This is a genomic window from Paraburkholderia sp. GAS33 (genome assembly GCF_050436645.1).
Taxonomy (GTDB): Bacteria; Pseudomonadota; Gammaproteobacteria; order Burkholderiales; family Burkholderiaceae; genus Paraburkholderia; species Paraburkholderia phenazinium_B.
The window spans coordinates 911,602-1,142,287 of sequence record NZ_JBNDMP010000001.1 but is presented as its reverse complement, the minus strand read 5'-3'; the positions used below and the strand labels follow the sequence as shown (position 1 = coordinate 1,142,287).

The following is a 230,686-nucleotide window of genomic DNA, read 5'->3' as shown; positions in this document are numbered from 1 at the left end:
TCGGCAGGCATTAACGTAGTTTTAAACATTTGGCCGATTCTATACCGGCAAAATGACTGCGAAAACCTTCGACGTAACGGTATGGACCACGGCCTTGCGCAAGGCTTTCAAACGGCCTTTCGACACCCGATCGGGGGATAGGACACGTTAGCGCCTTCGAGAATAATGGGTCATCGCGACTGCGGTCGCTCCCATTGAGGATGAAACGAAATGCTTAAGGCGTTTTCAGTTCCTGTTACTCCGCAAGGGCAATCCGCACTTGCGACGATGCCGCCGTGGCACTATTCGAGCGACTGTCTGGCCATCGAATACTGGGCCGATCCGAAGGCCATCGCGGCCTTGCTGCCACGTGGCATGACCGTGGACGAGAAGTCCGGCGGGCGCGCCTTCTTCTGGTTTCTGGACTGGCAGTTCACCGGGTCCAACGACGAATTGACGGACCCGGCCCGCTATCAGTACCGCGAGGCCTTCGTTCTGGTCGAGGCGGTATTCGACGGCGTGCCGGTCAACTATTGCCCATACATCTTCGTCGACAACGATGCGGCGATTGCCCGCGGATGGGCGCAGGGTTTTCCGAAGAAACTCGCTAGCGTCTATCAGACCCGCAGCTTCTCCGCGCCGAGTGCAGCGGCCGCGCCGCTTGCCAAAGGGAGCCGCTTCGGCGCCAGCGTTTCGGCGCACGGCGAACGCCTGGCGACGGCCCGTATCCAGCTCGAAGAGCCTGTCGCCGACCCGACGACCGTGTTCAACCGCCCGACGACCATGCGCCGCTACTTTCCCCAGCTCGCCGCCGGGCTTCAGGACAAGCCGCCGGTCGACGAGCTGACCATGTCGCTTACGGACAATCTGGCGATCGTCGATGTCTGGACCGGAACCGCGGAGCTGAAACTTCCCGAGGTCGCCGGTGAGGACATGCACCTGATCGCTCCGCTGCGTGTCGGCCGCGGTTATCGGCTGGGGATGTCTTACTCGGTGACGGATCTGCGGATTCTGAAGAACTACGTCGAGTGACAGGCCGGAAACGTCAGGACAGGAGTAGCCTCAATGCCGCTTTATACCTTGATGACTCAGGATGGCGTACTCAGCAGCGAGGCCAAGACCCGGCTCGCGGTCGAACTGACGGAGCTGCACTCGTCGTATTCGGGTGTGCCGAAAAACTGGGTGCATGTGGTGTTTCAGGAGTATCCGCCCGGCAACGGTTTCACGGCCGGAGAAGCGGCGGCCACCGCCGCGCTGACGCTTCTGATCCGGACCGGCCGCCCGCCTGAATACAAGCGCGAGCTGATCCAGCGTCTCTGGAAGCTGTTTCAGACCGCGACCGGCGCACCCGATGACCAGATTGTCATCGGTATTCAGGAACTGCCGCCCAGCCAGGCAATGGAAATGGGGAAGATCATGCCGGAGGTCGCGAACGAATAGCTAGCTCACTAGCTCAATAGCTCACTAGCGCGCGATCATTCGAGCCAGGGCAGCGCCCGCGGCGAAACGATAAACGTCGTCAGCTTTTCATCGGGCTGGGTCCACACCAGCCCGAACTGCATCGAATCCGCATTCGGCAACGTGAAAACGTGCGGTCCTTCGAGGAACTGGCCATCCCATCCAAATGCCCGGGCGGCCTCGGTCGCGGCCTCGTATTCCGAATCGACAAGCTGAAGCGAGAACTTGCCGCCGTCCGCCTCCACCAGTTCCCTGATGCGTTCGAGCGTCGGCATCCAGTTGAAAGCACTGGCCGGCCGGGGCATTGTGTACACGCGCCATGTCATCGTGGCTATCCTCAAATCAGGTATTCGTGAGCCGGCCCGGCGTTCGCCAGGCGAGGGCGTTTCCTGGTTGACGGCAAAAAAGTCAAATTCTTGACAGTGGGTTTCACGGACAGGGACGCGGAGCACACTCAGGAATTCCTTACGGAGAATTCCATATCGGCCTAATTCAATATCTGGGAGTCCTGACGGCGCTAGCGGCGCAGCGTGTCTAGTATCGACTTGCGGCGATCGCTTGCGTCTGTTCGAAGCGCCGTGCGCTCAAAGTAGAGCCGATCCGGCCGGTGCCGCGGGGGTGGTCGAATGAATCAGGACACGCAAGGCTTGATACGCGAGATGAATCTCGCCTATCTTCTGCTGATCCAGCGCCTGCTGGCAGAAGACAGAAGCACGGCCATGGGCACCCTTGGCGTCTCGCCCGAAGTGGCCGATGTTCTGCTGGCCCTTTCGCTCAAGGAGCTCACGAAACTCGCCTCGGTGTCGCAGATTCTGTGCTCGTTTCGCTTCAATGATCATACGGTGCTGTCGGCATTGACACATAGCCAGGTTGAAGCGGCCGCGATGACGCGCACGTCGTCGTCCGGGACTGCCTCAAGCCGCGCCGAGGTCGGTACACATCACGCGTAACCGCCGGCGTATTGGCTCATGATGTCGAGGTTGCCCAGGTGTTCGCGGGGAATCTCGTCGCCGACCTGGCCACGCCGGATCACCAGCACCCGCTGCGACACCGCGGCGATGAAATCCAGATTCTGTTCGACCAGCACGATGGTGAGCCGGCTGCGTTCGCGCAGCAGCACTAGCGTCTCGGCGATCTCGTCGATGATCGACGGCTGGATGCCCTCGGTCGGCTCGTCGAGCAGTAACAGGCTGGGATTGCCGGCCAGCGCGCGGGCGAGGGCCAATAACTGCTGCTCGCCACCGGACAGCGATCCGCCGGTACGGTCGAGCAAGGGCTTGAGGCGAGGGAAGTCGGCCAGCAGCCGTTCGAGCGCATCTGCCGGGCGCTGGCCGGTCTTCAGGAGTCCGAGCCGAAGATTGTCCAGCGTGCTCAACGCAGGAAAGATCTCGCGGCCCTGCGGTACGTACGCCATCCCGCGTCGCGCGCGCGTGTGGGGTGCCGCGCGTGTCACGTCGGCGCCGTCGAAACGGATCGTGCCCGAGGTCGCCGGCAACGCTCCGATCAGACTGCGCAGCAAGGTGGTCTTGCCCATGCCGTTGTGGCCGAGAATGCCGATCGATTCCCCGCTGGCGATCGACAGCGACACGTCGTAGAGCACCGGGATCGAGCCATAGCCGGCGCATAGATCGACAACCTCAAGCATCATCGGACTCCGCTCATTGCGGTTTCTTGCCAAGATAGATCTGCTGGATCAGCGGGTCGCTCATGATGCGATCCGGCGTGCCTTCGCGGATGATGGCCCCCTGGTGCAGCACTGTGACCGTCCGCGCGATCTTGCGGATAAAACCCATATCATGCTCGACCACGACGAGCGCGTGCCGCTGGTTGATTTCGAGGATCAGCTCCGCGGTGCGCGTAACCTCGGCATCGCTCATGCCCGCCGCGGGTTCGTCCAGCAGGATCAACGGCGGGTCCGGCGCGATCACCACCGCCAGTTCGACCCACTGACGCTGACCGTGCGCGAGCAGGCCGACCGTCGCATCGCGGTACGCCAGCATGCCTACGCGTTCGAGCGTCGTCCGCGTGACGCGCTCCGTCTGTTGCGGCGTGTTCACCCGGCGCGCAGCGAGCCAGACGTTCTCCCACACGCTGAGCCCGTTGAAGAGGCTCGGCACCTGGGTCTTGATGCCAATGCCCAGCCGAGCCGGCTGATGCGGCTGCATGTTCGAGATGTCCTGACCACGAAACAGGATCTGCCCCGAGGTGGGTTTCACCTGGCCGGTGAGCAGCTTGAAGAAGGTGCTTTTGCCCGCACCGTTCGGCCCGATCACGCAGCGCAGTTCTGCCTCCGCCAGCGTGAAATTGACGTCGCGGGTCGCGTGGACGCCGCCAAAGCGCACGTTCAGATCGCGGGTCTCGAGGAGCGGCGTCATCGCACGGTTTCTCCATGCGGGTCGAGCTTTGCGGCTTGATCGATCTTTGCTGCCTGCTGCCCCGCGTCCAGGTCCTCCTTCACGGCGCCGTTGACGTTGGCCGTGTCGCGCCGACGGCGTAAGCGCGATACGAGCGCGGCGCCGAGCGAGCCCACGCTCGGTACGATTCCCTTGGGCACCATCAACACGAACACCACGAGAATGGCGCCGAGGACCAGGTTGGAGTTGATGGTCTGCTGCGTGCCGATCTGCGTGGTCAGCCACTGGATGGCGACGCAGCCCACCACCGGGCCCACTAACGTGCCGAGGCCGCCCACGATCACCCAGATGATGATCTGCGCCGATTGCGCGAGACTGAATACCGTAGGGCTGGTAAAGGCGCCCCAGTTGGCGAACAGGCATCCGGCCAGTCCGGCGATGGCTGCGCCGAGAACGAATGTGAACAGCTTGTAGGCGCGTGCGTCGTAACCGAGCAGCAAGAGACGCTGCTCGTTTTCCTTGCTGGCGACGATAACCCGGCCCGGCTTCGTGGCGAGCAGCGCCCTAAGGAGCAGATAGACCAGCAGCAGCGCGCCGAACGACAGCTCGAACAGGCCGCGCGGCCCGATCGTGTCGTCGATATTGCCGGGCATATTCAACGGCGCGATACCCGGTATGCCGTTGAATCCGCCCAACGGCGCCGTGCCGATTTTCCACTCCGGTCCCGCGGTGGAGTTGATCAGGTTGAAGAGGATCAGCGTCACGGTCAACGTGATGACACCCATGTAGACGTCGGACAGCCGTCCATAGAAGATCAGATAGCCGAGGATGGCGGCGAACGCGGCGGGCAGCACGATGGCCAGCACGAAGGGCACGGTACTGTCGCCGAGGTTCGTCACGGCGATCGCGTAGGTATAGGCGCCTAGCCCGAAGAAGGCGGACTGTCCGAAACACAGGATGCCGCCATAGCCCCAGATGAAGGCGAGACTGATGGCGAGGATCGACATCACGACGTAGACGGTGGCCTGCACGAGGGCGAAGTCGTCCAGCACGTGAGGCAGGACGAACAGCAGCGCCAGCCCCAGCGCAATGGTAAGCGCGGCGCTTGCCCACGACCTCGAGAAGCGCTGCAGCGCGTCGGGCCCTTGCGCCGGCTGGCTGGAGTGCGCAGGCCTCGTCACAGCGAACCCTTGAAAAAGCGGCCGGTAATGCCCTGCGGCAGTAGCCGCAACATGATGATCGCGCCGACCAGCAGTGCGACTTCGCCGAACACGGGCGTCGAGGCAAAGGTGGCGACCTGGTTGATGGCACCGAACAGCGTCGACGCGCTGACGAGGCCGACGACAATCGCCGGGCCACCGCCTATTACCGTGATGAACGCCTTGGCGATGAACGCGCCGCCCATCGTCGGCACGACACCGGTCAGCGGCGCCAGCAGGCCGCCCGCGAAGCCGGACAAGGCCGCACCGATTGCAAAGGTGGCCGAATACACGAGGCTTGGGTTGATGCCCAGCGCGTCGGCCATCTGCGGATTCTGCATGGTGCCGCGTGCGATCAGACCGAGGGAGGTATGCAGGAGGACCCAGCGCAAGGCGAGCGCCAGCAGTGCGCCGACCGCGATGATCACGAGCGTATAGCTGCTGACCGAGTAAGCGCCGATCGTAAAGTTACCAAGCGGGGCCGATACTCCAGCGGTCGTGTTGCCGGCAATCGACGTCACCGCGCCTATCAGCAGCAGCGACAAACCCCACGTGGCGAGCATCGTGTCGATCATGCGGCCATACAGACGACGGATGAAAACCCGCTCCAGCACGATGCCGATCAGGCCCACCGTCACCGGCGCGACGACGAAGATCGCCACCCACAGATTGATGCCGAGCCGCATCGCTTCAATGGTCGCGTACGCCCCTAGCATCATGAACTCGCCATGCGCGAGATTGATCACCTTCATCATCCCGAAGATGACCGCGAGCCCCGACGAGATGACAATCAGGCTTGCGATCGCATACAGGATCTGAATCAGGACGATAGCGGCAAGATCCATCAGCGGCTCCTTGGGACGGCGCGCGGCCGCTTCACGCAAGCGTTAAAGCTTGATGACATATTGCTGGTTGTCGCGCGGGTTCTTGATGAGATTGCAGACGGCGCTGGTATCGCTCGGTGGTTGCGCCTGGAAGGTCTCGACGATATCGAGCTTCTTGTTGCGAACCTCGGCGATATTGACGTTCAGCACGCAGTGATGCGTGGCCGCATCGATCGAGACCTTGCCGCTGGGAGCGTCGATGCTGATACCCGACTCCAGCGCTTCGATCACCTTCATGCGGTCCAGCGTACCGGCTTTTTTCACGCCCTGCGCCCACAGGTTGAAGCCCTGGTAAGTACCCATCGCCAGTTCCGTGATGTTCGGATAGTTGGCGCCGAAGCGCTTGTGAAAGCGGTCTTTGAACGCTGTATTGACGGGGTTGTCGATCGTCTCGAAGTAGTTGTAGCAGACGAGAAAACCGTCGCATTCGTCGGGCGAAAGCACGATCTGCTCGTTGCCGCCGGCAAAGGTGGTGGAGGCAAGCGGGATCTTCTTGTGCAGACCCGCGGCGGCCCACTGCCGATAGAACGACATATGCGCGCCGCCCACCAGCGCCGAGACAATCATGTCGGGCTTGGCCGCTTCGATCTTCGAGATCGACGGGCCGAAGTTCGTGACGTCCAGCGGGAAAAAGTCGATCGAGGCAACCGTGCCGCCGTTGTCCTGCACGAATTTCTTGACCCACTGCGAGGTAATCTGACCGTAGTTGTAGTCGGCCGCGACCACGTAGACCTTTTTGCCCCACTTTTTCATTGCGTAGGGCACGAGCTTTGCCACCGTCTGGCCCGGCGTTACGCCGGTACAGAACGTATTGCGGTCGCACACGCCGCCCTCGTACTGGGTGTTGTAGAAATACAGGGTCTTGTAGCGGTCGAGCACCGGACGCATGACCTCGCGCGAGGCGGAGGTGATGCCCCCATGCACGACCGCGACCTTGTCCTTCAACGCGGCCTGCTGCGAAAACTGCGTGTAAAGCTGCATATTCGACTGCGGGTCGTAGGTGAGCAGTTTGATCTTCTTGCCCAGCAGTCCACCTTGCGCGTTCCATTCTTCGACGGCAAGCGTCAGGCAATCGGCCATGGGCTTGCCGTAAATATCGAGTCCTCCTGATAAATCGGTGATCCCGCCCACGACGATTTCATCTTCGGCCGATGCGGCAAACGGGATACCGCAAGCCGCACCGGCAGCCAGCGAGAGAGCGGAGGTCTTGATGAAGGAACGGCGATCCATGGAAAGATTCCTGAAGGTGAACAAGATCGAATACGAGCGCCATGTTAGCGCTCTCTACGGCTAATCCGCCAGCGGCGTCAAAGCGTTTTCCAGTCCGCGGCCTGTTCGAATGCGTAAGCGCCGCGATAGATCGTTGCTTCGTCCCAATGCTTGCCGATCAGCATCATGCCGACCGGCAGACCTTCGACCATGCCGCATGGCACGCTCATCGCCGGGTGGCCCGTCACGTCGAACGGGCAGGTGTTGGGCAGCATCTCGAAGGCACGCTGAACCACTTCCTCGAGGGGCGCCCCCGCGGCGGGCAATGGAGTCGCAGTCAGCGGCAGCGTCGGCATCAGGAGCAGGTCGTAATCGGCGAGCGCCGTGTCGTACGCCAGTGTCAGTTGCCGCGACAGGTTCTGGGCCTTCGCGTAGAAGTGGCCACGATAGTGCTTGATGAAGTACTCGCCGAGCACCATGGTGAGCTTCAGCGTCTCCGAGAGTTCGTCTGCGCGTTCGCGCCAGCCCGCATGGAAGTCCACCATGCCGGTCACATACAGTCCCTTCCAGTTAAAGCCGTGGCCGTTGTCTTTCATCATCTGCTGGGTCGCGCCTTCGGCCGCGATCGGCAGCCAGATAGCCGGGCCGAGCAGGTGCATCGGGATCGATACTTCGCTGACCTTCGCACCCAGATCGCTATAGCGCGCGGCGGCTTCGCGCACTTTCGCGTCGGACGCCGCCTGCGATTGCGGCCATCCGAAGCCCTCCTTGACCACGCCGATCTTCAGACCCTTGACGCTTTCTTTCATCAGGTCGCTATAGGGCTTGGCCGTCTGCCCCGCGTACTGACGCGGATCGAGGCCGTCAGGGCCGGCAAGGACTTCGAGCATGAGGGCGTTGTCGGTGACGTTCGCGGTCATCGGGCCCGTGTGATCGATCGTCAGCTCGATCGGCATGACGCCGGTGTAAGGCACGAGACCATGCGTGGCTTTCATCCCGTAGACGCCGCAGTACGACGCCGGCATGCGGATCGAGCCGCCCTGATCGCCGCCGATCGCCAGATCGACTTCCCCCGCGGCCACCAGCGCCGCGCTGCCCGACGACGAACCGCCGGCGGAATATCCCCTGCGGTGCGGATTGTGGACAGGCGCGGGCGAACTCGTATGCGAGCCTCCGGAAAAGCAGAAGTACTCGCATGTGGCCTTGCCGACAATCGTCGCGCCAGCGTCGAGCAGGCGCGTCACGATGGTGGCGTCCACATCGGGCACATAGCCTTCCAGCGTCGACGCGCCATTCATCATCGGCACACCGGCAAGGCAGACGTTGTCCTTGAGTGCGACGGTCTTGCCAGCCAGTTTGCCGCCCGGCGCGCCTTTGACTTCGACTTTGACGTACCACGCGCCGTAGCGGTTTTCTTCGCCGCTCGGACGATAGCCGGGCGTTCGCGGGTAAGTTACGCGCGGCAGATAGTCGGGGAGCGCATCGACGACATCGTAGGCGTCGAAGTTCGCCTGCAGCAAGCCGTTGTAGCTGGCCAGTTGCGTTTCGGAAAGATGGATGCCGAGACTCAACGCGACATCTTCAAGTTGGCTCAGCGTAGGACGTTTGACTGCCATGGTTGCTCCGTAAGTTGAATTCCGGACAGACCTGCGGCTACTGTGCTGCCGGTGACCATTCGACGATGGATGACGGCGTTGTCAGGCGCCTGAATGCCTGACCAACTTGCGAGCAATGGTATGGACGACTATTTTCTGCGTCAACCATTTTATTTTCCTTGGAAAATAAAATGACGACGGCGGGGCGCGGCGCGATCAAAGATGGGTCAGCACGCGGAACGCGTGACCGTCGACCCTGGCCAGATAAATCGGCACCCGGTTCACCCGGCCGCCAGCGTAAACAGCGCCACGAGCGCTGCGATAGGAAAGGGGCGCGGTGCCGAGACGCGCCAGACTGGCGCTAGTGGCGTTGCGCTGATGCGCATCGTTGAGCAAAGCAGCAAGGAAGTGGATGCCTTCGTAGGTGGACTGTCCAAACGTATCCAGCGTCGGCGCACGAACACCGAAATGGCTGTGATAGCGCTCCTTGAACGACTGGTTGGCGTCGGTATCCAGTGATGCGAAATAACCAGAGGCAACGTACAGGTTGTCCGTGTTCCGTGCGCCGATGCCGAGCAGCTCGTTCTCGCCGAGTGCGCAGGATAGCCGCAGAACGTGCGAGGCCAGACCGGCATGGCCGAAGGCGCGATTGAAGTCCACCGCGTCCTGGCCGATCAAGGAGAGCAGGACGGCGTCCGCACGTTGCTCGCGAATCTGGTCGAGAACGTATTCGTAGTCGCCGCCACCGAAGGGCAGAAACATCTCGCCGACGACGCTGCCGCCGGATTCGGCGACGAAACGGTGCGCGACCTGATGCGACGCGCGCGGCCACACATAGTCATTGCCGACGAACATCCAGCGCCGCGGACGGTGGCGCTCGTTGAGCCAGTGAATAGCAGGACGCAGTTGTCTGGAGATCGTTTCGCCGATTGCGAATACACCGGGCGTGCGTTCGCCGCCCTCGTAGAGCGGGGTGTACACGAACGGTATGCGGCCGCCGATTGCGCGCAGGAGGTCATGGCGAACCGCACTGGTGTGCATGCCGACGAGGGCATCGACGGCGCCTTCCTCAACCAGTTCGACCAGACTGTCTTCGATCGCCTGCGCGTCGTCGCCGGCGTTGAGGGTGATTAGCCGGCAAGGCCGGCCGGTGATGCCCGACCCGCTGTTGAGCTCGGCCACGGCGAGGCGCGCCGACGCCAGCGCGGACGGCCCCCAGATGCCCGCGGCGCCGCCGAGCGGCACGCACAAGGCGATATTCAATTCCTGCTTGCTGCTACGGGTACCGGGACGCTGACTCATCGATGGGCGTGTGATGCCAAAGTGGTCGAACACGTAAGCGAGGCTGGCCGCGACGCCTGAGCGGCAAAAACGTCAAGCCGGACGCAAGCGTTGCACCAACCACGGGCGGACGAGCGCCAGCTTGGCACATTTTCAGCCAGTTTTGCACCGATACTTTCCACGGAAAATTAATTTGCGTAAGATCGATGCCATTGCTTCGACACCATGCATCTACCATGCCCGAACACGACCTTTCGCAGTACCTCGCCTGGCTGCTGGCCTCGGCGCACCGGCAGATGAAGCTGGGTATAGCCCAGTCGATTGCCGATGAGGATGTCAACGAGGAGCACTGGCGCATCCTGCAGGTCGTATCCGACGAGCAAGGTCATTCGATGGGCGAACTCGCCGAGCAGGTACTGCTGAATGGCCCTGCACTGACCAAGAACGTCGACAGACTGGTGAGCCGCGGACTCGTCCAGCGCGCACAGGACGCCCAGGACAGTCGCAAGGTGCTGGTCTATATCAGCGATCGCGGGCTGGAGATGGTGGGGCGATTGAAGCGCAGTGTGGATGCGCATCACGAGGCGATTGAAGAGGCGCTTGGACCACGCAACTCGAAGCAGTTAAAGCGCCTGCTGGAACGGCTGATCGCGGAGTCGCGGCCGGAATGAAGCGTGGTTTGCGCGACGTTGCCTAGGCGACCATCAGCGGTTGTTCGAGGAAATTCACGACTTCGCTTGCCTGGATGGGTCTGGAATACAGATAGCCCTGAACCATCAGACCGCCCAGCGTTTTGAGTATGGCCAGTTCGTCTCTCGTCTCGATGCCTTCGATAATGCAATCAAGGTTCATGTCCCGGCTGAGCGCGAGGAGCGACTTGACGATCTTGTAGCTCGTGGGATTCGTGTTCAGATCTGTCACGAAACTGCGATCGACCTTGATCTTGGTGAGCGGTAACGCATGAAGGTGCGTCAGGCTCGAAAAGCCTGTTCCAAAGTCGTCGAGAGAAATACCACAACCGAGAGCCCGCAACGTCTCCGTGGCACGACGGACCTGAGCAAAATCACGAATGAACGCCGTTTCGGTTATTTCCAGATCGAGACGGGCAGGGTCGAAGCCGCTCTTGCCGATCTGCGTGATGATGTCGAGGACGGTGTCCGGCGAACTCAGATCGTGGGCGGACAGGTTAAACGAAAGACGGATGGTCGAAGGCCAAAGCAGCGCGTGAGCTAGTGCTTTTTTCAGTAGTGTTTTAGTGATCCTCTCTATCATTCCGGTGCGTTCTGCAACGGGAATGAACTGCGCCGGCGTGATGGCCCCCAGGGTGGGGCTGCCCCATCGGGCCAGTGCTTCGAATCCAATCGTCGAGCGGTTCGAAACGTCGACGATCGGCTGGAACACAACCGTCAGTTCATCCTCGAGGTTGGCATGCTGCAGTGCCTGCTCGATCTTGGCTTCGTAGCGGATCTTCGCATCGTGGTCGGTGGAGAACAGCGTCACCTTGCCACGACTGCTGCGCTTTCCGTGATACAGCGCATAGTCGGCGTTGGCGAACAGCTGTGTCGTGTCGCTCGCCATATCGGGAAAGACCGAGAAACCGATCGAGCCGCCTATTTGCAGCGTGATATCGCCGAACGATGCCACAGCTCGTATAGCAGAACAGATCAATTCGCCATTCGCGACCAGTTCGACTGTGTCGCCAAAGTTCGACGCCACGATCGAGAACTCATCCCCGCCCAGTCTCGCGACATAGTAATTTTCCGGACATGCCTCGACGAGGCGCGTTCCAATGATCTGCAGCAGTTTGTCGCCGGTGGCATGGCCGTAGATGTCGTTGACGAGCTTGAAACCATCCAGGTCGATAATGCCGACGGCAAGACGCGTTCCATCGGATTTCGCTCGCGCATAGGCGAAATCGAGGTACGAAAAGAACGCGCGACGGTTGGCCAGCCCCGTCAGGCTATCGATATTGGCCAGCCGGAAATTCTCCGCGCGCGCACTGACCATGCCGGTAAAGTCACGATAGTGAACCAGCAGTATGGCGAGCATCGCCGCGGAAACAAGCGCCGTGTTGACGGCGATCGCGACAAAGACCAGCGTGCCCGAGAGAGCGAAGAAAATAACAAAGGAGCCGTTGACGATGAATGCAACCGTGAAGGCAGCCGGCCGCAAATGCATCATGCAAAAAATCACGCCAATCACGGTGATGGCCATATAAAAGGCTACGTGAGCCTTTTCATATGGATCGCCGTAAGGGAAGAGCCCGAACGCCCACAGCGTGAAAGCGAGAGCAATAAAGGGCGCGAGCCGTTGGGTACGGGAGAGTGCTTCTAACGCAATCTCATGGCTTGCTTCCTGCCGCGAGCGACGCAGCCAGCCGATCAGCCGCACCACCGAAATCACAGTCATGATGACGGGTATGTCGATGGTCAGCCAATGCGGCGCCACGTGCATGTGCGTCGTCGCGAGCCCCCATGTATTGATCATCAGGACCACATACATGAGCGGCATCTGGAACGTGAAAGCCCGGTACTGGGCGATCAGCAGATCCGGATTGTCTCGCGGGATGCTCGCAATTTCTCTAACGGATTTCAGGAGTTTCTTGAGCTTCATGATTGCGCATTCCCGCGGGTCCATCGCTAACGCGTCCAATCTGCAACAGCGGACTATCAAACTCGAATCTCGGCTCTCCTAACGGTACCGATACGCGGCCTGTCTGTTGTCCAAAGTTGTCCTTGTTGCGTGTATCGAATCGTGTATATCCGCAGCTGAACTTTGTGAAGCTAAGGTGAAAGGACCATAACCATGGTTGCTACTTCGGTATACGGCAACGTCCATCGATCTCTGTAGTGCGCCGATGTAGGGATTGCCTGAAATTTTCGTAAGGATGTGATTTTTTGGCGCGCGGGAGTCCGGTTTCATAGGGAAAACGCTGAATTGAAGCTGTTTTTGAGCGTCACGAAACGTTCATTCAGGATTGCCTTACGAAATTTTCAGCCGGCGCCGATCTTCAGCGGCAGCCCCGTTTTGCCGTATAACTCGCTGTGTCTGGAGATAGATGGCTCCAGTGCTTCTGGTCTCTCACGTCCTGATCCTCGAAACTCAGGATTTTATTGCGTCGTGCTTGCACGACGCATTTTTTTGGGAGAACGGGTGGGGAGCTGACATTGAGCGTTGCTCTGGTGTCCGGTGCTGCATGATGCGGATCATGGCGCTGCTGTGTCGCTGGTCGATTCCAGGTCGCACGTCATGTCCGACGCTGTTGAAATTGCGTCAGACGCGCCCAGCTTTGAGCGATTCGCCGGAGTGGTGGGGGGGTGGGCTTGCTCGAGTGCCAGGGTCTCGATAGGAAGCGTGGTTGCGGCATCGATCGCATCGAGGTAGCTGAAGTGATAGCGGTCATACGTTGCTTGCAGTCTTCCGAGGCCGTGGTGGAAATCGCCCCGAAACGTGGTCCAGAAACCCAGCGGGTAGTGCGCACATTCGATGTACGTGTCCTGCTGTTGCACATCGTCGCTTGAGCCGTCGAGAACCAGATGCTCGATGGTCTTCGATTCGCACAATGCCACCGTGAGAATGCAAAACAGGGCTATCAGGAAGGTCCCAAGGATTGTTGCGCGCATGTTGAGTCGAATCACGTTGATATCGGTGAATACAGACTCAAGCAGGACAACAAAGTTTTTTTACGCGACCTTACCGGTGATTTCCTGGTGACGTCAACGACGTTTGGCCGGCACAAAAAAGAGGCCCGCCGAGGGAAGGGCGGGCCTTAACACATACGTCGAGGTACCAAAGGCGCTACTACGAGGGGGGTAGTAGCACGGAATGGATTGTACTGAGCCGGCGGGGGTATTTCGGAAGTGGTAATCGCACGTAAGCAAAGGTCGGTTTTGAGTTTGCCGTCTGATTGCTTTTGCCGCGTTTCATTTAACTCTTGAGTTGTGGGAATTGTCGGGCGGTAGTAGTGGACTTCGTTGGAATAAACTCGCGAGGGCTAGCGTTTCTCTTGTTGCGCGCCTCTCTCTTATGCAATTTCAGGAGCCTTCCCCGATGTCACTGAGTACCGATACCGAATTCTTTTGCCTTCTCTCCGACAGCTACCGCCGACTCGTCGGGAAGTCACTCGTTCCTGACGGCATGAGCGTGTCTGAAAGTGCCGTCTGGCTTTACGAGGCGGCGCCGTTTGGTGTTCTTGCACATAGTACTGCGGCCGATCCTGTATTTGTTTATGGCAACGTACGCGCTCAGGCGATCTTCGGGTATAGCTGGGATGAGCTTACCGCGCTGCCCTCGCGTCTTTCCGCGGAAATGCCGGAGCGTAGCGAGCGGCAGGCGTTTCTTGATCAGGTCGCGCGTGACGGTTTTGTTACCGGATATCGGGGCGTGCGTGTTGCTAAATCAGGCGAGCGGTTCTGGATTGAACACGCTACTGTCTGGCAGTTGGTGGATGAGGTTGGGGTTTATCGGGGGCAGGCGGCTATGATTCCGCAGGTGGAGGGGATCGGGGAGAGGGGTTGAAGAGCGAAGACAATCTTCTCGATGCGGCCGAGCGCGCGAAGCAGCAGGTTCGGTTTCGGTGGAAGGCAATTCAGGTCGATCACATCGGTAACGCTCACGTTTCGCGGCGCGATAATGTACAAGGATCGGTTGAAGACGTGTTTCGCATTGCCGTTCGCGGTCGGTGCCTTTGGCTTTGCTACGCGAGAGCTGTGGTCGGCCAGTTGTTCCGCAAAGTGCCGAAGATCGGACTTGAGTCTTGCACCGTCGGTGGGCACAGCGTCATTCACGATTGACTCCGAAGCACAACGGCCGCCCGTTCCAACGCCGCCTGGATATTCTCTTCAAAGTGGTCCGGGAGGGTGAGGACAAGGTTTAGCTCGTAGGTTCCGCCTTTAGGATCCTGCTCAAGTACGTTTGTGAGAAATTCCGGGAGCTTCCGCGCTTGGTCGAAGATACCGCTGCCCACGCCTCTCATCAGGCCATGTATCTCGGAGAAAGCTTCGTTAACTCGCGAGAAGCGCACTCGCTCCTCCAATGCAAGTGTACTTGCGCATAATTCGGCAAAAAGTCGGCATATCGTAACGATTTCAGTATCAGAACCGGCAACGCCTACTTCCCCCCAAGCAAAATGGAACTCCGAATTTATCAATGCAGTGAATGCCGCAGTAATTTGCAAGCACTCGTGCATGAGGCTCAATAGCCATGAGGTAAACTCAGAATCCTCGATGCGTACCGTAGGCTTGATGTAAAGCCCTCGCTGTAGGGCGGACCATCGTTTCAATATAGGTTCCATCTCATAGCGCAACATTTCGATCGTTAGGCGAAACTCCCAATGCTTTCCTTTTTCGAGAATAATTCGCTCAGCTAAATAGCTCAATCGTCCGAATTCTTCGAGATGTCTTTTCTCGTACCGTTGCCGAATGTCCGCGGCGGTTTTTCCCAACTGCTCCGCAGTCCAACGTTCGTGCGCTCGTTGCCATTCGAACAAAAGTCCGGCTGGATGCCGATTTGGATCGTCGTCGACTAGTTTGTGACAATTTCCGCAAAGCCAGATAGCGTTTGTGATGGCACTACGTTCTGCCGACGTCATATCCGCAACGTAACGCGCCGAACCAAGATTGGCACCGTAGATGTGTGCAGCTTCGCCTACGTTCACAGCATCATTTGGGTCATCAGTAGGGCCGCTTGTAATCGCTCCGCAGGCCGGATTAGAGCAGCGGTTCGCTGCCCGCTTCGCTAGCGTTGCTATCACCGATTGTTTGAATCTGTCCTCGATCGCCATTACGTGCCTTCCTACAATTAAGGTTTCTAGTATGAACACACTTTGTGTCGGGATCCCAGTGCTCACACGAAATGCTCGGTTTACAGGGACGGCCGCTACGTGAAGGTCTGTACGTCGACGTGACGACCACAATACACTTGCTAGCTTGCTACAGGTCGAAGCAGGGTCGTTCGAAGGGCTGCCTGGACCGTCACCAGAAGTAACCTTAGCACTCACATTATTTGACATAATATAAATTATCGAACTTTTGTCTGTAAGAGCAAAGTTGTAATGTCGTATCTGGGCAAAGTTCAAATGTCGTAGCTGAGCATTTTTTCGGTTCATGCTGGTTGCCGGTTCTGACTGCCGGAGTCCATCGTGGCCCAACCCGGAACGATCACCATGAGCATGCGCGAACTGGATCGACTGAAGGTTATCCAGGCGGTCGTTGAAGAGCGGCTGATGGCCAGGTTGAGCGGCTGGCTAACCGGTATCGATGCGAAGGTGCGGCAGGACTGGTTTCACGCCGACGAGGCCGGTCGGGCAATCATCAGTTGCCGGTCAATCTGTGCCCGCAGGCTCTGGCGCTGATTCGCGAGCGCTACGCTGATTTCGGCCCAACGCTGGCGTGCGAGAAGCTGCGTGAATGCCACGGGATCACGCTATCGAAGGAAACCATTCGCCACCTGATGACGGATGCGGGCCTGTGGGTTCCGCGCCAGCAGCGGCCGCCGAAGATCTACCAGCCGCGGGCGCGCCGCGCGTGTCTGGGCGAGCTGGTGCAGATCGACGGCAGCGATCACCGGTGGTTCGAGGACCGGGCGCCGGCGTGCACGCTGCTGGTGTATGTGGACGACGCCACCAGCCGGCTGATGGTGCTGCACTTCACGGCCACCGAGTCGACCTTCAGCTACTTCGAGGCGACGCGCGGGTATCTGGAGCGCTACGGCAAGCCGGTGGCGTTCTACAGCGACAGGGCCAGCACATTCCATTGCAACCGGCAGGCAGAGCGCGCTGGCAAGGGCGTGACGCACTTCGGGCGCGCGATGTACGAGCTGAACATCGACACGTGGTGTGCCAACAGCAGTGCGGCCAAGGGCCGCGTCGAGCGCGCCAACCTGACGCTGCAGGACCGGCTCGTCAAGGAACTGCGGCTGCGTGGCATCAGCACGATTGCGGCGGCCAACGCGTATGCGCCCGCCTTCATCGCGGCGTATAACGCCCGCTTCGGCAAGCCGCCGCGCAGCACGTTCGACGCGCACCGGCCACTGCGTGACGATGAGGATCTGGACACGCTGCTGACCTGGCGCGAACTGCGCAAGGTCACGAAGGCGCTGACGGTGCAGTACGACCGCGTGATGTACCTGCTCGAGGATACGCTGGCGAACCGCAGACTGATCCACCGGTATATCGACGTGTGGGAGTATCCGGACGGGCGCATCGAGCTCAGGGCGGATGGCGCTGCCCTTCCCTGCATCCCCTATGACCGGCTCGCCGTGATCGGTCACGGTGAGGTGATCGAGCACAAGCGGCTCGGACACGCGCTGCAGGTGGCGCAGGCGCTGCAGGCGCAGCGTGACGACCGGCGCGCGTCGGGTTCGCCTTCGAGGACCAACCACGGTGTTGCGGTGCGTGCGAAGCAGCGCGTACCCGGCACGAAGAAGCAGCGCGAGTTCACGCGTGAGGATGTGAATGCCGCGCTCACGGCGATGGCTGCACCGCCAGTCAAACCGGTCATGGCCGCTGTCAGACGCAGACCGGGGTCGGCCAGGTCTCACTGAATGGACTGATGCGCCCTGCCCGTTCTGGCGCGGTCCTTCAACGCTGCGTGAGCGTCAAACCGTCAAGGACAGAGGCAAACCCAACGGCAAACCCAGTCTCAGGTACGACATCTCTATTTGGCCAGCGCTGCGACATCTCGATCTGGCCTCGACATTGTTTGTAGCAGCAATATGAGAATGTCGTGTTTCAGCAAGATACAGATGTCGTGTTTTTCGGCAGGTGCCATGCTGGTTGCCGGTTCTGACTGTGCGATAGCACTGACTCTGTGTGCCCCACAGGATCGGCATCGCAGGAAAAATCGCACCTAGCTGTAGTTGTCAACGACGTTCAATGGCACTCCCCTGCATTGCAGGAGTGCCCTGATTCGCGCTTGGCCGCTCCTTTCATCGGACGGCCAGGCGCCGTTCAAGGATGATCAATTCCGCTTTAACGCAAACGATGGGACGCCGGGTTCCCATTCGGCCCGCTTTTCCCGTCGCCCGGCCTCGTTTGCTTCGCGGGCAACATCGGACTTGCCACCCTTGGGTTTGCGACGTCGCCACCTTGCGCCGCGCCTGGCGCCTGAAGTCGGCCTCGATATCGGCAGACGTGCTCGCCTACAACTTTTGTCACGAACGCGTGGGAGGAAGCGCAGCCTCTCGTCTGGTGTATGGCGATTCCCCGAAGCACAAGGCGGATCGTTTAAACTTCAGAATCGACGAACAAGGCCGTTCCCGCTCGGCTACCCCGCCATGGCGCGCATCTTCTTCGCTGCTTCGATTCAACGGCACATCGCAACGCCCGAGCGTGAGATCGACGCGCACACGCTCGGCGAGGCACTCGAGGCCGTCTTCGCCGCGCAACCTCGACTGCGCGGCTACATCGTTGACGATCAGGGCTCGCTGCGAAGGCATCTCTCTGTGTTTGTCGATGGCCGCCCGGTGCGCGACCGACAACGTCTGTCCGATGCGATCGGCGAGGAAAGCCAGGTTTACGTCATACAAGCGCTTTCGGGCGGATAAGAAGGTTCCACTCGTACTCCAGGGGACACTCGACATGAGCGATCGATTGCTTGTTGCAACTCGCAAGGGATTATTCGTTCTGCAAGCCGACGCTGGGGGCGGCTGGGCCCTCGGAGACCCGTATTTCGCCGGCGAGCCGGTGAGCATGGTGCTACCTGATCCGCGCGACGGATCGCTGTATGCCGCGCTCAATCTTGGCCACTTCGGCGTGAAACTGCATCGCCGGCGCGCGGGCATGGCCGATTGGGAAGAGTGCGCGGTCCCCATTTACCCGCCGCAGCCAGCGGACGAGACGCATACCAGTGACGGCGCGGACAATGCGAGCGCGGCCGCGCCCAGCCCGCCGCCCTGGACGCTTCAGCAAATTTGGTCGCTCGAAACCGGCGGCCCGGATGAGCTGGGCGTCTTGTGGGCCGGCACAATTCCCGGTGGGCTCTTTCGTTCTGAGGATGGTGGCGACACATGGGTACTCAACCGTGCACTGTGGGATCGCCCGGAGCGCCGCGAATGGCTCGGAGGCGGCTACGACGCGCCGGGCATCCATTCCGTGATGGTCGATCCGCGCGACAGCCGGCACGTGACGATCGGCGTGTCGTGCGGCGGTGTCTGGCAAACGGCTGATGGTGGTGCGACCTGGCGCCTGAGTGCCGAGGGCATGGAGGCCGACTATATGCCCCCAGAGCGGCGTGGCGATGCCAACGTGCAAGACCCGCACCACGTCGTGCAATGCACGGCAAACCCCGATGTGCTGTGGACACAGCATCACTGCGCGATCTTCCGCTCGACCGACGGCGCTGCCCACTGGCAGCGAATCGAAGCACAGCCATCGAGTTTCGGCTTCGCGGTTGCCGTGCACCCGCGCGAGCCGGACACTGCGTGGTTCGTGCCCGCCGTCAAAGACCAGTACCGGATCCCGGTAGACGGCCAGTTCGTCGTCACGCGCACACGCGATGGAGGCCGCACTTTCGAGCGCTTCTCGAAAGGGTTACCGCCTGCACCGGCGTATGACCTTGTGTATCGGCACGGGCTCGCTGTAGACGAATCCGGCACGCGCCTCGCGATGGGGTCGACCACTGGCGCGCTATGGACATCCGACGATGGCGGCGAAAGCTGGCATTTGATTTCAGCGCATTTGCCGCCGGTATATTGTGTTCGGTTTGGATGAGAGCACGAAGCGGGTGGGTGAGACGTGAAACGCCTACATGCGCCGGACATAGCCTGAATACGTGCATCGGCGCGATGGACCAATACTTCCAGCCATACAGTGGCAAGCCACTTCGTGCAGCTCGGCTTGCCACAACAGACTTTTTGCCTCGTCGAACGTCTGAGCAGCTCAAGGGGTTCGGAAGCATTGACACTAGACGTATATAACGCCAAGTTTAGGAGCGCAAATAGAATGATCGAAACGAATCGAATCGCCAGCTGCGCTTGTGGTCGACTCACAGCCATGACGTCGGCTGCGCCGGTTGGCGTTTCCGTTTGCCACTGCCTGGATTGCCAACGCAGATCCGGTAGCGTGTTCGCGGCACAGGCACGATTCCCCGCGGGGTCGGTGACCATTGCCGGTACATCAAACACATTCGTTCGGGTTGGTGACGGCGGAAGCAAGAGCACGTTCCATTTCTGCCCCACATGCGGTTCCACGGTGTACTACATCAATGACGAACGTGAAGACAGCATCATCATCGCCGTCGGGGCATTCGCAGATCCGACATTTCCGGCCCCGAATTTCTCCGTGTACGAAGAACGCATGCACTCCTGGGTCGAAATGCCCCCGGGCATCGAGCACATGTATTAGCCAGCGGCAGCGGTCCTCCTGGCAACCCCGTTCACGACGGACTGTTGGGAGCAAATGAAGTGTCCGTTCTGGCTCATTAGAAACGCCCGGTCCCGCCACCGAGCCGTCGTGAATTGACGCTCCACGAAGATACTATCGCGAAGGTGTTTCCAGACTCGTAGAATTGCGCGATGTGCCCCGAAAACCCCACCAACGAAAAACGGCCAGCCCCGGTTGCCCCAAAGCTCGAGGCCGACGAGCCAACAACCGCCCAATTACTCGCAGACGCCGTCCAGGCCCATCGGCGAAACAATCTCACTGCAGCCCAAGCCTTATACGAAGCTGTGCTGCGCACACAACCCCAGCACCCCGACGCACTTCATTTGCTCGGCGTCACCGCATACCAGTCCCAGAGACCTGATCTCGCCGTAGACCTGATCCGACAAGCACTAGATGTCTACGAGGAAAACGCCGCAGCCCATGTCAATCTCGGGCTCGCCTTGCAATCGCTTGATCAAAACGAAGAGGCACGTGCAAGCTTTGAACGAGCCACAACGATCGATCCCAGCAACGTCGGTGCCTGGCTGGGCCTGGGCAACGTTTTAACCCGACTTGCCCGGAATGATCCGGCAAGACGCAACGACGCAATAGCGAGCTTCGAACGCGTCATTGCACTTCAACCGGATCACACCTTCGCCCTGCATCAATTGGGTGTCCTGCACCTGGAGCGCGGTGACGTCGAGGACGCCTTACGCAGCTTCGACGCAGCATTGCAAGTCAAGCCCGACCTGGCAGAAGCATGGAACAACCGCGGCAACGCCCTCGTGACGCTCGGCCGTCGCGAGGAAGCCATCGCAAGTTTTAACCAGACCCTCGCGATCCAGCCCGATCTGCACTTCGCTCTTCAAAACCGCGGCATCTTACGCGCATACCTCGGCGACGCGCACGGCGCGCTGCAAGATTTTGACGCTGCGTTGGACCAACAAAATATGACCGCACAGGGATACTGCGGTCGCGGCTCCGCCCTGCTGCAACTTCAGCGCTTCACCGACGCACTGAGCAGTTTCCAGCAAGCGTTATCTGATGAACCAGAGAACGTCGAGGCGCGTCTCGGACAAGCGCGTTCCCTGAGCTCCCTGAAGCGCTATTCAGAGGCGCTGGAAGTGCTCGAATGCGCCGTGCTGATTGCACCGAGGAATAGCGAGGTGCTGACCGATCGAGCCTTTGTACTGCTCCATCAGCAGCGGTATGACGAAGCGCTGACCGCCGCGAACCACGCCCTTTCCCTCTACCCTGCTCAGGTCGAAGCCCTGAATATCCGGGGCATGGCCTTGCAGGCACTGGGAAAACCCGAAGCAGCAATGTCAAGCTACGAGCACGCGCTATCAATCGATCCCGACCACGCCGAGGCAAGTTTCAACGCAAGTCTGCTGCATCTGCAAAGAGGCGAATACCTGAAGGGATGGGCAGGATTCGAATCGCGCTGGCGCTGTGCCCGACCCAACGTCCGCCGGCATGCCGACGTTCCAGTATGGTCAGGCTTAGAAAACATCACGGCCAAGCGCCTGCTGATCTGGGCCGACGAAGGCTTCGGGGACACCATCCAGTTTTGCCGCTACGCATCTGCACTGAGAGCGCGCGGCGTTGACATCGTGCTTGAGGTTCAACCCCCGCTAAAGGCGTTAGTCACTGAAAATTTTCGCAACATTCAGGTCATTGCCAGAGGTGAGACGCCTCCCGCCTGCGACTTCGCGATCGCCTTGCTTAGCCTTCCTGACGCATTGAAGATAGAGTCCTCGTTGATCCCGTACGTCTCCGGATACCTCCGTGCGGATCCGCAAGCCACTGAGACGTGGCGCCGTCGACTACAACCTGCTCGAGCGCATACCACTTGTCTCGGCATCGCGGTGTCGGGGAATCCGGAGCATGGTAACGACCGCAACCGTTCCGCGTCTCTCGCGTCCTTCACCCCACTTCTCGCCCAGGCAGACGTATTCGTCATTCAAAAGGGTCTGCACGCGCACGACGCAGCGTACCTCGCGAGCACGCCATCATTTCAATACCTCGGTGACGAGATCAACGACTTCTCCGACCTTGCGGCCATCATCGCGAACCTCGAACTCGTAATCAGCGTCGACACGGCGACGGCTCATCTCGCCGCGGCCATGGGCAAGCCGACGTGGCTGCTATTGCCGGTCAATTGCGACTGGCGATGGCAACTTGAGCGTGATGACAGTCCGTGGTACCCATCCGTTCGTCTGTTCCGTCAACGCACGATCGGAGACTGGCCGGATGTTATCAAGCGCGTGTGCGCAGCGCTAAGTGACATGACTGCCTAAGGCACAGTTCATTGGCATCACTCATCAAAAGCCCCCGGATACTGAACCTTGGCCAAATCCTCACTCAGATACCCCGCGGCAACATCCGCCCTGACCTGAGCCACATTACGCTGCGCGGCAGAACCATATCCACCGCCACCAGGCAGCGAAAGCACCAGACGCCGCTCAGGCGGAATAGCCTGGTTGCCCTTGGAGCGCAAATATGTCCCGTCGTCCAGCGCAACAATGCCCGCTGCGCCGTCCCCTCCCCCTTCGCGCCCCCTCGCCGGATTCAGGACGCGGTCGAACATGGCATTAAGGCTGAAACGATAGCCGTCCTGCGCGCTGATCTCGATGCATTGCCCGAGCCCCCCGCGCCATTTGCCCGCGCCTCCAGAATCGGGTCGCAATTCCTTGCGCCAGATGACGACCGGCCCCACGCTTTCGGTGACCTCGACGGACATCGTCTGGACGCCGCTCGGAAACGCGGTTGCACTGAGTCCGTCGCTATGAGGCCGCGCGCCGGTGCCTCCGCTGTTAAATGTCAGCATCTGATGACGGTTCGCAAGCGTATCTTCACGCGTGCCTTCGAACGCCATCTGCAGGTTCCAGAGCGCGCTCGCACCCTCGGCAGGCACAATATCCGCACAAAGAGGTTGCAGAGCGCCCAGCACCACGTCCGGAAGCAAATGGCCGAGAACATGGCGTACTGCTACCGCGCACGGGCGCGGTGCGTTGAGAATACAGCCGTCTGGCGCGGTCACGACGAAAGGCCGCAGCGAAGCCCAGTTGTTCGGAATGGTTGGCGCAATCGCGCACTTCAACGCATAGCAGGCGTAAGCCTTCGTATACGTCAGCGGCACGTTGATGCCGTATGCACTTGGGCCAGACGTACCGCTGAAATCGGCATACATCGTATCGCCCTGCGCATGAACCTTTACGGCAAGGTCGATCTCATGATCGTACCCGTCGACGGTCATCCGGTAGCTGTGCTCGCCTCTCGGCAACGCCGCGATCTTCTCGCGTGTCGCACGCTCACTGTGCTCGAAAATGAATGACGCCAGGTTCTCCAACGTGTCGAGACCGAACTCGTCCATCATCTGCATGAGGCGTCGGCGACCGGTGTCGTTACAGACAGCAAGCGAATGGAAGTCCCCAATGACCTGGTCCTGCTCGCGCACGTTGCTGCGCAGGATTGCAATGAGATCCTCGTTCAGTTCTCCACGCCGATACAGCTTCATCGGCGGCAAACAGATCCCCTCTTCGTACACCTCTCTTGCATCCGGGCCGAAGCCACGTCCCCCGATATCGACAACGTGTGCCGTGGAAGCGAAAAAACCGATCAACCGAGGCGCCACTCCCGCGTCGTGCGGTTGTGCACTCTCGCGAAACACTGGTGTAACTGCCGTGATGTCGTGCAGATGTCCCGTACCCAACCACGGATCGTTTGTCACGAGAACGTCGCCAGGAAAGAGCTGCTCCGGACCAAAGCGCTCAATGAAATGACCAACCGCCTCAGCCATTGAATTCACGTGTCCGGGCGTTCCCGTCACCGCCTGCGCGATCATCCTCCCCTGCCCGTCAAAAACGCCGGCGGAAAGATCACCCGCTTCCCGCACACTCGTACAGAACGCTGTACGGATCAGCGTCACCGCCTGTTCTTCGACCACCGAAATAAGGCGATTCCACATGATCTGCTCGCGGACCTTGAAGTCCGGGGCGGATTCCTGCGGTGTGGTTGCCACAGTCTGCTCTGTCTCGTGATGATCCATCACGCCACTCCTTCGTTTCGGTCAACCAGCAGGCAACCGTCGTGCTGCAGGATAACGCTGAAGCGCGGCGGCACCAGCGTCGAGGTTTCCCGCTCGGCGATGATCGCGGGACCCGCAAGGCGCTCTCCGACCTGCAGACTTTCTCGATCGTAGATCGCACAGTCATGAAATCGACCGCTTTGCGCATCGAATACCAGGCGCCGTTCAACAGGTTGACCCTCACGCGAGAGGCCCGACGGGTTACCCTTGGCGATACTCATGCGCTCCGGTTCCGCCACATCCGTACGCAGTTGCAGTGCCCAACTGACGACCTCTGCATCCAGTCCTGCAACCGTGTGACCGAACAAGGTCAGGTAGGCCTTCTCGAAAGACTCGCGCAGCGCCGGAACGTCCTCACCAACGAAGCGTTCCACAGACACATCGACAGGAATCTCCCATCCCTGCCCTGCGTAACGCATGTAAGCTCGCAGTGTTCGATGTGCAGGGCCCTCGTAGCCCGTCTCGCGTACGAACGCAGTGACTTCTGCCGCCATGTCCTCGATCAGTGCATTAACCGCATCCGCGTCGAATCTGTCGAGTCGCATAACATTGCTGCGCAGCGATTCGTAGCCGAAAGGAGCACGTAGAAATCCGATCGCCGATCCGACGCCCGCACCCGGTGGCACTAAAAACTGCCGGATTCCGAGCTTTTCGCAAATGCGGCCGGCGTGCAAAGGAGCGGCGCCGCCATAAGCGATCATCGTATAAGTATCGAGTTCGCAGCCGTTTTCGACTGCATGAACGCGGGCCGCATTAGCCATATTTTCGTCAACCACTTCGGCAACAGCGAATGCTGCATCTACGATGCGGTTTTCCGGAGTATGGCTGCTTGCCTCCTCACCATCGGTGTCTGCCGCTAAATGGTGTGACATCCTTACGATATGGTCGTCGACAGCAACTCGCGCCGCATCGGCAAACAGTTGCATGCTGCCGCCAGCGAAACGTGCTGGATCGAGCTTGCCTAGCAGAAGATCCGCGTCGGTCACAGTCGGCCGCTCGCCTCCGCGGCCGTAACAGGCAGGCCCTGGCTCTGACCCGGCACTTTCCGGACCGACACGCACCTGGCGTAACTCATCCACATGAGCGATTGAGCCGCCCCCAGCCCCGATCTCGACCATTTCGATGACGGGGATTGAAATAGGCATTCCGCTGCCTTTCTTGAAACGATACGTCCGTGCCACTTCGAAGGTGCGAGCTGTCTTTGGACGTTGCTGCTCGATGAGACAGATCTTCGCGGTCGTACCGCCCATATCGAACGACAGCACGCGACCCAGGCCAAAGCGGGCAGCGACGTGGCTTGCATATATCGCTCCGCCCGCCGGCCCTGATTCCAGCAGGCGCACCGGCAATGCGGCAGCACTACGCAGCGACATGAGTCCACCGCCGGAGTGAATCATGTAGATGGGGCAGTCGACCCCGGCCTCACGCAGTGACCCAGCCAGCCGGTTCAGATAGGATGACATCAGGGGCAGCACAAACGCGTTCGCACAGACCGTGTTGAAGCGCTCATATTCGCGGATTTGGGGCGACACCTCGCACGAAAGCGATACCGCAAGCGACGGCATGGCCTCGAGCAGGCGCTCGCGAACTCGCCGTTCGTGGGCCGGATTGATGTAGCTATGCATCAGCCCTACTGCCACGCTCTCATAGCCCGCGTGGCGAATGTGCCCGATGATTCCATCCAGTTGTTTCTCATCGAGCGGAACAAGCTCTGCTCCGCTAGCACTCATACGTCCACGCAGCGTGAGTCGATCCTGACGCGGCACCAGGGGTTTGGGCAGCGTAATGCCGAGATCGTACTGGTCGAAGCGGCTTTCGGTCCGCATCTCGATCACGTCGCGGAAACCGTCGCTAGTGATGAATGCCGTGTACGCCCCCCGCCGCTCGATCAACGCATTGGTGGCGAGTGTCGTGCCGTGGACAATCGCCTGAACCTCGCTCATGGCGATACCGGCCTGCGCCGTAGCGCGCCGCATGGCTTCGACAATCGCCCGTTCGGGCTGAGCGTAATCGGTCAAAACCTTGGCCGAATACAGCGTTGTGCCGCACTCAAGCGCGACATCGGTGAAAGTGCCGCCGATGTCCACACCGGCGCGTATCGTCACGGATCCTTCATGCGCAGTCACTGCGCTTCCAGAAGACATCTGATCGTTCCCGGGGGTTGTCATATCGTCGGGTCGGGTGTGTTATTTGGCGCTAACCGTAGCTACGGCGCCCCATGAATTCGTGCCTGCTTTGTAGAGGGTGACTTTCGCATCGTTGAGGTCGCCATTCTTGTCGAACGAAATCGGACCCAGGATGCCATCGAAAGAAAGTTTGCTGATCGCGGGCCCAAACACTGCCGGGTCGATCGAATTCGCCTGTTTCATTCCGTTGACGACGACCAGCGTTGCGTTATACGCATAGCCTGCGAAGCCGATCGGATCCGTTCCGTACTTGTCGTGAAATTTCTTCAGGAAAGCGCGGCCACTATCGAGCTGGGCCAATGGCGCGCCTTGTTCAATCCCGATCATTCCTTGGGCCGCGTCTCCCGTCAGTTGCAGGAAGTGTTGATTGGCAAAGGTGGGACCTGCCATCAGTTGTCCGTCGAATGCGAGCTGGCGGGCCTGCTTGACGAACAACGAGCCCTGATTGCTTAGACCTCCAAAGAAGACAAGATCTGCGCGATCGCTTTTGATTGAAGTCAGAATGGCCCGGAAGTCGACTGCGGTATCCGTCGTGTACTCGTGTGTCACTATGGTGCCGCCAGCAGCCCGCACACCCTTTTCGAATTCGTCTGCGATGCCCTGGCCAAAGGTGGTGCGATCATCGACGACAGCAATCCGTTTGGCCTTCAAGGTTTCCACGGCGTAATGGGCTGCGCTCTCCGCGACCGTGAAATCGGTACCGTATGGCCTGTACAGCAAATCGAAGCCCTGATGGGTAATGGTCGGATTCGAGGAGCACGGAACGATCAGGGGGATGCCCGCGCGCTGGTAGACGGGGATAGCGGCAAGCGTGTTGCCGGAATTGAAGTGTCCGATGACTGCGGCCACTTTTTCATCCGCAAGGTGTTGCGCCGCCTGCACCGCAATTCGCGGATCCGACTGGTCGTCCTGCACCTGGAGTTCGAATTTCACCGGCTTTCCAGCGATGACGACTTGCCCGGCATTGACTTCGTCAAGGGCCAACTGAACACCCATCTGCATGTCTTTGCCGAAGTTGGCGGAGTTGCCGGAAAGGGGCGCGGCAAAACCGATCTCGACTGCCGTTGCCTGGGCATGGGCGGCACCACTGACGATTCCTGCCGCGAGGGTTACTGCGACCGGTACCACGCCGAGGCGGCCAAACGTGCACTGCGCGCACACCGCACCTGCTTCGATAGCGGTGAACAAGCCATCTAGACAGCGTGTTAGCAATCCCGGATACAGTGACAGTCGCATGTTTTCTCCGTTATGAAGCGGGTTCAATACGAGAAAATTCTTGCACAACAAAAACGTCGAAAAATATCACGGAGCGCCTATTTATGACGAACTGGCGGAGCGATGCGCGCGCCTTGATCGAATCCGGCTCAAAGAAACAGCAACGCCTGATTCAATTCCTCTTCGCTATGGGCGCGACTGAGCCAGCCTAGCTTAACCGGTACCGAATAAAGCCGCATAGCGCCAAAACGCGGCCAGAAATGGCACAAGCCCGGCACGATGACCTGGACCACGGGCAGTCCGAGATCGGGCCGGGTCTTGTCCACGACGAGCACCTCCATGCCTGCCGCATAGAGCCTGCTCACGCACTGCTCGATGGCATCCTTTAGTTCACGCGCGTCGATTGGCGCGTGCACGATTGCATCGACGGATGTCTGGTCAGTGGCAGGATACAGAAACTGCTTCGAGGACAGTTTTGCCGCGTCCCATGGGGGCGGTGCATCAGCTGTCACGTCGAGTAGCTGATTGACCTCGGTCAGCGCCCTCTGCAAAGCGATTCGACTGTCGAGATGGCAGCCGAAGCCGATCGAAAAGCGTCCCGTCGCGAGGTTTTCGGCCAACGCGACGATAACGGGGATGCCGAGATCGTGCGTGATGTCGAGCGCCCACAGACGCCAGCCTATCGACTCATACTCACGCAAGAGCGCATCGAAATAAGGATCACGAAAGTTCGCGATATCCACAGCGGGCCGTTGCACCTGGTTGTACCACCAGATTGCCGTCGCATCGCGCTCGACCAGTTCAAGCAAGCCCTGCAAGATGGCTTCCTCAAGGCACGAGCCCGCCGCGCTACCGTTCGGATTATGAACGCAGAACGTCAAACCTTCGGCCGAGTCCGGCGTGTCGGCGAAACAGTACGAGAGCGGCACCCAATGGCGCATTCCCGTGTTCAATGACCATGCGGGCGTCCAGTCGATGACGTCGTCGCCGGAAAAGCGCTGCGGCACCTGCTTGCGCACATCTTCGGTCAGGGCATTGATGGCATCGCGGCGCGCGAACTGGCTTTCGCTGAATTGCTGAAGTTCGTTGACAGCGACCGGAGAGCCGTCACCAGGTGCATTCCCGCCGCGCAATTCCAGCATGCTGGCCCGCACCGTCATTTCATCGCCTTGATACACGCCGCTAAAGCGCTCTATGGCTTCGCAAAGCGCGCTGACCCTGGCGTGCTCGTCGGTGCGGCCTTTGCCGGAACAGACGCGGTCGAAGCGGTTCGTGCGCGGAATGCCGGGTGGACAAACCAGATAGCCAGCCACATAGACATGGCGAAGGCCCGCATGCCGGCCCGGCATCGGATGCAGGTAGGCAATCGCACCGCTGACCGGCGAGACGAGATGGGCGTAGCGCTTGAGGACGCCCTGCGGTTCGATGCTTCTAAAGCCGCCCTCGCGTGAGGCGAGCACGTCTCTCCCCTTGAGGATCGGCGCGCGCGCGACCTGTTCCTGCATCCAGTGAGGATTGCCGCAATGAGGACACTGCGGGCGCCGCACCACACGATGTGACGCCGTGGCCGACGTGTCGATGCGATACGAAAGAATATGCCGGCGAGCGTGCTCGCGCCGCGCTTCGCTCACCGCGATCTGTTGGATCAGCGCTGCAGCGAAAGCGCTGACCGCGGCGACGCTGGCAAGCGTATGCGCCGGCGCGAGACGCAATGCCTCATCGCCGTGGTGACGCGCGAGTAAGGTCTGCACCGGCTGGTTAAGCGAGGTCCAGTAACGCAGGCACGCAATGCAAGGCGCGTCCGGCGCATTGTCTTCGGGGCCCAGCAGCGGCCCGATGAGCGGTTGTATGCCGTAGGGCATCGCGACGAGCACCGAGCCGCCTCGTGCCAACACGCGTTCGGTTACCTCGGCGAGTTCGCGCCGCGCATATGAATCGACGAGCGCGATCACGAAAGGTGCCTCGCGGTCCACCTCGATACCGCACGCCGCGAGGGCCCGCTCCTGGGGTGCCGGGTCGACACCAAATGCTTCGACCGCGACGCGCAGTTGCGCGAGTTGCTCGCAAGCGCGGTCGCCGTTAAGCCCCGTGCGTTCGAAGAAACCTCGTGCGGCATCGAGTTCGTCAGGCGCATCGCTTCGGAGATAGGCCTGGCGCTCAAGATGATCGAGTGCCGCCAGAACTTGCCAGTCGGAGAAACGCGCCGAGAGTGTCGCTATCGTTTGAGCAATCGTCATGCTCTCGCGCAAACACGCGGCAATGCTCACATAGACCGCACCACGCAGAACCGAGCGCCGGGTCTCGTCAACGATGAAAAGCGTATCGGGCCCCGCGTCGAGTACCGACAAATGCGCCTTGAAGCGCAGCGCGCGGGAAAAGTCATCGAGCATGGACACAGGGCGAACGAGGGCGGCAGGTATATCACCGCCGGCATGCGGTGGAATATCGACGCGCCGCATTCGCACGCAGCACGTCAGTCCAATCTCAGCAACAAGTGAAGAGGTAGCACGGCCCTGCATCGTTGTAGGCTGCCAGCGCAATCGATTCCTCGTCCGACAGCTTCGGACGCACCGGCACACCGAACGTCATCGCGTTAGCTGGCAAAGACCAGCTCTGCTTCGCCGCGTCCCATCCCGAACCGGCTGGGGCTTCGCTGATCTTCAGGTTGATGATCCACGGGCACAGATAGTCGAAGTAACGAGCCAGCGCATCGTTAGGATTCTTCAACAAGGCGTCTTTAAAAGCTGCGTCCTTCCATGAAAGTGCGATTGCGCGCAGATACACGTCCTGGAACTCCAGCATCGATTCCTGAGTAGGAACCGCGTTATTCATTCCCATGATCGGTCTTCCCCGGTTTATTGTTTAGCGTCTTCAATGACGCTGATATGTTTTGCGTTATAAGCGGCAAGCGCGATGGCGTGTTGCTCCGGGTCGGCCGGCGCCGGCGGCAGCACGAGTTCCAGCACATTGTTCTCGAGCGTGGTCCAGCCGCCGTTGGTCGCCGGCGTCCACTCCGAGGTGTCGAGCTGCGCCTTCAGCGCGAGGCTGAACGGATAGCGGTAGCCGAAGCGGTCGGCCAGTGCCTTTTGCGGGTCGTCTACCAGCTTGACCCGAAAGGCGTCGTCGTGCCATGCGACGGCAATCGCCTGAACGATGACGGCGCGATATTCGAGAAACTGCTGGTAGGTTGGAAAACTGCTTTCGAGGTTACTCACTGACGCTCTCCATGGGTGGGTGTGGCCTGATCGGTAACTGTTCTGGGAACGTTTTCGACTGCAGGCGCTCCAGCATGTCTTGCGCTCTCGCAGCGGTGCGCGTCATGCCGGCCTTGCGTGCGATCGCAAGCGCCTGGCGACACGTTTCTCCCGCGGCCTCACCCGGTTCACGCGAGCCCGCGTTGAACAGATAAGTCGCCTTCTTAAGCAGCAGTTCGGCCTCGTAGTAGCGTTCGTTCATCGTTTCGCACAGTGCGAGGCATGCATCGATTTCACGCAGCGCCGATTGCCAGTCGCCGCAGGCCGCATCCATCTCCGGGATCAATGAGGCGTAGTAGGTCAGGCCGAGCAGGCATCCCGAGCGGCGCAATGCCTCGATGTGCCCCACAACGGCGTCGCGGTCGCCTTCGGACCACGCGTGGATGGCGGCGGCATAGCGCTCGACCGCGTTCAGTCCGTAAGTGCGCGACAGGCTCAGGATGAGCGCCGACGTGTCACGCGCACCTTCGCGATCGCCGCTGCATTGCTGCATCCGCGCGCAATACATCAGCGTGACGCCGATCGTCGGCAGATGGTCCGCACAGGTCGCGGAATGTACGGCGGTGCGTCCCATCTCCAGCGCTGCATCTGGACCCTCGTCCATGTGCCACATGAGGCTCGCCAGCGAAGCCATTGTCCATGCCCGCGTATCGAGACCGAACAGGCGCCGGTGTCCTGCGTCGCGAGCCACGATGTGGCCCGACAGTGCCGCATCGAACGCCGAGCGCGCCTCGGCATAGTGACCATCGATCCATAGACTCATGCCGTGCATCGCATCGGCGGCCACACGGATCGACGGATCGTTTTCGCTCACAGACAGTTCGATCAGCTGCGCGGCGATGCGCTGCACGGCGGCGCGGTCGCTGGCAACATGGTAGTAAGTCGCAAGCGTCCACAATGCACTCGCGGCAAGCTGTGGATCCTCGAGGCCTCCGACCTCATCCAGCAGACGCTCGGTATGCCCCTTCACTTGCGGATCGGCCCAGCCAAAGCGCGCCATCATCGCGTGCACGAGCGAGAGATCGGCACGTGCCGCGTCGTGTGCACGCCCGGCGTAATCGCATTGGCTCAGCCATTCGCGCACCGTTTGTGCATACCGGATCGCATCGTCGTGCAAGGCGCGTTCGAGCGCACGCTGTGCGGCGCGAATGCCGTGCGGCACGGCCTCTTCGAAGGCCCGTGCATGCACGAAATGCTGCGCTATGTTGACGTCCTGCATGCCATTGCCGCGTTCTGGCCGCTTGCCAAGCGCCCGTGCCACGAGAGCATGATTGTCGCGCCGCAGCGCCGCCGGCATCGATTCGTAGGCTGCATCGCGAATCAGCGCATGCCGGAACGCATACGAGATGCCGCCGAGCCGGTGCTGCGCATAGATGATGCGCGCCTCGAGCAGGCGTTTCAGGTCGTCGTTGAGGACGTCGGCCGCGTGCGGCGAAACGTCGGCGAGCAATTGCGCATCGACTTCGAGGCCGATCGTGGCCGCCAATTGCGCGGTGTCGCGCGCGCCGTCGATACGATCGAACGCGAGCTCGAGCATGTCGCGCAAACTGGCCGGCAACGGCTGATGATCCGGTGCGCCGATATCGGCCTGCGCCACGCCAGCATCCGGCATCGCACCGCTGATCACGAATTCGCGCGCAATTTCCTCGACGAACAGCGGAATGCCGGCCGTGCGCTGCGTGATCGAGTCGAGCGTGGCAGCATCGAAATCGGCCTTGCCCAGCAGCGTCGCGATCAACTCACGTGTGTCGTTGCGCGACAGGCGTCGCAGCATCAGACGCTCGGTGCTGGTACGCCACCGGTCGAGCACTTCGGGACGCGACGTCATCACGACAAGAACCGAGCGGCATACCGGCGAGAGACGCAGTGACTCAAGGAAGTCGAAGCTCATGCGATCGAGCCACTGCACGTCTTCGATGACGAACAGCACGGGTCCACCCTGTCCTGACGAGGCGATCAGTTGGCGCAGGACATCGAAAAGCGCTTGCTGCTGCCGCGCAGTCGACCAGCGCAGGTTGGCTGGCCCCGCTGCAATCCCAAGCCACGCAGAGAGCGTGGCGCGCGCTGCGGCATGATCGCAGGCAAGCGGGGCGATCAGGCGGTCGAGTACGGCGAGCGCGCTAGCCGGGTCGCCTTCGAGATCGAGCTGCCAATGCGCCGCCACGAAGCGCAGGATCGGAAACAGTGCGTGATTCATGCGCTCCGGCAGGCATGCGCCGTAGGCAACCGTCTCGCCTGAGTTGCGTACCGTTTCGCACAGCTCATAGACGAGTCGCGATTTGCCGATGCCCGGATCTCCAACGACCAGTCTCGCAAGACGCGGTGCGCCCTCGCCGGCTTGTGCCCCGGATGCAGCGGAGGCTACCACGCCGCGCCAGGCTTGCAGCAACGCTTCGCGCTCGCGCTCGCGGCCAATCAGCGGCGTCGCCGCGTTGCGGTCGAGCGAATCGAACGGCGCATGCTCGTGGCGTTCGCCAAGCAACGCATAGACGTTGCGCGACGGATGACCAGCACGCGCAAAATGCAAGCCGGTGGGCGCGTAGTCGGCATACCGGTCGAGCGACTCGCGTGCTTCTTCGCTAAGCAGAATCTGGCCCGGCGTGGCAAGCCGCAGCAGCTTCGCAGCTGTAGCCGCCGTAGCGCCCTCGCCCATGAGCGGCACACGGATGGCAATAGGGCCGACATGCAACGCCGCCGCTATCTCCACACGCCAGCCGTTCGGCGTTTGCGTGTCGTCGGGGTTCGCGCGGCCCGACTGCCGCGCCATTTCGAGCGCAGCACGTGCGGCGCGCCGTGCCGGTCGATCGATCCCGATCTGAGCGCCGAAGTAAAACAGCAACGTATCGCCGAGCTTGCCGCATGCTTCGCCGCCGTACCCGACTGCGATGTCCGTACAGCGTGTCAGCCATTGTTGCTGGCTCGCCTCGAGCGCTTCCAGCGAGGCGGGATCGGCCGTCAGCGGCGCGCTGTCTTCAACGATGCCCACACTGCAGCACAGGGCCGTCACCTGCCGGGATGCGCTTGCGCCATCCGGCGCCTTCGTCGAAAGAGTGGCAACTTTCGCCTCGGCAGTTCGGGACTTGCGTGATCCGCGCGGGTAATTGAATTCGCCGACGAGCGCCTGGAAATGCAGTGCGCGGAACTGTTCCGCGAGCTCATCCGCGGAGCCGGCACGCAACTGCGGATTCTTGTTCAACGCCAGCCGCAATACCGTGCCGAGCGGGTGCGAGGCAATCGCCGGCGGCAACGCTACATCGACGGGACTGAGCTGCTGGTAGAGGATCTCGGCAATGCTCGCGCCCTGCATGACAGGCTGCCCCGTCAAACATTCGATGACGACGAGGCCCCACGCGTACAGATCGGTCTTGAGTGTCGGCGCTTCCTTGCGCAGTTGCTCGGGCGCGCAATACTGCGGCGAACCGAGGACCTCGGTCGCCTGCGTCAGCGTATACGCATCAGGCAACGTAGCGTCGGAAATGAGCGCGCCGATGCCGAAGTCGAGGATCTTCGCATGCAGTACGTCACCGGTCGCCCTCACCATGACGTTCTGCGGCTTCAGGTCGCGATGCACGATACCCTGCTTGTGGGCGGCCGCCAGGCCTTCGAGCACCTGCGTCATCAGGAGTCCTGTCGTGACCGCAGAAAGCGCGCCTTCATCCTCGATCATCTCGCGCAGCGTTTTGCCCGGCACGAATTCGAACACGGCGAACAACTGGCCGTCAGGTGTCTCGCCCTTGTCGAGCAACGCCACCACGTGCGGATGTTCAAGCGTCTCGCACAGCCGCGTTTCCTGCCCGAAGCGGGCGCGTGAACGTTCGCGTTGCACGGCCGTGCGCGCGACGTCTTCGTGCATCAGCTTGATCGCAACCGTTTGCCCGGTATCGACCCGAGTTGCCCGATAGACTGCGCCGCTACCGCCTTCGCCAAGCCGCGCGCCGAGCCGGTAGCTATGCGCGCCATGCAGTTCGACCGCCCGTGCAGATGATGTCTGAGGTAAATGCGCAGCCTCAGCGGGCGCGCGCGAATCGGTAGATGACGTCACAGATCTGGAGGGCATCGCGCAATCAGTTCGACAGGGCGTGCCGGGTAAGGTCCGCAGTCATGGTGCGCGTGGCGTCGCCATTGACGGGATCGCCCGGCACCCACAGACATTCCGGCTGCTCTCCTCGCATGACCCGGAATGCAATGTTGCCAAAACGCACACTACCGCGCCGACGCTCGATGAGCTCGACCTTCCCCTCACCTGGAAGTGCCGCAAACTGGGCACGGGCACGATGGATCTGCACGTTGACGTGGGCTACGTCGAGCCCAAGCATGCGCGACAGTTCGGGCATTTCAACCCAGCCTTGCGAGCCACTGTCGTAGCCCGCCTGCGCGTCGGCAAAACGGATCCGTGCGAGGGTCGTGAGACAGTAATGATGGGCGCGCTCGCCGAGGTCGACCGCCCCGCCGCGTGTGTGCAATACAGCGCGCACGTGTTCCTCGTTCAGGCTGACCGCAAACTCGATCCGTGCCGGCGGTGCCGCGAGCGCGGGCGGCGCGGCCAGCGTGAGCGTCTGGTCATTGCGTGCCATTTCCAGGCGCCAGCTCAGCTTGCCCGCCGTAATGATGTCGCCGTGATGAAGCACACGCAGCGAGCCAGCGTCGTCGCATAGCCATTCGCCGGTCGTGGAGCGCATCACACTGATGGCGGGCGTGTTGTCGCCTGGCAGCACCTGGGCGAATTCGAGCAGAATGGGACGGGCGGGCGGACGAACGGGCCACAGCGTATCGACTGGGTCCGCGAGATCCGCGACCTCCCAGGTGCCGTCAACCGCTTTACCGAAGCGAATCAGATCGCCTTCGCGCAGAGGCGCATGCTCGCCATGACGCAGCAATGTACCCGACAGCAACGTGCCGTTGCTGCTTTGATCAAGCAGGTTCCATTGCCCGCCGTTGAAGTGGACCATCGCATGCACGCGGGAAACGTAGGCGTCTTGAATGACGGTGTCGCAACGCTCGGCATCTCGGCCGAACACGTGATTAACCTTCAACAGACATGATTCCCCGGACACGTTGTTCTTTAGCGTCGCCATCACATCGAACCGTGGTTTTCGCCTGATTGCGCGAAGCAGTGATCAAACCGGCGATTGATCACTTGCCCTGAACAATGACTGGAAATGCATTTTAATAATGCGTAGTGCCGTAGACAACTTAATCTTACGGCCGCGTTTCCCCGTAATTTTCTGGTGAAAATCGCGAGTTTGTCATTCTAGAGACTTTTTGTGCCGCTCGTCCGGCAAAGGCTCCAGCCAAGCCTCTGCCGCTTCGCAATCCCGGAAGCGATGTTGCCCGAGTTTGATGCGTCACGCAAGCAATCGAAAATCGACTGCACGAAAAACAACCAATAGGCTTTCAATGTATCGAGCGTATGCGAGGCCGTTAGAAACACACGAATTGAAAGGAAAATTAAAGGGAAGAGTGAGACCAGGCGGAGGTACCTGTTATCACCTGTAATTGATGAGGCGAGCCAGACACCGCATCCTTCGAGCACTCGCAGCGACGGCAAGCGGCAGGGAAGGCGCGACGAATCCTTCCGGCTGGCCGAGCAGTCATCGCCGTTCCCTCGTTGCGAGCCCCCTCCTCTTTCCTCGCCCCAATGTTAATCCGCTGACTAACGTAACGACGCGCTGTCGTTATCGTCGCGAGCAGGCGAAGCGCCGTCCTGCCATGCGGCTTCGATCGCACGCAACGCACCCAGCACGATAGACCGGTTCAACGCCGCGGCAAGCGTGCCGTCGCGCTCCGCATAGGCCTCGCAAAGTCGCTGGTGATCCTCGCAGGAGCGTTGCAGCCGGCCCGGCAGCGAGGTACTCAGATGCCGCAGCCGGTTGGTGCGCATGCGCAGCGAATCCAGAACTTCCTTGAAGATCGCGTTGCCGCACACCCGCAGTTCCTCATCGCGAAACGCCACGTTGCCCCAGAAATAGCCGTCCACGTCATGCCGCGCCGCTGCGTCGGCGAGGCGTCGATGCGCGGCCCACAGCGCCTCGATATCCGCGTCGCTCGCATGTTCGACGATCGCAAACGACACCTGCGCATACAGCACGGCGCGCAACTGATATAGCTCGCGCACGTCCTTCAGACTGACCGCCGACACCCGCGGCCGGCGCCGCGGCGACCAGTCGACGAGGCCTTCGCGGCTCAGCACGAACAGCGCCTCGCGCACGGGCGTGCGGCTCACCTTGAAACGCTTCGCGAGGTCGACCGAGTTCAGGTCGTCGCCGGGCTGCAGCCGCCCTTCGATGATGCCGCGCGCCACCCAGTCCACGATGCCGGCAACCGGCGAGCTGTCGTTCGTATCGTTCGGTTCTTCTACGTTCTTGTCGAGAAACTCGTCCATTGCCATTCCGTTGCTGTCGTTGGCTGGGAGCGAGGCAGCGTGACTGCTCCGATCCGGTCGCGCATTTTAGCAGGCCCCCCTGGCGGGCCCGGAAACATCCAAGTGGACTCCATCAAAGTGTCGACACTAGATCATAAAACTGTTGATTTCAACAAACAAGAACGAATACACTGAGCAAAGTGTCGACACTAAGCCGGCCAAGTTCAGAGACGAAGGAGACGTGATGTATATGGAGAAAGGGGTCGCAGACCCCGTGCACACGCAAGCTGGCGTATCGGCGCGGCTGGACCGCTTGCCGCCCACGCGATATTTCCTCGGCCTCGTCGCACGTATCGCGATGGGAGGCTGGTTCGAGTTCTACGAATTGTTTATGGCCGCTTATCTGGCGTTGGGCCTCATCCATAGCGGCATGTATCGGGCGACCACCGAGAGCCTCTTCGACGTGAACGGCTTCGCGAGTTTTCTCGGCTCGTTCTTCGGCGGGATGTTCATCGGCACGGTCGCGCTCGGCGGTTTCAGCGACCGCTTTGGGCGCCGCTCGGTGTTCACGTTTGCGATGTTCGCGTACTCGATCGCGACCCTCGTGGCGGCGTTCCAGAACGATCCGCTCGCGATGGATTTCTGGCGCTTCTGGGCCGGAGTAGGAATTGGCGTGCAACTGATTACTGTCGACACTTATATCTCGGAGCTGACGCCGTATCGAACCCGCGGCAAGTACATGGCGTTCAGCATCCTCATAATCCTGACGTCCGTGCCGACCGTCGCCGTGCTGTCGTGGCTGCTGGTACCGCATCACGTGTGGGGCCTCGATGGTTGGCGCTGGGTAATGATCGTCGGCTCCGCGGGTGGCGTGCTGATCTGGTTCGTGCGGCGCGGGCTGCCGGAGTCGCCGCGCTGGCTGGAGAGCAAGGGACGCACCGCCGAGGCGGACGCAATCGTCACGGAGATGGAGCGCAACGTGGTCGCCCAGACGCGCCGGCCGCTGCCGGCACCCGCATTGCACGCGGCGGATCCGGAAGCGCAGCAGGAAGGCCGCGGGTCGTTCGGCGAAATGTGGAAGCGCCCATACCTGTCGCGCACAGTGATGCTGTCGGTTTTCAATTTCTGCCAGACCTTCGGCGTCTACGGCTTCGGCTCGTGGGTGCCGGTCCTGCTCTATTCGAAGGGCATCACGCTCACGCATTCGCTGCTGTACACGATGGTCATCGCATGCGCGACGCCGCTCGGCGCCGTCGGCGCAATTGCGTGCGCGGAGCGCTTCCAGCGCAAGTGGCAGCTGGTCGGCTGCGCGCTGGTGGTGGCCGTCTTCGGCGTGCTGTTCGGGTTTGTGCGCGAGCCCGCGCTGATCCTCGTGTGCGGCAGCGCCGTCACCATCGCGAACAACTGGCTGATCGGCATTTTCCACACCTATCAGGCAGAGCTTTATCCCACACGTATACGTGCCCGCGCCGTCGGTTTCGTGTTCAGCTGGAGCCGCTTCAGTTCGATCTTCGTCGGCTTCTGGGTAGCCGCACTGCTGAAGCACTTCGGCGTGCCGGCTGTATTCGCATTGATTTCTTCGGCCATGTTTGTCATCGTCGTTATGGTCGGGGCCTTCGGGCCGCGTACCAACGGCATTCGTCTTGAGGAGTTGTCCCAATGAAGCATATTGCCGCCGCCTTTGCGCACGGCCTGCACGCGCTTGCGCAGCGACCCCTGCCGCCCGCGGTTGCGGAGGAAGCGAAGCGCTCTCTTGTCAACGTGATCGGTACATCGATCGGCGCTTCGATGCATCCCGGCGTCGAAGCGATTCTCGCGGCCGCGCAGGAACTCGGCGCCGCGCCCGAAGCGCCGGTGCCGGGCCGCAGCGAGCGCGTCGACCTCCACTTCAGTGCGCTGGCAACGGGTTTTGCGGGCCACCTCGACGACTTCGACGATACGCACCTCGCGACCGTGATTCACCCGGCCGCTTCAGTGCTAGCGGTGCTGACCGCGCTGGCGCCGTCGACGCGCCCAAGCGGCGCACAGGCCCTCACCGCGTTCGCACTCGGCTGCGAGGCGCAGTTGCGCGTCGGCGTATCGATCTCGCCGGAGCACTATGATCGCGGCTGGCATATCACCGGTACCTGCGGTGTGATCGGTTGCGCCTTGACGGCCGGCCTGCTGCTCGGGCTCGACGCGGACGCCCTGGCGCGTGCGGTATCGATTGCCGCGTCGATGTTCGTCGGCCAACGCGAAGCGTTCGGCACGATGACCAAGCCGTATCACCCGGGCAAGGCAGCAGCGAACGGGATCGCAGCGGCGCGGCTCGCGCTCTATGGCCAGCAGGCTGCCGACGACGTGTTCGAAGCAGAAGGCGGTTACTCGCACTCGATGTCGACACGCGTCGACTTCGAGCAGATGAACGGCCAGCTGGGCGAGCGCTGGGAACTACTGTTCAACACCTACAAGCCGTATCCGTGCGGGATCGTGGCGCATCCGGCGATCGACGCGGGGCTCGAACTCAGCAAGCAGATCGAAGACGCCACCGCAATCGAGACGATCGAGGTGCGCTGCCATCCGCTGGTACCGGAACTGATGGGCAATCCGCAGCCGAAGGATGGCCTGCAGGCGCGCTTTAGCGCGATTCACGGCGTGGCCGCGGCACTGTGCGACCGGCGTGTCGGTCTCGCACAGTATGAGGATGCGCGCGTTGTGCAGCCCGATGTGGTCGCCCTGCGCGCGAAGACCAGGCTCATGCCGGATACAAAGGTCAATCGCGACGAGGTGTTCATCGAAGCGCGTCTGACGGGCGGCCGTGTGGCCGCTCATCACGTCGAACATGCGCGCGGCAGTCTCGCGAGACCGCTGACGCAGGACGAACTGATGGACAAGGTGCGGCTGCTCATCGAGCCGGTGCTGGGCGCTGGCGTGACCGGGCGCATCGCCGCCGCGGTTCAGGATCTCGAGGCCGCTGCCAATCTCGACGCGCTGTTCACGCTGTGCGTCCCGAACAAGGATTGAAATCATGCATGAAACCGCTACACACTCTCCTGTTTCCGACGCACTCGTCGGTTTCGCGACGGCGCCACTGACGAACGCGGCAGCGCCTGCGCTAGCCGCTGCACAGCGCGCGCTCGAACAAGCCCGCGCCGCCACCCGTGGCGCGCTCGCCAGCGAAGCGCAGATTGCCGCGCTACAAGGGGCGCAACCGTCGCCTCAGGACGCACGCACGCGGGCCTGGGCCTATGGCGCCGCGCTCGCGCGTGTTTCGGCGCCGAGCGTCGCGACGCCAGTACTGGCCGCGGTGCTCGCGTTCGGCGAACGCGGTGGCGCGTCAGACGATGTGCTCGCCACGGCTGCTGCCATTGGCATCGAAGCGGCGCAGCGCGTGCTGACCGCGCTCGATGACGACGCGTATCGCGCGCGCTGGAACGTGGCTTCGTCGATTGGTGTGCTCGGCGCCACGCTCGCGATAACGCGTCTGCTGGCACTCGATGCCGTTTGCACACGCAACGCGCTTGGCGTTGCCGCAACCCAGGCGGCCGGGCTAGCCCGCAATGCGAACGGGGCCATGGAAGCGCTCGAAACGGGCAAGGCCGCTGCCGATGCGATCGAGGCGGCTCTGTTGGCGAAGCACGGCTTTACCTCCGCGCCGGCGTCGATCGACGGCCGACGCGGACTGGCGGCGCTGATGGCCTACCGGTTCGATGCAGCTGCAATCATCGACGAGCTGGGCACGCGTTGGATCAGCGCAACCTGAGCAATCACGTAGTGTGTTGCTTGTTTAGCCTGAGGAGCGGCCGGCATGACCGGGCGCTCCTCAGGCGAGCTCGTTCTTTCATCGTGTCACCCATGCAGCACCGCCCTCACCCACGCACGACACAATTGCGGTCGATGTTGTACTCGTAGGGCGGCAAGCCGTCCAACGCGCTTCGCGCCGTACCGCCCGGATTACGTTCGACGTGGCTCTGCAGGTCGAGCATCATCGTCGCCCGGCCGGTCGCATCGTACCTCGGCCAGTTCGGCAACGCAGGCGTGTTCGGATCGCCCGTGTGCGCAAACGCGGTCCACGCACCCATCACGTCGTGTGACAGCCGTTCCAGCTGAGGACCGCTACCCACGAGGCCCTTTGCGGCCTTGATCGTGCCGAACACGAACGGCACCTCAATGGTGTGCGGCGAATGCAGCACACCGCCCATCACCGGCGTCTTCCAGTCGAACACATAATCGAAGACGGGCGCCTGCGCCGACTGCAGCTCGGCGATTCGCGTGGTATTGCGGCGAAACACGTAGTCCGTGCTGACTGCTGCCAGCACGTCTGTCGCTGACGCTGATCCATTCGCGCCACGATACGCGTCGATGACGCGCGTGACGCCCGCAGCGTCGATGCGCAGCAGCAGTCCAAGCCGCCGCTCGACAGTCGGCCAGTCGATGGCGAAGTTGTGAGGATCAGCGGCCATATACAACGTCATTTCAGTCGCTGCGTTGCCGATCAGCAGCGGCACCGACGCGGACTGCGGCGGCGCATCGGGATCGAATGGATGGCGCGTAAAGGTGCGGGTATCGAGCACCGGCCGGAATGGATCGCTAACCGCGCGCATCGCGGCGAGCAGCGTATCCACCGGCAGCGCCTGCAACGCGGCAGGGTCGGGGCTCGCGAGACCGAGATGCGCGCACAGTGCCTGCGTCTGCCGCGCCGCCTCCTCCTGCGTGTCGAGGTGCAAGCCGCCGGAGCAGCTTTCAATAACCGCCTTGTGAAACAGCCCGTGCGCGGCCGGTAGATCCATCAATGTACCGACCTTAGACGCGCCGCCGGATTGTCCGAAAATCGTCACGTTGTCAGGATCGCCGCCGAATGCAGCAATGTTCTCGCGCACCCAGCGCAATGCCGCGACGAGATCCAGGATGCCGGCATTGCCTGCATCGGCAAAGCGCTCGTCCGCATCGCCGAGATAGAGGTAGCCGAACAGGTTCAGACGATGATTGACGGTGACGACCACCACGTCGCCGCGCTGCGCTAGACGCGTGCCGTCGAAGCCCGGTGCGGTGCCGGCGCAACCCCACCAGCCGCCGCCGTGCAGCCAGACCATCACCGGCCGTTTGGCCTGCGCGCGTCCGGCAGACGGAGCAAACACGTTCAGGTGCAGGCAGTCTTCGCTGACCGGCTCGATCGTTGCGTACCACGCACTGAGGGCATCGAGCTTGTCCACGTGCTGCGGCGCGGATGGGCCGAATGTGGTCGCGTCGCGCACACCGCTCCACGGCTGCAGCGGCTGCGGTGGCAAAAACCGGTTGGCGCCGCCAGTGCTCGCTGCGTAGTGAACCTGTTTGAATACGTCGACGCCATCGACGTGCAGGCCACGCAGACGTCCCGCCGCCGTTTCGACAAGCGGCGCCGAGGCTGTCGCTGCCCGCGCCGCGGACATGAACAGCGCAGGCGCGACACTGCCGCCCGCCGCCAGCGCGAGACCCTTCAGGATAGTGCGCCGATCGGGACTGCCCGGCGCTTCGGCCGGGTCGACAGATGCCGGTTCTTGGCGGTCATGGCTGCCTGTTTCCATCGCGCGGCTGTCTCCTGGTTTGTGGTCTTTTCAAGCGGCGATTTGTCTCAGTGTCGACAAATCAGCCGTTTCGAACCAGATTCTAGCGGCGCCTATCAGGAAATATCAATTAAGTGTATACACCACACCCAGACGCCCAGCCGGAGAGTTCAGTCGAACTCCATACCGCCGTTAGCTCGAAGCTCGGCGAGTCTTCTGATCTGTTCCGGCAAGACGCGTCCCTCCGACAACGGCGGCAGTGCGTCGACCGGAAAGAACTCGACGGCATCGGTTTCCACTCCGGAGATGTCACCCGAAGAGACAATCTTCCCGAGAAACACGAGCTTCCAGATGTGAAAGACCGATGGCGGATGCTTATGCTTCAAGATATCCCACACTGCCAGCAATCGCTCGATGGTGACCGTATAGCCGCTCTCCTCCCAGACTTCGCGCATGGCGTTCTCGGCCGGCGAGGCGCCGATGTCGGCCCAGCCGCCAGGCAGCGACCAGAGGCCATCTGAAGCTTCACGCACCAGCAGCACGCGACCGGCGTCGTCGAACACCGCACAGCGAACGTCGAGCTTCGGATTGGCATAGCCTTCTTCCCGGCTGAAAAGCTGCGCGACCTCTTCCGTGCTGATGTTGGCCACCTCTGCAAGCTGCGCCTGCGCAATGCCCAGCAATTCCTGATAACGCTCCCTGTCGAAGGCGCCATCCGTGTAATGCAGGCCGGTCTGGGCGATTGCCAATAAGCGGCGAGCCTGGGTCAAGCGTCGTTGCATGGATTCAGCAGGTGCATTCATGAGAGCGTTCCGTATCTGCGCGATGGATGAAATGCAAAACCTCACTGTAATTCAAACTCCCGCCACTCAGCGTTACACAGGCACGCTCGTCGTCGAAAGGATCTCCTTGAGTACAACGAACGACCGGATCTGCCGCACGCCCGGAAGATAGAGCAACTGCTCGGCATGCAGCCGGTTGAAACTGTCGCTGTCTTTCGTGCGCACCAGCATGAAGTAATCGAATTCGCCGGTCACGACGTGGCACTCCATACAGCCCGACACTTTCTGCGCCGCTTTCTCGAAGTCGGAAAACGACTCCGGTGTCGAGCGGTCCAGCACCACGCCGATCATCACGAGCATGCCGGCATCGAGCGCCTTCGCGTCGAGCAATGCCACCACCCCGCGGATCAGCCCCATCTCTTTGAGCCGCTCGACCCGTCGCAGGCAAGCCGGTGCACTTAGATTCACTTTGGCCGCCAGCGCCACGTTCGAGACCGACGCGTCGCGCTGCAACTGACGCAGGATGGCCCGGTCGACGCGATCGATCTCCGGGCTTGACGGGCGGCCCGGCGGCGCAGGGTCACGAAATTTTCTTGCGGGCATAGCTGTTCACGAGAAGTAAATGTAGGTCAAAAATACCATCAACCTATTTAAACCCACAAATCATCAATTTATTCGCAACCCTGTTTCTTGCGAACTTTTCTACTATAGACCTCATTGCAGCATCGGCTGCCGCGCCCCTCTTTATCACCGGAGACTTGCATGAATCTGAAGAAATTCCCCCGCCATTCCCTCACCTTCGGCCCTACGCCGATCCAGGCACTGCCGCGTCTGAGCCAGCACCTGGGGGGCAAAGTCGAGCTTTACGCGAAGCGTGAAGACTGCAACAGCGGCCTGGCGTTTGGCGGCAACAAGACCCGCAAGCTCGAGTACCTGATTCCCGAAGCGCTGGCGCAAGGCTGCGACACGCTCGTTTCGATCGGCGGCATCCAGTCCAATCAGACTCGCCAGGTAGCCGCGGTCGCAGCCCATCTGGGTCTGAAATGCGTGCTCGTGCAGGAGAACTGGGTCAACTACTCGGACGCGGTGTATGACCGCGTCGGCAACATCCAGATGTCGCGCATCATGGGCGCGGACGTGCGTCTCGTCGCCGACGGTTTCGATATCGGCTTTCGCAAGAGCTGGGAAGACGCGCTGGAAAGCGTACGCGAGGCAGGCGGCAAGCCCTACGCGATTCCGGCCGGCTGTTCGGACCATCCGCTGGGCGGTCTGGGATTCGTGGGCTTTGCCGAAGAAGTCCGGCAGCAGGAAGCCGAACTGGGCTTCAGGTTCGACTACATCGTCGTGTGCTCGGTGACGGGCAGCACACAGGCGGGCATGGTGGTCGGTTTTGCCGCCGACGGCCGCGCCGATCGCGTGATCGGCATCGATGCATCAGCGAAGCCCGCGCAAACGCGCGACCAGATCTTCCGGATTGCGAAGCAAACTGCCGAGAAGGTCGAACTGGGCCGCGACATCGTCGCCCGGGATATCGTTCTCGATGAACGCTACGGCGGCCCCGAATACGGACTGCCGAACGAAGGAACGATGGAGGCAATTCGCCTGTGCGCCAGGCTCGAAGGCATGTTGACCGATCCGGTCTACGAAGGCAAATCGATGCAAGGCATGATCGACAAGGTTCGGCGTGGCGAATTCCCGGCTGGATCGAAGGTGCTCTACGCACACCTGGGCGGCGTGCCGGCGCTGAACGGTTATAGCTTCCTGTTCCGCAACGGTTAAAGGCCGCGCCGCGGTAACGAGCGGTCACCCGGCACGGCAAGCGTGTTCGGGTGACCGCTGTGGTTGTGCAGATTCTCGTGCTCTCGTCGTGACATGCCTCAACGGGGACCGTTATGCAATCCAGTGGTGAATCACGCGCTGCGCGTTGGCGTCGCGCACCATCCCGGCTCACGCAAGTCTGCATCGTCACCGATAACACCGTCGCCGAGACCTTCGAACAGGCCTTGGCCGCGCGTCTGGAAAGTTCGCCACAAGTGGCTTTACTGCGCCTCCTCGACCCTGCGGCCGCCCGTGGCGAATGGCTCGTGTCACGCGAGCATGGCGCGATCAAGCCGCAAAGACCCGGATCCGCAAACGGAATTGAACGGGCCCTCGATCCTCTCCCACGCGACAGCAGGCTGTTGCTGTGCTCGCAGGACATGGCCGCGCTGGAATGGCTCGGCGGCGTCATTGGCCAACGGGTTTTCTTCGCCCACTATCGCCCCAGCGCAAATCACGAATTGCAGCTCGGCACCATGATCGGCACGGTGGAAGATGCGCTACGCGCTTCATTGTCCGAGAAGTGGGGAGACAGTTACTGATCGGGTTCCGCATAAATAAAATTACCGGAAACTTTCAGAACCGCATCACAACCGCCAACGAAAATCAGACTTGTGGCGCACTAATATGAGAATTGCTGGCATTCATCGGCCATAAAGCGGTAGCATTTGGCGGGTCAAATGCGGCGTTGGTGTGTGTCGCCAGCATGACAACGGGGTTCATTCGTCCATCCTGTCCATAGCCTGAACAGGCGGTCTCCTCGCGGAAGACTGCCTGCGGGTCCATTTTGTCGAATGCGAAAAGACGCGGAAACCCAAAACGCAACATCCAGGCCAAAGGGTCAAGCACGTGAACACCGGGAGCATCAAATGGCGTTCCCAGTCGGCGAAGAATATGACCAAGGTAGCCCAATGAAAGCTGAAGTAGTTGTCGCTCGTCAGCCGATCCTCGACCGGCAGGGCCTTGTCGTCGCGCAGGAATTGTTGTTCCGGGAAGCGGGAGACGATATCGCGCGGATTCAGGACGGATACTCGGCGACCGCTGCCGTGGTCGAGCGTACGCTGGGCGTGTTGGGTATCGAGTATGTACTCGGCCATGACGACGGTTTCCTGAACTGTACCGGCGACTTCCTGTTTTTTGGCGCGGTCGATGTATTGCCGCCGTCACGCTTCGTGCTCGAAATCCTTGAAGGTACGGGACTGACCGACGAACTGGCCGCTAGATGCGACGAGTTGCGCCTCGCCGGGTTTCGTATCGCACTCGACGATGTCCGCTCGCTCACGCCTGACATCGAACGATTCCTGCCGCACGTCGATATCGTCAAGCTCGAGTGGCCGTACCTCGCGCCGGAGGAAGCCGCCTACGCCATCGAGCGATGCAAGCGCGCCGGAAAGCGGGTGCTGGCCGAAAAGGTCGAAGAGCGAAGCGACCACGCAGCGGCCTTGCAGGCCGGCTGTGATCTGTTTCAGGGTTATTACTTTGCCAGGCCGCAACTGTTGACGGCCAGCAGAACGCCCTCGAGATTCGCCGCCGTATTCCGGGTGCTGCAGTTGCTGAGAGAAGAAGCGGACGGCGCGCATCTCGAGGACGCACTCAAGCATGCCCCTGCTCTGGTCATCCAGTTGCTGCGCCTTGCCAACAATGCGGCCAGACGCCGCTGGAGCCACGCTCCCATCACGTCCATCGGACAGGCCGTTGCCGTTGTCGGCAGTAAGCAGCTGATGTTGTGGTGCTGCCTGCTGCTGTACGGAAATCCGGCGGACTTGCGCTTCGGCCATAGCCCGCTTGCCCAGCTTGTACAGCATCGGGCTAATTTCATGGAGCGCGCAGCAGGCGAACTGACTCCTGAAGACGGCGACTTCCATGAGGCCGCCTGGCTTTGCGGACTTCTTTCGCTCGCCTACATATCGTGCGAGGTCACGCCAGAACGGTTTTTTACCGATATCTCCATCGACATCGTCATCGAGGAAGCCATCGTCGAGCATGCGGGTGTGCTGGGCACGCTGCTCACGATTGCCGAGCATCTCGAGCAAGGACAGTTCGATGCGGCCTTCAGGCAAGGCCGCACGCTTGGCGCAGAGTTCGCCGGCAAGATACCCAGTCTTGCTCTGTGACGACGCACGGCCAGCGTGCTATACGCCGGCCGGTTCTCAAGTCGACGCATCGGTCAAGCCGCGACGGCCGCCTCGCGCTCCACGGTCCGTGCCTCCACATAATCCTCAGCGTCGACGTCATAGCCCGACGGCTCCCAGCGGATCGCCAGCAGCACGAGCAACGAAGTAAGCGGCGCGACTGCAATCACCCAGAACACCTTCGTGCCGAGCGCTGCAGCGAGAACCGGGAACAGAAACAGCGAAATCGTCGATGCGGAGCGCACCAGCGTCTGATTGAAGCCCACCCCGATGCCGCGTAACGAAGTCGGATAGCTCAGCGACGCATACGTCATCGAATGCGAACCCGGGCCGAAGCCTTGCCCAAACAGATATCCGCCGAGCAACAGGATTGCCAGCACGACGAGCGCACCGCTGCTGGGCTTGCCGATCAGCGCAAGGCCGATCAACGACGCGAACTGCAGCGAATGCCCTAGCACCGTCATCTTCCATGCGCCCACGGTCGGCGCGGTACGCACCCCAATCAATCCGCCGACAAATGCAAACGCCAGATTCAGCGTCAACGCGGCGACGATCGTCGTCAGCGGGCCTTGATGAAAGAAGCTGGCGATGATCACCGGCAAGCCGAAGATGATCGCGTTATAGCCGAACGAAGAAGCGGCGCCGATCGTCGCGGCGAGAATCGTGCGGCTACGGTAGGTCGAATTGAACAGCACACCGTAGTTGCGCCACGACGCCGCGCGCGGCGCCTTGACCGGTACCTGGCTGCGTTCCACGACGGCGTCGACGCCATACGAGCGCTTGAGAATGCGCGCGGCCTCCTCGAGATCACCCTGGTTCGCCGCCCACACGGGCGACTCGCTGATGTAGCGGCTGCGCACCAGAATGATGACGATGGCGGGCACTGCGCCGAAGGCGAGCGTCAGGCGCCACAGCCAGCCCAACTGATGCTCGGGGAGAATCGCATACAGGCCGAGAATCAGCAGATAGCAGGTACTGGTGGCCGCATACCACGCAGGGCACCACGCGGCCACGCTGGCGGCCTTGTTGCCTTTGCCCGCCACACGCGAAAACTCCGCGAGAAACGCCATCGCCACCGGCAGATCGAGGCCGACACCGAAGCCCATCAGAAAGCGCGCTCCGCCGAGCACCCACGCATTCGGCGCAAGACCGGCGGCAATCGCCGCGACCACGAAGAACAGCATGTCGGCCATGAAGACGCGGTAACGTCCAATACGGTCGGTCAGATACCCGCCGAACAGCGCGCCGAGAATGGCGCCAAACGTGATCGCCGATGAAACGAAGCCTACCTGTACCGGCGAAAGTGAAAACTGCCGCGCGATGTCCTTGATGCCGTAAGCGAGCGAGGTCAGATCGTAGGCATCCAGAAAGACCCCGCCGAGTGCGATCGCAATCACGATGCGCGCGTTGCTGCCTTTCGCAGCGCCCGCGTTGACGATGCGCGAGACGTCTTGCGCGGAACGGATGACGGCGGTGCGGGAAACGCTTCCCGCCTGCACGGAGGTGTCGACAGGTGTCGAAGGAACGGCAACGGTGGACATGAGATCGGATTTCGCACGAGTAGCTAAGCGCCCCATGGTAGCCATGCGGCCTGCATCGGCAAAACGACGAATTTACATAAGCAAATCTGCGCCACTCTGGTTTGCATCGTCTCGCGCAGAATCGGGTATAAATGCTCTATGCGCCTCGTCGAGCCTTCAAGGCGTGGAGTTTGCAGCCCCCAGCTCTGGCTGGAATCGTCCGCGCAGCAGCAGCGCGCGCCGTCACCGGCCAGCCCTCGTTTCTTTCTGGATCAAGACATGAGCACATCGAACGCGGCCCGTTCGGCCGAACATCCGATCGACATTCAGTTCCTCGACCGCTGGTCGCCTCGCGCCTTCACGGAGGAAACCATTCCCGAGTCCACCCTGCTGACCTTCTTCGAAGCAGCGCGCTGGGCACCCTCCTCCTATAACTCGCAACCTTGGCGATTTGCGTATGCACGGCGTGGCACCGAGCATTGGACGCGCTTTCTCGAGTACCTGAACGACTTCAACCGGAGCTGGGCCCAACGTGCGGCGGCCATCGTGATCGTTCTGTCGAAGGATAACTTCACGCCGCCCGGCGCGACCGCCGAAGTACCCGCCGTCACCCACTCGTTCGATACAGGCTCGGCATGGGCCTATTTCGCGCTGCAGGCGAGTCTTGCCGGGTGGCATACCCACGGCATGGCGGGTATCGAGCGTGACAAGATCCGTCAGGGACTGGCAGTTCCGGACGGATATTCGATTGAAGCCGCGGTTGCAGTAGGACGGCTGGGCGATAAAAGTCTTTTGCCGGAGCAGCTTCAGGCGCGCGAAGTACCGAGCCCGCGTAAACCTGTGGCCGAATTCGCCGGCGAGGGACGTTTTGTTCCCTGAGGTTGCTGGAAAGGTTTAAGAAGCGGTTCTTCTTCAATGAGGCCGGCGCGGAAGGTTCGTGCCGGCTCCTGCTTCCTGCCGCTGTCGCTCAAGCGGCAACGGTATTAAACGGCCTCGGTTGCCCGACGCCGGAAACTGGCTGCGGCGTGCCGCTCCGGCAACTGGTCGCCCTCACCGAACAGCTTGTGCCGTAGCGCACCGTCCTCATACGAGGTCTTGTACAGCCCTCGGTTTTGCAGTTCCGGCACCACCAGATCGATGAAGTCCTCGTAACTCTCCGGCACGACCGTGCGGCTCAGATTGAAACCGTCCACGCCAGTCTCTTCGACCCACGCCTGCAATTCATCCGCAACCTGCGAGGCGGTGCCGACGATGGCCGGATAGCGGCCGCCCATCTCGAACATGTCCAGCAGTTTGCGGCGCGTCCAGCCGTGCTGTTTGGCCGTGCGTGTCGCCGATTCGATGGCGTTGGTCGGGGCATAATCCACCGGCTCGTCGAGATCGTATTGCGCGTAGTCGATGCCCGTGCTGGCTGCGAAATGCGCGAGGCCTGCTTCACGGCTCGCATACCGTAGATAGTCCGCGTGTTTTTCGCGCGCTTCGCTTTCGGTGGCGCCCGTCACGACCGCCGCGCCGACGAATACCTTGACGTCGTCCGGTTTCCGCCCGGCCTCAACCAGTTGCTCGCGCAACGTTCGTACCGTCTCACGTCCCACCGTCCGGTTTGGCGGCGAGATGAACACGCACTCGGCGTGCCGCGCCGCAAAGCGCTGGCCGCGCCCGGAGCTGCCCGCCTGGAACAGCACCGGCGTGCGCTGCGGCGACGGCTCGGCGAGGTGATAACCCTCGACGTTGTAATAACGCCCAGCGTGCTTCACCTGATGCACCTTGGCCGGATCCGCATAGACGCGGCCGCCCTTGTCGCGCAACACGGCCCCTTGTTCCCAGCTGCCTTCCCATAGCTTATAGAGAATCTCGAGGTACTCGTCCGCGCGCTCGTAACGTTCGTCGTGCGGCAGTTGTTCGGTGAGGCCCATTGCACGCGCCGCGCTGTCGAGGTAACCGGTCACGATGTTCCAGCCAATACGGCCTTGCGTGAGATGATCGAGCGTCGAGAAGCGCCGTGCGAGCAGGTACGGCTGCTCATAGGTGAGATTGACCGTCACGCCGAAGCCGAGGTGCTCGGTCACGGCGGCCATCGCCGAAACCAGCAGCGTGGGATCGTTGACCGGCAACTGGATCGACTCGCGCAACGTCACATCCACGTTGTGCTGATAGACGTCGTAGACGCCCACGATGTCGGCGAGAAACAGGCCGTCGAACAGGCCGCGTTCTAGCGTGCGAGCGAGATCGGTCCAGTAAGGCAGCAGCCGGTAATCCGTGGAGCGGTCTCGTGGATGCGTCCACAAACCATGATTGATATGGCCGACGCAGTTCATGTTGAACGCGTTGAGCAGAATCTGTTTCTTCGCCATCACAAGGCTCCGTGCCGCGGCGGCAGCTTGTCGTTGAGATAGAAGTTACCCACCGCATGATACTTCCAGCGCACCGGATCATGCAGCGTATGAGTGCGCGCATTGCGCCAGAAGCGGTCGAGGCCCAGCCCATCGAGCGTCGCAGCGGTGCCGGCCAGTTCGAACAGGCGCGAGCCGGCATCGAGCGACACCGTGGTGGTCAGCGCCCGCGCTTCCGCTACCGCGACCGACGCTTCAGCCACCGAGCGATCCGTCGCTTTGGCCTGGGCCGTGTCGACGAAACGGCCCGCGCGCCGCAGCAACGCTTCGGCTGCACGCAAACGCGCCGCGAGATCGCCGAACTGCGCGATGGTCAGCGGATCGTCGGCCGCGCGCTCGACCTTCGCGTCGATCCATGGTCGCGAACGTTCGCGCACGAACTGCAAGGCAGCCTCGAAAGCGCCGCGTGCCTGGCCCAGATCGATCGCGGCATGCATGATCTGCGCGACGGGGCCGATCGTCGTAGCGCGTTCGAACGAAACCTGAAACGGCACGACCCATTCGGGCTCGACTCGCACATGTTCGAACTGCACCGAGCCGCTACCGGTGACGCGTTGACCGAAACCGTCCCAGTCGTCGGTCACGGTGACGCCAGGCGTGTCGCGCGGCACAAACGCCAGGTAGGTGACGTCGCGGCCCTCGTCGTCTGCCACGACCAGTGTGGGGATCCAGTGTGCGTAAAGGGCGCCAGTGCAATAGAACTTGCGGCCATCGACGTGCCAGCCTCCGGCTGCGCGCGTCAGCCGGGTGCGTCGCTTGAAGTCCTTATGGCCGATCTCGGCGAGCGCATTACCGAAACGCTCGCCGGCCAGCACGCGCTCATAAAAAAAGCGCTGCTGCTCGACACTGCCGCCCACGCGCAGCACTTCCAGCGCGTAGAAATGGTTTTGCGGAATCTGGCCGAGCGAGCCATCCGCCGCGGCGATGATCGCCGTGACTTCGGCAAGCGTACCGTTGCGCACGCCAGCACCGCCGTATTCGCGCGGCACCGTGATACCCCACAGGCCGCTCGCGACGAAGGCGTCGAGCTCGGCCCACGGCAGCCGTCGCTCACGGTCGCGCAGTGCGGCCTCCGGTGCGAACTGTGCCGCAAGGCGATGCGCGGCCTTTAGCGCCTCGTCATCGCTAGCGATCAGATCAGGTGTGCCCGGCGCATGCGCATGCAACTCACGAGGCAATGGGTCTGGCGCAACACCGTCGCGCGGTTCTACGGAAAGGTCGATGCTCATGTTCAGTTCCACGAATGACGCGCAGGCAGCGCGTCATTCAGGTGATAGTTGCCAAGCAGATGCAGCTTCCAGCGCACTGGATCGTGCAGCGTATGCGTGCGGGCGTTGCGCCAATGGCGGTCGAGGTTGTGCGCGGCACGCGTGGAAGCGGAACCGGCCAGTTCGAAAAGCTTCTCGCTCGCTTCGAGCGCAATGCGGGTGGTCAGTATCTTGGCTTCGGCCACTGCCACCGATGCACGTGCGCTAGCTTCGGCATCGATCGTATGAGCCGCGGCAATCGCATCGAGCGTGCGCCCCGCCTCCTGCAGTACCTCATGGGCCGCGTGCAGGTCGATCTGCAGACGGCCGACATCCGCGATGATGTAGGGGTCATCGGTTGCGTGCTCGAGGCCGGAGTCGACCCACGGACGTGCGCGTTCGCGCACGAAGCTCAGCGTATCTTCGACTGCGGCCTGTGCGATGCCCTGATCGATCGCTGCCTGAATCAGCTGCGACGTCGGTCCGAACAGGCCGGGACGTTCGGCAAGCTGCCAGATCGGCAACACGTCCTGTGGATCGACCGGTACCTGCTCGAATGTCACCGTGCCGCTTGCCGTCGTGCGTTGACCGAACGAACGCCAGTCGTCGACGACAGTAAGACCTGGCGCATCGCGCGGTACCCAGACCTGCACGGCGCGACCATCATCGTCCGTTGCGCGTGCGGGAACTCGGTGTGCGAATAGCGCACCCGTCGAATAGAAGCGCTGGCCGTCGAGGCGCAGGCCGCCGGGCGTGCGGGTAAGCCGCGTCGTACCTTGCAGAATGGTTTTAACGCTAGCCGAGCGCCGTTCAGGGCCAGCGTTGCCCAGGCGCTGACCCGCGAGGACCTCGCCGTAAAGGCGCGCTTTCTGATCCGGTGTGCCGATCTCGCGCAACACGCCGAGCACACCGAAATGATTTTGCGGAATCTGCCCCAGGGCCGGGTCGGCCGCGCACAGGATCACAAAGACCTCGGCGAGCGTTGCGTACGAGACGTCGGCGCCGCCGTATTCGCGCGGCACGGTGATGCCGCCGAGACCGCTTTCCGACCATAGATCGAGTTCGGCCCATGGCAGCAGACGTTTGCGGTCGCGCTCGGCAGCGCCTGTGGCGAACTGCGCTGCGAGCACGTGCGCGGCGGCAAGTGCGCCTGCATCGTCGGCGATGCGCTGCACGCGGGCCGGGTCGGGACGCCGCGGCAACGGTGCCGCGGCAGAAGAAGCTTCGAGAGTGGACATGATGTTTCGTACCGACAGGTTGACACCCGTCCGCCCTTCGCGCTTCAACCCTTTCCACGGCGAAGCGCACCGCCTGCGTGACGCTTGTGGCGGACAGGTCGAATCGTCTATTGGACCAGCGGGGACGCGCCGCGCCTACTATCGAATTGGAACTTGCTTATGACGATTTCCGATTTTCCAGGCGAGCCCCGACGCCAGCCGAGGCTCACGCGCTCACGCAAGCGTGGCGTCCTTCGTCACAATCTTCTTGGGAATCAGCTTCAGTTCATAGAACGTATCGGCGATGCGCTGCTGTTCCGCGAGCACTTCGGCATCGACCGGTTTGTAGACGTGAGCGTAGTGCTGCAGGCCGGTCTGGATGATCGACGCGTCGAGCCCCTGAATGGGAGCAAGCTCGGCAGCCGCCGCAGCGGTGTTCTGCCTCACCCACTGCCCTTCCTTGCCGAGTTCTTCCATGACGATCGCGATCACGTTCTGACGCTTCTGCGCAAATTCACGCTGGCTCAGAAAGAACTGATGATGGCTCGCCACGCCCTGTGCATCGGCAAGCAGGCGTGCGTTGCTCTGCGCTTCGGCAGCGGCGAGAAACGGATCCCAGACCGCCCAGGCGTCTACCGAGCCCTGCTCGAGAGCGGCGCGCGCATCGGCAGGCGCCAGATAGATCGGCTGGATGTCGCCGAAGTCGAGACCGTTCTTGCGCAGCAGCGCGACGATAAACCAGTGAACGTCCGAACCCCGGTTGAACGCCACCTTCTTGCCCTTCAGATTGGCAACGGTCTTGATGGGAGAGTTCTTCGCAACGACGACGCCTTCAGCATGAGGTGTCGCGACCTCGTACGCCGTGTAGACGAAGTCCGCGCCGGCAGCCTGCGCAAAGACCGGCGGCGCCTCGCCGACATAACCGAAATCGATCGCCCCGACATTCAGACCCTCCAGCAACTGCGGCCCGGCAGTAAATTCATTCCACGTGACCTTGATGCCGAGCGGCGTCAGCCGCTTTTCAAGCGCGCCGTGCGCTTTTAACAGCACCAGCGTGCTCGCGGCCTTCTGGTAGCCGATGCGGAACTGATCGGCTTTGAACGTGGCCCACGCAGGCAGTGCCGTGCCCGCGAACGTTGCGCCGAGTGCGGCAAGGAAGGTCCGGCGACCCCGGAGTGTCGAATGGTTCATTGTCGTGCGTCCATGATTGACGGATCGCGTCGGCTTCACTTGTAGCCAACGTCGTGAGTAGCGTGTTGGGGTACACCGGACGGAGCGCCCCGTTTCCAATGGAGCACGGAATCTTACGCGTCAACGGCAATGCGCCGAAACGATCTTTCGCGTTAAGCAAATATCCAATCGTGGATAGAACCGCTTCACGCTTTTTATATATGCCTCAGCGGAGTTAGCAACGAACGGAAAAGTATTTGCCAGCAAGCTGACCTCTTGCATAGGATTCGGCCATCATCAACTCCATCACCATCACGTCTCATGAATAAAAGAAACCTGCTTAAAACCGCGCTGGCCACTGTCGTGTTCGGCCTGGGCGTCGCCACTTCGCAACTTTTATTCGCAGCGCCGCAAACGCTGCGCGTGGGCATCATGTCCGGCGAAGACGAGGACGTGTGGCGCGTCGTTGCCGCAAACGCTGCCAGGCAGGGGCTGGTGATCAAGGTCACGACGTTCTCCGATTACACGCAACCCAATGAGGCGCTCTCGGAGCACGACCTTGACGCCAACTCGTTCCAGCACAAGCCTTATCTCGACGCGCAGATCAAGGCGCGCGGCTATCAGATCGTGCCGGTGGGATTCACCTATGTGCAGCCTATTGGTCTGTATTCGCGCAAGGTCAAATCGGTTGCCGATCTTCCGGATGGCGCGACCATCGGCGTGCCGAACGATCCGAGTAACGAAGGACGCTCGCTGCTGTTGCTGCAGGCCCAGCATCTGATCACCCTGCGTGCCGATGTCGGCCTGCTGCCGACCGCCCGCGATATCGCGGACAATCCGAAGCACATCCACATCAAGGAACTCGATGCAGGTATCGTGGGGCGCGCCATCGGCGATCTCGACGCCGCCGTGATCAACACGGACTGGGCCGTCAAGGCGGGCATCAAGATTCCGCAGGAACGGATCGCCCAGGAACAGGTGACCGGCAATCCGTATCGCAACTTCCTCGCCGTCAATGCGAAGGACGCGAACGCGCCGTGGGTCCACGCGCTCGTCCAGAGTTATCAGCAGCCGAACGTGGCCGCTGAAATTCTCAGCGTTTACCACGGTGCTACGCTGCCGGCATGGGCCGAGGCAAGCCACTAAGCACACCCTACAACCACACGGTCACGCGCGAGTTTGAGCGTGGCCGAGTGGCCCCGCCGTTTTCCGTCGCTTCTGCTGCTGTAGAGACCTGTAGAGACTGTTTGTTGCCCCTCCTTCATGTCACGATCACCGCATCATCGCGCGCGGCATCGATCTGACCAAAACCGCACGACGCCGCCCGGCGTCCGGCCTGAACTCCGCAAAATGCGGCTCCCCATAGCCGAATCTGGCACAATTTACCCTCGCTAATCTCCCGTTCGACTTCCGGGCTGCGGGTGTAGCGTCATATCCTGGGCCGAATCGGGCAAAAAATGCATGTGTGGGCTCGCGCCCACGGACCAATCGTCAGAGAGAGACATCGAAAATGGCCACTGTCACGCCACGTGCGAGCAACACGAACCTGCCGGGCATGCTCAGCAGCGGCCGGTTTACCCTGGGCACACGCATCGTGCTCTGCTTCGGCTTGCTTTTCCTGCTGATGCTGGTGATGGCCGTCATTTCATACACCCGGTTGCGTTCGATCGACGAAGAGGCCGTCAGCCTGCGCCGCGACTCGGTGCCCGGCCTCTACCTCGCCACCGCTCTGCGGGCGACGGCCAACCAGAGCTATGCGACGCTGGAACGCGCGATCTTCGTCGATCCGGACGCGCAAGGCATGACGCGCGATCTCGACAGCCTGCCCGACGCACTGCGCGCCTTCGACAAGGTTTCCGCCGAGTACCAGAGCACGGTGTTCCGCGACGACGACCGCGAACGTTTCAATACATTCAAGACCGCTTACGACCAGTATCTGGCGCTCTTCAATCAGGCGGCGACGCAGGCTCGCACCTCGAAGCCGGCGGCCCAGGCGCAATTCGTGCAAATGACCCCTGCGTGGGATCACCTGATCGTCGCCGCGAACACGCTGGTGACGGAAAACCATGCTCAGGCCGACGATTCCGCCCAGTTGATCCGCACCTCGGTGAGCGGCACCGAAGTTACGCTTGCCACCGCCCTCGGCGTGGTATTGCTGGTTGCGCTCGTCACCGGCTACTGGCTCTTCAAGGCGGTCACGGTGCCGATGGCCCGGCTGGTGGACGTCCTCGACGTGATGCGCACCGGCAATCTGGCGCAACGGCTGAACCTGCGCCGCAGCGATGAATTCGGCACGCTGGAAAACGGCTTCAACCGCATGGCCGAGGAATTGACGAGTCTGGTTTCGCAGGCACAGAAGTCGTCGCTGCAGGTCACTACTTCCGTGACGGAGATCGCCGCCACGTCGAAGGAACAGCAGGCCACTGCCAGCGAGACGGCCGCGACCACCACCGAGATCGGCGCCACATCCCGCGAGATTTTCGCGACCTCGCGCGACCTGTTGCGCACGATGAACGAAGTCGCCGGTGTGGCCGAGCAGTCGGCGACGCTCGCAGGTGCGAGCCAAAGCGGCCTCACGCGCATGGAAGACACCATGCGCAGCGTGATGGAAGCCGCCGGTTCGGTGAATGCCAAGCTGGCCATCCTCAATGAGAAAGCGGTCAATATCAATCAGGTGGTCTCGACCATCACCAAGGTGGCCGACCAGACCAACCTGCTGTCGCTGAACGCAGCGATCGAAGCTGAAAAAGCCGGTGAATACGGCCGCGGGTTCGCGGTGGTGGCGACTGAAATCCGCCGTCTCGCAGACCAGACCGCGGTGGCGACCTACGACATCGAACAAACGGTCAAGGAAATCCAGTCGGCCGTTTCGGCCGGCGTGATGGGCATGGACAAGTTCTCCGAGGAAGTGCGCCGCGGCATGCGCGACGTGCAGCAGGTGGGCGGCCAGCTCTCGCAGATCATCAACGAGGTGCAGACGCTCGCGCCGCGCTTCCAGATGGTCAACGAGGGAATGCAGACCCAGGCCACCAGCGCCGAGCAGATTAACCAGGCGTTGTCGCAACTTTCCGAGGCGGCGCAGCAGACGGCGGAATCGCTGCGCCAGTCGTCGCAGGCGATCGACGACCTGACGCTGGTCGCCAATCAGCTGCGCACCGGCGTGTCGCGCTTCAAGATCGACGCGTGACGCCGGCTACCCGCTAATCACAGGCCTTCGCGATGCTCTTCCTCCTGTTCGATCTGGACGGCGACCGCTACGCGCTCAATGCGGCTGGGATCGTCGAAGTGCTGGCGCTCGCGCCCACCAAGTCGATCCCTGGCGCCCCCGCATGGGTAGCCGGCATGTTCGAGCGGCAGGGCGCGGCGGTGCCGGTAATCGACGTGTCGCGACTCGCACTCGGCCGCCCCGCGCAGCAACTGCGCTCTACCCGGCTGGTGCTGGTTCAATACAGCGCTGGGGATGGCGTCGCAGCGTCGGCGCGTGACAACAGCGGCGAACCGGTGCATCTGCTTGGCCTGATCGTCGAGCGCGCCACGCAGACGCGGCGCATCGCACGCGAGCAGTTTGCCGAAAGCGGTATCGCCACGCCGCATGCACGCTGGCTCGGCCCGGTCGCAAACGACGGCGTGGGTCTCGTGCAATGGGTCGAGGTACAGCAAATGCTTACCGACGAAGTGAAGGCGTTGCTGTTTCCGCAAGCCGAAGCAGTGCAACCGGCCGCCGGATCCTGACCTACGTGACGAGCGAGCCGCATGATGCGCACAATAACCTGAACCACCCCATGAATTCCAACGACCCCTGCTTCGAAACCTGGCTCTCCCAGGAGACCGGGATCGACGCGTCCTCGCTCGGCATCAATGCCCTCGAACGCGCGGTACAGGACCGGGTGCGTGTCACGCAGTCCGCCGCCCCCGTCACCGGCGTCAACGAAGACGCCGTAGACGGTTATTGGCGACTGCTAAACGATTCGCCCGAAGAACGCCTCGCGCTAATCGAAGCGCTGGTGGTCCCCGAGACATGGTTCTTTCGCGACCGTGAAGCGTTTGTCGCGCTGGCACGGCTCGTCAATGAAAAGCTGGCACGCGATCCGGCCCGTGTGGCACGCGTGCTTAGCGTGCCCTGCTCGAGCGGCGAAGAACCGTATTCGGTGGCAATGGCCCTGTTCGATGCCGGGATCGGCCCGGAGCGTTTTACCATCGACGCGTTCGACATCAGTGCGCGCGCCATTTCGCTCGCGCAAAAAGCCGTCTATGGACGCAATTCATTTCGCGGCGGCGAGTTCGAGTTTCGCGACCGCCATTTCAGCCCGGTCGACGGGGGATGGGTGCTGAACGAACGCATCCAGCAAGCGGTGCGTTTTACCCAGGCGAACCTGTTCGATCCGTCGCACAACACCGGCACGCGCTACGATTTCATTTTCTGCCGCAACGTGCTGATCTATTTCCACCGCGATGCGCAGGATCGCGCGATCCATCTGCTCGACGCGCGACTGGCCGACGGTGGGACGATCTTCGTCGGACCGGCGGAAACCGGCTTGATGATGCGTCATACGCTGAGCTCGGCGCGCATTCCGCTGGCGTTCGCGTTTCAGCGCACACAGGTCGAAGAACCGCGTGCGCCGGCGTTCACCTTACCCGGTATGGCAGCGGCGGCGTCGCAAGCTGCGCCGTGGGCTTTCGGCGCTACGCACGGTGCGGCGGCGCCCTCCTTTGCGGCGCGTCCGCAGCCGGCCGTTCCGGCGCCGCGCACAACGACCACGGCGATGCTTGCAAATGTGAGTACCCAATCTCCGGCACACGTAACCCGACATGCGCACGGACACGGACCTGCCCGCGCACATGCGAAACCTGGCGCTTCCGCGGTTCCGGACGAGTCGCTCGCCGAAGCAGGCCGCCTCGCCGACGCCGGTGAATTCGACAAGGCGGAGCACGTGGCACAGGCCTTCGTCAACGTGCACGGTACGGACGCAGAAGCGTTCTATCTTCTCGGCCTGATCGCCGATGCACGGGGGCGCACTGCCGACGCGAGCGACTATTACCGTAAGACGCTCTATCTCGAGCCCGCCCACTACGAAGCGCTCACGCACCTCGCCGCGCTGCTCGATATGTCGGGAGACAGCGCCGGCGCGCAGCAACTGATGCGACGTGCCCAGCGCGCCGCGGCCAAAGCGCACCCGATGACCACCGCGACAAGCGCCACGAAAGCAACGGATGACCCTTTGAACCTACCGCGAGGCAAGCATGGCTCACGGCGCCATTGAGACCACGGGCGTGGTCGCGTTGATCGACGATTGCTGGAATCGCATCGGCACGCGCGGCGATGGCACATGCCCGAAACTGGCTGAGCATTCGCGCTGTCTGAACTGCCCGGTGTTCGAGCAGGCCGCGGCACGGCTGCTCGACCGGCCGCCCGACGAAGCGGATCTGGCGCCTGCGACGGCAACTTCCGGACCGCGCGCACGGCCTCATGACGGCACGTCGCAGGCATCGCATGCGACCGATACGGGCGCCGCGGCGGCGGCCACGCAATCCGCGCTGGTATTTCGCATTGCCGACGAGTGGCTCGGCCTACCGACGGCCGCGCTTCGCCAGGTCGACGACATCCGCCCGATCCATTCCCTGCCGCATCGGCGCAATCGCGTCGTCCTTGGGCTCGTCAATATTCGCGGCGCGCTGACCGTGGCCGCTTCGCTCGGTGAACTGCTGCATCTCGATCACGCATCAAGCGGCAAATACACGTCGCGTAGCAGCTATGCGCGCATGCTGGTCGCCGCGCATCGCGGGGAGCCGGTGGCTTTTCCGGTGGATGAAGTCGAGGGCGTGGTGCGCTTCGCGGCCAGTTCGCTGCTGCCCGTACCGACGACGCTCGCCCACGCCAGCGCCTCGCACTCGCGTGGCGTGATCGCCTGGAACGAGCGCACGATCGGCCTGCTCGACACCGACCGCGTATTCGAGTCGCTCGCCCGGAGTCTGCGATGAGTCACGACGACGATCTGGGCCGCCGGTCATTGCTCGACCTGTTCCGCGAAGAAGCGCAGACGCAAACGCGCGTGCTGTCCGGTGGCCTGCTTGCGCTCGAACACACACCGGACGATGCGTCGCAACTCGAGGCCTGCATGCGCGCGGCACACTCGCTGAAGGGCGCGGCGCGCATCGTCGGCCTGCAGGATGGAGTGGATATTGCGCATGTGATGGAGGAATGCTTCGTGGCCGCGCAGCGCGGCACGCTGGTTTTGTCGGGTGCGCATATCGACGAACTGCTCCGCGGAGCCGACCTGCTGCTGCGCGCCGGCAACGACGATCCGGCGGCCGCGTTGACGCGAGCGGAAGTGGACGCATTCGTCGCCCGGCTCACCGCGTATGGTGCGACTGAGGCTACGGCAACCAACGAGGCGCACCGTACGCACGCAGACATCGCGGCGGGCTCGCCGTGGGGCGACACCTATGCCGCTCCCGAAGAACCGGACGAAGACGCGACGATGCGCGCTGCACTCGCTATCCTCGGCGTCGAGGTTGCCAAACTGCCAGTCAGCCTTTCCGACGAAGCAGCGCCGGCCGTGCAAAATCTTGCCGCCGAAGCGCCTGCGGCAGAGCCTTCCGTCGCACCGACACCCGAGCCCGCACCGTTGCGTCCGTCCAGCCTCGACGTCCCACGCGACACCCCGCTAAACGTCCACGGCCCACGCGACCCCGAGCGCATGCTGCGGGTGCGCAGCGATAATCTCGACCGGTTGCTGAGCCTGTCCGGCGAATCCCTCGTGGAATCGCGCTGGCTGAAGCCGTTCGCGGAGTCGCTGCTGCGCGTCAAACGCACCCACCGCGATGCAGCGCGCGCGCTCGACACCTGTTTCGAATCGTTAGCAGAACGTCTCGATCCGCAAGCGCTGGCAGCGCTCGACGCCGTGCGGCAAACCCTCGGCACAATGCAGCATCTGCTGGCGACGCGCATCGACGAACTCGACCGGTTCGATCGCCGCAGCTCGCACCTCGCGCAGCAGCTATACGACGAAGCGCTGCAATGCCGCATGCGACCATTCGGCGATGCGACCCACGCCTATCCGCGCATCGTGCGCGATCTCGCCCGTTCGCTCGGCAAACGGGTACGTTTTTCGATCGTGGGCGAATCGACGCAGATCGATCGCGACATCCTCGACATGCTCGACGCGCCGCTCGGCCATCTGCTGCGCAACGCGCTCGACCACGGTGTCGAAACGCCCGAACAACGCCTCGCAGAGGGCAAGCCGGCTGAAGCAACGTTGACCCTGGAAGCCCGCCATAGCGCGGGCAAGCTGCTCATCAGCGTGAGCGACGACGGCGCGGGTGTCGACCTCGACGCGGTGCGCGCGGCCGTCGTCAAGCGGCAGCTGGCCGACCCGGAAACGGCCGCACGCCTGTCCGATCACGAGTTGCTCGACTTCCTGCTGCTGCCGGGTTTTTCGATGCGCACCGAGGTGACCGATGTTTCCGGACGCGGCGTCGGTCTCGATGCCGTGCACGAAATGGTCAAGGCCGTACGCGGCACGGTGCGCATCGCGACCGAACCCGGCCACGGCACGCGATTCGTTCTGCAGTTGCCGCTCACGCTCTCGGTAATCCGCAGCCTGCTCGCGGAGGTCGGTGGCGAAGCCTATGCGTTCCCGCTCGCACACGTGCGCCGTACGCTGGAGCTGGCCCGTGGCGACATCAATATGCTCGAAGGACAACAGCATTTCGCCTTCGACGGCCGGCCCGTCGGGCTCGTCACCGCGCACCAGTTGCTTGACACCGAGGCCCCCGCCGAAGTGCGCGCCAATGTGCCGGTGGTGGTGATCGGCGACGACCGGGGCACCTATGGCGTGGCGGTGGACCGTTTCCTCGGCGAGCGCATGCTGGTGGTCCAGCCGCTCGACAGCCGCCTCGGCAAGGTCAAGGACATCGCGGCCGGTGCGCTGATGGAAAACGGCGAAGCGGTGCTGATCGTCGACGTCGACGACCTGCTGCGCTCGGTCGACAAACTCGTGCGCGGCGGGCAGCTCGACAAGGTGCAGCGCGCCCAGGGCGTCGCCGCACGCACCCGCAAACATGTGCTGGTGGTCGAAGACTCGCTGACAGTGCGCGAACTGGAGCGCAAACTGCTGGAAAAGCGCGGTTATACGGTGACGGTGGCGGTGGACGGCATGGACGGCTGGAACGCGCTGCGCAGCACCCATTTCGATCTGGTCGTGACCGACATCGACATGCCGCGCATGGACGGCATCGAACTCGTCACGCTGATCAAGCGCGACACGCTGCTAAAAACGGTGCCCGTGATGATTGTGTCGTACAAGGATCGCGACGAAGATCGCCGCCGGGGGCTCGATGCCGGCGCAGACTACTATCTGGCAAAGGGCAGCTTTCACGATGAAGCATTGCTCGACGCGGTGCACGACCTGATCGGAGAAGCGCACACATGAACATCGGCATCGTCAATGACCTGCCGCTTGCGGTCGAAGCCATGCGCCGCGCGATCGCGTTGCGGCCGGAGCATCGCGTGCTCTGGGTCGCCACCGACGGCGCCCAGGCCGTCGACTTCTGCGTCGCCCAGCCGCCCGATGTGGTCCTGATGGACCTGATCATGCCGAAGTTCGACGGCGTCGAGGCGACCCGCCGCATCATGGCCCAGGCGCCCTGCCCGATCCTCGTCGTGACGAGCAGCGTCGGGGCGAACGCATGGCGCGTCTACGAAGCGATGGGTGCCGGCGCACTCGACGCAGTCGACACGCCGACGCTCGCCGACCACCACCTCGCCGATGCGTCTCAGCCGTTGCTCGCCAAGATCGACCAGATTGGCCGCCTGCTCGAGAAGCCGGTGGTGGCGCCCACGCCACGGGCCGCCGCAACTGCCTCGCGCGGCGCGGCCCCGTTGATCGCGATTGGCGCTTCCGCCGGCGGCCCGGGCGCGCTCGCCGCGGTACTCGGCAAGCTGCCGGCCAATTTCGGCGGCTCCATTGTCATCGTGCAACACGTCGACAAGGCATTTGCCGAAGGCATGGCCCAATGGCTCGACAGCCAGACAGAACTGCCGGTGCGTGTAGCCGTTACCGGCGATCGTCCCAGGCCCGGCGAGGTCTTGCTGGCCGCGACCAACGACCACCTGCATATCGCACGCAGCGGCTCGCTCGATTACATCAGTGAGCCGGCCAGCACGCCCTATCGCCCTTCCGTCGATGTATTTTTTCACAGCGTGGTCGAGCACTGGTATGGCAACGCGATCGGCGTGCTGCTGACGGGCATGGGCCGCGACGGCGCAATCGGCCTGAAGGCGATGCGCGCGAAGGGCTACCTCACGATCGCGCAGGACGAAGCGACCAGCGCGGTCTACGGCATGCCGAAGGCCGCGGCCGCGCTCGATGCGGCGAAGCGCATCTTGCCGCTAGGCAGCATTGCAGGAGAACTGATGGCAAGCGTTAAATGATGATCGGGATGTACGAAGCGTATTGGCATGAATGGCAACACACCCGTGACGCGAGCTTGCGACACGGGTACGAACACGGGTATCAACATGGCAAATAATCAGACTGGCTCGCCTGACCAGCAAGCCGCAGCAGCGTCCGCGACCGACGGCGCCGATGCGACGCTCGAAGCGGCACGCAGGACGCTGCAAACACCGCCTGCGGCGGAACAGCCGGTGATGGTGCTGCTGGTCGACGATCAGGCGATCGTCGCCGAGGCGATCCGGCAGGCGCTCGCGGGCGAGGACGGTATCGACTTCCATTACTGCGCGCGCGCCGATGAGGCCATGAAGGCCGCCGTCAACACGCGGCCGACGGTGATCCTGCAGGATCTCGTGATGCCCGGCATTGACGGCCTGACGCTCGTCAAAGCCTATCGCGCGACGCCCGCTATCCGCGATGTGCCGATCATCGTGCTGTCGACCAAGGAAGAGCCGGTCATCAAAAGCGCAGCCTTCGCGGCAGGGGCGAACGACTATCTCGTCAAACTGCCGGACCGGATCGAACTGGTCGCGCGCATCCGTTATCACTCGCGCTCGCATATCAATCTGCTGCAGCGCGACGAGGCGTATCGCGCGCTGCGCGAATCGCAGCAGCAGCTGCTCGAAGCCAACCTCGAGTTGCGGCGGCTCACGCATTCCGACGGCCTGACCGGCTTGTCGAACCGTCGTTACCTCGACGAGTATCTCAGCGCCGAATGGCGGCGCGGCGCGCGTGACCAGAGCGAAATGTCGTTCCTGATGATCGACGTCGACAACTTCAAGCTCTACAACGACACGTATGGCCACGTGGCAGGCGACGAAGTGCTCAAGCAGATTGCCGCAACTGTGGAAGCCTGCCTCGGCCGTCCTGGCGACCTGGCCGCGCGCTTCGGCGGCGAAGAGTTTGCGGTGGTGCTGCCGGGGACGCCGCTCGGAGGCATCCGCACCCTCGCGGAAAAGATTCGCAGCCAGGTGGAGGCGTTACAGGTGCCACACGCGAATTCGTCGACGGGGCAGTATGTGACGATCAGTATCGGCGGGGCATCCGTTGTTCCAAGCGTAGAGTCGCCGATGACTTCATTGATCGAGGCGGCGGATCTGGCCTTGTACAAGGCGAAACGCGACGGCAAGAATCTGGTGGTGCTGACGGGGGATTGATACGGTGGTGGGCAACGGCCTCACCACCTTCGGCGTGTTACTTCACCGTCTGGATGACTTCGAAGCCTTCGAATTCGGGGTGCCCGAGATACAACGAACGGGTTTCCCCTCCGGCGTTGCGGTGCGCCGCGCGGAATGCATCCGAACTGGTCCAGCCTTCGAATGCCGCATGATCGGCCCAGACCGTGTGGCTGGAATACAGCACATGGTCCTCTTTCCGCGGCCCTCGCAGCAGATGAAACTCGATGAAGCCCGGCACGTCTTTCAGATGCGTGTCCCGGCTCGTCCAAAGCGTTTCGAACGCGCTCTCTGAACCGAGAGCGACTTTGAAACGGTTCATCGCGATGTACATGATGGATTTCCTCGGATCGGACGCGGTTTCATAGCCCATTGTGCACGCATGCGTGGACCACAAGCCGTAAGAAGCGGACCCAGAAACGGGCTCGCCGCGCCAGCTGACCAGCGTGCCGTGAGCCCGCAAGCGCCGCGCAGCGCCTCCCCTGTGGGGGTGGCTAGCTGCGCGGGATCGACGGAGCGATCAGGAGGCGTTAACCGCGTCCTTGAATGCCTTGCCGGCGACGAACTTAACCGTCTTGGCTGCGGCGATCTGGATTTCCGCGCCGGTTGACGGATTACGGCCGACGCGCGCTGCGCGCGAACCGGTCGAGAAGGCTCCGAAGCCGATCAGCTGAACGGTTTCGCCCTTGGACACTGCGCTCGTCACCGCTTCGATGATCGCATCGATCGACTTGCCGGTGGCCGTTTTGCTTTCGCCCGTCGCAGCCGCAACTGCGTCAATCAGTTCCTGCTTGTTCATTGAACATCCCTTTCTGTATTGATAGAACCAGCGCCTTCAAACAGCGCCAGACCCGCCACCCTACCTCATCCAGGCGCTTCTGCGCAAACCCCCGGACCCTTGATTGCCCGGCCGCACGCGCCTTCAGCAGGTTACGACAGGCCGGCGGCCGGCTCAGTTCCCAGCTTCCGGAAGCCCTGTTTAGGGGCATCTGGACGCCGTGGAGGCGGCCGGGGTACGCTGCCAGGCCACCTTGCATCACGTCGTGAAAGCGCGCCACATCGGGATTTTCGGCGTTGTTTAGTGGGTTTTCGCCGAAGTTCCGCGCTGCACATCCTTACCCCGTCTTACACCAACAAGCCGCCCGCCGGGCCACCGTGAGGCGTCCGGCGAGGTTTCGCACCGTCCCGAAGACGCAGCCGCGGTCAAATTGCCAAGTAAAATAGTCGAATAAACAGTTTTATAACGGGTTCATAAAAGGTTGCAGTGTGGTTCAACAACAGCAGGGTTTCCTTCTGACCCGACATTGGCGCGACACGCCGGCTGGCACAGAAGTCGACTTCTGGCTGGCGACCGAGAGCGGTCCGCACCACTTGCGCCTGCCGCCCCAGACGTCGGTGGCGTTCATTCCGGCCGAGCAACGCGAGCTCGCCGAACGGGTATTGCGCAACGAACGCCAGTTCGAACTCCGCCCCCTAGCCCTGAAAGATTTTCATCAGCGTCCGGTTCTTGGGTTGTACTGCCGTCAATATCGCCAGTTGCTCAAGCTCGAAAAGCAGTTGAAGGAGTATGGCGTCGACGTCTACGAGGCGGATATCCGTCCGCACGATCGCTATCTGACGGAGCGCTTTATCACGGCGCCGGTCTGGTTCGGCGGCGAGCCGGATGGCGAAGGCCGCTGGATCAACGGCGAGATGAAGCCGGACACCGCTTATCGTCCGGCGTTGAAGCTGGTCTCGCTCGATATCGAAACCACCGCGCACGGCGAGTTGTATTCCATTGCGCTGGAAGGCTGCGGGCAACGTCAGGTGTATATGCTGGGCCCAGCCAATGGCGACGCCAGCGGGCTCGACTTCGATCTCGAGTATTGCGAGAGCCGTGCGCGGTTGCTGGAGAAACTCAACGAATGGACCGAACGGCACGATCCCGATGGGATCATCGGCTGGAATCTGGTGCAGTTCGATCTGCGGGTCCTGCAGGAGCATTCGCAGCGTTATGCCGTACCGCTGCGCCTCGGGCGTGGCGGCGACGTGATGGAGTGGCGCGAGCACGGCGGCAAACAGAACCATTTCTTTGCGGCGGCGGCCGGGCGTTTGATCATCGACGGCATCGAAGCATTGCGCTCCGCGACCTGGAGCTTTCCAAGCTTCAGCCTCGAATATGTGGCGCAGGAGCTGCTGGGCGAAGGCAAGGCTATCGACAATCCGTATCAACGCATGGCGGAAATCGATCGCCGCTTCGCCGAAGACAAGCCAGCTCTCGCACGCTACAACCTGAAGGACTGCGAACTCGTCACGCGGATCTTCGCCAAAACCGAGCTGCTGACGTTCCTGCTGGAACGGGCCACGGTGACCGGGCTGGCCGCGGACCGCAGCGGCGGATCGGTGGCCGCCTTCACGCACCTGTATATGCCGCTGATGCACCGTCAGGGCTATGTGGCGCCCAACCTCGGCGAGATTACCGAGGAAGCCAGCCCCGGTGGCTTCGTGATGGATTCGCAGCCCGGTCTTTACGACTCCGTGCTGGTGCTCGACTATAAAAGCCTCTATCCCTCGATCATCCGCACGTTTCTGATCGATCCCGTGGGGCTGGTAGAGGGAATGAACAACCCCGATGAAAGCGCGTCCATCGTAGGCTTTCGCGGTGCGCGTTTCTCACGCAGCAAGCACAGTCTGCCCGCTATCGTGAGTCAGATCTCGCTAGGGCGCGAAGCCGCAAAACGGCAAAAGAACAAACCGCTGTCGCAGGCGCTGAAGATCATCATGAATGCGTTTGCCGGCGTGCTCGGATCGAGCGGCTGCCGCTTTTTCGATCCACGGCTCGTGTCGTCCATTACGATGCGCGGCCACGAGATCATGCATCGCACTCGCGAGCTGATCGAAGCGAGAGGCTACCAGGTCATCTATGGCGACACCGATTCCACCTTCGTGTGGCTAAAGCGGGCGCGCTCCGAGGAACAGGCGGCGCAAATCGGCCGCTCGCTCGTCAAATACGTGAACGAATTCTGGCGCGAGCACCTGCAGCAGACGTTCGGTCTTGAGAGCTCGCTTGAATTGCAGTTCGAGACGCACTACCAGCGCTTTCTGATGCCGACCATCCGCGGCGCCGAACAAGGTAGTAAAAAGCGCTATGCGGGACTCGTCGCCAAACCGGACGGCAGCGAGGAAATGGTCTTCAGGGGACTCGAGACCGTGCGCACCGACTGGACTCCGCTCGCCCAGCAATTCCAGCGGCAGCTCTATCTGCGCATCTTCAAGCGGCAGCCGTATCAGGACTTTGTGCGTGACTACGTCGAACGCACCGTGAGCGGAGAGTTCGACGAGTTGCTGGTGTATCGCCGGCGACTGCGCCGCAATCTCGAGGAGTACCGACGAAATGTGCCGCCGCATGCGCGCGCAGCGCGGATGGCCGACGAATTCAACCAGCGGCAAGGACGGCCGCTGCAGTATCAGAACGGCGGTTGGATCACATATGTGATGACGGTGGCGGGTCCCGAACCGCTGGAGACCCAGCGTTCGGCGATCGACTACGACCACTATCTGACACGCCAGCTACAACCGGTAGCCGACGCGATTCTGCCGTTTATGAACGACGATTTTGCTACCTTGATGACAGGGCAGAAAGAGTTGTTTTAACAGGTGCGGCAGATGAGACCCGCCATGTTTGATCGGGATGCGACGGCGTACCTCTCACCGCCACGCCAGAATCGGCCACGCCGCTTGCCCTGCGTAAGTCCGCAACGCGGCGTCGGGATTCACCGCGTGTGGCCTCGTCACCTTCTGCAGCAGCGGCAAGTCGTTGCGCGAGTCGGAGTAGAAACTCGCACCATCGAGGTTTTCGCGGCTGGCGCTCAACCACTCGTCAAGTCGAATGACCTTGCCCTCGCGATAGGTCAGCGTGCCGCGCGTACCGCCCGTGTACGTTCCGTTGTCCGCCGCCAGTTCGATCGCAAGCACCTCGGCGATCCCCAACCGCGCCGCGATCGGACGCACAAGGTGGTCACCGGAGGCGGAGATCACCAGCAGCCTGTCGCCCTGCATGCGGTGCCCGTCGACAGTGCGCCGCGCATCGCCATAGATGCGCGGCTCGATGACTTCGTCGACGAATGCCTCGACGAGCAACGCCACTGCGCTGACCGTACGCCCTTTGAGCGGCGCGAGGCTAAAAGCCATGTAATCCTCCATGGCCAGTTTGCCCTCGCTATAGGCGCTCATCAGCGCATCGTTTTCACGCATGAACGAAGCCCGGTCCACCCAGCCGAGCGAGCACATCCGCTCGCTCCACAGGCTCGCGCAGTCACCGTTGATCAGCGTCTCGTCAAGATCGAAAATCGCCAAAGCCATCGAATTGCCTTTGAGTGAATGGATTCAGGTCGTCAGGGACGTTGCAGCAGGAATCGAGACCTTGCCCGTTTCCACCGAGTCGAACAGCGCCTGGATTCGCGCCGCTTCGGCAGCAGACGGTTTCAGCGCCAGTGCAAAGCCAACGAAAACCGCGAAGTTCGCGATCAGGCCGACAATGCCGCTTGTCAGCGAACCGAGCCAGGGCACATCGTCCGGATAGATCGCGGTCAGCACGATCGCAATCGCGATGCCTACCAGCATGCCGGCAATCGCCCCTTGCTTGTTGCCGCGCCGGGAGAATATGCCGAAGAACAATGGTACGGCGAGCTGAATGATGCCCTGATAGGAAATCTGCGCCAGCAGTTGCAGGCGGCTGTAGTCGAACGTCAGATAGGCGAGCACCGCCGCCGCGACGATGAACACGATCATGCCCGCCTTTGCCAGCACCGTCAGTTGACGGTCGCTGCGCGGCCTCGTCCACGTTGCCAGGTCGTTCGCGAACTGGGTGCCGCATACCTGCACGCAGCCGTCCACGTGGCCGATACTCGCCGCCAGCACGATCACGATCGAAATCGCCAGCATCCACGGACCACCCACGTCGAAGAGCGCCAGGAACCAGCCGTGCTGCGGATCCGCTGCCACCTTGGGGTCGCCGCTCGCGGCAGCCGCGAAGAGCATCAGGATGCAATAGAACCCGCCCACCAGCAGCATTGTCAGCAACGTGCCCTTCTTGACTGCGCGCACACCGCTTGCCGTATAGATGCGCTGGAAACTCATCGGCCAGCACATCGAACCGATCACACCCGTGAAAATCAGGCTAAACATGTACCACGGGCCATAAGTCGAGTGCGTGCCGCCTGGAATGATCAACATTTTGGGCGGCAACTGCGACAGGTGGGAGTACGAAGTTTGCGCGCCGGACAGCAGGACCAGACAGAGCGCCGCACACAGCACATAGGCAATCATGCCCTGAAACATGTCGGTCATGATGAGCCCGCGCATACCCATGCTCACGGTCCAGTACTGGCGGATCAGGACGATGACCACGCCGGCAATCAGGCAGCTCGTCACCGTCCACTGTCCGAAGCTCGCGAACTGGAACAGCGTTGCCAGCGCCTGGATGCCCATGACGACCCATGGGAACACCGAGATGATGCCGATCAGCGAAGCAATGCGCTTCACTGCTGGGCTGTTATAGCGCATCCCAAGCAGATCGGGCTGCGTGGTCAGATTAAAGCGCTTGCCCCAGGTCCAGGCGCGATTGGCCATCAGGTACATCGCGGTCACGCCCAGGGTGGCGTACACCATGCCATAGAAACCCAGCACGCCACCCACTGAAAGCGCGAAGAACGCGGTAAACGTCGAACCCGGCCACCATGAGTTCGTATAGCTCATCGCGATGAACCAGGGGCCATAGGACCGGCCGCCGACCGCATAGTCCGAGAAACTGGTGCTTTTGCGATTGGTGGCATAAAGCACTGCGATCATCAGGACGAGAAAGACCCCGATCATCCCGAAGGTAATGTAGAGATCACTACCGCCGCTAAACTTAACCATTTGGATTTCCCTCCTCGGGAAGTTCACCGTTGACGCTCTCAACAATGTAGAGCGCCCACACACCCAGTCCGGCGAGAACAGCGTTGCTCACCCAGTAAAAGATCGGCAACGGAATCCCTGCGACGAGCGCTGCGCTGCCGCTGACGCTCAGGTAGAACGGCGGGAATAACGCCATCGCCAGCAAGAGCAGGAAATACGCGCCGAACACGATCCTTCGCGTCGACCGGGGGTCTACTTTGATAGCGTCTTTCATCGATTCCACCTCCGCACAAGTGACAGATTGACAAGGTGACTGCTGGCATACGGAGGGCGGAGCGTTGCGGCTCTTACTGGTGCGCCCGCACCGCCTTAGTGATTCGTATACCTAACAATTCATGAGATTGGTGCATCCGTAAATCCAGGCTGACTTGAGTGAACAACTGAACTGCCAAAACTGGTGCAACTTCGCAGGTACTATCGATTTCCAGGCTTCATCCGGGTGCTTCGCTTTCTTCGGCGCGTTGCGAGCGGACGGGTCGCCCTGGCTGGTTACGCCTGTCGCAACCAGAGTTCCCAGCGGGAGTCATGCATGATCGCGCGGGCCCGCATGTGTTTCCAGACACCATATTTGTAGAAGTCGAAGTCGATTTGCGACACCGCACGCTGGACCATGGCCCACGTGGACCACTTGAGATCCGCCAACGCCTTGTTGACCGCGACCCGCGCCAAAGTCTGCGGCGTCACGCGTCCGAAATACTCCTCGATCAGGGCCGACTCCATGTCCGGTGTGAAAAACATCTCGCCGAACCACAGCGCCAGCTCGTAATGGGGATCGTTGTTCGACGCATACTCGAAGTCGACGAGCCGGACCGCTCGCTGATCGTTCAACATGAAATTGCCGGCGAGCGTGTCGTTCATGCAGGGCTTCAGATCGATTCCTGAGCTTTGCAGCGCCGTGCGTGCGCGCTCGAACTGCCGGCACAGCCAGACATGGTCGGGCGGCGTGGGCGCGCTCAAGGCGGCAACCTGCCGCTGGTGTTCATCGATCATGTCGAACACTGTCTTGGTTTGAATCAATGGCGGCTGGTCGTTGAACGCCTTGAGCGCACGCAGCGCGTTATGGCGTACGTCGTGCTCGAGAAAATCGCGGTTCGACGAGGCTTTCCATCCCTCCATGAACTCGAATACCTCAACGCCCAGTCCCTCCAGAAAGGCGAACACCGGCGCACCGTAACCCGTATTGGCGGCCTTGAGACTGGCATCGTGGGCGGTGCGCCGATCGACGAACATCTCGGTGCCCTGCCCCGGCACCTTGACGAAATAGGCCGTCGACGCCCCTTCCACCTCGACCCGCCAATTGGCATTGGAAATGCCGCCGCCCACCGGCGCATAGCCGACCGTCAGGCTGCGCCAGGCAGGAATAGCCTTGAGCGCCGCCTCGATCTGGTGTTCCCCGGCGGTTGTAGCCTGTCCTAACCGCTTCATGATGCGACTCCATGAAGTTGCCGCAACCAGGCTTCGAAACGTGCGTCCTGCACGCTTTGCCGGCAACGCAGCAGTGTCCATTGTCCGAGCTTGGTGAACTCCACCTGACGCTCCGAGGTGGCGCCAGACCAGCTTGCCGATAGCGTGCAGAGCCAGTCGTCGACCAGTGCGTACAGGCGGCAGCGCGCATAATCGGCCTCCTCGCAGCGGCCCGCCCAAGCCGCGATGCCCGCGCGCCACTCATCTTCGAACTGGAACAGGTCGTTGAGCGTCGTCGCCACGTCGTACCACGGGTCGAAGCACCCGCCGCGGTCGAAGTCGATCAGGCTCAGTTGCCCCTGCGGTCCGATCATGACATTGCTGGCAATGCCATCGCCGTGAATCGGCACATGTTGCGTTTCGCCGGATTGCAGGGCCGCGCAGGCAAGATCGACACACTCATCGAGCCACGCGGCATCTGCAGGCAGCGAGACCTCGTCACGCTCGCACAACGCCCGCAGCCGCTGAATGTCCTCGCGCGGCGAGCGTAAAAAATCAGGCACGAGTCCTCGATGGACCTTGCGCTTGAGCGCCCACAGCGCTTGCAGGCGATCCGGGGCGGTCAGATCATCGACGCGCGCCCATTTCCACCCGGGGCGAGGAAGCGCGTCGAACAACAGGACGCCACGCTGCGCATCGACGAGCCGCACACCCGGCGCTGCGCCTGCTTCGGCCGCACAGCCGCTGGCCCGCCCGCTGCGCGTGACGTCGATCAGCGGACTCATGTCGTCGTAGAGCACTTTCGCGTAGTAGCTCTGATCCCCGGTGCTGACAGTAAAGCCCGCCCACTCCGTTGCCAGCCGCATGGGCGAAGCAATCGCAGCGGTACCCGCTTCAAGCGTAAGCGTGCCTGAGAAGCCAGCCGCGTGCAGAGCCTCGAGTAGTCGCCGCGATTCGGCAGTGTGCTTGTCCACAGCGGTTCCTTAGCGTCGGACGGATGGTTGGGTGCAGATGCGATACAGCAGCGCGGTCAACACACGCAAGCCGTTTCGCAGATCCTGCTCGGCAGTAAATTCAGCTTCGTTGTGCGATACCCCGTTGCTGCTCGGCACAAAGATCAGACAGGTGGGATAAACGTGACTCATGCTGATCGCGTCGTGTCCCGCCACCGTCACGCTGTTGCCCACAGGCAGGTCCAACTGGGCCGCGGTATCGTGAGCGAGGTCCGATAATTCACGGTCGAGCTTCAGTGGCGAGCGCAGCCGTTTCTCCTCGACATCGACACGAGTACCCGTCAGTTTCGCGATGTGCTCGAGCGTGAGTTGAAACTGCTCCGCCGTTTCCTGCAGGCGTTCGACCGACTGCGAGCGAAACTCGATCAGCAGTGTGGCCCGTGACGCGACGACATTCGGCGAGTTCGGATACACATCGAGCCGTCCAACTGAACTGTGCATGGCCAATCCATGCGGTTCGGCTGCGGCGCGCACCGCTACGACCGCGTGTGCCGCGGCCAGCAGCGCGTCGCGCCGCTGCGCCATGGGAGTCGGACCCGTATGGTTCTGTTCGCCGTCGAAACGCACCCGCCATTTGAGCGCGGCCCACGTCTCGCGCACCACGCCAATCGCAAGCTTGCTGCTCTCGAGCCCCGAGCCCTGTTCGACGTGCGTTTCCACATACGCCGCGACACGGATGTCAGGCACCCAGTCGCCGCGATAGCCGATCGTCTCGAGAGCCGCCTGCAACGAAATGCCTCGTTCGTCCCGGCAGGCGAGCGCCTGCCCGAGCGGCATCGCCCCCGTGTAGACGCTGCTGCCGGTCAGACTGGGCTGGAATCGTGCGCCCTCCTCGTTGGTCCAGTTGACCACGCATAAATTGCAGGCGGGCCGTTCGCCGCGCTGGCGGATCTGCCGCGCGAGACTCGCGATCGCCACCGCTGCGGCCAGCACGCCATAGACGCCGTCGAAGCGGCCCGCGCTGGGCTGACTGTCGAGATGCGAGCCGCACAGCACATACGGCGCGTGTTCGTCGAAGGTCAATAGTCCGAAGATATTGCCAACCGCATCGACCCGCACGTCGAAGCCGCGCTCCTTCAGCCAGTTGCAGAAGAGGTCGCGCACGCGGCCGTCCTCTTCCGATGCCGCAAGCCGATGCAGACCGCCACCGGCCGTCGCGCCGATCAACGAGCTTTCCTCGAACAGGGCGGCGAACCCGGCCAGATCCGCCTCGTCCGGAAGCAGCAACTCAGGGGTGGAGAACGTCGACATCGTCGTGCTCCATGCGGGTTGCGAACTCGTCGGATAAAGCGCGATTCGTCACGAGTGTGCTGATCGCGCTGAAGGGCAAAGTATTGATGAAGGTGCGGTGGCCGAACTTGCCGTCGTCCGCGAGAATCACGCTGCGCACGCAATGCTTCACAAGCGCTCTGCGCAGCAGTGCCTCCGATTCTTCGTAGTCCATCAGACCCAGTTCGAGATCGATACCGCCTATTCCCATGAATGCAATGTCGTAGTGAAACTGGCGGGCAAACTCAAGCGTGTGCGGACCGATCAGAGCATTGTCGTTCCGGCGCACATCGCCAGGCGTCACCAGCACCTGGTTGTCGCTCTGGTGCGTCAGAAGCTGGGCGATATCGAGTGAGTTGGTCACCACCTTCAGGTTCGCAAACGACGTCAACCGTTGCGCGAGCGCCAGCGTGGTCGTGCCGGTATCCAGAAACACGGCCATGCCCTCCTGGACGATCTGCATGGCACAACCGGCGAGCGCTACCTTGGCCTGCGTCTTGATGCGATTGCGTACCTGCAGCGGCTGTTCCTCATTGAGCCGCGGCAGAATGGCGCCGCCATGCACGCGGCGCAGTTTCCCCTGACCTTCGAGAAACTTGAAATCACGGCGAATCGTCTCCTCGGATACTCCGAAGGACGTGGCCAGATCAATCGATTTAACGCGCTGCTGCTGACTGAGAAGCCGCACGATTTCATCGAGCCTTGGCTGGTTGAGCATAGTGCAAAGTTTCCGTGGCACCCGATGTGCCGAAAAAGGGTTTGAGTCCAGGCCTACGTCGCGACGCCTCGTGCGGCGTGCGCGACGCTTCAGCCCGAGAGCATGGCGGGCAGTCGTTGGTCCCATGGCGCGATCGCCTCGAAAGCGGCGCAGAACTGCAACACGTCCGCATCCGCGAAGCGTGGCCCGACAACCTGCAAACCAATCGGCAGCCCACTCTTGCTCCAGCCACATGGCAGGTTAGCAGCGGGGTTGCCCGAGAGGTTGAATGGATAAGTAAATGGCGTCCAACGGGCCCAGGGAACAGGGCTGCTATCCGTCGCGGGATATTGAGGCGGTGCGGTGCTGTCGGCGTCGAACGGGAGAATCGGCACCGTCGGCGTAATCAGCAGATCGTACTGTTCGAACAACGTGTGGACCTGACTCGCGAATGCCGCACGTTGCTGCATCGCCGCGAGATAGCTCGCCAGACTGAAGTCTTTTGCACGCTCGATGAGTGCGGCAAAGCCCGGGTCCAGCCGGTCCATCTGCTGCCCCAGCGATTTTCCATAGGCAATGCCGCGTCCGCCTGCCCACAGCGCTTCGAAGACAGGCAGCGGGTCTTGCCAGGGCAACACTTTCTCTTCCACCGTCACGGGCAGTTGCCCGGCGATCAGGCGCACTGCATCGCCCACCGCCTTTGCCACCTGCGTATCGACGGGCGTGCCGAATAGCGTTGGACACCAGGCGAGCCGCAACGGCCGCAGCGGTTCGTCGCAGCGTGCGTAGAACGATTCGGTGGGGGCTGGCAATGCCTGATGATCGAGCGGGTCCGGACCGGAGAGGATGTCGAATAACAGCGCGCTGTCGCGCACCGTGCGGGTAATCGGACCCGCGTGGCTCAGCATTTCGGTGGCCGACCACGGCCAGGTGGGAATGCGTCCGAGCGTACCCTTCAATGCGAACACGCCGCAAAAGGAGCCTGGAATTCGCACCGAACCGCCGCCATCCGAGCCTAGCGTTGCCGGAACCATCCGGGCAGCGACAGCGATCGCCGAGCCGGAACTCGAACCGCCGCTGGTCAGCGCAGGATTCCATGGATTGCGTCCATTGCCGAATACGCGCGAAATGCTTGAACCCGTCCAGCCGAACTCGGTGGTCGCGGTCTTGCCAACCATGATGGCGCCGGCCGCCTTGAGTCTTGCGATGATCGGCGCATCCTGTTGCGGTACCTGGTCCAGCGCGGTGAGCGAACCGCGCGTGGTGCGCAGCCCCTGCGTCGAAAACAGATCCTTGATGCCGAACGGAATGCCGTGCAGCGGACCGCGGAACCGCCCGGCTGCGGCTTCCTCGGCGAGCGTTTCCGCGTAGTCGCGCGCCGCTTCGGTGTAGACGTCGCCAAAGGCGTGCAATGTGGAATTGTGGGTTTTAATGGCTGCGAGGCTTGCCTCCAGCAGCTCGACTGGCGTCAGGGCGCCTGATCTGATCTGCCTGGCGGCGTCAACCACGCACGGCATGGCGGTCACTTCCGTATCGTCCGACATTAAAACCCCTGGCAGCCAAGTGTTGCAGCGATGGCGCCATTTCCACAAATCAAAAACCGGGTGTCAAGATAAAAATGTTGGAAATGTTGGAAATGTTGTTTTATGCGGGATGGCTGGAAGGGGCGAAATGGCCGGCGAGCGTTACGCGAAGCGCTGCGGTGAAGTAAAGACAAAAGCGCCGGTAGCGGCAAATCAGGCCCGATCTACCGGCGCAACTTGCGAGCCTCAGGTAATCAGGCGAGTCGGTGCCGCTCACGCATCCAGATACGCCACCTCGCCGTGCAATGCGGTATCGAGGCCGCGCTGCTCCGCAGCCGCGTCGAGCTTGACCGCCGTCACGCGATCGATCAGCCACAGCATCGCCCACGTGAACACAAAGGCCCACACGCCGGAGACGATCACCGCGACGCACTGCTTGACGAAGAACGCTCCGCCGCCGAGCAACAGACCATCCGCGCCATTGGGATTCCATGCCTTCGACGCAAACACGCCGAGCAGCACCGTACCGATCAACCCTCCCACGCCGTGCACACCCCATACGTCGAGCGCATCGTCGAGACCGAGGCGGTTTTTGAGCGCAACCGCGTAATAGCAGATCAGGCCAGCCGCAATTCCGATCACCGCGGCCGTGCTCGGCGATACATAGCCCGCTGCGGGTGTGATGGTCGCGAGGCCCGCTACTGAGCCGGTCAACAGGCCGACAAACTTGGGTTGCCGCGCATTGAGCCATTCGATCAGCAGCCACGTGACAGCCGCAAACGATGCCGCAATATCGGTGTTCAGAAAGGACGAAGCCGTGATCGCATCGACACGCAACTCGGAGCCGGCGTTAAAGCCGTACCAGCCGAACCACAGCAGACCCGTGCCCAGTGCGATCAGCGGCACGTTATGCGGCTTGTGCGACATCACATGGCGGCGTCCCACGTACAGCACCGAAGCTAGCGCGGCAAACCCGGCCGTGTTGTGCACCACGATCCCACCGGCGTAGTCGAGCACGCCCCACTTCGCAAACAGTCCTTCCGGACTCCAGACCATGTGCACGAACGGGAAGTACACCAGCACGAGCCAGCCCGTGAGGAACAGAAAATACGCCTTGAAGGTCACGCGATTCGTAAAGGCGCCGGTGATCAGCGCCGGCGTGATGATGGCGAACATCATCTGATACGCGATGTGAACGACGAGCGGAATGCCCGCATCGTTGCCCGTGTACATCGTCTGCAACGTCACACCATGCAGGAATGCATAGTAAGTCGGGTCGCCGATGATGCCGTGCCACGTCGGCCCGAAGCACATCGAGTAACCGAACGCGAACCAGAGGACCGTCGTCCATGCAAGCGAAATGAAACTTTGCATCATGATCGACAGCACGTTCTTGCGTTCGACCAGACCGCCGTAGAAGAACGCGAGGCCAGGCGTCATCAGCATGACGAGGCTCGCGCACAGCAGCATGAAGGCCGTATTGCCGACGTTGATCGGCAGGGATGCGGGAAGCACAGCTTGTCTCCTTGAATGTCGTCGTGCGAAATGAGCGGGCAAACCTGGGCGGCCGCGTGCCGCAGCCCTTTCATCTCGCGTTTTAGCGGCTGTCGAAAAATAGTCCTCGCCCGGCGGCGGCGCAATACGCGCGAGCGCTATTGCCGGATTCAGCGGGCCGATATGAGCACGCCAGCAGGCGGCTGCGTGAAGATGGACGGGGGGTAAACCACAGTGTCGAATCTGGCGCACAAACGGAAAACACACACGCAGCGGCGTGATTTCCTTTCGTCATGACAGCTATCTCGCTGCCGGTCTTCACTGCAAGCCCATGCCGGTGCAAACTGGGCACCGTTCCATCACTTTAGGGAGAGCCGCATGTTCGCGATGCAGTATTCACACCGCTTGCCCGCCGACTACGACACGCAGATCATCCGCGAGCGCGCGGCCACGCGCGGCCCGCTTTGGGACGACACAGAAGGCTTGATCTGCAAGGCGTTCGCGCTGCAGGAACGCAACCGCAATGGCGCGACGGGCAACGTCTACGCCTCGGTGTACCTTTGGTCGGACCCGGATGCGGCCGTACGTTTTCTGATGGGTGAGCGTTTCCAGGCGGTCATCGATGCGTTCGGCCGTCCGCAGATCGAGACGTGGTTGCCGCTGGATGCGCGGCGCGGCAGCGCGCAGCAGGCGCTATCGATCTACCGCGAGGAACGCGTGGTGAGTGCAGCGACGGATCGCAAGGCGTTGCACGCCGCGGAGATCGAACTCAATCGGGAAATCGCGGCCCGTCCCGATACGGTCGCAGTGTGGTCGGCATTCGATCTGGATGCCTGGCGCCTGATCCGCTTCACTGTCTCGTCGGCGCCGGCCGATGCGCCCCGAAGCGGCGAAGTCTACGATGTACTGCACCTTGCCCAGCCGGGAATCAGCCGCCTCCCGCGATGACTTCGACCGCCTGCTGAACCGCGGCGGCAATCTGTTCGCTGGTTGCCTCGGTGGGCACCGCACGGGCCAGCGTGACGCCTCCGGCCAGCAGCGACAGTAGCACCCAGGCACGCGCCTCACGCTCGGCATCCGTGCCTTCCGGCAAACCCGCGGCGACCGCTTTCATCACCCCTTGCAGTTCGGTTTCGTAGGCAGCGCGCGACGCTGGGTCGGCCCGCTCGATTTCCACGGACAGGCTCGGCAGCGTGCAGGCGTCTCCCAGATCGCAAGTCCGCTTGTATCCCATGTAAAACGCAGCAAACGTTCGAAGCCAGCCCTTGCCGTGCTCGGCGCGCAAGCCTTCCACCGCCTGCCGCAGTTCGCGCAACCCCTCTGCCACCGCCGCGCCGAAGGCTTCCGCCTTGGAGCGGAAATGGCCATAGAACGCGCCGTGGGTCACCCCCGCTTCGCGCGCCAGGCCGTCCACGCCGACCCCGCCGTAGCCTTGCTTGCGAAACCCGCGTCCCACCGCCTCGACGATCCGGGCACGGCTTTCTTCCTTGTGCCCTCGGGCATAGCGCGCCATCTAGCTCTCCTTTTACATGACGATCGTCACATAATTCTTGATTAAATTACGATCCCAATATAATTTACTGGAGAAGCGCTGGCAACCGCCGGCGTGTTCTCTGAGGAGACTCATATGCCTTTGCTACGCATCACCCACCAACGCGGCGCGTTCACCACTGCGCAGAAAGCCCAGCTTGCCGAGGAACTCACTGCCGCCATCCTCGTGGCGGAAGTCGGCGCAGATATGCCCGCCGGCCGTGCGGTCGCCTATGTGCTGTTCGACGAGGTCGACGCGCGGACCTCGTGGTACGTCGGCGGCAAGCCCGATCTCGATCCGCCCAAAGGCGGCCGCTTTCTCTTCGACGTGGTGTATCCGCTCGGCGCTGCCCGGCAAGTGGACAAAACCGCCTTGCATGGACAGATCAACGCCATCGTTGCCCGCACTCTTGATGTCGACGGCACGTTTCCGCAGCGCGGCGGCGACTGGGTGCTGATCCATGAAGTGCCGGACGGCAACTGGGGGGCGAGCGGGCAGACGATCGGCATTCGAGAGATCAACGAGGTCGCGGGCGGGACGCCGGAGCGCGCCGAATACTTCGAGCCGTTCCTGGCCGCGCAGAGACGCATGCACGAAGCGCACGGCTATCCGGAGCAGGCTCAGCGTCCCTGATCGCCCGGAACGCAAATGTCCGTTAGCACATAGGCCGGTCCCACCATTCAAAGGTGCTTGTCAGTTCTCTAATTAGGATTACAGATCATGCAACTTTCGAATGAACGACCAGACGCAGACCGAGGTGCCCTTCGGCAGGTTGACGCAAGGCGACGTCATCACCACGCCAACGTAGGCGCAGGATCGACCCACCTCCTGTTCGTCCCGGGGAGTGTGTTGATCAAAAGCGGCAACGAGGTGCTCGGCGCAATCGGCGTGAGCGGGTCACCGCTCAGCACCGACGACGAACGTTGCGCCGCGGCGGGCATTGCGCAAATACAGACTGCGCTGTCGGGCGCATCGCAGTAGCGGTACCTGCCTACTCCGCCGCCATGGCTTCCGGTGCCTTGGCGGGCACCCGGCTTGCGCGTGTCAAACGCCGGGTGCCCCATTGCACGCACATCGCAAGCAAGGCCCCTTCAGCAAACGTAAGCAGCGGCGCCTGATGCGGCAGCATCCACACGAGGAACAGGCAGAACGCAGCGAAAGCGAAGCGTCCCAGCACCATCCCGCGCAGCAACGAAACGACAAAATCCGCGCCATGAGCGCGCTGCGACGATACCGACAGCACGATCCCCAGCAATGGAAACACCGCGAGCAGGCCGCTCCATGTGGGGCCGACGCGCGCCGACACAGACGTCACCAGTAGCGTGAGCGCCATCCCCGCCAGCATGCGACTCATGAGATCGGTGCGCGTCAGCGGCGCGCCGGCTGCAACGGCGGCGCTGCGCGGCAGAAACGACTGTCCGAACAGCGTGGCCGCCAGCGCAACGCCGAGCGCCCACATTGGCGAGGCGGGCAAATACGAGAGAGCAGAAGCCGCCGCCAGCCAGGTGAGGAGCCCCGCCGCTAACGCCCACGGCCAGGCACGCGAGCGGCAGGTCCATGCATAGGCAAAATTGAACGCTTCGGAAGCGAGGATGGCGGAGAGCGAGAGCGTGGCCGCATGCGCGCCGAATAACGGCCCGTGTGCAAGAACCAGCAGAAAGAGGATCGGGCCTGCTACGACCGGCAGTCCTGCCAGCCAACCCGCGATGGATGGCCCCCACCACTTGCCCGACATCGAGACGATTAACAGAAAAGCGGGGACCAGCGTGAGCTTGAGTGCAAGCATGACGGCATCGGACGGGTATAAAGCCGGATCTTACCAAACGCTTCCGCCAGGGCGCGCGCACGCGGGCCACATTCTCAGCCGCTGGGCATGCAATACTGCGCGTTCCCGTTTCATCGAACGACATCACCCCCGAAACCTGTTACGCAGACGATGCCCTATCCTTCCGTGATTTTCCGTCTCGCCACGGCCGCGCTGGCCGTGTCGGTTAGTGCCCAAAGCGCATTCGCGCAGCAGACCCCAGCAGCAACGATACCGGCCGCGGCACAGCCCGCCGTCTCCGGCTACAGCCAGCCCTCCAAAGCGATCCTCGACGTGATGCTGGCGCCGTCTCTGCCCATTCCGGTCGTGGCGCCGAGTACCGACCGGGCGCTGCTGGTTACCTATCAGGAATATCCGTCCATCGCGCGGGTGGCGACGCCGTACCTGCGTCTTGCAGGCGTGCGCGTCGAACCCGCGAACCGCAGCCGGCACGACACGCCGGGCGGCTACGGCATTCCGGCGTGCGCGACGCACTTCGACCTGGTTCAGTTCGCGGACAGCGTCGCGCGACCGGTCGCGCTGCCAGCAGGCGTCTGCGCGACCCGTCCGCACTGGAGCGTCGACGGCAAGCGCTTCGCGTTCGAAAACGTGACCGCGCATTCAGTCGATCTGTGGGTCGGCGACGGTGTCACGGGCGTGGTTCACCGCATTCCCGGCGTCCAGCTCAACCCGATGTTCGGCGACGAACTGAACTGGATGCCTGACCAGACAACCCTGCTTGTGAAGCTGGTGCCTGCGCACAGCGGGCCGGCGCCCACCGCTGCCGAAGCAGCGGAGAGCCCGAGCATCCAGGAATCCGACGGCCGGCGCGGCCAAAGCAGCACTTACGAGGCACGCGACACGCTGAACAGCGCCAGCGACGAAGCGCAGTTCGACTACTACGCAAGCTCGCAGCTTGCGCTCGTCGACGCCGGCACGGGCAAGGTCACGCCGCTTGGCGCGCCCGCGCTGTATGACGGCCTCGCGCCCGCGCCGGACGGACGTCATCTGCTGGTGACGACGATCCAGCGGCCCTATTCGCACGTGACGACCGCCGAACGCTTTCCGCACGATTACACGGTATGGGACATTTCGAATCGCGCGCACATCGCGACGCGTCTGATCACGTCGCGGCCCCTGGCGGACCGCGTTCCGGTTGCCGGTGTGCCGCTCGGGCCGCGCAGTTTTTCGTGGCGGCCGACCGAACCGGCCACGCTGATCTGGGCCGAAGCGCTCGACGGTGGCGACTGGAACGTCGACGTGCCGGAGCGCGACAAGGTGATGATGCTCAAGGCGCCGTTCGACGCAGCGCCGCGTGAAGTGACGCGGCTGCATCAACGCTATGCCGGCTTTGCGTGGACCTCGCAGCCGGATCTCGAACTGCTCTCCGAGTACGACCACAACCGCCATTGGCAACGGACCTTCATGGTCGACGTCGACGCACCGCAGGTGACGCAACATCCGCTGTGGGACATGTCGAGCGACGAGCTATACGCCGATCCCGGCACGCCGGTGACCAAACCGCTGCCGAACGGCTTCCGGGTGGTCCGGGTCGAGAACGGCGCAATCTTCCTCGACGGCGACGGCGCGTCGCCGGCCGGCAACCGGCCGTTCCTCGACCGGCTCGATCTCACGACGCTCAAGACCGAGCGTCTGTTCCGCAGCGACAAGGCAGCGCTCGAGCGGTTCGTCGCGTTCACCGGCGACGGTACCCAGTCGTTCCTGACGTGGCATCAGACGCCGAACGATCCGCCAAACCTGTTTGTCCGTACTCTCGGAACCCAGGTCGGCGATGCGCCGGAGGGCGAAGCGCGCTATGCATCGAGCTCGACCGCGCTCACGCACCTCGTCGATCCGACACCGGTCGTGCGCCAGATCAAGAAGCGTCTCGTCAGATATAAGCGTGCGGACGGGCTCGACCTGTCGTTCACGCTGTATACGCCGCCCGGCTATCAGGAGGGCACTCGCGTGCCGGCGATCCTGTACGCCTATCCGCTCGACTACGCCGACGCGGCAACGGCGGGCCAGGTCAGCGGCTCCGAACAGACCTTCACGCGGCTGAGGGACTACCGGTTGATGCTGCTCGCCGGCTACGCGATCATCGACAACGTGTCATTCCCCGTCATCGGCGACCCGAAGCGCGCTTACGACACCTACAACGAGCAGCTCGTCGCCGACGCCAAGGCTGCCGTCGATGAAGCGGTAAGGCTGGGTGTAGTCGATCCGGACCGCATCGGCGTCACCGGCCACAGTCACGGTGCGCTGATGACCGCCAATCTGCTCGCGCATTCCGATCTGTTCCGCGCAGGCGTGGCGACGAGCGGTTCGTACAACAAGACGTTGACGCCGTTCGGCTTCCAGAACGAGCGACGCTCGGTATGGCAGGCGCAGGATGTCTATCTGAAGGTGTCGCCGTTCTTCTACGCAGACAAGCTGAAGACGCCGCTCCTGATTGTGCATGGCGAGGACGATGCCAATCCGGGCACGACGCCGTTGCAAGCGACGCTGCTGTATGAGGCGCTGCGCGGCAACGGCGGCACGACACGGCTCGTGATGCTGCCGCACGAGCCACACTGGTACACGGCGCTGGAATCGAACGAGCAGCTCGCGTATGAGATGCAGCGCTGGTTCGATCGCTACGTGAAGAATGCACCGCCGCGTGCGGCTGCAGCACAGTCTGCCGCTCCGGCAGCGAATGCTTCGGGTGCGAAGGCGGGTGCAACGCGCGCTGAGTGAGGTGGGTTTTTGCCGTCTGCCTGCGATCAAGATCGCAAGCAGACGGTGGAAGACGACGCGGGTTTATTGGAAACCAACGCCTCCCGATACATTCAGGAAGCCTGACGATAATAAAGATTCTGCGGATGCCGTGCTTCCGCGAAGAAGAACCAGCGCTCTGCGACTAGCCCCGCATACTGCACCACGCACGCGGCACACAGCAGCCAGAGCGAATCCGCGATCGACGACACACTGCCGCCCAACGCGATTAGCACCACAGGCACGGCAAACGCCCCCACCAAAAAGGTCCATTTGATACGTTGCAGCGTCTGCGGCGTTTTCCCGTGAAAGAACTCGCGCAGATTAAACGCACCTGCCGTGAAGCCGCGCGACTTCTGTACGAGTGTCGGCGACTTGATGCCGGTCGCGCTTTGCACCGTTGATTTGGGTCGCAAGCGCGCATTGCGCATCAGTGCGGCGATGCGACTCGCACAGCCTGCTAGCGTCAGCACGGCCGCACATAGCGCAAGTCCACCGACCAGTGACGGCGCGAGCCAAGCAGCGCTGGCCGTAGCGAACGTAAAGCCCGACGCGCAGCCAAGCAGTACGAAGTTGACCATCGTCAGCGGCGTAGCCCATTCCTGCAGGAAACGCAGGCACGCGTAAATCATCGACGTGCACACGAACAGCACGGCGCTGGCGAGCACCCCGAGTGCACCGACTTCCAGCGACCACGGCGAGCCAAGCCAATGCGCAACACCGTAGGCAAACGCGCACGCGAGAAACACCGGCAGCGCCAGACACTCACGTGAAAGCCATGAAGTACGCCACATCGCGATAGCGCGCCATGCGCGCTCAGGATGACCGAGGTGGAAGAACGAAGCCAGCAATCCCAAGGCGCCAAGCACGACCACCAGCGCTGCACCGAGCACGAAGAACGTCTGGGGCGGCGCATCAGCGGCTGCGAGCATCCCAAGCCGCGCGGCCACTTCTACCCCGAACAGCGCAATCAGCAGACCTTGTCCGGCGCCGCTCAGCGTGGTCAGAAACACCACTGAAAATGCGGGCTTCATGCGCCTCTCCCAAGACTCAGAATGTTGAATACGCGGTCCAGCATGCCGGCGACAGGGCCGCGGCGTCCAGCGTGGAGTTGTCCCTGGAGAAGAGGCGCGCCGTCCTCAGCGGAACTGGCGCGCGCCGCAGCGGAAGAAACAGCAGGTGCGGCAGGAGCAGCAGACGCACTGCCTGCATCTTCAATCGCAGCCTCCGCCACCTCCCCTGACTTGCACGAACACGACTCCCCCCCACACCCCGTCGTCTTCTGACGCGGCAAATAATGGTTCGCAGGCTTCGTCTCCCACTCCGGCATCAGCTGATACCCGCCGCGCTCGCGAATCGCCTGCGACACGACCGATTCCGGATCGTGAATATCGCCAAACAGCCGTGCCGAAGTCGGACACGCCAGCACACAAGCCGGCTTGCGATCCCGCTCCGGCAGCGCCTCGTTATGGATACGATCCGCGCACAACGTGCACTTGGTCATCTCCTTGCGCTCTTCATCGAGCTCGCGCGCGCCGTAAGGACACGCCCACGCGCAATATTTGCAGCCGATGCATTTGTCGAAGTCCACCAGCACGAGCCCGTCTTCCTTGCGCTTATAGCTCGCGCCGGTCGGACAGACGGGCACGCACGGCGGGTCCTCGCAGTGCAGACACGATTTCGGAAAATGGATCGTATCGGTAAGCGGAAATTCACCGGCTTCATAGGTCTGCACGCGGTTGAAGAACGTGCCGGACGGATCGGCATCGTACGGGCGAAAGTCCGCCAGACTGCCGGCCTCCCCGGACGTGTTCCATTCCTTGCAGCTCGTCACGCACGCGTGACATCCCACGCAGACGTTCAGATCGATTACGAGCGCCATCTGGGTCATTGGATGCTCCTCGTCACTTTTGCTTGCTGGCGCCGCGCAGACGCGCAGCAAACTCGCCGCGGCCGGCGAAGTACGTTTGCACCAGACGATGCAACACGCCTGTAGATCCGGGCAGCTTCTCCATCGGCGCGAATTGCGGCAACGTGTGGTCCGCATCGGCCTCGGCCGGATACACGCGCACTCGCACATCGTACCAGGCGGCCTGCCCCGTGATCGGATCCGAGTTCGACATGCGCGCATCGCCTGACGTCGCGCCGGGCAACTCGTCGGTGATCAGGTGGTTGAGCAGGAAGCCGCGCTGCGATTCGTTGGCATCGGGCCCAAGGTTCCACGCCCCCGCTGCCTTGCCGATAGCGTTCCAGGTCCACACCGTACCCGGCTCCACTGCCTCGCTATAGCGCGCCATGCAACGCACCTTGCCCCATGGCGATTCCACGTAGATCCAGCCACCGTCTTCGATGCCGTTACCGCGCGCCATCAACGGATTCATAAACAGATAGTTCTCGCCGTGAATCTGCCGCAACCAGGCGTTCTGGGAATCCCACGAGTGATACATGGCCATCGGACGCTGGGTGACAGCAGCCAGCGGAAACTGAGCACGATCGGTGGCGGCGAGTTCGAGCGGTTCGTACCAGAACGGCAGCGGATCGAAGTAACGCTCGACGCGCGCGCGCAGATGATCGGGCGGCTGACGTCCCGCTCTCTTGCCCTGCGCGGCGAGGCGGAATTTTTGCATCACATCGGAGTACAACTGAATGAGGATAGGCGTGTCGAACTTGCGAAAGCCCTTCTCTACCGACCACTTCAGATACGGTCCATTGACGCCGCGCATGTATTGCAGCGTCTCGGGCAGCGTGTAGTGATACACGCAGTTGTGACTTGCGTACTGTTCCCATTGGTTCGGATTCGGCTCGCCCACCAGCGCCTGGTCGCCGTCCTTGCCGCGCCAGCCGATCAAAAAACCCACGCCCGAATCCGGCGAGGTCTGGAAGTTGACGACGAAGTCCGGGTAGTCGCGGAACTTGCGCGTACCCTCCTTCGTGGTGAACGCGGGCAGCTTCAGGCGGCTCCCCAGCTCGATCAGTACTTCCTGGAACGGCTTGCATTCACCGGTTGGCGGCACCACCGGCACGCGCACCGAATCGACCGGACCGTCGAACTCGGAGATCGGCCGGTCGAGCATGGACATCGCATCGTGGCGCTCCAGATAGGTGGTGTCGGGCAGGATCAGATCGGCGAACGCGGTCATCTCGGACTGGAACGCGTCGCACACCACCAGGAACGGGATCTTGTATTCGCCGTCGTCGCGTTTGTCGACCAGCATCTTGCGGACTTCGACCGTGTTCATCGACGAGTTCCATGCCATGTTGGCCATGAAAATCAGCAGCGTGTCGATCGGGTAAGGATCGCCGCGCCACGCGTTGGTGATCACGCTATGCATCAGCCCGTGCACGGCGAGCGGGTATTCCCATGAGAACGCCTTGTCGATGCGCACGGGTTCGCCGGCCTCATCGATGAACAGATCCTCGGGCGCAGCCGGCCAGCCGAGCGGGCCATTGGCGAGCGGCGTATTCGGCTGTACGGCGTCCGGGCTGTTGGGCGGCTTGGCGGACGGCGGCACCGCGCGCGGATACGGCGACTTGTGACGAAAACCGCCGGGCCGGTCGATCGTCCCCAGCAGGGACATCAGCACCGCCAGCGCACGGATCGACTGAAAGCCGTTTGAATGCGCCGCGAGACCACGCATTGCGTGAAAGGCGATCGGATTGCCCGTTATGGTGTCATGCGTCTCGCCCCAGGCGTCGGTCCACTGGATCGGCAGCGTGATCTTGTGATCGCGCGCGGTCTGCGCCATTTCTCGTGCAAGGCGGCGGATGACGCCGGCGGGAATGCCGGTGATCTCCGCAGCCCACTCCGGCGTGCTGTCCGCCACGCGCTCGCGCAGCAACGCGAATGACGGCGCAACCGGTGTGCCGTCTTCAAGCGTGTAATTGCCGTCAATGGCCGGCTCCGAACCCGGCGTGTGATGTTGCACCGCGCGTTGCGTCTTCAGATCCCACCAGAGATGGTTTTGCGGGAACAGCGGATTAGCCTCGGGCAGATTCGGATCGCGCACAAAGAGACCAAACGCATCGCCGTCGGCATTCATGTCGAGCAGCTCGGCCGCGTTGGTATAACGCGTGACGAACTCGCGATCGTACGAATCCGTGGCCAACAGTTCGTGGATCAGCGCCATGAACAGAGCGCCGTCCGTGCCGGGACGGATCGGCACCCACTCATCGGCAATCGCCGCGTAGCCGGTACGGATCGGATTGATGGCGATAAAGCGGCCACCGGCACGCTTGAACTTCGACAGCGCGATTTTCAGTGGATTCGAGTGGTGATCCTCGGCCGTGCCGATCATGAAAAACAGCTTCGCGCTGTCGAGGTCCGGGCCGCCGAACTCCCAGAACGAGCCGCCGATCGTGTAGATCATCCCGGCCGCCATATTGGCCGAGCAGAAGCCGCCGTGCGCCGCGTAGTTCGGCGTGCCGAACTGCCTGGCGAACAGGCCCGTAAGCGCCTGCATCTGGTCGCGGCCGGTAAAGAGCGCGAACTTCTTCGGATCAGTGGCGCGCAGATGGGCGAGGCGCTTTTCGAGCACGGCGAACGCCACCTCCCACGAGACTGGCTCGAACTGCGCGCTGCCGCGCTCGGCGCCCGCCTTGCGCATCAACGGCTGGGTCAGACGCGCAGGGGAATACTGCTTCATGATCCCCGACGAACCTTTCGCGCAGATCACCCCCTGGTTGAGCGGATGCTCAGGGTTGCCGTCGATATAGCGCACTTCGCCGTCGCGCAGATGCACGCGGATGCCGCAACGGCAGGCACACATGTAGCACGTCGTGGTTTTGACTTCGAGTGTTTCGTTTTGCGTGCGTGCGTGGTGTTCCATCGATCCCTCCGGGGACTACGTCAGCCTACCTGTGCATCGTAAGACCGTTGGATATAAAAGAAAAATCGCTATTTAATATCCAATGTATCGTGCGCTCCGATAGTTTCCGAGCGTCCCGCAGGCCGCGAGAACGCCGCTGCAGCGCGCCGGCATCGCTGCGATAATGGCTTTCCCAACCCACCCCCAACCCAGCCCCCACTTGAAGGAGCCGCGCAGTGAGTGATTCCGCCGCCTCGTCTTCCAGCGACGCCAAGCGTCGCGTCGCATTTCTTGGCCTCGGCGTCATGGGATATCCCATGGCCGGCCATCTGGCGAAAGCCGGACTCGATGTCACGGTCTATAACCGTACCTTTGCCAAAGCAGAGCAATGGGTCGCCGAACACGGCGGCCGCGCGGCCCGCACGCCGCGCGAAGCCGCCGACGGCGCCGACCTGGTGATGGCGTGCGTCGGCAACGACGACGACCTGCGCAGTGTCACGCTCGGCGATGACGGCGCGTTTGCCGGCATGAAGCGCGGCACGACTTTCGTCGACCATACGACCGCTTCGGCGAATGTGGCGCGGGAGTTATCCGCCGTCGCCACGAAACAGGGCCTGCAGTTTATCGATGCGCCCGTGTCGGGCGGCCAGGCCGGTGCCCAGAAAGGCACGCTGACCATCATGTGCGGTGGCGAGAAGGCCGCGTTCGAGCCGGCTGCCGTCACGCTCAAGCATTACGGTGCAGCGGTGACGCTGATCGGTCCCGTCGGCGCAGGTCAACTGGCGAAAATGGTCAATCAGATCTGCATTGCCGGCCTGGTGCAAGGTTTGTCCGAGGCAATCAATTTCGGCGAGTGCTCCGGTCTCGACATGCCGCTCGTGCTGGAAGTTATCGGCAAGGGTGCGGCAGCAAGCTGGCAGATGGACAACCGCGGCAAGACGATGATCGAAGGCAAGTTCGACTACGGCTTTGCGGTGGACTGGATGCGCAAGGATCTCGGCTTCTGCCTCGATGAGGCGAAACGCAACGGCGCCGCGTTGCCGGTCACGGCATTGGTCGACCAGTTCTACGGCGACGTGCAGGGTCTCGGCGGCAACCGTTTCGATACCTCGAGTCTGATTTGGCGCCTGCGGCAACTCAAGCGGGCTGACTAAGATAGCGTAATGCGGCTTGACGGCCGCGTCAGTTGCATTACGGGCTTCTCTTGCGCCACCATAACGGCTGGCGCAAGTGGCCAGCGCGCTGCGCAACACATTGAGCGGGCCATCTGAGAGACCATGCTCGTCAGGATCGGGCGCAACCCACCTCGCTTATGAACCAGCCTGCGCAAGAGGTTCCCAAGGTCGGCAACCAGCTTGTCGAGGCCGCGCTCGACGCCCAGCAGCAAGGCGACTTCGCAGGCGCCGAGCGTCTCTACCGCCAGGCGCTCGAAGCCGACCGCCATAACGGTATCGCCCACAACAACCTGGCGAACCTCCTCCGCACATCCGGACGTTTCACTGACGCAGTGGATCACTACCGGCACGCACTCGAAGCGATGCCGGATAGCGCGCCGATCCGCTCGAATCTGGCCGACACGCTGGAAACCCTGCAACGCTACGACGAAGCCGAGGCCGAACATCGCCGCGCGCTCGAACTGCAGCCCGATTACGCCGAAGCTCGCTACAACTATGCGCTTCTGCTGCTCGCCGCCGGCCGATATGCCGAAGGCTGGCCGTACTACGAAGCACGCTCAGAGGTCTTCCACGAGCACGGCGAATTGCCGTTTCCGCGCTGGCATGGCGAAGACCTGCAAGGCAAGACGTTGTTGCTGTTGCCCGAGCAAGGCTACGGGGACACCATCCAGTTCGTGCGCTACGCAAGCCTGCTGAAGACGCGCGGGCTGGCGAAGCTTTCGGTGATCTGCAAGCCAGCGCTTGCGCCGCTGCTACGCACGGTGCAGGGCATCGATGCGCTGATTTGCAACCCGCAAGGTCTGCACCTGCACGACTACTGGGATTCGCTGCTGAGCCTGCCCTGCCGCTTCGGCACGACGCTCGAGTCGATCCCTGTCCGGATTCCGTATGTCGGCGTCTTTGCCAACCGTCTCGAGTCGTGGCGTCAGCGTCTGCCGAACGACGGCGTCCGCATCGGACTCGTGTGGAAGGGCAACCCCGAGCATGAGAACGATGCGAACCGCTCCGTACCTCACTTCTCTGCGTTACAGCCGCTGTGGTCCGTGCCCGGCGTGCGCTTTGTCAGCCTGCAGGTGGGCGGCGCGGAGACCGAGGCGCGGGAATGCGCGGCACAACAGCCGGCCCTGTGTCTCGGCGACGAGATTCACGATTTCGGCGATACCGCCGCCATCATCGGACAACTCAATCTGGTGATCTGCGTCGATACCGCCATCGCCCATCTGGCGGGCGCGCTCGGCGTCGCGTGCTGGGTGATGCTGCCGCACCGGGGCATCGACTGGCGCTGGCAGCGCGCAGGTATGCGCTCGCCGTGGTATCCCAAGGACCTGTATCTGTTCCGTCAAGGCGAAGCGGGGTGGCGAGGCGTAATCGGCGACGTGCGCAACGCGCTGGCCGACATCCTGCGCGACGCGCCAGAACCGGACGCGGACCGCTAACGCCATCCGGGAACGGAACCCGTTTCGGCCCACCGCTTCAGTTCGTCTTGCACAGCACGGCTGTCATGATCAGCGGCATGACTTCATGCACCACCGCGTCGCTGCCGGCATCCTGCAGGTGGGTTTTGACCGACTCGCTGGACCCGAAGACGACCACCCCATACAGCGAGCCGGCCATCGCCTGGCCGCTGCCCTTGTGAAACAGCTCGTCGTTCTGATCGTAGCCGAGTACGGCGTAGACACGGAAACCGAACGCCGTCAGCTGGCTGCCGCGAGTCGGACGGAACGCGTTGACGGAGTTGGCCTCCACGTGCATCGGTTGCGCTTCGATGAACTGGTCGCTTTGCAGCGAAGTAATGAAGGCGTGCGCGTTCGAGCTGCAGTCCAGCTGCGCATCGAGCTCGTGCGCGGCCGAGGGGATCGCATAGAGTACTGCGCCAGCCGCAGCCAGCACCCCAAGCGCGTTGGGAAAGCACATTCTCATGGTGATGCAACCCCTATCCTGGCAGTATGCGGCGTGGGGAGCCAGTTCCCAACGTAGGGCCTTTGCTCCGCTCCTTCTGTACGGCACCCATCAATGCAGATTACGTAGGCTTTCAACGGCGCATCACGGCGCGCTGTCCTTGCCCGTTTGTACGCCTGGCCGGTTCCCCCCAGCCACTCGCGCCGTAACTGGAGCATTTCGCGCCGTCGTTGGTCATTTTGTCGCAAACCGCTCGAACGTGGCGGCCACCTGACCGAACATCCGTGTCATCGAATCCCTCGATATAGACACGGAGTCCGCCGCCATGTTCACTACCATCGTTCTAGAGACGCCTCACTGGGTCTGGGGCGTGCTTGCCGCCCTGATCGTCATGGGTTTCAAGCAGACCGTCCCGCGCCGCCGGTCGCTGCGCAGCGCCACCGCCTTGCCGCTGGTAATGGTGCTGCTGTCGCTCTATGGTGTTGCGTCAGCTTTTTCCAGCCAGCCGCTTGCGCTGCTGGCCTGGGCCACCGGGGTCGCCGCCACTCTGGCACTTTCACAGGGCTTGCGGGTGTGGAACGGGATTCGCTGGCTGGAGCCGGAGCGCAGCGTGCTGATGCCCGGCAGCTGGCTGCCGCTCGGACTGTTGCTGGGGCTGTTCCTGTTCAAGTATTCGGTTGGCTTCACGCTCGCGACCGACCATGCCCTTGCCGCCGACGCCGGTGTCGCCGGCTTCGTGGGCCTCGTGTATGGCGCGTTTAGCGGCGTCTTCCTCGCCCGCGCGCTCGAGGTCTGGCGCGCAGTTCGCCAGGCGTTGCCGCGCGACACGGTCTATTGAAGCATCCACCCACGCAATCGTCGACGCACGGACGATCTGGCGCACCCACGGACCAGCTACAATCCGCTGCTCGTGGCACCGCGCCAACGCGCGGGCCTCCAACCTGCTCGCCCTCTCGCGCGACGAGCAACTGAACCCGGACCGCCGCATGCCTACGTATCGTGTCGTTTTCGGATGGCTTTGGCGTGAGCTGAGAATCACCCTTCTCATCTCGCTGGCGGCCACATTCCTGTTCGGCCCGTTTTCGGACAGCGCGTTTGTCCCGGATCTTATCTACACCTTCACCGTCGCGCTATGCATTCAGGCGTTGATTGAAGCGGGCCGCTATGGTTTGTCGGCCAGCTTCATGCGTCGCGGCGCCGCGCGCCCGACCGGGGTGTCGCCCGAGAGCGCCGCCGCCCAGCGCCCCTGGCCGGGGTGGGGGCTGATGGTGCCGTGGATCGCAATGTCCGCCGTCGTGGGCTATCTCGGCGGCCACACGCTCGGCGATCTGCTGACCGGCACGCATCACGCGCCGCTTGGCTTCCTGCGCAATTTTCAGTCGCTGCTGCCGTCACTTTTGCCGACGTTTGCGCTTGCGATCGGTTGTACCTACTTTTTCTATGCGCGTGGCCGGCTTGCCGCCACCGAAGCGCAAGCAGAAGCCGCGCGGCGCACTGCCGTCGAAAATCAGCTCAGACTGCTGGTCTCGCAACTCGAGCCGCATATGCTGTTCAATACGCTGGCCAACCTGCGCGTGCTGATCGGCCAGGACCCGCAACGAGCGCAGGCCATGCTCGATCATCTGAACGGTTTTCTGCGCGCCACGCTCGATGCCTCGCGCTCGGATTCGCACGCGCTCTCCGCCGAGTTTGCGCGAATCGGCGATTACCTCGAGCTGATGCAGGTTCGCATGGGGCCGCGTCTCACAGGGAAGCTCGATCTGCCCGACGAGTTGAGCAGCCTGCCCGTGCCGCCGCTGCTGCTGCAACCGCTGGTCGAAAACGCGATCAAGCATGGGCTCGAGCCGAGCGTGGCCGGCGGCCGGATCGAAGTTGCGGCACGGCGCGACGGCCAGGAGTTGTTGCTGAGCGTGCGCGATACCGGCGTGGGTCTCGGCGCGGTGCCCACGCATGGCAGCCGCTTCGGCATGCAACAGGTGCGCGAAAGGCTGGCCGCGCTGTACGGCAGCGCGGCCTCCCTTGAATTGACCACGCCCGATGACGGCCTCGGCGGCGCGCTTGCTGTCGTGCGCATTCCGGTCACCTGAGCAGCGCGAACGGCCTGAGCTGACTGCGCGCCAACCTATCCATGTCCACTTCAACCATGATGAACGCCACCGCACTGATAGCTGAAGACGAACCTTTGCTGGCCGCCAACCTGCAAGCCGAGCTAGCCCGCTTGTGGCCCGAACTGCGTATCGTCGCGAGTGTCGGCGACGGTGCATCTGCGCTTGAGCAGGGTCTCGCGTTGCAGCCCGACCTGTTGTTCCTCGATATCCGCATGCCGGGGATGAGCGGGCTGGATGCCGCGCAGGCGCTGGCCGAGGATTGGCCCGATACGGGCCGTCCACTGCCGCTGCTGGTGTTCGTCACGGCGTACGACGAATATGCGCTGCGCGCCTTCGAACGCGCGGCGCTCGACTATGTCCTGAAGCCGGTGCAGACCGAGCGGCTGGCGAAGACCTGCGCGCGCCTGCAGGCAGCGTTGCAGGCACGTGAACAACCGCAGGCCGCGCAAGCGGGGCTCGCGCCGATGATCGATCAGTTGCGTGCGTTGTTCGGTGCCGCGGGGCAAGAGGTGCCGGGCGCGTCGGCTGCATCCGGTCTGGCAGCCGCAGCCACGGTTAGCGCACCGTTGCGCATGATCCAGGCAAGCGCCGGCAACACGATCACGATGGTCCCAGTGGGCGACGTGCTGTACTTCGAGGCAGCGGACAAATACGTCCGGGTCATCACGGCCGAGCGAGAGCACCTGATTCGCACCTCGCTGCGCGAGCTGCTGCAGCAACTGGATTCGCAGCAATTCTGGCAGATCCATCGCGGCACGGTAGTGCGTGCCGATGCGATTGCCAGCGCCTCGCGCGACGAGTCGGGCAAGCTCACGCTCAGCCTGCGCGACCATGCGGCAAAGCTAAGCGTGAGCCGGCTCTACGCCGACCAGTTCAAGGGTATGTAGCCCGGCGGCGGATGCCCGCCGCAGACGTTCATATTCGTTTGCAGCGAGGCAACGTCGCCTCGCTGCCATTCACCCAACCGTATTCCAGCGCGCATCCGCGACCGTCAGTTTCTTTGGAATCAGCTTGAGATCGGTGAACGTATCGGCAATCTGCTGCTGATACGCGAGCGTGGCATCGGTGATCGGTTGCACGCCGTAACCGGCGCGTCCCAACGCGACTTCGAGTGTGGCCGCGTCGAGACCCACCAGCGGCGACAACTGCGCCGCCACGGCCGGGATGTTATTGCGTCCCCACTCGTCGACCTGATTGAGTTCGTCGAGCAGCGCATGCAATACCTGGGGCTGCGCCTGGGCGAACTTGCGGGTGGCGACGTAATACTGGGTGTTGCGCACAATCCCGTCTCCGTTGGTCAGGACACGTGCGTTTGCCTGACGTTCGATAGCCGCGAGATAGGGATCCCAGATCACCCACGCGTCGACGCTGCGCTGGACAAATGCCGCACGCGCATCGGCGGGCGTCAGATAGACCGGCTGGATGTCGGTGTACGCCAGACCGGCGCGTTGCAACGCCTTGACCAGCAGAAAGTGAACATTCGAGCCACGGTTCAGCGCGACCTTTTTGCCACGCAGATCGGCCACCGTGCGGATCGGCGAATCCTGTTGCACTACCAATGCTTCGCCTTTGGGCGCAGGCGGTTCGTTGGCGATATAGACAAAGTCCACGCCTGCAGCCTGCGCAAAAATGGGCGGCGTTTCGCCGACCGTGCCGACGTCCACCGCACCCGCATTCAATCCTTCGAGCAGTTGCGGCCCGGCGGGAAATTCAAGCCATTGCACGCTCACGCCTTGCGGCGCGAGCTTCTTTTCGAGCGTGCCACGGGCCTTCAGGACGACGAAGTTGCCGTATTTCTGGAAGCCGATGCGCAGCGTCTTCGAGTTGCCCTCGGCCAGCGCGGCCTGACTCGACAGCAACACGCCTGCGCCACCGGCAAGAACGGCACCCGTCCCGGCTGCTAGCGCCGCGGCGGCTTTCAGAATCGAGCGGCGGCTCGAATCGACCGGCTGCGGGTTGCGGATAGAGTGTCCTGATGAAGCCATATGCGTCCTCTGGTGGTTCGTAGCGGCTCGTCCGGCCGCAAATGCGGCGGCGCTATCGCCGCGGCGCTCCCTAGCATAAGGACGCGCCGCCACGCAGCGAACCAATCATTACGCATATGCAAAGCATGGCGGGTGGAAAAGACGACAGGCGGCACATGCCGCCTGTCGTCCTGCTTTACGGCGCTGCCGGGAAATTACGGCGCTGCCGGGAAATCCAGCGTCGTGTCGTTCACCCGGTTCACGAGGTTGGTGAACGTGATGGACGTGATGGCGAGAATCACTTCGACCACCTGCTGTTCGCTGTAGCCGGCCGCGCGCACTGCATCGAGCTCATCTGCGGGAACCGTACCGTGCGTAGTTACGAGCGTCCGTACGAAGCGCACCAGCGCATCGCGCTTCGCGTCGCCGGTTTCGGCGCCTGCACGCACCTGCTTCATGGTGTCCTGCGACAGGCCGGCAAACTTGCCCATCAGCGTGTGAGCGGCGAGACAGTAATCACAGCCGGCCACTTCGCTGACAGCGAGCTTGATCACTTCGATATCGGACTTCGCCAGGCTGCTGCTCGCCAGCACGGCTTCCACACCGAGAATCGCGCCAAGCGCGGCGGCGCTGTGCGTGCCGATAGTCGCGTAAGCGTTAGGCACCTTGCCGGCGGCCTTCTTGATCTTCGCGAACACTTCAGCGGTGGCGCCAGTCGCTTCTTGAGGGTTGATGGTAGAAAGACGGGACATGATCGACTCCTTGAGGTCTGGGTTTATCTGCTAGCCATGTCGTATGGCATGGAAGTCAGTGTAGCCAGTCTCAGCGAGTTAATTAATGCCACAATCGAGCAATTTTATGCTCAAACGTCTCATCGAATCAGAGAGTTGCTTCGATGGTCCGGGTCTAATGCCCGCTCAACGATCCCCGCCCACGCGTGGTCGTGCGCGGCAGTTCGATGGAAAACACCGTTCCGCGCGCCTCATCCGACTTCATGCCGACCTCGCCGCCGTGCATCTGGACGATCTCCCGCACGATGTGCAGGCCAAGGCCCAGGCCTTCGCGCGGCCGCCCGCCGACGCCGCTCGAACCGAACGCCTTGAACAGATGCGGCACGACGTCCGCTGGTATCACGCCGCCGTTCGTGACGCTCAGCTTAATCGTCTCATCGTTGCTGGCGTCGACCTTGACGATAATGCTGCAGCCGGGCTCACCGTGATGTAGCGCGTTGTTGATCAGGTTGGAGATGGCTTGCCACATCAGATCGGTATCCCAACGGCCGGCCGAATTCCCCTCGCTCAGAAAAAAGATCCGGTCGGCGCCCTTGTGCGTGGCGAATTCGTCGATCACCGATTTGCACAGCGCCGCCAGCTCGGTCGAACGCGGTTGCAGTTGCAGCCGTCCGCCTTGCAGGCGCGCCAGGTTGAGCAGCTGATCCACCATGCGCGCCATGCGCAGCGAACTGCTCTTGATGCGCGTGGCGGTCGTGGTCACCTGCTCGCTCCCCCCCACGCGCATCAGATACTCCGCCGAAGCCAGCACCGCGCCGAGCGGCGTGCGCAGATCGTGGCCGAGCACCGCCATCAGCATTTCGTTGGCTTCGAGCATCTGACGCGTCGTCACCAGTTGCGCGGCGAGCTGGCGCTTCTGCTGTTCGAGCTGCACGAATACATCCACCTTCGATTGCAGGATGCGCGGGTCGAACGGCTTGTAGAGAAAGTCCACGGCGCCGGCTTCGTAGCCGCGAAACGTGCGCGAGGCGTCCTGCGCGGTTGCCGTCAGAAAGATGATCGGCACATGCGAGGTACGCGGGCTGCCGCGCATGAGCGCGGCCAGCTCGAAGCCATTCATGCCCGGCATGTTGACGTCGAGAATGGCCAGCGCCACTTCGTGTTTGAGCAGCAGGTCCAGTGCCGCCGTGCCGGAATCGGCCACCAGCAGGTTGATCTCCGGCCGGGTCAGCGACGCCTGAAGCGCCATGATGTTATGCGCGATGTCGTCGACGATCAGAATGTTGACAGTGGGATTCGTCATGGCATCGGGTCAGGATTCACGTTCAATAAAAGCGGGCAGCCGCGCAAGGCGACGCGCCATTGTAGAGGGAGTCAAAATTTCGTCTGCAACGCCGCGCTCGATCGCCGCGCGCGGCATTTCCGGCGATGAAGCCGTATCAGGCGCCTGAACCCAGGCGGCACCGCCTAACGCGCGCACCGTTGCAAGGCCGCGCACGCCGTCTTCGTTGGCGCCTGAGAGCAGCAGCGCAAGCAGCCGCTCGCGATACACCCAGGCGGCCGATTCGAACATCACGTCGATCGACGGCCGCGAGAAACGCACGGCCGCCTCCGTGGACAGCGCCACCGTGCGGTCGTCTTCAACCAGCATGTGATAGCCGGGCGGCGCCACGTAGACGCGGCTCGCGAGAATACGCTCGCCCGCGTCGGGTTCGAGCACCGGCAGCGTACTGCGATGGCTGAAGGTTTGCACAAGGTAACTGAGCGGATCGGCGGGAAGATGGACGACCACCATCACGGCAGCGGAGAAGTCGCCCGGCAACGCGGCCAGCAGGCCGTTCAGGACGTCGATGCCGCCCGCCGAGGCACCGATCGCCACCATCTCGAACGCGCGCGCGGGCGTCGAAGCGGCCTGGCGTTTCGCGATAGGAGGTCGTGCGCGCATAGGCAGTCGCATCAGGATCGGCTGAACGATGTTGGCATGGCGGCGGCGTCAGCGCTTCTGGTAGATACGCTCACGCTGACAAAACTCGTCAAACGCTTCGTGCTGACTCGAGAAACGCAGGCTTTCCTTGCTACCCAGACCAAGGAAGCCGCGCCGCACGAGGGCACGCTGAAACAACCCGAGCGCGCGGTCCTGCAGCGCTCGGTCGAAATAGATCATAACGTTGCGGCACGATACCAGATGGGCCTCAAGGAACACTTCGTCGGTCGACAGGCTGTGATCGGCGAACACCACCCGGTCTTTCAGGGCGCCGGCAAAGCGCGCGCCGCCGTAGGCCGCGTGGTAGTAGTCGGACAGCGAATGCTTGCCGCCCGCGGCCAGGTAGTTCTGCGTAAAGCCGGCAATCCGGTCGAGCGCGTAGATGCCCGACTCGGCGCGCGCCAGCGCGTCGGGGTTGATGTCGGTCGCGTAGAACAGCGTGCGCTCGGTTAATCCCTCTTCGTCGAACAGGATCTTCAGCGACCACAGTTCCTCGCCGGTGCTGCAGCCGGCCACCCATACCTTGACGGAAGGATAGGTCCGCAGGACCGGCATCACGTGCTGGCGCAGCGCCATGAAATACGCCGGATCGCGAAACATGTCGCTCACCTGCACCGTCAGGTACTGGAACAGGCGCGCGAACTCGGCGCCGTTGCGCATGATGCGGTCCTGCAACTGCGAGAGCGTGGTGAGACCGAACTCGTCCAGCGCCTGGGTCAGCCGGCGGCGCAGCGACGACATCGCGTAATGGCGAAAGTCGTGCTGGTACTTCAGATAGATCGCCTCCAGCAGCAGCCTCAGTTCGATATCGAAATCGCTGATGCGCGGCGGCCGGACCTCGGGCGCGGACGGGTTGCTTTTCATCGTACGGTTCTCTGCCACTAGCGTTGCCGCAGCCAGACGCGGCAGAGCGCGACCAGCTTGTCGACATCGATCGGCTTCGAGATGTAGTCGTCCGCCCCCGCTTCCAGGCAGCGCACCCGGTCGTTCGCCATCGCCTTGGCGGTCAACGCGATGATCGGCAGATGGGCGAAGCGCGGATTGCGGCGAATCTCCGCCATCGCGGTCAGGCCGTCCATCTCCGGCATCATGATGTCCATCAGCACCAGATCGACTTCCGCCTCCCGGTCCAGCAATTCAAGCGCTTCACGGCCGTTGCGCGCAATCTGCAGCCGCGCGCCGAGAGGTTCGATTACGTGCGACAGCGCGAAGATATTGCGTACGTCGTCTTCGGCGAGCAGGATGCTGCGGCCTTCGAACGCGTTGTCGCGTTGCCGCACGGTGCGCAGCATGCGCTGCTGCTCCGGCGCGAGCGACGACTCCACGCTATGCAGGAACAGCGTGACTTCATCCAGCAGACGCTCCGGCGACTTCGCCCCCTTGATGATGATCGACTTCGAATAGCGGCGCAGGCGGTGTTCATCCTCGCTCGACAGCATCCGGCCGGTGTAGACGATCACCGGCAGCGCCAGATAGGCGGTGTCGAGCGCGAGCCGTTCCAGCAGGTCGTAACCAGTGCCATCCGGGAGCGCGAGATCGGTCACGACGCAGTCGAAACTGCCGGCCGCCAGTTCGTCGAACGCGGCGGCAAGCGTCGCCACCGCCACGATCTCCGTATTGGCGCTTTGCAGCAACGCGCGGATGCTTTCGCGCATGGGCGTGTCGTCCTCGATCACCAGCACGCGTTTGAGGCGCTGCTGCAGACGCGCCTCGAGGCGTCGGATCGCCGCTTCCAGGGTCGAGCGTGCAGTCGGCTTCAGCGTGTAGCCGATCGCGCCCAGATGCAGCGCCTTGTCTGCGTGATCGGTGGCCGAGACAATGTGGATCGGAATGTGGCGCGTGAGCGGGTCGTTCTTCAGCCACTCAAGCACCGTCAGGCCCGAACGGTCCGGCAGGCCGACGTCGAGCAGCACGGCAGCCGGCCGCATGTCGCGCACGAGGGCGACGCCGCTGGTGGCGTCCGTGGCGTGCACGAAGTCGAAGTCGAGCTCGTGCGTCAGATCGCGCAGAATCTCGGCGAACGTCGGATCGTCCTCGATCGCGAGAATCACCCGGCCGCCGCGCGCCCGCTGATGCCGGTCGTCGTCGATCGGCGCGCGGCTGATTTCCTCGGCGCCATTCAGCGCCGCGCCGGCTTCGGCAAACGCGGCGGGTCGATGCGTGTTCGGGGCGACAGCGCCGTTCGCGCTTGAGGCGCTAACGGCGGGGGGCGAAGCAGGTGATGGGGACGACGAGCTGTGAGCCGTCTTCGGCACCGCGGTAGGGGCGACTTGCCGCGACGGCTCGTCGTGTTGTAGTTCGGTATTCGCGGACACCGCGCCGCTCGCATCCACCGGCAACCACAGTGTAAACACACTGCCCTTGCCCAGTTCGCTCGTCACCGAAATGCGGCCGCCCAGCAGCCGCGAGAATTCGCGTGAAATCGACAGACCGAGGCCGCTGCCGCCGTAGTGCCGGCTGGTGGAACCGTCGGCCTGCTGGAAGGCTTCGAAAATCAGTTCGAGCTTGTCCGGGGCAATACCGATTCCGGAATCGCGCACATCGAAACGCAGCATGCCGCTCTCGGCCAGCGTCACGCCAAGCGAGACCTCGCCGCGTTCGGTGAACTTCACCGCATTCGACAGAAGGTTGCGCAACACCTGCACCGCGCGTTGGCTATCCGTGACGATCATCTCCGGTACGTCTTGCGCGCGCTCGAAGCTGAGCTTCAGATGCTTGGCGGAAGCCATCGGCGTGAAAGTCTCGCGCAGCGCCTGCAGGGTGGCGTCGAGCGAAACCGTTTCGAGTTCGATGCTGATCTGACCGGCTTCCACCTTCGACAGATCGAGAATGTCGTTGATCAGCACCAGCAGATCGCTATTGGACGCATGAATGGTCTCCGCATAGCGCACCTGCTCTTCGGTCAGATTGCCAGTGCGGTTCTGCTGCAGCAGCTTGGCAAGAATCAGCGAACTGTTCAGCGGCGTGCGCAGTTCGTGCGACATGTTGGCGAGGAACTCGGACTTGTAGCGGCTCGCCTGTTCCAGGCGTGCCGCGTTGGCCGAGAGCTCGTCTTGCGCGCGGATCAGATCGGCCTTTTGCCGCTCGAGCCGCTGCGCGTATTCCTCGAGCTGCACATTGGTCTGCTCGAGCTCGGCCTGCTGGTTTTCGAGCCGCGCCTGCGACTCCACCAGCGCCCGGCCGCGCTCCTCGAGCCCTTCGTTCGAGACGCGCAGCTCTTCCTGCTGAACCTGCAATTCTTCATTCAGTTGCTGCGTTTCGATCAGCACGTCCTGCAGACGCTCGCGGTACAGCGCCGCCTCGAGAAAATCGCCCATGCCGCCCGCAATCAGTTGCAGCAGTTCGTGATCGCGCTCGACCAGCGCCCGGACGAAACCGAGTTCGACCACGCCGTTGACGACGCCGTCGTTCTCGATAGGTAGCACGATCAGGTTTTTCGGCGGACTCATGCCGAGGCCGGAGACAACCTTCACATAATCGTCAGGGACGTCCTGCAGAAAAATGGTGCGGCGCTCGAGCGCAGCCTGGCCAATCAGGCTTTCGCCGCTTTGAAAATGCTGGGTGGCTTGTTCATTTTCGGGCGTATAGCCATAAGAAGCGGCGCGGCGCAGCGCGCCGGTATCCTTTTCGCGCACATAGAGTGCAGCCACCGCCGCCCCGAGATACTGGCCGAGAAACTCGAGCATCGCGCGGCCGACGAGCGATGGCGTGACCTGCCCCACCACCTTCTCCGCCAGCAGCCGCTGACCCGAGCGCAACCAGACCTGCTGCTGCAATACCTCGGTCTGCAGGTCCTGCTCCTTGAGGACGCCGTCGTAGGTGGCGGAGAGAGCCAGCAATTCACGCCGCCCCATCCAGGCCAGCAGGCCGCTGACCAACAGACTGAAGAACAGGAAGGCGCTGACCAGCGTGGTCGTGACACTTCGCGCCGCCGCAGCGCGCTCCTGCCGCAAGCGCAGCTCGACGTTAAGAAATTCGGCGAACTCGTTGCGCGTTTCGTCGAACTCCATCTTGCCTCGGCCGCTCACAAGCTCCGGCTGGAAGTTCACGTTCTTGCGCCGCAGATCGATCACCTGTTGCGCGTAACGATCCCATTGAGCCTGCACGGCCTCGATCTGCTTGAGGCGATCGACCTGCGGAGGATTGTCGGAGACCATTTCCTCCAACGATTTGATCTCCGTATGGAAGCGCGCCTGACCCACCTCGTACGGCGCGAGAAAGTTCTCGTCGCCGGTAATCAGAAAGCCGCGCATCGCAGATTCGCGATCGACCGCGAGACGCAGCATCTCATTGGCGTCGCCGATTACCCGCTCCGAGTGTTCGGCCCAGTTCATGGTATTGACGAGGTATGCGATCAGCGCGACGAACAGCGCCGCGGTCAGAAGACCGACGCCTAGTGGCAGCGCGATGTTACGACGGATGATGCGGCGAAATCGATCTTGATCGACAGCAGTGAAGGCGGGCATTTTTTCTATGTTTCGTCTGGTCAGCTTGCTCGGCTCGGCAATTTCGACTGATGTACCGCCACCACAAGATACGTTGCGGCTGTCATGCTGCCAAAACGGTAGCCGGATGCAACGCAAGGCCTTGGGAAGCGCGCGGTTTGCCTTCTCACCGCGCGGCGGCCTCGTATCATACAGCGACAGTAGGGTTTCAATCCACGCGGCCTGCCTGTGCGCGGCAAGCCGCGTGTTGGCGGTTTGATCGGACAGGCGTGAGCAGCAAGCGGCGTGCCCGACCACGGCATGCGTCGCTCGCTGTCGCCATCAGCGGAGGCAAGGATGGTGCTTCCGTTCGCACCTCTGCCTCCGCTCCCGCTTGCGCTAGCCCCGCCCCGTCAGGCCGGCACCGACTCCGCCATCGCCGCGCGCGACCAGACCCGATGCTGTTCTGCCGCGGCAACGAATACCTTCAGCACCTGCGCGAGCTGTTTGTCGTCGCCGGTCGCCACGCCGTCGGCATTCTCCGGCAAGTGCGCCGCCGACAGCACGTCACGCCCAGCGCCCAACGCCGCAATCGCCTTGAGATGCTTGAACGCTTCGAGTACGAAATGCCGTGCGTCGCCCGATTGCGCGAGCGCCTTCGCACCCGCTTCGCCGCCTGCGACGACGATGGCGTCGAACATGATCGACGGCATGCCGGCAATCGTCGCGTCGGGTTGCAGGTTACCGATAGCGGCGAGAGTCGGCGCTATCAATAGCGGCGTGGCGCCTTCGTCGCGCAGGGCCTGCTGGAGTTTGCCAAGCGACGCGACGTCCGAACCCGGCGCTGCCAGCAAGGCAATCTTGCGCGTCTTGATGCCCGGTTTTACACGGTTGAGCAGGCTCAATGCCGGTGAGGTCTCCGGTTCCGACGCAACCGGCGCCTTGCCCTTTTTCGGCACAGGCAGGCCCAGGCCAGTCGCCACCTTGGCTGCCAGGTCCGCGTCGAAGTTGGCGAGGATCTGGTTCACCACGCGCTCGCGAATCTCCGGCTTCGTGACCTTGCCGAGTTCGAACTGGTAGGCGGCCGCAATGTGTTCTTTCTCGACCTCCGACATGCTGCGGTAGAACAGCGCGGCCTGCGAGAAGTGATCGGCAAACGACTCGCTGCGCACGCGAATCTTCGCGCCGTCGATGCGCTCGTGATAGCTCTCGAAGCCACCGTCCGCTGCGGCAGGATCGGTTTCCTTCGGCCAGCCGCCATTCAGCGAGTTCGGCTCGTACGAAGCCTGACCGACATGGATCGCCTGACGGTGCATCGCGTCACGCTGGTTGTTCTGGAACGGGCATACGGGACGGTTGATCGGAATCTCATGGAAATTCGGTCCGCCCAGTCGGCTGATCTGCGTATCCGTGTACGAAAAGAGTCGTCCTTGCAGCAGCGGATCGTTGCTGAAATCGATGCCCGGCACGACATGGCCCGGATGGAATGCCACCTGTTCAGTCTCGGCGAAGAAGTTGTCGGGGTTGCGGTTGAGCGTCATCTTGCCGATGATTTTCACCGGCACCCGCTCTTCGGGAATCAGCTTGGTGGGATCGAGCAGATCGAAGCCGAAGCTGTTTTCATCTTTCTCTTCGACGATCTGCACGCCGAGTTCGAACTCCGGGAAATTGCCTTGTTCGATGGCTTCCCACAGATCGCGCCGGTGAAAATCAGGATCCTTGCCGGCGAGTTTTTGCGCCTCGTCCCACAGCAGCGAGTACGAGCCGAGCACCGGACGCCAGTGAAACTTGATAAAGCGCGATTTACCCGCCGCATTGACGAAGCGGAACGTGTGAATGCCGAAGCCTTCCATGGTGCGCAGGCTGCGCGGAATCGCGCGGTCCGACATGGTCCACAACACCATGTGGGCGGACTCGGGCACTAGCGACACGAAGTCCCAGAAGGTATCGTGCGCCGATCCGCCGGTCGGCATTTCGTTCGGCGCTTCCGGTTTGACCGCGTGGACAAAGTCCGGAAACTTGATGGCGTCCTGGATGAAGAACACCGGCATGTTGTTGCCCACCAGGTCGTAATTGCCTTCCTGTGTGTAGAACTTGACGGCGAAGCCGCGCACGTCGCGCACGGTATCGGCAGAGCCGCGCGGTCCCTGCACGGTCGAAAAACGCACATATACCGGCGTCTGCACCGATGGGTCCTGCAGGAACGCAGCCTTGGTGTACTCGCTCATCGACTCGTACACCTGAAACACACCGTGCGCGGCCGAACCGCGCGCATGCACGATCCGTTCGGGAATCCGCTCGTGATCGAAGTGCGTGATCTTTTCACGCATGATGAAATCTTCGAGCAGCGACGGACCGCGCGGACCGGCGCGCAAGGTGTTCTGGTTGTCGGCGATTTTCACGCCCTGATTGGTTCTGAGCGCCTCGCCATCGGGGCGCAGGCGAAACTGTTCGAGATCCTGTGTCTTGGGATCGGCGCCCGTGGTCGTGCGGCCGGCGGGCTGCCGGTTGTTCGATTTACCTGCCATGGGGAAACTCCTTGCGTACGGCGCGACCGAGCGAAACGTCGGCTTGGCGCGGACCTTCGGTTCAGCAAGGGGTGTTCCCAACGGCGCGTGCGGAGCGGCGCTTTTGTCGATTCGGGAAACGCCTGGATCGACCCCGATTGCACAAATCACTGTATGAATGTACAGTGTCTTTTCTTACCTTTCCGGGCCGTCGGCATCCGTAGCGCGTGATTCCGGCGTCTGATCATCGGGCAATGCCCGGTCTGCTAAAACGCGCGGCAAATAGATGGAGAAGACATGCTGCGATCTCTGAGCGCGGGAGTTGTGCTGCTTGTAGTCGCCACAACTGTGGCGGCAGCTGCGCCATCAACTGCCGCAGCAGGCGCGCATTACGTGGAAGTCTGGAATCCGCCGGAAGCGCGCATCGCTTCGCCGGTGGCAGCGGCCAAATCCAGGGTAAAGCCGGGCAAAACCGCGCTGCTGGCGCGGAGCATGGGCAAAGCTGCTGCGCCACACCGCATCGCGGATCGACTGTCCAAGGCTTCGACTACAAGGCGTCTGGGCATCGACGCCGCAAAGAAAACCACCAGTCCGCGCTTTATCGACATTCCGCGCATCTTGACACCCGAAGGCAACGTGCTGCAGGTGAGCACCGGTCGCATGGCTGTTTCCGTGGTGCGATGACGCTGGCTATCCACGCGCGGCAAAAGATGGAACCTGAAACCTACAAGGGCTATGCGATCTGGGGCCATGCCATCGTCCAGGACGGCGGGTACGCGTCCAGCGGCACGATCACGCACGGCACAAAGCTGATCGAAGGATCAGGGATTCTGGGCAATTTCGAAACGGACGAAGAAGCACGCCTCGCGGGACTCGACTGGGCTCGAGCGTGGGTCGACAGTCACGGATAGCGAACGCCAGGGCCGCGACTGTTTAACCTAGGGTTGGATGAGCGCAAAACTGTCACGCCCTGAGTACCCCATAAAGTTGTCGATCAGCAGCAACAGGTCTGCCTCATCAGGCCTCGTGCCCCACCGGCTATGTCCGGAAATCGACGCAATCGCAAACCATGAATGCGGCGGAAACCATTCGGCATGCACAGTGCGCTCGCCGATGATGCGCAGACGCCCGGTATCGCAAAGATACTCGGCGCGAACCGTTTCCCCTGACACCACCTTGCTGGCAGTAATCGGCGCAGGCTCAAACATGGCGTCCTCCCGTTTGTGGATCCCTGTTGTTCAAATCGTGTGAATAGCTTTTTTGGGTTCCCCCAAGCGGTTCAATTCCGCGTGGTGCTGGTCCGGGCCGAACCATGCCCGCAACGGCAGCGCGCGCGTCAGCCGTCAGGTGTTATAAGGCAAGTTTTGTGCCGATTCGATCAACTGACCGTCTGACGGTCTTTTGCCCAAACGTCAGTTTTTTGGCCTGCATGCTTGTGTGGCGAGCCGCCCGTCTTGTGTGCCAAAGCGAGCAAATCGGCACTGCTTCGGTGCGCACCGCAGCGGTACTTTAAAGGGAGCCATTATTAGTACGGTATCCGAATCAATTGTCGGACGATGCGGGGCAGCGATAGCGTCGAACAGACGTTTGATTGGACATTAATGCGAGCGACAGAGGGCGGCCGCGTCACGACGCGACCGCCCCCAGCGGTGAAATACGGCTACGCCCCGTTCAACCCTGCACGGGGCTTACACCGCGATCAGTGGGTGCGCTTTGCGGGGTGCTTCACCGCATCCTTGGCTTCTTCCCGCGCATCGCCCATGTCCTTGCGGGCCTGACCCATGCCCTGCTGGATATCGCCCTTCATTTCGCGGCCGACGTTCCCAGTGGCCTTCCCTGCCACCTCGTTGACCTTGCCCTTGGCCTTTTCAGCAACGCCCTTCACCTGGTCCTTGTTCATGACGTCCTCCAAAAGTGCGACTTGTGTCGCGACGTTCATCACGCCGCAAGCAGTGTTCCTGCTATCAGGGAATTTCCAGCTTGCCTTCCTGGCGTGTAGCGCTCCACTTCAACCCTGGTGCGATTCCTCTGCCGCGCCGGAATTGCAGGCTTTTTGACTCGACCAGACGTCCCGGTTGCCCGCAATTCAATGAAATGCGCCGCCAATTCCCCTCGTTTCGCCGGATCGCATTTACTGCATCGCCTTTACACTGTTTTCCATGGGCACGACGAATCACTAAGCCCATACGCGGTCTTCCCCCCGCGTTGTTTTGACCGTACCTGTAGAGCAGCACGTAGAGTAGTCCGTAGAGCAGTCCGGCAGGTTGCAGTAGAAACGGCAGTTGCTTGTACGCAGTACGTAGTCGTAGCACGCTCCAGCATCACGAATAACGCATCAGGCAGTACGCTCCAGCATCACGTTGTCCGTAGTAACGCAGTCGCAGTCCGCAGCACGCAGTTGCAATACCGGTAGCAGAGCAGCACCTCAGCAGCGCATCGACGAAGCGCTCTCGCATCAGATGCAATGAAAGCAACAGGGGTTTGCAGCAAAAGAAGGTAAAGGACCGAAGGACCACGTCTCAAGCAGTTTGAAGTGCAACAGCGTTGTTTTGATGGGAACCACGTCGGCAAGCATCCACGCGCCTGTGCGACTCTTCCATCCTGTCCGGCCCTGTCCCCCGTGGGACAGGGCTTTTTTTTTCGGCCTCGGCCGCGTCACACCTTGACACAACTGCCCCGGTCAAGCGTCTCAAAATTTAAGGCTATCTTAATTGTTGCTTGCGATGATGCTGACACGACGCGCCTACAAGGTTGCGAATTGTCCCGCCGGTACGCCGTCTGCAAGAAGCTTCTCTGGCGAACCGAGCGTTACAGAACGAGGTTAAAACCGTCATGCCGAACAAATCGCAAAGCCGCAAACGCAACCAGCCTGCCATGTCGCCGCTGCTGCGCGCCCTCACGTTTAGCCGGGCCGCGCACGAGCCGGTCACGCAGGCGATGCTCCTGCAGTGCTATACCGCCCTCGATGCGTTCAAACGCGGTCACGGCTCACGGGATCTGTTTATGACTCTCGGCCGGCATTTTCTGGTGTCCGAAGAGCTTTGCCGTCTGGGACTCGAGCCGCAAGGTCTCGAGTACATCGAGAGCGCACACGGCGCGATGGTGCAACTCGACGCCGCAGAGCATCAGCAAGGCGACTGGGCATTGGGCGAGGACGAGTACCTGCGCGTGTGCGCGGCGCTGTCGATTCTCGATGCGCAACTGTCCGCCGCTTCGCTCGAAACGATCGCACGCGCCGAAGCCCGCATGGTGGAAGGTCTGATGAGAGCGGGCCGGAAAGAAGCGGTCGCCGAAGCGCCGACCACCGTCTGCTAGGACCGCGGCCGGAGTTGGGTTGCGCCGGGTGCGTTGTAGCAACCGGTTCGCGAGCGACTGCAGGCCGCGCGAGGGCTCAAGCCGGAGCCCGCGCGCAACAAGCTCGCTCAGAACTGGTAATTGATCGACAGATCCAGCACCCCGTTCGACGAGCGCTGAGTGACAGGACTATGCGCCGCGCTGCCGACCAGTTGCTCCAGCGCAAAGTCGCACGCCGCAAACCAGTGCTTCTGGAAGAACCAGATCGCACTGACGCCGAAACCCGCCGACTTCAGACCCGCACTCGCGTGATAGTACGAGTACTGGGATTCGGCGGCCTGCTGCTGGTCGATGCCGAACCAGGCGTTCATGTATTTGGAATCGGCGAAGGTCAGACTCGGCCCTGCAAACCAGAAGAACGTCTTCGAACTGCCGGGTAGCGGCATATAAGCGCCGATGTCGCCGATCCAGCCATTCGAACCGCCGAAGCTGCGGCGGATATCGGCGCGCAGCACCATCGGAAAACTCTTCGATATGACATAGTCGCCAGCCAGTTTCAGTTCCGGGGCGGGGTTGATGTTGCCAAGGCCGTGCAGATGCTCGTCGTCGTCCTGACCGCGCCGTCCCAGGTCATAGGCAACCGCAAGGCTGATCCGCCAGTTCTGGCCTTGTGCCACATTGGCGCCGAAGCCTTCGCCGGTCGAAGCAAAATACAGATCGCTATAGCGGATGTCGATGCTCGGGCCGCCCTCGAAGTGATATCGATCGGCGCCGTCATAGCGCGGCTGGAAGGCGCCGGCGATACCGACCGACGCTTGCCACGTGGGGATTTCCGGTTCCATCAATTTTTCCAGCGGCACCCCCGCCGAATATTGCCATTCCTGCAAAGGCGCCGGCGTTTGAGCTTTGGCTGGCGTGGCGATCACGCTCATGCCGGCGACAGTGGCAGCAACCAGCCATGGCGTTGCGGCCGCTTTTTTGTTGGAACGGCTCCGGGCCGCCCGCGTTGTATGTCCGTTCGACACCCATCCTCCGATCGCGCTGGTCGCGAATGAATTGACTGGCCGCTTTCCAGATCCCGCGAGGCTGTATCGATTGCCACGCAGCCATGCCTGGGCATGTAATTCTTTCAGCGGCTGGTACATATGAGTTGGCCGATGGCGGCATTTGATGTCGCCGCTGGCCGAACTTGCCGGCTGCGACGACTTCTGGCCCCATCCTGCCAATATCTGCAAGGCTCGACGAGTGCAATATCCGGGCCTGATCGAGACGTCGAGCGGTCGGGCCCGTCGATTTGCGTCACTCCCTCAGCGAGTCAACGTCTTCGCCAGTTGCTCGCGCAGAAATGCGGTGAATGACTGGATCGTAATCGAGCTTTGCCGATGCTGCGGATAGACTGCAAAAAGCGCGGTTGCACGCGGCAGAAACGGCTCCAGTACGGGGACGAGCTGACCGGCCTTAAGCGCGGCGGAGACGATGAAATCCGGCAGGCGCGCAATGCCGAGCCCCGCAAGCGCCGCATCGCGGATCAATTCGCCGTTGTTGGCACGCAGCGGTCCGTGCACCTCCACGGCCTTGTGTGCGCCGTCCAGCACGAACTCCCAGCTCGCTGGGCCGCCGTGTCCATACAGAAGACAGGCATGCCGCTCGAGCTCGGCCGGCGCGACGGGCGTACCGCGCCGGCGCAGGTACTGCGGGCTGCAGCAGACCACCATCCGGACTTCCGCGAGCTTTTGCGCGATCAGCGTCGAATCGGCCAGCGTGCCGATGCGGATGGCCATGTCGAACCCCTCGCCCACCACATCGACGGTGCGATCGCTCAACTCCATGTCGAAGCGCACGTCTGAATGTTTCTTCAGGAACATCGCTACCAGCGGCGACAGATGGACCATGCCGAACGACATCGGCGCACTCACCCGCAGCAGCCCATGAGGTGACGCCCGCCGCAGCGACATGGCCTGCTCGGCCTCTTGCACCTCACCGAGAATGCGTTTGGCCCGCTCGTAGAACTCCTGGCCGAGTTCGGTGACGGCAAGCTTGCGCGTGTTGCGGATCAGGAGCCGCACGCCGAGTGCCTCTTCGAGCGCCATGACGCGGCGACTGACGAACTGCTTCGACAGCGACAGCCGGTTGGCTGCGGTGGTGAAATTGTGCGCGTCGACCGTGGCGACGAAAATCCGCATGTCATCGAGTTGCATGGGCTCGCTCCTGGGTGTTGATCATGGTCGCCCGTCTGTGGTGTCGCCTGCCGCCCCATTGTCAACCGTGGCGAGACAGTGTTTCTAATTACGTCACGATTATAAGCACATTGATTGACGTAAACTGCTCTAAATGGATCACGGACGACAACCCTCTCCGGATCGCACATCAAGGAGAAAGAACATGCTCGACATCAGACACGCCAATCAACGCGGCCGCGCGGAGCACGGCTGGCTTAGTTCGCGTCATACGTTTTCCTTTGCCAACTATCACGACCCGAAGCAGAACGGCTTTTCGGATCTGCTGGTGATCAACGACGACCGCGTCGCGCCGTCGAAAGGCTTCGGCACGCATCCGCACCGCGACATGGAAATCTTCTCGTACGTGCTGGAGGGTGCGCTGGAACACAAGGACACAATGGGCACCGGCTCGGTGATCGTTCCCGGCGACATCCAGTTGATGAGCGCGGGCACGGGCGTCGCCCATAGCGAGTACAACCACTCGCGGAGCGACTCTGTGCACTTCCTGCAGATCTGGATTGCACCGGCGCTCAAGGGCACGCCGCCGCGTTATCAGCAGAGCCGTTTCGGCGACGCGGAAAAGCGCGGTGCGCTGCGCCTCGTGATCTCGCCCGATGGTGCGAACGAGTCGCTGGTGGTGCAGCAGGACACGCGCGTTTATGCCGGACTGTTCGACGGCGACGAGAGCGCCCGGCTGGAACTGGCGGCTGACCGGTATGCGTATGTCCACGTGGCGCGCGGCAGCGTCGACGTGAACGGTCAGACGCTCGGTGAAGGCGACGGTGCGCGGGTCCGCAATGAACAGGTTCTGACGTTCTCACAGGGTCACGACGCCGAAGTACTGGTGTTCGATCTGCGTAACATCGAGATGTCGGAACTCTGGTCCTGAGCGCCGCGCGGCGAACGCACGAATTGCATCCGTTATTACCTGCTGTTCCCGTCATGGCGGCATATTTGACTGAACTACGATGGCTCTGTGGCTTCCATGAAGCTACATCCAGTACGTGGGCCTGATCGTGTCAATATGCCGCCGCCTGACGGGAAGAGTTGATCGATACGGGGATGCAGTCTGCACGCCGCTTGATAAAGGATCGGCCGTGGATATCATGAAAATTGCCAGAGCAGCGGGTTTGCAGATTCTGCTAGATGCTCGGATTGGCCGTGAAACCTATCACAGCGTGAGTGGATCGCTGCTTTCGTTGCAGCGCTTCGCAGAGGCGGTTTGCGCCGCTCAGGCGGATGAGTTTGCGCAGCAGCAGGAAGCGTCGGCAGCACACGAAGCATAAACAGCCAGGGTGGCGATCTCGCATCGCCGCCCTGGGTTTTAGACGCATTACGGCGCGCTGACCTTGCCGGTTTGCTCCTTCGTCAGCGCTGCGGGCAACACCCCGCTCGCGGCCGCTGCTTCGTCGACCGTGGTGCGGCCACCGTCGCGGAAAAACGCCTGCACCGCAGCGTTGTTCAACACGAGAATGCTGATGCGGCGGTTGGTCGGTTCGTCGGCGACGTTTCTGTCCAACGGCAACACGTCAGCCAGTCCGCGCACCTGCAACAGTTTGTCCTCCCTTAAGCCCCCTGCCACCAGCGCGCGCCTTGCGGCGTTGGCGCGGTCGCTGGAAAGCTCCCAGTTCGAATAGCCGGCGGTGCCGCCCGAGTAAGGCACGGCGTCTGTATGGCCGGCAATCGACACGCGATTGTCCACGTCGTTGAGCGACGCGCCGATCTGCTGCAGGATCGTCAGCGCGTAGTCCTCCAGTTTCGAACTACCCGAGGCGAACATCGGCCGCTTCAGCGAATCGACGATCTCGATACGCAAACCTTCGTCGGTGATCGACAGACGAATCTGTTCCTTGTAGGCGTGCAACGATGGCGTCTGCTCGATCAACGCACCGATTTTCGCCTTGAGCTGCGCGAGCCGCTGCGCATCCATCTGCATGGCGGGCGGGCTGACCGTAGGCGGGGCGGGCTGGACCTGATTCTTGTGCGCCACGCCCGGCCGGCTGTCCGAGGCGTCGCGTCCGCCGCCTTGCACCACGCTCGGCCGCGCCGCACCGGTGCCTTCCTTGCCGCCTAGCAAGGTGGAAAGCGGCGTGTTGAAGTAATCCTCGATGCCCTCTTTGTCGTACTGCGAGGTCGAGCCCAGCAGCCACATCAGCAGAAAAAACGCCATCATGGCCGTTACGAAGTCGGCATAGGCGATCTTCCATGCACCGCCGTGATGGGCCTCGTGTGCCGCACCCTTGCGCAGACGCCGCACCACGATAGGCGCCGACGCCTCCCCCGCGCTACCGCCCGACCGGTTCTCAGCCATGACTCGTCTCCCTCATCCTGGTCAGGCCGCCTTGGGCATTTTGGTGGCGCGCACCGCGTCTTCGAGCTCCTTGAAGCTCGGCCGGTCCGCGGTAAACAGCACCTTGCGGCCGAACTCCACCGCAACGGGCGGCGCGTAGCCGCTCATCGAGGCGAGCAACACGGCCTTGACGCACTGAAACGGTTTGGCGGCGGCGCGACCCTTGGCGTTGAGCAGGTCGGCGAGCGGCCCGATGAATCCATACGCGAGCAGAATGCCAAGGAAAGTGCCCACCAGCGCACCGGCGATCATCTCCCCAAGCACCGCGGGTGCGGCTCCCACCGAGCCCATCGTATGCACCACGCCCATCACCGCGGCGACAATGCCGAACGCCGGCAAGCCGTCGGCCATCTTCTGGATCGCATTGGCCGCGACGGAGGCCTCCGCGTGATGCGTCTCCAGTTCCTCGTCCATCAGGTCCTGCATTTCCAGCGCGTTCACGTTGCCGCTCGACATCATGCGCAGATAGTCGACGATAAAGTCGAGCAGATGATGATCCTGCAGAACATGCGAATACTTCTGGAACAGCGCACTTTGTTCGGGCGCCTCGACATCCGCCTCGAGGGACATCATGCCTTCCTTGCGTGCCTTCTGGAGCAGTTCAAACAGCAGCGCGATCAGTTCGAGATATTTCTCTTTTGTATAACCGCCGCCCTTGAAGCAGGTAGGCAAACTCTTGAGCGTCTTTCTCAGCGTCGTGACTGGATTGCTGACGACAAACGCCCCTATCGCCGCACCGAAAATACACAGGAGTTCGAATGGTTGAACCAGGGCAGGAAGATGTCCTCCTACGCCGATAAAACTACCGATCACCGACCCCAACACCAATACCCATCCGATCGCAACAAACATGGCCTCTCCGTTTCAAACGCGGATTTAAACTGCTGCACTTCCACGCCGGACCAGTTCGTTCAGCGTAGCGGTGCCCCTCTCGATAATCCGCACCGGAGCAGGCGCGCATGGCTGCGCCTCTCCGGAGAGATTCTATGTTCTTGATTGGTGCAAGCCTGATTGACCTGCGCCGAGTGCATGTAACGGCGCATTTCCGGTTTGCTTGAACCCAGGATTTCCCCGCGCAGGAGAAATGTTCCACCCGGTTAATAGCTCTGTTTTCGGCAGCGCAGCGAATTTCTTAAGCGATAAATTTATCAATCGCGTCCAGGCCTTGTGCGGCTTTGGTCTCTTTTTTTAATCGGTAAATATGGCCTTTATGGCGCAAACGTTTGATGTTCGCGAATGGCGAATCAAACATCAACTCGTAACCGCTCCGGAAAATTCTGCCAGCACGCGTTCGCGTATTGCGGGTTTAATATTGGAGTGCTCCATATTGCCGCGATAATGCGCGACCACACGCGGATTCATCACGCGGAACCACAGCGGCGGCACATAAGCCACCATGATCATCGTCGCGTAACCGGACGGTAATTGCGGCGCACCTTCGAAGTGACGCAGTGCCTGAAACGAGCGCGTCGGATTGGCGTGATGATCCGCATGGCGTTGCAATTGGTAAAGAAACAGGTTGGTGACGACGCGATTGCTGTTCCATGAATGCTCAGGGCGGCAGCGCTCGTATTTGCCGTTCGGCAACTGCTTGCGGCCTAATCCGTAGTGCTCGAGATAATTGACCACTTCGAGCAGCGAGGCGCCGTATATCGCCTGGATCAGCAGGAACGGAATCACGACCTTGCCGAATAGAACAATCATCGCGCCCCATAGCACTGCGGTCATCGCCCATGCATGCAATACCTCGTTGCGCCAGCTCCACGGCGAATGACCGCTGCGCGTGAGCCGCTCTTTTTCGAGCCGCCACGCCGATGCGATGCTGCCGAACACTGTGCGCGGCAGGAACGCCCAGAAGGACTCGCCATAGCGTGCGCTGGCGGGATCGGGCGGCGTCGCTACCCGCACGTGATGGCCGCGGTTGTGTTCGACGAAGAAGTGTCCATAGGCGACTGGCGCCAGCGTGACCTTCGCCAGCCAGCGCTCGAAGCGGTCGGTCTTGTGACCGAGTTCGTGAGCAGTATTGATCGATGCGCCGGTCGCCGAACCGAGCGAGAGCGCAAACCCCAGGTAGTCGTACCATGCGAGCACATGGGTTCCGACGATCCACACTGCGCCGAAGAACGAGACGTATTCGATGAAGGTCGCGAGGCAGACGATGCGCCGGTAATAGCGCTCGCGCTCGAGCACGGGCGCCACTTCCTCAGGCGGATTGCTGGGGTCGTCGCCGATCGCGTAGTCGAGGACCGGGATAATGCCGAACACAAAGATCGGACCAAACCACCAGAAGATATGCCAGCCCGTGAGCAGCGCAAGAGTGGCCGCGTGCAGCGGCAACGTGATGGTCAGCGCACCGAGCAGCCAAAGGTAGCGCTTGCCGTCGACCCAACGCGCGGGCGCCGTTTGCGAAGAGGCCATCTCTGTCTCCTTTTATGTTGCCCTTCGTCCTTAAGCCCACTCGCACGCGTTGAAATGCACACGGTTGGCTGCCGCGAAAGGTCTGCTTCGATTCACAGATTTATATGGTGAGACGAGCCACTTCGCCAAGAATTGAATCCAGGCGGCGAACTCCAAACAAAGCAGTGCGGGCCGCGGCCGTGAGGGCCCGCGTCAAGCGTGTGAATGAAACGGGTGTATAGATGCGCCGATGGAGTTCAAGCGCCACCGGCTTCGATGCGGGAACCGAAAACAATGAAGCCCGCACAAAGGCGGGCTTCATTGCAAGGCAACAACTGGCAGCTGGCTTTCGTCAGTCCAATCAGGACCGCCTGCCGCTCACGAAGAAAACTTAGGCCTCCGCAAGCGCCGCAGCGTCCTCGACTTCCGCTTCGTCATCCGCGCTATTGCGAATCAGGTGATCGAAGGCGGAGAGCGATGCTTTCGCGCCCTCGCCCACGGCGATGACGATCTGCTTGAACGGCACCGTCGTCACGTCGCCAGCTGCGAACACGCCCGGCACCGACGTCGCGCCGCGCGCATCGACGACGATCTCGCCGTGCTTCGACAGTTCGACCGTGCCCTTCAACCATTCGGTGTTCGGCACGAGACCGATCTGCACGAACACGCCTTCCAGTTCGACCTGCTTCGTTTCACCCGAGCGCAAATCCTTGTAGACGAGCCCGTTGACCTTCTTGCCGTCGCCGGTGATCTCGGTGGTCTGCGCCTGCGTCACGATCGTCACGTTAGCGAGGCTGCGCAGCTTGCGTTGCAGCACTTCATCAGCCCGCAGTTGCGCGCCGAATTCGATCAGCGTGACTTCGCGCACGAGGCCGGCCAGATCGATTGCCGCTTCCACGCCCGAGTTGCCGCCACCGATCACCGCGACGCGCTTGCCTTTGAACAGCGGGCCATCGCAGTGCGGGCAGTAAGCCACGCCATGATTGCGATATTCGCGCTCGCCCGGCACGTTGATTTCGCGCCAGCGCGCACCGGTGGCGAGCACGATCGTCTTCGCCTTCAGCACCGCGCCGCTCGCCAGACGTACCTCATTGATGCGGCCCGGAACCAGTGCTTCAGCACGCTGCACGTCCATGATGTCCACTTCATAGCTCTTCACGTGCTGTTCGAGCGCCGTGGCAAACTTCGGTCCTTCGGTCTCCTGAACGGAGACGAAATTTTCGATCGCGAGCGTGTCGAGCACCTGGCCGCCGAAGCGTTCCGCAACCACGCCCGTCTTGATGCCCTTGCGTGCCGAGTAAATCGCTGCCGCAGCGCCCGCGGGGCCGCCACCGACGATCAGTACATCGAACACCGGCTTCTTCGCCAGTTCCTTGGCCGCACGCGCACCTGCGCCGGTATCGAGTTTGGCGAGAATTTCCTTTACGCCGCTACGGCCCTGGCCGAACACTTCGCCGTTCAGGAACATCGTCGGCACGGCCATGATCTGGCGCGCTTCCACTTCGTTCGGGAATACCCCGCCGTCAATCGCCACGTGGCGGATGCGCGGGTTGATCAGCGCCATCACGTTCAGCGCCTGCACGACTTCCGGGCAGTTCTGGCAGGTCAGCGAGAAATACGTTTCAAACTGATAGTCGCCGTCGAGCTCGCGGATCTGTTCGATCACCGCGTCGTCGAGCTTGACCGGGTGGCCGCCCACCTGCAGCAGCGCCAGCACCAGCGACGTAAATTCATGTCCCATCGGGATGCCGGCAAAGCGGATGCCCGTGTCCTTACCCGGCTCGCCGATCGAGAACGAAGGCTTGCGCTCCGCGTCGCCGCGCCGCTCGATCACGCTGACGCGCGCCGACAGCGTCGCGATGTCGTTCAGCAGTGCGAGCAGTTCCTGCGATTTGGCGCTGTCGTCGAGCGAGGCCACGATCTCGATCGGCCGGCTGACCTTTTCCAGGTACGATTTCAACTGAGTCTTGAGATTGGCATCCAGCATGGCTATTCGAATTCCGTGACGAGGGTTGGGCTCCGGGCGCCACCCACATTGCGTGGCGAGGAGCCGTGCGGGCCGTATGCACATGAAGCTGCATTGCGCGTGATACCGTCCGCACGGAGAAACGCCAGCGAGTGGCGTGTACTGCGATGAAGCCGAGCTAAGCGGGAGCGCTTAGATCTTGCCGACCAGGTCGAGCGACGGGGTCAGCGTTTCAGCGCCCGGCGTCCACTTGGCGGGGCACACTTCACCCGGATGCGCTGCGATGTATTGCGCAGCCTGCACCTTGCGCAGCAGTTCGCCGGCATCACGGCCAATGCCGTTGTCGTGGATTTCGCACAGCTTGATCTCGCCTTCCGGGTTGATCACGAAGGTGCCGCGCAGCGCCAGGCCTTCTTCTTCGATCAGCACGTCGAAGTTGCGCGAGATGGCCAGTGTCGGATCGGCGATCATCGGATACTTGATCTTCTGGATCGTGTCCGACGTGTCGTGCCATGCCTTGTGGGTGAAGTGCGTATCGGTCGACACGCTGTAGATCTCGACGCCAAGCTTCTGGAATTCGGCATAACGATCGGCCAGGTCGCCCAGTTCGGTCGGGCAAACAAACGTGAAGTCAGCCGGGTAGAACACGACGACCGACCACTTGCCCTTCAGGGTTTCGTCGGTAACGGTCTGGAAGTCGCCATTGTGGTAAGCGGTTGCCTTGAAAGGTTTGATCTGGCTGTTGATGATCGGCATCTGATGCGTCCTCTTTTGGTACGTGGTTGAGAAAGTGATGACAGTATGTCTGGATCCACTTAATAGAAAAAGTTGATTGTTTAAATCGTCATCATTGGATTTGACTATTTCTCCTTCCAGGAGAAATCCCGGCCCCGGATGCCGGCTTTGGCCGTCTTCGGCAATACTTCTACTTTTCTACTTTTTCCTCGCAAACGGACCGCGATGACCGACACCCAGAAACGCCCCGGCTTCATCGGCTGGTTGCCCTATATCGTCGCGGCGACCTTCTTCATGGAGTATCTGGACACCACGGTGATCGCCACCGCCCTGCCGCAGATGGCGCGTTCATTCGGCGTGGGTCCGAACAGTCTCAGCCTCGGCATGACGGCCTACATGCTGGCGCTGGCGATTTTCATCCCGGTAAGCGGCTGGGTTGCCGATCGGTGCGGGTCGCGCACGGTCTTCTTTAGCGCGATCGGCGTGTTTACGGTCGCGTCGGTGTTGTGCGGGATGTCGCAAAACGTGACGGAATTCACCGCCGCGCGTCTGTTGCAAGGGATGGGCGGCGCGATGATGGTCCCGGTCGGCCGGCTGATCGTGGTGCGCAGCACCGAGAAAAGCCGCCTGATGCAGGCCATCTCGACCATTACGTGGCCGGCGATCGTCGCACCGGTGGTCGGGCCGCCGATCGGCGGCTTCATCACGACCTACGCGAACTGGCGCTGGATCTTTCTGCTGAACGTGCCGTTCGGCATCGCGGTGATGGCGGCAGTGGTCGCACTGGTGCCCAACCTGAAAGGCAGCGAGCGCCGCCCGCTCGATCTCGTCGGCCTGCTGCTGAGCGGCGCCACCCTTACTTCGATCCTGTACGGCGCCGAACTCGCCAGCCAGCCCGGCGAAAATCCGTGGATAGCGGGCGCCCTCGTGGCAGCGGGTCTGGTGATCGGGTTCGTGGCATTCCGGCATGCACAGCGCCATCCGCATCCGCTGATCGACGTCTCGACGCTCAGAATTCCCACTTTCTCGGTGACGGTGATAACCGGTTCGTTCACACGTATCGGCATCGGCGCGGTGCCGTATCTGATGCCGCTGCTGTTCCAGATCGGCTTCGGTCTGTCCGCGTTCAAGTCGGGGCTATTGCTGCTGGCGAGCGCGCTCGGCAACCTGGGTATGAAGGCGTTGACCACGCGCATCCTGCAGCGCTATGGCTTCCGGATGGTGTCGATCGTCGACGTCGCCGCAGCCGGCGTCTTCATTATCGCCTGCGGCCTGCTGACGCCACAGGCACCACTCGCCTGGGTGCTGATCGTGATATTCGGATATGGCGTGGCGCGCTCGATGCAGTTCACGACGCTCGCCACCCTCGCCTACGCAGACGTCGCCCAGCCGCAGATGAGCGCGGCCAGCACGTTGTGGAGCGCGGCGGCGCAAATGACCATCGGCCTGGGCATTGCCTTCGGCGCGGTGGCGTTGCGCGGTGCCGCCGTGTTCAACGGCGAGACCTCAGGGCATGTCTTTACGCTCGATGACTTCCGCATCGCATTTCTCTGCGCCGGATTGGTGACGCTCGCGTCGGTGTGGGGTTACTGGCAGCTGGAACACAACGCGGGGCAGAGCGTCGGCGGAGGCTCGCGGCGCCAGGACGCTTCCTGAGCGTGATCAATGGCGTGGACGTGAGCCAGGCAGAAGCCTGCTACCGCGCCCCACCTGTCACATCCCCGCAACGTTGGACGGTTAGTTTGCTTGCACTACTCGAAATCACTCGAAACCGTCCTCCCAATGACATCGCCGCCAGAGCGTCCCCGACAGTCGCGCGGCAGTTCCTTCAAGGCCGCTTATATGAGTGCGGTGCTGAATGCCGTGCTGATGGCCATGCAGATTGTCATTGGCCTGTTCGCGCATTCCGACGGCCTGGTGGCTGACGGTATCCATACGCTCAGCGATCTCGCCGCCGACGGCGTCGTCATCGCCGTGCTGTTTCTCGGCGCGGCTGCGGCCTCCGGCCGGCGTGCTCCCAGCAGCGACGGCGGCTTCCATGCATCGCTCGCGACGCTTGTCATCGGCGTGCTGTTGATCGGCACCGCCGGCGAGATGCTATGGCATAGCATCGGACCCGCCACGATCCTCACTGTCAGCACCAGCATGCGTGCAAGCGCGCTGGTGGTCGCGGTCTTCGTCATGTTCGCCAAGGAATCGCTGTTCCGCTATATGCGGTCGGTGGCTCAACGAACACATTCTGGCGTTCTGCTTGCCAGTGCCTGGCACGCCAGACTCGACGCGGTTTCGGCGCTGGTTGCCGTGATGGGCATTCTCGGCAGCATGGCCGGCCTGCCGATGCTCGATCACGTCGCGGCCGGTGTGATCGGCCTGATGATCCTGCGCATGGGTTACAACAACTGCTGGTCGGCGCTGAAGGACCTGGCCGCCCGGCCGCTCGGCAACACTGCCGGGCAATGACAGCGACAGAGGCAAGCGCCGATGCCTCGCAAGCAGGCACATAAGCAAACGCCGAGCAAACGCCGCTTGACTGGCCCTGCCGTTTGTGATCCTATTACGCCCATGTTCGCCGCACAGACCCTGCTATCCCTCCTACTACTAGCCCGCTCTACCGGGCTAGGTCTGCTGCTACGCGCTTCCCGCATCTAACGCATCTGAAGCGCAGTTAATTCCCCAGTTTTGCTGACCTTGCCCCGGTTGCCCAACCGGCGGCCGCGCTTCGTCCCGTTCCTTTGCGTCTCCCGTTTTTCGAACCCACGAGCCCATCATGCTGAAAAATCCTGCTACGAAGTACCGCCCGTTCACCCCCGTCAACTTGCCGGATCGCACCTGGCCTTCGCGCACCATCACGCACCCGCCGATCTGGATGAGCACCGACCTGCGCGACGGCAATCAGGCGCTGTTCGAGCCGATGAACGCGCAACGCAAGATGCGCATGTTCAAGACGCTGGTGCAGATTGGCTTCAAGGAAATCGAAGTGGCGTTTCCGTCGGCGTCCGAAACCGACTTCAATTTCGTACGCGAACTGATCGAGGGCGGCCACATTCCGGATGACGTCACGATCGAAGTGTTGACCCAGGCGCGCGACGACCTGATCGAGCGCACCTTCGAATCGCTGCGCGGCGTGCCGCGTGCGATCGTGCATCTGTATAACGCCACCGCGCCGGAATTCCGCAAGATCGTGTTCGGGCTCGACCGTAACGGTGTCAAGCAACTGGCCGTGAACGCGGCGCGCACCATGAAGCGTCTCGTGGATGCCACCCCGGAGACGGCTTTCACGCTGCAGTACAGCCCGGAAACCTTCACCGCCACCGAACTCGATTTCGCCAAGGAAGTGTGCGATGCCGTGTTCGATGTCTGGCAGCCGACGCCCGAGCGCAAAGCCATCGTCAACCTGCCGGCCACGGTGGAAGTCGGCACGCCGAATTTCTACGCGGACCAGATCGAGTGGATGCACCGCAACCTGGCGCGGCGCGACTCGCTGCTGCTTTCGGTTCACCCGCACAACGATCGCGGCACCGCAGTCGCCGCGGCTGAACTGGCCGTGATGGCCGGTGCCGACCGCGTTGAAGGTTGTCTCTTCGGTAACGGTGAGCGCACCGGCAACGTCGACCTCGTGACGCTGGCGATCAATCTTTACACCCAGGGCGTCGACCCGGGACTCGATTTTTCGCACATCAACGAAGTCGCGCGCACCGCCGAGGAATGCACGCAATTGCCGGTGCATCCGCGTCATCCGTATGTCGGCGATCTGGTGTTCACCGCCTTCTCGGGATCGCACCAGGATGCGATCAAGAAAGGCTTCGCCGTGCAGAAGGATGACGCGCTGTGGGAAATGCCTTATCTGCCGATCGACCCGCGCGATCTGGGCCGCACTTACGATTCGATCATCCGGGTCAACAGCCAGTCCGGTAAAGGCGGCATTGCTTATCTGCTCGAACAGACACATGGCGTTGTGTTGCCGCGGCGTCTGCAGGTCGACTTCAGCTCGGCCGTCCAGCAACTCACCGACGATAGCGGTCAGGAAGTCACCGCACAGCAGATCTGGGAAGTGTTCCAGGATGAATACGTGCGCGGTGAGACGCCGCTGCGTTACATCGGCCATGCGCTGTCAGAAGACGGCGGGCGCGAGCGCATCAAGCTGACGGTGGAGATAGCCGGTAAGCGCACCGTGCTGGCAGGCGAAGGCAACGGCCCGCTCGACGCGTTGATGCATGCGCTGCGCACCCCTGTGCGGATCCAGCACTACGAAGAACGTGCGCTTACTCAGGGCGCGGACGCGAAGGCAATCGCGATTGCCGAAATGGCCGGTGCGCAGGTCGTGGGTAGCGCCTTCGGCGTCGGCATCGATGCGAATCTGATTACCGCTTCGATCCGCGCCGTAATCAGCGGCATCAATCGTGCGTATGCCCGGTCGGATGCTGATGCGCAAGCGCATTTCTTCGATGCAGTACTGCGCGAAGTGGCGGACGACGAGCGCAGCAAGGCGCTGCAGGCGGGGTAAAGCAACGGGGGACGGGAAAGCGGGAAAGCGAGTCCCCTAAGCGTACTCGCGCTCCCGCATCCACTTCGTCATGATCCATTTGTCGCCGCCCAACACGGGCGCGCCGCCATGCAAGGTCAGCGGATCGAGTTGCCGCAGGCCGTTCAGATAACGGAAGTACACCGCCCCGCCCTGCCTGCCGGTAACCGATAAACCTGCCTCAGGGAAAATGGTCTCGCCACCATCCGGCACGTCGTTGAGATAAACGATCAGCGTCGCCACACGCTGGCCGCCGCGTGCGGTATGCACCGCGCTGCCCGGTTGATCGGGCGGAAAATAGTCGAAATGCGGACGGTATTCGCCGCTGGTGTTGTAATGCAGAATCTGCAGTCCCTCGCCGTTCTCCACCGGCCAGTTCATCAGGCTGGAAATCCGCTGGTCGAGACGCTCGATGAGCGCGTCCTCGCCGCGTTGAAACCAGATACCCTCGCTGGTGCGATTGCGGATCACGTCTTCTTGCCCGGTGTCCGGATTGACCGTGGTCGAGCGTTTGAGACGATGCCGCGAACGCTCCATCATCTCGGTGCACTCTTCAGGCGAAAGCACGTCGGCAAAGACGACCACTTGGGGCCGCTCGCAACGCATCACCACCTTCACATCGCGATCGTACGCGCGGATCAGATTGCCGCTTGCCACGGGTAATGCGTCGTACTGGTACGTGCCTTGTACCGCTTTGACGAGGCTCGCCTCGGTGCCTGCGGTTGCCGCGATGCCGCCCGGCGTTCTTGCCTGATCAGCGGAGCCGAAGGCACTCGGGCCGTTTGCTGCGTCCGATCCGCCTGCCACGCCCACGGCGCCCGCGGCATTAGCCGTTGCGGTGACCACACCGCCAATATTTGCGGAGCTCACCGCGCGCTGCACCGCGCTGCTAGCGGAGAACTGATCGAAACCCGCCCCCATCATGGCTGCGACCATGGAATCCACGGTACAGCCACGCTTCGCATTGGTGGCCAGCCAATCTTCCCAGGCCGCATCCACGACAGGCATAAGTACTCGTCCCTTGGTATTGTTTGTTCGAGTTTATTCGGCGCGCGGGTGGGCGGCGAATTTCCGCTCACACGCAACGCTCGCTCTCAACGAGATACTGCATCAACCCGCCAATCTCACGCAAGTAGGCCAGGTGGACAGGCCTTTCGGATCAGGGTCAACGTCGTGCCCGGACTCAGCCGCGCTTGTTCCGATAAGCATCGAGGCCTTTCTTCGCCTGCGCCCGTATTGCTCCTTGCACGAAGGGCGTCCAGCCGAGCAAGGAGCCCTTGAGTCCCAATGCCTGCCGCGACCAGCGCCAAAGGTCGAAGCTGTCGCGATGCTCGACGATGCGCCCGTCCCGAAACACGAATTGCGCCTGAATCCGGTTCTCCACCTTGCGGCCAGTCTGACTGAAAAGATAACGCGCCACCCAGTGCGCACGACCGGTACGCTCGTCCGCGGTGACGGCGTCGAACGTCAGGGAAAAATCCTGGGCCCGCGCGACCAGCATGCGCCACATATCGCGCGCCTGCTCGCCGCGCAACTCGCCGAACACGGGGTCGCTGAAGACCACGTCATCGGCGTAGCATGCGCCCATCGCTTCGGCGTCCTGCTTCTGGAAAGCTTCATAGAAGCGCCCGATCAACTCGCTGTTGGTATTGGGATGACTCATCGTTGGTATTGTTCCCGTAGCAAAGCGGATGGTGCCATCGACCTTCTCCTTATGGCCGGCCTGTCTCAATGTCACGACGAACGAACCGCTGCGTTCGTGTCATATTGTGCCATTCAAACCGCCGCCGCCTCCGGCTCCGGTCCTGGGTCATTGCCCTGGGTGACACGAGCGGCTAGCTGCCAGGCTGGACGTTATGGCCTCGAACCCGCCCCGCCGCCGCGCGGCTTGCTCGACCCGCCAGCAAGTACACCGCCAGCGCGATCCCCGCCGCAACCGCAGCAGCAAGATAGAGCGATGATGCAAAACCGCTGGCAAAGCTGGCATGAGCAGCAGCCGCGAGCGGCGCGCTCATCGCCGGCGGCAGGTGTGCGCTCGCCCCAGCCGCATCACCGGCCAATACACGCGACAGAAAGCCCGCGTCGAGTGCGCTTCGGAGCGCGGGAGTCAACTCAGGCCGCGCATAAAACGCGGACTGGGTGCGCGCAGCCAGCACTGCACCGAGCACGCCGACCGACGTCACGATAGCGGTAAAGCGCGTAGTCGTACTGATACCTGATGCCATGCCGGTACGGTTCGGCGGAACGCACGCCATGATGGCCTTTTGCGTGTCGCCGTTAAGAACGCCCGCGCCGAGGCCCGTCACCACCATGCCGATCGCCACCAGGCCATAACGCGCCTCGCCTGCAACCAGAGCAGTCAGAAGATTGCCCGCGCCGATCAAAAGCAAGCCCGTGCTGAGCATCGCCATAGCCGAGAGACGCCGGGACAACACCGCGCCGACATACGGCCCCACCACCATGGCAAGCGCAAACGGCAGCATGCCCACGCCCGCCGCGATGGCCGGTAGCCCAAATGCGTTCTGCAGATAAAGCGGCAGAAAGGTCATCATGACCTGCGCGCATGCCGCATAGCCAAACATGGCGAGAACCGCGGCCACGAAGCGCGACTGACGGAACAGCGCAAGGTCCACCATCGCATGTCGACGCACGCGCTGCAGTTGAACGAAGGCCACAAACAGCAGCGCCGCCGCCGATAGTTTCACGCCGGTCGAGCCGCTCGTCCAACCCGCCGACGGTGCCGCGATCAGGGCCCAGATAGCCGCCGCCAGTCCGACGCCAAATAACAGACTGCCCGCTACATCGATAGGTCCGGCTTCGGGGTTGCGCGAGTCCTGGATCGCACGCCACGCGCACACAATCAGCACCGTGCAGACCGGCAGATTCAGCAGAAAGATCCAGCGCCAGCCGAGCCATTGCGTAATGACGCCACCCACCAGCGGCGCCACGGTCGTCGCCAGTCCCATGCAGGTGCCCCACACCGCCCAGGCACGCACGCGCTCGGGACCCTCATGAAACGTATTGGCGATCACGGCGAGCGCTGCAGTCACCAGCATCGCCGCGCCCACACCCTTCACCGCGCGGGCAATATTCAGCAGCAATGCCGACGGCGCGAGGCCGCAGCCGAGCGACGCCAGAAAGAACACGGCGAGCCCAAGCAGCAGCATGCGTTTGCGGCCGAACCGGTCGGCCAGGCCGCCCGCCGGAAGCAGACACGCCGCGAAGGCGACCATATAGGCGCTGACGACCCATTCCACATCGGCAAAGCTTGCGTGGAACGAGCGGGCAATGGACGGTAACGAGACCGCGACCACATTGGTATCGAGCACGATCAGCGCGCAGATTGCGGAGGTGGTGGCAAGCACAAAGCCCGCGTTGCGGGGGAGGCCCGCCGGCGCAGGCGGGACCGGCTCATCGGTTGTTTGAGGACGCAGCGCGTCGCGAGTCTCGGACATAGGCATAGGTGGGTCGATAGGTAAATCGATAGCTGGACTAACGCCAAACGGACCCCATCCTAGCCGTGCTGCTATTTCCTGTCATTGCCACAGACTGACAGAATAATTAATCTATTTGGTAATGCAGACGACAACTCGGTCTGCGTCACATCCACTGGATCGCCAAGGTCGCGAGGCATCTTTGCTGCTCGCGGATGGTCGAGGAACTGGATATCGCCGCGACATTCGTTATATCCTATGAAATACAGCGGTAGGTAACGAATGGTGCGCGTGCTCTGTGGTTCCCAAACTCAACACCCCTGCCAACCCGCTGCACCACAAACCGTAACCGGCAACCTGGAGCCAAGATTGGTGCGCAGTCGATCCACCCTGTCCGAATCGCCGGAACATCCCGGCCGGACCGCGAAGAGCTTTTCAACCACGATCACGGCATTGAAATCCGCCACCGATCGCGGGCGCGCCGAGTTGATCCGCGATGTCGTCGACGCCTTCAGGCGTCTCTATGGCAGCGTATTGCGCTTCGTACAGATGTTCGCCGACGGCCAGGACAGTTTTCCTGCGGCCGGCAACTCGGGCTCACACTCGTTTAGCGAGCTTCTCGCCATCCTCGGCGAGCAAGGCAAGATGAGCAATTTTGGCCGTCTCGAAGAACTCAGAGCCGCGATCGAGGAAGCCCGTTCGGCTGAGCAACTGCGCGACGCGATTTTCTCCGACGCCCAAAGCAACGACCACGCCGCGCTGCGCAAGGTCGCCGCTGCGCTCGAGCGGCTCGATGCGACCTTCGTCGGCCTGTGCGTCGAACATGTGCTGGAGCAGCACGCCCGGGCGTCTTTAGTCATGTCGTCGGAAGACTGATAGGGTGCCCTGTCAATCGGCTCGTCAGACGCCCACCGTTATATTCGATGGTATATTTCGCTAGAGAAACTGAAGGTGGCGGACTCGACATTACCCGGTGAACTTCGCCGGCGAGCCCTGACACCGGAACCGGATTCGAGGTCATCATGCAAGCTCCCCCGTTTCGCCTCGCCCGAACCGCCGACGCAAACCGTGCCGACGACGGCGCCGGCGCTCGCCTGCGCGTGGCCGACGCCTGCTGCGCGCCGCCATCACCTGGGCAGCTCGCCACCTCGAAGCGGCGCACAAAGCTGACCGAACTGGACCCGCATCTGCATTGCTCCGTGATCGGCACCTGCCTCACGACGCACGAATTGCGCAAGCTGGTACCCAAGTTCACCGATCTCGACCGTCAGCACGCGAGCGACCTCGAGATTCATCACGCCGCGGTCGAACTGGCGATTGCGGGCGGCGCAGGCAGCAAGGCGCTCCACAAGGCGCTCGACGAACGCTATGCCGGCGCGCTTCGGCGCTTCGATCAGGCGCGCGACGAAGAGGCATTGCTCGCGCTCTGGAACGAGTCGCTCAAGAACGGCGACATTCCGCCCGCCTACTGGGCGCTGATGACCCATCCGTACGCAACGATGCCGGTGCGCCAGGCGGCTTTCGGCGAACTGCACATGCTGTCGCATCTGGTTGGCGCGGCCAATCGTGCGGATATTCGCCGGCTGGTGGCGCTCGAAGAGGAAAACGCCGCGCTTCGCGACAAGGTGGAACGGCAACAGAACCGCCTGCACGAGATCAGCACGCAGCGGGACGCAACAGTCGCGCAGCTAGGCGAACAGGTTGTCAAACTAAGCGCGCAAGCACGCCCCCAACTACCCGTCGACACCGCTAGTCTCGCGGAAGAAGTGAAAGCGCTGCAGGAGAAGCTTGCCGAAGCGAACGATCGTCTCGCCCTGCACACCAGCCGCCGGGAAGCCGCGGAACAGCGCGCGCTGCAGGAACAAGGAACGGCCGAGGCGCTACGCGAGAGCCGCGATCAGGCGCTGGCGTTGCTAAAGGCGGTGCAGTCGGAATGTCACGCGCTCGAGCGGGCCACGCTCGACGCGCTCGATGAACCGGACGCGCGTCGCGCGGGACTTGCCGGCCTACATGGCAAACGCGTGGTGTACGTGGGCGGACGGCCCGGCTCGAATACGGCGCTCAAGGCGCTGGTGAGCTCCGCGGGTGGCGAACTCGTCGTGCACGACGGTGGGGTGGAAGATCGCAAGGGTCTGCTCGCCGCGGCATTGCCGGGTGCCGACCTCGTGGTGTTTCCGGTGGATTGCATCGATCACGATTCGATGAACATGCTCAAGCGCGTGTGCGAGCGTCATCAGGTGGACTACCACCCGCTGCGAACGGCGAGCGTTGCCAGTTTTATCGACCTGATTGCGCGTCTGCATACCGACCGCGGTGAGCTGCAAAGCGCGGCACCGAACTCACGCCCGCCTTCGGCGTTTTGCCTGCGGCATGGCTGAAGAGGGGTTAGCCGAAGCGTGTTAACTGGCGCCCCAACGAAGACTCCACGCCACTTAGGCAATTCAGAGTCGCATCAAGCGGATCAGATCGCCGATCTGCGTGGCGCAAGCCTGTTCGGCTTGCGCTTCGACATCGCGATAGAGGCGCACGATGCTCTCGCCGACCTCGGTGAGGACACAACCGCCGCCGCTTTGGCCGCCCTGCTCTGAAACCGTTGCGGGAGACTTCAGCGACCGGTTCAGCTCGTCGATCAGCAGCCAGGCGCGCCGGTATGACATATCGAGGCTGCGCGCCGCGGCCGAGATCGAGCCGTGTTCGCGCACCGCTTCAAGCAGTTCGACTTTGCCCGGTCCAAGTGCGACGGTCTCGCCCTTGCGAATGCGCATCCGGAAGCGAACCTCGGGCCGTGCCTTGTTGCGGACCTGGGTGTCGGCCTTGGCGCCGGCTTTGGAGTCAGCCTTGGAGGCCACGCGAGTGCCGGCCCGGCTACCCGCCCTTGTGGCGGCTTTAGCGCCGGGTTTTATACCGGTCGTTTTCGCCGGCATAGAAGGATTTTTAGCAGATTCAGCCATGCGCGAAAGCATACACGAAGCCGATTGCGAAGCGGCATCGGGATAGAGCCGCATCTGTCCAGCCAGGGGATTGCCTCAAGACGCGCGAGGAAAGCAAAACCGGTAATCCTCGCAACCGGGACAACCCGGTGCAGGACCGGGCTCCTGTCCAAGCGACAAGGCAAGTTGCTGGGCCAGAAATTTTTTCCAGCGCAGATTCTCCACATTGAGCGCGGCCAGCGACGGGAAATACCGCTTGAGCATCGCCGAGACTTCGTCGCGCCCAGTCAGTCCGAGGTCACGCCACAGATGATCGGGTCGCAAGCATGCGTGCGCGATGATCGTTGCGAGACATTGGGCATCGTCGGGCAGCACGGCTGGGCTCGCGTACTGCAGCATCAATGCGCGCATTGCGGTGACAAATTCGACATGCTCGTGGGTGTCCACTGCTAATGCGGCGACAGCGACCGCTGCGGCAACGCCGGAGAACCGGCTTAAACCGGTCAGATCGGGCGCGACCGGCGTGAACCGGAAGTGACGGCCAATGAGCCCGCTCCACTGTGCCGGAGAGAGGCCTAGCAGCGCCCACTCCCCACGCACTTCGCGGGCAGCGATCAGTTTGGCGAACAGACGGGAATCGAAAGAACGTGGGTCGATCGCCGCCTCGAGCCATTGATGCGTCCGCACAGCTTTCCAAACCATTACAACGGACGCAGCAACTGAACATCAATCCGTTTGAGCCGCTTGACGTGTCGCGGCGCCGCCATGATGTCGGCACCGGAAAACAGGATCGGTGCACCGTCTTCAGCACTCAGCGGTTCACCGTCGCATTCATACGCGATCAGCGCGCTCTCGCCCACCGGCGTGTTGAACAGTTCATGCCACGAGAAGGTCACGGCATAACCGTCCTGCGCCGCCGCGACGAACACCATCCGCTTGAAATCGCCGGGCGAGTCGTTGCGCAGACCGGCCTGCCTGATGAGCGCGGTCAGACTGACACCCCGATAGCGACCAACGCGGCGAATATAGCGGTTGGTCGTAAAGCAGCGTAGATCGAAAGGCGCGGCCAGCATGCTGTCGTAGCTTCTGAGTTGCTCTAGCGTCAACGACAACGGCTGCAGCACGTGACCGGTCAGCGCAAAAACGCTGGCAAGCGCCTGTTCCGGAAGCTCCACAGTCAGATTCATCGAGTCCATGCTTGCAGATCCTCCGCAACGAATTGGGCCGCGCAGCCAGGCAAAGATGCAGCGATTCGCCGCACGCCGCGTCAAGTGGTTGAAACACCCGAAGCGCAATATTTTCGCATATATTACGCCGCAGGCCGCCCAGCGCGGCAGTTGGCCCCACGGCATACCGGATATATTGCGCGGTCTATGCTCCGCTAGTGGGGGTTTCAATCCACGGCGCGCCGTCGCGTCGTAATATAGCGATCTTCATAACGCTACGGGAAATGGCATGATTCGCAAGCTGCTTGCATCGTTCACGGTAGTCGCCGGTCTGGCGGCCGCCACCCCCAGCTTCGCCCAGGACAACACCGTCAACGTGCTATACGCAGGTTCGCTGGTCAACCTGATGGAGCGCAGCGTCGGCCCCGCCTTCGAGAAATCCACCGGCCTGCAGTTTCGCGGCTACGCGGCGGGCTCGAACAAGATCGCCAACGAAATCAAGGGCAAGCTGCGCCGCGGTGATGTGTTTATCAGCGCGAGTCCCAAGGTCAATCAGAGCCTGATGGGCGCCGATAACGGCGACCACGTGAGCTGGTACGTCAATTTCGCCGAGTCGCCGCTGATGATCGGCTACAACCCGAAGAGCAAATTCGCCGCCGACTTCAAGACGAAGCGCTGGGACCAGGTGTTGCAGGAACCGGGTATCCGCATCGGCCGCACCGATCCGAAGCTCGATCCGAAGGGTGCGTTCACGGTCGAGATGATGACCAAGGCCGCGGATCTGTACCATCAACCGGACCTCGTCGAGAAGACGCTCGGTGCGCCGGACAATCCCGAGCAGGTATTGCCTGAGGAAACGCTCGTCGGCCGGCTGCAATCGGGCCAGCTCGACGCCGGCTTCTTCTACTCGACCGAAACGTCGGATCTGAAGATTCCCGCGTTCCAGCCGGCTCCCGAGTTGAAGGCGAAAGCAGCCTACACGCTGACCATCCTGAACGACGCGCCGAATAGCGCAGGCGCCGTGCGTTTTGTCGACTTCCTGCTGAGCGCCGAAGGCCGCGCGTTGCTGAAGCAGCATGGCGTCGATGTGATCAAGCCCGCTGTGACCGGCAATGGCCAGGCTATCCCGCCGTCGGTGCAAGCCGTGATCGACGCGGCGCAATAACGTCGCGATGAAGCGTGTCGCGGCCAAGCCGCTTGTCTGGCTGGCTGCGCTGCTGGCCGTCTATCTTTGCGCACCGTTCGTCGCCAGCGTGCCCCAGCTCGGCGCAGCCGACTGGGCCAGCGTCGACTGGCATGCCACGTGGTCGGCGGTGGCGATTTCCGCGGGGAGCGCCAGCGTCGCCGCGCTCGTGATCCTGATCGGCGGGGTGCCGCTGGGTTACTTTCTCGCCCGCTCGAACTCGCGCAAGGTGGCGGTGCTCGGTTTCATCGTGCAATTGCCGCTCGCGCTGCCGCCGCTCACGAGCGGCGTGCTGCTGCTGTTCCTGCTTGGACCGTATAGCTGGGTCGGCAGTCTGACCGGCGGCGCCTTGACCGATTCGTTTACCGGCATCGTGCTCGCGGAGACTTTCGTCGCTGCGCCGTTCCTGATCATCGCTGCCAAGTCCGCATTTGCTGCCGTCGATCCGGTCTTCGACGACGTCGCCGCGACGCTCGGCCATCACGCCGGCAGCCGCTTTTTCCGCGTCACGCTGCCAGTGGCGTGGCCTGCGATTCGCGCGGGTCTTGCGCTATCGTGGCTGCGGGCGTTCGGTGAATTCGGCGCCACCGTGATGGTGGCGTATCACCCCTATTCGTTGCCGGTCTATACCTATGTGGTATTCGGCGGCCAAGGGCTGCCGGCCATGATGCCGCTGCTCTTGCCCACCTTGACGATTGCAGTTGTATGCGCCGCGCTGTCGCTGTACAGCAGGCGGCAAAACGGCATCGATCCACGAGCGGAAAGCGGCGACGAAGCCGCCCTTCATCCCGTGACTTCAATGCCGGCTGCCGAAGCCGCTCCGCTTCAACTTGCCTTCGAACTAAAACGCCATCTCGGCACGTTCGATCTCGACATTGCATGGACACCGGTCACCCGGCGCCTTGCCGTCATCGGCCCGTCGGGTTCCGGAAAGTCTCTTGCGCTGCGATTGATAGCGGGACTCGAGCGTAACGAGCGCGGCATGGTACGCCTCGGCACGGCGGAACTGGACGCGTTGCCGCCAGAGCAGCGCCAGATTGGCTATATGCCGCAGGACTACGGTCTGTTCCCGCATATGACGGTGGCCCAACAACTGGCCTTTCCCGTCGATGCCGACGCCGCCAGCGCCCGCTACTGGCTCGAGCATCTGGGTCTTGCCGCGCTGGTTGGGCGGCTGCCGCATCAACTGTCGTTCGGTCAGCGTCAACGTGTGGCACTCGCACGGGCCTTGACGCGCCACAGCCAGTTGCTGCTGTTCGACGAGCCGTTCGCCGCGCTCGACACGCCGCGCCGCCGGCGTTTGCAACAGTCGTTGCGTGCGTTGCAGCGGGAGATTGCGGCGGTGACGGTCATCGTCACACACGATCCCGACGAGGCTGCGCTGCTTGCCGACGAAGTCCTCGTGATCGAGCAGGGACGTGTGCTACAGGCGGGCGCACTCGATGCGGTCTATGAACAGCCGGCGACGATGCGCGTGGCCGAACTGCTCGGTCTGCACAACGTGGGCGAAGGGATCATGCGCGAAGCGGGTGTGCTCGAAATTGGCGACGGCCTTGCGGTGAAAACGAACGAGCGCTCGATCGAAGCAGGCCAGCGGGTGATGTGGCGCGTGTCGTCGCACGCGCTGGTGGCAACGCCCGACGGTCCTCACATTGGCAACGTGGACGCCATCGAACTGCGCCGCGGCGAGCGCTATATCCGCGTGGAGATTGGCGGGGCGTATTTCAATATCGCTAGCGAAGACACGCGGTTGCATCAGGGTACGCAGCACCGCTTTGCGATTGCTGCGGCGGGTGTGTCGGTATGGTGATCTTCTGAGAACTCGTTTGCGACGTGATCAACAGGTGATCACGCCGCAATCATAGCGAGACAGTGTCCTGCCTTAACGTGGCTTAACCTGCCTTAGCCAGCCGCAGCCGGGCAGAACAGTTCGCCGTGCTTGGCGACATACGCTCGCGCACCACTGCGATCCGAAGCGTCGAACAGCACCACACCACCGTCCGAGACGACCGCCAGCGTCGCGCCGTCCGGTGTGTAGCGCAACGCTTCCGGATTGTTGCCCGTTGCGTAGCCGCCATTCACCTTGCCGCTATCACGCGCAATAGTCGCCACCGCGCCGTCTTGCGGAAACGACACTGCCAGCGTGCTGCCGTCCGGGCTCAGCACGAAATGATAAGCCGTCGGCGTGCCGCAAAAATGCAGCGTGTTCGCCGGCTTCAGCGTTTGCGCGTCGTATTCGACAATGCCGTCGCGTGACAGCACCAGCAGATTGCCGCTGTGCGGGTCGATTTGCAGATCAAGCGGGCTGGACGCATCGATGGTGCCGATCAGCTTGCGGTTCACCGTGCTGAATACTTCGACCGTGCCCGCCACGCCGTCGGTCGCGAACAGGCGCTTGCCGTCCGCGGACAACACCAGACCCACCGGCCGACCGAACGGCTCGTCACGCGCATCGCCGCCCTTCAGATCGAAGCGGCCGAACGGGCGGCCGTTAGCGGTCTCGAACGCCGAAACCGTATTGGAGACGACATTGAACACATACGCGCGGCGACCATCCGCGGAGAGCACGATATTCTGCGGAAAGCGCTGGGCGCGGACCGTGCGCACGATGCGGCCTTTCTCCAGATCGACGAACACCAGCGAATCGGGACGCAACGAGGTCACATAAGCACGGCGGCCATTCGCGTCCACGGCAACCCCAACCGCGCCGACGCCGCGGCAGAAGTTATCCTGGCAATCGTCCGAGGTCTTGGCGGGCGCATGGCCGTCGATGGTTTTCGCCACGTTGCGGTTAGCCAGATCGACGACCGCCAGCGTGTTGTCGCCATTGCTGGTTGCGTAAAGCCATTTACTGTCGGCGCTGATGTCGAGACCCGCCGGCACATTGCCGACCGGAATCACCGTGCCCTTCGCCAGTTCTCCGACCGACGCGGCTGCGGCCTTCGCAGCGGCCTCGCTGGCAGAATCGTTGGTGGTGCTGCAAGCCGCCAGCACGAAACACGCGGCCATCACGGCAGCCAATTGACGCAAACCTGGCAGAGCCAATTGCTCCGTGGCTTCATTATGATTAAAACGATCACGCCAACTCATCGCTACTCCTTGTTTAAAACCCGATCAAATAACCGAATCCCGCATAAGCTGTCTTCACACCTGCATTGGACAGCATTAGTCCACTCTGAGCGCACATGCCCATAAAAATATTGCCGCGAGGTCGGACTTTCAGGGATTTCTCAAACGCTGCAAGCGGCGGCCGAACTCCGGCGGATTCATACGCCAGTGGTGCCATTCACCCGCATGCGCTGCCATACCTGCATCCCACAGCCAAATCAGCCCCTGCGCGAAGGCATCCTGCCGATGCGCACCCTTGTCCAGCACGGATTTATCTAAAGCAGAAAAATAACGATTTCATACCACCCGATGAATCGTTAAATTTATGTGAATTGCATAAGCATTATGTGCCGCTCATATTCACTAATGAGCGGATTTTAAATGAGCGCGACCGGCCGTGTATAGTATTTGTTCGATTTTCGGGGGGTTTAAGCGGGGCGCCCCGCACGTTCGCCGCACGAGATTCACATGCAATTCAAATCGGCGACATAAAGCGGCAGAATTTGCAGATATCGCGTAGCGGGTGGCGTCATATTTCCCGACGCCAGCGTTGAATCGCTCCGCTTTATGTCGCGGCACTCCATGTCGTGCGCTTCCAGTCGGCAGTGGCCGCCTCAATCCACCCGGCGGCGTCCGCATCGGCCTGCGCGAGTGCTGTTTCACCGCGCGAGAGGCCGGTCAAACGCAATACCGAAACGTTTCGTAGTCCGATCGTTGCCAGCACGTAGCGCAGATAAGGGGTAAGGAAATCCACCTGACCGGTTGCAGTGGGCGGTTCCGGTACAGGTCCACCGCAAGCAATCACGATAAACACGGGCCGATCGCGTAGCAGTCCCACCTTCCCTTCGCGGGTGCTGCGAAAGCTCCGGCCAATCCGCACCACATGATCGATCCACGCCTTGAGCGCAGCGGGCACCGTGAAGTTATGCATGGGCGTGTCGATGAGCAGCGTATCGGCACACTCCAACTCAGCAATCAGCCTCTCCGAAAGTGCTAACGCCTGCGTTTGATCAGCAGTGCGTTGCATTTCAGGAGTCAGCATGGCATCGACGAACGAGCAATCCGGATATGGCAACGGCTGCGCCACCAGATCGCGCTCGACGATCTGCAGCGCCGGCGCATCCATGGTTTGCAAATGCCCGATAAACTGCCGCGCCACTCGGCGGCTATGCGATGCAAGTCCACGCGGACTCGCACTGATGTGCAACAGAACACTCATTGATACTGTTCCCCTCAAAGCGCGGTATTGAAGCGCAACGCCGTGGCGAGCAGCCCTTGACGGTAGTAGAAACGATGGCCGAGTGTATTGGTGAGCGGCGTATCCAGTACCAGCTTTGCGCAACCCAGTGCACGGCCTTCGGCCTTCAGACGATCCATCAGCAACTCGCCGTATCCCGCGCTGCGCGATGCTGCTTCCGTCACCAGATCGTCCACGTAAAAATGCGGACCGTGGACCAGATTGTCCTGCACCCGAAAACCCGCCAACGCCACCGGCTTTGCGCCTTGCCACAGTGTAAGCAGACGATAACCGGCGGCCACCTGACGCCGCCAGCGCTCGAGGAATTCTTCGCAGGATGCGAGGTGCGGCCGCAATTCAAGCATCAATGCGTAGCATGCCGCCGCGTCTTCCGGGTCATCCACGTAGCGGATTTCCAGGTTTGGGTCACGCTGCCCGGGCTCCGTTGTCATTGTCCGCCCCTCCAGTCAGCGCTCCATCCCAGCTCGCGTTTCGCCCTGTCGCAGGCGAGCGTGCCGTCGTCTTCCGCAATGTTGTAGATGCCGGTCTTCCCGCGCAACACGGCCAACTCGGCGGCGCGTGCCGCTGCGTCGATGTGGACGGGAGCGGCGCCCGCCGCCGCATCGAATCCGGTGCCAGGACCGTAAAGCCGGCCATAGCGCAGCACGACGGCTTCCAGCGGCGCCTGCAGCACCTGCCGCTCGAGGCTGGCGACGCCACGCAGCGAGACGCCGCGTGGGCCGTCGAAGTCACTGTCCAGCGGATCGTCCTCGCTGTGTGGCAACGGGCCATCCGCATAGGCGAAGCCGATACTCTGCGCGACGATGCGCCGGACGTCCGCCGCGACTGCTGCAGCGACCAGGTTGCGTGTGCCCTCATCGCGGATGCGGGCGTTGCGCTGCGACGCCTCGGCCATTCTGGCCGGGTCGAGACCGGGCGGGAGGTCGGTAAGCTGATGCATGACGACCTGGGGCCGGACGGCCTCGAGCGCGTCGCGCAACGCGGCCGCGTCGAACACATCGACAACAACCGGTTCCACCCCCAACTCGCGCAGCATGGGCGCCTTGTCCGACGAGCGCGTGGTGCCCACGACGCGCCAGCCGGCGGCGACGAACAGCGGCGCGACCCGACGCCCGATCGCCCCGGTCGCACCGGCCAGAAAGAGACAATCGGCCATAGCGGGAATCTCCCTGGATTAACGATGCGGCGAACCAGCAAAGCTGCCAGCCCACCCACAAGATGTATGAGTTCGAACATGATATAAGAGTTCTTACATCATGTGCAAGCCACAGTGGGATCCGCTATGGACGAGTGAAGAAGGTGGGAATAAGGAGAGGTTAGCGGGCAGGCTGGAGCCGCCGTTCAATCAGCGGTTCGCCCCGCTCCATGCTTTCGGCGAGGATACGGCCATCGAGTCTGTTTGGGTCGCTAAACGCGCCGACCGGGATCTTGCCCGTGGGCGAATCGACCAGTTTGATATAACGCGGCGCAAGACGCTGCCCGACGTCGATATCTACCGCGGCCACGGCGATTTTTGCTGCTGGCGCGGCTTGCGAGGGCATCCCGCGCACTACACAGAGCGCACCAAAAAGCGCGCCGGCAGCGGCAATTGCCAATGTCCCCATCCATTTTGTATTTTTCATGTCGCACTCCTTATGTTGCCGCCTGGCAGGATTGCGCTAGCCACACTCGAACAAACAGGAACACCAGGCGGAATCAGGCTGAAGCGCCGTCATCACACTGCGATGTCCGCTGAAAAAAGAAAGATGAGCAAGTATCAACGCCGGCGTCGAATCGCACCGCAATCAAACGCTCCGTTCCCCCACAGCGATCGTGTTGATCCGATCTGCCGCCCGGCAATTGCCGTCCCCGCGGAGCGTCGATGCAACCGGTCTGCACCGGCGGGGGAACACCCGCCCCCATCCGGTGACTGCCGATCAGGCTGTTGATCCGCCCGTAGTAAAACCCAGCTTATAAAGCCTTTCTATGAAGGCTTGTTTTTTCTGGTTGGCCCCATCGCGTCCTGCTACTTTTACTGCGCCGCCCCCTGTTGATCGGGGGTCGGCCATACCGCCTGTTTTTGTTGTCTTCCCTGTGCGTCTTCACGCTGCCTGCTGCTTCACCCTGCTTTATTTTTCTCGCACTGCCGGTCCTCTCTGCGCCGTGCCTGTGCTTCCCCGCGCCACCTGTTCTGCACCGTGCCGCCTGATCTTCCTGCTGCTGCGTTGCGGTCCGGCGCAGGACATATAGCGACTACCGTGCCAGAGGTTCGCAAAGCGTTGTGCCGACTGGCCTGGCGGGCGGCGCATCCAACTGGCATGGCTGCTTTGAGGAGGTCCGCGCCGAAACTGTTTCAGTGCTGCGACTCGCCAGCAACGCAAAATTTGCGGAGTGCGCGTCGCCGCATCGGTAAGCCCTGACTGCCGCGCACGGCGGTTGCGCTGCAACGCTTGGTACAGGCCATGCAGCGCTTACTGGGATCGTCACAGGCGATTCACAAAACGCGATCGGCGGCCGTTATGTGCGGTACCGCACGAAGTCCAAAGTGTCTCAATTGTGAGACAGTCGCCGGGCGGGGTAAGCTGTTAACCGAACGGTCCAATTTGCCTGAATGGAGCGTTCCAGGCACTGTCCGTTGGATGGTCCGTGACAGGCCGATCACTTCGCGTGACGCGAAGCGCCAAAGCTCCACCCATTTCGGACGACTCGCCCGCGCGAGCGCCACCTGCCTGAAAGAAGTCGTGGGAACGGCCTCTATCAAGGCGTTCACGCCTTTTCGCCGTTTAAACCAATCGGCAATACTGGCCCAGGCAAACAGACCGGTACGGGGGAGTTTCTACCGCGCAAAGGTTTGCGCGATTTGACGGGTAATCGAATTGAACAGGTGATCGGTCATAAAAGTATTTGTCCGGTCAAACATTCCGCATAACGAATTAACAATTTCTCAAGAATAGGCTTTCCGGCTTTCTCAGGAATGAGACAGAATTGATACACAACTCGCAACTAGCCGCCTATACTGGCCTTCCGCGACATCCGCAGACCCTGCTGCCTGGTGCACCACGGCGCGGGCTGCGAATGGCACGTCGAAGGGTGCGGCCCAATTGCCGTATCCAGATTTGCGCGTATGGCAAGTGCAATTGTTTTGATCTATCTTTGGCCCATGCGTCGCATAGAGCGCAATACAGAGAGACCGACGAAAAACACGTCGACAGTCGAATCACCGGGGAATGAAATGAACAATAAACGTTCGTATGAACAAAATAATCGGCGCGCCATTGATTTCTCAATGAGCGGCCAGGACGCTTGTGGGCGCGGTCCCTTTGGATGCGCCCACAACCAGTCAGCACGGCCAGCCTCGTTGGCGGCCTCGCGTGGAGTGCAACGCGCGATCCAGAGTCCCGTGGGGACGGGTCTGTCCAGGCCGGTGATCCGGCCTGAAGCATGCTTGCATGACCCAGCAACCGCGAGCGCCGCATCGAACCGGGGTTAACATGACCAAGACTGAAACGCCGCATGACGCAGACCGTACGGTGCTCTGCGTTTCCAGCAAACCCGACGAAATTCTCACCAAGTTTCTGGCCGCCTGCGGCTGGCAGGTGGTGCACGCCAAGACGACCGCGCTTGCAGAGCGCGTGATCGAGCGCGACAACATCAAGGTCGGCCTGATCGAACTGCCAGAAGATTGCTCGACGCAATATTTGTCGGCGCTCGAGGCATGCATGCGCCGGGTGGAGACCAACTGGGTCGCGCAGATCGCGCCGGGCCAGGCCGACCACGAACCGGTCAGCCGTTTTATCCTCGATTATTGTTTCGATTTTGTCACCACTCCGTGCCTGAACGAACGGCTCATTTTCGCGTTGGGCCACGCCCATGGCCTGTCGAGCCTGCGCAAGGCGCGCGTGACGCCCGAGGCTTCGCTGGGCCGTCACGAAATGGTCGGCCAGTGCGAAGCCATGCAGCAGCTCTACCGCCACATCGACAAATGCGCCGTTACCGATGCGCCGGTGTTTGTCGCGGGCGAGTCGGGCACCGGCAAGGAACTGACGGCACGCGCCATCCACGTACGCTCGCCGCGCTCGGCCCAGTCGTTCGTCGCGATCAACTGCGCGGCTATTCCGCCTACTCTTCTGCAGGCCGAACTGTTCGGCCATGAACGCGGCGCCTTCACAGGCGCGGTGCAGCGCAAGATCGGCCGGATCGAAAGCGCGCACCAAGGCACGCTCTTTCTCGACGAGATCGGCGACATGCCCCATGAGTGCCAGGCGGTACTGCTGCGCTTCCTGCAGGAAGGCACCATCGAGCGCCTGGGCGGCAGCAACGAAATCAAGGTGGACGTGCGGGTGATCTCGGCGACCCACGTCGATCTGGAAAAGGCGGTCGAAGACGGCCGCTTCCGTTCCGACCTGTATCACCGCCTGTGTGTGCTGCGGCTGATCGAACCGCCGCTGCGCGAGCGTGGCAACGACATCAAGCTGCTCGCCAACTATGCGCTCAGCATGTACCGGCAGGATGGCGCACGCAAGATTCGCGGTTTTTCGAGCGATGCGGTAGTGGCCATGTCGCGCTATGGCTGGCCCGGCAATGTCCGCGAGCTGATCAATTGCGTGCGCCGGGCGGTCGTGATGAGCGAGGGCCGTTTCATTACCGCGGCGGACCTGGGTCTGCCGCAGACGGCGAACGTGCCGGCTGTGACGCTCGCCGAGATTCGCAGCAAGGCGGAAAAGGATGCGATCGTGCAGGCGCTGCAACGCCACGGCTACAAGCTGACCGAAGCAGCCGCGGATCTCGGCGTCTCGCGCGCCACGCTGTACCGTCTGATGCACGCCAACCGCATCAATCAGGATGGCACCGCGCGCTCCGTGGACGCATCCCCGGCGCAGGACGACGAAGACAGTGAGCGGGACCTACTGCGCTCGCTCACGGTTTCGAGTCATTGAATCGTCCGGGTGAATCGCTGCGCTGTGGCCGGCGCGCATTTCAGTGCGCGTCCGGGCCGGCTTCGGGATCGGAGCGGTACACAGCGATCCCTTCCATCGGGTCAGGCGCTTCGCGCCATGGCGCCTTCTCCAGCATCCGGACGGTGTTTTCATAGCCGGCGGCCCAGCGTCGCTGGATGCCGCTCGTTGAGAAATCGATGTCCTTGTGCAGATCGTCGCCCGCGAGACGCGGCGCGTCGAGCTCGATCACCTGCATGGTGGTCCCGCAGCCCCAGCCGAGCAGTTCTCTGACCTCCGGGGTATCGCGCTGATCGGCGGGGATGTACTGCTCCAGTTCACGAATGACGTGCCGCAGCCGGTGAATCTGCTTTTGCCGCTCGAGGTGGCTTTCAGACCGGCTGGAATACTGGATATCGCGTTGCCGGCTCATCGCCTGCCAGACCGACTTCGGCTCCCGGCCGTGTGCCGGCCACAACTGCACGGCGAAAATCACCGAGTCGCTGCGGGGATGGTCGTCGAGCACCGCCTCAAGCGGTGTGTTGGAGTAGATGCCGCCATCCCACCAGCTCTCCCCTTCCAGCCGCACCGACGGAAAGCCCGGCGGAAACGCCGCGGAGGCCATCACATGATCGACATCGAGCGGCGCATCGCGATTCGTGAAATAGCGCATGCGTCCGCTGCCGACGCTTACGGCGCCGACCGTCAGACGCGTTTCCTTGCTGTTCAGGTAGGAAAAATCGATCAGCGAGAGGAGCGTCTCCCGCAACGGCACGGTCGAATAGATTGCCGCCGGCTCCATGATGCCCGCGGGGTGGATGCCGAACATCGCGGCCGGACTCGGTGCGAAGAACGCCGGAATACCGCGCGTCATGATCGACAGGTTGCGCAACCACTCGTCGAACACGGGCAGCCAGCCGGAAGTCGCGCTGCCACGATAGGCCACCCGCTCCCAGAACTGCTTGAGCCGGTCGATGCGATGCTCGCGCGGATTGCCTGCAATGATCGCGCCGTTGATCGCGCCGATCGAAGTGCCGATCACCCAGCCGGGTTCGACGTGCGCTTCATGCAGTGCTTCGTACACACCGGCCTGATAGGCGCCCAGCGCGCCACCGCCTTGCAGCACAAGGACGATCTGGCCGGCGATATCCTCGCCGTGCGACGGTTCCGGTGAGTCTCCGGGAGCGTGACTCGGTGCTTGCTTGGCCATGGTGCTTCTCCGTTTGTGAAGTGTAACGACCCACATGGGGCGGTCGGACATTCGAACGGGTTCGCAGGACGCGAGCCTTCAACTGCTGGTGGCGGCGTAGAACGGTGTAGGAAGACAGATACCGCGCGCACCGGTTGAGGACCATCATGGCACGCGTACATGTCAGCAAGCAATGAAACGAAGTCAGCCCGGATCAGACTGACGAATACTCCTGCCCGAGCCGGCGATCGCGTTGCAGAAGTGGCATGAGCAAGGCGCCTGGCGTCCGCGGCGTTGCATTGCTATGCTGCTAGCAGATCATTCTCTCAGGAGTCCGCTTGACCGGTCCGCAGCTCTCCCGGACACCCGCTCGGACCGCCCACCCCGTCGCCTCTCAGGCGAGCCCATGCGACGAACTCGTCATCGGCGCGCAGCCGCCCGCGCCCGGGCGCCCCTGCCGCTACAAGCGGCTCGCTCTGGCGGCCACCATCCTCGGATCGAGCATGGCGTTTATCGACGGCTCAGTGGTCAACGTCGCCCTGCCCTCCATCCAGGCGGAACTTGGGGCGAGCGTGGCGGCCATCCAGTGGGTCGTCAATGCCTATCTGCTGTTTCTCGGTTCGCTCGTGCTGGTGGGCGGCTCGCTCGGTGACAAGCTCGGAAGGCGCACCATCTTCATCACCGGTATCGTCATTTTTACGCTGGCCTCGGCCGGCTGTGGATTCGCGCCGAACGCGGCCACATTGATCGCCGCACGCGCGATACAAGGCATCGGCGCAGCGTTGCTGGTGCCCAGCAGTCTGGCGATTATCGGCGCGGTCTTCGATGTGGACGAACGCGGCAAGGCTATCGGCACCTGGGCGGGGGTGGGTGCCATCACCTCGGCGGTGGGGCCGGTGGCTGGCGGCTGGCTGGTCGACGCGTTTTCGTGGCGGGCGATCTTCTTTCTGAATCTGCCGATTGCCTGCGCGACAGTGGCACTCGCGCTTGTGGCGGTGCCCAACAGTCATAAGACCGACGCGCCGAAGCAGCTCGACTGGCTCGGTGCGGCGGCCGCTGCAGCGGGGCTCGCCGCGCTGACCTACGGTCTGACGATAGCCTCCACGCGCGGGCTCGCGGATCGCCGGGTGCTCGGCCTGATCGGCGCGGGCGTGGTGGTGCTGATCGCCTTCGTCATGATCGAGGCGAGGAGCCGCAATCCCATGATGCCGCTCGACGTGTTCCATTCGCGCGATTTCGTCGGCGCGAACCTTGTGACGCTGCTGCTGTACTTCGGCCTGGGCGGTGTGCAGTTTTTCCTGCCGTTCACGCTGATTCGCGCTTACGGATACAGCGCCACTGCAGCCGGCGGCGCGTTGCTGCCGTTGCCGGTGACGATCGGGCTGCTGTCGCGCTTCACCGGCGATCTGACCCGCCGTTACGGCGCGCGAGCGCTGCTGACAGCGGGGCCCTGCGTCGCCGCGGCCGGCTTCGCCATGCTGGCGTTGCCGTGGGTGCGCGGCGAGTATTGGAGCGGCTTCTTTCCTGCGATGATTGTGCTCGGGCTGGGCCTGACCATCACCGTTGCGCCGCTGACGACGACGGTCATGGCCGCGGTATCGGCTGAGCGGACCGGGGTTGCCTCCGGCATCAACAACGCGGTCGCCCGGGTGGCGAGTCTGCTGGCGATCGCCGTACTCGGAATTGTGTTTGTGTGGTCGCATAACACGGCGCTAGCAGCGCGGCTGGTTCAGTTGCATGTGCCGCAGGAGGCGCAGCGCGCGGGGCAGTTGCTGGAGCCGGGTGCGGATTTAGCAGACTCGTCGGCGCCGAGCGCTGCCGGCGCGCACGAAGCGGCACCGAGGGCGGCGCAACCGTTACTGGCGTCTGCGTCCGCAGCTTCGCCAGATTCACCCGCGCTTGCCCGCGCACAGGCGGACGCGCTCGGCGCAGCGCTGCGCGCAGTCGCGCTGGCCTCAGCCGCTTGCGCGCTGGCCGGAGCGGCCCTCGCAGCCGCTACCGTGCAGCGCCGCAAATGACGTATCTGCCGAGCGGCCAGGCTTCCAGCGTCTGGCTGACACACGCCCGCGGCCGCAGGCGTGCATAATCGTTGCACAGTCTTAGCTTACGATTCACCGACGCGCTCGACGCAAAGCCGGTTTATCGTCGATCGGTCCCCATCGTGCGGAACTTGCGTAGTCAAGCCGCTGTCGTTTTATATTCAGTCAATCCGGCCGAATTGGCCCGTACCCGGACGGCGCCGATCATCGCGGCCGTCCCGCTTATCCCCTATGCGCAAACTACTCATCGTCTGGTTGTTGATCCTGTTCGCTGCGCCCGCCTTCGCTGCCGCGCCAGCGCCGGCCTCCACGGCCACTCCGCCCGTCACGCTGACGCCTGCTCAGGCCCGGCAAGCGCTGGTGGTCCTCAACGACCCCAAACAGCGGGCCCAGATCGTCGACACGCTGCACGCAATCGCCGCAGCCGGCGCGCTTAGCGCACCACCGGCCTCGGCGTCCACGGCTGCCTCTGCGCCGGCTCCAGCCTCGGCGGCAAGCGGCGCGGCGGCCACCGTACGCGCCGCGTTCGAATCGAACGGTCTCGCCTCACAATTGGCCCGCGAGGGCGCCCATGGCGCCGTACAGGTGGCGGGCGCGCTGCGCCGCTCGCTGGCGGCCCTGCTCGACGTGACGTCCGTGCGCGTGTGGTGGATCGCGTTGATGAACGACCCGCAGCAGCGCGGCGAACTGGGCACCATTGTCCTCACGCTGCTCGGCGCACTGATCCCCGCGCTGGCCTTTGAATGGCTGACGCGCCGCCTGCTGCGCAAGGCGCTCACCGCGCTGGCGAACCGCCGCAATATGGACCCGCGCGAGATGTTTCTCGACGAACCGCCGGAGGTGGTCGCAGATGCTAACGGCACTGCTGCGGCCGCCGACACAGCCCTTGCTGCAACCCCATCCGCGCAAACCGTCCCGAGCGACAGCGACACCCTTGCCGAGTCCGACGCCGAACTGGCGGCCGCCGGCGCTGCCCCTACCTCCGCCCCTGCCCCCGCTCCTGCCCCGGCCACGCCCGACGCGAACGCTACATCTGGCCAGCGGCACGCCGCGGTCCACTACTCGCTGATGCGCCGTCTGCCGCGCGCCGCGCTGCGCATGGTGGTTCGATGCATTCCGCTCGCCGTCTTCATCGGCGTAGCGAGCCTGCTGATGTCGGTCCTCTCCGAGGACGGCACGCCGCAAGACCATGCCCTCGATTCGATCATCGATATCTATGTGCTGAGCCGCGTAATCGTGATCGTCAGCGGCTTCTTTCTGCAACCCGACGCGCCACGTCTGCGACTCCTGCAGATGGGCAGCAGATGGGCAGCGTTTACGCAGCGCTGGGTGGTGATGATCGTCAGCGTGGTCGGCGCGGGCTCGGCGCTCGCCGAGACCGCAGTGGCGCTTGGGCTGAACGACGACGCACACACCGCGCTGATGAAAGTGGTCGCGCTGATCGGCCACGTCATGATCTCGCTGCTGATCCTGCAATGCCGCCGGCCGGTCGCCGCGCGCATCCGGGTACGCTGCGCCGCCAGCCGGTCGCTGGCGGTATTCGGCAACGCGCTCGCCGATTCGTGGGCCACGATCAGCGTGTTCGTCGTGATGGCGCTGTGGTTCGTGTGGGCGCTCGATGTTCGCAACGGCTATCACACGCTGGTGCATCTGGGCGGCATTTCGATCGCGGTGCTGGTGGGCGCGCGGGTCGTGTCTATCGTGATCTTCGGCGCACTCGCGCGGATGTTCGACTCGCAGAACGGCCAGACCAACGACTCCCTCGTTCATCAGCACGCCTATCGCTATTACCCGCTGCTGCGCCACGTCGTCTCGTCGGTGGTCGGTGTGATCACCGTGCTGGTGCTGTTCCAGGTGTGGGGCGCCAACGTGGCAGTGCTGTTCGAGAGCGGCACCATCGGCCACCGGCTCGCTTCCGCGCTGGTGACGATTGCCATCGCCGCGGGCGTTGCGCTGTTCGTGTGGGAAGCGGCCAACGTCACCGTCGAACGGCGTCTGCACCAGTGGACCACTGCGGGTGACCTCGTGCGCGCCGCCCGCCTGCGCACCTTGCTGCCGATGCTGCGCAGCCTGCTGTTCGTCGTGATTGCCCTTGTCGTGGTCCTCACCGGGCTCAGCGAACTCGGCGTGAATATCGGACCGCTGCTGGCCGGCGCCAGCATCTTCGGCGTGGCGCTCGGCTTCGGTTCGCAAAAGCTGGTGCAGGACTTCATCACGGGCATTTTCCTGCTGATGGAAAACGCCATGCAGGTCGGCGACTGGGTCACGCTCGCCGGCGTGTCGGGCACCGTCGAATATCTGTCGATCCGCACGGTGCGTCTACGCGGCGGCGACGGCTCGCTGTACACGGTGCCGTTCAGTTCGGTGTCGACGGTCAACAATACCAATCGCGGCCTCGGCAATGCTGCCGTGAAGGTCAGCATCATCTATGGTCAGGACGTCGACCTCGCGATCGCCACGCTCAAGGAGATTGGTGCGTCTCTGCGCGAGGATCCACAGTTCAAGGACGGCATCCTGTCCGACTTCGCGTACTGGGGGATCGACTCCGTCGACGGCTCGGCGATAACGATGTCCGGTCAGATCCAGTGCCGCGATAGCGGGCGCTGGGGCGTACAGCGCGAATTCAACCGGCGCGTGGCCCAATTGTTTCAGGAACGCGGCATCCAGATTGCGAATCCGCAGCGCACGGTGTTCGTACGGGGCGATGGAGCGACGCCTCCTGAAGCGGCGGATGAGGCTACAGGGGGTTCGGCCGAGGTGACCGCGCCGGAAGCGCAACCGCCAGTGCAAGGCACAGCGCAGACACCCACGCAGCCGCCACCACAGGCATCAACGCAGGCGGCAGGCGAAGCACGGCCCGGTCCGGCGAGACGCTCGGGCTCCTGAACCTGAGCCCGCGCCTCCTCAAGGCACCTGCCACCAGCGCGGCAGCAGGCGACGCACCTCAGGACGCCGATAGCGGTCATCGATCAGATGCACGACTCCGGTGTCCTGCTCGGTGCGGATCACCCGCCCGGCGGCCTGCACTACCTTCTGCAGCCCTGGATACAGGTACATGTAGTCGTAGCCGTTGCCGAACTTCGCCTCCATGGTGCGGCGCATCTGTTCGTTGACGTCGTTGATCTGCGGCAGGCCGAGCGTCGCAACAAATGCGCCGATAAGCTGCTCACCCACCAGGTCGACGCCCTCCGAGAACGCCCCGCCCAACACCGCGAAACCCACGCCTTGACCCATGGCCCGGAAGCGCGCGAGAAAAGCTTCACGCGCGGCTTCGTCCATGCCCTGCTCCTGCATCCACACCGGGACCTCGGGATAGCGCTCGCGCATCAACGCCACGACCCGTTGCAGATAATCGAAGCTGCTTAGAAAGCCAAGATAGTTGCCGGGCTGCACCGCGTATTGCTGCGCGATCAGTTCGACGATCGGCGCGAGAGAGCGTTCGCGATCGCGCCAGCGTGTCGATACGTGGCTCGCGACATGCACCTTCAGTTGCTCCGCTCGAAACGGCCCCTCGACGTCGAGCCAACGGGTTTCTTCCGGAAGGCCGAGCGTGTCCCGATAGAAATGATGCGGACTCAGCGTGCCCGAGAACATCACGGTGGTGCGCGCCGCCGCGTAACGCGGGACGAGAAATGGCGCGGGGATCACGTTGCGCACACACAGCGTCGAGGCACGCGTAGCGGAAGCGCCAGAAGCGAGTGTCGTATCGAACACCGAATGCTCGCCGAACTGCTCCGCCAATGACACGAAATGCATTGCATCGAAATAAAAACGCAGCTGCGTTTCATCGATCGACAACGGCGCCTCCGCCACTTGCTCGGTCACCGCACCGATCAGATTTTGCGCGGCGCTCAACAGGCGCGGCGGCACTTCGGAATGCACCTGGTAGCCCTCGGTCTGCGCGCGATTCAACGCATTCCACTCGCGATTGAGCCGTTCGAGCGGCTTGCGCAGCGCGATGGGGGCGCTCTTGCGCGCAGCGCGGAATGCGCTTTGCTCGAGTAAAGCCGTGTACATCCGGCGCGCCCGGTCGAGCAGGTTGTGCGCTTCGTCGACCAGCACCGCTATGCGCCACTGGTTCAATTGGGTTAGCGCGTAGAGCAACGCACTGCTATCGTAGTAGTAGTTGTAGTCACCTACTACGATGTCGCTCCAGCGCACCAGTTCCTGCGCGAGATAGTACGGACAGACGTCGTGCGCGAGCGCCGCTGATCGCACAGTCGCGCGGTCGAGACGGCGATGAGCAAGTGCCGTTCTGCGCGCCTCGTCGAGGCGGTCATAGAAACCTCGCGCGAGCGGACAGGAGTCGCCATGGCAAGCCTTGTCTGGATGCTCGCAGGCTTTGTCGCGCGCCACCAGTTCGAGTGTGCGCAATGGCAACGCGTTCACGTTGCCATTGGCCTCTGCGCCGGCATGCAACACGTCGACGGCATCCAGCGCAAGCGCTCGCCCCGGCGTCTTGGCGGTCAGAAAAAAGATCCGTTCCACCTGATCGGCCGCGCAGGCCTTGAGCAGCGGAAAAATGGTCGCGAGCGTCTTGCCGATGCCGGTAGGCGCCTGCGCCATCAAAGTCTGTCCGTCGCGTGCAGCGCGGTAAACCGATACCGCCAGTTCGCGCTGTCCGCTGCGAAACTCAGCATGCGGAAACGCCAACGTGCCTAATGCCGCATTGCGTGCGTTACGGTGCGCCTCCTCTTGAGTGGCCCAGCCGATAAACCGCTCGCACTGCTCGACAAAAAATGCTTCCAGAGAGGCCGCCGTGTGCAACAGGGACAGCACGGTCTCCTTCTGGCTCGCAATGTCGAAGTAGACCAGCGCCACATGCACCTCGGTCAGACCGCGCGAGTGACACAGCAGATGACCATAAACCAGTGCCTGAGCCCAATGCAATGCGCGGTGATTGTCCCGCATCGCCGCGAGGTCGCCACGATAGGTCTTGACCTCTTCGATCCGATTGAGCACGGGGTCATACCCGTCCGCCCGGCCGCGCACGGTGAGGCTGCGATGTACACCGGTCAGCGTAATCTCCGCCTCGTAGTCGTAAGCCCGCCGCCCCGCTACGGTGGCATGTCCCGCGATGCCTTCCGCCGCCGTGGGCGCGGGCGTAAAACGCAGATCGAGATCGCCGCGTTTCGCCGTGAACTCACACAACGCCCGCACGGCCACGACGTAGGTCATGCGTCCACCCCGGCGTCGATGGCAAGTTCGTCGTCGGCCCAGCGTACGTCGAGCACACGCACGGGCATGCCGTGCTGCACACAGTATTCGAGCCAGCGGATCTGGTTGTCCTGCAGACGATCGCCGGGCCCCTTCACTTCGATCAGCTCATAGCGCCGCTCGGCAGGCCAGAAGCGCACGAGATCCGGCAGGCCGGAACGGTTGCTGCGAATGTCGCGCAGGAGCCGTTCGAACCAGAGTTTCAGGTGCGCGGCCGGCAGACAATCGAGTGCCTGGGTGACGAGCTCGGGCGTCAAAACACTCCAGAACACGAACGGAGACTGCAACCCTGCCTTGCTCTCGAGATGCCGCAGTATCGTCTCGCGATACGCGCCACTGTCGAGTTGCGCGAGGCAAACTTCGAACTGCGCGGCGCGGCGCGCGTGGAAATCGGGCGCATGCAGATCAGCTGGGCCGCGCTGGAAAGGATGGAAAAACGCACCGGGAATCGCCGCGAACACAGGTTCCCAGCACAGCAAACCGAACAGCGAATTGATCAGCGCATTCTCGACATAGTGAACCGGCGCGTGCGGACACCCCAGATGATCGCGCGCGACGTATTCCACCGCGAGAGGCGCAGCGGGCCGAGGCAAAACCAGCGTACTGCGCTCGATGGAACGAGCCCCCGTGCCCCTCGCCGCCTGCAGACCCAGACGGCGTTGCAGTCGCGGCAACATGCGAGCGAGACGCTGACGTTCCTCTTCGCTTTCCGGCCCTTCGGCCGCTTCCTGCGCCAGGGCGAACGCCGCCTCGAAACGGCCACAGCGCTCGAGCACCCGCATGCGCCGATGACGTGCCCCCGGCCAGGTGCAGCGTATATAGACGCTCAGCGCCGCGTCCCACCGCTGCTGTCGTTCGCAATGCTGTCCGACGCGAAAGAGCAGCTTGGCACGACGCGCTTCGAGCCACGGGTTGCCGATCTCGATAGCAGCGATTTCGTCGAGCAGCGGGTCAACGGGCTCATCCGCGGTCAGCGTCTCGAGCGCTTCACGACAGGCGTGCAAGGCGAGATAACCATCCACATCCGCGCGCTGTTGAAACGCCCGTGACGACGGAGAAAACGCCACCGTCTCGTACTGGAACACGCCGAGATCCGCGAGCACGAACTCCGACCAGTCCTGCTGCAGATTGCCGAAGAACATCAGCCTCAGACGTTCGCACAGCGGCGCGACGGTGACATGAAACACACGGTCGGAGGTTTGTGGATTCCAGACGTCGTAGGGTTTGGCGTCCTGACAGGTCGCACGCAAGGCATCGAGCAGATCTGACTTGCGGAGCCCTTTGCGTGCGGGGACGTCGGTAAAAATCTGCTGCAGTTCCGGGCGGGTCGCCAGCGCGAATAGCTCGTCGAGGCTTAGATGAGGCGTGGCGTCGATCCAGCCGAGCGCAATCAATGGCGTGGCTGCGAGCAGTGGGCAGCCGATTTCGTCGTAGATCAGGCGGCTGGCTTTGAAAAGCGTTCCTTTGCGCATCAGCATGCGCACGAGCAGCGCCCGCGATGCCTGTGGCAAGCGGCTGAACTCCGTGAGAAAGCTGCGCTCGTCGGGACCGAGCACGTCGGCGTAGCGCTCGGCGAGCCATGCGAGCGCACGTTCGAAATTCAGCAGGTAGTAAAGCGCCCAGGGCGGCGGCGAGCTCTCCCCTGCCTGGCCGACAGGGGCAGCGGAAGGAACATCGATAGTAGCGACGGAGGGCGCGTCAGGAAACATCGGTCACCACGGGACGATCAATGGACTGTATGTTTGTACAGTATATGATAGCAAACCGCGCGTGGCCGCGGTCTCGATGATTGACGGCCCACGTCTCCTGACTGGCTTCCGCGGCGGATGAACGAATAAACGAATCGGGAGACAATCGGGCGACACGGCTTTGTCACCGGGAGAAACTGAGGCAACCGCTTGCAGTCGACCTGCGGCCTGATATCGCTTCAGGCGCTATCGACCGGCGATCGACTGCTGAGATATGCGGTGACTGCCCCTGTCAGCGCCATGCTCTGCAACTCCTCAGGCGATGCGAGATGCGTGGCGACAATCTCACGATTATCAAGCCGCAGCTCGGGCAAGCGATCGAGGTGCAGTTCAAAGAAATGCACCCGGTCTCTTCGCCCGTCCCAAATGCCGTACACGCTGCCCGCGGGGCGTAATGGGTGCGGCGGGAGACCGAGCTCCTCTTCCATTTCGCGGTGCGCCGCTGCTTCGGGCGCCTCGCCAGGCTCGAGACTACCGCCGGGAAAATTCCACTCGTCGCGGTACGATGAGTGCACCAGCAACAGCGCCTGCCCGACATAGATTGCGACTAGCGCGCCCTCGTGGCGAGGCCGTCGAAGGTGCCACCAGGCGCGAGCGAGCCGGAATCCGAGGCGAAGCGCCATGCGCCAGACAGAGTCGACAAGCATGGCCAGACGCGCTCGCTCATGGCTCTGCATGAGGTCTCTCCTTTCCTTTCATGGTCAGAGGATCTTCCGGTTCGTCGCGTTCGCGTGGGTTGGTCGTTTGGTGTCTGGTGTGCCGCTGCGTGAGAAAACTGTACGGCTCGCCCAGGTATCGAATGGTTAAGACCTGCGGGGCACGCTTCCCGAAGCGTTGCACCAAAGCCGTCACGGCAAAGGTGATTATTGCGCCGCTTTCGTCTGCAATCTCTCGAGTTCCGCATGCACCTCATCGACCTTGCGCTGCCGCTCGGCAATTTTCCTTGCACTCTTGCCGTCGGCCTGCGCTTTTTTCAGGTCGTACTCTCGCTCGGAAAACTTCTTTTGGGCCTGCGTCACCTTGCGCTGCTCATCATTGGTTCGATGCGGCAATATTACTTTGAAATGCGGAGGGGATTTGGAGATTCGCGTTCGCTGAGTCGCGGATCACAGGAAAGCAACCAGAAGCTGCCTGACCAACGGTGGTACTCGAACGTCGGCTCCGGCCGAACTCCACTCGACGATTATCGGGTGGGTCGCGCATGCGCTGCAGTCATCGGGTGACGGCTTTGCAGGAGGTTGTTCCACGCATCACGGGATTGTTCTCTCTTCATGGCAAACTCCCACAAGAAAGTTGGGAGTTTCATTTTTCGACCACGCTCCGGCGAAGGTTCACAATAGTGCCGATTGTTGCCACTGCAGCATTGCCAACTGGTGTGGCTCGACGGCTGGTCCATGTCGAAACTTGCCGGATGGATAACGGGCGCTATCGTCCGATGCCGTTGCAGGTGGCTTTCGTTAGAATTTGTTTTCGATTCTTTTATTCGTCTATAACCGGAGGCGAACGTGCCAGGATTACTTCCCCATGTCGACCGCGAGGGACTCCTCGAATATTCGGTCGTTTACACCGACCGATCAATCAATCACATGTCGCAGCTCTTTCAAGGAGTCGTACGCGATATTTCCGGCGCCCTGAAAAAAGTCTACAACGCGAAGTCGGCTGTTGTCGTCCCGGGCAGCGGGACTTTCGGCATGGAGGCCGTCGCCCGGCAGTTCGCGACGAACAGGAAGTGTCTGGTCATCCGCAATGGCTGGTTCAGTTTCCGCTGGTCGCAGATTTTCGACATGGGCGACATTCCGTCTGAATCGACGGTGTTGAAGGCGCGTCCGGTCGAGCAAGGAAGGCAGGCCGCCTACGCACCGCCTCCGATCGAAGAAGTGGTCGCTGCGATCAAGGAACACAAGCCGGATCTGGTCTTTGCACCGCACGTCGAAACTGCATCCGGGATGATGTTGCCTGATGCCTATTTGCGTGCCGTGTCCGACGCTGTTCATGCGGTCGGCGGCATGTTTGTCCTGGATTGCATCGCCTCCGGTACGATCTGGGTGGACATGCAGGCCAGTGGCGTTGATGTCCTGATCAGCGCACCGCAAAAAGGATGGAGCGCGTCACCCTGCTGCGCACTGGTCATGCTCAGTCCTCTCGCCCGCGAAAGAATCGACGCAACAACCAGCACCAGTTTCGCGTGCGATCTTCGCAAGTGGCTGCAGATCATGGAAGCCTACGAGAACGGCGGGTTCGCGTACCACGCTACGATGCCTACGGACGGTCTCGCGACGCTGCGCGACGTCATGAAGGAAACCGAGGCATATGGCTTCGACAAAGTAAGAGCGGAGCAGCTTGAACTCGGCAAGCGCATTCGCTCACTCTTGAGTAGCAAAGGTTTCAAAAGCGTGGCGGCCGAAGGTTTTCAGTCTCCGGGCGTCGTAGTCTGCTACACGGACGATGACGGCATACGATCCGGCAAGAAATTCGCCGACGCCGGCTTGCAGATCGCGCCCGGCGTTCCCCTTCAATGCGACGAGCCTGAAGACTTCAAGACCTTCCGCGTCGGATTATTTGGCCTGGACAAACTGCATGACGTCGAAGGCGCAGTCGCCAGGCTCGCCAAGGCGTTGGACAGTATTCTTTAGAGCGCTTTTGCGGTACATGTGCGCATGGCTCGCCCTCGCAACCGAAGCGACAGTAGGGCTCCGGAACTTGCCGGGATAGCTTATGCGCACGCTTCGGTCATTGCCATCATTCGAATATCGGCGTTGCTCAAGTGGCTACGGATCGCTTTCGGGTCATTCGCACGTCGGCGTGCCTTGACTTATCCGCCACCAAGGCGAGTCCACCGCCATCGTCGGCATGATCGCAGTGAACAGTGCATCCGTTTGCGCCAAACTATCTGACGGGCGCACGAATCTCGCCGTCTACCAGCAGCATGCGCTTCTCGGCCGTGACGATGTACTGCACTTTCTGCGTCGCTGTGACGCTGCCATACGATTCGCCATTTACGAAAACGGAGCCATTCTTCAGTTCAACGATGTCATTGCCGACGCGAGCCCTTCCCTGCGTCCCAACGAGTGTTGCTTCGCTGCGATCCGGCGTAGGAGAACTGCTGACAGACGTGCCAGCCCCGGCGGTGCTTGAACTGCACGATGTCTGGCAACCAGCGATGGTCGACGCAGCAAGCGTGGCCAGGATAATGGGAATGCCTTTCATCGATCGCTCCTCTCCTGGACGGCAGCTTATCCACACGGGTTGAGGTTAGGTTATTCGTAGTTTATGCAGGATAACTTATTAATAAATGAGAAACCAACTGAACACTCTGCCCAGGATTTGCCGCGTCCGCCGGGATTCATCTGATGGCAGGCTTGGCGTCCGCACAATCTTCACAACAATAATAGTGCGAGAAACGTCGATGGCAATTGTTTCAGCACCGAGAAATGTATGGAGATGTAACGGGTATCCACTGCCGGCGAAAGCTACGGTCTAACAGCAGAAAATCAAAAGGCTCAACATCGCGCGGCTCCCATATGAATGCAAAAACAACGCTTTGTATGGTGAGCGCGGAACGAACCGACAATCGGCAGCAGTCGCCCCGGAAGAGCCCTTCAGATTTCTCAGAAGCGGCAGTTCAATGTTACCTTCCCACTCGCGGGAGTGGTTTGAACGGGGAAGTGGCTCCGCCGAAAAGCAATCGCAAAGTAGTCGATTGAAGTCAGGGCGATGTCATCGGGTAAGCGAGGCGAAATGGAACCAGAAAAATCAATACCGTTAACCAAACCTGAGCGGCCTTTGGTTCTACCGCGTACCGGCCATTCGCGCGGCGCTCATCACGCACAGCGTTTGAAGTTCTTAGCACCACGGCAGCGGCGGCTTCGCAAAAGTCACCCGGTCCGCACCTTCGACCGCTTGCTGTACGTGCAGGGCGGTCGTCCCGCGGAGCCAGCGATCGGTTGCTAGAGTCGAATCCGTTTTGAGCGCGAAATACGGGTAGCCCGGCGACGGGCTGTTCTCTATCATTCCCATCCCAAACTGGCGACAATGCGGCATGTAACTGAAACCCACCGCTCCACTCGGGTCAACCACGTCTCTCCAAAAGGCCTCGCGCAGTCCGACGAAAGTCGTTGTGCCTTGCGCATGCGCGATGGAAACACCTGACAAGTTCAAAACCGCAGCGAAGATAAGAGCTTTGTTCAAGTATGTTCTCCGTGATTACCTACGTCGCGCTACTAGCGGGAGCGGCATGCGTGCAAAATACTTGTCTTCAGAGGCAACTGCGTGGCCTCCGACGCAAGCGTGGCAATTGTCATTGATCCGGACGCGGAAGTCGACGTGCGGCCCATAGTCAAACTGGGCACAACAGTGACAGGCTCAGTTGATCCTGAAAGGACATTCGACGATCTTAAAAGCAGCCGTTCGAACGACGCATCTTTAGCCAAACGCGCACGATCTGATGAGCGGCTCGTTGGCCGCTATGTATCTAGTCGCCTGAATCGAATCTCTGCGATTGTTTGCACGAACAACCAGAAGCCGCACCAGGCTATTCCGAACCGGGCCATCCACTTACCAGCTTGTCGAACCGCAGCGGCTTGGGTATCAAGATACTGTTGAGTTAATTGAAAAACGTCGGCACCCGAAATCGTGACTCGCGCGGGATGGCCGCCGCAGAATTCTGCACGTACAGGAGAGCCGACCCTCCCCTCAAAAAGCCTTGGGTCAAGCGGACCACAGCCCCCCTTGGCGCAACGCGAAAGGAGCGTGGCGTTGTCTCCTGCTTCCTGGATGAAGTAGGAGTTTGTAATGTGTGATATGCGCCCGACAGCGACTCTGTCTATTGCAAGATCGCCAGATGTATTTACGTGGCATATCTCCGAGAGCTTGGACGGCGGTGCCCGCAGCATAGCCGGTATAACAGCACTAAGCAGTCCAGTGACCGCGATAGATAGCGTGAGGCGCCGCAACTTCCCCATGTCGAATCTTGTTGTCATTGATGCGGTGCTACAGTAGATCCCAAAGAATGAATCAGATTGTCAACGATTGGAGTCATGTTGTCGAATGTCCCTTCGTGGCCGGCTACTGTCTCATGCAAACGGCATGGACCGCCCGAATCGCCGTCGGTCACGATCGGCAGCACTCGACCGTCAGTCGCCGTTCGGACTGCTGACGCCGCAATGACCGCTTTCGGGGTGTAACGGACGCGCCCCCGCCAAGTTGATCGGCAATTGTCGGCCGAAGCCGACTCACATACGGTCGACTCGTGTTCTGGGTGGTCGTCTGCCCGTTTGGGCCATTAATGAAAATATGATGGCCTCTAAAAAGCTTTTTTACTGGTTGAGTGTCGCATCAACCGTCATGGCAAGATTTTTGCGCACTATCCACCCTTTGAGAAGGCGCCGGCGAACGGGAATGTCGTAGATTTTCTCGGCAATGCTGGCAAGAGCAACCACCGTCAGCAGCAAGCCTGCGCCGACCCAGGGTGTAGCGTGGGGTCCGAGGTGCTCGATGTCGCCAAACATAAGCTGGAAAAAGGCGCCAACCGGCACATGCAGTACGTAGACGCCGTAGGAAACCGCTCCAAAAAATAAAAATACCTTACGAACCTTGCGCGACGGTTCAACGGCCGCGGCGACCCAGACCAACACCGGAGATACGAAGAGCGCGATGGAAAAGATGAATACCGTGCGGAACATGTCGGGGATAGGCAGGCAGAAAAGCAATATGAAAGCCGCCACTAGTGCGATTGCAAGGACGTTGCTGGTCTTTCGTCGGGCGGCGCGAAACCGGAACAGGAGAATACCTGTCGAGAAAGAATATGCAATGCGTAGCAATCCGACGTAGCTGCCGGCGAGAATCCATCCGGCGCTTAGAGGCTTGCCATGAATACCCTTGGCGATCAGCATCACACCAGACGCTGCGACGAGCGTAAGCAGCACTCGGGTGGAAAGATACTTGAAAAACACTGCGTAGCCAGCGTTCGCCAGGAGTTCAAAAAACAGTGACCACGAGGGATAATTCAAAGGGTACAGGACCCTTTCGGCATAGCTGAGCGGATAGAAGATTCGTATCACGAGAGGACATGGGAGCATCAGCAGGCCAAAAGGGAATGCTGAAGCGACGAGGTGCCAATCAGAACGCGGTAGCCGCCATAGCAGAGCCGCGGTTCCGAGTAGTGTTCCGAGCGCATAAAGAGGATATAACCGGATAAGCCTGAGTCTCATGAACCGAGGCGGACTGATGTTGCCACACGAGAGCTTTTCTTCGTAGGCACTCGCAATAACAAATCCGCTCATTACGAAGAACAGGTCGACCATCAGGTAGCTGTTTTCGACATATACGGGACGGAAAAAGCCAGGAAAATGGTACATCACGACGAGCATCGCCGCCACACCTCGTAGACCGTCCAAGGTCGAGTACTTGTCCGACGTGGTTCGCATGTCCATATGCCCCTTTGCCGATACACTGTTAAATCGCGAGACAGTGCCCAACATCACTACATAATCCATGCAGTACTCAGCTTCGCCCTGTGCGTGGCTCGAACACCCATTGCAGACCTTCGACCGAGCTGTCGCTCGCCGCGTTAGATTGTAGGAAGACTTGACAGGGAGGCTCGGTGGGTTTGCGAACACTTGAGCGCCTTAGTCTTGCCCTTTAACCGCGCTGCCATTGTCGTGACGGAAACGGGCGACCGTCTTGAAGTCGGACATCAATCGCCAGGTTAGCCATTTAGGGTGGGTATTGGTTTGGGCCTCGCGCTCGGACGTCGCGTGACTCCTAACGGCGTCTACGGGCCGCCGCGTTTCTGTGGTCTGTGACGCCGCTTCGGTATGCTAAGGGACGGTCGCACGTTACGAACAGCGCGGGCGGGAGTTTCTGCAAGTGGCTCGCACTGAGCCCTACGACGAGCGGCTCAGTTCGACCCACTCCCGCCGTTTGGCCCTGCCCCCAGATCAACGGCGGCTTGTTGGATTCCAGCGGTCATCTTCTATGTACTGGCCGGCAAGCGAGGCTACTCGCCTCTAAAATACCGACGCCGACAAAACCTGTCTTCGATGATGAGACCCCGCGCGGACATCGAAGAGCCCTCTCGTCACCCGGGTTGAACGACGCAATGACCTCGCACAACCGCTGGGCTGACCGTTATCGAACGGCCTGGACGTCATCGAACTTGACTTGTCGCAACCCGCAGCGGGAAAATTAGGAGTTCTTGCAGCCGCGCCCCGCGGCGACAAGTCGGTGTTCGCGTGCCTTCAATGGAGGTTCGTATGAGTTATCACCTGGAAGGTCGTCTACTCGAAGTTTGCAACTGCAAGGTGCTTTGCCCCTGCTGGATCGGCGAGGACCCTGACAACGGTACCTGCGACACCATTGTCGCGTGGCGTATAGACAAGGGAACGGTCGACGGCGTCGATGTAGCCGGCAATACGATCGCGGCCGTCGCCCATGTGCCCGGCAACATCCTGCAAGGCAACTGGACTGCCGCGATCTATGTCGACGACCAGGCCTCAAAGGCGCAGGAAGAGGCACTACTGAAGGTCTATACCGGTCAGGCCGGCGGACCGGTCGCCGACCTCGCCAAGCTCATTGGCCAGGTCGTATCCGTGGAGCGAGCGCCGATCCGCTTTACCGTGGTTGCAGGCAAAGGCGAACTCGAGATCGGCACGAACTACTACGCCGAACTCGAACCCTATCTCGGCGCGACCGGGGGCCAGACCACGCTGTCCGACACCGTGTTCTCGACAGTGCCCGGCGCTCCGGTGTTTGTCGGCAAGGCCCCGACCTATCGATCGAAGAATCCCGCACTCGGCATCGACCTCGACATCAAAAATCACAACGCCCTGCAGAGCACGTTTGTCTTCGATGCATGAGCCCGATGGCCGGCCCAACGTCGGCCCACGCCTCGCGCCATGTTCACGTGTTCATGCCGGTCCTGGTTGCGCTGATTGCGCTCGCGTGGGTGGTGTTATGGGCGTGGGCGCGTAGTCCATACGGACGCTATCTCGAGCACGGTGACTGGACAGCGTCGGGACCGGCGGCATTTCTGTGCCGTGTTGTGCCCGCGGGCGACGTGGTCGTGCCCGTGGTGCTCTACGCAGTCGCGTGGATCCTTATGACAGCGGCCATGATGCTGCCGACCACGTTGCCATTGTTCAATGCCTTCGACCGGTTGACGGCGAGTCGCCCTGACCATTGGTACCTTCTTATGCTGCTCGGCCTGGGCTACATGACGGTGTGGGGAGCCTTCGGACTTTTGGCGCATGCACTTCACAGTGCCTTGCTGTCCCTGCTCGCCAGCGTACCCACTCTGGCCTGGCACGGCTGGCTGATCGGCGTCGCAGTCATTGCGGTGGCTGGCGCATTTCAGTTCAGCAAGCTCAAGTACCGGTGCCTTGAAAAGTGCCGCACGCCCTTGAGCTTCGTCATCGAGCACTGGCGTGGGCACGCGCAGGCCCGGAACGCGTTTGCGCTAGGCGCGCAGCACGGCCTGTTCTGCGTCGGTTGCTGCTGGGCGTTGATGCTATTGATGTTCGCGCTCGGTACCGGCAGCCTCGGCTGGATGCTCCTGCTTGCCGCCGTGATGGCGATCGAAAAGAACGTTCGCTGGGGCAAGCGTCTCAGCACGCCCCTCGGCGTGGCGCTTTTGTCGTGGGCAGTCGTTCTGGTGGTGACCCATGCATGACGCGCGCGGTGGCCTGCTCATTTTGCAGACGATCGTGCTCACTGCGGTGGCGATGCTCGCCTTCGCGGCTAATTCGCTGCTGTGCCGGCTCGCGCTGCAGCGCGGGGAAATCGATCCGGTCAGCTTCGCCGGCATCAGGTTGGTTTCGGGAGCGATCGTGCTCGCCGTCATCGTGCGGTTCAGGTCGGAACGGCCCGCGCCCAGCCGTGCCGACTGGCTCGCCGCTGCCATGCTGTTTGTTTACGTCGCCTTCTTCTCCTTCGCGTATCTCACCTTGTCCGCAGGCACGGGCGCATTGATTCTGTTCGGGGCAGTTCAATTGACGATGTTCAGCGTGGGTCTGCGCTCCGGCGAGAAGTTCGGATCCGCCGCATGGCTCGGTCTCGCACTGGCTGTCGCAGGGCTTGTCTACCTGGTGTCGCCGGGGATCGCCGCGCCGCCGCTCGTCGGCGCGGCGTTGATGGCGATAGCGGGCGTCGCATGGGGCGTGTACTCGTTGCGTGGCCGCGGAGTGGCCGACCCGCTCGCAGCGACGGCGGGAAACTTCGCGCGGGCGGCTCCGCTTGCCCTCTTGCTGAGCGTGCTTTTCATCGCCAACGCCCGCGTTTACGCGAACGGGGCCGGGATCGCCCTGGCGATTGCCTCCGGCGCGCTCACGTCCGGCATCGGGTATGTCATCTGGTATGCGGCGCTGAGCAAGCTTACCGCCATGCGAGCCGCCACTGTACAGTTGTCGGTGCCGCTGATCGCTGCATTTGGCGGAGTGGCGTTCCTTTCGGAAGCGATCACGCCGCGCCTGGCTGCGGCTTCCGCAACGATTCTTGGTGGTATCGCGATGGTGCTGACCAGCAAGTCGCGCACATAGCGTCCATCGTGCCGGCGAACCGTATTCCCGATCAGGCATGGTCGACCATGCCTACAAACGGCGCGCCATTTCGACTGCGATAGTCATGATCGGCGCACGAAGGTCCGTTGACAGGGGAGGAGCCAACGTTCGAACGTCCCTACCTGGCCGGTCACTGTCCCATGCAAACCGAATGGTTCCCCGGTTCTTTCGTTGAGCTTACTCGACGGCATGCGACCCTTCTCGGACGTCCGATTGCCCAGTATGAACCACCAGAACCCGATCTCAAGCAGACTTTGAGATCGGACCCGCCGCAGGTCGTTGACTCTGGCAGTTTATTAGCTGCCTCGCAACGCTCTGCGGTTTCGCACAAGGACCTCAAATGAGTGAATCGCATTGCGACCAGTTCTTGCATGAGGTGCGCGCTCAAGTTTTTCGCAAACGCTCCGATAAGACACAAGCTGGCTGAATAACCGGTTAATAACGTTCATCTTCGATGGAGAAACTTATGCGCTTCATGTCGAAACTCTCGGCCCTTGGCGTAGCCGCGACCTTGGCGGGTTGCGCAGCAGGTCCGAGCCCAGAAGTAGATGCCGGGAAATTTAGTACCGTTCATACGGTAACGGTCGTTTATCCCGGGAAGGCGGTCTACGCTGGCGGGACTGCATCAATGCCACTTCTGGTTCCTGGCGGCGGCTTACTCGGCGCGGCAATTGCGGGCGCTGTAACGGGTGCCGCCAACGCTAGCGTCAGCAAAGCCCCAGCCACCTTTGACGACCTGGTGACGGCAAAACTTGGGGACACAAAACTCAATCGCCAATTCACTGACGGCATTGAAGCAGCACTGCGAACCCATGGTTACGTTGTTAGCGAGGTCGACGCATCTGCGCCGGGATTGCCAAAATTTACCCGGGACGACCATAACCTGCTGCATGCAAGTGGCCCCGCGTATCGAGATAGCGATGCCGTACTTGTCATTAGCGTTTCGCCACAGTACGTCGCACCGGGGCCGTTAAATTCGTATGCACGTATGGTGGTCGGCGAAATCGTCATGTTCAAGGGAGATACGCACGAATCTGTCCTTCGGCAACGAGTCTATTGGCAGAAGTTCTCGGATCCATATAGCTATGGCACGTTTGCTTCGCTCTTGAACGACATTCCCCACGCGATCAGCGGCCTCGACGAGAGTGTGATGGCGCAAGTCGGCCTCTTTGACAGGTCGTTAGACGCCACTCAACGTTGATGCAGACGGCTGCCCCGGAGATTGCGGATGCTGTGAGACAAGCAGTCTACGGCCGAGCAAATCGTGTTTCCTTATGCTCTCAATTTCTCCGGATTCCGTTCATCGATGCGTGTTCCAATTCCTCTCGCGGGCCGCGTCATTCCACGAATCGGACATTGGGCGGTGCGTTGGCATGGTCTGCTCCTGGCCGAGCCCGGTCCGACGCAGACCTCGATCAATCGCTGATTGCAGCGAATATGTGAAAGGCATAAGTCGACCCACAGGGGACCTTCAGATTTGCGCAGAGCGGCCGTTCGCGTAGCAGATAATGAAACCTCTACCCCCAGTTGCCCCAGACCATGACCCTTACTGCTTTTGGCCCCGTCCAGACCAGTCCCAACGGGGACTCTTTCTATCTGGCAATTCCGGGTACGCCTGCCTCGCTTGTGCTCTGCCTTGCGGATCCCGATCGTCCGTCGGCGACGCTGGACACCCTGCGCGACGGACAGATGGTCTCGGCCGTGGAACTGTACGCGCTGCTGCCGGCCCTTGCCGACGCGCACTGGAAACCCATGGACAGCGGGGCCTTGATGGGCTCGGGATCGGCTGGATCGAACATTTGGACGAGTTGCGGGTCACCCTCACGGTCAACGGCACGACCCGCCAAGATATACCCGGCACGGCGTTCGTGGCCATGACGGAGGCGGCGAATGCCGTGTCGGAGGCGCTCCGCCTCGCGCGCGATGCGATGACCGGTTACTGGCTGGTGACGGCAGGCGGAAAGGAATTCACGGCTTTTATCCGCCCCGATAACAGTTGGTGGGTTGCGGAGTCCGTGTCGACGAACGACGCTCGGCGAATCGCACGCGTGAAGGCCTATCGCACCGATGACGATCCGCAGGCGGCACTTAGAGGGTGGGCGTCCTCGCAGGGACAGCCCGTCATCATCACGCAGCGCTAGGCCGTCGTGTCCATTGACCGCTTGTGGCCGCACTGAGTCGGCCAACGGCCGGCTCAAGTCGACCCGTCTCAGTCGTCTGACGTGCCAGCCATCGGATGACTGCCTTCAGGCGCGGCCACCGCTCCCGAGTGCGAGGACGTCCCCTGAGAGACGTGAACGTTGCGCGGGAAGCAGGTGCTCACCCGCGATTAAACACCTTGCTAATGCTTGCTCCACGATCCATGCACGGATCGAGACGCGAGAGTTTGAGCAGATGATCGCGAGATGGCGCTCCCCGCTTGCTGTTTAGATATCCTCGACTGTTGAGGAAACTTCGGGTTCTTCGTGGAGTCTCCTGTCAAGTCGAGCCAATCGCCTGGAGCTGAGCAAGAATCTGAGCGTCGGAGCTTAGCGTCAATTGTGTCGACGAATCAAACTCCAGAAGCCATATCGTAGAGGTCGACGCGGAGTTGTCCGCATCGGCTACACCATTGATTGAGGATGTGCTACAAGGTGCAGATTTCGCGTGTGCTTGTCGTAGACTCACGCCGGCGTTGTTAGTGATAGCGTTGATTGACATGTTCGACTCCAATATCGATCGTGAAGTCGGTATAGGTAAGCTGTCGGCTCTGTTTACGAGGCAGGTCGTTGCCCGGCACTACCGGTGGCGGCCTCTCACCGACCCGCCTCGATACCTGGCTACTCCTGCCCTCGAGCGCTGATGCTCGCTGAGTCGTTCCAATCAATCAAGATCAATTTACGTCACATACCGTTCGCTATTGGTCAACAGATGTGCGCAAGCCGCGTCAGTGAAACGCGCTGTCGTGAGCCATTTCGAACAGCTTGTGATTGTCCCGGTAGTCCACGTGAACGCCGACAATAACGGGACCCGGCGTGTCGAGTGCCGTCTTCATGACTGAAGCGATGTCATCTGCCGTCCGGATCATGAGACCCACCGCACCGAAGGCCTCCGCATACTTCACCGGATCCACCGGTCCGAACGCGATCCCCGATGGACGGCCATATTTGGCGATCTCCTGTACCGCTACCATGTCGTACGTACCATCGATCAAGACCATATGAACGAGGTTCGACTTGAGCCGGACCGCCGTTTCGAGCTCCATGCTTGAAAACAGGAAGCCGCCGTCACCGGAGATCGAGATGACCTTCTCCGTAGGTCGCACCAAAGTCGCGGCAATTGCCCAGGGCAGCGCGACACCAAGCGTCTGCTGACCATTCGAAATCAAAACCTGGCGTGATCTGAAGCTGTAAAGGTAGCGGGCAAACCATAGATGGAACGATCCCATATCCAGACAGAGCGTTACATCGGGATCGAGGAATTTCTGTAGCTCATGCACGATCCTCAGCGGATGGACCGGAGCTCCCCCGAGCCGCGCAGCTTCGTCGCTGAGATGAGCTCGTTCTTCCCTGATCGCGCGGAGGATGGCCGAGGAAATCGGCGATTGCTCTTTACGCTCGGTCACCAACGTCAGAGCCGAAAGAGTCTGATCGATATCGCCAATCAACTCCACGGCCGGACAATAGTACGAGTCAAGATCTGCGGGAAGCACGTCGATGTGAATGATCTTGCGGTTGCACTCTTTGTTCCAGAGAGAGGGCCAATATTCCACAGGGTCGTAGCCGACCGTAATCACGAGATCGGCGGCCTCAAGCAGCCGGTCGGCCGGCTGATTGGCAAGCTGTCCGACGCGCCCGCCGAAGTCTGCCAACAGATGTGCCGCTATCGCACCAGCCGACTGGAACGTACCCACCACGGGCAAGTGGTTCGCGGCGATCAACTGGCGCACAGCACTTGCATTGGCAGGTTTGCTCGCCAGCAACCCAAGCAGCACGACAGGCGTTTGCGCCGCGTTGATCAGACGCGCCGCTTCCGCTATGGCGGCACCGTCAGCAGGCCCCTGCCCTGAGAACCCCGGGGTGACAAGCAGCTTGCCTTCGGCCGGCGCCGACATGATGTCTCGCGGCAGGCTGACGAACGCCGCACCGGGACGACCTGACTCCGCCGCACGGAACGCATTGCTGACTACTTCGGCAACGGCTTGCGGAGCGCCGACGGCCGCGCTGAACTTGGTGACGGGCTTGCAGATCGATACCGAGTCCATAGTCTGATGAAGATGCTTCAATGCTTCGTCGGTTGCAACCGCGCCACCTAGCGCGACGACCGGATCACCTTCGGAGTTTGCTGTCGCAAGACCTGTGACGAGATTCGAGACGCCAGGTCCCGACGTGGCGATGCAGACGCCGGCTTTACCCGTCATGCGACCGATCCCGCCCGCTATGAAGGCTGCATTCTGCTCGTGCCGGCACACGACTGTCCGTATCTTCGAATCGACCAAGGTGTTAAACACGGCATCGATCTTTGCGCCTGGAATGCCAAATACGTATTCAACACCTTGATCTTCCAGTGTGCGGACGACAAGTTCGGCTCCCGTTCGGGCTGAGTTGTCAATTTTGCTAGACATCGTTTATCTCCTAATGGGCCTGTTCGGCGTACGCGAGTTCACCGGCGGAGTTCTTGCTCAGATCCGCCTTGAGGAACGATTCGTTTTCTGGCAACGCGAGATGGAAATCCGTCAGCGCTTCGATGCGAAGCCGCAAGGGGGCGCTCGAACATGCCAGCAGATGACCGCCATGTTTGCGGTCCTCGGATAGAAAGTGAAAGTGATATCCGGCGATACTGAACGCGCTGGAAAATCCCGGCGACCATAGCCCCACGAGCGTACCCCGAATCGCACTCAGTTCGAACTCGGCCTGCGCTTTAGCTGCGTCAATCAACCGGGCACCGCTCTGAGGGGGACTCACCGCGCGCATATGGGCATGGTGGAATTCGCCGTCGAGTCGTATCGCATAGAAGATGTTGTTCGATCTTCGGTACGCGTCGCACTGTTGCATCAGGACATCGAGTGAGTCTGCCGGCCCGATTGAAACATCGACGTCGGGTGTAAAGCGCGTGACGACCGCGAACGGCGCGCAGGCATCCACAGGCGCCTCCGAGACCGTCCCATCACCACGCGCCCGGTAGATAAGGCCGTCAAGCACGACCATCTCTCCGTCAAGGTTTTCGAACGTCCCCAGACCGAAGTCGCCGTGCTTCAGGATTACCTTCGACGAGATTGCGCCGGTGTACACCCCTTCCACCAGAGCACCTGAGGTTGAAACCTGGAAGAGCGTATGCAAAGGCGTATGAAAGTATTCCGCCAGCGCCGCCGCGACGATGGACGACGCACTGGTCCCGGTTCTCGTCATTTCAACTTTTAGCGCGCGCTCAAGGACGGAGGGAATAAGCAGATTGAGTTCAGGCACGTGTCATATCCATAGAGTGACTGCGCGGCGCCGCGCACGACAGGACCATCGATCGATGGATGAGGCGCCGCCGTGAAGCGGCGATGCGATAAAACCAAGATATTCCCGACCGCCCCGCAGAGGAAATCGTCTCTGCGGGTGCCTACACGCAACCGATGTATGACGGAACCTATACGAACGCATGTTGCCTCAGCGCCCTGGCAAGAATCGCTCACCAGCATATACGCGCGTATGTCGCGCGGCGACTCAAGTACGAGCGGCGGTACCGTCAAGTAGGCTGTCTACCCCTCTGGATCCGCAGTATCTTTAGTTGGGGAAGAACTTCGTAAGCACGCTGTTGCCCGGTATAGAGCCTCGCGGCGAAGCCGGACCGATGTCCTCCCCCGTTCACCATTCGCCTGCGCAGAAACTTTATGAGCAACGCACCTGTCACCGCACAGCCTGCGCCAGAATCCACACTTGCCGCAGGCGCACTGTTGAGTGCGATAGGCGGGTTCCTCGACGCCTATACATATGTCGGTCATGGAATGGTGTTTGCGAACGCCCAGAGCGGTAACGTTCTGTTAGCGGCGCTGGCAATTGTCAACGCGCAGTGGTCTTTAGCGATTCGCCATATTCCGCCAATCATCGCCCTCTTTGTTGGGACCTTCTTCGTCCGAGCAGTTCAACTGATCAGCCCACGTCTGGGACTGCGATCCGCCACCGTCTGTCTTGCAGTCGAGGCACTTGTATTGCTTGGCAACGCCGCGCTGCCGGCCGACATAAACGATTATCTGAGCACTGTGTCTATTTCATTCGCCGCGGCGCTGCAATGGTCTGCATTCGCGAACATCGAAGGATGGACGTATACGTCGATCGCGGCGACCGGCAACCTGAGGCAACTTGCCGACTCAATATTCACCCTGTCCGTCGGTGTTGCGCCCGCTGTAGGTAATTCGCCTCGAGCCCGCGCATTTGCGGCAATCTGTACTGGATTCGCCCTGGGCGCAGTAGTAGGCGCCTTTGCGACACACACGATGGGAAACGCGGCCGCACTCCTGCCGGCCGTATGCCTGATAGGCATGCTGATGATGATCGATATCGCTGCGCAGTTCCCCTTGTAGGTCTTCTCCGCCGCCGGATAGCCGCATGAGCAAGAGAAGCCGCAATTCGGGGGAAGTGCAAGGCACCGGACGAGCATACATAAGTATGCGTTCGTCATCCGAGATGATTGAACTGAGAACCATGAGTTCTATAGCACTCCGCGTCCGAGCCAATTATTCTGAAGCCTGAAAAGTTGGAGAAGGTAGGCGCCTGACGGCTGGGCGACCGAACTACTATCGGTCAAACTTCAAATTTTCCATACGACAATATTTACACGTCGTTATCGTCGCGTTCATCCACAGTATTTTTAAAATATTTCGCTAACCTCATCAATGACAGGTGAATATATGATCTCGAAAAATGTAGCAATTGGCGTCGTAACAGCCGTCGTGCTGTGCACGGCAGCTTATGCGCAAACTCCGGCAGTAAGCTCGATGAGTAATGACTCGAATGCCAATTCCGCCGCACTCGACCAAGGGCAGTCGACAAAAAAGGCCGAGCGTGCGGCGAATCGGGCTTTCGCTAAGCGGATCAGGCAGACCCTCTACAAGACCAAGGGTCTCGAGGACTCTGACATCGTCGTCTTCGCGAAGGCCAAGACAGGGCAGGTGACGCTATCGGGGTTCATCCTGACTGAGGACCAGGATCACATTGCTACAGCTGCCGTTGGCAAAGTTCAAGGTGTCTCCTCGGTGACCAGTAAACTGACTCTGCAGGAACAAGGGGGTTAAGCAAGCTGATAGCACGACCGGCGGCGGCCGGGCGGGCGCGCTACTTGACGCCATACCCCGCGAGAGGCTCTCTGAACGGTTCGGTCATTGGGCTGCGGGTGCAACTCACGGCATTAAGGACGAGCTAACGCTTCGGCGCGGGCCAACCAATCGCGTAGCACCTCGCCGCTGCAGGGCGATGGAGGCAGCGCGGTCTCGCGCAAAGATCTTATATCCACGCCCGCGTGCGCCAATTCGAACGCATGCCCGACGAGCCAACTCTCGATGGCGGCAGCCGAAGCTTCGAGGTGAAATTGCAGACCAAGCACATGCGTGCCGATCGAAAATGCCTGGTTCGGGTAAAGCTCGGTGGAAGCCAGCCGCTCAGCGTCCGCTGGCAAATCGAACGTATCGCCATGCCAATGCAGGACCGGCACATCCGCCGATAGAGGTGCAAGCACCGACTCCTTCCCGGCGGCCGTTAACATCACCCTCCCCCAACCGATCTCCTTTACTGCTCCCGGGTAGACCTTTGCACCGCATGCTCTTGCGATCAGTTGCGCCCCGAGGCAAATCCCCAACAGCGGCATTTCCATGTTCAGTCGTTGTTCGATCAGTGACAGTTCATGGCACAGAAACGGATATCTGCCTTCCTCGTACGCGCCGATCGGTCCACCGAGAATCACCACGACGTCGGGTGCGCGGATATCGAGATCCCGCAGGTTCCCCGTAGGCGCCTCAACGTACTCAATCCGACACCCTGCTTCAATGAACGCCGGTTCGAAGGCACCCAGATCTTCGAACGGCACGTGACGAATGGCTAGGACATGCTTCATTGCTTAAACCTCGTTGACAGCTTGCGTTGCTGCGAGTTGATATTGCTCGTGCGTCGACGCGAGTTCCTCCCGGATGCGCGTGCGCGCTGCCGGCTCTCGACGATGGAGGGAAACAATCCACCCGGCGCCTGCTGCCAGGTAAGCGAAAAAGATATAGGGGAAGTAGACAACCGGCGCGGGCGGCAGCGGATAGACGCTGCCGATGGCGGGGATCATGAGTAGCAACAGCGCCGCAACACAGTAGCCAACGTCGCGCCGGCGCAGTTGTCCGAGCCGGGAGAGGTACACGGGTGCTGCGATCGTGATCAAGAAGTACGGCACGAGGAAGCCAAACGCGGCCAACGTGCCGACCCAGTTGAATATATCGAGAGGGGCATTGTGGGCCGCGAAAAGTATCGCCGGAACGAGAAAAGCGATGATCGCCATCAGCGAAACCGCGACGTGCGGGGTTTCGTTCGTCGAATGGGCGTCTGCTGTTGCCTCATGAAAAAGGCCATGCCGTCCCATTGCAAAGATCACCCGCGCCCCTGCATTGATGCACGAAAGGGCCAGCGAAAAGAACGTGAACATTGCACCGAGCGATAGCGGCACCTGCAGAAACTTGACGTGCGCAAGTTCGGCCAAAATGTTCAGCGGCGCATCGATCTTATCGAGCGTGATTGCGTAGCCGGTGAAGCCATCAACCATCACATAGGTGACGAAGACGAAGAATACGCCGGACACGATCAGGCTCCAGATCACCGCACGTGGAATCGACTTCAGCGGATCTTTCGCTTCCGTACCGAACGCAGTCGCACACTCGAAGCCAACCAAGCTGAAAATCGCGACCACCACGCCGAGCCCCATACTTGAGAGCGGCGTATCGCTCAGGCCAAGTTGTTTTGTGTCGATGGCGAAATGACGCGACTGAAGCACGATGAAGCAAAGCCCCAGGATTAATAGCATCGAGGCGCCCTCAAGAATTAGCATCAGTACCGCAGAGAGCTGCACGTTTCTCCACGCGCAATACCACGCAGTGACGGCGCAGACGACAAAGAAAACCAGCGGAGAGACGCTGTGCCCCGCCATCTGGGTCAGCTTGCCCGCGAACACGGCGAACCCCGTCATGCCCGCCATGGCGATTCCCAGATAGGCCCAAACGAGCGACCAACCTGCGACCCCACCTGCGGTGAGCCCAAGTCCTCTGCAGGTATAGGCATACATCGACCCGACCCCTGCCGAGCGGCGTGCAAACTGGTTGAGATTGAAGGCAACGAACAGCAGCATTACGGTACCCAGCGCATACGCCAACCAACTCATATTGCCCGTATTGGAGAACATCACGGGAATGATCAGCGCGGCGGTCATGGTCGGGGAAATCAGTGCAACGGCTTGACCCAGCAACTCCGAAAAGCTCAAACAATTCGCTCGTAGGGGATTCGTTTCCATGGATTGCACCTTTAGGTCGATGACGACGAACTCGTTTGCCGCGAACAAGATTCGGGCTCCGTAATCAGTAAGCCGATGGTACGATCGCCTTGGACCAGGTGAATCCTCCAGAAAATTAAAGCAGGGTGGACCAGCATGCTGAGACCGTCGGAGATGGGCATCAAGGTGGACAAGGACCAAAAGATGCCTCCTTACCTGCAGATTGCCCTCGCCATCATCGAAGAAATTCGCCGCGGCAGGCTTCAGCCGGGAGGCGCGTTGCCCGGTACGAGGGACCTCGCCGAGCAATTAGGTGTCAACCGCAAAACGGTGATCCTTGCCTATGACGAGCTCACCGCACAAGGTTGGCTGACCCCGGAGCGCGCACGGGGGACGTTCGTGTCGCCGCGTCTGCCGACTGCCCAGCCGGCGGCCTTCGCCTTTCGGCCTGTCGAAACGGCGCCGATGCCTCAGGAGCCCGATTTCCGCCTTCCCGGACAAAAGACCCGTGTCGACATATTGCTGCCGGAGCCGGGAGTACTGATGTTCGACGATGGCGCGCCCGACACCCGCCTCGTGCCTGTCAATGAAATGGCACGTGCGTATCGCCGCAGCCTGCTTTCGCTAAGTCGCGACAACCTGCTAGGGTACGGTGATCCCCGCGGCGCGCGGGCGCTGCGGCGGTCGATCTCAGCGATGCTCAATGCGGACCGCGGTCTCAACACAACCGCTGACACCATCTGCCTGACCCGCGGGAGCCAGATGGCCATCTTCATCGCTGCGCGAGTGCTCACACAGGCTGGCGACACAGCTGTGCTGGAGTCGCTGAGCTATCCCCCTGCAAGAGAAGCGTTTCTCGCAAACGGCGTCGAGGTAGTGACGGCACGCGTCGACGAGAAGGGTATGCGCCTTGACGATCTTGAGAAGCTTTGCCGGAACAAGCGTGTGCGGTGTGTCTACCTGACGCCGCACCATCAGTTTCCGACCACGGTCCTGTTGCCGCCTGAACGGCGCTTGCGGCTACTCGCGCTCGCCGACCAGTTTGGCTTTGCAATAATCGAGGATGACTATGACCACGACTTTCATTTCTCGCACCGTCCGATGCTGCCGCTCGCTAGCGCCGATCAATGGGGCAAGGTCGCGTATATCGGCTCGCTCTCCAAACTGCTTACGCCAAGCTTGCGGAGCGGTTACATTGTCGGCGCCAAACGGTTCGTCGACCGGGTTGCGGAAGAGATTCTGCTAATTGACCGACAGGGCGATCCGGCAACAGAGCTAGCGGTGGCCGAAATGATGGAAGCTGGCGAGATCCGGCGTCATGCGCGTAAGGTGCTGCGCATCTATGATGACAGACGAATGTTGTTCGCCGATCTGCTAAAGCGCCACTTCGGCTCAGCCATCGACTTCGAGCTGCCCGATGGAGGGCTTGCTTTCTGGGTACGATTCGCGGAGAACGTAGACGTTGGCGAGCTTGTCTTAAGCGCCGCCCGTCATGGCGTGAAAATCCTGCCTGGGGCGACCTATTCGATGTCCGGCGAACCGACTTCGGGTCTTAGACTCGGCTTCGCAAGCCTGAACGAACGCGAACTCACGGAAGCGGTCTCAAGGCTTGCGTCGAGCTGGCAACGCCTCGGCCTAGGGGACGCATAGGGAGGCTGCGCTGGTAGGTTGCCCAGCGCAGGTAGGACGTGATTCAACGCCTTTCGTCAACCAGCGAAACGTCAGCTTTCCGACTCAAAGAACTCGTCCCCAAGCAACATATCCTCGAAAAAGGCTCCGTAGGCTTTCTCCGGGTGACGGATATGAATCTCCAAAACCCATAGCAGCGGCGCAGGATGAAAAGGCACTTCGGCGAGGGGCCCCTCGTACACCACCGCATGTGGAAAGTCCGAGATACGATGGCCAGATAAATCGAGATTTAGTTTCCACCCGAGTTCGGTCGCGCGGCGCTCGGCGAATTCGTAGAGCGTCTGACCCGTAAACTTGTCATCACGCCATTTCGCGCGCACTTCGTGGAAAAGCGCTTTTGCGTCACGCGCACAGCGAGTCATTTCGGCATCCGCACCCGTGATAAACGTATCACCGCCGTCGCCTTCCCATTTTTCCCAAACGGGACCGATGTCTATCAGAAAGATGTCCTCCTCACCAAGCACAATACCGGGATCGGACGGTGCCCCAAAGGTCTTCGTGGTATTCGAGCCGAAGCGCACGTACACATCGTGCCATCCACGTCGCATGCCGGCGGCCTTGAGAACGTCTTTCGCCATCTCGACAGCATCCTCCTCGACCATTCCAGGGCGGCATTGCGCGGCGATGGCGTGGATAGCGGCGCGGGTCTTGTCACGAACCGAGAGCATGGTATCCGCAGCAAATGCGGTGCCGACGCGCTCAAGATCGGTCAGGGCGAGTGTACTCATGAGGAAATGCTCCGTACTTTTGTCTTGCGGTTGAAGTTGAAGCCGAACAACGTCTGACTTCAGGGAATAGAGAGGGCAAGACCGCTCGTTGAGGCATCGACCCGTATCTGGCAAGCAAGACGCGAATGGCCCGTCGCTTCGGGTAGGCACTCGAGCAATTCTCGCTCGTCACGGCCAGGTGGCGGCAATCTCGCGCACGACGCCGCATCAATCTCGACCAAGCACGTCCCGCACGCCCCTCGGCCCCCGCATACGCTGGGGACCGCAACACCCAGACGGCGCAACGCGCCAAGCAGCGACTCGTTCAAAGGCACAGCATAAACAATGCCATTGACCTTGATCTGAACCACATCCATGTTGTCGCTTGCCGTGCCGCAAGCGGGGACCGTTGCCCCAAACGGGTCGGCGAAGAATGCCTCAGCACGTAGCCCACGTTTTGAGCTCAAGGCCTCATGCGCTGTCGCAACCATCGCAGGCGCGCCGCACGCGTAGACGTCGACGTCGGCGAGCGAGGCAAAGTCGTGGAGGACGGCCTCATGAACGCGAGTGCCGCGCGGCGTATCCGCATCGGCGCCAACACGCGAGAATACGGGGATGAACCGGAAGTTATCGTGGATGCGAGTCCACGAGTGGACCAGGTCGCACATATACAGGTCGTCTTCTGTCCGACCTCCCCAGTAAAGCGACATGGGCCGCGTCCATCCCTTGGAGAACGCTTCCTCCACGATCGCACGCACAGGTGCGAAACCCGTACCCGTGCAAAGAAAGAGCGCAGATTTGGAAACCGTATCGCTGTGTAGTCCGAAGTCGCCGAATGGACCTCTCCAGGACAGTACGTCACCGCATTCGATCCGCCTCAAGGTGTGGTCACTGAAGAGGCCATCAACAACGCGTCGGACGTGAAGTTCGATGCATCCTTCATGGAGACACGACGTCGCCAGTGAGAAACACCTGTATCGCCCATCAGAGGCCTTCACCTCAATATACTGACCAGACGTATAAGCAAACGTGCACCCTTCTTCCACGCGGATTCTGAGTATCGTGACGCCGGGTACGCAACGTTCGATTTGCACGACTGTGCCTTGTATCAACGCGAACTCATCTGCGTTATGAGGCCGACGCGCGCGCGGAACTCGCAATTGCAGGTCTTCAGTAACAGCCGTGCGAATCATATTCAGCCTATGACGAGTAAATCCATAACGCTAGCCTAGATAAAGCACGGACCTACCGGCACCTCCAGTTTTTCAAAACAGACTGGTCCACGGAAACCAACCATCTGTATGAGCGAGTCACTCGATGGTAAGAGAGCCGTTATCCCTAGATACGATGGTGCTTCGCTATTACCAACGATAGATTAGGGTCTACGGAATGCTCATAAGTTGCCGCATACATTGAGACAGACTGTACGCCCCAAGGTCAAGCAGGGGCGCCCCCCCAAAATTAACCCTCTCCAGGAGGCATCGTGTCGGATCTATGGCGTTTGTCCGCAACTGAACTTGCTCATCTCATTCGCACTCGCAAAGTCTCTGCGAGGGAAGCAGCTGAGGCCGCACTTCAAAGGCTTAACGCGGTCAACCCGCAGATCAATGCGGTCGTCGCGCACCGGCCCGACTGGGTGCGCGAACAGGCCGACCAGGTCGACAGATTATTGGCCCGCGGCGAGGACCCTGGTCCGTTGGCTGGTGTTCCGGTCACTGTGAAGATCAACACAGATCAGGCAGGGTTCGCTACGACCAACGGCACACGACTACAGGAGGATCTGGTGGCGCAGGCCAACAGTCCAGCGGTCGATAATCTCCAGCGAGCCGGGGCGGTGCTGCTCGGCCGCAGCAATGCACCGACCTTCGCCTTGCGCTGGTTTACCAGCAATCTCGTTCACGGCGCCACGCGCAATCCGCGCGATCCGTCGTTGACGCCAGGTGGCTCTTCGGGCGGTGCGGCAGCCGCCGTCGCCGCCGGCATTGGTCATCTGGCACTCGGCACCGACATCGGAGGCTCGATCCGCTATCCGGCCTATGCCTGCGGAATCCACGGAATACGCCCTACGTTCGGACGTGTCCCGGCCTTCAACGCATCCTCGCCGGAGCGCGCAATCGGTGCCCAATTGATGTCCGCGACCGGCCCGATCGCCCGCACGATCAACGATCTTCAAGCTGGGCTCCTCGCGATGTCGGCTCGCGATCTTCGCGATCCCTGGTGGGTGCCGGTGCCCATCGCAGGTACTGCCATGCCGCGCCATGCAGCTATCTGTCTTCGCCCAGGCGGACTACAGATTAGCAAGGAGGTCGAAGCAGCACTGCTGGACGCAGGACGCAGGCTTGCAGACGCCGGTTGGACGGTGGAAGAAATCGAGGATACGCCGTCAATCCGCGAGGCGGCTCAGGTGCAGGAACGGCTGTGGCTTGGCGACGGGTTCGCAGGATTGGTCGACGCCGTTGCGCGCGACGGCGATCCCGGCGCGCATGCGGTGGTCGAAGCCTCGCGCGCCAAGGTCGCAACGCTGCCCGCCGATGTGATAAGTCGTGAGCTGGTACGACGCACCACCTTGACACGCCAATGGCGTCAATTCCTGACCACATATCCAGTGCTATTGCTGCCTGTATCGGCGGAGCTGCCGTTCCCAGACAACCTCGACATGCGCGGCAACGAAGCTTTCGAGCGCGTGTGGGAAGCGCAACTAACGATGAGAGCTCTGCCTGCTATGGGGTTACCGGGCCTCGTTGTCTCCACAGGCCTCGTTGGTTCGGTACCTGTAGGCGTACAGATCGTCGCCGGTCACTATCGGGAAGATCTGTGTCTACTTGCAGGCAAAGCGATCGAAGCTCGCGGCACGCCGCCGTCTCCAATCGATCCTGTCGTATAGGCAAGCTGAAAAGGCATCGTGCCCGTCCCGAGCCGGCCCGCCGCCTCGGTCGAGATTCGTATCGCAATGTATCCATAGATGAACGGGACACATACGCATGCACTTGACCAGCCTTCCCGACACAACCTAGATAACTCGGCGGCCTTTAATGCATCTACGCCGGACGCATGGAAAGGAGGCCGACTCTGCAAACGCCGTCGGACTGCGTTTCCGGGCCTCTCGCATCTGGCAACGCCCCTGTTAGCCAAGACAAACTCCGGAGGTAGTCGCCATGAAGTTACTCATTCAAGCCGTCGTTCTAGCTATCGCTATCGCCACGCCGATCGCTTGCTTCGCACAGGCAGAGGAGCCTTTGACCCGCGCGCAGATCCTTGTCGAGCTAATCCAGCTTGAACAGGCTGGTTACCGCCCCGCCGAAGGGGTGGATCCGAATTATCCCGCCGACATCCAGGCGGCCGAGACGCGTGTGGCGGCAAAAAATGGCAAGACCAACAGCGTTGGCGGTGCTGTCGGCAGCATCTCGGCATCGGGAGCCCATGCAGATCCTGGTCACTGAAACGACTACGACCATCCCCCGCCGTGCCTAACGGCACTCACATGACCGCCCCAAGATTCGAATGACGACATCGACGATGCAATCGCGCCGAACAATGGCTTGGTCCGCCTCGTCACGCACACGATTCGACAGCCATACGGGCGGACCGCATTTCTCATCCATGCCTGGAAAAGCCATGCTCCTCATCGTTCTCGCCTACCTTGGTGGCGCCCTGACTATTCTCAGTCCGTGCATCCTGCCAGTGCTACCGTTCGTCTTTGCGCGCGCCGATCAACCATTCGTGCGCAGTGGTCTGCCGCTGCTTGCCGGTATGGCGCTCACTTTCGCCCTCGTAGCAACGCTTGCGGCCGTCGGCGGCGGATGGGTGACTCAGGCCAACGAGTATGGGCGATGGCTCGCTACGACTCTGCTCGCCGTCTTCGGACTGATTCTGCTGTTTCCTCGCTTCGCCGATCATCTGATGCGCCCTCTGGTAAGCGCCGGCAATCGCCTGTCGAACTTCGCCCAAAGGGACGGACAAGGCGCTCGCGTAGGGTCGGCGTTGCTGTTGGGTATCGCCACGGGTCTGTTGTGGGCCCCATGTGCCGGGCCTATTCTCGGCCTGGTACTGACAGGTGCGGCGCTGCGCGGCGCCAGTGTCGGCACGACGCTTCTACTCGTCGCGTATGCGGCCGGCGCGGCCACCTCACTTGGAGCGGCGTTGCTGATCGGTGGCCGCGTGTTTGCTGCAATGAAGCGTTCGCTCGGCGCGGGAGAATGGATTCGCCGTGGGATCGGCGCGGCGATCTTGTGCGGCGTGGCAGCGATCGCGTTCGGTCTCGACACCGGCATCCTCGCACGAGTGTCGACCGTCTCTACAAGTGGAATCGAACAGAAACTGATCGACCGGTTGTCACCAGGCGTGACGCCGCTGGATCCGCGTTTCGTCAAACGATAGCCCTTAGCGCATCGCCAGATGAATCAGGATCTCGAACGGCAGCGCGAGCAAAAGCGCGCCACTGACTCCGGGACTCCACAGCCCCACGAGCCACAGCATGCGTCGAACTTTAATGTCGCACGTCTGCGCGATTCCAGTGTGCATCGCACCGCTCCTAGTCATATTTGGTGCCGGGTACCAACTTCCCTCTGAACACCCAGTACCCTGCCGTTGTGTACACGAGGATTACCGGCAGAACCACGAGAGCGCCAGCGAGAGCGAAAGTCTGGCTAGCCCTTGGCGCAGCTGCGTCAACGAGGGTCAGCGAATAGGGAATCGCATAAGGCCAAACGCTGACGAGCAAGCCTATGTAGCCCAGTAGTACCAGCGCGAGTGCCAGGATGAACGGCATCACGTGCAGCCGCTTTCTGGCCGCCGAGAACATAAACCATGCACCGACCGCAACAAGCAACGGCACTGGCAAAAGGCGTGACAGCATGCCCGCTTCAAACCAGCGTTCTGCAATCCGTGGATCGGAGAGCGGCGTCCATACGGACACAGCGATCATGAAGAGCAGCAGTAAAGCCGTCAGCGGCGTGATGAGAAGATGGAGCCGGCGTTGCAACTCACCTTCGGTCTTGATGACGAGCCAGCATGCGCCCAATAAGGCGTAGGTCGCCATCAGCCCCAAGCCCGAGAGTAGACTAAAAGGCTCAAGCCAGAAGAACGCATCGCCGGCGAAAGCGTTGTTGGCAATCGGAATGCCTTTCAAGTAAGCACCGAGAATCACTCCCTGAAAGAACGATGCGCCTGCGGAGCCACCAATAAAAGCAAGGTTCCATAGGTTCTTTGTGCGATCCGCCTTGCCGCGGAGTTCGAAGGAAACGCCGCGAAAAATAAGGCAAACCAGCATTGTGATGATCGGGAGATAGAGCGCGGACAGCGCGACCGAATACACCAGCGGGAAAGCTGCAAACAACGCCGCGCCTCCCAGCACCAGCCAGGTCTCGTTGCCGTCCCAAACGGGTGCGATCGCATGCATCATCAGGTCGCGCTCGCTCTCGTCAGGAAAGAACGGGAAAATCAGCCCCACCCCCAGATCGAATCCATCGAGCATCACGTACATGAAAAGACCCAGCGCAATGACCGCAGCCCACGCAAATGTCACGTTCATTTCCCACTCCTTTCGAGGCTATGTTGAGCAGCACTGCGCAGCTCAGCTACGGCTAGCGGCCTGCGCCCAGTGCGGCCTATCTCCAGGGTCGGGCGTCCAATAGGCTTTCCCACTTCATCAGGCACAACCGGCCCTTCCCGCAGGAAACGCACGACGTAGTAGATGCCGGTTCCGAACACAACACAGTAGGCAATGACGAGAACCATGAGAGAGATCCCAACACTCTGCGACGTGACCGGCGAAACCGCTTGCGCGGTTCGTAGCACCCCATAGACAACCCAGGGCTGTCGCCCCACCTCAGTGGTGATCCATCCTGCCAGTAGCGAGATAAACCCCGTGGGGCCCATAAAAAGAACGAAGCGCTGATACGTCCTGCTTTCGAAAATTCGCCCCCGTCGCCGCAGCATTACCCCGATGAGCGCCATCAGAATCATCAACATGCCAAGGCCTGCCATAACGCGGAAGGTCCAGAAGATGATCGACGAGTCAGGACGGTCTCCCGGGGGAAATTCCTTGAGACCGCGAATTTCACCGGTCCAGCTATGCGTCAGGATCAGGCTACCTAGATGCGGAACCTGCACGGCGTGACGGGTCACCTCCGAGTTCATGTCGGGAAAGCCAATCAGGTTCAGCGCGGTTCCGCCTTTTTCGGTTTCCCAAAGCCCCTCAATGGCTGCGATCTTGGCCGGCTGATATTTGCGCGTATTCAGGCCGTGCTGGTCACCAACAATCGCCTGAACCGGCGTAAGGACCAGCAATAGCCAGAGCGCCATCGAAAACATCGTCTTGACCGCTGGATCCCTCCGGCCCTTCAGTAAATGCCACGCACCTGTAGCCGCAACGACGAGGGCCGCGACAATGAACGCTGCGAGAGTCATGTGTGCAAGCCTGAACGGAAAGGAAGGGTTAAAGATAATCTTGAACCAGTCGAGCGGAACGACATGGCCGTTCTCGATCTTGATACCTTGGGGCGTCTGCATCCAGCTATTTGACGCAAGGATCCAGAACGTCGAGATTAAAGTGCCGATCGCGACCATCAGCGTGGCGCCGAAATGTGCACGCGGCCCTACTTTTTCCCAACCAAACAGCATGATTCCGAGAAAGCCCGCTTCAAGGAAAAATGCGGTCATGACTTCGTACGTCAGAAGAGGGCCCGTGACGGGACCTGCGAACTTTGCGAACCCCGACCAGTTCGTTCCAAACTCGTACGCCATCACCACACCGGACACGACGCCCATGCCGAATCCGATCGCGAAAATCTTAGACCAGTAAACGCAGAGCTCTTTGTAGTGACGTTTACCCGTCCGCAGCCACACTGCTTCAAGTACGGCTAAAAAGCTCGCCAGGCCGATGCTCAAGGCCGGAAAAATTATGTGGAACGATATAGTGAAAGCAAACTGTATTCGCGAAAGATCGAGTGCGTTCGGATTCATGTCGGTCCCCTTGGTGAAGCTCGCCAACTCTGGTGGCCTGCGGTGCGATTTCTTGCGCTGCAGGCCATCCCATCACGCTTTCAATACACCTTAGCGAAGGTTGGTTCTCGCAAGCTCGACGATTTCGTCCCCTCGTCCGTTAAGGATGGCGCGCAACATATACAGGCTGAAACCCTTTGCTTGTTCGAACTCGATCTTCGGCGGCATAGCGAGTTCGTGTTTTGAAGTCACCACGTCGACGAGCGCCGGGCCGGGGTGTTCGAAGGCGGCTTTCAAGGCTGCAGCAATGTCTTCGGACTCTTCGACCCTAATGCTGAAAATCCCGGCCGCTTTCGCAATGGCGGCGAAATCCGTCTTGCTCAGATCTACGTTGGTGTCGAGATAGCCGCCGGCCTTCAACTCCATGGAAACGAATCCCAGCAGACTGTTGTTGAACACCACGACTTTGATAGGAAGATCGAGTTGCCGTGCCGTCAACAGATCCCCGAGCAGCATTGACAGACCGCCGTCCCCGGACAAAGAGACAACTTGCCGCCCCGGGTTGGCTCCCTGCGCGCCAAGCGCTTGTGGCATGGCGTTCGCCATGGACCCGTGATTGAATGAACCATGCAGCTGACGCCTGCCATTCATGCTCAGGTACCGCGCCGCCCAGAGCGTGGGCGTTCCGACATCCGCGGTAAAGATCGCATCGTCGGCGGCCGCTTCGTCGATTAGCCGTGTCAGATACTGCGGATGAATGGGTCTATCAGGTTCAGACGCAACCGCAAGGTCCTCGAGATCCATTCTCGCCGTGGTGTAGTGCGCGATCGCATTGTCCAGAAAGCGCCGCTCATCCTTGTGCTGTAAAAGCGGCAGGACCGCTCTGATCGTATCCTTGACCGTCCCCACGAGCCCGAGCGTAAGCGGTGCCCGATGGCCGAGCTTCGAGCCCTTCCAGTCGATCTGCACGATCTTCGCGTTGCCCGGATAGAACGCGCGGTACGGGAAATCCGTACCCAGCATCACTAGCGTGTCACACGACTCCATCGCATGATATCCAGAGCTAAAGCCAATCAGGCCAGTCATGCCAACGTCGTACGGATTGTCCCATTCGACGAACTGCTTGCCGCGCAGGGCATGGACCACCGGTGCCTTAAGCGCTTGCGCCAGCGCAACCACTTCGTCATGCGCGCCCGCCGTACCACTACCGCACAGTAACGTGACATCTTTCGATGAATTGAGTAGATCCGCCAGACGGTCAATATCGGCAGTCGCGGGAATAATCGCCGCTGGGGATATTTCGCTCCACAGGCCGACCGGGTGCGGACACTCTTTCAGTGCGACGTCTCCGGGCAAAACGATGACAGCGACGCCGTGCTCCTCAATGGCCGTGCGCATTGCTCGTTCGAGCACTCGTGGGAACTGTTCCGGATTCGTCACGAGCTCGGCGAAATGGCTGCATTCCCGGAACAACTCCTGAGGATGCGTCTCCTGAAAATAGCCTAAACCGATTTCCGACGACGGAATGTGTGCGGCAATTGCAAGCACGGGCTGATGATTGCGATGGCAGTCGAACAATCCGTTGATCAAATGAAGATTGCCCGGACCGCAGCTGCCCGCGCAGACGGCTAGCCGTCCGGTCGATGCTGCGTCTGCTCCCGCGGCAAACGCGGCACTTTCCTCGTGACGCGTGTGCATCCAGCGAATCGAACCGAGCTCTTCAAGGCTAAAGGCGAGTCCGTTCAGACTGTCACCTGTTACGCCCCAGATTCGTTCTACGCCAGCGGCGGCAAGGGTTTTTGCCAGATAATCGGCGATAGTCTGTTTGCCCATGGTTTACTCCTGAAAAAATTGGAAAATCGCAAGCCGCTTCAAATTCGGGGAGCGGCTTTCTCGATCTCAAAAACCGCCCTCTTATGGCGGGTTGATGCTCTCGTGTTCAACCAAATGTGATGGCGTACGCTTCGACGCCGGGGTCGAGAAACTGAATAGAAAAGGTGTGATCGCCAACGTCGTGCTTCTGTCGGACCAGTTGATACAACCGATGCTCCGTTACGGTGCCGCTGCCGTCATCGGCGACGTCGGTGCCGTGTGCATCACCGGGTGCACCGCCATCGATACTGACTCGAAAGCGGACGGGTTTGCCGTCCTTGCCCGGACCCAGTACCAGGTGGAGATCCCGCGCATGAAAGCGGTAGACGATGCTTCCCGACGCTGCGGCAAGCGTTGCGCGGTCCTTTTCAACGTCCCATTTGCCCGCAAGACCCCAGTCATTGACAGTGGGCTGGGTGGGCGCAACATAGGTGTGAATCTCGTCCTGCGCCTCGCCGCCTGGTGATGCAAAATTATCCGCCTGTGCGTAACCGATGTATGTCTCAGGCGACTGCAGGTCAGCGACGTCCGCAGGCAGTTCTATCCCCGGCGTAACAGCGTTCGCGGCACTTGAAACTTTCTTCGTCGCATCAGAACTCCCCGCTTCCGCCAACAGAATCTGAATCACCTTCTCTGATTTGGCGTAGTTGCCTTCGCCAAAATTGTGGTGCCGAATCTGTCCGCGAGCATCAATAAAATACTGTGCGGGCCAATACTCGTTGTCGAGACCACGCCAGATCGCATAATTGTTGTCGATAGCCACCGGGTAATCGACGCCAAGTTCATGCGTCGCCCTCTTGACATTGTCAATATTGCGCTCGAACGCGAACTCAGGCGCATGCACCCCGATAACCACCAGTCCCTGACTTTTATATTTGTCTGCCCAAGCTTTTACATACGGAAGCGAGCGCAGGCAGTTGATGCACGAGTACGTCCATATGTTGATCACAACCACCTTGCCACGCAGGTTCTGATCCGTCAGAGGCGGCGAATTCAACCACTGGACGGAGCCGCCCAGCGGAGGCAACGCTCCCTCCACAGGCAACAGTGCTTTGTATGCGCCCGTACTGTGGTCCGATACCTTCATCACTCCACCCGACAGGTTCCAATGAGCCAGCTCGGTTATCCCGCCGCCAAGCCGACGACCAGACCCAATTGAGGGAGCTAGGCCAATCGAATCCTTTTCAGGGGACAAGCGATCTGGGGGCCTCTGCTCGCGGCCACCAACGATTGTCAGCGTCGCTACGATCGCGACTGTCGACGCCGCTCCGATGAGTATTGGCAACATCCTTGCAGCGAACCGTTGTCTGTTTCGCGAAAACAGGAAGGGCAGCACCGGCAAGATGCACAGGCTGAGAATAGCGAGCGCGCCACCGAAGTAGGCAATGACAGTGAGCAGCATCGTCGTTTCCGAGGGTTACAAATCAAAAAGGGCGCCTCGCCTACGCGAGAGCTGTATGCGGTGCATGCCGCTGAGGGCTATGCCACCACACGCAAAGTGGCTGCCGACTCCTGGATAGGCGGCTTGCTGAATCGGTCGAGCACGAAGTCGATAAAGCTGCTCACCTTCGCGGTAAGACATCTGCGTTCGTAGTAGACGAGCGCGATGTGTTGCGGACCGCCGTTTATCTGGTAGCGATCGAGTAGCGGCACCAACCTTGCCTTTGCGATGTCATCTGCGACAAGCGGAATGGGCAGCAACGCGATACCCATGTTGGCCAAAGCCGCAGAACGAACCGCAGCACTACTGGTAGCACTGAGGATGCTGCTCACCGTGATTTTCTGTACTCCAGTCCCGTCAGCGAACTCCCACGAGCGGGCTCCGTCGCGCTCCGTTAGCAGATCATGCTGCTGAAGGCTGAACGGACTGGTAGGCTCCCCCCGCCGCGCCAGATATGCCGGGGCAGCGACTAGGATCTCCTTGATTGTTATCAGCGGGCGGCAGACGAGCGAAGAACTGATTGGATAGCGGTCTGTGGAAAAGCACACGTCGAAGCCCCCTTCGATCACGTCGATCGGCCCATCGGACGTCGTTACCTCGAAATCTACTCGAGGGGCAATTGTGCGATATGACGCCAGCAACGACGCAAGACCAGTCGTAGCAAACACTGCCGGCGAAGCAATACGAAGTACACCGCAGTGGTCGTGTGCGGTACGAACCAGGCCCGACTCGACCTCATCGAGAGCCCGGGTGACGGCGCGGCACCCATCGAGGTAAACCTTGCCCGCCTCGGTAAGTGACAGACTGCGCGTCGAGCGGTTCATCAGACGCATATTGAGTTGCGCCTCCAGCATCGCGACGTTGCGCGTGATTGCGGCCGGTGACTTGTTCAATTGCTTACCAGCAAGAGAAAAGCTACTGAGTTCAGCAACACGCATGAAGACACGGATAGCTTCCAGCTTGTTCATACTCTGACTCATCTATAAAGTGCGACCGACGCAACATCGGTCAGGCGATGTGAAGAAATACCCGGATTCGAGCAAGTCGATTGGTTGCACACGGCCATTCGGAACAGCACAAGACGTGCTGACATGAAATCAAGATACGTGCAGATACACAAAAACAAAATCATACGAATCGGTGCGATCGCCCCTGCTCACGCGTGCGGAGTTCATACATACGTATGTCCGAGCCAAGCAGTACGCTGGATCGATTTCGCGTGGCTGTTGCCGCTGGGCCTGGACCTGAATCCTGACAAATAACTTATCGGTTTCAAAGCCATACCCGAGTATGAAACGCCGATATACACGTGCAATCACCGGCATCGGTTTGTATGCTGGCCTCACGAAATCAGAGCAGTTATCTTGAAGCATGGCCGACGCTGCCTTTAGCCACATCCGTAAAAACGCAATCCATTCCATCAGCCATCACGTTACTCGGCGTAAGGAAATTGCCCTCATTGGACGTATAAATCATGCTTACGATACCTTCCGTCGATGATGACGCTCTGCTAAATCAACATGGTCTCAATACGGAAGTGCGGAGCACACGCGCCTCAACACCGGTTGATAGCATGTCTAACCTCCAGGCGTTTATCGCGCTAGATCAGATTTCTGCTGCGGCTATCGGGCATGCAGTGCTATCCGCCATTCGCAGCGCCGGCGTTGATTCGCTTGTGCTGGATGCAGACGTAATGTCGATGGTGGAAGAGCGCATTCGAGAATCAAATGATCTCGGCAATCAGGTACCGCGCACTAAACACTCCGATGCTGCGATTGAAACCGCCTTGCGCATTGGGGCGCTCGAACTCGACCTCTTAAAGAGGAAGGCAACGCATAACGGCCATACCCTGGATCTGAGACCCACCGAGTTGAAAGTGCTCGAATGTCTGATGCGCCGCGCCGATCAGATCGTGACGCGCACGATGATTTTCGAAGACGTGTGGAATTGCCACTTCGATCCGCACACGAACCGCATCGACGTCCACGTCGGAAAGTTGAGAAGGAAGCTGGCCGCGCAGGATACGGGGCCGCATATTCATACTTTCCGAGGTGCTGGTTACATGCTCAAGTGAGCGCCACGCAGTCACAGCCTTTGTCCCTTTCCGCTGTTTCGCAGAACTCCTACAAAAGTCATGAACGCCATTGTCCTGATCGCACTGCGCCGCCCACTGACTTTTGTCGTAATGGGCATCCTGATCCTGTTGTTCGGCGCAACGGCCGTACGCAAGACCCCAACAGACATTTTTCCCGACATCAAGATTCCGGTTGTCGCCGTGGTGTGGACCTACAACGGCCTGTCGCCACAGGACATGTCGGGCCGCGTTATCTACTACTACGAACGCGCCCTGACTGCGACGGTCGACAATATCGAACACATTGAAAGTCAATCGCTCTACGGGCGCGGTATCGTCAAGATTTTTTTCCAGCCCGGAACCGACATAGCCGCCGCACAGGCGCAGATTACTTCGATATCACAAACGGTGTTAAAGCAGTTGCCTGACGGCATTACCCCACCACAAGTCTTATCGTATAGCGCTTCCGACGTTCCGGTTCTCGATCTGCAAGTGTCAGCGCAAGGATTGACCGCCGCCCAAGTATACGACCTGGCGTCGAACCTGATCCGCCCGCAACTGGTTGCCGTGCCAGGCGCCGCCATTCCTGCGCCATACGGTGGCGCGGCCCTCAACGTAGAAATCGATCTTGACCAAACCAAGCTGATGGCTCACGGACTTTCCGCCGTAGACGTCGGCAATGCGTTGAAGTCACAGAATGTCGTGCTTCCCGCCGGCGACCAGAAAATTGGTGCGCTGGATTTTCTGGTCGAAACGAACGCCAGTCCGGTGGAAGTGGCGACATTCAACAACCTGCCGGTCAAGACCGTCAACGGCGTGACGGTGTATCTGCGCGATGTGGCCTATGTCCACAGCGGCTCACCACCGCAGACTAATGCGGTTCTGGTGAAAGGCAAGCAAGCGGTGCTTATCCAGATCCTCAAGAGCGGCAATGCCTCGACGCTGCAAGTCGTAAGCGGGATCAAGAAAGTGCTGCCAGGCATCATCCGCACCCTGCCACCAGGTGTGCAGATCACCACTTTGAACGACGCATCTGGCTTCGTGCGCGACTCGGTGAAAGAAGTGGTCCAGGAGATGATCACCGCTGCCATCCTGACCGGCCTCACGGTATTGCTTTTTCTCGGGAGTTGGCGTGCGACCCTCATCGTTGCTACGTCGATTCCGCTGGCCATCCTCTGCTCCGTGCTGGCGCTCTCGTGGTGCGGACAGACTATCAATATCATGACCCTTGGTGGACTTGCGCTTGCAGTCGGCATTCTCGTCGACGACGCAACCGTGATGATCGAAAACATCGACGCTCACCTAGAAGCCGGTGCTGAGCTTGAGCCGGGCATCATCACCGCCGCGAACCAGATCGTTGTTCCGACTTTTGTTGCCACGTTGTGCATTTGTATCGTATGGCTGCCTCTATTCCAACTCGGCGGCGTCGCGGGTTATTTGTTCGTGCCACTCGCCGAAGCCATCATTTTCGCGATGATCGCGTCATTCATTCTCTCGCGCACATTGGTGCCGACCATGGCGGCCTACCTGTTACGCGGCCAGGTTGAGCAGCGCAAGCGGGGACCGGTGGAGCATTCGGGCATATTCACGCGCTTTCAGCGCGGTTTCGAGCATCGCTTCACGCAGTTTCGCGTGGCGTATCGCAGCACGCTGACGCGCGTCGTCATGCAGCGACGGCGCTTTGTGACGCTATTCTCCATCGGAGCGTTCGCGTCACTTGCCCTGCTTGGCTTTCTCGGACGTGACTTCTTCCCGGGTATCAAGTCCGGAGAGATCGATATGCATATGAGGGCGCCGGTCGGTACGCGTCTTGAAGACGCATCCGAGATTGCGGTCCTCGTCAACGCATCGATCCGCAAAATCCTGCCTGGCGAGGTCACCAACGTTCTGGACAATTGCGGCCTCCCCGTAAGCGGCATTAACGAGGCGTATAACTCGACCGGCACGATCGGCCCGCAAGACTGCGATATCACAATCAGTCTGAAGAGCAACCGCTCACCCGTCGACGACTACCGTTTCAAGCTGCGGCGCGAACTTCCCAGACTGTTCCCAGGAACGGCCTTCACGTTCCTGCCGGGCGACATCACGGCAAAGATTCTCAACTTTGGACTCCCAGCACCAATTGACGTACAGATAGCCGGTAGCTCACAAGACGCCAATTTCGCCTATGCGCAAGCCTTGGCCGCAAATCTGCGTCGCATTCCTGGTAGCGCCGACGTCAATATCCAGCAAACGCTCAACCAGCCTACCTTGAAGATCGCCGCGTCGAGGTCGTTCGCTTCCGGTATTAATCTGACTGAGGCTGACATTGCCAACAACGCGCTCGCTACGCTGTCCGGTAGCGGCCAGACCGCACCGACCTACTGGCTCGATACCTCAGCTGGTGTGTCGCACCTCGTGAACCTTCAAACTCCACAGGATGAGTTGAGCTCGGTTAACGATCTCGAGACCATTCCTATCGATGGGACGAACGATGGCACAAGTGGTAATGGCCCGCAGCTTCTAGGTGCACTGAGCCGCATCAGCCAGACCGGTACGCCCTTGCTTGCGTCGCACTACAGCATCCTGCCGGTGATCGACATTTTCGTCAGCAATCAGCAACGCGACCTCGGTGCGGTACAGGATGCAGTGGATCACGTCGTCGCGGGTATGAAGCACGAAATCCCGCGCGGCGCCAGCGTACGCCTGCTCGGTCAAGGCCAGACCATGCGCAGCGCGTATGCCCAATTGCTCGCCGGGCTGGCGCTGTCGATCCTGCTCGTCTATCTCGTCATCGTCGTGAACTTTCAGTCATGGCTGGACCCGTTCATCATCATCACCGCGTTGCCCGCCGCGCTGGCCGGAATTGTCTGGAGTCTCTTTCTGACCAACACCACCCTATCCGTGCCGGCGCTGACCGGAGCCATCATGTGCATGGGGACTGCGACTGCGAATTCGATTCTGGTGGTCTCGTTCGCCCGTGAGCGTCTCGCCGCCCACGGCAATGCTGTAGAGGCGGCGATCGAGGCAGGATTTGCACGGATCAGGCCGGTTTTGATGACCGCGCTCGCAATGATCATCGGCATGCTGCCAATGTCCTTCAGCAATACCCAGAACGCACCGCTAGGACGCGCCGTCATCGGTGGTCTGCTGTGCGCGACCTTCGCCACGCTACTGTTTGTGCCGTGTGTTTTTGCACTCTTGCACCGTGACAGAAGCACTAACATGGAGTCGCACGCATGAACGCGAATCAGGAAGTTTCACTCTCGCGCCGTATGCCGGCCTGGCTGCTGGCAGCATTGGCTGCCCTGCTGGCAGCCGGATTCATCATCCTCGGCATCACCCGACGCTATAGCAATGTGGCGGACCTGCGGAATGTCGCCTCTGAGGAATCGATCCCTCAAGTACAGATCATCTCACCAGCGCCTGGGCCCGCAACGCGCTCAATTACGCTACCTGGCACGATCAAGGCGTGGTCTTATGCGCCGATCTATGCGCAAGTCTCGGGCTATGTGACCAAGTGGTTCAAGGATTACGGGGCTCCGGCGAAGGCCGGCGAACTGCTTGCAACCGTCGACGCACCTGCTGTGGACGAGCAATACGAAAGCGCCCTCGCAGACCTCGAGGTCGCGCAAACGAACTACCAGCTCGCGAAGGTCACCGCGGCTCGTTGGAGCTCGCTCGCCGGCACCCAGGCGGTTTCGCAACAGGAAGTAGACGTGAAGGTCGCTGATGCTGCCGTGCAGATGGCGCAAGTCCACGCAGCCGAGCACAAGGTCGCGCGCTTCAAGGTACTGGAGGCTTTCAAGAAGATCGTTGCTCCTTTCGACGGTGTAGTCACGTCTCGGAATACCGACGTGGGCAACTACGTCAACGGAGCCGGTGGCGACGTCGGCGCACGCGGTTCGGATGACGAATTGTTCAGCGTGGCGGACATTCACGAGATGCGAGTCTTTGTTTCCGTGCCACAGGATTACTCCGGAATGCTCGAACCCGGCCTCACAGCCACGCTTACGTTGCCGCAGTATCCTGATCGGGTGTTCAAGGCATCTTTCGACACGACAGCGAACGCATTCAATCCGCAGACGCGCACTGTGGTGACAGAATTGCTCATCCCTAACCCAGATCACCTGATTTGGCCGGGCACCTACGCAGACGTGCATTTCGTCGCACCATCCGATCATGGTGTGCTGATCGTCCCCGAGCAGGCGTTGCTGTTTCGCGCGCAAGGGATGCAGGTCGCACTGCTCGACGCCAGCAATAAAGTACATCTGCAAGGTGTCAAACTTGGCCGCAATCTAGGTCAGACGGTCGAGATCGTAGGCGGTCTGAAACGTTCAGACCGGCTGATTCTCAATCCATCTGCTGGCACGCTAGAAGGGGAACAGGTGCGCATCGCCGCTGGTGTGCCGGGCATTGCGCCTGATGCAAAGTTCCGCCCCCCCGGGGCAGACGCTGCCACCATGAGTGATACGCAGCACGCAAAGGTTCAGGCCGCAACCGACAACGGGGATCAATGATGGGGCGCGCTCGATCTTCTTTCCGGATCACCTGCTGGGCAGCGCTAACGCTGCTTGGCGGCTGCGATCTCGCGCCGGTCTATACACCCCCGCAGACACTCCTACCGGAACGATACCAGGGCACGAGTCCATTCGTCACTGCGAGCCCGCAGGATCAGCTCTCGCACGGCCCCTGGTGGCAGATGTTCGGCGACACGCAACTGGATCAGCTTGAGACGCAGCTCGATGCGTCGAACCCTGATTTACAGGCCGCCGAACAATCTTATACGCAGGCACGCGATGTTGTAGCGGAAGCCCGTTCGGGGCTCTTCCCACAATTGACTACCCAAGCCTTCGTGTCTGGTAACAGGGAGTCCGCTCACGCGTTGTTCCACAGCGGTAGCAACGCCGAGCAGCAGGCTTCGAATGGATATGGCGCGGCGGCAGTCTGGGAACCCGACTTCTGGGACCAGATCCACAACAGCGTCAAACAGGCGAAGGCGAACGCAGAAGGCGTGGCGGCAGACGTTGCATCCGCACGCTTAAGTCTCGAACTGGAATTGGCAAATGACTACATGGCAATCCACGGTCTCGATACCGAGCACGCTGTCTATGTTCAAACGATCCGGCTTTATCAGAACGCAGTGGGAATCGTGCAGCTCCGTCTCGCCGGCAAGATTTCTTCTGGCCTCGATGTTGCACGTGCCCAGAACCAGCTCGCTTCGGCTCAGGCTGCGGACACCGACGTCCAGGCGCAGCGCGCTGTGCTGGTGCATGCCGTTGCTGTGCTGGCGGGGGTGAATCCGTCGACCTTCACGCTGCCGGCTTTGACGAACGCGTCGGCCGCGGTCCCGACGGTACCCGTGGGGGTACCGTCCGACCTGCTTCAACGGAGGCCCGATGTAGCCCAGGCCGAGCGTGCCATGGCAGCGGCCAACGCCGCCATTGGCGTGGCCCGCGCCGCGTTCTATCCCAACATTCGTCTTAGCGCTTCGGCGGGTTTTGAAGATACCGGCTTTGCACTGGCATCGCTACCCAACAGCCTCTGGGCAGTCGGCGCGTCCGCAATGCTACCGATCTTTGAGGGCGGACTGCGCAGAGCTGAATTGCAGCAAAGCAGATCGATATATGTCCAGACCGCGGATCACTACCGCTCGGTTGTACTTGATGCTTTCCGGCAGGTGGAAGACCAACTGGTTCTGACCGACAAGCTAAGCACTGAGGCCGAACAACAGAGGCAGGCATTACAGGCCGCGGCGAAGGTACAAGACATCGCACTGAACCTCTATACAGGCGGCCTCGACAACTACCTGAACGTGACAGTCGCGCAGATAGCCACATTGACCGCGCAGATAGCCGAAGTCCAGGTGGAAACCCGGCGCTTGCAAACGGCGGTTGCACTGGTAGGCGCATTGGGCGGTGGGTGGACTTCCTCGGATCTACCCAGCGGAGATCAAACCATACCGTTTAGTCCGCTACACCTGCACGAAGACGACTAGCTTTGCGAAGACTCAAGCACTACGGCTTACCAAGGGCCGCACTAAGATAGTGTTCGAGGACGGCCGCATCGACCGGCTTCTCGAGAAGCGCTAACGCGCCATTGTTAATGACTGTGGCGCGAAGAGTCTCAGTCGGAAAGGCGGTGACAAAAATGGTGGGTATAGTATGGCCGAGTCGCACCAAATCTTGGTGCATCTCGACGCCAGACATGTTTGGCATTCTCACATCGGAGATAAGGCACGCAGTGTCGACAATTTTTCCAGACTGCAAAAAGGCCTGCGCCGACGGGAATATGTTTGCTTGCCAACCTAGCGAGCGCACCAGGGCGGAGGTTGCTACGCAGACGGCTTCATCGTCGTCCACGATGGAAATAATCTGAGCGATACGCACGCCACGGACCTCGCTCTTCGTGTGAAGTTGTGCGAATACAGGGCGGAATGAAAAACAGAAGGTGGCTCCCCGTACTTGTTACTGTGCGCGTAAAGCTGGTTGGAAGCGCGCAATGTTTAACCAACAATATCCCGAAGAATTCCACCACGCCATGCTACGAGTGGGTGCCGCGACCAAACCATAGTTTGCATCACTCATACTTCGGTATATTCGGCAAGGAGGCAAGTGCGCCGGAGCGAACGTGCATTGCGGTTGGCTGCTACCCCAGCAGGCAGCGACGTAGGAACCCTACGCCGAGGTAACAGCCTTAATGGGCTTTAGGATGGCTTGGCGCGATGTGGATAGCTTCGGCTTTTCTAACCAGTTCGGCTACTGAGCGCGACTCCATTTTCTTCATCATTTGTCCACGATGAATTTTTACTGTTATCTCGCTTAATTCCATTTCCGAGGCGATTTGCTTGTTCATCAGGCCAGCTAACACATAACCTAGTACATCCCGTTCACGGGGCGTCAGGGATTCATACGCGCTGCGCACAGCAGCAAGAGATTGTTCTGCTGAGATGCGTTCGACATCATATTTCAACGCTTCGGCGACAGCGTCCAACATGTCCTGATCGCGAAATGGCTTCGGGAAAAAATCGCGCGCACCTGCTTTCATCGCCCTGACAGACATTTCGATATCGCCATGTCCTGTAATGAATAGCACAGGAATTTGCAAGCCGCTCTTTGCGATTTCCTGATGAAATGTGAGGCCACTCTCGCCGCGGAGCCTGACATCGAGAATCAGACAGCTCGGGCCAGCATATTTTGGAAAGGCTAGAAATTCCTTCGGCGACGCAAATGTCTCTGCACGTAAATCGACGGAGCGTAAAAGCGCACCGAGCGCGTTCCGCATAGACTCATCGTCATCCAAAATGTAAACCACCGGAGACATGTTCGCATTGCTGCCTTGAAGCGGCGTCGAAAGCGCTCCCGAAATCATCTCGTACCCCTTTGATCAGTTAATGCTGTGCGACAACGTCGGCCTCACAATCGCGACCCTTGACGCGTGGAGCCATTAGTCACCGGCGTCGATACCCGCAATTATGGCGTTGCCAAGCTCGGTAGTGCAAACGAATTTCAGCAGAAAATTCCGGTCCGTCTAGCGTCCAGACGCCGGAATTTATTGTCTGATGTTTGTAACCGACATCGAGATGTTTGGTCTGCTCGACCGTTCAGTGAAGAGCTACCATTCAAGCAAACCAATGTGAGGATTATAGGTCGCAAAAAAGCGGTCCATTGGCCTATCTACAGTGCCCTATTTCTCCGAAGATTGACCAATAGCGCGCGTCAGTGAAGGGCAGATCGGAAATCAAGGCAACGCTTTTCGGGGTGACGTCGGCCACTAATTCCCCGCAGACTGGGGAACAGAGAATTGAAAGCAGGCACCGCCTAGAACATCAGAAACTGCCTCAATGCTACCGCCGTGAGCCTCGACAATAGATTTGCAAATGGACAAGCCCATGCCCATCCCTGAGTCTTTCGTTGTGAAGAACGAGTCGAAGAGCGCCGGCGCCGACTCGGCCGCGATGCCGTGACCGGTATCTGACACTGCAACCCACAGCGTATTCTCTTCGTCCATCCGGGTTTTGATTTCAATGACCTTTTCCCTTTGCCCTGTATCGCTCATTGCCTCGCAAGCGTTGACGACCAGATTCATGAGCACCTGTTGCAGCAGGATCCGGTCCCCTCGCACGTTCAGGCTTCCAGAATCAAAATTCCCACGAACGACTATGCCTCCGTTGCGCAGCTGTCCGCGGACCAGTCCGAGCACCTCCCGTATCGCCTCGTTCACGTCGAGTGTGTCGAGCCGAGGTGCCGTCCGTTTGGTCATGGCGCGCAGGCTTGTCACAATATTGGCTGCCCGCATACTATCGGCCGATATCTGGTCCAGCATGCCGCGCACCTCTCCAATATCCGGTGTCTCTCGATTAAGCCATCGCAGCGCGGCTCTAGAGCAGGTACCGATAGCACTCAATGGCTGGCTAACCTCGTGAACGATTGAAGCGACCAGTTCGCCCATCGCCGTCAATTTGGCGACTTTGTCGAGTCTTTCCTGCGTCTCGCGAAGATTGCTTTCTGTCGCAGCCCGCATAAGGTTTTCCGTTTGGAGGTCTTCATAGAGCCGCACATTCTCCAATGAAATTGCTGCCTGTGAAGCGAGCACCTCCAGCATCTGTACATTGTCCACGGTGAAGATGCCTGCGATCAGACTGTTCTCCATGTAGAGCAGCCCCAGTAGCTTGCCTTGCTTGACGAGCGGCACGCAAAGGATCGAGCGTGGCTGACGCTCTATGATGTAGACGTCAACCCCATAATGAGGGTCCTCTCTCGCGTCTCGAAGCACGAGCGATTCTTGCGTCCTGAGCGTGAAGTAGGCGATCGCCGTGGGCAAGATCTCGGGCGACGCCACGCCTCTCTCCATTCTGACGTCGGCCGTGCTCCTGGAATACGTTGCCTGTGCCGCGACGGTCAGGATCCCATCCATGAGAAGGCACAACACCGCCCGGTCGGCTCCTGCGTATTGCTGCACGTTCTCAAGAAGTACGTGAATCAGCCTGGCCAGAGAAATCTCACTCGACAACGCCTGTGCTGCGCGAAGCATCGCGCGCGCGTCGAACTGGTACCCTCGCACCAGATGTTCAGGCGTTACCGCCGTTTCGGCCGTTGGCTTAAGGTACGCGAACTTCTGTTCGATGCGTCGAAGCATCGAATCGGCCCCCCAACACGCGTAGGCATTCCAGGCCCGCTTCATGTAACCTTGCTCGGCGGTATGCCAACGCTGGGCCGCGCAAAAGTGCGCAGCAAGCTCGCACGACAGCCCCTGAAGATGCAAAGCGTCCGACTCGGTAGACAATTGAATGGCCGCCTCGTAGAGACTTTGCGCATCAAGAATCCGGTTTTCCACATAGGCAAGTTCGCCTTGAATCAGCTTCTCTCGAGATAAAAAATTGCTGGGGCAGTTGCTCGACCACTTCGTGACGATCGACAAGCGGTCATTCGCGATACGGAGATGCACCTCCTTTTCCTCCACAGTCGAATGGCGAGCCATCGCCAATCTGAGGAGCGCGCTGTAGAAATTGAATTCCGCAATCTCAAGAAACGAGCGGGACGACCACGCAATTCGATTTGCGTTTTCCTCAGCACGAAGTGCGGTTTCAAAATCCCGGAAATTATAGGCAACCTGTAGTTGATAGGTCCAGAATGCGAAGGCTGCGATGTCGCGATAGAACTTTCCACCAAGACTATTTTCCAAGAGCGCCGCGTAGTCAGGGCAGTCCTCGGAAATTCCCAAGTCAACAGGAGCACCGCGCATGGCATTAATAAACCACGCCTGCGCGACAAACGCGTCGATTACGATCGCAAAGTTTGCCTGCCGCGCGAGGACGAGGCCCTCCTCTACCGTTGACTGTGCGTCGGAAAGTGGCGCTCCGCAGAAGAGCAGATTTGTCGCCAGATGTCGCCTCGAGTAGATCGCGAAGGTCAAGTCGCCTTGTTGCGTCGTGAGTCGGATCGACTCACGGATGTGCTGTCGCGCAACTGTTGCTGGACCGGTCCATGGCAGGTTCAGTGTTCCGTAACACATCTGAACACGCCCCTGGAAACGGGACAGCCCCCTCTCGGGCGACAAACGCATAGCGAGCTCGCCAAATTGGGATGCAGTGCGGTAGTCGCCATACCTGGCGCCTACGACAAGACTGAGGCAGACATAGGCATAGCAGGATGCATCACAATTACCAAATTTCAGACTAAGTGAACTCATTCGCAAGACGACCGTATCCTTGAGATTCAGATCGGTGAACAGAGCCGCCGGTTTGAGGTCAGCGAGTACGTCCATCGCGTACCTCACGTTCTCGTCCTGATTCAGTGGCGCCGCCACCAGATCATTGATGCTTCGGTCCGAATAAAGTGTTCTGAATTCCAGGTATTCCGCGTCGACTTCCTCATCGGTTGGAGACAACGGTAGAACGATGCCTGTTTCCTCGGCGAGATAGCGCAGTCCGACCTGGAGTGCGAGTTTCGGTTGGTCGAGCGCTACGTGCAGGGCGACGCGCAGACGTGCCAGTTCCGCCTTGTTCTTATGGTTCAGCAGGTCAACACGCAACCGACTCAGGCGATTCTCTGCACGGCTCATCTCCATCGTCAGGAATTCACATTCGCCAAGGCGAAGTTCAATCAATGCGCCTATGGTTTCACGCTGGTCCGCGTCCTGCGCAAACATCCGTGCACACGAAAGATACGATCTCGCCGAGGCATAAGCAGTGGCCTCTTTGGCCAGCCGTGCGGCCTCAAGGTTGAGCAGCGCAATCCGTCGACGCTCATCTGGACCGTCCACAACGGGCATCGCCATGTTCAATTGTTGAACGATAGCGAACGCGCCCACTGACAATTCATCGTTTGCGCTGCTTTCCAACAAGTTTCTACCAACGCGCAGGTGTCCTTCGAGACGTTCCCGATAGGTCATGCCGTTGAGAACCGCTTCCCGAAACCGATCGTGCGAAAAGGTGAATCGCCCATCCTCTGTCCAGACGAACTGCGAATCCATAGCGTCGCACAGACGGATTCTTATATTGGTTTCCGACAATTGCATTGCGTCAGCCAACGCTTTTGCAGACGCAGGTCCAGCGAGCACGGCCAGACACCTAAGGACGTCGATAGCATCGGGCATAAACGAATGAAGCTTGCCCTCGAGGAGTTTGACCACGCTTGAGGCACTTCTCTTGTAAGCGGCTGGGGAACGCGCCTTGACGAGCTACGCTAATCGACGGTCACGGTTGGTTGCCAGCGATGCGGCAGCAATGCAGAGATGTCGCTGGCCTTGTGGGTCGGCAATCGCGTGAGGATGTCCTTCAGGTAGGCGTGCGGGTCGTGGCCGTTAAGCTGTGCCGACCTTATGAGGCTCATGATGGCGGCAGCGCGCTGGCCTGCGCGTAGTGAGCCGGCGAACAGCCAGTTGGCCCTGCCGATGGCCCATGGACGTATCTGGTTTTCTACCCAGTTGTTGTCTATAGGCACGTGCCCGTCGTCGAGATAACGCGTGAGCGCCTCCCAACGCTTGAGACTGTAATCAAGCGCTTTTGCAATCGCTGAACCTTCCGAAACCAGCTTGCGTTGCGCCGTCATCCATTCGTGCAGTGCATCGCACACCGGTTTGGCCCGGCTCTGCCGGAGTTTGCGCCGCTCTTCGGTATCCAGCACTGCAGCGTCGCGCTCGATATCGTAAAGCGCAGCGAAGAACGGCATGGCCTGTCCAGCGACGTGGCTGCTGTGATTAGCATGCAGGTCGAAGAACTTGCGCCGTGCGTGCGCAGCACATCCGATTTCAGTGATGCCCTGCTGGAATCCGGCCTTGTATCCGCCATAGTCGTCGCACACCAGCTTGCCCTGCCAGTTGACGAGAAACGTGCGAGCATGCTCGCCTGCGCGGCTGTCTGCGAAGTCGTAGACCACCGCGCGCAGATCACTGAAGTGCGTGGGCGCGTATGCCCACAGATACGCCCGGTGTGTCTTCCCCTTGCCGGGACTGAGCATCTGCACCGGCGTCTCATCCGCATGCAGCACACCCTGCTGCAAGAGTTCCTGATGGAGGGCATCGACCAGTGGCTGCAACTGTGCGCCGCACGCGCCGACCCAGGCACCCAGTGTCGAGCGCGGTATCGCCAGACCCGCCCGCGCAAAGATCTGTTCCTGACGATACAGGGAAAGGTGGTCAGCGTACTTGGCAACCAGCACCGAGGCCAGCAGCCCCGTGGTCGGGATGCCCTTGTCGATGACGTGTGCGGGCACTGGCGCCTGAACCAGCGTTTCGCACTTCTTGCAGACCCACTTGCCACGGATATGGCGCTCTACCGTGAACACGCCCGGCGTGTAGTCCAGCTTCTCGCTGATGTCCTCACCGATGCGCACGCGCTCGCAGCCACACTGACACACGGTGCTGTCCGGCTCGTGGTGGATCTCCGTGCGCGGCAGTTGCGCCGGCAGCGATGCACGCTTCGGCTGCTGGCGTGACGGGGCGGCGGGGGTTTCCGGCTGAAGCTGCTCGAGCTCCAGTTCGATGGCGGCCAGATCGGCGTCGACGGCTTCGTCCAGCAGGTTCATCTGCTCGCTGCTGAGCTGTTCGCTGCGCCGGCCAAACTGCTGGCGCCTGAGGATGGCGATCTCGTGGCTCAACTGCTCGATACGGGTCTGCCGGTAACGCAGCTCGCGTTCGTTCTCCTTGACCTCCCGCGCCTTCTCTTCGATTTCCCGGTCTCTCTCCTGCACCTGGGCAATCAGCTGCGCGGCGAGCGTGCGCAACTGTTCCGGGCTGAGGGCGTTGAGGTCGGCGGGCAGGTTCATGCAAACCAGTCTGCCAGAACCCCTGGCACCGTGGAAGCGCAACAGTTTACGTCCCTGTTGGCCTTATACGACGCGGATCACACCGTTCGGGCCGATGCGCTGCCACGGCAAACCGATTACCAGACCCGCGAGCTGCTCCTGCGTGAGTGCGTGTTGCTTCGGTTCGCTGCCAGCGTGAGGCCAGACGAACTGTCCCTCGTTCAACCGTCGCGCTGCCAGCCAGATACCGATTCCGTCGTGAACCAGTACCTTCAGGCGGTTGGCTCGCCGGTTGGAGAACAGGTAGGCATGGTAGGGATGCGCAGCGCCGAACACCTTGACCACCCGCGCCAAAGCCGTGTCGAAACCGGCACGCATGTCCAGCGGGTCGACTGCCAGCCATACTTCATCAATGCGGATCACGCGAGCCACTCTCGCAGCCAGGCGGCGCATTGCGCTGCCTCTGATGTCGGCCAGCTAACCGTGATCGACTGACCTCCACGGCGAACCTCAATGCGGATCTCGGACGAGTGCGTATCCGGTGTTCCCAATGGTACTGGCACAAAGGCTGGCAGCGACGGTGGCGTGGCAGGTGGGCGGCCCAACGGCCTCCTGGGAAGTCGACCTTCTGCCTGATCGATCCAGCGCCGAAGCAGATTCGCATTGAGCCTGTGTTCCAGTGCAACTGCCGCAACCGATACGCCGATTCCCTGGCAGGCCGCTACCACCTGGGCCTTGAACTCCTCGCTATAGCGTTGCCGCCGACGACGCTCTGGGAGTGATTCCGATTCTATAGTGTTCACGTGTCCGCTTATTCGTGTAGTGGACACGATACTGCCAAGCGCCGCAGCCAGATTCAAGATGGGTTTGCTGGCCGCTTACCTTCTCTTATCCGCTACCTCAGTCAGGTTCGCACGCCATTCACGTGCAGCGTCATCGTAGTCAACGACGTTCTCGTCGATAAGAGAGCGTAATAGCTGTATGACAAACAGCGGATTTCCTCCCGTTCGCGCGTGCACAGAAGCGGCGAGATCGTCAATTCCGGCAATATCGCCAGCCAGCAGGCTTTTTAGCAGCCTTTTGACATCGTCCTGCGGCAGGGAGGTCAGCGAGAGTCGACGCAGACAGTCGTCATTCGGAAACGCAAGTCCCCATGCGTTCCCCAATTGCATTTCACCTGACCGTATCGCGCCAAGAAATAGAACACATCTGTTTGACGAATGCCGCATGGCGTATGCAAGCACTTCGAGTGTACCCTCGTCGACCCACTGCAGATCGTCCAGAACCATGATCAGGGGGCGCCCGCGGGTCGCAAGCGCCCCGAACAGCTTGACCATAGCCTTGAGAAAACGCGGCCTCTCCGCGTGAATTGAGACTGCGCGGCAATGCTCAAACACACCAAGAAGCGGCGTGAACGATGGAAACACCGCGGAGATAATCGATGCATCGTCTGCTAGCGCATCCTTGATCCGCGTCTGGATCAGTTTGAATTCATGCGGTGGACAACCGAGAATTCCTCGTTGCCAGTAGCGAAGCGCACGAGTCAGACTTGCGTAGGGCGTGGCGCCCTCGGCTTGTTCGCACTTGCCCATTGCAAACTCGTGCGGAACTTCGCGCAGTTGCTTGCGCAGATGTTGAATCAGGGCCGTCTTCCCAATACCTGCCGGCCCCTCGAGCGGAATCATTCGGGCCGACTCGCCAATCGAAGCTTCGTGCACCGCTTTACGAAGCGATTCGAGTTCGCCGTCACGACCTAGCAGCACATCGGATGTTCCAAGCAACGATTTCGCGTGAAGTATTCTTGTCGAAGACCCGTTGCTTCCTCCTTTTGCATCGCATGTGAGGAGGTCGGCCACCACGTCCGCGGCCAATTGATACCGCTCTTCGGGCTCCTTGGCCATCAGCCGGAAGAGTATCGCCACCAGTCTCTGCGCAACGGCTCCAGACGGTTCCATATGCTCTGGGGGCCATCGAGCGATATGCGCATGGATCTCTTCGGCGGGCGCCAGGCCCGGAAATGGTACCCGTCCTGTCAGCAGCAGATAAAGGACGCAGCCCAGCGAGTACAGATCGGTGCGGCAGTCGACCGGTCGATTGACCCGGCCCGTCGCCTCCGGTGCTATGTAATGCAAGAGATCAGGCCCGAGGTGCGACACGGAACCGTCCACTGCTGATACGTTGCGCGCATCGATGGTGAGCGAGCGAAATCCCGTCAGCCAAGCACGGCGACGTCCAGGGTGAATCATGATGCTGCCCGGCGTCAAACCGCCGTGGACCAGATTTCGGGCATGTGCTGAAGCCAGTGCGAGTGAGATCCCGACAGCCAGATTCAGAACCTGGTGGACAGGCATTGTCACATCAAGGAGATTGCTTAACATCTCGCCGCACGGGTCTTGCAACAGCATCGCCGGACTATCGTCGTGGGTAATGAACCGAACCGGCCGCAGCGCGAAGCCAAGCTTTAACTCGGCTCTGATGTCGTATTCGTATCGCAATTGGGTCAACGCACCGCTCGTCTCTCTGGAAGCAGGCACTGCGGCGAGTACCGACACCCCCGACTTTTCCGCCCGATAAAGCCGTACTGAGCTGCCGCGCAGGAGCGTGAGCTTTGCCTCTGCTAAGCTCGTGATTTCTTCTGAATACGTACTCAGCATGTACTCCCCAACAACGTCATGGATCGTGTCGCGAACATCCAGGCCAGCCACGTCGTTGGCCAATCGTACTGGGGACGACGATGTCTTACCATCCGGTCTCCTTTAAATCGATAACCGTGGCAGCAATCCGCAGTACTCCTTCGCGCCGCAAACTAAGGTCGCGCACATATCGTGTCTGATAGCGGGGAAATCTCGACCGAAGTCGATGTCACCTCTCACGGGTCAGAGCGGTCTAGAGAATCGCGTTTGAATACCTCACGAGAGTCTCGCGCGGTAACCGGGATTACCTGTGGTGATGCTCACCGACTGGCGTGCCCGGCTATGTTCTCCGAGCAGGCCAGACAGAGCAAGAGCAACTAAGTTCACGGATGGTTGCCTACAAAGCAACGTTTGCAGGCGCTCCCCGCTCCCACTCTCTCGCCGGGTTGCCCTACGGCAACTCATCTTCGCGCCACCATACGAACAGGTAGGCTGCCTACCCAGACGAACTACCTCTCTACCCCTCTTAGATGTTGAGATAAAGGATGGCGGGGGATACTCTTCACAGCGAGGAATTCAGCGGGTAAGAACATCAGGGATATCCCCGACGAAAGCGCGCAATCAGGCGTCTTTACGGCTTCCAATACTCGTTGAGGTCAACATGAAAACAAACAAAATATTGCTATCTGAGGCGGTTGTATATGTTGTCGACGACGATCCTTCGATCTGTAGCGGTCTCTCGAGTCTGCTGCGCTCGGAGGGGGTCCAGGTATTTACATTCGGCTCTCCCGAAGGCTTTCTGAACATTGAGATGGCAGATGTGCCGAGTTGCCTGATCCTGGACATCCGCCTACGGGGTGCCAATGGCTTGACCCTGCAACAGGAGGCGCTTCGCGAAGGCATTCGTCTCCCGATCATTTTTCTGACAGCCCACGGCGACATTCCTATGTCGGTTAAAGCGATGAAGGCCGGTGCATTCGACTTCCTAACCAAGCCATTTCACGATCAGGACATGCTAGATACCGTGTCGGCTGCGCTCACAATGGATCACGAATTGCGAATCCAGGAGCGAATGGTTGCGGACATTCAAGGCAAATATGACGCGCTGACGCCTCGCGAGAGAGAGGTCGTCGTCTTTGTTGCCGAAGGTTTGATGAACAAGCAGATCGCAGGCCGCATGGGGGTGAGCGAAGAAACAGTCAAGATTCACCGCTCCCAAGCCATGAGAAAGATGGAGGCGCGGTCGGTGCCCGACCTGGTCAGGAAACTTCAACGCGTTGTCCTGCGCAATCACCGTCCACCGAAGTCGCCATGACACGTCTCTCAAGACTACCGCTGCAGAAGATTCCCGTACGTCTCATGAGCACCGAAAAACGAGTTTTCAGCGAGCTCCCGCTCGCGAGCGCACATTGCATAACTAACTCGAACGTATTATTGCTCCAGACTCCAAGCGCACCTACGTTTAGGTCGGGGCCAAAGTAGTCGCCGAAATTCCTCTTCGGCGTGGGTCTTTCCTACACGATGAAACCACATTCGCTTCCCGCTGTTATCGCTGTGGTCGACGACGATGAGTCGGTCCGGCTGGCGACCGCCAGTCTACTGAGATCGTGCGGCTGGACTGTACGCACTTATGCCTGCGGTGCTGACCTGTTGTCAAAGATCGACGAGGACGCCATCGGTCTAGTCATCGCCGACGTTCAGATGCCTGGTATGGACGGATTCGCGCTACTCAAAAAGCTTGTCGAGCGAAGACCTGATGTCCCGGCAATCTTTGTTACCGCCTATGCAACCCCGAACATGGGCGAGCGATCAAGTATGGCCGGTGCGATCGAAATTTTTACGAAACCGCTGGACGACGCCCGGTTCTTGGCTCGCGTTGCGGAGATTGCCGGCACGGCGCCATGCTAGCCACGCCTGGCCGATAGGGACCGGTCACACCAAGGTATGTATTGCTCAGACCAAGATGGCGCTCCAGCATCCGCTCGTAGCATTGTTTATGTCGGCCTTTGGAAGTACCTTCAATACAACGCGATACGCAGCCGTTGTTCCCTCGAAATGCTGAACACGACACAGCACCCACATGACAGCGTACGCACATAGTCTGATAAGACACCTCTCAAAACGACCGATTAGCGATGTGTTCAAACAGACCCGAGCAACGTAGTAACGAATGATTCAGGGTGAAACGTATGTCGACTTCAATCACACTGCTGGCCAACGGCTACCTAGAGATTGTCTGCACGGACCCTTGGCTCGAACCACTACGCCGGCACTACATCATCCGTCGTACCGTGGACTACGGTTCTATCTGCATGCAGTAGTGCCTGCGAGACGCGCGCCCCGAAACAGGGATGCGTGTCGCTAAGTTGACTCACCCGGCATCTTATCGGCGAGGTTCACCATGTTTTGGCGTGACCCCTTTCAGTTACCGCGCGCCGGCCGCGCTGCGAGATCGACCCCTCAGGGAACGGACGCGTACAGCGTTATATCGGGCGAGCCGGAGAGGTCAGCGATGGTCAGCGATGACATTGGCATCACTGACCATCGTTCGGAGCGTTTTCCTCGCATTACGTGGAATCCTCGCCTCGGCATTTACGAAGGTCACGATTCAGCTTTCGCGGTCACATCGGAGTTGGGCACATGGACGCAATCGGTCGTGCTTCTCACGGCGATCTGGTCGCTCTGCGAATTGCCCGTTGAACTGCTGAGCAGCCAGACGGGCCTCGAAAGCGCAGCGTGCATTGCCGCAAAGCTGATCTGGATAGCCTTATCGATTTGGACCTTGCACGGCAGTCGCGCGGCGAGAGCTATCTTTGCCTTTTGCTGCAGCGTCAGCGTACTTTCTATCGCTTCTGGGTTGCTGACAGAGCAGCGGTTCTTTGTCGTGGGATTCTGTCTTTCTGCCGTAGAGTGCGCAGCAAAGGCTGCCGCATTCTTGTTGATCGTATGGCCAACTGCTCGGCGCGTTACCCTCTAGGACCGCTTCACCGTAGCAAAAGCCACATACCACCGCATTGATTTCTGCTCCGCCCGAATGGCGCTCATACGAACATATAACCTGGTTATTCTCGAGTGTGACGATAACAGCCGCTTGTGGGGTTGTGACGAGGCGCGCGCCGCCTTAACCTACGAATCACTATTACAAGCCAGCTTATCTTGCGCGGATCGGTTTGCCCATCTCTGCCTTAAAGTGGTTGGCTTGCTCTCTCCGACTTGTCATCAGGTTATCTAGATGTCGAAAGATCAAGAGTCCGAAGGCCATCAGATGTATCCACGGTTTACCGCTGCGCAATTGGACAAAATTCGCCGCTTCGGAACGACCGAGTATTGGAAAGCAGGCGACGTGATGTTCAGGGCTGGCCAATCCGGATCAGGAATGCGGGTTCTGATCAAGGACACGGCCAGACTCACAAAGCGCGATGGTCTGGGCCGCTCACAGCTTCTGGTAGAAGTGAGCGAGGGACAATTTCTGGGAGAAACGGTTCAATTGACCGGCACACCTGCTTTAGCTGATGGCCACGCGGTGACCGACATCGAGGCGCTTTTAATTCCGCCCGAGGGCATCCGCGCGTTGCTCGTGGCGGAGGCCCAACTAGGCGAGGAAATTATCCAGTCGTTCATCTTACGCCGTGTCAGACTGATTCAGAATGGCGGTGGTCCAGTATTGATCGGCCCCGCGCAAAATCTGAGGCTCGTCGCACTGCAGGGGCTCTTGCGGCGAATCAATCATCCCCACTCCGTCGTAGATGCAGTAAGTGACCCGAACGCCCGCGCCTTCCTCGAGGCGCTCGATACGCGGAAAGAAGATTTGCCCATCGTTATCCTCTCAGACGGTACCGTGATGCGCAGCCCCAACGAACGCCAGTTAGCGGCGAAACTGGGCCTCGTACCCGAATTCAGCACTGCCCATACCTACGATATCGCTGTCGTGGGGGCCGGTCCAGCGGGACTCGCCACTGCCGTCTATGCTGCGTCCGAAGGGCTTTCGGTGATTGTTTTCGATGAGCACGGCCCCGGAGGTCAGGCCGGGGTAAGTGCGCGGATCGAGAATTACCTTGGTTTTCCCGCCGGCATTACGGGCCATGAATTGGCCGCACGCGCGTTTGTCCAGGCTGTAAAGTTTGGGGCCAAAATTGCGATACCCGTCAGTATCCAGGCTCTGGATTGCAAACGTACACCATTTGAACTCGAACTGACCGACGGTCAGCGCGTCTCGTCACATACCGTTGTGATTGCGACAGGCGCTGCATATCGTCGTCCTGCCATAGCAGGGCTTGATCGGATCAACGGTTGCGGCGTCTATTATTGGGCTTCGTCGATCGAGGCCAAACTTTGCGCGGGGGACGAGGTTGCGCTCGTGGGTGGTGGAAATTCGGCCGGACAAGCGATCGTGTTCCTCTCGTCGTATGCGAGCCGCGTCCATGTTCTGATTCGCGGCAACGACCTTCATAAAAGCATGTCTAGCTACCTTGTCGAACGCGTCACATCGCTTTCCAACGTCGAGGTGCATACGATGACGACCGTCGCCTCCGTTGAGGGCAATGAGGACGGTTTGGCGAGAATCGTATGCCAGACAGCCAGCGGCCGCAAAACATTGGAATTGCGGCATCTGTTCTTGTTTGCCAGAGCAGATCCCAACACCGGTTGGCTGAGTACGTGTCGCGTCGAAGTCGACGAGAAGGGCTTTGTGAAAACCCGCATGGACGCAAGCGTGCATGCGGACGGCCCCCCTTCGACTCTGCAGACGAGAGTACCGGGCGTGTTTGCTATTGGCGACGTGCGTTCATCGTCGGCCAAGCGTGTTGCGGCAGCTGTGGGTGACGGTGCAGCGGTCGTGGCGGAAATCCATTCATATCTGGCAATCCGCAGAGCGTGTTCAAAGGTCGGACATTAGTCGTCGCGTGCAATACCTTCTTTGCGGTCAGACAGCGCCTTTGAGCGCGAGACGCGCTTCAATGCCTCCACCGTCACGATTTCGCAGCACCAGGCTTGCGTTCATGGATTCCGCCAATTGCTTCGCAATAGCTAGCCCCAACCCGGTACCTCCTGTTTGCCGATTGCGCGACGATTCGACGCGATAGAAAGGCTGGAACACCGCGTCCAGTTGATGAGCGGGAATTCCCGGGCCTCGATCAAGCACTGTGATGGAAACTTGCTGTCCCGTCATCGAATCTACCCTAACCTCAGCCGAGCCCGAAAACTTGATTGCATTGTCGACCAGGTTTGCGAGCACCCGGCGCAACGCATGCGGCCGCGCAAGAATCGGCGTTCCGATCCTCCCCACTAGCCGTACCGCTCCACCTGCGTCGATATACTCGCCGACAAGACTTTCCAGAAACGCGTCGGGGTCGATGCGCATCGCCGTCTCCGCGGTTCCGTGTAACGTACGAGCATAAACAACCCCCTCCCGCACCAAAGATTCCATTTGCTTGAGGTCATCCTGCATTTTCTCCCGCTCGGACGTGTTGTCCATCATGTCTGCACGGATGCGCATGCGGGTGATCGGCGTTTGCAGGTCGTGAGAAATGGCGGCCAGAATCTGTATCCGCTCTTTCAAGCAGGCGCCGATGCGCTCCTGCATGGCATTGAAGGCTCGCGCTGCTCCGGCTATTTCAACCGGGCCATCTTCGGGAAGGCGTTGCAAGCTAAGGTCGGGGCCCAGGGTGTTCGCTGCGTTCGCCAGCTCGTTCAGAGGGCGCGTCGCGACCCGGACCGCAATCCAGCAACATCCGGCGAGAAGCGTGAGTTGCGCCAACAGAACAAGAGGCAGCCGGCCAACCAGCGCACTCTCGTGCAGGGCGGGCAAGTCGATCGTCAGCCAGAGCGCCAGGCCTTGCGCCGCTATGACACCTGCGATCATCACCAGGGTCAGGCGCATGAAGAGCGTGCGGGGTAACGTCAAAATTCGGTAGTGCTTCATTCGAAGCGGTCCTCCACGATCACCGCAGGTCCGAAGTTTCCCACACTCGATGTCGACAATGCCAGCCGTCAGAACAGCCGGCTGGCATTGCGCGCTACTCAAAGGAGGCTGGAAATATCACTTCACCTCGACCACCATCTCGATCTCGACACACGCGCCCAATGGTATCTGCGCAACGCCAAATGCCGAACGCGCGTGCTTGCCGGCCTTACCGAATACGTCGGCGATCAGCTCCGATGCGCCGTTCGTTACCAGATGTTGCTCAACGAAGTCGTTGGTGGAATTGACAAGGCTCAGCACCTTCACAATCCGGGTTACCCGATTAAGATCGCCAATGTGGGCGTGCAATGTCGCGAACAGATCGATGGCGGCGGCACGCGCGGCGAGCTGCCCCTCTCCGGTCGTCAGCGCCTCCCCCAGTTTGCCCGCCCACACCTTGCCGTCCTTCCTGGCAAGATGACCGGACAGATAAACCGTATTGCCGCTTTGCGCACTCATTACATACGCGGCGGCGGGTGCACCCGCGACCGGCAATTCGATATTGAGTTCTTTCAGCCTGGCGTAGACGTCGTGGTGGCTCATAAGTTGCTCCGCTGGATATAAACGATTGGGATCAATGGCGGGACTAGCCAGCCACCTCAATAACGGCTTCTGCAAAGGCCTGAGGTGCCTCTTGGGGAAGATTGTGGCCCGCACCCTTGACAAGCTGGTGCGAGTATTTCCCCGAGAACTTCTTCGCATACGATGCCGGATCGGGATGCGGCGCTCCGTTGACATCGCCTTCCATGGTGATCGTCGGTACGCTGATAAGAGGGCCGGCAAATAGCCTCTTTTCCAAATCGTCGTACTTCGCCTCGCCCCGCGCGAGGCTCTGCCGCCAGCGGTAGTTGTGAATCACGATCGCGACATAGTCCGGGTTGTCGAAAGCGCTCGCGGTGCGGTCAAACGTGGCGTCGTCGAAAGCCCATTTCGGCGAAGCGATTTGCCAAATGAGTTTGGCAAAGTCGTCCTTGTATTTTGCGTAGCCCAGTTCCCCGTGCTCAGTAGCGAAGTAGTACTGATACCACCACGCATACTCGGCCTTAGGCGGCAGTGGTTGCGCTGTGACTTCAAGATTGGTGATCAGATAACCACTCACAGAGACCAGCCCTGTGCAGCGCTCCGGCCACAGCGCCGCCAGAATGCAGGCGGTCCGCGCGCCCCAGTCGTACCCTGCGACGGTCGCCTTATCGATCTTGAGCGCATCCATCATCGCGATGATGTCGACGGCAACGGCCGCTTGCTGTCCGTTGCGCATCGTCGCGTCCGACAGGAACCGCGTCGTTCCATGGCCACGTAGATACGGAACGATGACCCGATAACCGGCCGAGGAGAGCATTGGGGCCACGTCGACATAGCTGTGGATATCGTACGGCCAGCCGTGCAGAAGTATCACCACCGGTCCATCGGCAGGGCCGGCCTCGGCATAGCCGACGTTCAGCACACCAGCATTGACCTGCTTCAAGGAGGAGAACGAGGTGTTCGTTCCCGGCTTTATAACAGACAGGTTGGCGAGCTTGCTGGCACCGGATTGTGCATGTGCAGAGCCCATCATGCCAAGCTGGGCGGCAGCCAGCGCCATCGCCGCGGTGCCCAGAAAGCCGCGACGGCTAGGGTCGATCTGATCCGACATTGATATCTCTCCTGTAGAGGTTTGATGGCCAACAGCTAAGCGCTGGCGACGAGATCAGAATACGTGCAGGAGGATGGAATTTAAATGATACATACCGGTGCTGCGGCCACTGCTTATGCGTGAGCGCCTAATACGTGCGTATAAAAACTACCTCAATCTGCATTCTATTTCGCAATGCCAATTATTTCTTATACGCCTGTATACCGACTCAACGCGAAGATATGTTGCAGTTGATGCGATGCTCAGCATATTCTCGTTAGCAAGCTGCGTCGCAGGACACAGCGTCTTCAACATGGAAGCCATCATGACCCAGCTCGAGAAAATCCTGTACACAGGCAAAACCCATACGACCGGTGGTCGAGATGGCGCAGCACGCAGCTCCGACGGCCGACTCGACATTGCGCTCTCGTTGCCCGGAAGTACGCGCAGCGGTACCAATCCAGAGCAACTCTTCGGCGCCGGCTGGTCAGCCTGCTTTATCGGTGCGATGGGACTTGCGGCCGCGAAAATGAAACTCGCGCTGCCTGCCGACGTTGCGGTCGACGCCGAAGTAGATCTGGGCACAACGGACGGCGCATTCTTCCTTCAGGTCCGGATGAATGTCAGCCTTCCCGGCCTAGAGCGCAATATCGCTCAGGTCCTGGTGGACTCAGCACATCAGAACTGCCCGTATTCCAGGGCTACGCGCGGCAATATCAATGTTGCGATCAGGCTGATCTAGCGGATTCTATTTTCTCATGGAGTTTACGATGACAATGATAAAAGAAATTTCAATCGCCTTAGCAGCGGCGGCTGCCCTGGTCGGCACTACGTGTGTGAATGCCCAGACCAGCGCCGGGTCGGCCGACAACGCAATCCAACCATCAAAGAAAGCACTGCGAGCGCGAAACTTCCAGCTTGAAAAGACCGTCCGTCGCGCATTGACGCACACGAAAGATCTCGACTCCGCGGGCATCACCGTTCTTGCGAAAGGGGGCGTGGTGGCGCTCGACGGTACCGTGCCAGACAACGACGAGATCCAGATAGCGAACGACGCTGCGGCCGGCGTGGCCGGTGTAAGCAGTGTCAAAAACAATCTGATCATGCGTGAAGCCGGTCACTAGTCCACCAGATACACGCGCTCGCGCCACGCGAGCGTGTCAAGGCTTGAACGCACTTTCCCACCGGCAATGAGACACGCGACATGCGAGAGATCAATCAGCAGCGCTTGCGCTACTTTCACGCGGTACTGATACACGGGACAATCCGCGGCGCAGCTGAGAGCCTCAATACTTCTCCTTCGGTGATCACCCGGCAAATCAAGCTACTCGAGGACGAGCTTGGCTCGACACTATTCGTCCGCGAAGCCCGTGGCGTCAAGCCAACCGAAGCGGCCGACCACCTGCTGGAGTTCTGGCGAGGTTACCGGTCATACCAGGAGCAGCTCGAAGACCGGCTCCAGGCTTTAAAGGGACTACAGGAGGGCCGTATTCAACTGGCCCTAAGTGAGGGTTATGTAGACATACTGATTGAAGAGGTACTCGCGCAGTTCTGTGTGCAGTATCCGAAGCTGCGTATCAGCATTGCCATGCTTCCCGTCGATGACGTCGTGGAGGAAGTTGCGGAAGGTCGCGCGCATATAGGACTAGCCTATAACCCACCGCCCCATCCGCGCGTCGAGTGTCGCGCGAGTTCCGCACAACCGGTCGTTTTGCTCGTCCGGAAAACTCATCCACTAGCGCTGCGGGGAACACCCGCCAGTATCGACGACGTACTGGCCTATCCGATTGCGTTGATGCCTGCAACGTACGGGATCGGACAGTTCACAAAGATGCTGGCGTTTACCGAGAACATTGAGATCCAGCCGTCCTTGATTACCAATTCTCTTACCGGTCTGAAACGTTTCGCAGCGTCTGGAAACTTCGTGACGTTCATTGGCGAGTTCGCCGCGTGTAGAGATATCGTATCCGAGAATCTGGCCATCGTACGTATAGATCATCCCGTCTTCCGTGGGATCAAGGCCAAGGTGCTGGTGAAGTCCGGCCGGCCTCTCGTCGCTGCCGCTCAAGAACTGCTTGACTGGATCTTGCGACGAATGGAAATGTTTGCAAGAGAAGCCGACCTCATCTGAAATGCGAACCTCTGAACGGAATTGGTTCGACTTCACCCGGTCTCGTCGAGCACTACGGCCAGAATCATAGCGTGTGCGTTAAGAGGCGAGGCCCGGCCTCGACGCGGCTTGAACACCTCGTCGTTGGGAAAAATCGCCCGGCCACTCATCGCACAAACACCTTTGACGCGAGAACGAGACGCTCGCCAAACCTGATCACCGTAACAACAATGTGTCGAGTCCCGCCAGGCAATCGTCGCGGTTGAAGCGTCGGGACGGTCGAGCAGTTTTACCGACGCCCGATGCGCTCCTCTTGCCACCTTATTGGAGCGATTCTTGCCAGGTTTCGCGGCAAAGGAAGACGGTGAATTGGCGTCGGAGATTGGGGCGCCGGCGATCAGCGACAGTAAGCCGATTGTTTGTTTCCATGCATCGGCCGAGTTCGAACTCAACTGCATCTTCCGACTCCTCATCAAGAGTGGCTTTCTCGATCATCTGTAGCGCGTCGTCGAGGTAATCTCGCTCGATCCCGGCGGGTAAAGGCACGGTGCCAGCGTCATCCAAAGTTATCCGAACCAGCGGCGTATAACTAGTTCTACAAACGGTTGAGCCAATAGCGCGACGGTTTGCACAACTCATACGAAAGTTCGAATCGTCAGTAGGATTGTCTGCTGGCTCGAATGGCCTTTCGAGTCCATCGGGGTATTTCGCAAGACAGCACTTCGTCCTACGCGAGCCCGCTTATCGAACGGCGGCCAGGCAATAGCCAACGAACTCAAAAGCGGGCAAAATCGCCGCTGAGCGAGCTATGCCACGGCAAAAACGGTCTTGAATATGGATATCACTGCATGGGAATTCGAGCCGCTACGCGAAGACAGAGATTTTTCGCTCTATCGCGCACGGCAGCCCGGCAGTTCGGTTTCCGTGCTCGCGCTAGTCGCGGCGAACTCGAGCTCGCGGTGTATCGGCCGCCTCGAGCACGAATATGCGCTAGCGGCGCTGCTTGACCCCAGTTGGGCGGCGCAGCCACTGGCGCTCAATCGCCACAAAGCGGCTCCCATGCTCGTCCTAGACGACAGGGGCGGCACGCCTCTGGCGCGCGACCTTGGCCGGCCACTTGAGATGGCGCGGTTTTTACGTCTTGCCACGAACCTTGCGGTCGCAATTGGTCATGCGCATCGGCGCGGCCTGATACACAAAGACATCAAGCCAGCGAATGTTCTCGTAGACGGTAACGATAACGTCCGCCTGACCGGCTTTGGTATCGCGACCCTGCTGCCCAACGAACGCCAGCAGCCCACGCCCCCCGAAGTTGTGGCGGGCACATTCGCCTATATGCCACCCGAGCAGACCGGGCGCATGAACAGATCGATCGACACCCGTAGCGATCTCTATTCACTCGGTGTCACGTTGTACGAGATGCTTACAGGGGCCCTTCCATTCACCGCAACGGACGCGATGGAATGGATACATTGTCACATTGCCCGAAAGCCAGCGCCGCCCAGCGAACGCGTCAGCGCAATTCCGCGGCCCGTCGAGGGCATTGTGCTGAAGCTCCTGGCCAAGACCGCTGAAAGTCGTTACCAGACTGCCGCAGGCGTCGAAGCGGATCTTCGCGCGTGTCTCGCAGCATGGCAGGCCCATCAACGGGTCGCCCCATTCCTGCTCGCGGCGCAAGACGCATCCGACCGACTGATGATCCCGGAAACGCTGTACGGACGCGAGCCCCAGATAGAGGCACTGGTCGCCGCATTTGATCGCGTGGTCGCTAGCGGCACAACCGAAATGGTGCTCATCTCCGGGTATGCCGGTATCGGCAAGTCTTCGGTCGTAAATGAACTGCACAAGGTGCTGGTGCCTCCCCGAGGCCTGTTTGCTGCGGGCAAGTTCGATCAGTACAAGCGCGATATTCCTTACGTAACGCTTGCACAGGCTTTCCAGTCGCTTGTGCACAATCTGCTGAGTAAGAGCGACGCCGAGGTTGCGTCGTGGCGGCGAGCCTTGTTGGACGCGATGGGCCCGAACGGCCAGTTGATGGTGAACCTGATTCCGGAACTGGCGTTAATTATCGGCGAGCAGCCGGCCGTTCCCACGCTACCGCCGCAGGACGCACAGAATCGCTTCCAGATCGTATTCCGCAGATTCATCAGCGTGTTCGCCTGCCCAGACCATCCGCTCGCACTGTTCGTCGACGACCTGCAATGGCTGGACACGGCAACGCTCGATCTCGTCGAACACCTGGTCACGCACCCAGACGTCCGGCATCTTCTTGTAGTCGGCGCGTATCGGGACAATGAGGTCAGTCCATCGCACCCGCTCACACGAACGTTGAAGCTGATTCGCGACGCCGGGGGAAAGGTACAGGAAGCGTCGCTCGAACCGCTCATGCCTGAACATCTCGCACAGTTGGTCGCCGATTCGCTTCACTGCAGCCGTGCGAGCGCCCAACCGCTCGCGCAACTCGTACATGACAAGACCGGCGGCAATCCCTTCTTCTCAATCCAGTTCCTCACGGCACTGGCCGAGGAAGCGCTGCTCGCATTCGACCATCATGCCCTGACGTGGGTCTGGGATCTTCAACGTATCCGAGCGAAAGGATTCACCGAAAACGTCGCTGACCTCATGGCCGCAAAATTGAGCCGGTTAGCCAACACAACGCGGATTGCCCTGGGGCAGCTTGCCTGCCTGGGAAACGTCGCCGAGGTCGCCACACTGAAACTGGTCAGCGGTGAACTCGCGGAGGCGATTCACGGGAAATTATGGGAAGCCGTTCGGGCGGGCCTCGTTTTTCGGATAGAGAATGCCTACGCATTCGTCCACGATCGAATCCAGGAGGCCGCCTATGCCCTCATACCTGAAGGCGAGCGCGCCACCGTGCATCTTCAGATTGGCCGCTTGCTCGCGTCGAGAATGGCGCCTGAAGAAATCGAAGAGACGATCTTCGACATAGTGAACCATCTCAATCGCGGTGCGACGCTTATTACGATGCAAGAGGAGAGAGAGCGGGTCGTCACGCTGAATCTCCGCGCGGGAAAGCGGGCCATGAGTTCGACGGCATACGGCTCCGCGCGTAACTATCTCGCGCAAGCGGCGGGGTTGTTGTCGTCCGATGCCTGGACACGGCACTATGCGGAGACTCTCGATCTCTATCTCGCGTTCTCCGAGTGTGAATATCTGGTGGGCAATTTTGCAGCGGCGGACGCGCTGTTCGACAGGATACTGGGAAGAGCCTACTCCAATCTCGACCGTGCCAAGGTTTACACCCTACGCATGAAGCTATACCAGGTAGCCGGAAAATATGATGACAGCTTTGCCGTTGCGCTCGATGCGCTTCGCGATTTCGGCGTAACCATTCCTGAAACGGACGAAGCGATTCGCGCGACGGTGGAGGCCGAGTTCCGCGACGTTCCGATCAATCTTGCGGGGCGCGCAGTTGCCGAACTTCTCGATGCACCGGTGGCGCAAGACCCGGCCACGCGGGCAGTTATCGATCTGTTTGTCGAAGCCATGCCCTGCGCCTACATAGGGTGGCCAGCGCTGTTTCCGCTGATCACACTCAAGGCCGTCAACCTCTCGCTGCAAGAAGGCAATACGGACCAGTCGAGCTATGTGTACGGCAACTATGCCGTCATGTTGGTCTCCCTAGTGGGCGACATCACCGGCGGAGTCCAGTTCTCCGAAATGTCCCTGCTACTGAACGAGAAGTTCAACAACTCGCGCTTGCGCGGGAAACTGCTTCACCTGCACGGCGACCATATCAACTTCTGGCGCAGCCACATTGCGACTGACCTACCGATCCTGGAGCGTGCTATCCACGCCTGCCTCGAAGTCGGTGACCTCGTGTTCACCGGTTATCTGGCATTCGAGACGCTATGGCAGTTGATTGAGAAGGGGGAGATGCTTCAGGATGTACAGGAAATGTCGGCAAAGTACGCCGCGTTCGCGCGGCAAAGTCGGAACCTAGCAGTCTGCGAAACGGTGCGACTCGAGCAGCAATTTGTCGCCAGCCTTCAGGGCCGGGTGACGACCACGCTGACCCTGGACGACGACACGTTCGACGAAGTAGCGTGTTTCGACGTTATCACCAAAGCGGGCTTCGGCTGCGGCATCGTCTTCTATCACATCATGAAGCTGGTGCTCGCCTTCCTTGATGGCCGGTGCGCCGAGGCGCTCGACAGCGCTGTCCGGGCAGAGGCCGTGCTCGGTCCCGCAATGGGTATGCCAATCGAGGCGACGTATTACTTTTTCCATGCGCTTACTTTGGCAGCGCTCTATCCGACCGCTTCCTCGGCACAGCAACAAGACCATGCGCTTGGTCTCCAGATCACAGTCAAGAAGTACGAACGGTGGGCCGAAAGCTGCCCCGAGAACTATCGTAACCGCTACGCGTTAATATGCGCAGAGATCGCACGCATCGAAGGCAGGGACCTCGATGCAATGCACTTTTATGAGGATGCCATACGTTCGTCCCGAGAACATGGCTTCATCCAGAATCAGGGCCTGGCACATGAATTGGCCGCACGCTTCTACTCTGCGCGCGGCTTCGATGCGATCGCTGAAACCTATCTGCGCAGCGCTCAGTCGTGTTATGCCCGCTGGGGCGCGGATGGCAAGGTCCGTCAACTCGAACAGACCAACCCGCAACTGCGCCGGGAATCCTCACGTCCAGACAGCACCGTTGCGACCTCCGCAGAGCAACTGGATCTCACCACTGTCGTCAAGGTATCGCAGGCGATATTCAGTGGTGTAAACCTGAATGAACTGCTACACACCCTAATGGTTCTGGCTCTCGAGCATGCTGGTGCCGACAGGGGGTTGCTAATTCTGCCTTGGGGTGACGGCTGGCGCATCGAGGCCGAAGCGACCACGGTGCGGGAAGCTGTCGAGGTCCGCCTTCCGCGCACTCGTCTGATGCCCGGCGCCCTCCCCGAGTCCGTTTTGCGCTACGTCATCCGGACCCGCGACAGCGTACTGCTCGACGACGCTGCCGACCCAAGCCCGTTCTCCGGCGATGAGTACATTGGGCGTCGCCGTTGTCAGTCGGTTCTGTGCCTGCCTCTCATCAAGCAGACAACACTCATCGGTGTCCTATACCTCGAGAACTGCCTAGCCGCTCAGGTCTTCACGCCAGCCCGAATTGCAGTGCTTAGATTGCTAGCTTCACAGGCGGCAATTTCTCTCGAGAACGCGCGCCTCTACGCCGACCTCCAACACGCGGAGGGGCTTCTGGCGGACGCACAACAGCTCAGCCACACGGGCAGCTTTGACTGGCACGTCGCGAGTGAGGAGATCTCCTGGTCCGAGGAGAGCTTCCGAATCCTCGGATACGATTCGGGCATCCGGCCCACGGTCGAGTTGCTGCTCGCCCGGGTTCATCCGGAGGACACCGCCCTGGTCGAAAAGGCGATCGCTCGGGCCGTGCACGAGAGACAGGGCTTTGATATCGAATACCGGTTGCTAATGCCGGACCTGACGGTCAAACACCTGCACGCCGTGGCGCACGTTGTGCTGGATGAACCGGAAGCGTTGCGAGTGGTGGGTGCGCTAATGGATGTCACCGTACGCAAGCAGGCTCACGCAGCGCTGGAACGCAGTGAGCATCGCTACCGCAGCCTCTTTCGGAACATGCCGGTCGGCCTGTGGCAGACGGAAGCACAGCCTCTGATTTCGATGATGATGGAACTGCGGGCGCAAGGCGTCGAGAACCTGTCGGCCTACATCGATGCACATCCGGAATGGCTCGGCCGCGCGCAGGAATTGCTGATTGTAGAAGAGGTAAACAATTACGCAGTGAAGATGTTCGGCGCGCGCGATCGCGGCGAGTTACTCGGCAATGTGTCATGGGTCTGGCGCGTTAGTCCCGGAACTTTCCGGCGGATTGTAGAGAGCCGATATCGGGGCGAGGAGCACTTCGAGGAGACGACGCGCATGCCAACGCTCGACGGAAGGATCATCGATGTGCAGTTCACTGTTGCGCGCCCCCGCGTGACTAACGATCTGGGCATCGCGTTGATCAGTCTGGTTGACCTGACCGAGCGCCTTCGCGCCCAAGAAATGCTGGAGCGCCTGCAGGCGGATTTTGCGCACGCCGCGCGTATATCCATGCTCGGCGAGCTGACGGCTTCGATTGCTCACGAATTGAAGCAGCCACTTGCCGCCATCGTAACAAATGGCAACGCGGTGCAGCGCTGGCTCGGGCGGCCGGTTCCTGAAATCGCAGAAGCGCGCAACTCCAACTCCAGCATGGTTGCCGACGCGCACCGGGCAGCGGATATTGTGAGCCGTATTCGCGGCATGGCGACCCGGCAAACTCCCGAGCACAGGCTGGTTCGGCTCGACGAAATCATCGAAGGAGTATTGGTGTTCTTGCGTCACGAAGCACAGACGCGCGGCGTCACGGTATCGCATGAGCGAGCTCTCGCAGCGTCACGGGTGCTCGCTGATCGCGTGCAATTGCAGCAGGTGATCGTCAACCTTGCGGTCAATGCCATGCAGGCGATGGACCAGGCGCGCAGCCCCCATCGCAGAATCACGATCCGCACGTTCATGCCGGATTTCACGACGCTGCGTTGCTCCATCGAGGACAGCGGTCCGGGGATTGTCTCAGAGGACCTCAACCGACTCTTCGAAAGTTTTTTCACGACGAAGCCTGACGGCATGGGCATGGGTCTGCCTATCTGCCGCTCGATCATCGAAGCTCACGGTGGTCGCATCGAAGCGGACAACGATTCGGCGCATGGAGGCGCGCGTTTCTATTTTGAGCTCCCGGCCGCAATTGCAGCGGGTTGATCTAGGCAGCTACACCCCGGTAGCGTTCCTCCATCGTCCGAGACTTTCCCACCCTCGAGAGCTGGAACGGACGCCGATCGGAGGGTCGCCTAAGCTCCCGGTGACGGGTAGTCTGGCAGTATCCGTTCAACGTCGACGGTTCGGCAAGCTCTCGGGAGTAGTCAATTGATCGTGGATCTTGCTACCGCGCACTTTCGGACGAACTACAGCGTGCGGTAGCCTTTCGTTGCCGGAGTCCTGGTGGTTGGCGACCGCCTCAGGCGATGGAACCGCGCACATTACTGATGCTCGACCGGTCGTCTATAGAGCGAGGCAGCCGTACCGGCACCTACGACAGACTCACCGACTGACGCCTCCTTGCCCCCGGACGTTCAACTACTCTCCGTCGACCGCCTTCGCAGCTGCGGCATGAATTTCCCTTGTCGTTTAGGTTTGTTTGACGCCTGCCCTCGACCATGAACCCGTGAGCGAGCGACAACGCGTGCGGGCAGGCGTTGAATAAACCTCGAGGAAGGAAACCGCGGAGTGATCCGATGTGATCAGCGTCTTCGCTATGGCGATTGATCAATCTGACCAGCGTGAGTTGCGCGTCGACGAGGTGCGATGTGAGCGCGCGGAGAGACGTGGACGAGGCAATGGTGAGGATACGATGCTCGATTTTGAGTTCGGAATCTGGCTGTACAGCCGTGCAAGACGTCCAGGACGCAACGGTCCACTATTCGGCCGCGTTGTCGCAAAGCCGACGGTTGAGCTGCAGACAGGAGTAACGCGTTCATGAATGGGCGGCCGTTGGTGGTGCGCGAATCGGAACAGTGCGCGTGGGAATTTCGATGACGAGCATCGGCGCGCCGCAATGCCGACAGATGAAGACGGGTCGATTGACGACCAGCGGGTCCTGCGGTGGCTGGCAGGGTTCAGGCGCAACGCCGAGCAACGTGCGAATCTTCGCCAGGTTGGTGCGGCGCACCGGGTTGGCGAGCAACCCGTAATGACGGATTCGATGGAAGCCGGCGGGCAGCACATGGAGCAGGAAGCGGCGCATGAATTCGCTGGCTTCGAGCGTCATCGCTTTATAGCGGGTACGGCCCTTCTGCCGGTAGTCTTTCCAGCGGAAGCTCACGCTGCGGCCGTCGAAGGCGAGCAGACGCTGGTTAGAGATCGCGACGCGATGCGTGTAGCGTGAGAGATAGGCGAGCACCGCGTCAGGGCCCGCAAACGGACGCTTGGCGTACACAAACCATTCTGAGGCGCGCAGCGGTGCGAGCCACTGCGCGAAGACCGCCCGGTCGGCGAGTTGCGCGTACTGGCCGAAGAACTGGAGCCGTCCGCGCTGATGTGCATCAGTGAGTGCTTCGAGGAAGCGCCTGCGAAACAGACGCGAGAGCACACGCACTGGCAGAAAGAAACCGGGCCGGCACGCGACCCAGCGATCGCCGTTTGCTGAGAGGCCACCGCCAGGGACAATACCGTGCACATGCGGATGATGCGTGAGCGCTGAGCCCCAGGTATGCAGCACGAGCGTGGCGCCAATGTTGGCGCCCAGGTGCCTGGGATCTGCGGCGATGGTACGCAGCGTCTCGGCGGCGATATCGAACAGCAGTCCGTAGATAACGCGCTTGTTGTACCAGGCGATCGCACTGATCGGTGCAGGAAGCGTGAAGACGACGTGGTAGTACTCGACGGGCAGCAGGTCAGCTTCGCGCGCTTCGAGCCAGCGGCGTGCGGCGCTGGCCTGACACTTCGGACAATGCCTGTTTCGACAGGAGTTATAGGCGATCTCGGTTCGTGTGCAGCCCGAACAGCGCAGCACATGCCCGCCCAGCGCCGCACTGCGGCACTGTTCGATGGCCGACATCACCTTCAGCTGCCCGAGGCTCAGTGCTACCGTGCGTCGCCACGTGGCCCCGCAGGCGCGGAAGATGTCCGCGACCTCCAGCATCGGATCGGACCGTGCGCCAGTTAGTCGGTACGCAGGCGCTCCAGTGGGCTGACGACTTCATGCAGCAGGTCGGTGGCGACCTGGGCATAAAGCGCTGTCGTTTCGAGTTTCTTGTGGCCAAGCAGCACCTGGATTACCCGGATGTCGACCTTCTGTTCGAGCAGGTGCGTGGCGAAACTGTGGCGCAGCGTATGCATCGATACGCGCTTGTCGATCTGTGCGGATTCAGCGGCAGCGCGAATCGCACGATTGAGCTGCCGTGGAGTCAGCGGATCAACAGGATCAAGTCCTGGAAATAGCCAGCCGCCATCGGGCATCTTGCCCTGGGCGCGGGCCACGCGCCACCAGACCCGCAGGCGCTCGAGCAGCACCGGCGAGAGCATGGCATAGCGATCCTTGCGACCCTTGCCCTGTTCGACCCGAAGCGTCATGCGTTGGCTATCGATGTCGCCCACCTTGAGTGCGACCACTTCGCTGGCACGCAGGCCCGTGCCGTAGGCGAGTGACAACGCCGTCTGATGCTTCAGATTCCCTGTTGCCGCAATCAGTCGCCGGACCTCGTCGGGGCTGAGCACAACTGGCAGTACGCGCGGCACGCGCACCGGCTGCATCCGGGCCATTAATTCCGGCTCCCGCAGCGTGATCTCGAAGAAGAACTTCAGCCCGGTGATTGCGGCATTGAGGGAGACGGGCGACGTTCCGCGATCGACCAGATACAGCTGGTAGTTTCGCAGGTCTTCGACAGTCGCCGTGTCGGGTGAGCGTTTAAGATATCGGGCGAATTCACGCACAATGCGCAGGTAGCCTGCCTGAGTCTTGGGGGAAAGCTGGCGCATGCGCATGTCGTCCGTCATACGCTGACGCAGAGGGCTGACGCCCGGTTGATTGGAGGTCATGATGCAGCTCCGTTTGAGGAACGAGGCGGATTGCCTCGACCTCCAACATACGGAACTGCGCAGCAGACTTCCCTGAACCCCTCACGCCTGGCCGGAGCCCCCTACCGCGCGAGCGGTTTCGTTCTTCGACCCTGAGCGGTCCTTCAATGTTCTTGACAGCGGCCCTTCGTCCGCCTCGTAATCCTCCAGGCGGGCCACCGCTATTGTCCCTGCGGCTAGTTATTGGCCGCTGTTCTGCTCGTTCTTTGAACAGAACAAACTTTCTCCATATCGAGTGACGGCGTCACGCGGTAAGCAACTATCTCCGTGTTGGTTTCTCCCTCGTCCCAGAGAACGGCGTAAGAGCGGCTTCGCCACGTTTCGAAGTAGACGAACGATCTGCCGCAGTACCCGGCTTCTTGAGAGAAATCATCGAGAATCGAGTTGCTTATCAAGCGGTAGCCATCGGCAGCGCGGGTGAGATAGGTATCGCGTACGCAATAGGCCGTTCCCACACGCCGGGAGATTCTGACGATAGGCTGGGATCGACCGGGTATCGCTATTTCTGTCGCATGACCAGTCGTATCGGCGTATTGAATCAGCTCAGTTCGGATGGCGTCGGCCGAAGCGGGTGCGGCTTGTTCCCAGAACCGAGCAGCCCGGGTCTGGTCTCCTGTGCAGTTGTCGAAACATAATTCTCTCGAGCCTAAGTTCGAGATATCAACATGTGGATGCTGCTGTTGCAACCGGGACAATTGTTTTTCGAAGTGCGCGCATGGTGTTTGCGCGTCAACTGCGTAGGAGTAACTGCTGAGGCACGCCAGGCAAGCTCCAAGAACAAGGGCAATCGGGCGTTTACGCATTTGCGGAACAATTCCTTTGAACGTCCAGTTTCGTCGCCTCGCCCTGCCTGAGTTGCGAATTACTCTCGCTCGAACAGCGTTATGATGCCAGCCGCTAAAGTGCGCCGGCGGCCGAGCGTGGCGCGCGACCGGGAATTACAGCTTATGGTTGATGCGGACGATCACATCCCGGCGCCGTCGCAAACTCTTGTTCTCTGCTCCGAAATATTCGGAAACGAGCTTGTACCCGAACGACATGCCTGTGCTGACAGCAGCAGCTGTCGCTGCAATCGCAGTGGTAGAGCCGGTCATCGCATTCGATACGGTGCCGGTAATCAGCCCGACACCGAAGTCCGAAACGGAAAACTTGGCGTACTTTTTCAGAGACGTTTCAGTCTTCAGCTTTGACGCGATGCTCGCGATTTCCTCCTTGATGAGCACCTTCTGGTCGTCGTCATTACAGTAGGCGACCTCGGCAATCGTATTCTTGAGTTGGTTCAGTAACTCAGAATCGTTTTTGATTGCGACAATGTCGTCCCAAAGCGCTTCAGACAAGTTCGGCACCTGTATGGAACTGACGATCTGATCAGTTTTCGGTTTAAGGATTCCACCCGTTCGTACATAGTCGTAAACGAGCCGGTCGCCAGGTAACGTATCCAAAAAACTTGATGAATATTTGCTGGCGACGATGGAATGTATGAGTCCCATCACTAGGATTTCTGCCTTGTCTCCGAACCACATCGGATCGCCCTTCAGCAGCCCTTGCGATGGCGAGTCCTCAGCGACTTCAAGACCGATCGGGCCAAGGCGCACGCCAGCTGAATATTTGGCCTGTTCAAACCGTTGCGTAATTTCCTTGATCACGTCCGGCTTCTTCTGCAGATCAACGACCGACTTCCTGAGTAGTTCGACTTCGGGCTCCACCGCTACCTCCCAAGGTTGAAGAACGATGTGTCCAGCGTCGATCAAAGGCCTAAGCTTAATCAGTTGCGCGACCAGCGGCGGCAGAGTCGAGTTGAGGAACGCGAAGCGTTCGGGTATGTCAGTGGACCAATAGTTCTTCCACGGCGAGAATATTGGGGGGACTTTGGAATAGCTCTTGTTACCACTTTCTGGCAAGCGCTTCCAGAGTGCCGAAGCGCGCGGTGCCAACAGACTGTAGAGTGGGTCCGGCAGCATGACCTGCTTCGAGAACAACAGAGGTAACGCAAGCTCTTCCGCGCGCTTCCTGCTTTCCACAATCTCTGTCGCCGTGAAAAGACTCTGGTTGAAGCGTCCTACCGATGGCGGCAAGGCTTTCAAATAACAATTTTGGATGTCATCGGCCATTTGCCCCGTGGCTTTCCGACTGAATTTGTTGAAATCAAGGTTGGGACGATCAAGATCCCATTTTTCTATAACACCGAAAATATTCATTCTGCTGCGAGCCTTGTTGCCAAGCCTAAACAGCCAATATAGCCCAGAAATCTGTACGCTAGATGAACGCCGCTGGACGCGGTGCATCTAGCCTAAGTGTCGGCCAACGTTTTTCGACGTCAACGCGTCCGATGAAACAGTTGCGCGCTGCACCGATGGGTTGCGACTGTTCCGCTGCAGTCTTGGATTCACGCGTTGTTGACGATCCGCACGTTGATGTCGAACGTCCGAAACTGGCCGCCTGCTGCCTGCTGCCCGCTGCCCGCTGCAAAAGCGACTGTTCCCTACGACACGCAAAGTAATGATCTATCGGAATCCCCCGAAGCGTCCAGCTATCGCTACACCTTACGGTCCCGTCTTGAATCCCAACGAGGCCGCCTTGGCGCGCAGATCGGCAAAGCGGTCCGCCGTCGGGTTGACGGTGAGTTGAGAATTATCGACGGAGGATACCGAACTCGATGATGCGGGCGCCGCCGCACCCGAGCACAGGCCGCCGAATGGACCCTGAGCAACTGTGATTGCCGGCACATCAGTGCGCGGCGCGTCGGTGAAGTCGAGCGCGTAAGCGAGATTGAACGTCGCGGAATCGCTGCCACGCACGCCGAGCGGCGCCAGCCCAAAGCGCCATTGCAGGAGCGCGTGAATCGAACTCGGATCGAAGGGATAGCGCGTCACGGAGCCTGCGCGAACGCGTGGACCGAGGAGTGCGAGCGGCACGCGGAATCCTAGCCTTCCATCGTTGCCCAGCGCGAGCTCATTGTTGCTGATCGGCCGTATCGGCGGCACCACATGTTCGAGAAAGCCGCCCCATTCGTCGTAGACGACGATCATCAGTGTGCGGCTCCAGTTCGGGCTCGTGCTGAGCGCGTTGTAGACCTGCGCGAGAAATGCTTCGCCGTTGCGGATGTCCGCGTGCGGATGATCGTCGGCGGAAACGCCCTGCTCTTCGCCAGCGAACATCGGGTCGACCATGCAAAACGGCGGCAATGTGCCCGCTGCGGCGTCGGAGAGAAAGTCCGAAAACAGATGTGAAATGCCAAGATAGCGGGTGCCGTACAGCGCCGTGAATGGCACGTCGTGATAGTAGTAGTTGCAGCCGACATTCGCCGCGCTCAGGTTGTCCCAGATCGTCCGCAGCGTCGACGTATCGACCGTGTCGTCGAGTCGATCAGTCGCCCCGCTATGCAGGTAGATCCGATTTGGATACGTGCTGGTCAGCACGCCACTGAAGTAAAAGTCACCGATCGTGTAGCTTCCGGCAAGCGCGTTGAAGAAGCCGAGATCCGCGGATGCGTAATAGCCGATAGGCAGCAGATCGCCGCGCACCTCGCTCGTATCGGGCGTCAGTAGCCATCCGTCCATGGCACCGGCAGCCAGCTGGGTCCGAGCGCCCTGATAACTATGATTGGGATCCTGATAAGCGCACGCCTGGTAACCATACGACGAGTTCGCCGAGAGCAGGAACGGCGTCTGCACCGCGCCGAACGCGTCCTTGAACTGCTGGTTCGCGGGCATCCCCTCGGCGCCGGGCACCCAGCTCAGGAAATGGTCGAAGGAGCGATTCTCCATCGTCACGAGCACAATGAAATCAATGCCGGACGTGGACGGCGCCGGTAACGCCGGACGCGCGAGGCTGTAACGGTCGCCGCCGTCCGGTGAGGGAACATCGGCAATCGACGGCGCAGGCGCGTCGCCGTTCGGGTTGCTAGAGCTGCCTGCGCCCCCACACCCCGTCAGCGCGACGCTGCCCGCAACGGCGGCGACTCCAGTGAGAAACCTGCGACGGTCGTGAGGGTGGCTTACCTTGTTCTCGTTGTCCATGGCTTATGTCTCCTTGGGCGGCAGCCAGCGGTGACGCCCGTCAGTGTCTCGACGAGCCGCGACGAGACATGATTTCCAGCGCAAGCAGCGTTATAAGCTTTATTGGGGTCACGCTTGCGCTATTCGCTTACGGGATACCGCCAGGTGCGCGCGCAAATGAATCGAGCCGGCTCGATCCGGGCGCAGGCGGACTCGTCGAAATCAGCAAGAAACGCTCCCAGATTTGCCGATGGTCCTCTGGGGAACTGCCCCTCAAGGTGAGGTGGCAATTGACACCGTGCTGGCCGAGATGCGCCGGATGGCATCGTCCAATGAAGGGCCGCAGTCAACGGTAAAGCCGACGTTCAAATGTCCGCTCAATGGCATGGGCGAATGGCCGTAGCTGGCCGCAGCCCGTCCGCTGCAATCAGCATACGTTGCCTGAAACTTACGGGCCGGGGATCGACAGCACGCGCCCCGGAGCGGTCAGTCGACTTTCCCGAAAGCGGCCGTCGTCAAGCGAGACGCAGTCGAGCCCGCTGAGCCGACGCCAGTCACATGATGCACCGCCGGACCGCACCTGTAACCGGACCTACGCAAAGTGCCAGAACCGATCTTGCCTTCCACGATATGGAACCTGTCGCTGAGCGCAGCGTATGAATACGCACCCCGTCAGCAATATCCGAATGACGGCATGCTCCGGCATCCTGAATATAAAGAGCGCCTGTCATATCGCGGTCAAAAATTCCGTGCGACAAGGTCTCGTACACCCTGTTCCAGTCGTAATCTGTCAGGCGCGATCCGGCGTGGCATTGTTTGAAAGAAACGCCAGCGCGCTGGCATCGCCTGACCGAAGTGCGGGAGAAACCGCGTTCATGGATGGACTACCGTCATCCTGAACGGGCCGCCATTCGCCGCAGCGTGACTGACGGCCTCGTTCACGTCGTCGAGTTTGAAGGACGTCACGTCGAAATGTCCGAGATCGAGCAGACCGCCGCGAATCAGACCTGTCATTCGCGTGACCGCCTCCGGCGGGTACATCCATTTGCCGCGCACGGTGATGTCGTTGCGCATGATCCACGGGTACGGCAGATCGAGACCATCGCCGCCGAGCATGCCAACACCGCCCATCAACACGACACGTCCGTAAGGCCGCACGGCCATCACCGCGGCGCGCACGGTCCTCGTGGTCGCGGAAGGCGGCAGCAGATCCATCACGCAGTCGATGGGTGCTCCGGCAGCCGCACGCATCCGTTCGCGATCGTCGTCCTCGTTGCCTGTGAGCTTCACGGTACGGATACGTTCGCCGAAGCGCCTTTGCAGATCGGCGAGCACGCCTTCATTGCGTCCCGGCGCGACCACGCAGCGCACACCCATCGCGAGGGCGACGGCGACGCACGCGCTGCCAAAGTTGCCGGTCGCGCCGCTCACAAGCAATGTCTCGCCAGCCTGCAGATTCGACGCAAGCAGCCCGCCGTACGGAACCAGCATGGTGTTGAGCGCGCACCATTTCGCGGCATCGGCGGGATCGATTTCGCCGATGCGAATGGCGTTCTCGGTCGGCACGCGCATTTGTGCGGCGAATGGGCCGTCGTGGAAGTGGCGCGCGAGCCGCAGGCCGCCGTCGCCGCGTGCACTCCAGCCCTGCAATGTAATGTCGGGCGTGAGCGCGTCGTCGCGTGAACGCACGGTCGGGTCGCAGAAAACCCAGTCGCCTGTTTCCAGATGTGTGGCGTCGGGGCCGAACGCACGCACGCGACCGATTGCCCCGCAGCCAGGCACGATCGGCAATTCGTTCTGGTAGCGGCGCTCGCCGCTGAACACTTCTTGCGCATATGACAGCACTGGCGCGGCAACGACGTCGACGATCACTTCGCCGGTGCCCAACGAAGGATCTGCTGCGTCTTCAATCGCAAGCGGCTTGCCGAGTGTCTTCAAAATCGCTGCTTTCATCTGCGTTCCCCTTTGATGGCCATTGGACGAGGCGATTCTGACAGGCGTAGCATTGGTAACAAGGCCTGGTACTATCCTGGGATTTCCGCGTACCTGCTTGAGGAGGACGGACGATCATGACAACCGCGAGCCGAAGCGAATTCGGCGATTTTCTGCGCTCACGGCGCGAGAAGCTAAGCCCTGAATCGGTGGGGCTCAATAACGGGCGGCGGCGTCGCACGCCCGGTTTGCGTCGCGAGGAAGTTGCCGAACTCGCGGGCATCGGCGTGGACTGGTATGTGCGGCTCGAGCAGGGCCGCACGGTGAGTCCGTCCGATACCACGCTTGAAGCGCTGGCTCGCGCGCTGCGGCTCGGCAAAGTCGAGGCGGCGCATCTGCGCGCACTGGCACGCAGCGGCGATCGGCAAACCTTCACTCGCGAGAGCGTGCCGGGACCCATCGCGAATCTGATTGCGACTCTCGAGCTTCCCGCGTATGTCACGGGCAGGCGTTGGGATCTGCTGGCCTGGAATGCAGCGGCGGCCGATCTTCTCGGCTTCGAGCGTCTTGCCGAAGCGGATCGCAACATTCTGGTGTTCATGTTCATCGAACCGGATTCGCGACGGCTTTTCGGCGCGAACTGGACCAGCGAGGCGCGTCGCATGATCGCGTTGTTTCGCGCAACGCATGATCTGTATGCCGACGATCCGGCCTTCGTCGAACTGGTCGAACGGCTGCGCGCGCACAGCGCCGAATTCGCAAAATGGTGGAACGCGCACGATATTCGTGGCGGCGCGTCCGGGCAGAAGGTGCTGATCCATCCGCAGCGCGGCGCGCAACGCTATGACTACGCGACCTTTCAGGCAAACGACGACCCCGCGTTGAAACTCGCGATCTACACGCCTGCGTGAATCGAAATCCCCACGCGCCGAGCGTCAGCATGGCGAGGCGAGCCAAGCCGATCATCGGACAGGCTCGACCCACAGCAGCCGGCCGGATTTCGCGAAAGTAGCCGTTCGAACCGGGACCAACGATCTGGTCGGTCCCGATCCACCGGTCTTGCTGTAACCGCTAGCGAGCCCGGGCGCTACGTATCATCGCAGCCAGGATATATCCGGCAATTCGCGGATTCTCCTTAATTCGCCGGGTGCTGTAGCCATACCAGTCATGACCATATGGCACATAAACCCGGACGTGAAATCCTTGCGCAAGCAAAGCGTCACGCTGCGGTTCGCACACGCCTAGCAACATCTGAAACTCGAATCGCGAGCGGTCAACTTGCTCGCGTTGCAGCCAACCGGTCAACGCATCGATCAATTGTGCGTCGTGCGTTGCAATGCCCACGAACGATCCCGCCCGTATCGCGGTCGATACGTGCCGAACGAAGTGCGCATTGATCGCGGCCCGATCCCTCGATGCACCGTCGACGAGATGCTCGGTCGATTCTGCATAAATCCCCTTGCAAATGCGCATGCGGCTCTTGCGCGCCTGCAGGGGAACGATGTCGCCGTTCGTGCGCGTCAAATACGCTTGCAGCGCGATCCCGACCGGATAACCGTTGGCTTCGAGCTCCCGGAACATGTCGAGCGTTTTCTGGGTGCAACTGACGTCTTCCATATCGATGCACGCGCCGATTCCTTGCGATGCCGCCGCTCGCAAAACCATAGAGACTCGTGCCATGCACGCGTCTTCGTCGAGATGCAGTCCGAGGGCGGTCAATTTTATCGATAGCTCGGTGGGTTGATTTTCTGCACCTAGCGCCTGGACGAGATTGAGATACTCGCGAGCCATCGACTCCGCATGCTCGGACGACGACGCAGTCTCGCCCAGCACATCGATGGTTGTACGGAAGCCTGCTGCGTGGAGCGCGTGGATGCGCGTGCGAGCATCGCAGAGCGTTTCGCCAGCGATATAGCGGCGGGAGATCTTACGGATTAGCGAACGGGGAACGAGCGGGATGGCGCGAGCCGCCATCGTATTGAGAATACGCATGTTGTGGTCTCATGAAAACGCAGTCGCACGAATCTGGATACAAAAAGTCGATTCGAACGACATCGCCGGACTGTCTATCACAACAGGTCCGGGACGAATGCCAAAGTGGATGCAAGCACTGCATCGACACAGGCTTTCAGTGCGTTTTCGAGGGAGGCCAGGCAGCTGCGTACATTGTTCGAGCGAAATCTTTTGCGATTAACTACGGGGCGAGACAAAGCCTGATTTCTTTACGTCAGTCAGGCATTGGGAATCGTAGCATGAACGAACAAACGGGGGTGATGAGCCGATCCGCGCTGCACCGAAGCTTTGATTGTTGACGATCGGCGCGTCCCTGCCGAATGTCGCTGCATGGAAGCAAGCGTCCTCGCGATGTACGGGAATGGCGTCGCGACTTCACGCCAAACAGATTCAAACACGTGGACACCGCACCGTTTGCAAAACGGGTGGAATGCGGACACGCGGCACGATCATCGCCTCAGAGCCGACCGAACGTGGATCAGCGGGAATGCCTGGAGTTGATACCAGAGGAGAGTTCACCTCCGCGAGAACATTTTGGAGCGCCGACTCGCGTGCGTGCCTGCGCGGAAATGTTTGCGCAGCCATCCGCCGGACAGCTGCGCTCGTGCCCGTGTAGGGCGCGGCCTTTTACTCCGTTAATCCACGTGTACATCAATGCGGCGCGGACGCGCTTCTTCTCGACGCGGGATGCTGAGTTTCAGCACGCCGCCCTGCAGATTGGCGTCGACCTTGGATGTATCGAAGTCCTCACTCAAGGTGAAAGCCCGCGCGAAATGCGGCGCACGAATCTCTGCGTGGTGCAGCCGCAGGTCGCCTGGCGTGGGCACCACCGCCTCCGCTTCGATGTACAGCCGCCCATCGTGAACCTTCACGTCAAGCTTGTCGCGCGATACGCCCGGCAGGTCAGCCCACAGGGTGATGCCGTGGCTGTCCTCGATGATGTCGACGGCCGGCGTAAGCGTTGAACGGCGAGCGCTGTCCTGGTTACTACGAGCCACACCGCTGGTATCTCGCTGTGCGATTTGAGTCGTGTCGTTCATGGCTTCCTCCTCGCTTACTGGATGGTGATGGCGCGCGGCTTCGAGGCCTCGCGTTTGCCGATCCGGATGGTCAGGCAACCGTTCGAATAGCCAGCTTCGACCTTGTCCGGATCAGCGTTCTGCGGCAGCTCGATCACGCGCCGGAACGTGCCGAAAAAGCGCTCCTTGGCGTAGGCGCGGGTTTCGCTCCCCGCCGCCAACTCGGACGCTTTGCGCTCACCGGCAATGGTCAAAGTGCCCTTGTCGACGGTCACTTCGAACGTGCCTGGGTCAATGCCTGGTGCGAATGCAACGATGTTGATGGACTCGTCGGTAGTGCCGATATTGAGAGGCGGGAATGCGTCCGTGCGGCTCGAGCGGATGCTCGATGGAAGGTTGCCGAACAGCGCAGACATCTGCCGTTGCAGACGATCGAGTTCCCCAAACAGGTCGTTGCTAAAGTAGAAGTCACTCATGATTCAATCTCCCGTGATGCGAAATGATCAAAGGCGTCCACCTGCTGCCGCGCCCCGACGAAGCGCACGCGGTCGCACTTCCTGGAGACGCTGTATGGGCGGCGCGCAGCGGCCTTTGCGACCCAAAAATAGGCGCTTGCCCGAGACTTTCAATATCAGCAGATCGAATATTGACTGCGCCTCAATATATTCCGCCGGATATATTGAAACACCCAGCGGGAGCCCTTATTTGCACCGCGCGGA

General features: G+C 61.0%; 186 protein-coding genes and 4 pseudogenes. 77 read left to right on the top strand and 113 right to left on the bottom strand.

From position 1 onward, the window contains the following. The first annotated feature begins 210 nt into the window (after nucleotides 1-210). Together P3T24_RS05195 and P3T24_RS05190 are read left to right on the top strand one after the other, a co-directional pair. Complete coding sequence (locus tag P3T24_RS05195) at nucleotides 211-1,011, top strand: acetoacetate decarboxylase family protein (protein ID WP_074268419.1); 801 nt, start codon at nucleotides 211-213, stop codon at nucleotides 1,009-1,011. Between the two features lie 33 nt (nucleotides 1,012-1,044). Beyond that, nucleotides 1,045-1,419: a tautomerase family protein gene (locus P3T24_RS05190; protein ID WP_074268420.1), complete on the top strand. Its 375-nt coding sequence runs from the start codon at nucleotides 1,045-1,047 to the stop codon at nucleotides 1,417-1,419. Nucleotides 1,420-1,454: 35 nt separating this feature from the next. Here P3T24_RS05190 and P3T24_RS05185 read toward each other — a convergent pair whose 3' ends face one another. Next, nucleotides 1,455-1,763 (bottom strand): hypothetical protein, encoded by a 309-nt coding sequence (locus P3T24_RS05185; RefSeq protein WP_074268421.1) that lies wholly within the window; start codon nucleotides 1,761-1,763, stop codon nucleotides 1,455-1,457. A 300-nt stretch (nucleotides 1,764-2,063) separates the two neighbouring features. Here P3T24_RS05185 and flhD point away from each other — a divergent pair, with 300 nt between their 5' ends. Beyond that, nucleotides 2,064-2,387, top strand: a complete 324-nt coding sequence (gene flhD, locus P3T24_RS05180) for a flagellar transcriptional regulator FlhD (protein ID WP_429409599.1) — start codon at nucleotides 2,064-2,066, stop codon at nucleotides 2,385-2,387. On the opposite strand, the gene P3T24_RS05175 is transcribed toward flhD, so the two are convergent. The 7 genes from P3T24_RS05175 to P3T24_RS05145 form a co-directional block, all read right to left on the bottom strand. Then, nucleotides 2,378-3,085, bottom strand: coding sequence for an ABC transporter ATP-binding protein (locus tag P3T24_RS05175; protein WP_254369025.1), 708 nt, complete (start codon nucleotides 3,083-3,085; stop codon nucleotides 2,378-2,380). The two genes, flhD and P3T24_RS05175, sit on opposite strands and share 10 nt — an antisense overlap. A 10-nt stretch (nucleotides 3,086-3,095) precedes the next feature. Continuing rightward, entirely contained in the window at nucleotides 3,096-3,812 is a 717-nt protein-coding gene (locus P3T24_RS05170; RefSeq protein ID WP_074268423.1) for an ATP-binding cassette domain-containing protein, read from the bottom strand. After that, a complete protein-coding gene (locus P3T24_RS05165; RefSeq protein WP_429432921.1) occupies nucleotides 3,809-4,972 on the bottom strand; it encodes a branched-chain amino acid ABC transporter permease in 1,164 nt (387 codons plus the stop codon). Before P3T24_RS05165 ends, P3T24_RS05170 begins: the two co-directional genes overlap by 4 nt. Then, complete coding sequence (locus P3T24_RS05160) at nucleotides 4,969-5,835, bottom strand: branched-chain amino acid ABC transporter permease (RefSeq protein WP_429432919.1); 867 nt, start codon at nucleotides 5,833-5,835, stop codon at nucleotides 4,969-4,971. Before P3T24_RS05160 ends, P3T24_RS05165 begins: the two co-directional genes overlap by 4 nt. A 42-nt stretch (nucleotides 5,836-5,877) precedes the next feature. Continuing rightward, nucleotides 5,878-7,104: an urea ABC transporter substrate-binding protein gene (locus P3T24_RS05155; protein ID WP_074268426.1), complete on the bottom strand. Its 1,227-nt coding sequence runs from the start codon at nucleotides 7,102-7,104 to the stop codon at nucleotides 5,878-5,880. Nucleotides 7,105-7,181: 77 nt separating this feature from the next. Further along, entirely contained in the window at nucleotides 7,182-8,699 is a 1,518-nt protein-coding gene (locus P3T24_RS05150) for an amidase (protein WP_074268427.1), read from the bottom strand. Nucleotides 8,700-8,894: 195 nt separating this feature from the next. Continuing rightward, entirely contained in the window at nucleotides 8,895-9,980 is a 1,086-nt protein-coding gene (locus P3T24_RS05145) for a substrate-binding domain-containing protein (protein ID WP_429288828.1), read from the bottom strand. A gap of 215 nt (nucleotides 9,981-10,195) precedes the next feature. Here P3T24_RS05145 and P3T24_RS05140 point away from each other — a divergent pair, with 215 nt between their 5' ends. Continuing rightward, a complete protein-coding gene (locus P3T24_RS05140) occupies nucleotides 10,196-10,630 on the top strand; it encodes a MarR family winged helix-turn-helix transcriptional regulator (RefSeq protein ID WP_083611706.1) in 435 nt (144 codons plus the stop codon). Between the two features lie 22 nt (nucleotides 10,631-10,652). Here P3T24_RS05140 and P3T24_RS05135 read toward each other — a convergent pair whose 3' ends face one another. Both P3T24_RS05135 and P3T24_RS05130 read right to left on the bottom strand, forming a co-directional pair. Continuing rightward, the gene (locus P3T24_RS05135; RefSeq protein WP_429432917.1) at nucleotides 10,653-12,572 is read right to left on the bottom strand and encodes a putative bifunctional diguanylate cyclase/phosphodiesterase; all 1,920 of its coding nucleotides are present in this window, start codon (nucleotides 12,570-12,572) and stop codon (nucleotides 10,653-10,655) included. Nucleotides 12,573-13,165: 593 nt separating this feature from the next. Continuing rightward, nucleotides 13,166-13,582 carry a hypothetical protein gene (locus tag P3T24_RS05130; RefSeq protein WP_429432915.1) on the bottom strand — a complete coding sequence of 139 codons (417 nt, stop codon included), beginning with the start codon at nucleotides 13,580-13,582 and terminating at the stop codon, nucleotides 13,166-13,168. Between the two features lie 427 nt (nucleotides 13,583-14,009). On the opposite strand from P3T24_RS05130, the gene P3T24_RS05125 reads away from it, so the two are divergent. Then, nucleotides 14,010-14,477: an MEKHLA domain-containing protein gene (locus P3T24_RS05125; protein WP_074268431.1), complete on the top strand. Its 468-nt coding sequence runs from the start codon at nucleotides 14,010-14,012 to the stop codon at nucleotides 14,475-14,477. Beyond that, nucleotides 14,474-14,752, top strand: a complete 279-nt coding sequence (locus P3T24_RS05120) for a hypothetical protein (RefSeq protein ID WP_074268432.1) — start codon at nucleotides 14,474-14,476, stop codon at nucleotides 14,750-14,752. The genes P3T24_RS05125 and P3T24_RS05120 overlap by 4 nt, the downstream gene beginning before the upstream one ends. On the opposite strand, the gene P3T24_RS05115 is transcribed toward P3T24_RS05120, so the two are convergent. Further along, nucleotides 14,743-15,741 carry an HNH endonuclease gene (locus P3T24_RS05115; protein WP_429432912.1) on the bottom strand — a complete coding sequence of 333 codons (999 nt, stop codon included), beginning with the start codon at nucleotides 15,739-15,741 and terminating at the stop codon, nucleotides 14,743-14,745. The genes P3T24_RS05120 and P3T24_RS05115 overlap by 10 nt on opposite strands. A gap of 357 nt (nucleotides 15,742-16,098) precedes the next feature. Between P3T24_RS05115 and P3T24_RS05110 the strand changes: the two are divergent. The 5 genes and pseudogenes from P3T24_RS05110 to P3T24_RS05090 all read left to right on the top strand — a co-directional run bounded on the left by P3T24_RS05110 (nucleotide 16,099) and on the right by P3T24_RS05090 (nucleotide 22,619). Continuing rightward, nucleotides 16,099-17,501, top strand: a pseudogene (locus P3T24_RS05110) (ISNCY family transposase). A gap of 732 nt (nucleotides 17,502-18,233) precedes the next feature. After that, nucleotides 18,234-18,503 carry a MoaD/ThiS family protein gene (locus P3T24_RS05105; protein ID WP_429432910.1) on the top strand — a complete coding sequence of 90 codons (270 nt, stop codon included), beginning with the start codon at nucleotides 18,234-18,236 and terminating at the stop codon, nucleotides 18,501-18,503. A gap of 34 nt (nucleotides 18,504-18,537) precedes the next feature. Further along, the gene (locus P3T24_RS05100; protein WP_429432908.1) at nucleotides 18,538-19,668 is read left to right on the top strand and encodes a WD40/YVTN/BNR-like repeat-containing protein; all 1,131 of its coding nucleotides are present in this window, start codon (nucleotides 18,538-18,540) and stop codon (nucleotides 19,666-19,668) included. Between the two features lie 231 nt (nucleotides 19,669-19,899). Beyond that, nucleotides 19,900-20,301, top strand: a complete 402-nt coding sequence (locus P3T24_RS05095) for a GFA family protein (protein ID WP_429432906.1) — start codon at nucleotides 19,900-19,902, stop codon at nucleotides 20,299-20,301. Nucleotides 20,302-20,471: 170 nt separating this feature from the next. After that, on the top strand, nucleotides 20,472-22,619 hold the full coding sequence (locus P3T24_RS05090; protein WP_429432904.1) for a tetratricopeptide repeat protein: 2,148 nt from the start codon (nucleotides 20,472-20,474) through the stop codon (nucleotides 22,617-22,619). Between the two features lie 17 nt (nucleotides 22,620-22,636). Here P3T24_RS05090 and P3T24_RS05085 read toward each other — a convergent pair whose 3' ends face one another. The 9 genes from P3T24_RS05085 to P3T24_RS05045 all read right to left on the bottom strand — a co-directional run bounded on the left by P3T24_RS05085 (nucleotide 22,637) and on the right by P3T24_RS05045 (nucleotide 37,446). Further along, on the bottom strand, nucleotides 22,637-24,370 hold the full coding sequence (locus P3T24_RS05085; protein WP_429432902.1) for a hydantoinase B/oxoprolinase family protein: 1,734 nt from the start codon (nucleotides 24,368-24,370) through the stop codon (nucleotides 22,637-22,639). Next, nucleotides 24,370-26,553 carry a hydantoinase/oxoprolinase family protein gene (locus tag P3T24_RS05080; protein ID WP_429432900.1) on the bottom strand — a complete coding sequence of 728 codons (2,184 nt, stop codon included), beginning with the start codon at nucleotides 26,551-26,553 and terminating at the stop codon, nucleotides 24,370-24,372. The genes P3T24_RS05085 and P3T24_RS05080 overlap by 1 nt, the downstream gene beginning before the upstream one ends. 42 nt (nucleotides 26,554-26,595) lie before the next feature. Beyond that, entirely contained in the window at nucleotides 26,596-27,831 is a 1,236-nt protein-coding gene (locus tag P3T24_RS05075) for a branched-chain amino acid ABC transporter substrate-binding protein (protein WP_429432898.1), read from the bottom strand. Between the two features lie 128 nt (nucleotides 27,832-27,959). Continuing rightward, the gene (locus tag P3T24_RS05070) at nucleotides 27,960-30,200 is read right to left on the bottom strand and encodes a TOMM precursor leader peptide-binding protein (protein ID WP_429433251.1); all 2,241 of its coding nucleotides are present in this window, start codon (nucleotides 30,198-30,200) and stop codon (nucleotides 27,960-27,962) included. Between the two features lie 94 nt (nucleotides 30,201-30,294). Next, nucleotides 30,295-30,648: a BMA_0021/BMA_0022 family TOMM bacteriocin gene (locus P3T24_RS05065; protein WP_074268436.1), complete on the bottom strand. Its 354-nt coding sequence runs from the start codon at nucleotides 30,646-30,648 to the stop codon at nucleotides 30,295-30,297. 17 nt (nucleotides 30,649-30,665) lie between these two features. Continuing rightward, a complete protein-coding gene (locus P3T24_RS05060) occupies nucleotides 30,666-31,025 on the bottom strand; it encodes a BMA_0021/BMA_0022 family TOMM bacteriocin (protein WP_074268437.1) in 360 nt (119 codons plus the stop codon). Then, nucleotides 31,018-35,121 (bottom strand): TOMM system kinase/cyclase fusion protein, encoded by a 4,104-nt coding sequence (locus P3T24_RS05055; RefSeq protein WP_429432896.1) that lies wholly within the window; start codon nucleotides 35,119-35,121, stop codon nucleotides 31,018-31,020. The genes P3T24_RS05060 and P3T24_RS05055 overlap by 8 nt, the downstream gene beginning before the upstream one ends. A gap of 7 nt (nucleotides 35,122-35,128) precedes the next feature. Beyond that, on the bottom strand, nucleotides 35,129-36,139 hold the full coding sequence (locus P3T24_RS05050) for an FHA domain-containing protein (protein ID WP_074268439.1): 1,011 nt from the start codon (nucleotides 36,137-36,139) through the stop codon (nucleotides 35,129-35,131). A gap of 578 nt (nucleotides 36,140-36,717) precedes the next feature. Next, nucleotides 36,718-37,446: a GntR family transcriptional regulator gene (locus tag P3T24_RS05045; RefSeq protein WP_429432894.1), complete on the bottom strand. Its 729-nt coding sequence runs from the start codon at nucleotides 37,444-37,446 to the stop codon at nucleotides 36,718-36,720. Between the two features lie 223 nt (nucleotides 37,447-37,669). On the opposite strand from P3T24_RS05045, the gene P3T24_RS05040 reads away from it, so the two are divergent. From P3T24_RS05040 to P3T24_RS05030, 3 genes are read left to right on the top strand one after another with little or no spacing between them, the layout of a single operon-like run. Further along, nucleotides 37,670-39,088 (top strand): MFS transporter, encoded by a 1,419-nt coding sequence (locus tag P3T24_RS05040; protein ID WP_429432892.1) that lies wholly within the window; start codon nucleotides 37,670-37,672, stop codon nucleotides 39,086-39,088. Then, nucleotides 39,085-40,428: an MmgE/PrpD family protein gene (locus P3T24_RS05035; RefSeq protein ID WP_429432890.1), complete on the top strand. Its 1,344-nt coding sequence runs from the start codon at nucleotides 39,085-39,087 to the stop codon at nucleotides 40,426-40,428. The genes P3T24_RS05040 and P3T24_RS05035 overlap by 4 nt, the downstream gene beginning before the upstream one ends. Nucleotides 40,429-40,432: 4 nt before the next feature. Continuing rightward, nucleotides 40,433-41,167 (top strand): MmgE/PrpD family protein, encoded by a 735-nt coding sequence (locus tag P3T24_RS05030; protein WP_429432888.1) that lies wholly within the window; start codon nucleotides 40,433-40,435, stop codon nucleotides 41,165-41,167. Between the two features lie 106 nt (nucleotides 41,168-41,273). Here P3T24_RS05030 and P3T24_RS05025 read toward each other — a convergent pair whose 3' ends face one another. The 3 genes from P3T24_RS05025 to P3T24_RS05015 form a co-directional block, all read right to left on the bottom strand. After that, nucleotides 41,274-42,968, bottom strand: a complete 1,695-nt coding sequence (locus P3T24_RS05025; RefSeq protein WP_429432886.1) for a carboxylesterase/lipase family protein — start codon at nucleotides 42,966-42,968, stop codon at nucleotides 41,274-41,276. A 149-nt stretch (nucleotides 42,969-43,117) separates the two neighbouring features. Continuing rightward, complete coding sequence (locus tag P3T24_RS05020; RefSeq protein ID WP_429432884.1) at nucleotides 43,118-43,750, bottom strand: NUDIX hydrolase; 633 nt, start codon at nucleotides 43,748-43,750, stop codon at nucleotides 43,118-43,120. Between the two features lie 72 nt (nucleotides 43,751-43,822). Further along, nucleotides 43,823-44,332, bottom strand: a complete 510-nt coding sequence (locus P3T24_RS05015; RefSeq protein ID WP_429432882.1) for an Lrp/AsnC family transcriptional regulator — start codon at nucleotides 44,330-44,332, stop codon at nucleotides 43,823-43,825. A gap of 159 nt (nucleotides 44,333-44,491) precedes the next feature. On the opposite strand from P3T24_RS05015, the gene P3T24_RS05010 reads away from it, so the two are divergent. Together P3T24_RS05010 and P3T24_RS05005 are read left to right on the top strand one after the other, a co-directional pair. Beyond that, nucleotides 44,492-45,508, top strand: a complete 1,017-nt coding sequence (locus P3T24_RS05010) for a 1-aminocyclopropane-1-carboxylate deaminase (protein WP_429432880.1) — start codon at nucleotides 44,492-44,494, stop codon at nucleotides 45,506-45,508. A 113-nt stretch (nucleotides 45,509-45,621) separates the two neighbouring features. Beyond that, nucleotides 45,622-46,089, top strand: coding sequence for a 1-aminocyclopropane-1-carboxylate deaminase (locus P3T24_RS05005; RefSeq protein ID WP_429432878.1), 468 nt, complete (start codon nucleotides 45,622-45,624; stop codon nucleotides 46,087-46,089). 64 nt (nucleotides 46,090-46,153) lie between these two features. Here P3T24_RS05005 and P3T24_RS05000 read toward each other — a convergent pair whose 3' ends face one another. After that, entirely contained in the window at nucleotides 46,154-46,396 is a 243-nt protein-coding gene (locus P3T24_RS05000) for a hypothetical protein (RefSeq protein WP_429432876.1), read from the bottom strand. 62 nt (nucleotides 46,397-46,458) lie between these two features. Here P3T24_RS05000 and P3T24_RS04995 point away from each other — a divergent pair, with 62 nt between their 5' ends. Beyond that, complete coding sequence (locus P3T24_RS04995) at nucleotides 46,459-47,661, top strand: EAL and HDOD domain-containing protein (protein WP_074269443.1); 1,203 nt, start codon at nucleotides 46,459-46,461, stop codon at nucleotides 47,659-47,661. Between the two features lie 53 nt (nucleotides 47,662-47,714). On the opposite strand, the gene P3T24_RS04990 is transcribed toward P3T24_RS04995, so the two are convergent. Next, on the bottom strand, nucleotides 47,715-49,220 hold the full coding sequence (locus tag P3T24_RS04990; RefSeq protein WP_429432874.1) for an MFS transporter: 1,506 nt from the start codon (nucleotides 49,218-49,220) through the stop codon (nucleotides 47,715-47,717). Nucleotides 49,221-49,478: 258 nt separating this feature from the next. Here P3T24_RS04990 and P3T24_RS04985 point away from each other — a divergent pair, with 258 nt between their 5' ends. Then, nucleotides 49,479-50,078 (top strand): nitroreductase family protein, encoded by a 600-nt coding sequence (locus P3T24_RS04985; RefSeq protein ID WP_074268448.1) that lies wholly within the window; start codon nucleotides 49,479-49,481, stop codon nucleotides 50,076-50,078. Between the two features lie 104 nt (nucleotides 50,079-50,182). Here P3T24_RS04985 and P3T24_RS04980 read toward each other — a convergent pair whose 3' ends face one another. The 4 genes from P3T24_RS04980 to P3T24_RS04965 all read right to left on the bottom strand — a co-directional run bounded on the left by P3T24_RS04980 (nucleotide 50,183) and on the right by P3T24_RS04965 (nucleotide 55,247). Next, nucleotides 50,183-51,553 carry an LLM class flavin-dependent oxidoreductase gene (locus tag P3T24_RS04980; RefSeq protein ID WP_429432872.1) on the bottom strand — a complete coding sequence of 457 codons (1,371 nt, stop codon included), beginning with the start codon at nucleotides 51,551-51,553 and terminating at the stop codon, nucleotides 50,183-50,185. Then, complete coding sequence (locus P3T24_RS04975) at nucleotides 51,553-52,821, bottom strand: SfnB family sulfur acquisition oxidoreductase (RefSeq protein ID WP_429432870.1); 1,269 nt, start codon at nucleotides 52,819-52,821, stop codon at nucleotides 51,553-51,555. The genes P3T24_RS04980 and P3T24_RS04975 overlap by 1 nt, the downstream gene beginning before the upstream one ends. Before the next feature lie 2 nt (nucleotides 52,822-52,823). Then, a complete protein-coding gene (locus P3T24_RS04970; RefSeq protein ID WP_429432868.1) occupies nucleotides 52,824-54,077 on the bottom strand; it encodes an SfnB family sulfur acquisition oxidoreductase in 1,254 nt (417 codons plus the stop codon). Between the two features lie 213 nt (nucleotides 54,078-54,290). Further along, entirely contained in the window at nucleotides 54,291-55,247 is a 957-nt protein-coding gene (locus tag P3T24_RS04965; RefSeq protein ID WP_429432866.1) for a sulfonate ABC transporter substrate-binding protein, read from the bottom strand. A 300-nt stretch (nucleotides 55,248-55,547) separates the two neighbouring features. Between P3T24_RS04965 and P3T24_RS04960 the strand changes: the two genes are divergently transcribed. The 8 genes from P3T24_RS04960 to P3T24_RS04925 all read left to right on the top strand — a co-directional run bounded on the left by P3T24_RS04960 (nucleotide 55,548) and on the right by P3T24_RS04925 (nucleotide 65,835). Then, nucleotides 55,548-56,372, top strand: coding sequence for a MetQ/NlpA family lipoprotein (locus P3T24_RS04960; protein ID WP_429432864.1), 825 nt, complete (start codon nucleotides 55,548-55,550; stop codon nucleotides 56,370-56,372). 364 nt (nucleotides 56,373-56,736) lie between these two features. Continuing rightward, nucleotides 56,737-58,413: a methyl-accepting chemotaxis protein gene (locus P3T24_RS04955; protein WP_429432862.1), complete on the top strand. Its 1,677-nt coding sequence runs from the start codon at nucleotides 56,737-56,739 to the stop codon at nucleotides 58,411-58,413. A gap of 32 nt (nucleotides 58,414-58,445) precedes the next feature. Further along, the gene (locus P3T24_RS04950) at nucleotides 58,446-58,958 is read left to right on the top strand and encodes a chemotaxis protein CheW (protein WP_429432860.1); all 513 of its coding nucleotides are present in this window, start codon (nucleotides 58,446-58,448) and stop codon (nucleotides 58,956-58,958) included. 50 nt (nucleotides 58,959-59,008) lie between these two features. Further along, on the top strand, nucleotides 59,009-60,487 hold the full coding sequence (locus P3T24_RS04945) for a CheR family methyltransferase (protein ID WP_429432858.1): 1,479 nt from the start codon (nucleotides 59,009-59,011) through the stop codon (nucleotides 60,485-60,487). Further along, nucleotides 60,468-61,205 (top strand): chemotaxis protein CheW, encoded by a 738-nt coding sequence (locus P3T24_RS04940; protein ID WP_429432856.1) that lies wholly within the window; start codon nucleotides 60,468-60,470, stop codon nucleotides 61,203-61,205. The genes P3T24_RS04945 and P3T24_RS04940 overlap by 20 nt, the downstream gene beginning before the upstream one ends. Next, entirely contained in the window at nucleotides 61,202-63,658 is a 2,457-nt protein-coding gene (locus P3T24_RS04935; RefSeq protein WP_429432854.1) for a hybrid sensor histidine kinase/response regulator, read from the top strand. The genes P3T24_RS04940 and P3T24_RS04935 overlap by 4 nt, the downstream gene beginning before the upstream one ends. Further along, entirely contained in the window at nucleotides 63,655-64,659 is a 1,005-nt protein-coding gene (locus P3T24_RS04930; protein ID WP_429432852.1) for a chemotaxis response regulator protein-glutamate methylesterase, read from the top strand. Before P3T24_RS04935 ends, P3T24_RS04930 begins: the two co-directional genes overlap by 4 nt. A gap of 87 nt (nucleotides 64,660-64,746) precedes the next feature. Then, nucleotides 64,747-65,835 carry a diguanylate cyclase domain-containing protein gene (locus P3T24_RS04925; RefSeq protein ID WP_429433249.1) on the top strand — a complete coding sequence of 363 codons (1,089 nt, stop codon included), beginning with the start codon at nucleotides 64,747-64,749 and terminating at the stop codon, nucleotides 65,833-65,835. A 37-nt stretch (nucleotides 65,836-65,872) separates the two neighbouring features. On the opposite strand, the gene P3T24_RS04920 is transcribed toward P3T24_RS04925, so the two are convergent. After that, nucleotides 65,873-66,187, bottom strand: coding sequence for an antibiotic biosynthesis monooxygenase family protein (locus P3T24_RS04920; protein ID WP_074269445.1), 315 nt, complete (start codon nucleotides 66,185-66,187; stop codon nucleotides 65,873-65,875). Between the two features lie 186 nt (nucleotides 66,188-66,373). Next, nucleotides 66,374-66,652, bottom strand: a complete 279-nt coding sequence (locus tag P3T24_RS04915; RefSeq protein ID WP_074268460.1) for an HU family DNA-binding protein — start codon at nucleotides 66,650-66,652, stop codon at nucleotides 66,374-66,376. 467 nt (nucleotides 66,653-67,119) lie between these two features. Between P3T24_RS04915 and P3T24_RS04910 the strand changes: the two genes are divergently transcribed. After that, nucleotides 67,120-69,486 carry a DNA polymerase II gene (locus P3T24_RS04910; protein ID WP_429432850.1) on the top strand — a complete coding sequence of 789 codons (2,367 nt, stop codon included), beginning with the start codon at nucleotides 67,120-67,122 and terminating at the stop codon, nucleotides 69,484-69,486. 54 nt (nucleotides 69,487-69,540) lie between these two features. On the opposite strand, the gene P3T24_RS04905 is transcribed toward P3T24_RS04910, so the two are convergent. The 9 genes from P3T24_RS04905 to P3T24_RS04865 form a co-directional block, all read right to left on the bottom strand. Next, complete coding sequence (locus P3T24_RS04905; RefSeq protein ID WP_429432848.1) at nucleotides 69,541-70,194, bottom strand: HAD family hydrolase; 654 nt, start codon at nucleotides 70,192-70,194, stop codon at nucleotides 69,541-69,543. 24 nt (nucleotides 70,195-70,218) lie between these two features. Next, complete coding sequence (locus P3T24_RS04900) at nucleotides 70,219-71,751, bottom strand: sodium:solute symporter family protein (protein WP_429288994.1); 1,533 nt, start codon at nucleotides 71,749-71,751, stop codon at nucleotides 70,219-70,221. After that, on the bottom strand, nucleotides 71,744-72,004 hold the full coding sequence (locus tag P3T24_RS04895; RefSeq protein WP_074268464.1) for a hypothetical protein: 261 nt from the start codon (nucleotides 72,002-72,004) through the stop codon (nucleotides 71,744-71,746). Before P3T24_RS04895 ends, P3T24_RS04900 begins: the two co-directional genes overlap by 8 nt. A 275-nt stretch (nucleotides 72,005-72,279) precedes the next feature. Then, nucleotides 72,280-73,215: a phosphotransferase gene (locus tag P3T24_RS04890; protein ID WP_429432846.1), complete on the bottom strand. Its 936-nt coding sequence runs from the start codon at nucleotides 73,213-73,215 to the stop codon at nucleotides 72,280-72,282. Beyond that, nucleotides 73,212-74,168: a phosphotransferase family protein gene (locus P3T24_RS04885; RefSeq protein WP_429432844.1), complete on the bottom strand. Its 957-nt coding sequence runs from the start codon at nucleotides 74,166-74,168 to the stop codon at nucleotides 73,212-73,214. Before P3T24_RS04885 ends, P3T24_RS04890 begins: the two co-directional genes overlap by 4 nt. Before the next feature lie 9 nt (nucleotides 74,169-74,177). Next, the gene (locus P3T24_RS04880; protein WP_429432842.1) at nucleotides 74,178-75,458 is read right to left on the bottom strand and encodes a Zn-dependent hydrolase; all 1,281 of its coding nucleotides are present in this window, start codon (nucleotides 75,456-75,458) and stop codon (nucleotides 74,178-74,180) included. Continuing rightward, nucleotides 75,436-76,194 carry a DeoR/GlpR family DNA-binding transcription regulator gene (locus P3T24_RS04875; protein ID WP_429432840.1) on the bottom strand — a complete coding sequence of 253 codons (759 nt, stop codon included), beginning with the start codon at nucleotides 76,192-76,194 and terminating at the stop codon, nucleotides 75,436-75,438. Before P3T24_RS04875 ends, P3T24_RS04880 begins: the two co-directional genes overlap by 23 nt. Nucleotides 76,195-76,283: 89 nt before the next feature. Then, the gene (locus tag P3T24_RS04870) at nucleotides 76,284-77,717 is read right to left on the bottom strand and encodes an amidase (RefSeq protein ID WP_429432839.1); all 1,434 of its coding nucleotides are present in this window, start codon (nucleotides 77,715-77,717) and stop codon (nucleotides 76,284-76,286) included. 252 nt (nucleotides 77,718-77,969) lie between these two features. Continuing rightward, nucleotides 77,970-79,211 carry an ammonium transporter gene (locus tag P3T24_RS04865; RefSeq protein ID WP_429288999.1) on the bottom strand — a complete coding sequence of 414 codons (1,242 nt, stop codon included), beginning with the start codon at nucleotides 79,209-79,211 and terminating at the stop codon, nucleotides 77,970-77,972. A 357-nt stretch (nucleotides 79,212-79,568) separates the two neighbouring features. On the opposite strand from P3T24_RS04865, the gene P3T24_RS04860 reads away from it, so the two are divergent. Continuing rightward, nucleotides 79,569-80,138, top strand: coding sequence for a DUF4865 family protein (locus P3T24_RS04860; RefSeq protein WP_429432837.1), 570 nt, complete (start codon nucleotides 79,569-79,571; stop codon nucleotides 80,136-80,138). Here the strand turns inward: P3T24_RS04860 and P3T24_RS04855 are convergent. Further along, complete coding sequence (locus tag P3T24_RS04855; protein ID WP_074268474.1) at nucleotides 80,119-80,703, bottom strand: TetR/AcrR family transcriptional regulator; 585 nt, start codon at nucleotides 80,701-80,703, stop codon at nucleotides 80,119-80,121. The two genes, P3T24_RS04860 and P3T24_RS04855, sit on opposite strands and share 20 nt — an antisense overlap. 114 nt (nucleotides 80,704-80,817) lie before the next feature. Here P3T24_RS04855 and P3T24_RS04850 point away from each other — a divergent pair, with 114 nt between their 5' ends. Beyond that, entirely contained in the window at nucleotides 80,818-81,354 is a 537-nt protein-coding gene (locus P3T24_RS04850; protein ID WP_429432835.1) for a tautomerase family protein, read from the top strand. An 87-nt stretch (nucleotides 81,355-81,441) separates the two neighbouring features. Beyond that, complete coding sequence (locus tag P3T24_RS04845; RefSeq protein ID WP_429432833.1) at nucleotides 81,442-81,702, top strand: heme-binding protein; 261 nt, start codon at nucleotides 81,442-81,444, stop codon at nucleotides 81,700-81,702. Nucleotides 81,703-81,712: 10 nt separating this feature from the next. Here P3T24_RS04845 and P3T24_RS04840 read toward each other — a convergent pair whose 3' ends face one another. Then, nucleotides 81,713-82,507, bottom strand: a complete 795-nt coding sequence (locus P3T24_RS04840) for a hypothetical protein (RefSeq protein ID WP_429289004.1) — start codon at nucleotides 82,505-82,507, stop codon at nucleotides 81,713-81,715. A 150-nt stretch (nucleotides 82,508-82,657) separates the two neighbouring features. On the opposite strand from P3T24_RS04840, the gene P3T24_RS04835 reads away from it, so the two are divergent. Next, nucleotides 82,658-85,261: an alpha/beta hydrolase family protein gene (locus tag P3T24_RS04835; protein WP_429432831.1), complete on the top strand. Its 2,604-nt coding sequence runs from the start codon at nucleotides 82,658-82,660 to the stop codon at nucleotides 85,259-85,261. A gap of 92 nt (nucleotides 85,262-85,353) precedes the next feature. Here the strand turns inward: P3T24_RS04835 and P3T24_RS04830 are convergent, their stop codons facing one another. Genes P3T24_RS04830 through P3T24_RS04820 form a run of 3 tightly spaced genes read right to left on the bottom strand, consistent with a single transcriptional unit; the run spans nucleotide 85,354 to nucleotide 90,105 of the window. After that, entirely contained in the window at nucleotides 85,354-86,313 is a 960-nt protein-coding gene (locus P3T24_RS04830) for a dimethyl sulfoxide reductase anchor subunit family protein (RefSeq protein WP_429432829.1), read from the bottom strand. After that, entirely contained in the window at nucleotides 86,310-87,170 is an 861-nt protein-coding gene (locus P3T24_RS04825; protein WP_429410941.1) for a 4Fe-4S dicluster domain-containing protein, read from the bottom strand. Before P3T24_RS04825 ends, P3T24_RS04830 begins: the two co-directional genes overlap by 4 nt. A 13-nt stretch (nucleotides 87,171-87,183) precedes the next feature. Continuing rightward, the gene (locus P3T24_RS04820) at nucleotides 87,184-90,105 is read right to left on the bottom strand and encodes a molybdopterin oxidoreductase family protein (RefSeq protein ID WP_429432827.1); all 2,922 of its coding nucleotides are present in this window, start codon (nucleotides 90,103-90,105) and stop codon (nucleotides 87,184-87,186) included. Nucleotides 90,106-90,320: 215 nt separating this feature from the next. Here P3T24_RS04820 and P3T24_RS04815 point away from each other — a divergent pair, with 215 nt between their 5' ends. After that, nucleotides 90,321-91,238 carry an NAD(P)-dependent oxidoreductase gene (locus P3T24_RS04815; protein ID WP_429410937.1) on the top strand — a complete coding sequence of 306 codons (918 nt, stop codon included), beginning with the start codon at nucleotides 90,321-90,323 and terminating at the stop codon, nucleotides 91,236-91,238. Between the two features lie 158 nt (nucleotides 91,239-91,396). Beyond that, entirely contained in the window at nucleotides 91,397-92,695 is a 1,299-nt protein-coding gene (locus P3T24_RS04810; protein ID WP_429432825.1) for a tetratricopeptide repeat protein, read from the top strand. A 37-nt stretch (nucleotides 92,696-92,732) separates the two neighbouring features. Here the strand turns inward: P3T24_RS04810 and P3T24_RS04805 are convergent, their stop codons facing one another. Beyond that, on the bottom strand, nucleotides 92,733-93,179 hold the full coding sequence (locus tag P3T24_RS04805; RefSeq protein WP_074268482.1) for a hypothetical protein: 447 nt from the start codon (nucleotides 93,177-93,179) through the stop codon (nucleotides 92,733-92,735). 259 nt (nucleotides 93,180-93,438) lie between these two features. On the opposite strand from P3T24_RS04805, the gene P3T24_RS04800 reads away from it, so the two are divergent. The 3 genes from P3T24_RS04800 (at nucleotide 93,439) to P3T24_RS04790 (ending at nucleotide 96,153) form a co-directional block, all read left to right on the top strand. Further along, on the top strand, nucleotides 93,439-93,996 hold the full coding sequence (locus P3T24_RS04800; RefSeq protein ID WP_429433247.1) for a DUF6622 family protein: 558 nt from the start codon (nucleotides 93,439-93,441) through the stop codon (nucleotides 93,994-93,996). Between the two features lie 148 nt (nucleotides 93,997-94,144). Continuing rightward, complete coding sequence (locus P3T24_RS04795; protein ID WP_429432823.1) at nucleotides 94,145-95,245, top strand: sensor histidine kinase; 1,101 nt, start codon at nucleotides 94,145-94,147, stop codon at nucleotides 95,243-95,245. 41 nt (nucleotides 95,246-95,286) lie between these two features. Further along, the gene (locus P3T24_RS04790) at nucleotides 95,287-96,153 is read left to right on the top strand and encodes a LytR/AlgR family response regulator transcription factor (protein WP_429432821.1); all 867 of its coding nucleotides are present in this window, start codon (nucleotides 95,287-95,289) and stop codon (nucleotides 96,151-96,153) included. A gap of 69 nt (nucleotides 96,154-96,222) precedes the next feature. Here the strand turns inward: P3T24_RS04790 and P3T24_RS04785 are convergent, their stop codons facing one another. From P3T24_RS04785 to katE, 7 genes are all read right to left on the bottom strand, one after another. Next, nucleotides 96,223-97,251, bottom strand: coding sequence for a sulfonate ABC transporter substrate-binding protein (locus P3T24_RS04785; RefSeq protein WP_429432820.1), 1,029 nt, complete (start codon nucleotides 97,249-97,251; stop codon nucleotides 96,223-96,225). Nucleotides 97,252-97,445: 194 nt separating this feature from the next. Further along, nucleotides 97,446-97,982, bottom strand: coding sequence for a carboxymuconolactone decarboxylase family protein (locus P3T24_RS04780; RefSeq protein WP_429432818.1), 537 nt, complete (start codon nucleotides 97,980-97,982; stop codon nucleotides 97,446-97,448). Between the two features lie 154 nt (nucleotides 97,983-98,136). Then, complete coding sequence (locus P3T24_RS04775; RefSeq protein ID WP_429432816.1) at nucleotides 98,137-99,264, bottom strand: hybrid sensor histidine kinase/response regulator; 1,128 nt, start codon at nucleotides 99,262-99,264, stop codon at nucleotides 98,137-98,139. Nucleotides 99,265-99,273: 9 nt separating this feature from the next. Then, on the bottom strand, nucleotides 99,274-99,906 hold the full coding sequence (locus P3T24_RS04770; protein WP_429432814.1) for a chemotaxis protein CheB: 633 nt from the start codon (nucleotides 99,904-99,906) through the stop codon (nucleotides 99,274-99,276). Between the two features lie 48 nt (nucleotides 99,907-99,954). Further along, on the bottom strand, nucleotides 99,955-100,809 hold the full coding sequence (locus P3T24_RS04765) for a CheR family methyltransferase (protein ID WP_429432812.1): 855 nt from the start codon (nucleotides 100,807-100,809) through the stop codon (nucleotides 99,955-99,957). A 17-nt stretch (nucleotides 100,810-100,826) separates the two neighbouring features. Beyond that, complete coding sequence (locus P3T24_RS04760) at nucleotides 100,827-104,411, bottom strand: response regulator (protein WP_429432810.1); 3,585 nt, start codon at nucleotides 104,409-104,411, stop codon at nucleotides 100,827-100,829. Between the two features lie 371 nt (nucleotides 104,412-104,782). After that, entirely contained in the window at nucleotides 104,783-106,897 is a 2,115-nt protein-coding gene (gene katE, locus P3T24_RS04755; RefSeq protein ID WP_429432808.1) for a catalase HPII, read from the bottom strand. A 276-nt stretch (nucleotides 106,898-107,173) separates the two neighbouring features. On the opposite strand from katE, the gene P3T24_RS04750 reads away from it, so the two are divergent. Together P3T24_RS04750 and P3T24_RS04745 are read left to right on the top strand one after the other, a co-directional pair. Next, the gene (locus P3T24_RS04750) at nucleotides 107,174-107,560 is read left to right on the top strand and encodes a hypothetical protein (protein WP_429432807.1); all 387 of its coding nucleotides are present in this window, start codon (nucleotides 107,174-107,176) and stop codon (nucleotides 107,558-107,560) included. 26 nt (nucleotides 107,561-107,586) lie between these two features. After that, the gene (locus P3T24_RS04745; protein WP_429289019.1) at nucleotides 107,587-107,787 is read left to right on the top strand and encodes a hypothetical protein; all 201 of its coding nucleotides are present in this window, start codon (nucleotides 107,587-107,589) and stop codon (nucleotides 107,785-107,787) included. 27 nt (nucleotides 107,788-107,814) lie between these two features. On the opposite strand, the gene P3T24_RS04740 is transcribed toward P3T24_RS04745, so the two are convergent. Next, nucleotides 107,815-108,084 (bottom strand): hypothetical protein, encoded by a 270-nt coding sequence (locus tag P3T24_RS04740; RefSeq protein ID WP_074268489.1) that lies wholly within the window; start codon nucleotides 108,082-108,084, stop codon nucleotides 107,815-107,817. A 491-nt stretch (nucleotides 108,085-108,575) separates the two neighbouring features. Then, on the bottom strand, nucleotides 108,576-108,776 hold the full coding sequence (locus tag P3T24_RS04735) for a CsbD family protein (protein ID WP_429432805.1): 201 nt from the start codon (nucleotides 108,774-108,776) through the stop codon (nucleotides 108,576-108,578). 932 nt (nucleotides 108,777-109,708) lie between these two features. Between P3T24_RS04735 and P3T24_RS04730 the strand changes: the two genes are divergently transcribed. Then, complete coding sequence (locus tag P3T24_RS04730; protein WP_074268490.1) at nucleotides 109,709-110,191, top strand: hypothetical protein; 483 nt, start codon at nucleotides 109,709-109,711, stop codon at nucleotides 110,189-110,191. A gap of 107 nt (nucleotides 110,192-110,298) precedes the next feature. Here the strand turns inward: P3T24_RS04730 and P3T24_RS04725 are convergent, their stop codons facing one another. Together P3T24_RS04725 and P3T24_RS04720 are read right to left on the bottom strand one after the other, a co-directional pair. Beyond that, the gene (locus P3T24_RS04725) at nucleotides 110,299-111,102 is read right to left on the bottom strand and encodes a MipA/OmpV family protein (RefSeq protein WP_429433245.1); all 804 of its coding nucleotides are present in this window, start codon (nucleotides 111,100-111,102) and stop codon (nucleotides 110,299-110,301) included. A 375-nt stretch (nucleotides 111,103-111,477) separates the two neighbouring features. Continuing rightward, on the bottom strand, nucleotides 111,478-112,368 hold the full coding sequence (locus P3T24_RS04720; RefSeq protein WP_429432803.1) for a LysR family transcriptional regulator: 891 nt from the start codon (nucleotides 112,366-112,368) through the stop codon (nucleotides 111,478-111,480). A gap of 184 nt (nucleotides 112,369-112,552) precedes the next feature. Between P3T24_RS04720 and P3T24_RS04715 the strand changes: the two genes are divergently transcribed. Together P3T24_RS04715 and P3T24_RS04710 are read left to right on the top strand one after the other, a co-directional pair. Further along, nucleotides 112,553-113,278 carry a pirin family protein gene (locus tag P3T24_RS04715; protein WP_429289022.1) on the top strand — a complete coding sequence of 242 codons (726 nt, stop codon included), beginning with the start codon at nucleotides 112,553-112,555 and terminating at the stop codon, nucleotides 113,276-113,278. 217 nt (nucleotides 113,279-113,495) lie between these two features. Further along, nucleotides 113,496-113,675 (top strand): hypothetical protein, encoded by a 180-nt coding sequence (locus tag P3T24_RS04710; protein WP_367946975.1) that lies wholly within the window; start codon nucleotides 113,496-113,498, stop codon nucleotides 113,673-113,675. Between the two features lie 47 nt (nucleotides 113,676-113,722). Here the strand turns inward: P3T24_RS04710 and motB are convergent, their stop codons facing one another. The 5 genes from motB to ahpC all read right to left on the bottom strand — a co-directional run bounded on the left by motB (nucleotide 113,723) and on the right by ahpC (nucleotide 119,858). Then, the gene (gene motB / locus P3T24_RS04705; protein ID WP_429432801.1) at nucleotides 113,723-114,700 is read right to left on the bottom strand and encodes a flagellar motor protein MotB; all 978 of its coding nucleotides are present in this window, start codon (nucleotides 114,698-114,700) and stop codon (nucleotides 113,723-113,725) included. Between the two features lie 21 nt (nucleotides 114,701-114,721). Continuing rightward, nucleotides 114,722-115,591 (bottom strand): flagellar motor stator protein MotA, encoded by an 870-nt coding sequence (gene motA, locus P3T24_RS04700; protein ID WP_074268495.1) that lies wholly within the window; start codon nucleotides 115,589-115,591, stop codon nucleotides 114,722-114,724. 399 nt (nucleotides 115,592-115,990) lie between these two features. Then, nucleotides 115,991-117,157 (bottom strand): alkane 1-monooxygenase, encoded by a 1,167-nt coding sequence (locus tag P3T24_RS04695; protein ID WP_429432799.1) that lies wholly within the window; start codon nucleotides 117,155-117,157, stop codon nucleotides 115,991-115,993. A 370-nt stretch (nucleotides 117,158-117,527) separates the two neighbouring features. Beyond that, entirely contained in the window at nucleotides 117,528-119,123 is a 1,596-nt protein-coding gene (gene ahpF / locus P3T24_RS04690) for an alkyl hydroperoxide reductase subunit F (protein ID WP_429432797.1), read from the bottom strand. A 171-nt stretch (nucleotides 119,124-119,294) separates the two neighbouring features. Beyond that, entirely contained in the window at nucleotides 119,295-119,858 is a 564-nt protein-coding gene (gene ahpC / locus P3T24_RS04685; RefSeq protein WP_074268498.1) for an alkyl hydroperoxide reductase subunit C, read from the bottom strand. 204 nt (nucleotides 119,859-120,062) lie between these two features. Between ahpC and P3T24_RS04680 the strand changes: the two genes are divergently transcribed. The 3 genes from P3T24_RS04680 to leuA all read left to right on the top strand — a co-directional run bounded on the left by P3T24_RS04680 (nucleotide 120,063) and on the right by leuA (nucleotide 124,341). Continuing rightward, on the top strand, nucleotides 120,063-121,493 hold the full coding sequence (locus P3T24_RS04680) for an MFS transporter (RefSeq protein WP_074269456.1): 1,431 nt from the start codon (nucleotides 120,063-120,065) through the stop codon (nucleotides 121,491-121,493). A 186-nt stretch (nucleotides 121,494-121,679) separates the two neighbouring features. Further along, entirely contained in the window at nucleotides 121,680-122,297 is a 618-nt protein-coding gene (locus P3T24_RS04675) for a cation diffusion facilitator family transporter (RefSeq protein ID WP_429432795.1), read from the top strand. Nucleotides 122,298-122,604: 307 nt separating this feature from the next. After that, nucleotides 122,605-124,341 carry a 2-isopropylmalate synthase gene (gene leuA / locus P3T24_RS04670; RefSeq protein WP_429410901.1) on the top strand — a complete coding sequence of 579 codons (1,737 nt, stop codon included), beginning with the start codon at nucleotides 122,605-122,607 and terminating at the stop codon, nucleotides 124,339-124,341. A gap of 36 nt (nucleotides 124,342-124,377) precedes the next feature. Here the strand turns inward: leuA and P3T24_RS04665 are convergent, their stop codons facing one another. The 3 genes from P3T24_RS04665 to P3T24_RS04655 form a co-directional block, all read right to left on the bottom strand. Continuing rightward, on the bottom strand, nucleotides 124,378-125,367 hold the full coding sequence (locus P3T24_RS04665) for a 2OG-Fe(II) oxygenase (RefSeq protein WP_429432793.1): 990 nt from the start codon (nucleotides 125,365-125,367) through the stop codon (nucleotides 124,378-124,380). 175 nt (nucleotides 125,368-125,542) lie between these two features. After that, nucleotides 125,543-126,022 (bottom strand): nuclear transport factor 2 family protein, encoded by a 480-nt coding sequence (locus P3T24_RS04660; RefSeq protein WP_429432791.1) that lies wholly within the window; start codon nucleotides 126,020-126,022, stop codon nucleotides 125,543-125,545. Nucleotides 126,023-126,194: 172 nt separating this feature from the next. Next, nucleotides 126,195-127,820 (bottom strand): MFS transporter, encoded by a 1,626-nt coding sequence (locus P3T24_RS04655; RefSeq protein WP_429432790.1) that lies wholly within the window; start codon nucleotides 127,818-127,820, stop codon nucleotides 126,195-126,197. Nucleotides 127,821-128,075: 255 nt separating this feature from the next. Here P3T24_RS04655 and P3T24_RS04650 point away from each other — a divergent pair, with 255 nt between their 5' ends. Together P3T24_RS04650 and P3T24_RS04645 are read left to right on the top strand one after the other, a co-directional pair. Further along, the gene (locus P3T24_RS04650; protein ID WP_429432788.1) at nucleotides 128,076-128,669 is read left to right on the top strand and encodes a hypothetical protein; all 594 of its coding nucleotides are present in this window, start codon (nucleotides 128,076-128,078) and stop codon (nucleotides 128,667-128,669) included. A gap of 146 nt (nucleotides 128,670-128,815) precedes the next feature. After that, nucleotides 128,816-130,171: a DUF2325 domain-containing protein gene (locus P3T24_RS04645; protein ID WP_429432786.1), complete on the top strand. Its 1,356-nt coding sequence runs from the start codon at nucleotides 128,816-128,818 to the stop codon at nucleotides 130,169-130,171. A 63-nt stretch (nucleotides 130,172-130,234) separates the two neighbouring features. On the opposite strand, the gene P3T24_RS04640 is transcribed toward P3T24_RS04645, so the two are convergent. The 3 genes from P3T24_RS04640 to P3T24_RS04630 form a co-directional block, all read right to left on the bottom strand. After that, entirely contained in the window at nucleotides 130,235-130,558 is a 324-nt protein-coding gene (locus P3T24_RS04640; RefSeq protein ID WP_074269460.1) for a winged helix-turn-helix domain-containing protein, read from the bottom strand. Between the two features lie 261 nt (nucleotides 130,559-130,819). Beyond that, nucleotides 130,820-131,425, bottom strand: coding sequence for a nitrogen fixation protein NifQ (locus P3T24_RS04635; protein WP_429432785.1), 606 nt, complete (start codon nucleotides 131,423-131,425; stop codon nucleotides 130,820-130,822). Beyond that, nucleotides 131,425-131,919 (bottom strand): molybdopterin-dependent oxidoreductase, encoded by a 495-nt coding sequence (locus tag P3T24_RS04630; RefSeq protein WP_429410889.1) that lies wholly within the window; start codon nucleotides 131,917-131,919, stop codon nucleotides 131,425-131,427. Before P3T24_RS04630 ends, P3T24_RS04635 begins: the two co-directional genes overlap by 1 nt. A gap of 259 nt (nucleotides 131,920-132,178) precedes the next feature. Between P3T24_RS04630 and P3T24_RS04625 the strand changes: the two genes are divergently transcribed. Together P3T24_RS04625 and P3T24_RS04620 are read left to right on the top strand one after the other, a co-directional pair. Beyond that, nucleotides 132,179-133,054: an extracellular solute-binding protein gene (locus tag P3T24_RS04625; RefSeq protein WP_074268504.1), complete on the top strand. Its 876-nt coding sequence runs from the start codon at nucleotides 132,179-132,181 to the stop codon at nucleotides 133,052-133,054. A gap of 7 nt (nucleotides 133,055-133,061) precedes the next feature. Next, entirely contained in the window at nucleotides 133,062-134,882 is a 1,821-nt protein-coding gene (locus P3T24_RS04620) for an ATP-binding cassette domain-containing protein (protein ID WP_429432783.1), read from the top strand. A 92-nt stretch (nucleotides 134,883-134,974) separates the two neighbouring features. On the opposite strand, the gene P3T24_RS04615 is transcribed toward P3T24_RS04620, so the two are convergent. The 5 genes from P3T24_RS04615 to P3T24_RS04595 all read right to left on the bottom strand — a co-directional run bounded on the left by P3T24_RS04615 (nucleotide 134,975) and on the right by P3T24_RS04595 (nucleotide 139,060). Then, the gene (locus P3T24_RS04615; RefSeq protein WP_429432781.1) at nucleotides 134,975-136,162 is read right to left on the bottom strand and encodes a YncE family protein; all 1,188 of its coding nucleotides are present in this window, start codon (nucleotides 136,160-136,162) and stop codon (nucleotides 134,975-134,977) included. 583 nt (nucleotides 136,163-136,745) lie between these two features. Then, on the bottom strand, nucleotides 136,746-137,399 hold the full coding sequence (locus P3T24_RS04610) for an FMN-dependent NADH-azoreductase (protein ID WP_429432779.1): 654 nt from the start codon (nucleotides 137,397-137,399) through the stop codon (nucleotides 136,746-136,748). 14 nt (nucleotides 137,400-137,413) lie between these two features. Beyond that, nucleotides 137,414-137,869, bottom strand: coding sequence for an N-acetyltransferase family protein (locus P3T24_RS04605; RefSeq protein ID WP_429432777.1), 456 nt, complete (start codon nucleotides 137,867-137,869; stop codon nucleotides 137,414-137,416). Then, nucleotides 137,866-138,594, bottom strand: coding sequence for an NAD-dependent epimerase/dehydratase family protein (locus tag P3T24_RS04600; protein WP_429432775.1), 729 nt, complete (start codon nucleotides 138,592-138,594; stop codon nucleotides 137,866-137,868). Before P3T24_RS04600 ends, P3T24_RS04605 begins: the two co-directional genes overlap by 4 nt. A 160-nt stretch (nucleotides 138,595-138,754) precedes the next feature. Then, the gene (locus tag P3T24_RS04595; protein ID WP_429432773.1) at nucleotides 138,755-139,060 is read right to left on the bottom strand and encodes an SAF domain-containing protein; all 306 of its coding nucleotides are present in this window, start codon (nucleotides 139,058-139,060) and stop codon (nucleotides 138,755-138,757) included. 1,848 nt (nucleotides 139,061-140,908) lie between these two features. Between P3T24_RS04595 and P3T24_RS04590 the strand changes: the two genes are divergently transcribed. Beyond that, the gene (locus P3T24_RS04590; protein WP_429432771.1) at nucleotides 140,909-142,354 is read left to right on the top strand and encodes a sigma 54-interacting transcriptional regulator; all 1,446 of its coding nucleotides are present in this window, start codon (nucleotides 140,909-140,911) and stop codon (nucleotides 142,352-142,354) included. A 40-nt stretch (nucleotides 142,355-142,394) separates the two neighbouring features. Here P3T24_RS04590 and P3T24_RS04585 read toward each other — a convergent pair whose 3' ends face one another. Continuing rightward, nucleotides 142,395-143,561 (bottom strand): DUF3734 domain-containing protein, encoded by a 1,167-nt coding sequence (locus P3T24_RS04585; protein WP_429432769.1) that lies wholly within the window; start codon nucleotides 143,559-143,561, stop codon nucleotides 142,395-142,397. A gap of 317 nt (nucleotides 143,562-143,878) precedes the next feature. Between P3T24_RS04585 and P3T24_RS04580 the strand changes: the two genes are divergently transcribed. Continuing rightward, nucleotides 143,879-145,558, top strand: coding sequence for an MFS transporter (locus P3T24_RS04580; RefSeq protein ID WP_429432767.1), 1,680 nt, complete (start codon nucleotides 143,879-143,881; stop codon nucleotides 145,556-145,558). Nucleotides 145,559-145,810: 252 nt separating this feature from the next. Then, nucleotides 145,811-148,465 (top strand): mechanosensitive ion channel family protein, encoded by a 2,655-nt coding sequence (locus tag P3T24_RS04575; RefSeq protein WP_429432765.1) that lies wholly within the window; start codon nucleotides 145,811-145,813, stop codon nucleotides 148,463-148,465. 18 nt (nucleotides 148,466-148,483) lie between these two features. On the opposite strand, the gene P3T24_RS04570 is transcribed toward P3T24_RS04575, so the two are convergent. From P3T24_RS04570 to P3T24_RS04555, 4 genes are all read right to left on the bottom strand, one after another. Beyond that, a complete protein-coding gene (locus P3T24_RS04570) occupies nucleotides 148,484-150,757 on the bottom strand; it encodes an ATP-dependent DNA helicase (RefSeq protein WP_429432763.1) in 2,274 nt (757 codons plus the stop codon). Continuing rightward, nucleotides 150,754-152,505, bottom strand: a complete 1,752-nt coding sequence (locus tag P3T24_RS04565) for a VRR-NUC domain-containing protein (RefSeq protein WP_429432761.1) — start codon at nucleotides 152,503-152,505, stop codon at nucleotides 150,754-150,756. The genes P3T24_RS04570 and P3T24_RS04565 overlap by 4 nt, the downstream gene beginning before the upstream one ends. Nucleotides 152,506-152,723: 218 nt before the next feature. Beyond that, nucleotides 152,724-153,221 (bottom strand): NUDIX domain-containing protein, encoded by a 498-nt coding sequence (locus P3T24_RS04560; RefSeq protein WP_429432759.1) that lies wholly within the window; start codon nucleotides 153,219-153,221, stop codon nucleotides 152,724-152,726. A 186-nt stretch (nucleotides 153,222-153,407) separates the two neighbouring features. After that, nucleotides 153,408-153,563 (bottom strand): DUF1090 family protein, encoded by a 156-nt coding sequence (locus tag P3T24_RS04555; RefSeq protein WP_429432757.1) that lies wholly within the window; start codon nucleotides 153,561-153,563, stop codon nucleotides 153,408-153,410. A gap of 486 nt (nucleotides 153,564-154,049) precedes the next feature. On the opposite strand from P3T24_RS04555, the gene P3T24_RS04550 reads away from it, so the two are divergent. Continuing rightward, nucleotides 154,050-155,177: an aminotransferase class V-fold PLP-dependent enzyme gene (locus tag P3T24_RS04550; RefSeq protein ID WP_429432755.1), complete on the top strand. Its 1,128-nt coding sequence runs from the start codon at nucleotides 154,050-154,052 to the stop codon at nucleotides 155,175-155,177. 253 nt (nucleotides 155,178-155,430) lie between these two features. Here P3T24_RS04550 and P3T24_RS04545 read toward each other — a convergent pair whose 3' ends face one another. The 3 genes from P3T24_RS04545 to P3T24_RS04535 all read right to left on the bottom strand — a co-directional run bounded on the left by P3T24_RS04545 (nucleotide 155,431) and on the right by P3T24_RS04535 (nucleotide 159,038). Beyond that, a complete protein-coding gene (locus P3T24_RS04545) occupies nucleotides 155,431-155,751 on the bottom strand; it encodes a hypothetical protein (protein ID WP_429432753.1) in 321 nt (106 codons plus the stop codon). Nucleotides 155,752-156,387: 636 nt separating this feature from the next. Then, nucleotides 156,388-156,732, bottom strand: coding sequence for a hypothetical protein (locus P3T24_RS04540; RefSeq protein WP_429432752.1), 345 nt, complete (start codon nucleotides 156,730-156,732; stop codon nucleotides 156,388-156,390). A gap of 1,127 nt (nucleotides 156,733-157,859) precedes the next feature. Beyond that, nucleotides 157,860-159,038, bottom strand: a complete 1,179-nt coding sequence (locus tag P3T24_RS04535; RefSeq protein WP_429432750.1) for an acyltransferase family protein — start codon at nucleotides 159,036-159,038, stop codon at nucleotides 157,860-157,862. A 759-nt stretch (nucleotides 159,039-159,797) separates the two neighbouring features. Between P3T24_RS04535 and P3T24_RS04530 the strand changes: the two genes are divergently transcribed. The 5 genes from P3T24_RS04530 to P3T24_RS04510 all read left to right on the top strand — a co-directional run bounded on the left by P3T24_RS04530 (nucleotide 159,798) and on the right by P3T24_RS04510 (nucleotide 164,239). Continuing rightward, nucleotides 159,798-160,400: a DUF1326 domain-containing protein gene (locus tag P3T24_RS04530; protein WP_074268523.1), complete on the top strand. Its 603-nt coding sequence runs from the start codon at nucleotides 159,798-159,800 to the stop codon at nucleotides 160,398-160,400. After that, nucleotides 160,397-161,212: a DUF2182 domain-containing protein gene (locus P3T24_RS04525; RefSeq protein WP_429432748.1), complete on the top strand. Its 816-nt coding sequence runs from the start codon at nucleotides 160,397-160,399 to the stop codon at nucleotides 161,210-161,212. The genes P3T24_RS04530 and P3T24_RS04525 overlap by 4 nt, the downstream gene beginning before the upstream one ends. After that, entirely contained in the window at nucleotides 161,205-162,077 is an 873-nt protein-coding gene (locus tag P3T24_RS04520; protein WP_429432746.1) for a DMT family transporter, read from the top strand. Before P3T24_RS04525 ends, P3T24_RS04520 begins: the two co-directional genes overlap by 8 nt. A gap of 475 nt (nucleotides 162,078-162,552) precedes the next feature. Next, nucleotides 162,553-163,299 (top strand): hypothetical protein, encoded by a 747-nt coding sequence (locus P3T24_RS04515; RefSeq protein ID WP_254369035.1) that lies wholly within the window; start codon nucleotides 162,553-162,555, stop codon nucleotides 163,297-163,299. Nucleotides 163,300-163,897: 598 nt separating this feature from the next. Beyond that, a complete protein-coding gene (locus P3T24_RS04510) occupies nucleotides 163,898-164,239 on the top strand; it encodes a hypothetical protein (RefSeq protein ID WP_074268527.1) in 342 nt (113 codons plus the stop codon). Nucleotides 164,240-165,024: 785 nt separating this feature from the next. Here the strand turns inward: P3T24_RS04510 and alsS are convergent. Further along, on the bottom strand, nucleotides 165,025-166,701 hold the full coding sequence (gene alsS / locus P3T24_RS04505; protein ID WP_074268528.1) for an acetolactate synthase AlsS: 1,677 nt from the start codon (nucleotides 166,699-166,701) through the stop codon (nucleotides 165,025-165,027). A 10-nt stretch (nucleotides 166,702-166,711) separates the two neighbouring features. Beyond that, a complete protein-coding gene (budA, locus tag P3T24_RS04500) occupies nucleotides 166,712-167,542 on the bottom strand; it encodes an acetolactate decarboxylase (protein ID WP_074268529.1) in 831 nt (276 codons plus the stop codon). A gap of 413 nt (nucleotides 167,543-167,955) precedes the next feature. Here budA and P3T24_RS04495 point away from each other — a divergent pair, with 413 nt between their 5' ends. Next, a complete protein-coding gene (locus tag P3T24_RS04495) occupies nucleotides 167,956-168,645 on the top strand; it encodes a YoaK family protein (RefSeq protein WP_074268530.1) in 690 nt (229 codons plus the stop codon). 327 nt (nucleotides 168,646-168,972) lie between these two features. Beyond that, entirely contained in the window at nucleotides 168,973-169,356 is a 384-nt protein-coding gene (locus P3T24_RS04490) for a BON domain-containing protein (protein WP_074268531.1), read from the top strand. A gap of 113 nt (nucleotides 169,357-169,469) precedes the next feature. Here the strand turns inward: P3T24_RS04490 and P3T24_RS04485 are convergent, their stop codons facing one another. Continuing rightward, nucleotides 169,470-170,171: a glutamine amidotransferase gene (locus P3T24_RS04485; protein ID WP_074268532.1), complete on the bottom strand. Its 702-nt coding sequence runs from the start codon at nucleotides 170,169-170,171 to the stop codon at nucleotides 169,470-169,472. Between the two features lie 3 nt (nucleotides 170,172-170,174). Further along, a complete protein-coding gene (locus P3T24_RS04480) occupies nucleotides 170,175-171,599 on the bottom strand; it encodes an APC family permease (RefSeq protein WP_429432743.1) in 1,425 nt (474 codons plus the stop codon). Nucleotides 171,600-171,734: 135 nt separating this feature from the next. On the opposite strand from P3T24_RS04480, the gene P3T24_RS04475 reads away from it, so the two are divergent. Beyond that, nucleotides 171,735-173,228, top strand: a complete 1,494-nt coding sequence (locus tag P3T24_RS04475) for a PLP-dependent aminotransferase family protein (RefSeq protein ID WP_074268533.1) — start codon at nucleotides 171,735-171,737, stop codon at nucleotides 173,226-173,228. Nucleotides 173,229-173,299: 71 nt separating this feature from the next. Here P3T24_RS04475 and P3T24_RS04470 read toward each other — a convergent pair whose 3' ends face one another. Further along, nucleotides 173,300-173,995, bottom strand: coding sequence for a M24 family metallopeptidase (locus tag P3T24_RS04470; protein ID WP_074268534.1), 696 nt, complete (start codon nucleotides 173,993-173,995; stop codon nucleotides 173,300-173,302). 59 nt (nucleotides 173,996-174,054) lie between these two features. After that, the gene (locus tag P3T24_RS04465) at nucleotides 174,055-175,167 is read right to left on the bottom strand and encodes an NAD(P)H-flavin reductase (protein ID WP_074268535.1); all 1,113 of its coding nucleotides are present in this window, start codon (nucleotides 175,165-175,167) and stop codon (nucleotides 174,055-174,057) included. 290 nt (nucleotides 175,168-175,457) lie between these two features. Between P3T24_RS04465 and P3T24_RS04460 the strand changes: the two genes are divergently transcribed. The 3 genes and pseudogenes from P3T24_RS04460 to P3T24_RS04450 form a co-directional block, all read left to right on the top strand. Then, a complete protein-coding gene (locus P3T24_RS04460; protein WP_074268536.1) occupies nucleotides 175,458-176,858 on the top strand; it encodes an amidase family protein in 1,401 nt (466 codons plus the stop codon). 271 nt (nucleotides 176,859-177,129) lie between these two features. Next, nucleotides 177,130-177,414, top strand: a complete 285-nt coding sequence (locus tag P3T24_RS04455) for a DUF4148 domain-containing protein (RefSeq protein ID WP_074268537.1) — start codon at nucleotides 177,130-177,132, stop codon at nucleotides 177,412-177,414. A gap of 175 nt (nucleotides 177,415-177,589) precedes the next feature. Next, nucleotides 177,590-178,324, top strand: a pseudogene (locus tag P3T24_RS04450) (cytochrome c biogenesis CcdA family protein); the annotation flags it as partial. A 30-nt stretch (nucleotides 178,325-178,354) separates the two neighbouring features. Here the strand turns inward: P3T24_RS04450 and P3T24_RS04445 are convergent. The 6 genes and pseudogenes from P3T24_RS04445 to P3T24_RS04420 form a co-directional block, all read right to left on the bottom strand. Further along, the gene (locus P3T24_RS04445) at nucleotides 178,355-178,495 is read right to left on the bottom strand and encodes a hypothetical protein (protein WP_429432741.1); all 141 of its coding nucleotides are present in this window, start codon (nucleotides 178,493-178,495) and stop codon (nucleotides 178,355-178,357) included. A 10-nt stretch (nucleotides 178,496-178,505) separates the two neighbouring features. Further along, complete coding sequence (gene cydB / locus P3T24_RS04440; protein ID WP_074268538.1) at nucleotides 178,506-179,504, bottom strand: cytochrome d ubiquinol oxidase subunit II; 999 nt, start codon at nucleotides 179,502-179,504, stop codon at nucleotides 178,506-178,508. Then, complete coding sequence (locus tag P3T24_RS04435) at nucleotides 179,501-180,937, bottom strand: cytochrome ubiquinol oxidase subunit I (RefSeq protein ID WP_074269465.1); 1,437 nt, start codon at nucleotides 180,935-180,937, stop codon at nucleotides 179,501-179,503. Before P3T24_RS04435 ends, cydB begins: the two co-directional genes overlap by 4 nt. A gap of 90 nt (nucleotides 180,938-181,027) precedes the next feature. Next, complete coding sequence (poxB, locus tag P3T24_RS04430; protein WP_074268539.1) at nucleotides 181,028-182,749, bottom strand: ubiquinone-dependent pyruvate dehydrogenase; 1,722 nt, start codon at nucleotides 182,747-182,749, stop codon at nucleotides 181,028-181,030. A 106-nt stretch (nucleotides 182,750-182,855) separates the two neighbouring features. Continuing rightward, nucleotides 182,856-184,058 (bottom strand): annotated as a pseudogene (locus P3T24_RS04425) (thioredoxin family protein); the annotation flags it as partial. 209 nt (nucleotides 184,059-184,267) lie between these two features. Beyond that, a complete protein-coding gene (locus tag P3T24_RS04420) occupies nucleotides 184,268-185,197 on the bottom strand; it encodes a LysR family transcriptional regulator (RefSeq protein ID WP_074268541.1) in 930 nt (309 codons plus the stop codon). 506 nt (nucleotides 185,198-185,703) lie between these two features. Between P3T24_RS04420 and P3T24_RS04415 the strand changes: the two genes are divergently transcribed. Genes P3T24_RS04415 through P3T24_RS04400 form a run of 4 tightly spaced genes read left to right on the top strand, consistent with a single transcriptional unit; the run spans nucleotide 185,704 to nucleotide 192,280 of the window. Next, nucleotides 185,704-186,303, top strand: coding sequence for a winged helix-turn-helix domain-containing protein (locus tag P3T24_RS04415; RefSeq protein ID WP_429410823.1), 600 nt, complete (start codon nucleotides 185,704-185,706; stop codon nucleotides 186,301-186,303). A 60-nt stretch (nucleotides 186,304-186,363) separates the two neighbouring features. Beyond that, on the top strand, nucleotides 186,364-189,525 hold the full coding sequence (locus P3T24_RS04410; protein ID WP_074268544.1) for an efflux RND transporter permease subunit: 3,162 nt from the start codon (nucleotides 186,364-186,366) through the stop codon (nucleotides 189,523-189,525). Then, nucleotides 189,522-190,802, top strand: coding sequence for an efflux RND transporter periplasmic adaptor subunit (locus P3T24_RS04405; RefSeq protein ID WP_217272843.1), 1,281 nt, complete (start codon nucleotides 189,522-189,524; stop codon nucleotides 190,800-190,802). The genes P3T24_RS04410 and P3T24_RS04405 overlap by 4 nt, the downstream gene beginning before the upstream one ends. Next, nucleotides 190,799-192,280, top strand: coding sequence for an efflux transporter outer membrane subunit (locus tag P3T24_RS04400; protein ID WP_429410820.1), 1,482 nt, complete (start codon nucleotides 190,799-190,801; stop codon nucleotides 192,278-192,280). The genes P3T24_RS04405 and P3T24_RS04400 overlap by 4 nt, the downstream gene beginning before the upstream one ends. Nucleotides 192,281-192,299: 19 nt before the next feature. Here the strand turns inward: P3T24_RS04400 and P3T24_RS04395 are convergent, their stop codons facing one another. From P3T24_RS04395 to P3T24_RS04365, 7 genes are all read right to left on the bottom strand, one after another. After that, nucleotides 192,300-192,671, bottom strand: coding sequence for a response regulator transcription factor (locus P3T24_RS04395; protein ID WP_074268545.1), 372 nt, complete (start codon nucleotides 192,669-192,671; stop codon nucleotides 192,300-192,302). Between the two features lie 307 nt (nucleotides 192,672-192,978). After that, nucleotides 192,979-193,653 (bottom strand): response regulator transcription factor, encoded by a 675-nt coding sequence (locus P3T24_RS04390; protein ID WP_074268546.1) that lies wholly within the window; start codon nucleotides 193,651-193,653, stop codon nucleotides 192,979-192,981. Nucleotides 193,654-194,055: 402 nt separating this feature from the next. Further along, nucleotides 194,056-197,415: an ATP-binding protein gene (locus P3T24_RS04385; RefSeq protein WP_429432738.1), complete on the bottom strand. Its 3,360-nt coding sequence runs from the start codon at nucleotides 197,413-197,415 to the stop codon at nucleotides 194,056-194,058. A gap of 53 nt (nucleotides 197,416-197,468) precedes the next feature. Then, complete coding sequence (gene tnpC / locus P3T24_RS04380) at nucleotides 197,469-199,049, bottom strand: IS66 family transposase (protein ID WP_429432736.1); 1,581 nt, start codon at nucleotides 199,047-199,049, stop codon at nucleotides 197,469-197,471. Nucleotides 199,050-199,112: 63 nt separating this feature from the next. Then, nucleotides 199,113-199,481, bottom strand: a complete 369-nt coding sequence (gene tnpB, locus P3T24_RS04375; protein WP_429432734.1) for an IS66 family insertion sequence element accessory protein TnpB — start codon at nucleotides 199,479-199,481, stop codon at nucleotides 199,113-199,115. Then, nucleotides 199,448-199,831 (bottom strand): IS66-like element accessory protein TnpA, encoded by a 384-nt coding sequence (gene tnpA / locus P3T24_RS04370; RefSeq protein ID WP_429432732.1) that lies wholly within the window; start codon nucleotides 199,829-199,831, stop codon nucleotides 199,448-199,450. The genes tnpB and tnpA overlap by 34 nt, the downstream gene beginning before the upstream one ends. A 75-nt stretch (nucleotides 199,832-199,906) precedes the next feature. Next, entirely contained in the window at nucleotides 199,907-201,745 is a 1,839-nt protein-coding gene (locus P3T24_RS04365; RefSeq protein ID WP_429432730.1) for an ATP-binding protein, read from the bottom strand. Between the two features lie 577 nt (nucleotides 201,746-202,322). On the opposite strand from P3T24_RS04365, the gene P3T24_RS04360 reads away from it, so the two are divergent. From P3T24_RS04360 to P3T24_RS04340, 5 genes are all read left to right on the top strand, one after another. Next, a complete protein-coding gene (locus P3T24_RS04360; protein WP_429432729.1) occupies nucleotides 202,323-202,976 on the top strand; it encodes a response regulator transcription factor in 654 nt (217 codons plus the stop codon). A gap of 206 nt (nucleotides 202,977-203,182) precedes the next feature. Then, nucleotides 203,183-203,569 (top strand): response regulator transcription factor, encoded by a 387-nt coding sequence (locus P3T24_RS04355; protein WP_074268549.1) that lies wholly within the window; start codon nucleotides 203,183-203,185, stop codon nucleotides 203,567-203,569. 281 nt (nucleotides 203,570-203,850) lie between these two features. Beyond that, nucleotides 203,851-203,982 carry a hypothetical protein gene (locus P3T24_RS04350; RefSeq protein WP_302050878.1) on the top strand — a complete coding sequence of 44 codons (132 nt, stop codon included), beginning with the start codon at nucleotides 203,851-203,853 and terminating at the stop codon, nucleotides 203,980-203,982. Nucleotides 203,983-204,173: 191 nt separating this feature from the next. Further along, nucleotides 204,174-204,638, top strand: coding sequence for a hypothetical protein (locus tag P3T24_RS04345; RefSeq protein WP_429410815.1), 465 nt, complete (start codon nucleotides 204,174-204,176; stop codon nucleotides 204,636-204,638). A 255-nt stretch (nucleotides 204,639-204,893) separates the two neighbouring features. Beyond that, complete coding sequence (locus tag P3T24_RS04340) at nucleotides 204,894-206,555, top strand: FAD-dependent oxidoreductase (protein WP_429432727.1); 1,662 nt, start codon at nucleotides 204,894-204,896, stop codon at nucleotides 206,553-206,555. Between the two features lie 27 nt (nucleotides 206,556-206,582). Here P3T24_RS04340 and P3T24_RS04335 read toward each other — a convergent pair. The 3 genes and pseudogenes from P3T24_RS04335 to P3T24_RS04325 all read right to left on the bottom strand — a co-directional run. Beyond that, nucleotides 206,583-207,479 (bottom strand): annotated as a pseudogene (locus P3T24_RS04335) (ATP-binding protein); the annotation flags it as partial. Nucleotides 207,480-207,698: 219 nt separating this feature from the next. Next, nucleotides 207,699-208,163, bottom strand: coding sequence for a RidA family protein (locus P3T24_RS04330; protein WP_074268553.1), 465 nt, complete (start codon nucleotides 208,161-208,163; stop codon nucleotides 207,699-207,701). 43 nt (nucleotides 208,164-208,206) lie between these two features. Further along, the gene (locus P3T24_RS04325) at nucleotides 208,207-209,253 is read right to left on the bottom strand and encodes an alpha/beta fold hydrolase (RefSeq protein WP_074268554.1); all 1,047 of its coding nucleotides are present in this window, start codon (nucleotides 209,251-209,253) and stop codon (nucleotides 208,207-208,209) included. A gap of 304 nt (nucleotides 209,254-209,557) precedes the next feature. Here P3T24_RS04325 and P3T24_RS04320 point away from each other — a divergent pair, with 304 nt between their 5' ends. From P3T24_RS04320 to P3T24_RS04310, 3 genes are all read left to right on the top strand, one after another. After that, nucleotides 209,558-209,974, top strand: a complete 417-nt coding sequence (locus P3T24_RS04320; protein ID WP_429411050.1) for an organic hydroperoxide resistance protein — start codon at nucleotides 209,558-209,560, stop codon at nucleotides 209,972-209,974. 16 nt (nucleotides 209,975-209,990) lie between these two features. Further along, on the top strand, nucleotides 209,991-210,356 hold the full coding sequence (locus P3T24_RS04315) for a BON domain-containing protein (RefSeq protein WP_429432725.1): 366 nt from the start codon (nucleotides 209,991-209,993) through the stop codon (nucleotides 210,354-210,356). A gap of 80 nt (nucleotides 210,357-210,436) precedes the next feature. Next, nucleotides 210,437-211,363 (top strand): LysR family transcriptional regulator, encoded by a 927-nt coding sequence (locus tag P3T24_RS04310; protein WP_074268557.1) that lies wholly within the window; start codon nucleotides 210,437-210,439, stop codon nucleotides 211,361-211,363. A 32-nt stretch (nucleotides 211,364-211,395) separates the two neighbouring features. On the opposite strand, the gene P3T24_RS04305 is transcribed toward P3T24_RS04310, so the two are convergent. Then, nucleotides 211,396-211,800, bottom strand: a complete 405-nt coding sequence (locus tag P3T24_RS04305) for a DUF3331 domain-containing protein (protein WP_429410807.1) — start codon at nucleotides 211,798-211,800, stop codon at nucleotides 211,396-211,398. A 376-nt stretch (nucleotides 211,801-212,176) separates the two neighbouring features. Here P3T24_RS04305 and P3T24_RS04300 point away from each other — a divergent pair, with 376 nt between their 5' ends. Next, complete coding sequence (locus P3T24_RS04300; RefSeq protein WP_429432723.1) at nucleotides 212,177-218,131, top strand: AAA family ATPase; 5,955 nt, start codon at nucleotides 212,177-212,179, stop codon at nucleotides 218,129-218,131. 772 nt (nucleotides 218,132-218,903) lie between these two features. On the opposite strand, the gene P3T24_RS04295 is transcribed toward P3T24_RS04300, so the two are convergent. From P3T24_RS04295 to P3T24_RS04270, 6 genes are all read right to left on the bottom strand, one after another. Then, a complete protein-coding gene (locus P3T24_RS04295; RefSeq protein ID WP_429432721.1) occupies nucleotides 218,904-220,070 on the bottom strand; it encodes an IS91 family transposase in 1,167 nt (388 codons plus the stop codon). A gap of 20 nt (nucleotides 220,071-220,090) precedes the next feature. Beyond that, the gene (locus P3T24_RS04290) at nucleotides 220,091-220,966 is read right to left on the bottom strand and encodes a tyrosine-type recombinase/integrase (protein ID WP_429432719.1); all 876 of its coding nucleotides are present in this window, start codon (nucleotides 220,964-220,966) and stop codon (nucleotides 220,091-220,093) included. Between the two features lie 215 nt (nucleotides 220,967-221,181). Further along, nucleotides 221,182-221,808, bottom strand: coding sequence for a hypothetical protein (locus P3T24_RS04285; protein ID WP_429410803.1), 627 nt, complete (start codon nucleotides 221,806-221,808; stop codon nucleotides 221,182-221,184). Nucleotides 221,809-221,943: 135 nt separating this feature from the next. Continuing rightward, nucleotides 221,944-223,203 (bottom strand): hypothetical protein, encoded by a 1,260-nt coding sequence (locus P3T24_RS04280; RefSeq protein WP_429410801.1) that lies wholly within the window; start codon nucleotides 223,201-223,203, stop codon nucleotides 221,944-221,946. 345 nt (nucleotides 223,204-223,548) lie between these two features. After that, nucleotides 223,549-225,024, bottom strand: a complete 1,476-nt coding sequence (locus tag P3T24_RS04275) for an alkaline phosphatase family protein (RefSeq protein ID WP_429289058.1) — start codon at nucleotides 225,022-225,024, stop codon at nucleotides 223,549-223,551. An 852-nt stretch (nucleotides 225,025-225,876) separates the two neighbouring features. After that, entirely contained in the window at nucleotides 225,877-226,956 is a 1,080-nt protein-coding gene (locus P3T24_RS04270) for a zinc-binding dehydrogenase (RefSeq protein WP_429432717.1), read from the bottom strand. Between the two features lie 116 nt (nucleotides 226,957-227,072). Here P3T24_RS04270 and P3T24_RS04265 point away from each other — a divergent pair, with 116 nt between their 5' ends. Beyond that, on the top strand, nucleotides 227,073-227,846 hold the full coding sequence (locus tag P3T24_RS04265) for a helix-turn-helix transcriptional regulator (RefSeq protein ID WP_429410795.1): 774 nt from the start codon (nucleotides 227,073-227,075) through the stop codon (nucleotides 227,844-227,846). A 160-nt stretch (nucleotides 227,847-228,006) separates the two neighbouring features. Here the strand turns inward: P3T24_RS04265 and P3T24_RS04260 are convergent, their stop codons facing one another. The 3 genes from P3T24_RS04260 to P3T24_RS04250 all read right to left on the bottom strand — a co-directional run bounded on the left by P3T24_RS04260 (nucleotide 228,007) and on the right by P3T24_RS04250 (nucleotide 230,443). Further along, nucleotides 228,007-228,927: a proline dehydrogenase family protein gene (locus P3T24_RS04260; protein WP_429432715.1), complete on the bottom strand. Its 921-nt coding sequence runs from the start codon at nucleotides 228,925-228,927 to the stop codon at nucleotides 228,007-228,009. Nucleotides 228,928-229,583: 656 nt separating this feature from the next. Further along, entirely contained in the window at nucleotides 229,584-229,988 is a 405-nt protein-coding gene (locus P3T24_RS04255; protein ID WP_429432713.1) for an Hsp20/alpha crystallin family protein, read from the bottom strand. Nucleotides 229,989-230,002: 14 nt separating this feature from the next. Beyond that, complete coding sequence (locus P3T24_RS04250; protein WP_429432711.1) at nucleotides 230,003-230,443, bottom strand: Hsp20/alpha crystallin family protein; 441 nt, start codon at nucleotides 230,441-230,443, stop codon at nucleotides 230,003-230,005. Nucleotides 230,444-230,686: the final 243 nt, after the last annotated feature.

Bases quoted from the DNA above. Each gene is read 5' to 3' on its own strand.
- P3T24_RS05090 (WP_429432904.1), top strand. From the start codon at position 20,472: ATGTGCCCCGAAAACCCCACCAACGAAAAACGGCCAGCCCCGGTTGCC.
- P3T24_RS04785 (WP_429432820.1), bottom strand. From the start codon at position 97,251: ATGGCTTCATCAGGACACTCTATCCGCAACCCGCAGCCGGTCGATTCG.
- P3T24_RS04585 (WP_429432769.1), bottom strand. From the start codon at position 143,561: ATGGCCAAGCAAGCACCGAGTCACGCTCCCGGAGACTCACCGGAACCG.
- P3T24_RS04305 (WP_429410807.1), bottom strand. From the start codon at position 211,800: ATGCAGTTGAGTTCGAACTCGGCCGATGCATGGAAACAAACAATCGGC.
- P3T24_RS04650 (WP_429432788.1), top strand. From the start codon at position 128,076: ATGGTGCGCGTGCTCTGTGGTTCCCAAACTCAACACCCCTGCCAACCC.
- P3T24_RS04525 (WP_429432748.1), top strand. From the start codon at position 160,397: ATGAGCCCGATGGCCGGCCCAACGTCGGCCCACGCCTCGCGCCATGTT.
- P3T24_RS04300 (WP_429432723.1), top strand. From the start codon at position 212,177: ATGGATATCACTGCATGGGAATTCGAGCCGCTACGCGAAGACAGAGAT.
- P3T24_RS05105 (WP_429432910.1), top strand. From the start codon at position 18,234: ATGGCGCGCATCTTCTTCGCTGCTTCGATTCAACGGCACATCGCAACG.
- P3T24_RS04640 (WP_074269460.1), bottom strand. From the start codon at position 130,558: ATGCGCATTCGCAAGGGCGAGACCGTCGCACTTGGACCGGGCAAAGTC.
- P3T24_RS04760 (WP_429432810.1), bottom strand. From the start codon at position 104,411: ATGCCCGCCTTCACTGCTGTCGATCAAGATCGATTTCGCCGCATCATC.
- P3T24_RS04265 (WP_429410795.1), top strand. From the start codon at position 227,073: ATGACAACCGCGAGCCGAAGCGAATTCGGCGATTTTCTGCGCTCACGG.
- P3T24_RS04465 (WP_074268535.1), bottom strand. From the start codon at position 175,167: ATGATTCGCACGGCTGTTACTGAAGACCTGCAATTGCGAGTTCCGCGC.
- P3T24_RS05010 (WP_429432880.1), top strand. From the start codon at position 44,492: ATGAATCTGAAGAAATTCCCCCGCCATTCCCTCACCTTCGGCCCTACG.
- P3T24_RS04480 (WP_429432743.1), bottom strand. From the start codon at position 171,599: ATGGAAACGAATCCCCTACGAGCGAATTGTTTGAGCTTTTCGGAGTTG.
- P3T24_RS04605 (WP_429432777.1), bottom strand. From the start codon at position 137,869: ATGACAACGGAGCCCGGGCAGCGTGACCCAAACCTGGAAATCCGCTAC.
- P3T24_RS05140 (WP_083611706.1), top strand. From the start codon at position 10,196: ATGCCCGAACACGACCTTTCGCAGTACCTCGCCTGGCTGCTGGCCTCG.
- P3T24_RS05155 (WP_074268426.1), bottom strand. From the start codon at position 7,104: ATGGATCGCCGTTCCTTCATCAAGACCTCCGCTCTCTCGCTGGCTGCC.
- P3T24_RS04355 (WP_074268549.1), top strand. From the start codon at position 203,183: ATGAAACCACATTCGCTTCCCGCTGTTATCGCTGTGGTCGACGACGAT.
- P3T24_RS04290 (WP_429432719.1), bottom strand. From the start codon at position 220,966: ATGACCTCCAATCAACCGGGCGTCAGCCCTCTGCGTCAGCGTATGACG.
- P3T24_RS04620 (WP_429432783.1), top strand. From the start codon at position 133,062: ATGAAGCGTGTCGCGGCCAAGCCGCTTGTCTGGCTGGCTGCGCTGCTG.
- P3T24_RS04950 (WP_429432860.1), top strand. From the start codon at position 58,446: ATGCTCTTCCTCCTGTTCGATCTGGACGGCGACCGCTACGCGCTCAAT.
- P3T24_RS04260 (WP_429432715.1), bottom strand. From the start codon at position 228,927: ATGCGTATTCTCAATACGATGGCGGCTCGCGCCATCCCGCTCGTTCCC.
- P3T24_RS04735 (WP_429432805.1), bottom strand. From the start codon at position 108,776: ATGAACAAGGACCAGGTGAAGGGCGTTGCTGAAAAGGCCAAGGGCAAG.
- P3T24_RS04680 (WP_074269456.1), top strand. From the start codon at position 120,063: ATGACCGACACCCAGAAACGCCCCGGCTTCATCGGCTGGTTGCCCTAT.
- P3T24_RS04860 (WP_429432837.1), top strand. From the start codon at position 79,569: ATGTTCGCGATGCAGTATTCACACCGCTTGCCCGCCGACTACGACACG.
- P3T24_RS04560 (WP_429432759.1), bottom strand. From the start codon at position 153,221: ATGCAGAGCCATGAGCGAGCGCGTCTGGCCATGCTTGTCGACTCTGTC.
- P3T24_RS04630 (WP_429410889.1), bottom strand. From the start codon at position 131,919: ATGGACTCGATGAATCTGACTGTGGAGCTTCCGGAACAGGCGCTTGCC.
- P3T24_RS05095 (WP_429432906.1), top strand. From the start codon at position 19,900: ATGATCGAAACGAATCGAATCGCCAGCTGCGCTTGTGGTCGACTCACA.
- P3T24_RS05115 (WP_429432912.1), bottom strand. From the start codon at position 15,741: ATGGCGATCGAGGACAGATTCAAACAATCGGTGATAGCAACGCTAGCG.
- P3T24_RS04725 (WP_429433245.1), bottom strand. From the start codon at position 111,102: ATGAGCGTGATCGCCACGCCAGCCAAAGCTCAAACGCCGGCGCCTTTG.
- P3T24_RS05170 (WP_074268423.1), bottom strand. From the start codon at position 3,812: ATGACGCCGCTCCTCGAGACCCGCGATCTGAACGTGCGCTTTGGCGGC.
- P3T24_RS04310 (WP_074268557.1), top strand. From the start codon at position 210,437: ATGCGAGAGATCAATCAGCAGCGCTTGCGCTACTTTCACGCGGTACTG.
- P3T24_RS04645 (WP_429432786.1), top strand. From the start codon at position 128,816: ATGCAAGCTCCCCCGTTTCGCCTCGCCCGAACCGCCGACGCAAACCGT.
- P3T24_RS04655 (WP_429432790.1), bottom strand. From the start codon at position 127,820: ATGCCTATGTCCGAGACTCGCGACGCGCTGCGTCCTCAAACAACCGAT.
- P3T24_RS04745 (WP_429289019.1), top strand. From the start codon at position 107,587: ATGGAACCTGAAACCTACAAGGGCTATGCGATCTGGGGCCATGCCATC.
- P3T24_RS04975 (WP_429432870.1), bottom strand. From the start codon at position 52,821: ATGAGCATCGACCTTTCCGTAGAACCGCGCGACGGTGTTGCGCCAGAC.
- P3T24_RS04845 (WP_429432833.1), top strand. From the start codon at position 81,442: ATGCAACTTTCGAATGAACGACCAGACGCAGACCGAGGTGCCCTTCGG.
- P3T24_RS04790 (WP_429432821.1), top strand. From the start codon at position 95,287: ATGTCCACTTCAACCATGATGAACGCCACCGCACTGATAGCTGAAGAC.
- ahpF (WP_429432797.1), bottom strand. From the start codon at position 119,123: ATGCTGGATGCCAATCTCAAGACTCAGTTGAAATCGTACCTGGAAAAG.
- P3T24_RS05190 (WP_074268420.1), top strand. From the start codon at position 1,045: ATGCCGCTTTATACCTTGATGACTCAGGATGGCGTACTCAGCAGCGAG.
- P3T24_RS05175 (WP_254369025.1), bottom strand. From the start codon at position 3,085: ATGATGCTTGAGGTTGTCGATCTATGCGCCGGCTATGGCTCGATCCCG.
- P3T24_RS04250 (WP_429432711.1), bottom strand. From the start codon at position 230,443: ATGAGTGACTTCTACTTTAGCAACGACCTGTTTGGGGAACTCGATCGT.
- P3T24_RS04390 (WP_074268546.1), bottom strand. From the start codon at position 193,653: ATGATTTCGGGAGCGCTTTCGACGCCGCTTCAAGGCAGCAATGCGAAC.
- P3T24_RS05065 (WP_074268436.1), bottom strand. From the start codon at position 30,648: ATGGGAATGAATAACGCGGTTCCTACTCAGGAATCGATGCTGGAGTTC.
- P3T24_RS05070 (WP_429433251.1), bottom strand. From the start codon at position 30,200: ATGCTCGATGACTTTTCCCGCGCGCTGCGCTTCAAGGCGCATTTGTCG.
- P3T24_RS04490 (WP_074268531.1), top strand. From the start codon at position 168,973: ATGATCTCGAAAAATGTAGCAATTGGCGTCGTAACAGCCGTCGTGCTG.
- P3T24_RS04970 (WP_429432868.1), bottom strand. From the start codon at position 54,077: ATGTCCACTCTCGAAGCTTCTTCTGCCGCGGCACCGTTGCCGCGGCGT.
- P3T24_RS04855 (WP_074268474.1), bottom strand. From the start codon at position 80,703: ATGGCGCGCTATGCCCGAGGGCACAAGGAAGAAAGCCGTGCCCGGATC.
- P3T24_RS04280 (WP_429410801.1), bottom strand. From the start codon at position 223,203: ATGAATATTTTCGGTGTTATAGAAAAATGGGATCTTGATCGTCCCAAC.
- P3T24_RS04420 (WP_074268541.1), bottom strand. From the start codon at position 185,197: ATGAACAAGCTGGAAGCTATCCGTGTCTTCATGCGTGTTGCTGAACTC.
- poxB (WP_074268539.1), bottom strand. From the start codon at position 182,749: ATGGGCAAACAGACTATCGCCGATTATCTGGCAAAAACCCTTGCCGCC.
- P3T24_RS04985 (WP_074268448.1), top strand. From the start codon at position 49,479: ATGAGCACATCGAACGCGGCCCGTTCGGCCGAACATCCGATCGACATT.
- P3T24_RS04485 (WP_074268532.1), bottom strand. From the start codon at position 170,171: ATGAAGCATGTCCTAGCCATTCGTCACGTGCCGTTCGAAGATCTGGGT.
- P3T24_RS04520 (WP_429432746.1), top strand. From the start codon at position 161,205: ATGCATGACGCGCGCGGTGGCCTGCTCATTTTGCAGACGATCGTGCTC.
- P3T24_RS04905 (WP_429432848.1), bottom strand. From the start codon at position 70,194: ATGGCTTTGGCGATTTTCGATCTTGACGAGACGCTGATCAACGGTGAC.
- P3T24_RS05055 (WP_429432896.1), bottom strand. From the start codon at position 35,121: ATGCCCTCCAGATCTGTGACGTCATCTACCGATTCGCGCGCGCCCGCT.
- P3T24_RS04530 (WP_074268523.1), top strand. From the start codon at position 159,798: ATGAGTTATCACCTGGAAGGTCGTCTACTCGAAGTTTGCAACTGCAAG.
- motB (WP_429432801.1), bottom strand. From the start codon at position 114,700: ATGGCTGAGAACCGGTCGGGCGGTAGCGCGGGGGAGGCGTCGGCGCCT.
- P3T24_RS04820 (WP_429432827.1), bottom strand. From the start codon at position 90,105: ATGGAACACCACGCACGCACGCAAAACGAAACACTCGAAGTCAAAACC.
- P3T24_RS04415 (WP_429410823.1), top strand. From the start codon at position 185,704: ATGCTTACGATACCTTCCGTCGATGATGACGCTCTGCTAAATCAACAT.
- P3T24_RS05015 (WP_429432882.1), bottom strand. From the start codon at position 44,332: ATGCCCGCAAGAAAATTTCGTGACCCTGCGCCGCCGGGCCGCCCGTCA.
- P3T24_RS04635 (WP_429432785.1), bottom strand. From the start codon at position 131,425: ATGGTTTGGAAAGCTGTGCGGACGCATCAATGGCTCGAGGCGGCGATC.
- P3T24_RS04740 (WP_074268489.1), bottom strand. From the start codon at position 108,084: ATGTTTGAGCCTGCGCCGATTACTGCCAGCAAGGTGGTGTCAGGGGAA.
- P3T24_RS04990 (WP_429432874.1), bottom strand. From the start codon at position 49,220: ATGTCCACCGTTGCCGTTCCTTCGACACCTGTCGACACCTCCGTGCAG.
- cydB (WP_074268538.1), bottom strand. From the start codon at position 179,504: ATGAACGTGACATTTGCGTGGGCTGCGGTCATTGCGCTGGGTCTTTTC.
- P3T24_RS04285 (WP_429410803.1), bottom strand. From the start codon at position 221,808: ATGCGTAAACGCCCGATTGCCCTTGTTCTTGGAGCTTGCCTGGCGTGC.
- P3T24_RS04890 (WP_429432846.1), bottom strand. From the start codon at position 73,215: ATGAAGCGGTTAGGACAGGCTACAACCGCCGGGGAACACCAGATCGAG.
- P3T24_RS04350 (WP_302050878.1), top strand. From the start codon at position 203,851: ATGTCGACTTCAATCACACTGCTGGCCAACGGCTACCTAGAGATTGTC.
- P3T24_RS04455 (WP_074268537.1), top strand. From the start codon at position 177,130: ATGAAGTTACTCATTCAAGCCGTCGTTCTAGCTATCGCTATCGCCACG.
- P3T24_RS05150 (WP_074268427.1), bottom strand. From the start codon at position 8,699: ATGGCAGTCAAACGTCCTACGCTGAGCCAACTTGAAGATGTCGCGTTG.
- P3T24_RS05030 (WP_429432888.1), top strand. From the start codon at position 40,433: ATGCATGAAACCGCTACACACTCTCCTGTTTCCGACGCACTCGTCGGT.
- P3T24_RS04270 (WP_429432717.1), bottom strand. From the start codon at position 226,956: ATGAAAGCAGCGATTTTGAAGACACTCGGCAAGCCGCTTGCGATTGAA.
- P3T24_RS05075 (WP_429432898.1), bottom strand. From the start codon at position 27,831: ATGCGACTGTCACTGTATCCGGGATTGCTAACACGCTGTCTAGATGGC.
- P3T24_RS05125 (WP_074268431.1), top strand. From the start codon at position 14,010: ATGTCACTGAGTACCGATACCGAATTCTTTTGCCTTCTCTCCGACAGC.
- P3T24_RS04720 (WP_429432803.1), bottom strand. From the start codon at position 112,368: ATGCAACTCGATGACATGCGGATTTTCGTCGCCACGGTCGACGCGCAC.
- P3T24_RS04925 (WP_429433249.1), top strand. From the start codon at position 64,747: ATGGCAAATAATCAGACTGGCTCGCCTGACCAGCAAGCCGCAGCAGCG.
- P3T24_RS04695 (WP_429432799.1), bottom strand. From the start codon at position 117,157: ATGGCCTCTTCGCAAACGGCGCCCGCGCGTTGGGTCGACGGCAAGCGC.
- P3T24_RS05050 (WP_074268439.1), bottom strand. From the start codon at position 36,139: ATGGCGACGCTAAAGAACAACGTGTCCGGGGAATCATGTCTGTTGAAG.
- P3T24_RS04295 (WP_429432721.1), bottom strand. From the start codon at position 220,070: ATGCTGGAGGTCGCGGACATCTTCCGCGCCTGCGGGGCCACGTGGCGA.
- P3T24_RS05100 (WP_429432908.1), top strand. From the start codon at position 18,538: ATGAGCGATCGATTGCTTGTTGCAACTCGCAAGGGATTATTCGTTCTG.
- P3T24_RS04765 (WP_429432812.1), bottom strand. From the start codon at position 100,809: ATGAAAAGCAACCCGTCCGCGCCCGAGGTCCGGCCGCCGCGCATCAGC.
- P3T24_RS05025 (WP_429432886.1), bottom strand. From the start codon at position 42,968: ATGGAAACAGGCAGCCATGACCGCCAAGAACCGGCATCTGTCGACCCG.
- P3T24_RS04320 (WP_429411050.1), top strand. From the start codon at position 209,558: ATGACCCAGCTCGAGAAAATCCTGTACACAGGCAAAACCCATACGACC.
- P3T24_RS04445 (WP_429432741.1), bottom strand. From the start codon at position 178,495: ATGCACACTGGAATCGCGCAGACGTGCGACATTAAAGTTCGACGCATG.
- P3T24_RS05185 (WP_074268421.1), bottom strand. From the start codon at position 1,763: ATGACATGGCGCGTGTACACAATGCCCCGGCCGGCCAGTGCTTTCAAC.
- P3T24_RS04405 (WP_217272843.1), top strand. From the start codon at position 189,522: ATGAACGCGAATCAGGAAGTTTCACTCTCGCGCCGTATGCCGGCCTGG.
- P3T24_RS04870 (WP_429432839.1), bottom strand. From the start codon at position 77,717: ATGTCGGACGATACGGAAGTGACCGCCATGCCGTGCGTGGTTGACGCC.
- P3T24_RS05045 (WP_429432894.1), bottom strand. From the start codon at position 37,446: ATGGACGAGTTTCTCGACAAGAACGTAGAAGAACCGAACGATACGAAC.
- P3T24_RS04795 (WP_429432823.1), top strand. From the start codon at position 94,145: ATGCCTACGTATCGTGTCGTTTTCGGATGGCTTTGGCGTGAGCTGAGA.
- katE (WP_429432808.1), bottom strand. From the start codon at position 106,897: ATGGCAGGTAAATCGAACAACCGGCAGCCCGCCGGCCGCACGACCACG.
- P3T24_RS04995 (WP_074269443.1), top strand. From the start codon at position 46,459: ATGAAAGCTGAAGTAGTTGTCGCTCGTCAGCCGATCCTCGACCGGCAG.
- P3T24_RS05040 (WP_429432892.1), top strand. From the start codon at position 37,670: ATGTATATGGAGAAAGGGGTCGCAGACCCCGTGCACACGCAAGCTGGC.
- P3T24_RS04960 (WP_429432864.1), top strand. From the start codon at position 55,548: ATGAATAAAAGAAACCTGCTTAAAACCGCGCTGGCCACTGTCGTGTTC.
- P3T24_RS05130 (WP_429432915.1), bottom strand. From the start codon at position 13,582: ATGCGCGCAACAATCCTTGGGACCTTCCTGATAGCCCTGTTTTGCATT.
- P3T24_RS05080 (WP_429432900.1), bottom strand. From the start codon at position 26,553: ATGTCTTCTGGAAGCGCAGTGACTGCGCATGAAGGATCCGTGACGATA.
- P3T24_RS04710 (WP_367946975.1), top strand. From the start codon at position 113,496: ATGAAAATTGCCAGAGCAGCGGGTTTGCAGATTCTGCTAGATGCTCGG.
- P3T24_RS04325 (WP_074268554.1), bottom strand. From the start codon at position 209,253: ATGTCGGATCAGATCGACCCTAGCCGTCGCGGCTTTCTGGGCACCGCG.
- motA (WP_074268495.1), bottom strand. From the start codon at position 115,591: ATGTTTGTTGCGATCGGATGGGTATTGGTGTTGGGGTCGGTGATCGGT.
- P3T24_RS05135 (WP_429432917.1), bottom strand. From the start codon at position 12,572: ATGAAGCTCAAGAAACTCCTGAAATCCGTTAGAGAAATTGCGAGCATC.
- P3T24_RS04840 (WP_429289004.1), bottom strand. From the start codon at position 82,507: ATGCTTGCACTCAAGCTCACGCTGGTCCCCGCTTTTCTGTTAATCGTC.
- P3T24_RS04275 (WP_429289058.1), bottom strand. From the start codon at position 225,024: ATGGACAACGAGAACAAGGTAAGCCACCCTCACGACCGTCGCAGGTTT.
- P3T24_RS04400 (WP_429410820.1), top strand. From the start codon at position 190,799: ATGATGGGGCGCGCTCGATCTTCTTTCCGGATCACCTGCTGGGCAGCG.
- P3T24_RS04770 (WP_429432814.1), bottom strand. From the start codon at position 99,906: ATGCGCGCACGACCTCCTATCGCGAAACGCCAGGCCGCTTCGACGCCC.
- P3T24_RS04940 (WP_429432856.1), top strand. From the start codon at position 60,468: ATGGCTCACGGCGCCATTGAGACCACGGGCGTGGTCGCGTTGATCGAC.
- P3T24_RS04610 (WP_429432779.1), bottom strand. From the start codon at position 137,399: ATGAGTGTTCTGTTGCACATCAGTGCGAGTCCGCGTGGACTTGCATCG.
- P3T24_RS04625 (WP_074268504.1), top strand. From the start codon at position 132,179: ATGATTCGCAAGCTGCTTGCATCGTTCACGGTAGTCGCCGGTCTGGCG.
- P3T24_RS04750 (WP_429432807.1), top strand. From the start codon at position 107,174: ATGCTGCGATCTCTGAGCGCGGGAGTTGTGCTGCTTGTAGTCGCCACA.
- P3T24_RS04665 (WP_429432793.1), bottom strand. From the start codon at position 125,367: ATGCCTGTCGTGGATGCGGCCTGGGAAGATTGGCTGGCCACCAATGCG.
- P3T24_RS04595 (WP_429432773.1), bottom strand. From the start codon at position 139,060: ATGAAAAATACAAAATGGATGGGGACATTGGCAATTGCCGCTGCCGGC.
- P3T24_RS04730 (WP_074268490.1), top strand. From the start codon at position 109,709: ATGCCGAACAAATCGCAAAGCCGCAAACGCAACCAGCCTGCCATGTCG.
- P3T24_RS04345 (WP_429410815.1), top strand. From the start codon at position 204,174: ATGGTCAGCGATGACATTGGCATCACTGACCATCGTTCGGAGCGTTTT.
- P3T24_RS04495 (WP_074268530.1), top strand. From the start codon at position 167,956: ATGAGCAACGCACCTGTCACCGCACAGCCTGCGCCAGAATCCACACTT.
- P3T24_RS04660 (WP_429432791.1), bottom strand. From the start codon at position 126,022: ATGAGTCATCCCAATACCAACAGCGAGTTGATCGGGCGCTTCTATGAA.
- P3T24_RS04535 (WP_429432750.1), bottom strand. From the start codon at position 159,038: ATGGATTATGTAGTGATGTTGGGCACTGTCTCGCGATTTAACAGTGTA.
- P3T24_RS04895 (WP_074268464.1), bottom strand. From the start codon at position 72,004: ATGAAAGACGCTATCAAAGTAGACCCCCGGTCGACGCGAAGGATCGTG.
- P3T24_RS04315 (WP_429432725.1), top strand. From the start codon at position 209,991: ATGGAGTTTACGATGACAATGATAAAAGAAATTTCAATCGCCTTAGCA.
- P3T24_RS04965 (WP_429432866.1), bottom strand. From the start codon at position 55,247: ATGAACCATTCGACACTCCGGGGTCGCCGGACCTTCCTTGCCGCACTC.
- P3T24_RS04570 (WP_429432763.1), bottom strand. From the start codon at position 150,757: ATGACCTACGTCGTGGCCGTGCGGGCGTTGTGTGAGTTCACGGCGAAA.
- P3T24_RS04255 (WP_429432713.1), bottom strand. From the start codon at position 229,988: ATGAACGACACGACTCAAATCGCACAGCGAGATACCAGCGGTGTGGCT.
- P3T24_RS04915 (WP_074268460.1), bottom strand. From the start codon at position 66,652: ATGAACAAGCAGGAACTGATTGACGCAGTTGCGGCTGCGACGGGCGAA.
- tnpC (WP_429432736.1), bottom strand. From the start codon at position 199,049: ATGAACCTGCCCGCCGACCTCAACGCCCTCAGCCCGGAACAGTTGCGC.
- P3T24_RS04850 (WP_429432835.1), top strand. From the start codon at position 80,818: ATGCCTTTGCTACGCATCACCCACCAACGCGGCGCGTTCACCACTGCG.
- P3T24_RS04875 (WP_429432840.1), bottom strand. From the start codon at position 76,194: ATGCTCAACCAGCCAAGGCTCGATGAAATCGTGCGGCTTCTCAGTCAG.
- P3T24_RS04935 (WP_429432854.1), top strand. From the start codon at position 61,202: ATGAGTCACGACGACGATCTGGGCCGCCGGTCATTGCTCGACCTGTTC.
- P3T24_RS04810 (WP_429432825.1), top strand. From the start codon at position 91,397: ATGAACCAGCCTGCGCAAGAGGTTCCCAAGGTCGGCAACCAGCTTGTC.
- P3T24_RS04955 (WP_429432862.1), top strand. From the start codon at position 56,737: ATGGCCACTGTCACGCCACGTGCGAGCAACACGAACCTGCCGGGCATG.
- P3T24_RS04575 (WP_429432765.1), top strand. From the start codon at position 145,811: ATGCGCAAACTACTCATCGTCTGGTTGTTGATCCTGTTCGCTGCGCCC.
- P3T24_RS04410 (WP_074268544.1), top strand. From the start codon at position 186,364: ATGAACGCCATTGTCCTGATCGCACTGCGCCGCCCACTGACTTTTGTC.
- P3T24_RS04330 (WP_074268553.1), bottom strand. From the start codon at position 208,163: ATGAGCCACCACGACGTCTACGCCAGGCTGAAAGAACTCAATATCGAA.
- P3T24_RS04900 (WP_429288994.1), bottom strand. From the start codon at position 71,751: ATGGTTAAGTTTAGCGGCGGTAGTGATCTCTACATTACCTTCGGGATG.
- P3T24_RS04475 (WP_074268533.1), top strand. From the start codon at position 171,735: ATGCTGAGACCGTCGGAGATGGGCATCAAGGTGGACAAGGACCAAAAG.
- P3T24_RS05035 (WP_429432890.1), top strand. From the start codon at position 39,085: ATGAAGCATATTGCCGCCGCCTTTGCGCACGGCCTGCACGCGCTTGCG.
- P3T24_RS04835 (WP_429432831.1), top strand. From the start codon at position 82,658: ATGCCCTATCCTTCCGTGATTTTCCGTCTCGCCACGGCCGCGCTGGCC.
- leuA (WP_429410901.1), top strand. From the start codon at position 122,605: ATGCTGAAAAATCCTGCTACGAAGTACCGCCCGTTCACCCCCGTCAAC.
- P3T24_RS05145 (WP_429288828.1), bottom strand. From the start codon at position 9,980: ATGAGTCAGCGTCCCGGTACCCGTAGCAGCAAGCAGGAATTGAATATC.
- P3T24_RS04340 (WP_429432727.1), top strand. From the start codon at position 204,894: ATGTCGAAAGATCAAGAGTCCGAAGGCCATCAGATGTATCCACGGTTT.
- P3T24_RS04360 (WP_429432729.1), top strand. From the start codon at position 202,323: ATGAAAACAAACAAAATATTGCTATCTGAGGCGGTTGTATATGTTGTC.
- P3T24_RS04615 (WP_429432781.1), bottom strand. From the start codon at position 136,162: ATGAGTTGGCGTGATCGTTTTAATCATAATGAAGCCACGGAGCAATTG.
- P3T24_RS04775 (WP_429432816.1), bottom strand. From the start codon at position 99,264: ATGACGAATCCCACTGTCAACATTCTGATCGTCGACGACATCGCGCAT.
- P3T24_RS05195 (WP_074268419.1), top strand. From the start codon at position 211: ATGCTTAAGGCGTTTTCAGTTCCTGTTACTCCGCAAGGGCAATCCGCA.
- P3T24_RS04515 (WP_254369035.1), top strand. From the start codon at position 162,553: ATGGAGAAACTTATGCGCTTCATGTCGAAACTCTCGGCCCTTGGCGTA.
- P3T24_RS04675 (WP_429432795.1), top strand. From the start codon at position 121,680: ATGAGTGCGGTGCTGAATGCCGTGCTGATGGCCATGCAGATTGTCATT.
- P3T24_RS04780 (WP_429432818.1), bottom strand. From the start codon at position 97,982: ATGTCCCGTCTTTCTACCATCAACCCTCAAGAAGCGACTGGCGCCACC.
- P3T24_RS04830 (WP_429432829.1), bottom strand. From the start codon at position 86,313: ATGAAGCCCGCATTTTCAGTGGTGTTTCTGACCACGCTGAGCGGCGCC.
- ahpC (WP_074268498.1), bottom strand. From the start codon at position 119,858: ATGCCGATCATCAACAGCCAGATCAAACCTTTCAAGGCAACCGCTTAC.
- flhD (WP_429409599.1), top strand. From the start codon at position 2,064: ATGAATCAGGACACGCAAGGCTTGATACGCGAGATGAATCTCGCCTAT.
- P3T24_RS04825 (WP_429410941.1), bottom strand. From the start codon at position 87,170: ATGACCCAGATGGCGCTCGTAATCGATCTGAACGTCTGCGTGGGATGT.
- P3T24_RS04930 (WP_429432852.1), top strand. From the start codon at position 63,655: ATGAACATCGGCATCGTCAATGACCTGCCGCTTGCGGTCGAAGCCATG.
- P3T24_RS04545 (WP_429432753.1), bottom strand. From the start codon at position 155,751: ATGAAAGGCATTCCCATTATCCTGGCCACGCTTGCTGCGTCGACCATC.
- P3T24_RS04435 (WP_074269465.1), bottom strand. From the start codon at position 180,937: ATGAATCCGAACGCACTCGATCTTTCGCGAATACAGTTTGCTTTCACT.
- P3T24_RS04945 (WP_429432858.1), top strand. From the start codon at position 59,009: ATGAATTCCAACGACCCCTGCTTCGAAACCTGGCTCTCCCAGGAGACC.
- tnpB (WP_429432734.1), bottom strand. From the start codon at position 199,481: ATGCGCCGCCTGGCTGCGAGAGTGGCTCGCGTGATCCGCATTGATGAA.
- P3T24_RS05005 (WP_429432878.1), top strand. From the start codon at position 45,622: ATGCAATCCAGTGGTGAATCACGCGCTGCGCGTTGGCGTCGCGCACCA.
- P3T24_RS04880 (WP_429432842.1), bottom strand. From the start codon at position 75,458: ATGTCGACGTTCTCCACCCCTGAGTTGCTGCTTCCGGACGAGGCGGAT.
- alsS (WP_074268528.1), bottom strand. From the start codon at position 166,701: ATGTCTAGCAAAATTGACAACTCAGCCCGAACGGGAGCCGAACTTGTC.
- P3T24_RS05020 (WP_429432884.1), bottom strand. From the start codon at position 43,750: ATGAATGCACCTGCTGAATCCATGCAACGACGCTTGACCCAGGCTCGC.
- P3T24_RS04565 (WP_429432761.1), bottom strand. From the start codon at position 152,505: ATGTTTCCTGACGCGCCCTCCGTCGCTACTATCGATGTTCCTTCCGCT.
- P3T24_RS04470 (WP_074268534.1), bottom strand. From the start codon at position 173,995: ATGAGTACACTCGCCCTGACCGATCTTGAGCGCGTCGGCACCGCATTT.
- P3T24_RS04600 (WP_429432775.1), bottom strand. From the start codon at position 138,594: ATGGCCGATTGTCTCTTTCTGGCCGGTGCGACCGGGGCGATCGGGCGT.
- P3T24_RS04920 (WP_074269445.1), bottom strand. From the start codon at position 66,187: ATGTACATCGCGATGAACCGTTTCAAAGTCGCTCTCGGTTCAGAGAGC.
- P3T24_RS05085 (WP_429432902.1), bottom strand. From the start codon at position 24,370: ATGGATCATCACGAGACAGAGCAGACTGTGGCAACCACACCGCAGGAA.
- P3T24_RS04715 (WP_429289022.1), top strand. From the start codon at position 112,553: ATGCTCGACATCAGACACGCCAATCAACGCGGCCGCGCGGAGCACGGC.
- P3T24_RS04805 (WP_074268482.1), bottom strand. From the start codon at position 93,179: ATGAGAATGTGCTTTCCCAACGCGCTTGGGGTGCTGGCTGCGGCTGGC.
- P3T24_RS04980 (WP_429432872.1), bottom strand. From the start codon at position 51,553: ATGGCGAAGAAACAGATTCTGCTCAACGCGTTCAACATGAACTGCGTC.
- P3T24_RS05160 (WP_429432919.1), bottom strand. From the start codon at position 5,835: ATGGATCTTGCCGCTATCGTCCTGATTCAGATCCTGTATGCGATCGCA.
- P3T24_RS04590 (WP_429432771.1), top strand. From the start codon at position 140,909: ATGACCAAGACTGAAACGCCGCATGACGCAGACCGTACGGTGCTCTGC.